Annotated in this window: 222 protein-coding genes, 1 tRNA gene, 1 pseudogene and 2 other annotated features (2 of these 226 only partly in view); of the genes and pseudogenes, 127 read left to right on the forward strand and 97 right to left on the reverse strand. The window is 52.6% G+C overall.

Annotated features, from left to right (window positions below; translation table 11 throughout):
• The 4 genes from chbA to chbG form a co-directional block, all read left to right on the forward strand.
• A protein-coding gene (chbA, locus tag VH187_RS14265) for a PTS N,N'-diacetylchitobiose transporter subunit IIA (protein ID WP_329702112.1) crosses the window boundary here: on the forward strand, positions 1 to 272 show its 3' portion. 76 nt of this gene lie to the left of the window's left edge; only the last 272 of its 348 coding nucleotides appear in the window; its start codon lies beyond the left edge, outside the window; its stop codon occupies positions 270 to 272.
• A 30-nt stretch (positions 273 to 302) separates the two neighbouring features.
• Complete coding sequence (chbR, locus tag VH187_RS14270) at positions 303 to 1,127, forward strand: transcriptional regulator ChbR (RefSeq protein WP_329702113.1); 825 nt, start codon at positions 303 to 305, stop codon at positions 1,125 to 1,127.
• Between the two features lie 99 nt (positions 1,128 to 1,226).
• The gene (locus VH187_RS14275) at positions 1,227 to 2,573 is read left to right on the forward strand and encodes a 6-phospho-beta-glucosidase (protein WP_329702114.1); all 1,347 of its coding nucleotides are present in this window, start codon (positions 1,227 to 1,229) and stop codon (positions 2,571 to 2,573) included.
• Positions 2,574 to 2,585: 12 nt separating this feature from the next.
• Positions 2,586 to 3,344, forward strand: a complete 759-nt coding sequence (chbG, locus tag VH187_RS14280) for a chitin disaccharide deacetylase (RefSeq protein ID WP_329702115.1) — start codon at positions 2,586 to 2,588, stop codon at positions 3,342 to 3,344.
• Positions 3,345 to 3,420: 76 nt separating this feature from the next.
• On the opposite strand, the gene katE is transcribed toward chbG, so the two are convergent.
• Entirely contained in the window at positions 3,421 to 5,679 is a 2,259-nt protein-coding gene (katE, locus tag VH187_RS14285) for a catalase HPII (protein WP_329702116.1), read from the reverse strand.
• 222 nt (positions 5,680 to 5,901) lie between these two features.
• Here katE and cedA point away from each other — a divergent pair, with 222 nt between their 5' ends.
• Positions 5,902 to 6,144 carry a cell division activator CedA gene (cedA, locus tag VH187_RS14290; protein ID WP_329702117.1) on the forward strand — a complete coding sequence of 81 codons (243 nt, stop codon included), beginning with the start codon at positions 5,902 to 5,904 and terminating at the stop codon, positions 6,142 to 6,144.
• 69 nt (positions 6,145 to 6,213) lie between these two features.
• Here the strand turns inward: cedA and VH187_RS14295 are convergent, their stop codons facing one another.
• The 5 genes from VH187_RS14295 to hxpB form a co-directional block, all read right to left on the reverse strand.
• A complete protein-coding gene (locus tag VH187_RS14295; RefSeq protein WP_329702118.1) occupies positions 6,214 to 7,605 on the reverse strand; it encodes an L-cystine transporter in 1,392 nt (463 codons plus the stop codon).
• 131 nt (positions 7,606 to 7,736) lie between these two features.
• On the reverse strand, positions 7,737 to 8,477 hold the full coding sequence (locus VH187_RS14300) for a lipopolysaccharide core heptose(II) kinase RfaY (protein WP_329702119.1): 741 nt from the start codon (positions 8,475 to 8,477) through the stop codon (positions 7,737 to 7,739).
• Positions 8,478 to 8,602: 125 nt separating this feature from the next.
• Positions 8,603 to 9,193: a metal-dependent hydrolase gene (locus VH187_RS14305; protein ID WP_329702467.1), complete on the reverse strand. Its 591-nt coding sequence runs from the start codon at positions 9,191 to 9,193 to the stop codon at positions 8,603 to 8,605.
• Between the two features lie 95 nt (positions 9,194 to 9,288).
• Positions 9,289 to 10,050 (reverse strand): 2-dehydro-3-deoxy-D-gluconate 5-dehydrogenase KduD, encoded by a 762-nt coding sequence (gene kduD, locus VH187_RS14310; RefSeq protein WP_329702120.1) that lies wholly within the window; start codon positions 10,048 to 10,050, stop codon positions 9,289 to 9,291.
• Positions 10,051 to 10,218: 168 nt separating this feature from the next.
• Positions 10,219 to 10,887, reverse strand: coding sequence for a hexitol phosphatase HxpB (hxpB, locus tag VH187_RS14315; protein WP_329702121.1), 669 nt, complete (start codon positions 10,885 to 10,887; stop codon positions 10,219 to 10,221).
• Positions 10,888 to 11,025: 138 nt separating this feature from the next.
• Here hxpB and VH187_RS14320 point away from each other — a divergent pair, with 138 nt between their 5' ends.
• Positions 11,026 to 11,562 carry a YniB family protein gene (locus VH187_RS14320; RefSeq protein WP_329702122.1) on the forward strand — a complete coding sequence of 179 codons (537 nt, stop codon included), beginning with the start codon at positions 11,026 to 11,028 and terminating at the stop codon, positions 11,560 to 11,562.
• 33 nt (positions 11,563 to 11,595) lie between these two features.
• Here VH187_RS14320 and yciA read toward each other — a convergent pair whose 3' ends face one another.
• From yciA to VH187_RS14335, 3 genes are read right to left on the reverse strand one after another with little or no spacing between them, the layout of a single operon-like run.
• Positions 11,596 to 11,994, reverse strand: a complete 399-nt coding sequence (gene yciA, locus VH187_RS14325) for an acyl-CoA thioester hydrolase YciA (RefSeq protein WP_329702123.1) — start codon at positions 11,992 to 11,994, stop codon at positions 11,596 to 11,598.
• Positions 11,995 to 12,531 (reverse strand): septation protein A, encoded by a 537-nt coding sequence (locus tag VH187_RS14330; protein ID WP_329702124.1) that lies wholly within the window; start codon positions 12,529 to 12,531, stop codon positions 11,995 to 11,997.
• 51 nt (positions 12,532 to 12,582) lie between these two features.
• Complete coding sequence (locus VH187_RS14335; RefSeq protein ID WP_329702125.1) at positions 12,583 to 13,326, reverse strand: YciC family protein; 744 nt, start codon at positions 13,324 to 13,326, stop codon at positions 12,583 to 12,585.
• A 387-nt stretch (positions 13,327 to 13,713) separates the two neighbouring features.
• Here VH187_RS14335 and ompW point away from each other — a divergent pair, with 387 nt between their 5' ends.
• Positions 13,714 to 14,346, forward strand: coding sequence for an outer membrane protein OmpW (gene ompW, locus VH187_RS14345; protein ID WP_329702126.1), 633 nt, complete (start codon positions 13,714 to 13,716; stop codon positions 14,344 to 14,346).
• Between the two features lie 163 nt (positions 14,347 to 14,509).
• Entirely contained in the window at positions 14,510 to 15,094 is a 585-nt protein-coding gene (locus VH187_RS14350; RefSeq protein WP_329702127.1) for a lipid-binding SYLF domain-containing protein, read from the forward strand.
• 65 nt (positions 15,095 to 15,159) lie between these two features.
• Here VH187_RS14350 and VH187_RS14355 read toward each other — a convergent pair whose 3' ends face one another.
• From VH187_RS14355 to pfkB, 3 genes are all read right to left on the reverse strand, one after another.
• Complete coding sequence (locus tag VH187_RS14355) at positions 15,160 to 16,017, reverse strand: fructosamine kinase family protein (protein WP_329702128.1); 858 nt, start codon at positions 16,015 to 16,017, stop codon at positions 15,160 to 15,162.
• A gap of 87 nt (positions 16,018 to 16,104) precedes the next feature.
• Entirely contained in the window at positions 16,105 to 16,407 is a 303-nt protein-coding gene (gene ghoS / locus VH187_RS14360; protein WP_329702129.1) for a type V toxin-antitoxin system endoribonuclease antitoxin GhoS, read from the reverse strand.
• A gap of 91 nt (positions 16,408 to 16,498) precedes the next feature.
• A complete protein-coding gene (gene pfkB / locus VH187_RS14365) occupies positions 16,499 to 17,431 on the reverse strand; it encodes a 6-phosphofructokinase II (RefSeq protein ID WP_329702130.1) in 933 nt (310 codons plus the stop codon).
• A gap of 316 nt (positions 17,432 to 17,747) precedes the next feature.
• Between pfkB and VH187_RS14370 the strand changes: the two genes are divergently transcribed.
• Entirely contained in the window at positions 17,748 to 18,506 is a 759-nt protein-coding gene (locus VH187_RS14370; RefSeq protein WP_329702131.1) for a DUF481 domain-containing protein, read from the forward strand.
• 129 nt (positions 18,507 to 18,635) lie between these two features.
• Positions 18,636 to 19,415, forward strand: coding sequence for a LamB/YcsF family protein (locus VH187_RS14375; protein WP_329702132.1), 780 nt, complete (start codon positions 18,636 to 18,638; stop codon positions 19,413 to 19,415).
• 14 nt (positions 19,416 to 19,429) lie between these two features.
• Here VH187_RS14375 and VH187_RS14380 read toward each other — a convergent pair whose 3' ends face one another.
• Entirely contained in the window at positions 19,430 to 20,653 is a 1,224-nt protein-coding gene (locus tag VH187_RS14380; RefSeq protein ID WP_329702133.1) for a mechanosensitive ion channel family protein, read from the reverse strand.
• Positions 20,654 to 20,951: 298 nt separating this feature from the next.
• Between VH187_RS14380 and thrS the strand changes: the two genes are divergently transcribed.
• The 8 genes from thrS to ihfA all read left to right on the forward strand — a co-directional run bounded on the left by thrS (position 20,952) and on the right by ihfA (position 28,137).
• Complete coding sequence (gene thrS, locus VH187_RS14385) at positions 20,952 to 22,880, forward strand: threonine--tRNA ligase (RefSeq protein WP_329702134.1); 1,929 nt, start codon at positions 20,952 to 20,954, stop codon at positions 22,878 to 22,880.
• Between the two features lie 3 nt (positions 22,881 to 22,883).
• Positions 22,884 to 23,426, forward strand: a complete 543-nt coding sequence (gene infC, locus VH187_RS14390; protein WP_329702468.1) for a translation initiation factor IF-3 — start codon at positions 22,884 to 22,886, stop codon at positions 23,424 to 23,426.
• A 96-nt stretch (positions 23,427 to 23,522) separates the two neighbouring features.
• The gene (gene rpmI, locus VH187_RS14395; RefSeq protein ID WP_001124225.1) at positions 23,523 to 23,720 is read left to right on the forward strand and encodes a 50S ribosomal protein L35; all 198 of its coding nucleotides are present in this window, start codon (positions 23,523 to 23,525) and stop codon (positions 23,718 to 23,720) included.
• Between the two features lie 51 nt (positions 23,721 to 23,771).
• A complete protein-coding gene (gene rplT / locus VH187_RS14400) occupies positions 23,772 to 24,128 on the forward strand; it encodes a 50S ribosomal protein L20 (RefSeq protein WP_002440151.1) in 357 nt (118 codons plus the stop codon).
• A gap of 131 nt (positions 24,129 to 24,259) precedes the next feature.
• Positions 24,260 to 24,383: a sequence feature (Phe leader region), on the forward strand.
• On the forward strand, positions 24,265 to 24,309 hold the full coding sequence (gene pheM / locus VH187_RS14405; RefSeq protein WP_001386830.1) for a pheST operon leader peptide PheM: 45 nt from the start codon (positions 24,265 to 24,267) through the stop codon (positions 24,307 to 24,309). (Overlaps the previous feature by 45 nt.)
• 63 nt (positions 24,384 to 24,446) lie before the next feature.
• Complete coding sequence (pheS, locus tag VH187_RS14410; protein ID WP_329702135.1) at positions 24,447 to 25,430, forward strand: phenylalanine--tRNA ligase subunit alpha; 984 nt, start codon at positions 24,447 to 24,449, stop codon at positions 25,428 to 25,430.
• 15 nt (positions 25,431 to 25,445) lie between these two features.
• Positions 25,446 to 27,833, forward strand: coding sequence for a phenylalanine--tRNA ligase subunit beta (gene pheT / locus VH187_RS14415; RefSeq protein ID WP_329702136.1), 2,388 nt, complete (start codon positions 25,446 to 25,448; stop codon positions 27,831 to 27,833).
• 4 nt (positions 27,834 to 27,837) lie between these two features.
• Positions 27,838 to 28,137 (forward strand): integration host factor subunit alpha, encoded by a 300-nt coding sequence (ihfA, locus tag VH187_RS14420; RefSeq protein WP_006820203.1) that lies wholly within the window; start codon positions 27,838 to 27,840, stop codon positions 28,135 to 28,137.
• 203 nt (positions 28,138 to 28,340) lie between these two features.
• Here ihfA and VH187_RS14425 read toward each other — a convergent pair whose 3' ends face one another.
• Positions 28,341 to 29,288 (reverse strand): quinone oxidoreductase family protein, encoded by a 948-nt coding sequence (locus VH187_RS14425; protein ID WP_329702137.1) that lies wholly within the window; start codon positions 29,286 to 29,288, stop codon positions 28,341 to 28,343.
• Between the two features lie 75 nt (positions 29,289 to 29,363).
• Here VH187_RS14425 and VH187_RS14430 point away from each other — a divergent pair, with 75 nt between their 5' ends.
• Positions 29,364 to 29,834, forward strand: a complete 471-nt coding sequence (locus tag VH187_RS14430) for a MarR family winged helix-turn-helix transcriptional regulator (RefSeq protein ID WP_329702138.1) — start codon at positions 29,364 to 29,366, stop codon at positions 29,832 to 29,834.
• Between the two features lie 17 nt (positions 29,835 to 29,851).
• Here the strand turns inward: VH187_RS14430 and trpA are convergent, their stop codons facing one another.
• From trpA to VH187_RS14455, 5 genes are read right to left on the reverse strand one after another with little or no spacing between them, the layout of a single operon-like run.
• Entirely contained in the window at positions 29,852 to 30,658 is an 807-nt protein-coding gene (gene trpA, locus VH187_RS14435; protein WP_329702139.1) for a tryptophan synthase subunit alpha, read from the reverse strand.
• A complete protein-coding gene (gene trpB, locus VH187_RS14440; RefSeq protein WP_329702140.1) occupies positions 30,658 to 31,851 on the reverse strand; it encodes a tryptophan synthase subunit beta in 1,194 nt (397 codons plus the stop codon). Before trpB ends, trpA begins: the two co-directional genes overlap by 1 nt.
• 10 nt (positions 31,852 to 31,861) lie before the next feature.
• Positions 31,862 to 33,220 (reverse strand): bifunctional indole-3-glycerol-phosphate synthase TrpC/phosphoribosylanthranilate isomerase TrpF, encoded by a 1,359-nt coding sequence (trpCF, locus tag VH187_RS14445; RefSeq protein ID WP_329702141.1) that lies wholly within the window; start codon positions 33,218 to 33,220, stop codon positions 31,862 to 31,864.
• Positions 33,221 to 33,223: 3 nt separating this feature from the next.
• Positions 33,224 to 34,819: a bifunctional anthranilate synthase glutamate amidotransferase component TrpG/anthranilate phosphoribosyltransferase TrpD gene (gene trpD, locus VH187_RS14450; RefSeq protein WP_329702142.1), complete on the reverse strand. Its 1,596-nt coding sequence runs from the start codon at positions 34,817 to 34,819 to the stop codon at positions 33,224 to 33,226.
• Positions 34,819 to 36,381 carry an anthranilate synthase component 1 gene (locus tag VH187_RS14455; RefSeq protein ID WP_329702143.1) on the reverse strand — a complete coding sequence of 521 codons (1,563 nt, stop codon included), beginning with the start codon at positions 36,379 to 36,381 and terminating at the stop codon, positions 34,819 to 34,821. The genes trpD and VH187_RS14455 overlap by 1 nt, the downstream gene beginning before the upstream one ends.
• 25 nt (positions 36,382 to 36,406) lie before the next feature.
• Positions 36,407 to 36,500: a sequence feature (Trp leader region), on the reverse strand.
• A 173-nt stretch (positions 36,501 to 36,673) separates the two neighbouring features.
• On the opposite strand from VH187_RS14455, the gene rnm reads away from it, so the two are divergent.
• The 3 genes from rnm to VH187_RS14470 all read left to right on the forward strand — a co-directional run bounded on the left by rnm (position 36,674) and on the right by VH187_RS14470 (position 40,981).
• Positions 36,674 to 37,558 (forward strand): RNase RNM, encoded by an 885-nt coding sequence (gene rnm, locus VH187_RS14460; RefSeq protein ID WP_329702144.1) that lies wholly within the window; start codon positions 36,674 to 36,676, stop codon positions 37,556 to 37,558.
• Positions 37,555 to 38,175, forward strand: a complete 621-nt coding sequence (locus tag VH187_RS14465; protein WP_329702145.1) for an L-threonylcarbamoyladenylate synthase — start codon at positions 37,555 to 37,557, stop codon at positions 38,173 to 38,175. Before rnm ends, VH187_RS14465 begins: the two co-directional genes overlap by 4 nt.
• Before the next feature lie 346 nt (positions 38,176 to 38,521).
• Positions 38,522 to 40,981: an inverse autotransporter beta domain-containing protein gene (locus VH187_RS14470; protein ID WP_329702146.1), complete on the forward strand. Its 2,460-nt coding sequence runs from the start codon at positions 38,522 to 38,524 to the stop codon at positions 40,979 to 40,981.
• Between the two features lie 77 nt (positions 40,982 to 41,058).
• Here VH187_RS14470 and VH187_RS14475 read toward each other — a convergent pair whose 3' ends face one another.
• Positions 41,059 to 41,466 (reverse strand): DUF2000 domain-containing protein, encoded by a 408-nt coding sequence (locus VH187_RS14475; RefSeq protein ID WP_329702469.1) that lies wholly within the window; start codon positions 41,464 to 41,466, stop codon positions 41,059 to 41,061.
• A gap of 53 nt (positions 41,467 to 41,519) precedes the next feature.
• Positions 41,520 to 42,374: an AraC family transcriptional regulator gene (locus VH187_RS14480; RefSeq protein WP_329702147.1), complete on the reverse strand. Its 855-nt coding sequence runs from the start codon at positions 42,372 to 42,374 to the stop codon at positions 41,520 to 41,522.
• Between the two features lie 525 nt (positions 42,375 to 42,899).
• Here VH187_RS14480 and VH187_RS14485 point away from each other — a divergent pair.
• The 3 genes from VH187_RS14485 (at position 42,900) to VH187_RS14495 (ending at position 44,758) form a co-directional block, all read left to right on the forward strand.
• Positions 42,900 to 43,466: a hypothetical protein gene (locus VH187_RS14485; protein WP_329702148.1), complete on the forward strand. Its 567-nt coding sequence runs from the start codon at positions 42,900 to 42,902 to the stop codon at positions 43,464 to 43,466.
• 23 nt (positions 43,467 to 43,489) lie between these two features.
• Complete coding sequence (locus tag VH187_RS14490) at positions 43,490 to 43,987, forward strand: hypothetical protein (RefSeq protein WP_329702149.1); 498 nt, start codon at positions 43,490 to 43,492, stop codon at positions 43,985 to 43,987.
• 156 nt (positions 43,988 to 44,143) lie between these two features.
• Entirely contained in the window at positions 44,144 to 44,758 is a 615-nt protein-coding gene (locus tag VH187_RS14495; RefSeq protein ID WP_329702150.1) for a hypothetical protein, read from the forward strand.
• Between the two features lie 4 nt (positions 44,759 to 44,762).
• On the opposite strand, the gene VH187_RS14500 is transcribed toward VH187_RS14495, so the two are convergent.
• The 3 genes from VH187_RS14500 to VH187_RS14510 all read right to left on the reverse strand — a co-directional run bounded on the left by VH187_RS14500 (position 44,763) and on the right by VH187_RS14510 (position 46,177).
• Positions 44,763 to 44,960 carry a hypothetical protein gene (locus VH187_RS14500; protein WP_329702151.1) on the reverse strand — a complete coding sequence of 66 codons (198 nt, stop codon included), beginning with the start codon at positions 44,958 to 44,960 and terminating at the stop codon, positions 44,763 to 44,765.
• Between the two features lie 115 nt (positions 44,961 to 45,075).
• Entirely contained in the window at positions 45,076 to 45,687 is a 612-nt protein-coding gene (locus VH187_RS14505; RefSeq protein WP_329702152.1) for a recombinase family protein, read from the reverse strand.
• Between the two features lie 175 nt (positions 45,688 to 45,862).
• Complete coding sequence (locus tag VH187_RS14510; protein ID WP_329702153.1) at positions 45,863 to 46,177, reverse strand: hypothetical protein; 315 nt, start codon at positions 46,175 to 46,177, stop codon at positions 45,863 to 45,865.
• 108 nt (positions 46,178 to 46,285) lie between these two features.
• Here VH187_RS14510 and VH187_RS14515 point away from each other — a divergent pair, with 108 nt between their 5' ends.
• The gene (locus VH187_RS14515; RefSeq protein WP_329702154.1) at positions 46,286 to 46,747 is read left to right on the forward strand and encodes a helix-turn-helix domain-containing protein; all 462 of its coding nucleotides are present in this window, start codon (positions 46,286 to 46,288) and stop codon (positions 46,745 to 46,747) included.
• A gap of 5 nt (positions 46,748 to 46,752) precedes the next feature.
• Here the strand turns inward: VH187_RS14515 and VH187_RS14520 are convergent, their stop codons facing one another.
• The 8 genes from VH187_RS14520 to VH187_RS14555 all read right to left on the reverse strand — a co-directional run bounded on the left by VH187_RS14520 (position 46,753) and on the right by VH187_RS14555 (position 53,009).
• On the reverse strand, positions 46,753 to 47,139 hold the full coding sequence (locus tag VH187_RS14520; protein WP_329702155.1) for a hypothetical protein: 387 nt from the start codon (positions 47,137 to 47,139) through the stop codon (positions 46,753 to 46,755).
• Between the two features lie 390 nt (positions 47,140 to 47,529).
• Positions 47,530 to 48,753 (reverse strand): primase-helicase family protein, encoded by a 1,224-nt coding sequence (locus tag VH187_RS14525; RefSeq protein ID WP_329702156.1) that lies wholly within the window; start codon positions 48,751 to 48,753, stop codon positions 47,530 to 47,532.
• On the reverse strand, positions 48,719 to 48,871 hold the full coding sequence (locus VH187_RS14530; protein WP_162750120.1) for a hypothetical protein: 153 nt from the start codon (positions 48,869 to 48,871) through the stop codon (positions 48,719 to 48,721). Before VH187_RS14530 ends, VH187_RS14525 begins: the two co-directional genes overlap by 35 nt.
• Complete coding sequence (locus VH187_RS14535) at positions 48,871 to 49,080, reverse strand: hypothetical protein (protein WP_124752833.1); 210 nt, start codon at positions 49,078 to 49,080, stop codon at positions 48,871 to 48,873. Before VH187_RS14535 ends, VH187_RS14530 begins: the two co-directional genes overlap by 1 nt.
• Positions 49,077 to 49,511, reverse strand: coding sequence for a hypothetical protein (locus VH187_RS14540; protein WP_329702157.1), 435 nt, complete (start codon positions 49,509 to 49,511; stop codon positions 49,077 to 49,079). The genes VH187_RS14535 and VH187_RS14540 overlap by 4 nt, the downstream gene beginning before the upstream one ends.
• A gap of 7 nt (positions 49,512 to 49,518) precedes the next feature.
• On the reverse strand, positions 49,519 to 49,983 hold the full coding sequence (locus VH187_RS14545; protein ID WP_329702158.1) for a hypothetical protein: 465 nt from the start codon (positions 49,981 to 49,983) through the stop codon (positions 49,519 to 49,521).
• The gene (locus VH187_RS14550; protein ID WP_329702159.1) at positions 49,976 to 50,350 is read right to left on the reverse strand and encodes a hypothetical protein; all 375 of its coding nucleotides are present in this window, start codon (positions 50,348 to 50,350) and stop codon (positions 49,976 to 49,978) included. Before VH187_RS14550 ends, VH187_RS14545 begins: the two co-directional genes overlap by 8 nt.
• A 988-nt stretch (positions 50,351 to 51,338) precedes the next feature.
• Positions 51,339 to 53,009, reverse strand: a complete 1,671-nt coding sequence (locus tag VH187_RS14555) for a tyrosine-type recombinase/integrase (protein ID WP_329702160.1) — start codon at positions 53,007 to 53,009, stop codon at positions 51,339 to 51,341.
• Between the two features lie 113 nt (positions 53,010 to 53,122).
• On the opposite strand from VH187_RS14555, the gene rluB reads away from it, so the two are divergent.
• Positions 53,123 to 54,037, forward strand: coding sequence for a 23S rRNA pseudouridine(2605) synthase RluB (rluB, locus tag VH187_RS14560; RefSeq protein ID WP_329702161.1), 915 nt, complete (start codon positions 53,123 to 53,125; stop codon positions 54,035 to 54,037).
• A gap of 27 nt (positions 54,038 to 54,064) precedes the next feature.
• On the opposite strand, the gene cobO is transcribed toward rluB, so the two are convergent.
• Positions 54,065 to 54,655 carry a cob(I)yrinic acid a,c-diamide adenosyltransferase gene (gene cobO, locus VH187_RS14565; RefSeq protein WP_329702162.1) on the reverse strand — a complete coding sequence of 197 codons (591 nt, stop codon included), beginning with the start codon at positions 54,653 to 54,655 and terminating at the stop codon, positions 54,065 to 54,067.
• Positions 54,652 to 55,410: a YciK family oxidoreductase gene (locus VH187_RS14570; protein WP_329702163.1), complete on the reverse strand. Its 759-nt coding sequence runs from the start codon at positions 55,408 to 55,410 to the stop codon at positions 54,652 to 54,654. The genes cobO and VH187_RS14570 overlap by 4 nt, the downstream gene beginning before the upstream one ends.
• A gap of 262 nt (positions 55,411 to 55,672) precedes the next feature.
• Here VH187_RS14570 and sohB point away from each other — a divergent pair, with 262 nt between their 5' ends.
• Entirely contained in the window at positions 55,673 to 56,719 is a 1,047-nt protein-coding gene (sohB, locus tag VH187_RS14575) for a protease SohB (RefSeq protein WP_329702164.1), read from the forward strand.
• A 41-nt stretch (positions 56,720 to 56,760) separates the two neighbouring features.
• On the opposite strand, the gene VH187_RS14580 is transcribed toward sohB, so the two are convergent.
• Complete coding sequence (locus tag VH187_RS14580) at positions 56,761 to 57,012, reverse strand: YciN family protein (RefSeq protein WP_329702165.1); 252 nt, start codon at positions 57,010 to 57,012, stop codon at positions 56,761 to 56,763.
• Positions 57,013 to 57,437: 425 nt separating this feature from the next.
• Here VH187_RS14580 and topA point away from each other — a divergent pair, with 425 nt between their 5' ends.
• From topA to acnA, 6 genes are all read left to right on the forward strand, one after another.
• On the forward strand, positions 57,438 to 60,041 hold the full coding sequence (gene topA, locus VH187_RS14585) for a type I DNA topoisomerase (protein ID WP_329702166.1): 2,604 nt from the start codon (positions 57,438 to 57,440) through the stop codon (positions 60,039 to 60,041).
• 195 nt (positions 60,042 to 60,236) lie between these two features.
• Positions 60,237 to 61,211 carry an HTH-type transcriptional regulator CysB gene (gene cysB, locus VH187_RS14590; protein ID WP_329702167.1) on the forward strand — a complete coding sequence of 325 codons (975 nt, stop codon included), beginning with the start codon at positions 60,237 to 60,239 and terminating at the stop codon, positions 61,209 to 61,211.
• 325 nt (positions 61,212 to 61,536) lie between these two features.
• On the forward strand, positions 61,537 to 61,698 hold the full coding sequence (locus VH187_RS14595; protein ID WP_473964790.1) for a YmiA family putative membrane protein: 162 nt from the start codon (positions 61,537 to 61,539) through the stop codon (positions 61,696 to 61,698).
• A gap of 2 nt (positions 61,699 to 61,700) precedes the next feature.
• Positions 61,701 to 61,868 carry a hypothetical protein gene (locus VH187_RS14600; protein ID WP_329702169.1) on the forward strand — a complete coding sequence of 56 codons (168 nt, stop codon included), beginning with the start codon at positions 61,701 to 61,703 and terminating at the stop codon, positions 61,866 to 61,868.
• Between the two features lie 131 nt (positions 61,869 to 61,999).
• Positions 62,000 to 62,098, forward strand: a complete 99-nt coding sequence (ymiC, locus tag VH187_RS14605; protein WP_329702170.1) for a small membrane protein YmiC — start codon at positions 62,000 to 62,002, stop codon at positions 62,096 to 62,098.
• 172 nt (positions 62,099 to 62,270) lie between these two features.
• Positions 62,271 to 64,943 (forward strand): aconitate hydratase AcnA, encoded by a 2,673-nt coding sequence (acnA, locus tag VH187_RS14610; protein ID WP_329702171.1) that lies wholly within the window; start codon positions 62,271 to 62,273, stop codon positions 64,941 to 64,943.
• A 54-nt stretch (positions 64,944 to 64,997) separates the two neighbouring features.
• Here the strand turns inward: acnA and trpS are convergent, their stop codons facing one another.
• Both trpS and ribA read right to left on the reverse strand, forming a co-directional pair.
• Positions 64,998 to 66,008 (reverse strand): tryptophan--tRNA ligase, encoded by a 1,011-nt coding sequence (gene trpS, locus VH187_RS14615; RefSeq protein WP_329702470.1) that lies wholly within the window; start codon positions 66,006 to 66,008, stop codon positions 64,998 to 65,000.
• A 234-nt stretch (positions 66,009 to 66,242) separates the two neighbouring features.
• Positions 66,243 to 66,833, reverse strand: a complete 591-nt coding sequence (gene ribA / locus VH187_RS14620) for a GTP cyclohydrolase II (RefSeq protein WP_329702172.1) — start codon at positions 66,831 to 66,833, stop codon at positions 66,243 to 66,245.
• A gap of 179 nt (positions 66,834 to 67,012) precedes the next feature.
• Between ribA and pgpB the strand changes: the two genes are divergently transcribed.
• From pgpB to yciH, 5 genes are all read left to right on the forward strand, one after another.
• Positions 67,013 to 67,777: a phosphatidylglycerophosphatase B gene (gene pgpB, locus VH187_RS14625; protein ID WP_329702471.1), complete on the forward strand. Its 765-nt coding sequence runs from the start codon at positions 67,013 to 67,015 to the stop codon at positions 67,775 to 67,777.
• A 151-nt stretch (positions 67,778 to 67,928) separates the two neighbouring features.
• Positions 67,929 to 68,237: a LapA family protein gene (locus VH187_RS14630; protein ID WP_329702173.1), complete on the forward strand. Its 309-nt coding sequence runs from the start codon at positions 67,929 to 67,931 to the stop codon at positions 68,235 to 68,237.
• Positions 68,238 to 68,243: 6 nt separating this feature from the next.
• Positions 68,244 to 69,413 carry a lipopolysaccharide assembly protein LapB gene (lapB, locus tag VH187_RS14635; RefSeq protein WP_329702174.1) on the forward strand — a complete coding sequence of 390 codons (1,170 nt, stop codon included), beginning with the start codon at positions 68,244 to 68,246 and terminating at the stop codon, positions 69,411 to 69,413.
• Positions 69,414 to 69,606: 193 nt separating this feature from the next.
• Entirely contained in the window at positions 69,607 to 70,332 is a 726-nt protein-coding gene (pyrF, locus tag VH187_RS14640; RefSeq protein WP_329702175.1) for an orotidine-5'-phosphate decarboxylase, read from the forward strand.
• Positions 70,332 to 70,658, forward strand: coding sequence for a stress response translation initiation inhibitor YciH (yciH, locus tag VH187_RS14645; protein WP_329702176.1), 327 nt, complete (start codon positions 70,332 to 70,334; stop codon positions 70,656 to 70,658). The genes pyrF and yciH overlap by 1 nt, the downstream gene beginning before the upstream one ends.
• Positions 70,659 to 70,756: 98 nt before the next feature.
• On the opposite strand, the gene osmB is transcribed toward yciH, so the two are convergent.
• From osmB to VH187_RS14660, 3 genes are all read right to left on the reverse strand, one after another.
• Positions 70,757 to 70,975, reverse strand: coding sequence for an osmotically-inducible lipoprotein OsmB (gene osmB, locus VH187_RS14650; protein ID WP_329702177.1), 219 nt, complete (start codon positions 70,973 to 70,975; stop codon positions 70,757 to 70,759).
• A 308-nt stretch (positions 70,976 to 71,283) separates the two neighbouring features.
• Positions 71,284 to 72,033 carry a DNA-binding transcriptional regulator YciT gene (yciT, locus tag VH187_RS14655; protein WP_329702178.1) on the reverse strand — a complete coding sequence of 250 codons (750 nt, stop codon included), beginning with the start codon at positions 72,031 to 72,033 and terminating at the stop codon, positions 71,284 to 71,286.
• A gap of 18 nt (positions 72,034 to 72,051) precedes the next feature.
• Entirely contained in the window at positions 72,052 to 72,234 is a 183-nt protein-coding gene (locus VH187_RS14660; RefSeq protein ID WP_329702179.1) for a YciZ family protein, read from the reverse strand.
• Positions 72,235 to 72,424: 190 nt separating this feature from the next.
• Between VH187_RS14660 and VH187_RS14665 the strand changes: the two genes are divergently transcribed.
• Positions 72,425 to 73,294: a crotonase/enoyl-CoA hydratase family protein gene (locus VH187_RS14665; RefSeq protein ID WP_329702472.1), complete on the forward strand. Its 870-nt coding sequence runs from the start codon at positions 72,425 to 72,427 to the stop codon at positions 73,292 to 73,294.
• On the opposite strand, the gene pdeR is transcribed toward VH187_RS14665, so the two are convergent.
• The 6 genes from pdeR to VH187_RS14695 all read right to left on the reverse strand — a co-directional run bounded on the left by pdeR (position 73,291) and on the right by VH187_RS14695 (position 81,259).
• Positions 73,291 to 75,282: a cyclic di-GMP phosphodiesterase gene (pdeR, locus tag VH187_RS14670; RefSeq protein ID WP_329702180.1), complete on the reverse strand. Its 1,992-nt coding sequence runs from the start codon at positions 75,280 to 75,282 to the stop codon at positions 73,291 to 73,293. The two genes, VH187_RS14665 and pdeR, sit on opposite strands and share 4 nt — an antisense overlap.
• 296 nt (positions 75,283 to 75,578) lie before the next feature.
• The gene (locus VH187_RS14675; protein WP_329702181.1) at positions 75,579 to 77,516 is read right to left on the reverse strand and encodes an exoribonuclease II; all 1,938 of its coding nucleotides are present in this window, start codon (positions 77,514 to 77,516) and stop codon (positions 75,579 to 75,581) included.
• 81 nt (positions 77,517 to 77,597) lie between these two features.
• On the reverse strand, positions 77,598 to 78,743 hold the full coding sequence (locus VH187_RS14680; protein ID WP_329702182.1) for a CMD domain-containing protein: 1,146 nt from the start codon (positions 78,741 to 78,743) through the stop codon (positions 77,598 to 77,600).
• A gap of 146 nt (positions 78,744 to 78,889) precedes the next feature.
• Positions 78,890 to 79,678, reverse strand: a complete 789-nt coding sequence (fabI, locus tag VH187_RS14685; RefSeq protein ID WP_329702183.1) for an enoyl-ACP reductase FabI — start codon at positions 79,676 to 79,678, stop codon at positions 78,890 to 78,892.
• A gap of 231 nt (positions 79,679 to 79,909) precedes the next feature.
• Positions 79,910 to 80,536: a winged helix-turn-helix transcriptional regulator gene (locus VH187_RS14690; RefSeq protein ID WP_329702184.1), complete on the reverse strand. Its 627-nt coding sequence runs from the start codon at positions 80,534 to 80,536 to the stop codon at positions 79,910 to 79,912.
• A gap of 75 nt (positions 80,537 to 80,611) precedes the next feature.
• Entirely contained in the window at positions 80,612 to 81,259 is a 648-nt protein-coding gene (locus VH187_RS14695; RefSeq protein ID WP_329702185.1) for a helix-turn-helix domain-containing protein, read from the reverse strand.
• A gap of 480 nt (positions 81,260 to 81,739) precedes the next feature.
• Between VH187_RS14695 and VH187_RS14700 the strand changes: the two genes are divergently transcribed.
• From VH187_RS14700 to VH187_RS14745, 10 genes are all read left to right on the forward strand, one after another.
• Positions 81,740 to 82,276, forward strand: coding sequence for a fimbrial protein (locus VH187_RS14700; protein WP_329702186.1), 537 nt, complete (start codon positions 81,740 to 81,742; stop codon positions 82,274 to 82,276).
• A 67-nt stretch (positions 82,277 to 82,343) separates the two neighbouring features.
• Positions 82,344 to 82,904, forward strand: a complete 561-nt coding sequence (locus VH187_RS14705; protein ID WP_329702187.1) for a fimbrial protein — start codon at positions 82,344 to 82,346, stop codon at positions 82,902 to 82,904.
• Between the two features lie 80 nt (positions 82,905 to 82,984).
• Positions 82,985 to 85,492, forward strand: coding sequence for an outer membrane usher protein (locus VH187_RS14710; protein WP_329702188.1), 2,508 nt, complete (start codon positions 82,985 to 82,987; stop codon positions 85,490 to 85,492).
• 39 nt (positions 85,493 to 85,531) lie between these two features.
• Positions 85,532 to 86,287: a fimbria/pilus periplasmic chaperone gene (locus VH187_RS14715; RefSeq protein WP_414713950.1), complete on the forward strand. Its 756-nt coding sequence runs from the start codon at positions 85,532 to 85,534 to the stop codon at positions 86,285 to 86,287.
• Between the two features lie 41 nt (positions 86,288 to 86,328).
• Positions 86,329 to 86,898 carry a fimbrial protein gene (locus VH187_RS14720; RefSeq protein WP_329702190.1) on the forward strand — a complete coding sequence of 190 codons (570 nt, stop codon included), beginning with the start codon at positions 86,329 to 86,331 and terminating at the stop codon, positions 86,896 to 86,898.
• A 5-nt stretch (positions 86,899 to 86,903) separates the two neighbouring features.
• The gene (locus VH187_RS14725; protein WP_329702191.1) at positions 86,904 to 87,407 is read left to right on the forward strand and encodes a fimbrial protein; all 504 of its coding nucleotides are present in this window, start codon (positions 86,904 to 86,906) and stop codon (positions 87,405 to 87,407) included.
• A gap of 14 nt (positions 87,408 to 87,421) precedes the next feature.
• Positions 87,422 to 87,886, forward strand: a complete 465-nt coding sequence (locus VH187_RS14730; RefSeq protein WP_329702473.1) for a fimbrial protein — start codon at positions 87,422 to 87,424, stop codon at positions 87,884 to 87,886.
• A 9-nt stretch (positions 87,887 to 87,895) separates the two neighbouring features.
• Entirely contained in the window at positions 87,896 to 88,420 is a 525-nt protein-coding gene (locus VH187_RS14735; protein WP_329702192.1) for a fimbrial protein, read from the forward strand.
• Between the two features lie 67 nt (positions 88,421 to 88,487).
• The gene (locus VH187_RS14740; RefSeq protein WP_329702193.1) at positions 88,488 to 89,312 is read left to right on the forward strand and encodes a hypothetical protein; all 825 of its coding nucleotides are present in this window, start codon (positions 88,488 to 88,490) and stop codon (positions 89,310 to 89,312) included.
• A gap of 143 nt (positions 89,313 to 89,455) precedes the next feature.
• Positions 89,456 to 91,045, forward strand: coding sequence for an O-antigen ligase family protein (locus VH187_RS14745; protein WP_329702194.1), 1,590 nt, complete (start codon positions 89,456 to 89,458; stop codon positions 91,043 to 91,045).
• A gap of 73 nt (positions 91,046 to 91,118) precedes the next feature.
• Here VH187_RS14745 and sapF read toward each other — a convergent pair whose 3' ends face one another.
• The 6 genes from sapF to VH187_RS14775 form a co-directional block, all read right to left on the reverse strand.
• On the reverse strand, positions 91,119 to 91,925 hold the full coding sequence (gene sapF, locus VH187_RS14750; RefSeq protein WP_329702195.1) for a putrescine export ABC transporter ATP-binding protein SapF: 807 nt from the start codon (positions 91,923 to 91,925) through the stop codon (positions 91,119 to 91,121).
• Between the two features lies 1 nt (position 91,926).
• Entirely contained in the window at positions 91,927 to 92,919 is a 993-nt protein-coding gene (sapD, locus tag VH187_RS14755; protein ID WP_329702196.1) for a putrescine export ABC transporter ATP-binding protein SapD, read from the reverse strand.
• Positions 92,919 to 93,809 carry a putrescine export ABC transporter permease SapC gene (gene sapC, locus VH187_RS14760; protein ID WP_329702197.1) on the reverse strand — a complete coding sequence of 297 codons (891 nt, stop codon included), beginning with the start codon at positions 93,807 to 93,809 and terminating at the stop codon, positions 92,919 to 92,921. Before sapC ends, sapD begins: the two co-directional genes overlap by 1 nt.
• Positions 93,796 to 94,761: a putrescine export ABC transporter permease SapB gene (gene sapB, locus VH187_RS14765; RefSeq protein WP_329702198.1), complete on the reverse strand. Its 966-nt coding sequence runs from the start codon at positions 94,759 to 94,761 to the stop codon at positions 93,796 to 93,798. Before sapB ends, sapC begins: the two co-directional genes overlap by 14 nt.
• A complete protein-coding gene (gene sapA / locus VH187_RS14770) occupies positions 94,758 to 96,407 on the reverse strand; it encodes an ABC transporter substrate-binding protein SapA (protein WP_329702199.1) in 1,650 nt (549 codons plus the stop codon). Before sapA ends, sapB begins: the two co-directional genes overlap by 4 nt.
• 90 nt (positions 96,408 to 96,497) lie before the next feature.
• Positions 96,498 to 98,813, reverse strand: a complete 2,316-nt coding sequence (locus VH187_RS14775) for a helix-turn-helix domain-containing protein (protein ID WP_329702200.1) — start codon at positions 98,811 to 98,813, stop codon at positions 96,498 to 96,500.
• Between the two features lie 172 nt (positions 98,814 to 98,985).
• Between VH187_RS14775 and VH187_RS14780 the strand changes: the two genes are divergently transcribed.
• From VH187_RS14780 to VH187_RS14790, 3 genes are all read left to right on the forward strand, one after another.
• On the forward strand, positions 98,986 to 100,155 hold the full coding sequence (locus tag VH187_RS14780; RefSeq protein ID WP_329702201.1) for a M20 aminoacylase family protein: 1,170 nt from the start codon (positions 98,986 to 98,988) through the stop codon (positions 100,153 to 100,155).
• Between the two features lie 27 nt (positions 100,156 to 100,182).
• A complete protein-coding gene (locus VH187_RS14785; protein WP_329702202.1) occupies positions 100,183 to 101,595 on the forward strand; it encodes an MFS transporter in 1,413 nt (470 codons plus the stop codon).
• A gap of 182 nt (positions 101,596 to 101,777) precedes the next feature.
• On the forward strand, positions 101,778 to 102,257 hold the full coding sequence (locus tag VH187_RS14790) for an anti-virulence regulator CigR family protein (protein ID WP_329702474.1): 480 nt from the start codon (positions 101,778 to 101,780) through the stop codon (positions 102,255 to 102,257).
• Between the two features lie 123 nt (positions 102,258 to 102,380).
• On the opposite strand, the gene VH187_RS14795 is transcribed toward VH187_RS14790, so the two are convergent.
• The 3 genes from VH187_RS14795 to VH187_RS14805 all read right to left on the reverse strand — a co-directional run bounded on the left by VH187_RS14795 (position 102,381) and on the right by VH187_RS14805 (position 103,986).
• On the reverse strand, positions 102,381 to 102,833 hold the full coding sequence (locus VH187_RS14795) for a DUF3828 domain-containing protein (RefSeq protein ID WP_329702203.1): 453 nt from the start codon (positions 102,831 to 102,833) through the stop codon (positions 102,381 to 102,383).
• On the reverse strand, positions 102,833 to 103,201 hold the full coding sequence (locus VH187_RS14800; RefSeq protein WP_329702204.1) for an NlpC/P60 family protein: 369 nt from the start codon (positions 103,199 to 103,201) through the stop codon (positions 102,833 to 102,835). The genes VH187_RS14795 and VH187_RS14800 overlap by 1 nt, the downstream gene beginning before the upstream one ends.
• Positions 103,202 to 103,560: 359 nt before the next feature.
• Positions 103,561 to 103,986 (reverse strand): hypothetical protein, encoded by a 426-nt coding sequence (locus tag VH187_RS14805; protein WP_329702205.1) that lies wholly within the window; start codon positions 103,984 to 103,986, stop codon positions 103,561 to 103,563.
• Positions 103,987 to 104,477: 491 nt separating this feature from the next.
• Here VH187_RS14805 and VH187_RS14810 point away from each other — a divergent pair, with 491 nt between their 5' ends.
• Positions 104,478 to 104,954 (forward strand): NUDIX hydrolase, encoded by a 477-nt coding sequence (locus tag VH187_RS14810; protein ID WP_329702206.1) that lies wholly within the window; start codon positions 104,478 to 104,480, stop codon positions 104,952 to 104,954.
• Positions 104,955 to 105,043: 89 nt separating this feature from the next.
• Here VH187_RS14810 and pspF read toward each other — a convergent pair whose 3' ends face one another.
• Positions 105,044 to 106,027 (reverse strand): phage shock protein operon transcriptional activator, encoded by a 984-nt coding sequence (gene pspF / locus VH187_RS14815; protein ID WP_329702207.1) that lies wholly within the window; start codon positions 106,025 to 106,027, stop codon positions 105,044 to 105,046.
• 158 nt (positions 106,028 to 106,185) lie between these two features.
• Between pspF and pspA the strand changes: the two genes are divergently transcribed.
• The 15 genes from pspA to VH187_RS14890 all read left to right on the forward strand — a co-directional run bounded on the left by pspA (position 106,186) and on the right by VH187_RS14890 (position 120,628).
• A complete protein-coding gene (pspA, locus tag VH187_RS14820; RefSeq protein ID WP_329702208.1) occupies positions 106,186 to 106,854 on the forward strand; it encodes a phage shock protein PspA in 669 nt (222 codons plus the stop codon).
• Between the two features lie 55 nt (positions 106,855 to 106,909).
• Positions 106,910 to 107,131 carry an envelope stress response membrane protein PspB gene (pspB, locus tag VH187_RS14825; protein WP_329702209.1) on the forward strand — a complete coding sequence of 74 codons (222 nt, stop codon included), beginning with the start codon at positions 106,910 to 106,912 and terminating at the stop codon, positions 107,129 to 107,131.
• Positions 107,131 to 107,490 carry an envelope stress response membrane protein PspC gene (gene pspC / locus VH187_RS14830; RefSeq protein ID WP_329702210.1) on the forward strand — a complete coding sequence of 120 codons (360 nt, stop codon included), beginning with the start codon at positions 107,131 to 107,133 and terminating at the stop codon, positions 107,488 to 107,490. The genes pspB and pspC overlap by 1 nt, the downstream gene beginning before the upstream one ends.
• A 13-nt stretch (positions 107,491 to 107,503) precedes the next feature.
• Positions 107,504 to 107,725, forward strand: a complete 222-nt coding sequence (pspD, locus tag VH187_RS14835; protein ID WP_329702211.1) for a phage shock protein PspD — start codon at positions 107,504 to 107,506, stop codon at positions 107,723 to 107,725.
• Positions 107,726 to 107,932: 207 nt separating this feature from the next.
• Complete coding sequence (locus tag VH187_RS14840; RefSeq protein ID WP_329702212.1) at positions 107,933 to 109,618, forward strand: sugar phosphorylase; 1,686 nt, start codon at positions 107,933 to 107,935, stop codon at positions 109,616 to 109,618.
• Between the two features lie 12 nt (positions 109,619 to 109,630).
• A complete protein-coding gene (locus tag VH187_RS14845) occupies positions 109,631 to 110,920 on the forward strand; it encodes an ABC transporter substrate-binding protein (protein WP_329702213.1) in 1,290 nt (429 codons plus the stop codon).
• A 32-nt stretch (positions 110,921 to 110,952) separates the two neighbouring features.
• Positions 110,953 to 111,822 carry a carbohydrate ABC transporter permease gene (locus tag VH187_RS14850; protein WP_414713967.1) on the forward strand — a complete coding sequence of 290 codons (870 nt, stop codon included), beginning with the start codon at positions 110,953 to 110,955 and terminating at the stop codon, positions 111,820 to 111,822.
• Complete coding sequence (locus VH187_RS14855) at positions 111,809 to 112,651, forward strand: carbohydrate ABC transporter permease (protein ID WP_329702214.1); 843 nt, start codon at positions 111,809 to 111,811, stop codon at positions 112,649 to 112,651. The genes VH187_RS14850 and VH187_RS14855 overlap by 14 nt, the downstream gene beginning before the upstream one ends.
• Positions 112,652 to 112,677: 26 nt before the next feature.
• A complete protein-coding gene (locus VH187_RS14860; RefSeq protein ID WP_329702215.1) occupies positions 112,678 to 113,727 on the forward strand; it encodes a D-guloside 3-dehydrogenase in 1,050 nt (349 codons plus the stop codon).
• Positions 113,728 to 113,745: 18 nt separating this feature from the next.
• Entirely contained in the window at positions 113,746 to 114,534 is a 789-nt protein-coding gene (locus VH187_RS14865) for a 3-dehydro-D-guloside 4-epimerase (RefSeq protein WP_329702216.1), read from the forward strand.
• An 11-nt stretch (positions 114,535 to 114,545) separates the two neighbouring features.
• On the forward strand, positions 114,546 to 115,604 hold the full coding sequence (locus tag VH187_RS14870) for a D-glucoside 3-dehydrogenase (protein WP_329702217.1): 1,059 nt from the start codon (positions 114,546 to 114,548) through the stop codon (positions 115,602 to 115,604).
• Positions 115,598 to 117,871, forward strand: coding sequence for a glycoside hydrolase family 65 protein (locus tag VH187_RS14875; RefSeq protein WP_329702476.1), 2,274 nt, complete (start codon positions 115,598 to 115,600; stop codon positions 117,869 to 117,871). Before VH187_RS14870 ends, VH187_RS14875 begins: the two co-directional genes overlap by 7 nt.
• Positions 117,868 to 118,554 (forward strand): beta-phosphoglucomutase, encoded by a 687-nt coding sequence (gene pgmB, locus VH187_RS14880; RefSeq protein ID WP_329702218.1) that lies wholly within the window; start codon positions 117,868 to 117,870, stop codon positions 118,552 to 118,554. Before VH187_RS14875 ends, pgmB begins: the two co-directional genes overlap by 4 nt.
• A 4-nt stretch (positions 118,555 to 118,558) precedes the next feature.
• On the forward strand, positions 118,559 to 119,641 hold the full coding sequence (locus VH187_RS14885; RefSeq protein WP_329702219.1) for an ABC transporter ATP-binding protein: 1,083 nt from the start codon (positions 118,559 to 118,561) through the stop codon (positions 119,639 to 119,641).
• 75 nt (positions 119,642 to 119,716) lie between these two features.
• A complete protein-coding gene (locus tag VH187_RS14890; protein ID WP_329702220.1) occupies positions 119,717 to 120,628 on the forward strand; it encodes an OmpG family monomeric porin in 912 nt (303 codons plus the stop codon).
• A gap of 34 nt (positions 120,629 to 120,662) precedes the next feature.
• Here the strand turns inward: VH187_RS14890 and VH187_RS14895 are convergent, their stop codons facing one another.
• Positions 120,663 to 121,673 (reverse strand): LacI family DNA-binding transcriptional regulator, encoded by a 1,011-nt coding sequence (locus tag VH187_RS14895; protein WP_329702221.1) that lies wholly within the window; start codon positions 121,671 to 121,673, stop codon positions 120,663 to 120,665.
• Positions 121,674 to 121,824: 151 nt separating this feature from the next.
• On the opposite strand from VH187_RS14895, the gene VH187_RS14900 reads away from it, so the two are divergent.
• The 3 genes from VH187_RS14900 to tyrR all read left to right on the forward strand — a co-directional run bounded on the left by VH187_RS14900 (position 121,825) and on the right by tyrR (position 126,030).
• Entirely contained in the window at positions 121,825 to 123,222 is a 1,398-nt protein-coding gene (locus VH187_RS14900) for a YcjX family GTP-binding protein (protein WP_329702222.1), read from the forward strand.
• Positions 123,219 to 124,268: a YcjF family protein gene (locus VH187_RS14905; RefSeq protein WP_329702223.1), complete on the forward strand. Its 1,050-nt coding sequence runs from the start codon at positions 123,219 to 123,221 to the stop codon at positions 124,266 to 124,268. Before VH187_RS14900 ends, VH187_RS14905 begins: the two co-directional genes overlap by 4 nt.
• Before the next feature lie 220 nt (positions 124,269 to 124,488).
• Positions 124,489 to 126,030 (forward strand): transcriptional regulator TyrR, encoded by a 1,542-nt coding sequence (gene tyrR, locus VH187_RS14910; RefSeq protein WP_329702224.1) that lies wholly within the window; start codon positions 124,489 to 124,491, stop codon positions 126,028 to 126,030.
• A gap of 53 nt (positions 126,031 to 126,083) precedes the next feature.
• Here tyrR and tpx read toward each other — a convergent pair whose 3' ends face one another.
• Positions 126,084 to 126,590 carry a thiol peroxidase gene (gene tpx / locus VH187_RS14915; RefSeq protein WP_329702225.1) on the reverse strand — a complete coding sequence of 169 codons (507 nt, stop codon included), beginning with the start codon at positions 126,588 to 126,590 and terminating at the stop codon, positions 126,084 to 126,086.
• 102 nt (positions 126,591 to 126,692) lie between these two features.
• Between tpx and ycjG the strand changes: the two genes are divergently transcribed.
• Positions 126,693 to 127,658: an L-Ala-D/L-Glu epimerase gene (gene ycjG / locus VH187_RS14920; protein WP_329702226.1), complete on the forward strand. Its 966-nt coding sequence runs from the start codon at positions 126,693 to 126,695 to the stop codon at positions 127,656 to 127,658.
• Positions 127,659 to 127,944: 286 nt separating this feature from the next.
• Here the strand turns inward: ycjG and mpaA are convergent, their stop codons facing one another.
• The gene (gene mpaA / locus VH187_RS14925; RefSeq protein WP_329702227.1) at positions 127,945 to 128,673 is read right to left on the reverse strand and encodes a murein tripeptide amidase MpaA; all 729 of its coding nucleotides are present in this window, start codon (positions 128,671 to 128,673) and stop codon (positions 127,945 to 127,947) included.
• Between the two features lie 200 nt (positions 128,674 to 128,873).
• Here mpaA and VH187_RS14930 point away from each other — a divergent pair, with 200 nt between their 5' ends.
• The gene (locus VH187_RS14930; protein WP_329702228.1) at positions 128,874 to 130,490 is read left to right on the forward strand and encodes a peptide ABC transporter substrate-binding protein; all 1,617 of its coding nucleotides are present in this window, start codon (positions 128,874 to 128,876) and stop codon (positions 130,488 to 130,490) included.
• A 130-nt stretch (positions 130,491 to 130,620) separates the two neighbouring features.
• On the forward strand, positions 130,621 to 130,833 hold the full coding sequence (locus tag VH187_RS14935) for a hypothetical protein (RefSeq protein ID WP_329702229.1): 213 nt from the start codon (positions 130,621 to 130,623) through the stop codon (positions 130,831 to 130,833).
• A gap of 89 nt (positions 130,834 to 130,922) precedes the next feature.
• Here VH187_RS14935 and VH187_RS14940 read toward each other — a convergent pair whose 3' ends face one another.
• Positions 130,923 to 133,037 (reverse strand): putative bifunctional diguanylate cyclase/phosphodiesterase, encoded by a 2,115-nt coding sequence (locus tag VH187_RS14940; RefSeq protein ID WP_329702477.1) that lies wholly within the window; start codon positions 133,035 to 133,037, stop codon positions 130,923 to 130,925.
• Positions 133,038 to 133,472: 435 nt separating this feature from the next.
• On the opposite strand from VH187_RS14940, the gene VH187_RS14945 reads away from it, so the two are divergent.
• The 3 genes from VH187_RS14945 to ynaL all read left to right on the forward strand — a co-directional run bounded on the left by VH187_RS14945 (position 133,473) and on the right by ynaL (position 136,259).
• Positions 133,473 to 134,642 carry a methyl-accepting chemotaxis protein gene (locus tag VH187_RS14945; protein ID WP_329702230.1) on the forward strand — a complete coding sequence of 390 codons (1,170 nt, stop codon included), beginning with the start codon at positions 133,473 to 133,475 and terminating at the stop codon, positions 134,640 to 134,642.
• 225 nt (positions 134,643 to 134,867) lie between these two features.
• On the forward strand, positions 134,868 to 135,851 hold the full coding sequence (gene zntB / locus VH187_RS14950; protein WP_329702231.1) for a zinc transporter ZntB: 984 nt from the start codon (positions 134,868 to 134,870) through the stop codon (positions 135,849 to 135,851).
• 273 nt (positions 135,852 to 136,124) lie between these two features.
• On the forward strand, positions 136,125 to 136,259 hold the full coding sequence (gene ynaL / locus VH187_RS14955; protein WP_329702232.1) for a proline-rich small protein YnaL: 135 nt from the start codon (positions 136,125 to 136,127) through the stop codon (positions 136,257 to 136,259).
• 54 nt (positions 136,260 to 136,313) lie between these two features.
• Here ynaL and ttcA read toward each other — a convergent pair whose 3' ends face one another.
• The 4 genes from ttcA to nifJ form a co-directional block, all read right to left on the reverse strand.
• Positions 136,314 to 137,249 carry a tRNA 2-thiocytidine(32) synthetase TtcA gene (ttcA, locus tag VH187_RS14960; RefSeq protein WP_329702233.1) on the reverse strand — a complete coding sequence of 312 codons (936 nt, stop codon included), beginning with the start codon at positions 137,247 to 137,249 and terminating at the stop codon, positions 136,314 to 136,316.
• 176 nt (positions 137,250 to 137,425) lie between these two features.
• Positions 137,426 to 137,587 (reverse strand): hypothetical protein, encoded by a 162-nt coding sequence (locus VH187_RS14965; RefSeq protein WP_329702234.1) that lies wholly within the window; start codon positions 137,585 to 137,587, stop codon positions 137,426 to 137,428.
• A 175-nt stretch (positions 137,588 to 137,762) separates the two neighbouring features.
• Entirely contained in the window at positions 137,763 to 138,920 is a 1,158-nt protein-coding gene (ompC, locus tag VH187_RS14970) for a porin OmpC (RefSeq protein WP_329702235.1), read from the reverse strand.
• A 357-nt stretch (positions 138,921 to 139,277) separates the two neighbouring features.
• Positions 139,278 to 142,802: a pyruvate:ferredoxin (flavodoxin) oxidoreductase gene (gene nifJ / locus VH187_RS14975; protein ID WP_329702236.1), complete on the reverse strand. Its 3,525-nt coding sequence runs from the start codon at positions 142,800 to 142,802 to the stop codon at positions 139,278 to 139,280.
• Positions 142,803 to 143,076: 274 nt separating this feature from the next.
• Between nifJ and VH187_RS14980 the strand changes: the two genes are divergently transcribed.
• Positions 143,077 to 143,343 (forward strand): putative hemolysin, encoded by a 267-nt coding sequence (locus VH187_RS14980; RefSeq protein ID WP_329702237.1) that lies wholly within the window; start codon positions 143,077 to 143,079, stop codon positions 143,341 to 143,343.
• Between the two features lies 1 nt (position 143,344).
• Here the strand turns inward: VH187_RS14980 and hslJ are convergent, their stop codons facing one another.
• Positions 143,345 to 143,776, reverse strand: coding sequence for a heat shock protein HslJ (hslJ, locus tag VH187_RS14985; RefSeq protein WP_329702238.1), 432 nt, complete (start codon positions 143,774 to 143,776; stop codon positions 143,345 to 143,347).
• Positions 143,777 to 143,883: 107 nt separating this feature from the next.
• Positions 143,884 to 144,873 (reverse strand): 2-hydroxyacid dehydrogenase, encoded by a 990-nt coding sequence (locus VH187_RS14990; RefSeq protein ID WP_329702239.1) that lies wholly within the window; start codon positions 144,871 to 144,873, stop codon positions 143,884 to 143,886.
• A 256-nt stretch (positions 144,874 to 145,129) separates the two neighbouring features.
• On the opposite strand from VH187_RS14990, the gene VH187_RS14995 reads away from it, so the two are divergent.
• The 3 genes and pseudogenes from VH187_RS14995 (at position 145,130) to VH187_RS15005 (ending at position 148,292) form a co-directional block, all read left to right on the forward strand.
• Entirely contained in the window at positions 145,130 to 147,772 is a 2,643-nt protein-coding gene (locus VH187_RS14995) for a YdbH family protein (protein WP_329702240.1), read from the forward strand.
• Positions 147,769 to 147,960, forward strand: a complete 192-nt coding sequence (locus tag VH187_RS15000; RefSeq protein WP_329702241.1) for a YnbE family lipoprotein — start codon at positions 147,769 to 147,771, stop codon at positions 147,958 to 147,960. Before VH187_RS14995 ends, VH187_RS15000 begins: the two co-directional genes overlap by 4 nt.
• Before the next feature lie 7 nt (positions 147,961 to 147,967).
• A pseudogene (locus tag VH187_RS15005) lies at positions 147,968 to 148,292 on the forward strand (YdbL family probable chaperone protein).
• Here VH187_RS15005 and feaR read toward each other — a convergent pair.
• Positions 148,293 to 149,201 carry a transcriptional regulator FeaR gene (gene feaR, locus VH187_RS15010; RefSeq protein WP_329702242.1) on the reverse strand — a complete coding sequence of 303 codons (909 nt, stop codon included), beginning with the start codon at positions 149,199 to 149,201 and terminating at the stop codon, positions 148,293 to 148,295. It abuts the pseudogene before it with no gap.
• A gap of 232 nt (positions 149,202 to 149,433) precedes the next feature.
• Here feaR and VH187_RS15015 point away from each other — a divergent pair, with 232 nt between their 5' ends.
• Complete coding sequence (locus tag VH187_RS15015) at positions 149,434 to 150,933, forward strand: aldehyde dehydrogenase family protein (RefSeq protein ID WP_329702243.1); 1,500 nt, start codon at positions 149,434 to 149,436, stop codon at positions 150,931 to 150,933.
• 89 nt (positions 150,934 to 151,022) lie between these two features.
• Here the strand turns inward: VH187_RS15015 and nadS are convergent, their stop codons facing one another.
• The 8 genes from nadS to paaZ form a co-directional block, all read right to left on the reverse strand.
• Positions 151,023 to 151,307, reverse strand: a complete 285-nt coding sequence (gene nadS / locus VH187_RS15020; protein WP_329702244.1) for a NadS family protein — start codon at positions 151,305 to 151,307, stop codon at positions 151,023 to 151,025.
• Position 151,308: 1 nt separating this feature from the next.
• Positions 151,309 to 151,641 (reverse strand): type II toxin-antitoxin system RelE/ParE family toxin, encoded by a 333-nt coding sequence (locus VH187_RS15025; RefSeq protein WP_329702245.1) that lies wholly within the window; start codon positions 151,639 to 151,641, stop codon positions 151,309 to 151,311.
• Between the two features lie 176 nt (positions 151,642 to 151,817).
• Positions 151,818 to 152,438 carry a helix-turn-helix domain-containing protein gene (locus VH187_RS15030; protein WP_329702246.1) on the reverse strand — a complete coding sequence of 207 codons (621 nt, stop codon included), beginning with the start codon at positions 152,436 to 152,438 and terminating at the stop codon, positions 151,818 to 151,820.
• A gap of 116 nt (positions 152,439 to 152,554) precedes the next feature.
• On the reverse strand, positions 152,555 to 153,847 hold the full coding sequence (locus VH187_RS15035) for a DUF1254 domain-containing protein (protein ID WP_329702247.1): 1,293 nt from the start codon (positions 153,845 to 153,847) through the stop codon (positions 152,555 to 152,557).
• Between the two features lie 25 nt (positions 153,848 to 153,872).
• The gene (locus VH187_RS15040) at positions 153,873 to 154,610 is read right to left on the reverse strand and encodes a DUF1214 domain-containing protein (RefSeq protein WP_329702248.1); all 738 of its coding nucleotides are present in this window, start codon (positions 154,608 to 154,610) and stop codon (positions 153,873 to 153,875) included.
• The gene (locus tag VH187_RS15045) at positions 154,549 to 155,199 is read right to left on the reverse strand and encodes a DUF1254 domain-containing protein (RefSeq protein WP_329702249.1); all 651 of its coding nucleotides are present in this window, start codon (positions 155,197 to 155,199) and stop codon (positions 154,549 to 154,551) included. Before VH187_RS15045 ends, VH187_RS15040 begins: the two co-directional genes overlap by 62 nt.
• A 239-nt stretch (positions 155,200 to 155,438) precedes the next feature.
• Complete coding sequence (tynA, locus tag VH187_RS15050) at positions 155,439 to 157,706, reverse strand: primary-amine oxidase (RefSeq protein WP_329702250.1); 2,268 nt, start codon at positions 157,704 to 157,706, stop codon at positions 155,439 to 155,441.
• A 187-nt stretch (positions 157,707 to 157,893) separates the two neighbouring features.
• Positions 157,894 to 159,933, reverse strand: coding sequence for a phenylacetic acid degradation bifunctional protein PaaZ (gene paaZ, locus VH187_RS15055; RefSeq protein WP_329702251.1), 2,040 nt, complete (start codon positions 159,931 to 159,933; stop codon positions 157,894 to 157,896).
• A 288-nt stretch (positions 159,934 to 160,221) separates the two neighbouring features.
• Here paaZ and paaA point away from each other — a divergent pair, with 288 nt between their 5' ends.
• The 13 genes from paaA to paaY all read left to right on the forward strand — a co-directional run bounded on the left by paaA (position 160,222) and on the right by paaY (position 171,409).
• Positions 160,222 to 161,151, forward strand: coding sequence for a 1,2-phenylacetyl-CoA epoxidase subunit PaaA (paaA, locus tag VH187_RS15060; protein WP_329702252.1), 930 nt, complete (start codon positions 160,222 to 160,224; stop codon positions 161,149 to 161,151).
• Positions 161,152 to 161,163: 12 nt separating this feature from the next.
• Positions 161,164 to 161,451, forward strand: a complete 288-nt coding sequence (gene paaB / locus VH187_RS15065; protein ID WP_329702253.1) for a 1,2-phenylacetyl-CoA epoxidase subunit PaaB — start codon at positions 161,164 to 161,166, stop codon at positions 161,449 to 161,451.
• A 7-nt stretch (positions 161,452 to 161,458) separates the two neighbouring features.
• A complete protein-coding gene (paaC, locus tag VH187_RS15070; RefSeq protein ID WP_329702254.1) occupies positions 161,459 to 162,214 on the forward strand; it encodes a 1,2-phenylacetyl-CoA epoxidase subunit PaaC in 756 nt (251 codons plus the stop codon).
• An 11-nt stretch (positions 162,215 to 162,225) separates the two neighbouring features.
• Entirely contained in the window at positions 162,226 to 162,723 is a 498-nt protein-coding gene (paaD, locus tag VH187_RS15075; protein WP_329702255.1) for a 1,2-phenylacetyl-CoA epoxidase subunit PaaD, read from the forward strand.
• Between the two features lie 7 nt (positions 162,724 to 162,730).
• Positions 162,731 to 163,801 carry a 1,2-phenylacetyl-CoA epoxidase subunit PaaE gene (paaE, locus tag VH187_RS15080; RefSeq protein ID WP_329702256.1) on the forward strand — a complete coding sequence of 357 codons (1,071 nt, stop codon included), beginning with the start codon at positions 162,731 to 162,733 and terminating at the stop codon, positions 163,799 to 163,801.
• Positions 163,798 to 164,565, forward strand: coding sequence for a 2,3-dehydroadipyl-CoA hydratase PaaF (gene paaF, locus VH187_RS15085; protein ID WP_329702257.1), 768 nt, complete (start codon positions 163,798 to 163,800; stop codon positions 164,563 to 164,565). Before paaE ends, paaF begins: the two co-directional genes overlap by 4 nt.
• 2 nt (positions 164,566 to 164,567) lie before the next feature.
• Positions 164,568 to 165,356 (forward strand): 2-(1,2-epoxy-1,2-dihydrophenyl)acetyl-CoA isomerase PaaG, encoded by a 789-nt coding sequence (gene paaG / locus VH187_RS15090; protein WP_329702258.1) that lies wholly within the window; start codon positions 164,568 to 164,570, stop codon positions 165,354 to 165,356.
• A 2-nt stretch (positions 165,357 to 165,358) separates the two neighbouring features.
• On the forward strand, positions 165,359 to 166,786 hold the full coding sequence (gene paaH, locus VH187_RS15095; RefSeq protein WP_414713954.1) for a 3-hydroxyacyl-CoA dehydrogenase PaaH: 1,428 nt from the start codon (positions 165,359 to 165,361) through the stop codon (positions 166,784 to 166,786).
• Entirely contained in the window at positions 166,776 to 167,201 is a 426-nt protein-coding gene (paaI, locus tag VH187_RS15100; RefSeq protein ID WP_329702260.1) for a hydroxyphenylacetyl-CoA thioesterase PaaI, read from the forward strand. Before paaH ends, paaI begins: the two co-directional genes overlap by 11 nt.
• On the forward strand, positions 167,201 to 168,406 hold the full coding sequence (gene pcaF, locus VH187_RS15105; protein ID WP_329702261.1) for a 3-oxoadipyl-CoA thiolase: 1,206 nt from the start codon (positions 167,201 to 167,203) through the stop codon (positions 168,404 to 168,406). Before paaI ends, pcaF begins: the two co-directional genes overlap by 1 nt.
• A 26-nt stretch (positions 168,407 to 168,432) precedes the next feature.
• A complete protein-coding gene (gene paaK, locus VH187_RS15110) occupies positions 168,433 to 169,746 on the forward strand; it encodes a phenylacetate--CoA ligase PaaK (protein WP_329702262.1) in 1,314 nt (437 codons plus the stop codon).
• Positions 169,747 to 169,865: 119 nt separating this feature from the next.
• Positions 169,866 to 170,801, forward strand: a complete 936-nt coding sequence (gene paaX, locus VH187_RS15115; protein ID WP_329702263.1) for a phenylacetic acid degradation operon negative regulatory protein PaaX — start codon at positions 169,866 to 169,868, stop codon at positions 170,799 to 170,801.
• Positions 170,802 to 170,812: 11 nt separating this feature from the next.
• The gene (paaY, locus tag VH187_RS15120; RefSeq protein WP_329702264.1) at positions 170,813 to 171,409 is read left to right on the forward strand and encodes a phenylacetic acid degradation protein PaaY; all 597 of its coding nucleotides are present in this window, start codon (positions 170,813 to 170,815) and stop codon (positions 171,407 to 171,409) included.
• A gap of 97 nt (positions 171,410 to 171,506) precedes the next feature.
• Here the strand turns inward: paaY and VH187_RS15125 are convergent, their stop codons facing one another.
• Positions 171,507 to 171,659, reverse strand: coding sequence for a Hok/Gef family protein (locus VH187_RS15125; protein WP_329702265.1), 153 nt, complete (start codon positions 171,657 to 171,659; stop codon positions 171,507 to 171,509).
• A gap of 360 nt (positions 171,660 to 172,019) precedes the next feature.
• Positions 172,020 to 172,625, reverse strand: a complete 606-nt coding sequence (gene azoR, locus VH187_RS15130; protein ID WP_329702266.1) for an FMN-dependent NADH-azoreductase — start codon at positions 172,623 to 172,625, stop codon at positions 172,020 to 172,022.
• Between the two features lie 201 nt (positions 172,626 to 172,826).
• Here azoR and hrpA point away from each other — a divergent pair, with 201 nt between their 5' ends.
• From hrpA to VH187_RS15155, 5 genes are all read left to right on the forward strand, one after another.
• A complete protein-coding gene (hrpA, locus tag VH187_RS15135) occupies positions 172,827 to 176,729 on the forward strand; it encodes an ATP-dependent RNA helicase HrpA (RefSeq protein ID WP_329702267.1) in 3,903 nt (1,300 codons plus the stop codon).
• A gap of 150 nt (positions 176,730 to 176,879) precedes the next feature.
• Positions 176,880 to 177,680, forward strand: a complete 801-nt coding sequence (locus tag VH187_RS15140) for a YdcF family protein (RefSeq protein WP_329702478.1) — start codon at positions 176,880 to 176,882, stop codon at positions 177,678 to 177,680.
• A 212-nt stretch (positions 177,681 to 177,892) separates the two neighbouring features.
• Positions 177,893 to 179,332, forward strand: coding sequence for an aldehyde dehydrogenase (gene aldA / locus VH187_RS15145; RefSeq protein ID WP_329702268.1), 1,440 nt, complete (start codon positions 177,893 to 177,895; stop codon positions 179,330 to 179,332).
• 99 nt (positions 179,333 to 179,431) lie between these two features.
• The gene (locus VH187_RS15150) at positions 179,432 to 179,848 is read left to right on the forward strand and encodes a GFA family protein (protein WP_329702269.1); all 417 of its coding nucleotides are present in this window, start codon (positions 179,432 to 179,434) and stop codon (positions 179,846 to 179,848) included.
• A gap of 101 nt (positions 179,849 to 179,949) precedes the next feature.
• The gene (locus tag VH187_RS15155) at positions 179,950 to 181,104 is read left to right on the forward strand and encodes an acyltransferase family protein (protein ID WP_329702270.1); all 1,155 of its coding nucleotides are present in this window, start codon (positions 179,950 to 179,952) and stop codon (positions 181,102 to 181,104) included.
• A 125-nt stretch (positions 181,105 to 181,229) separates the two neighbouring features.
• Here VH187_RS15155 and gap read toward each other — a convergent pair whose 3' ends face one another.
• The gene (gap, locus tag VH187_RS15160) at positions 181,230 to 182,231 is read right to left on the reverse strand and encodes a type I glyceraldehyde-3-phosphate dehydrogenase (protein WP_329702271.1); all 1,002 of its coding nucleotides are present in this window, start codon (positions 182,229 to 182,231) and stop codon (positions 181,230 to 181,232) included.
• 190 nt (positions 182,232 to 182,421) lie between these two features.
• On the opposite strand from gap, the gene cybB reads away from it, so the two are divergent.
• Positions 182,422 to 182,949: a cytochrome b561 gene (gene cybB / locus VH187_RS15165; RefSeq protein WP_329702272.1), complete on the forward strand. Its 528-nt coding sequence runs from the start codon at positions 182,422 to 182,424 to the stop codon at positions 182,947 to 182,949.
• A 36-nt stretch (positions 182,950 to 182,985) separates the two neighbouring features.
• Here cybB and VH187_RS15170 read toward each other — a convergent pair whose 3' ends face one another.
• The 3 genes from VH187_RS15170 to pcaH all read right to left on the reverse strand — a co-directional run bounded on the left by VH187_RS15170 (position 182,986) and on the right by pcaH (position 185,436).
• On the reverse strand, positions 182,986 to 183,912 hold the full coding sequence (locus VH187_RS15170) for a LysR substrate-binding domain-containing protein (RefSeq protein ID WP_329702273.1): 927 nt from the start codon (positions 183,910 to 183,912) through the stop codon (positions 182,986 to 182,988).
• Between the two features lie 166 nt (positions 183,913 to 184,078).
• On the reverse strand, positions 184,079 to 184,699 hold the full coding sequence (pcaG, locus tag VH187_RS15175) for a protocatechuate 3,4-dioxygenase subunit alpha (RefSeq protein ID WP_329702274.1): 621 nt from the start codon (positions 184,697 to 184,699) through the stop codon (positions 184,079 to 184,081).
• Entirely contained in the window at positions 184,696 to 185,436 is a 741-nt protein-coding gene (pcaH, locus tag VH187_RS15180) for a protocatechuate 3,4-dioxygenase subunit beta (protein WP_329702275.1), read from the reverse strand. The genes pcaG and pcaH overlap by 4 nt, the downstream gene beginning before the upstream one ends.
• A 249-nt stretch (positions 185,437 to 185,685) precedes the next feature.
• Between pcaH and hglS the strand changes: the two genes are divergently transcribed.
• On the forward strand, positions 185,686 to 187,026 hold the full coding sequence (hglS, locus tag VH187_RS15185; RefSeq protein ID WP_329702276.1) for a 2-oxoadipate dioxygenase/decarboxylase HglS: 1,341 nt from the start codon (positions 185,686 to 185,688) through the stop codon (positions 187,024 to 187,026).
• A 5-nt stretch (positions 187,027 to 187,031) separates the two neighbouring features.
• Here hglS and VH187_RS15190 read toward each other — a convergent pair whose 3' ends face one another.
• Both VH187_RS15190 and VH187_RS15195 read right to left on the reverse strand, forming a co-directional pair.
• Positions 187,032 to 187,925, reverse strand: coding sequence for a LysR family transcriptional regulator (locus VH187_RS15190; protein WP_329702277.1), 894 nt, complete (start codon positions 187,923 to 187,925; stop codon positions 187,032 to 187,034).
• Between the two features lie 46 nt (positions 187,926 to 187,971).
• Positions 187,972 to 189,582, reverse strand: coding sequence for an FAD-NAD(P)-binding protein (locus VH187_RS15195; protein WP_329702278.1), 1,611 nt, complete (start codon positions 189,580 to 189,582; stop codon positions 187,972 to 187,974).
• Between the two features lie 148 nt (positions 189,583 to 189,730).
• Here VH187_RS15195 and VH187_RS15200 point away from each other — a divergent pair, with 148 nt between their 5' ends.
• The 3 genes from VH187_RS15200 to VH187_RS15210 all read left to right on the forward strand — a co-directional run bounded on the left by VH187_RS15200 (position 189,731) and on the right by VH187_RS15210 (position 193,733).
• The gene (locus VH187_RS15200) at positions 189,731 to 190,900 is read left to right on the forward strand and encodes a pyridoxal phosphate-dependent aminotransferase (protein ID WP_329702279.1); all 1,170 of its coding nucleotides are present in this window, start codon (positions 189,731 to 189,733) and stop codon (positions 190,898 to 190,900) included.
• A gap of 12 nt (positions 190,901 to 190,912) precedes the next feature.
• Positions 190,913 to 191,689, forward strand: a complete 777-nt coding sequence (locus VH187_RS15205) for an ABC transporter substrate-binding protein (protein ID WP_329702280.1) — start codon at positions 190,913 to 190,915, stop codon at positions 191,687 to 191,689.
• A gap of 388 nt (positions 191,690 to 192,077) precedes the next feature.
• Entirely contained in the window at positions 192,078 to 193,733 is a 1,656-nt protein-coding gene (locus tag VH187_RS15210; protein ID WP_329702281.1) for a glucan biosynthesis protein D, read from the forward strand.
• Positions 193,734 to 193,790: 57 nt separating this feature from the next.
• Here VH187_RS15210 and VH187_RS15215 read toward each other — a convergent pair whose 3' ends face one another.
• Positions 193,791 to 194,579: an SDR family NAD(P)-dependent oxidoreductase gene (locus VH187_RS15215; RefSeq protein ID WP_329702282.1), complete on the reverse strand. Its 789-nt coding sequence runs from the start codon at positions 194,577 to 194,579 to the stop codon at positions 193,791 to 193,793.
• Positions 194,580 to 194,807: 228 nt separating this feature from the next.
• Here VH187_RS15215 and rimL point away from each other — a divergent pair, with 228 nt between their 5' ends.
• Positions 194,808 to 195,374: a 50S ribosomal protein L7/L12-serine acetyltransferase gene (gene rimL, locus VH187_RS15220; RefSeq protein WP_329702283.1), complete on the forward strand. Its 567-nt coding sequence runs from the start codon at positions 194,808 to 194,810 to the stop codon at positions 195,372 to 195,374.
• Here rimL and ydcK read toward each other — a convergent pair.
• Complete coding sequence (ydcK, locus tag VH187_RS15225) at positions 195,366 to 196,346, reverse strand: YdcK family protein (RefSeq protein WP_329702284.1); 981 nt, start codon at positions 196,344 to 196,346, stop codon at positions 195,366 to 195,368. The genes rimL and ydcK overlap by 9 nt on opposite strands.
• Positions 196,347 to 196,457: 111 nt before the next feature.
• Here ydcK and tehA point away from each other — a divergent pair, with 111 nt between their 5' ends.
• Positions 196,458 to 197,462 carry a dicarboxylate transporter/tellurite-resistance protein TehA gene (gene tehA, locus VH187_RS15230; protein ID WP_329702285.1) on the forward strand — a complete coding sequence of 335 codons (1,005 nt, stop codon included), beginning with the start codon at positions 196,458 to 196,460 and terminating at the stop codon, positions 197,460 to 197,462.
• A complete protein-coding gene (gene tehB, locus VH187_RS15235) occupies positions 197,459 to 198,055 on the forward strand; it encodes a tellurite resistance methyltransferase TehB (RefSeq protein ID WP_329702286.1) in 597 nt (198 codons plus the stop codon). The genes tehA and tehB overlap by 4 nt, the downstream gene beginning before the upstream one ends.
• On the opposite strand, the gene pepT is transcribed toward tehB, so the two are convergent.
• Positions 198,052 to 199,284, reverse strand: a complete 1,233-nt coding sequence (pepT, locus tag VH187_RS15240; protein WP_329702287.1) for a peptidase T — start codon at positions 199,282 to 199,284, stop codon at positions 198,052 to 198,054. The genes tehB and pepT overlap by 4 nt on opposite strands.
• 92 nt (positions 199,285 to 199,376) lie before the next feature.
• On the opposite strand from pepT, the gene VH187_RS15245 reads away from it, so the two are divergent.
• Both VH187_RS15245 and VH187_RS15250 read left to right on the forward strand, forming a co-directional pair.
• A complete protein-coding gene (locus VH187_RS15245; protein ID WP_329702288.1) occupies positions 199,377 to 200,969 on the forward strand; it encodes an ABC transporter substrate-binding protein in 1,593 nt (530 codons plus the stop codon).
• A gap of 136 nt (positions 200,970 to 201,105) precedes the next feature.
• Positions 201,106 to 201,774: a DUF3313 domain-containing protein gene (locus VH187_RS15250; protein ID WP_329702289.1), complete on the forward strand. Its 669-nt coding sequence runs from the start codon at positions 201,106 to 201,108 to the stop codon at positions 201,772 to 201,774.
• Between the two features lie 43 nt (positions 201,775 to 201,817).
• Here VH187_RS15250 and VH187_RS15255 read toward each other — a convergent pair whose 3' ends face one another.
• Positions 201,818 to 202,726: a DMT family transporter gene (locus VH187_RS15255; RefSeq protein WP_329702290.1), complete on the reverse strand. Its 909-nt coding sequence runs from the start codon at positions 202,724 to 202,726 to the stop codon at positions 201,818 to 201,820.
• Positions 202,727 to 202,911: 185 nt separating this feature from the next.
• Between VH187_RS15255 and VH187_RS15260 the strand changes: the two genes are divergently transcribed.
• Positions 202,912 to 203,784, forward strand: a complete 873-nt coding sequence (locus VH187_RS15260) for an AraC family transcriptional regulator (RefSeq protein WP_329702291.1) — start codon at positions 202,912 to 202,914, stop codon at positions 203,782 to 203,784.
• Here the strand turns inward: VH187_RS15260 and VH187_RS15265 are convergent.
• Positions 203,764 to 204,924: a benzoate/H(+) symporter BenE family transporter gene (locus VH187_RS15265; RefSeq protein ID WP_329702292.1), complete on the reverse strand. Its 1,161-nt coding sequence runs from the start codon at positions 204,922 to 204,924 to the stop codon at positions 203,764 to 203,766. The genes VH187_RS15260 and VH187_RS15265 overlap by 21 nt on opposite strands.
• Positions 204,925 to 205,014: 90 nt before the next feature.
• Between VH187_RS15265 and VH187_RS15270 the strand changes: the two genes are divergently transcribed.
• Both VH187_RS15270 and VH187_RS15275 read left to right on the forward strand, forming a co-directional pair.
• Positions 205,015 to 205,563, forward strand: a complete 549-nt coding sequence (locus VH187_RS15270; protein ID WP_329702293.1) for a helix-turn-helix domain-containing protein — start codon at positions 205,015 to 205,017, stop codon at positions 205,561 to 205,563.
• A gap of 221 nt (positions 205,564 to 205,784) precedes the next feature.
• On the forward strand, positions 205,785 to 207,749 hold the full coding sequence (locus tag VH187_RS15275; protein ID WP_329702294.1) for a peptidase U32 family protein: 1,965 nt from the start codon (positions 205,785 to 205,787) through the stop codon (positions 207,747 to 207,749).
• Positions 207,750 to 207,792: 43 nt separating this feature from the next.
• On the opposite strand, the gene VH187_RS15280 is transcribed toward VH187_RS15275, so the two are convergent.
• The 3 genes from VH187_RS15280 to VH187_RS15290 are packed head-to-tail and all read right to left on the reverse strand — an operon-like array spanning position 207,793 to position 210,325.
• Positions 207,793 to 207,918, reverse strand: a complete 126-nt coding sequence (locus VH187_RS15280; protein WP_329702295.1) for a DUF2474 domain-containing protein — start codon at positions 207,916 to 207,918, stop codon at positions 207,793 to 207,795.
• Complete coding sequence (cydB, locus tag VH187_RS15285) at positions 207,918 to 208,928, reverse strand: cytochrome d ubiquinol oxidase subunit II (RefSeq protein ID WP_329702296.1); 1,011 nt, start codon at positions 208,926 to 208,928, stop codon at positions 207,918 to 207,920. The genes VH187_RS15280 and cydB overlap by 1 nt, the downstream gene beginning before the upstream one ends.
• A complete protein-coding gene (locus VH187_RS15290) occupies positions 208,928 to 210,325 on the reverse strand; it encodes a cytochrome ubiquinol oxidase subunit I (RefSeq protein WP_329702297.1) in 1,398 nt (465 codons plus the stop codon). The genes cydB and VH187_RS15290 overlap by 1 nt, the downstream gene beginning before the upstream one ends.
• Positions 210,326 to 210,476: 151 nt before the next feature.
• Here VH187_RS15290 and VH187_RS15295 point away from each other — a divergent pair, with 151 nt between their 5' ends.
• The 6 genes from VH187_RS15295 to patD all read left to right on the forward strand — a co-directional run bounded on the left by VH187_RS15295 (position 210,477) and on the right by patD (position 217,570).
• The gene (locus VH187_RS15295; RefSeq protein ID WP_329702298.1) at positions 210,477 to 211,892 is read left to right on the forward strand and encodes an aminotransferase-like domain-containing protein; all 1,416 of its coding nucleotides are present in this window, start codon (positions 210,477 to 210,479) and stop codon (positions 211,890 to 211,892) included.
• A 316-nt stretch (positions 211,893 to 212,208) separates the two neighbouring features.
• Positions 212,209 to 213,354: a putative ABC transporter substrate-binding protein YdcS gene (gene ydcS, locus VH187_RS15300; protein ID WP_329702299.1), complete on the forward strand. Its 1,146-nt coding sequence runs from the start codon at positions 212,209 to 212,211 to the stop codon at positions 213,352 to 213,354.
• Between the two features lie 16 nt (positions 213,355 to 213,370).
• Positions 213,371 to 214,384 carry an ABC transporter ATP-binding protein gene (locus tag VH187_RS15305; RefSeq protein ID WP_329702300.1) on the forward strand — a complete coding sequence of 338 codons (1,014 nt, stop codon included), beginning with the start codon at positions 213,371 to 213,373 and terminating at the stop codon, positions 214,382 to 214,384.
• Position 214,385: 1 nt separating this feature from the next.
• Positions 214,386 to 215,327: an ABC transporter permease gene (locus tag VH187_RS15310; RefSeq protein WP_329702301.1), complete on the forward strand. Its 942-nt coding sequence runs from the start codon at positions 214,386 to 214,388 to the stop codon at positions 215,325 to 215,327.
• Positions 215,317 to 216,123 (forward strand): ABC transporter permease, encoded by an 807-nt coding sequence (locus VH187_RS15315; RefSeq protein ID WP_329702302.1) that lies wholly within the window; start codon positions 215,317 to 215,319, stop codon positions 216,121 to 216,123. Before VH187_RS15310 ends, VH187_RS15315 begins: the two co-directional genes overlap by 11 nt.
• Before the next feature lie 22 nt (positions 216,124 to 216,145).
• Positions 216,146 to 217,570, forward strand: a complete 1,425-nt coding sequence (gene patD / locus VH187_RS15320; RefSeq protein WP_329702303.1) for an aminobutyraldehyde dehydrogenase — start codon at positions 216,146 to 216,148, stop codon at positions 217,568 to 217,570.
• 42 nt (positions 217,571 to 217,612) lie between these two features.
• On the opposite strand, the gene VH187_RS15325 is transcribed toward patD, so the two are convergent.
• Both VH187_RS15325 and VH187_RS15330 read right to left on the reverse strand, forming a co-directional pair.
• On the reverse strand, positions 217,613 to 218,455 hold the full coding sequence (locus tag VH187_RS15325) for an MBL fold metallo-hydrolase (RefSeq protein WP_329702304.1): 843 nt from the start codon (positions 218,453 to 218,455) through the stop codon (positions 217,613 to 217,615).
• A 162-nt stretch (positions 218,456 to 218,617) separates the two neighbouring features.
• On the reverse strand, positions 218,618 to 219,043 hold the full coding sequence (locus VH187_RS15330) for a hypothetical protein (protein ID WP_329702305.1): 426 nt from the start codon (positions 219,041 to 219,043) through the stop codon (positions 218,618 to 218,620).
• Positions 219,044 to 219,261: 218 nt separating this feature from the next.
• Between VH187_RS15330 and VH187_RS15335 the strand changes: the two genes are divergently transcribed.
• From VH187_RS15335 to VH187_RS15350, 4 genes are all read left to right on the forward strand, one after another.
• A tRNA-Lys gene (locus tag VH187_RS15335) sits at positions 219,262 to 219,339 on the forward strand.
• A gap of 82 nt (positions 219,340 to 219,421) precedes the next feature.
• A complete protein-coding gene (locus VH187_RS15340; RefSeq protein ID WP_329702306.1) occupies positions 219,422 to 219,646 on the forward strand; it encodes a hypothetical protein in 225 nt (74 codons plus the stop codon).
• A gap of 197 nt (positions 219,647 to 219,843) precedes the next feature.
• Positions 219,844 to 220,392 (forward strand): GNAT family N-acetyltransferase, encoded by a 549-nt coding sequence (locus VH187_RS15345; protein WP_329702307.1) that lies wholly within the window; start codon positions 219,844 to 219,846, stop codon positions 220,390 to 220,392.
• A gap of 65 nt (positions 220,393 to 220,457) precedes the next feature.
• Entirely contained in the window at positions 220,458 to 220,703 is a 246-nt protein-coding gene (locus VH187_RS15350) for a hypothetical protein (RefSeq protein WP_329702308.1), read from the forward strand.
• Positions 220,704 to 220,756: 53 nt separating this feature from the next.
• Here VH187_RS15350 and yncL read toward each other — a convergent pair whose 3' ends face one another.
• Entirely contained in the window at positions 220,757 to 220,849 is a 93-nt protein-coding gene (gene yncL, locus VH187_RS15355; RefSeq protein WP_329702309.1) for a stress response membrane protein YncL, read from the reverse strand.
• 181 nt (positions 220,850 to 221,030) lie between these two features.
• Between yncL and VH187_RS15360 the strand changes: the two genes are divergently transcribed.
• Together VH187_RS15360 and VH187_RS15365 are read left to right on the forward strand one after the other, a co-directional pair.
• Complete coding sequence (locus VH187_RS15360; RefSeq protein WP_329702479.1) at positions 221,031 to 221,204, forward strand: GhoT/OrtT family toxin; 174 nt, start codon at positions 221,031 to 221,033, stop codon at positions 221,202 to 221,204.
• 71 nt (positions 221,205 to 221,275) lie between these two features.
• Complete coding sequence (locus VH187_RS15365; protein ID WP_329702480.1) at positions 221,276 to 222,040, forward strand: alpha/beta fold hydrolase; 765 nt, start codon at positions 221,276 to 221,278, stop codon at positions 222,038 to 222,040.
• Between the two features lie 41 nt (positions 222,041 to 222,081).
• On the opposite strand, the gene VH187_RS15370 is transcribed toward VH187_RS15365, so the two are convergent.
• From VH187_RS15370 to VH187_RS15380, 3 genes are read right to left on the reverse strand one after another with little or no spacing between them, the layout of a single operon-like run.
• On the reverse strand, positions 222,082 to 224,223 hold the full coding sequence (locus tag VH187_RS15370; protein WP_329702310.1) for a virulence factor SrfC family protein: 2,142 nt from the start codon (positions 224,221 to 224,223) through the stop codon (positions 222,082 to 222,084).
• Entirely contained in the window at positions 224,220 to 227,201 is a 2,982-nt protein-coding gene (locus VH187_RS15375; RefSeq protein ID WP_329702311.1) for a virulence factor SrfB, read from the reverse strand. The genes VH187_RS15370 and VH187_RS15375 overlap by 4 nt, the downstream gene beginning before the upstream one ends.
• 2 nt (positions 227,202 to 227,203) lie before the next feature.
• Positions 227,204 to 228,553, reverse strand: coding sequence for an SrfA family protein (locus VH187_RS15380; protein ID WP_329702312.1), 1,350 nt, complete (start codon positions 228,551 to 228,553; stop codon positions 227,204 to 227,206).
• 272 nt (positions 228,554 to 228,825) lie between these two features.
• Between VH187_RS15380 and VH187_RS15385 the strand changes: the two genes are divergently transcribed.
• On the forward strand, positions 228,826 to 229,406 hold the start of the coding sequence (locus VH187_RS15385; protein WP_329702313.1) for an ABC transporter substrate-binding protein. 1,021 nt of this gene lie beyond the right edge of the window; the window shows 581 of its 1,602 coding nt (coding positions 1-581); its start codon is at positions 228,826 to 228,828; its stop codon lies off the right edge, out of view.

Consider the following 229,406-nt stretch of genomic DNA (forward strand, 5'->3'; position numbering starts at 1 on the left):
TTAACTCCGGACAGGCCAGAAGCCTGGCGTACACCGCGCTGAAACAGGCCAAACAGGGCGATTTCGTCACTGCAAAGGCAACGATGGAACAATCCCGCGTGGCGCTGAGCGAAGCGCATCGCGTACAAACGCAGCTCATCGAAAGCGATGAAGGCGAAGGCAAAATGAAGGTCAGCCTGGTGCTGGTGCATGCGCAGGATCATCTTATGACCTCAATGCTGGCCCGTGAGCTGGTTGCCGAATTGATTGAGCTTCACGAGAAGGTACAATAACAGGCAGATACCACGATGAGGCAACCCAAGATGATGACCCTGGAAATCAGTACCGCACTTGAACAACAACTGTTTAACGGTAAAAATTTTCATGTCTTCATCTACAACAAAACGGAAAGTATCAGCGGGTTACACCAGCACGACTACTACGAGTTCACACTCGTGCTCACCGGGCGCTATTATCAGGAAATCAATGGCAAACGGGTGATGCTGGAACGCGGGGATTTTGTTTTCATCCCGATGGGGTCATATCACCAAAGCTTTTATGAGTTCGGTGCGACCCGCATCCTGAATGTAGGCATCAGCAAACGCTTCTTTGAGGAACATTATCAGCCGCTGATGCCGAGTTTCCTGGTTGCCTCTCAGGTCTACTCTGTTAAAAGTGCCTTTCTCAGCTATATAGAGTCGGTTATTGCCTCACTCAATTTTCGCGAAAGTGAATTTGATGAGTTTATTGAAGTGGTCTCATTCTATGTGATTAACCGCCTGCGTCATTTTCGTGAGGAGCAAACGCAGGATGTTATCCCGCAGTGGCTAAAAACCACCGTAGAAGAGATGCATGATAAACATAAATTTGGCGAAGGCGCGCTGGAAAATATGGTGGCGTTATCCGGTAAGTCACAGGAATATTTGACCCGGGCGACACAGCGTTTTTACAGCAAGACGCCAATGCAGATTATTAATGATATCCGCATTAACTTCGCCATGAAGCAATTAGAAATTACCAATTATTCGGTGACCGATATTGCGTATGAATCAGGTTACAGCAGTCCGAGTCTGTTTATTAAGACCTTCAAAAAGCTGACCTCATTTACACCAAGCAATTATCGCAAGCAACTCACCGTCATTAATTAATAGCGTGCGGTTCGCCGCACCTACCGAATTCGTTTAGCTATCCGCGCATGATGTGGAGAGTCAACCACACGTTGTTTGCGGGTCACTTGGGAGAAAGTTATGAGCCAGAAATTAAAAGTTGTGACTATCGGCGGCGGCAGCAGCTATACCCCGGAATTACTGGAAGGTTTCCTCAAGCGCTATCATGAACTGCCGGTTACCGAGCTGTGGCTGGTCGATGTTGAAGAAGGGCAGGAAAAACTCGACATCATCCACGCGCTGTGTGAACGCATGGTGCAAAAAGCCGGTGTGCCGATGACGGTGCACAAAACCCTTAACCGCCGCGAAGCGCTGAAAGATGCCGATTTCGTGACCACGCAGCTTCGCGTCGGCCAGTTGAAAGCGCGTGAAAAAGACGAGCGCATTCCACTGAGTCACGGTTATCTCGGCCAGGAAACCAACGGTGCCGGTGGCCTATTTAAAGGGCTGCGTACCATTCCCGTGGTGTTCGACATCATCAAAGACGTGCAGGAAATCTGCCCGGATGCATGGGTGATTAACTTCACCAACCCGGCGGGCATGGTGACCGAAGCGGTTTATCGTCATACCAATTTCAAACGTTTTATCGGCGTGTGTAACATTCCGGTAGGCATGAAAATGTTCATCACCGATGTGTTGCAACTCTCTGACAAAGACGACCTGTCTATTGATCTGTTCGGCCTGAACCACATGGTGTTTATCCGCGACGTTATCGTGAATGGCAAATCACGCTTTGCGGAACTGCTCGACGGCGTGGCCACCGGTAAGTTGACCGCCAACACCGTGAAAAACATCTTTGATATGCCATTCAGCGAAGGGCTGATTCGTTCCCTGAATCTGCTGCCGTGCTCTTATCTGCTGTACTACTTCAAGCAGAAAGAGATGCTGGCTATCGAAATGGGCGAATACTACAAAGGCGGCGCGCGCGCTCAGGTGGTGCAGAAAGTCGAGAAGCAGCTGTTCGACCTGTATAAAGATCCGGACCTGAATATTAAACCGAAAGAACTGGAACAGCGCGGCGGGGCGTACTACTCGGACGCAGCCTGCGAGGTTATCAACGCCATCTACAATAACAAGCAGACGGAGCATTACGTCAACGTGCCGCACCACGGGCATATAGACAATATTCCGGCAGATTGGGCGGTAGAGATGACCTGTATTCTTGGCAGCGAAGGGGCGAAGCCGCATCCGCGACTGACCCATTTCGATGACAAAGTGCTGGGGCTGATTCATACCATCAAGGGCTTTGAAGTGGCGGCAAGCCATGCGGCGCTGAGTGGTGAGTTTAATGATGTGCTGCTGGCGCTGAATTTAAGCCCGCTGATCCATTCAGATAAAGACGCTGAAGTGCTGGCTCGCGAGCTGATCCTCGCCCATGAAAAATGGTTGCCGAACTTTGCCGAAACGGTGAAAACCCTCAAGCAGTAAAAGGAGTTGCAGATGGAACGTGTGCTCATCGTCAATGCCGATGACTTTGGTCTCAGCAAAGGGCAAAACTACGGTATTGTCGACGCCTGCAAAAACGGTCTGGTGACCTCCACTACCGCGCTGGTGAACGGCGTGGCTATTGAACATGCGGCTCAGTTGAGCCGCTGTTTACCTGAACTCGCGGTGGGGATGCATTTTGTGCTCACGCTCGGCATGCCGCTGTCGGCAATGCCAGGCCTGACGCGCGAGGGCAAACTGGGCAAATGGATTTGGCAGATGGCAGAAGAGGATTCTCTGCCGCTGGATGAAATTGCGCGTGAACTGGACTGCCAGTATCACCGCTTTGTGGACCTGTTCGGTTGCGAACCTACGCATTTCGACAGTCATCATCATGTGCATATGATCCCGCAGATTTTCCCGATTGTAGCGGCGTTTGCCAAAGCGAAAGGGGTGGCGATGCGTATCGATCGCAATCTGCAAAAACTGCATAGCCTGGATGCGCAAGGCGTACGCAGCAGCGACGGATTCGCCAGCGAGTTTTATGGCGATGCCATCACGGAAGTGTTATTCCTGCAAACGCTGGAAACCTCGGCGCGGGCAGGGGAGTCATCGCTGGAAGTGATGTGTCATCCGGCTTTTGTCGATAACACCATTATGGGCAGCGCGTACTGCTACCCACGTTTGACTGAACTGGACGTGTTAACGTCGCCATCGCTGAAATACGCGGTCGCGGAGCACGGCTACCGTCTCGGGACTTACCGCGACGTATAGAATGTCACTGTTGGTGCCCAGTTCTCCCTGGGCACCGTGTTAGGGGTTAGGCCGGGCGAGAGTTCCCGGCATTTTTTTAGGCTGGAATAGTCGGGATTTTTGCCGCTCGTGACCACACCCGATGTGCCGCCAATAAGCCCAGGAAATCCTCCGTCAAACTCTTCGTCACGCTTTCCCCTTCCGCTATGCCTTCTTCGCCTTTATCCGCCACGCTAAGGAGTGTTTTGAAGCGACGGGCATCGCCAGCCAGCAGCAGCGGTTTGAGATGCTTATACGCTTCGAGCAGGTAATAACGGGCATCGCCGCTCTTTTCAAGGCTACTGATATCGCCTGCGGGCACGGCTACGGCATCCACTGTCAGCGAAGGTGCTGCGGCAAATGTGGCATTAATCGTCAGTACCGAACCATCATCCGCAGTCAGTTCGCCCATTCGGCTGTAGAGTAATTTCGCATGCACGCCTTGCGCTTTCAGCCCTTTCAGTAAGGTCAGCAACTCCTTCGCGACGGGTTTATCACTCAGAAGGACACCGACAACGCGCCCTTTAATGCTTCCGCCAGGGGTGGCGTACAGGCTCAGCGTCGGGTCTTTCTTCAGCCCGTTTACATCTGGCGGAGCAGAGCGTGTGCGCTGTTCTTCGCTGAGGGTTAACCCCAAGTTGTCGCCGACTTTCTGTGCCAGTTGGATATCAATAGACGCCAGTTGATCGACCACGCGCTCACGGATATACGCCCGGGCTACTTTGCCTAGTTCAAAGCTAAAGGCGTCAACAATATGCTGTTGTTCGATCGGCGTCTGACTGAGCCAGAACAGACGCGGATGTGCATAATATTCGCCAAAGGAAGGGCTGCGCTCGCGAATTTTATCGCCGTCGACCCGCGCCTGATAAGACTCAAAGCCCCCGCGTTTTGGCCCCGGTGGCGTTTCTCGCGGCCAGTTGTCGTTAATCGAATTCGGCTCGTAGTTGGCCGGATTGGTGTCAATGTCCATCCGGTGCATGCCATCACGCTGGAAATTGTGGTACGGGCAGGTCGGGCGGTTGATCGGGATTTCATGGAAATTGGGGCCGCCAAGTCGGCTGATTTGGGTGTCGGTGTAGGAGAATAAACGCCCCTGCAACAGCGGATCGTTACTGAAATCAATGCCCGGCACGATGTGACCCGGATGGAACGCAACTTGCTCGTTTTCGGCGAAAAAGTTGTCCGGATTGCGATTCAGAACCATTTTACCCACGCGTTGCACCGGGACCAAGGCTTCGGGGATAAGCTTGGTAGGGTCGAGAAGATCAAAGTCGTACTTGAATTCATCGGCTGCGGGGATCAGCTGGAAACCCAGTTCATATTCTGGGAAATCACCGGCTTCTATCGATTCCCACAGCTCGCGGCGATGGAAGTCGGGATCTCGCCCGGTGAGTTTCTGCGATTCATCCCAGACCATAGAGGCCTTTCCTGCGATGGGTTTCCAGTGGAATCGAACAAACGTGGCTTCACCTTTGGCGTTTATCAGACGGAAAGTGTGGATGCCAAAGCCTTCCATGGTGCGGAAACTGCGTGGTAGACCTCGGTCAGACATCGCCCACATCACGTTATGCAAGGTTTCAGGCTGGAGAGAAACGTAGTCCCAGAAAGTATCATGCGCGCTGCCGCCCTGAGGGATCGCCCAGTGTGGCTCTGGTTTTACCGCGTGAACGAAATCAGGAAATTTCATCGCATCCTGCAAGAAGAACACAGGGGTGTTGTTGCCGACTAAATCGAAAATACCTTCGTCGGTATAAAATTTGGTGGCAAAACCGCGAATATCACGCACCGTATCGGCAGAACCCGCGCCGCCCTGGACGGTAGAGAAGCGCACGAATACGGGTGTGACTTTTTTCGGGTCAGTCAGAAAGCTGGCTTTGGTGATATCGCTGAGGTTTTTATAAGGCTGGAAATAGCCGTGGGCGGCGGAGCCTCGGGCATGAACAATACGTTCAGGGATCCGTTCGTGGTCGAAATGGGTGATTTTTTCCCGCAGGATAAAATCTTCCAGCAAGGTTGGACCACGGCTGCCGGCACGCAGTGAGTTCTGGTCATCGGCAATTCGTGTACCCTGATTGGTAGTCAACGGAACGTTTTCGCCACCTTTGCGAAAGGCCTCCAGAGCCTCCAGTTTCTCGCTTTGTGTCTCGGGTGCTTTCACGCTCCCGGGGGCTGTAGGAAATTCACCGGGCGCACTAGGGTGAGGGGGCGCAAGATGGGAATTATCGGCTGGAGCAAGGGAATCAAGTCCTGGTTTGGCTTCGGCGTCGTCGTGTACCGGGGAACCCTGAACGGTCTTTTTATCTGATTTCTTCGACATTGCACGCGTCTCCTGTTTCAGTCTGGAAAAAGGTTTTTTTTGCGTCAAAACTTGTTAACTATAGAACAACACAGGCAATGGCCCCGTCATTCTGAGACAAATGCCTGGTTTGCTGTGACGAATCAACAGCGAAGATCGCACGCAGGGCGCGACGATGGCGGCCACAATCGGCTATCATAGGGGGTTCATGACTTTGTTTTCTGTTTTGGTGCTTTTCCGCTTATGAAACCGTTGCGTCAACACAACAATCGCCCCGTTATTAGCTACGTGCCTCGTGTCGAACCGGCACCACCGGATCACGCCTCGAAGGTGGATGGCTACCGTGACGTCTGGCTGCTGCGTAAGAAGTATGTGGCATTTGTGTTGATGGGTGACAGCTTCCAGCAATCACAGGCTTTCACCGGGCCTGAAGCGGCACAGCGTTGGGCGATGCAGATGCGCCAGGAAGGGGAAGTAGAAGAATAGTGTCGTGGAACGAAATGCATAAAAAAAGCGCCGAATCGGCGCTTTTTTGCTGATGGCAGTCGAGCAACCTTAACGGTGCGCCAACTCTACTTCATCTTCGCTTTCCATCACTGTTTTGTCGGTCTGGCGCAGCCACTGGCTGGTCAGGGTTCCGGCGGTCATCGACCCGTTGACGTTCAGCGCGGTACGGCCCATGTCGATCAGCGGCTCGATGGAAATCAGCAACGCAACCAGCGTAACCGGCAGACCCATTGCAGGCAGAACGATAAGTGCGGCAAACGTTGCACCGCCACCGACGCCCGCAACACCTGCGGAGCTAACGGTCACAATACCAACCAGCGTTGCAATCCACAGCGGATCGAGCGGGTTGATGCCGACAGTGGGCGCAACCATCACTGCCAGCATTGCCGGGTACAGACCCGCACAACCGTTCTGGCCAATCGTGGCACCGAAGGATGCGGAGAAGCTGGCAATGGATTCCGGTACACCCAGACGACGGGTTTGCGCTTCAATATTCAGTGGAATAGAAGCGGCGCTGGAACGGCTGGTGAACGCGAAGGTCAGCACTGGCCATACCTTACGGAAGTATTTCAGCGGGTTAACACCGTTGGCACCGAGCAGCAAACCGTGAACCACAAACATGATCCCCAGACCAAGGTAAGACGCGACCACGAAACCACCGAGTTTGATGATGTCCTGCAGGTTCGAACCCGCCACGACTTTGGTCATCAGAGCCAGCACGCCATATGGCGTCAGCTGCATCACCAGACGCACCAGTTTCATCACCCAGCTTTGCAGGGTGTCGATGGCGGTCAGAACGCGTTTACCTTTCGGTTCATCGTCTTTCAGCAATTTCAGCGCGGCGACACCCAGGAAGGCGGCGAAAATCACGATGCTGATGATTGACGTAGGGTTTGCACCAGTCAGATCGGCAAACGGGTTTTTCGGTACGAAGGAGAGCAGCAATTGTGGCACGCTGAGATCAGCGACTTTGCCAACGTAAGTGCTCTGGATCGCATTCAGACGCGCGGTTTCAGCCGTTCCCTGTACCAGACCTTCAGCACTGAGGCCAAACAGGTTGGTCACCAGCACACCGACCAGCGCTGAAATCAGCGTGGTGAACAACAGAGTACCGATGGTCAGGAAGCTGATTTTACCGAGCTGTGACGCGTTATGCAGACGCGCGACAGCACTCAAAATAGAGGCAAAGACCAACGGCATTACAATCATTTGCAGCAGCTGTACATAGCCGTTGCCGACGACGTTAAACCATTGGATAGAGTCTTTGAGGACTGTGCTGTCTGCGCCGTAAATCAGTTGCAGTGCCAGACCGAAGGCTACGCCCATCGCCAGGCCTACCAATACTTTCTTGGCGAGACTCCAGTTTTTGTGCCGGGTTTGTGCCAGAGCAAATAGTAAGATAGCGAACACAACGACGTTCGCGATTAATGGAAAATTCATCCCCGTTCTCCTGGTGTCATTAGACGGCTCGAATGAGTGGCCGACTTTAATGTCGCAAGATTAGCAGAAGTGTGATGTAGCGCTTATATCCAAATGGAATGGTTTATTCCAAAAAGTTGCTCTCAGAGGGATTAGTGCGCAGTTTGGTTATTATCTATGCTGCTGCGACGGCTCTGCATTTTTCTGTGCTTTATTTTCAAGTGGCGCTTCATTCTTCTGGCAACCAGCGATTTCTCCCACAAACTCTGTGTTTCAACCGGCACGCCTAGGCGAATATTGGCTGTCACATAGTCCTCTACCGCCCGCCTGGCGCTATAGGGTTTACCTGACAGGTCAATAATCCTGATCCCTTGTTTACTCAGAATGAAGTTACCGCCGTGTGCATCGCCAGAAATAATTTCTCTGGCATGCATTTCCCGCATCGACTCTTTAATTTCAGATTTCATGGCCGGGGTGATCGCAGGAATATCTCGCAACTCCGGGCCGGGAATGTACTCAAAAAGCATGATCGAAACTTTGGCGAATGTGAGCACGCGCCGTTCGGCCAGCAGATAGAAGTTGTTGGGGAAGGTGTATCCATCCGACTCGGCTTCATCGATCCTATGGATAAGATTTTCATTATAGTTTTTGCAGAACAAGGATTTAGCGAAACGTTCAGCCAGTTTGCTGCGGGGGGAATAAATCTTGAGTACGAACTGACCATGTCGGGTGTCGAGTAAAGAGACATGGGTGTGAGGCTCACTTTTAAACACCATGGGAATGCTGATGTTTTTCACATTACACGAGAGAATATCGTCAAGGATTTCGAGATAACGGTCATCGAGGCTTTTATGGCAGACATGAAAACCTCGGTGCTTCAGTTTTGTAATCATAAAGTGAGCAACGAATGGGTCTAAATAGCGGTAAGGAAGCAGCGAATATCTGCATGATTACCCTTAACTTTAGCTTTCCCAGACAGAAGTCTACAAGTTCGTTCCGGTTTAAAAATAAACGACGATCAGTGTGTGCTCTGATGGCTTATAAATCGGTCGAAGCGTAATTGCAGTGAGCTGATGAGGCTTGATGACCAGCGTACGGCGCTGTTATCCGGCATCGACTGCGGCATCCAGACGGCATAGAAGAACAACGCCATGCACAAGAAACGTTCGAGTTGATTGCCTTTTCGGGGGGCCAGAATCGGTAAGCGGAACCGCCAACGGCACGGCCACAGGAGCGGAACGCCCGCGGGTGTCAGCATATCGGCGAGAATATGGCTGAGATAACCGAGGACCATCCCCTGAATGGCATCGGCGGGAACAATCCAGGTTTCAGGGACTTTGAGATAAAACAACGTCAGGCCGCCAAACACCGCCAGCAAACTGTGCGTGAACCCGCGATGACCGAACATTCGCGCGATGGGTTTGGCTATCCAGCTTAATCGTTGGCCGAGGAAGGATTTGGGGTGATCGATATCCGGCAGCAGACAGGTCAATACCGCAGCGGGAACGACATGCCACCAGTCACCTTGCGCCAGAACCGGGGTCAGTTCTGCATTTTTGGCAAACACCGCGCAGGCTATAGAGAAGAGCAGGTGGCCTTCCGCCGTCATGATAATACCCATCAAACTGTCAATTCATACAGTATAGGGATTTTATACAGTAGGCGGAAGAGGTGACGGTGTAACTGTTTGTCAAATTTGCGCGATTAACGGGCTAACCAACCGCCGTCGACCGCCAGCGTATAGCCGTTGACGTAATCGGATGCGCTGGAGGCCAGAAAAACCACCGGTCCTTGCAGGTCTTCCGGTGTACCCCAACGTTCAGCGGGGATACGCTCAAGAATGGCTTTATTACGATCTTCGTCTTCCCGCAGCGCCTGAGTGTTGTTGGTCGCCATGTAACCCGGTGCGATGGCGTTCACGTTGATACCGTGTTGCGCCCATTCGTTCGCCAGCAGGCGAGTGATGCCGAGTACGCCGCTCTTTGAGGCGGTGTAGGATGGCACTCTGATCCCGCCCTGGAACGATAACATGGAGGCGATATTAATGATTTTCCCGCCATCGCCCTGACGAATGAACTGACGTGCGGCGGCCTGAGCGAGGAAAAAGACCGATTTGAGATTGAGGTTCATCACATCATCCCAGTCCTGTTCGCTAAAGGTCAGCGCATCGTTACGACGTATAGTCCCGGCGTTATTCACCAGAATGTCGATGCGGCCCATTTCAGTGACCGCGCGGCTGACAATCTCTTCCACTTTATCCTGCTGGCTTAAATCGGCCTGAACAAAGCTAAACCGACGACCCAGCGCCTGAACGCGTTCTGCTGTCTGCTGCGGATTTTTTCGGCTGACGCCCACGATGTCGCAGCCCGCTTCGGCTAGCCCGAGCGCCATACCCTGGCCCAAGCCCGTATCACAGCCGGTGACGATGGCGACTTTTCCGGAAAGATTGAACGCATTGAGAATCATAAGCACTCCTCTGGCCTGTTTTTTATATGTTGTGGGGCAGGTTTATGCGAGAAGCATAGAGGCGGGGGCGTAAAAACTCAAACTAAAATAAAACAACGTTTTAATTAATTTGACGGGAGTGGCGTTTTTTTCAATGCCCGGCAACCTAATTACCGGGCGCCAACCACGTTAACCGAGCAAATGTGAAAGGGTTAATTGTTCGAGGGAGGAGAGTTTCACGTCAGCCAGCACGTAACGAGCATTGGCGAAGTTTTCATGCTCTGGCACGACGATAGAGCGCATGCGCGCAGCTTTACTGGCGATCATCCCGTTAACGGAGTCTTCCAGCGCGACGCAAGCGAGCGGGTCCACGCCAAGTTTTGCTGCACAGTCGAGATACACCTGTGGATGCGGTTTGCTGTATTGCAGCTTTTCCGCCGAAGCGAGGGCATCGAACTGGTCGCGCAGGTCAAACATATCCAGCACTTTTTCCAGCATATGCAGCGGTGATGCAGACGCCAGTCCGACTTTCATTCCCTGAGATTTGCACAGGGCAATGGCTTCACGGGCGCCAGCCAGCAGAGGGCGTTCTTCTTCAACCAAAGAAATGGCGCGGCTGATAATGCGCGCAGTGACTTCTTCGCGGCTCGGACCGTTCCATGGCTGTTGGGCAAACCACAGTTCAACGACCATATCGATACGCAAACCGAGCGTGTCGGGCAGTTCGTTACGGCGTGAAATGTCCACGCCCAGACCGGCTATCACATCCAGTTCGGCACGATCCCACAGCGGTTCGGAATCAATCAGTAAACCATCCATATCAAAGATAGCAGCGAGAATTTGACGCTGGTCTGTCATAAAGCAACTCCTGTAGAGGTAAAAGGCCTGAGATTCGACTTAATCGTACACCATATAGCTTTTAAAGCGCAGGCGAAAAGGCGCAAGTAAAGGTAGACTTACAGCGAAACAGAAAGCGCGTCTGAACAAGGGGAAACCATGACGTATCAACAAGCTGGACGCATCGCCATACTGAAACGCCTTTTGGGCTGGGTCATTTTTATCCCGGCCGTGATCTCGACGCTCATTTCGGTCTTTAAATTCATGTTCGAGCACAGTGAAAAGCAGCCGGGTATTGACGCCGTTCTGCTCGACTTCGCCCACGTGATGATAGAAATGATCCGCTTCAACACGCCGTTCCTGAATTTCTTTTGGTACAACTCGCCACTGCCGGACTTCCACCACAGCCTGAATATCGGCTTCTGGATTATCTTTGCGTTAGTGTTTGTTGGCCTGGCGTTGCAGGCTTCCGGTGCGCGTATGAGCCGCCAGACGAAGTTTTTACGTGAAAGTGTGCAGGACCAGATGATCCTTGAGAAATCGAAAGGGGTTGAAGGATTAACCAAAGAGCAAGTTGAAGCGAAAATAGTTGTGCCCAATCACTCTATATTTGTGCAATTTTTCCCGCTCTATATTCTGCCGATCATTGTGATTGTCGCCGGATACTTCTTCTTCAAGGTATTAGGCTTCCTCTAAAAATAAGAAACCCGGTCAATGACCGGGTTTTGTTTATGCTTTCGGGAAGGGGCGAGGTTTCCCTTCGTTGTCTACCGCGACGTAGATAAACAACGCCTCGGTGGCTTTATAACGCTGCCCGATGGGTTCCGAAGAGACCTTCTTCACCCACACTTCTATATTGACCGTGATTGAGCTTGTCCCGCGCTTTGTACAGCGTGCGTAACAGCACACCACGTCACCCACCGCGACCGGACGTAAGAACGTCATGCCATCGACACGCACTGTGACCACACGGCCTTGCGCGATTTCTTTGGCCATAATCGCGCCACCGAGATCCATTTGCGACATGATCCAGCCGCCAAAGATATCGCCATTGGCGTTGGTGTCAGCAGGCATTGCCAGCGTGCGTAAAACCAGATCGCCCAGCGGGGCGTCATTGCTTCCGGTCATTTACTTGTCGTCCTGCGGCATATGGCGGTAGATGTACACGCCGCTTAGCAGCGTGAAAATCAGAGTCAGGGCAGTTAAGCCGAAGACTTTAAAGTTTACCCAGATATTTTGCGGCAGCCAGAACGCGATATAAATATTGGCCAGGCCGCACAGGATAAAGAATACCGCCCAGGCAATGTTCAGACGTGACCAGACGAACTGCGGCAGCGTTAACTCTTTACCCAGCATGCGCTGGATCAACGGCTTTTTCATCACCCACTGGCTGACCAGCAGCGCGATGGCAAACAGGCCATAAATCACGGTCACTTTCCATTTGATAAATTCATCGTTATGGAAGAACAGCGTCAGACCGCCGAATACCGCGACAATCACAAAGGTAATCAACGCCATTTTTTCGACTTTGCGATAGCGTATCCAGCTGTAAATCAGCACCACGGCAGTGGCGATGATAAGCGCTGTGGTGGCGGCGTAGATGTCATAAAGCTTATAGAAAGCAAAGAACACTACCAGCGGTAAAAAATCGAGAAACTGCTTCATTCATCGGTTCCGTAGTTCAGTAACGGCCCGGAAAGCCGGGCCTTAGGGATGTCAGTTACGAATAAGCATATACAGGCGGAATAAATAGATCAGCAACAAAGCAGAAATCAAGTTACTGATGCAGTTCACCACCACTGCGCCGACGTTCGGCGTCAGCACCGCAAAGCTTGATGCGAACATCAGCAGCAGCGTTTTCGCCAGCAGCCAGCCGATCACCGCCGGGGCGATCAGACGCATATTAGCCCAAGCCAGACGCATGCTGTTGCGCATGGAGGCGAATATCCCCATTTTATCTTGCACCAGCATAATCGGCGCAAAAGAGAGCACGATAGCCAGTAACACACCCGGCACTACAATCAGCATGACACCCATCTGCACCAGGAAGGTGGTGATGAAAATGAGTAACAACAATTTCGGCAGAACCGGTGCGCTGGCACCGATAGCGCGCAGCGCGCTGACGCGTTGCCCGGCAGAAATCATCTGAATCATCAGCAGCACGCCGCCCGCGAGAATGGCATTGCCAATCAGGCCAGAAAAGGTTGAAGAGGCCGAGGCACGCAGCAGGATTTGCTGCTGTTCTGGCGTCATGTTTTGCACCAGTTCAAACAGGCTTACACCGCCTGCAAGGTTATCGCCTTCGCGCAGCAGAGCAAGCTGCTCATCGCTCGGTGAGAACGCATGGCCAAGCACCACCGTGATAAACGAACACAACAAGGCAATCAACAGAACCGTAACGAACTGATTGCGAAAAAAATTACCCGTGTCACGGTAAACCGACTTAGCCGTGATAGACATGCACTCTCCTTGAGTCTGACTGCTAGTAATAAGCCGGCAATTGTAACTCACCGCGCACCAAAGTGGCAGCATCAACACCTGTATGGAAAAGCATATCTTTGTAAAGGAGAAGTAAGCCTTCACGGTGGGGCGACGCTTGTTCCTCATTAAAGACCACATTCTGCTGCGGCGTGAACAGGGGCAAAAGGGCCATACCGCCTTTTTTGTAACAAGAAAAAGGAAGAAAATTGATGTGGATGTGTTTTCTCCTTATCAAATTCGCCGCGAAAAATTAATCCAGATCAATGAATGTTAAATCTCACGATTGAATGTGATCTGAATTGGATCGTTTTTACTCATTTATAGGTATATTCAGCGCGCTTATAAAATCATAACTAAGGAGTGGAAATGAAAAAGTTAGCAGTGGCGGCGTTGGTGTTAAGCAGTCTGTCTGGCGGTGCCTGGGCGCATGAAGCCGGTGAGTTCTTTATTCGTGCAGGTTCTGCGACGATTCGTCCGACGGAAGGGTCTGATAACGTCCTGGGGCTCGGCGGCTTTACTGTCGATAACAACACCCAGCTCGGCCTAACCTTCACTTATATGGCAACGGATAACATTGGTATTGAATTGCTGGCCGCTTCGCCGTTCCGCAGCAAAGTGGGCACAGGCCCAACCGGAACGCTGGCAACCGTCAATTTGCTGCCGCCAACGCTGATGGCACAGTGGTATTTCTTTGACGCCAGCAGCAAGGTTCGTCCTTATATCGGGGCGGGTATCAACTACACCACTTTCTTTAATGCCGATTTCAACGATACCGGTAAAGCGGCGGGCTTGTCTGATCTGAGCGCCGACGACTCCTGGGGCGCGGCAGGTCAGGTGGGCGTCGATTATTTGATTAATCAGGACTGGCTGATTAACGCCTCAGTCTGGTATATGGACGTGGACACCGATATTAAATTTAAAGCCGGTGGTGAAAATCAGTCCATTCATACCCGTCTAGACCCGTGGGTATTTATGTTCTCAGCAGGTTATCGCTTCTGATAGTATTAAAGAGTGGCCGCCCGGCGGTCACTCTTATATTACCGCCAAACACCCGATAGAAATGTATAAATAAATTCCTTACATTTGGTTCTCCTGCTTTCCTCGCATCTGCTCATATTCTCCCTACAATAGCGCGCTCAATTATTAGACGCAGATATAAACGATGAAATTTAAATCACTTTTTCTTGTTTCAGCCCTGGTTCTGGCTGGTTGTAGTGCAAAAGGCGATACCGCCAGTGAGCAGCGTGCCACCATTCAAAAAATGCGCACCGATACCTTAACTCAGCTTTATAAGCTGCACCCGGAAGCGCGCAGCGATGTTCAGCATGGAACAGGTTACGCAGTGTTCTCCAGCAACAGCAGCAAAATTTTCCTCTTTGGCTTCGGTAGCGGTTATGGCGTCGTGAAAGATCTTCACAGCGGTAAAGATACCTACATGAAAATGGCCCAGGGCGGCGCAGGCTTGGGTGTAGGTGTGAAACAATTGAGCACGGTTATCGTGTTCCATGACACTAAATCGCTGAACAAATTCATCACCGAAGGCTACGTTGTTGGCGCGGATGCAAACGCTGCCGCGAAATACGATGATACCGGTGCCGGTACGGGTGCTTCAGCTCACGGTGTAGCAACCGATACTGAATCGTTACCTTCAAAAGTCAGCGTGTATGAAATGACCGAAAAAGGTCTGGCGGCGCAGGCGATGATCAACGGCTATAAATACTGGCCTGATGCTGATCTGAATAAATAATAAAAATGCCGGCAGCGATGCCGGCTTTTATATAAGGTTCACGCTTAACTGCGGTGAACCTTTTTTTATGCCGCTAATACCCGGTCCAGTGCTTTTTGTGCAGTCATTAGATGTTGACCACCAAATAGAATGGCACGATTCAGTAGCGTATAAAGCTGGTAGACCGGCTGGCGTTCCAGAAAACCTGACGGCAGCGGTGATACTGATTGATAGCCATCATAAATTTGCGGAGGCTGTTCTGGGTGAAGAGGTAGCATAGCCAAATCGCATTCACGATCCCCCCAGTAACAGGCCGGGTCAAAAATATACGGACCAGATGGCCCCAGCGCGCAGTTGCCAGACCATAAATCACCATGCAGCAGTGAAGCCTGCGGCTGATGTGAACTCAAACGCTGATGAATGTGTTCGACGATGGCATCAATATTGCCGAACGCCAGTCCTTTTTCCGCTGCAAGTTCTAATTGCCAGCCGATACGTTGTTCCGCAAAGAAATTCGACCAGCGGCGTTGCCACGCGTTGGGCTGTGGTGTTGTGGAAAGGTCGTTGTCGAAATCGAGGCCAAACTGAGGTTGATCGCTCCACTGGTGCAGGCGGGCTAATTGCTGACCGAGTAAAAACGCGTTGTGCGCATCCAGCGGGCGAGGGGGCAGAAACTCCATCACCATGAAACTGTAATCCCGATCGCTGCCCACGGCGTACACCTCGGGTACGGCGACGGTGTTACTCCGCGAGAGCAGATCGAGTTGATCGGCTTCTGCAGTGAAGATGGGCAGCATTTCCCGCTCATCGCATTTGACGAAATAATCCTGACCACTGATGCGCAGATGCCATGCGGCGTGGATTTCTCCGCCGGGCAGCTCGTTGCGCAGCTCGATTTCGCCGTCTCCGTGCTCTTTCAACAGGCTACAGATCGCTTGCCACATGCTCTCTCTCCCCATGTTTTCCGCCAGATCATAAGGTTAGCGCATAAATGCGGTGAAAAAACTCGAACTGACGCACAACTGCGCGTTTTAATTTGCCGTATCGGCTGCGTTGTTTTGCAACCAGTGTTCAAACGTCACGACGCTGACCTCTGGCTTTTGACCAATTGCTGTTTCCGCCAAACCAGTCGTCAGAATTTTGATGTCGTCTGCACTTTGGGGGCTGACAAGCCCAAACGTATTCGTGCCAAGATCGTGGACTTTGCCTTCGTCATCCGTCAGCGTCAGGGTAAAACCGGCGCGAGTCAGATGATTATTGAGTTCATTGATTTCAGTCAGCGTCTCTTCGTGAAAGCTCACTGTCACCACGTAACGCGTGATATCGCCGCTCATCGGGAACCTCGTTGTTAACCATGGAGTTTTGATAGCATAGCCGATTACGGCTATTTTTCGACCTCCGCCGCGTTAACGGCGGGGATCAAGCTCAGCTTCGGCATAGATAATCGTAAATATTGCGGGTGTTTTCGAGTGAGCATAAACGGGTGCCCTGATTTATGGTTGCCGCGCTCCCGGCCGCAACGCCGTAGCGAACCATTTCGTCCAGCGGCGCATTTTCTGCAAGTTTCAGGGTCATTGCACCGACCATGCTGTCGCCAGCCCCCACCGTACTTTGGCTTTTGACTGGCGGCGGGACGACCTGCACGCTACCGCTGGCATCCACGCCCAACGCACCTTGCGGACCAAGTGACACCACGACCCTGCGGGCTTTGCCGCTACGAACAATTACCTCGGCGGCTTTACGCACATCGTCAGGCTGGGTTAATTCGCGTTGAACCAGCGCGCTGAGTTCTTTTTGGTTAGGTTTCACCAATTCGAGATTACCCACTTCCAGTGCAGCGGCCAGCGCATCACCGGAACTGTCGACGACGCAGCGGATGCCATGCTGTTGTGCCGATTGAATCAGCTCGACCAGTTTCGAAATACTGACACCAGGCGGGAGACTGCCGCTGATAACGAGGATCGCGCCGACTTCTATTTGCAGCACTTTTTGTTCAAGCTGATGGAATTCGTCTTCGCTCAGCGCAGCGCCTGGCATCACGAAACGATACTGTTCACCGCTGGTTTCGACATGCACATGCAAGTTTTGACGGGTCCAGTCATTGGCGGCGACCGTTTCGACTGGCACCTGTTCATCGGCAAGTAACGCCACTAGATGTTCACCCGTTGCGCCCCCCGCAGGGAATATCGCGGTAGCCTCACCGCCAAGAAAGGCTATTGCACGCGCGACGTTAATCCCGCCGCCACCAGGTTCAAATACCGGGGCGCTACAGCGTAATTTGCCTTCAGGATAAATTTGCGGAGTGAGCGTTGCGCTGTCGAGAGACGGGGCCAGCGTAAGCGTATAGATATTAACCATTCGATTACCTCCATTTATGACCCTGACGGGTCACCGATTTTATGGTCAGCGCTAAGCCTGGCACTTCAAGGGGGTTTAAGAAAGTGACAAGGATATGATTTTGCGCATTTTTACAATCCCTTTAGCGTAGGTATTTTTATGAAATAAAACGCGATTTGAGATCGTTCTTATTCAAAAAATGAAACAAGAATTCATTGCTATGTTATTCACGCCTTTTTATAATTTGTTACCTTTCTTAGGACCGCCTGTCGTTGATCCTCGCGAAAGTTTCCGGGACCGTAATGGTCTCTTTTTTTGTTGTACGGACTATTAATAAATGAAGCTTTTCAAGACAGTACCCGCAGTAGTTGTGCTCGCGGGGGGCCTTTTTGCGTCGTTGCACGCCATGGCTGATAATACCGTTTTTACTGTCATGGATGACCCTTCCACGGCGAAGAAACCGTTTGAAGGCAAGATCAACGGGGGTTACCTGGCCCAGTCTGGCAATACTAAAAGTTCTTCCCTGACTGCGGATTCCACCCTGACCTGGTACGGCGATTCGACGGCATGGTCACTGTGGGGCAACGCCAGCAACACGTCTTCTAACGATGAGCGTTCGTCTGAAACCTATTCAGTCGGCGGTCGTTCGCGTTACAACATCACCGATGCAGATTATCTGTTCGGCCAGGCAAGCTGGCTGACCGACCGCTACAACGGCTACCGTCAGCGTGATGTGTTCACCGCAGGTTATGGTCGTCAGATCCTCAACGGGCCGGTTCACAGTCTGCGTTTCGAATTCGGTCCTGGTGTACGTTACGATGAGTACACCGACGGTGAAACCAAAACTCAGCCGCTGGGTTATGCTTCTGGCACCTATGCGTGGCAGATGACCGACACCACCAAATTCACTCAGGGTCTTTCGGTGTTCGGTGCAGATGACACCACCCTCAACTCCGAGACCGCGCTTGACGTAGCCATTAACGACAACTTTGGTCTGAAAGTGGCGTATAACGTGACCTGGAACTCCGAACCGCCTGCATCGGCACCGGAGCATACCGATCGACGCACGACGGTTACACTGGGTTATAAGATGTAATTTTTCAGGCCGGAGCAATCCGGCCTGATTGTTTCTGCAACGCCATGACCAGTCTCTCGTGGTAAAACGATTGCAACAGTGATACACCAGCTTTATTAACGTAAGCCAAACCGTCCGGAGACTCATAAGATGTCTGCTGCACCACCATGCATTGATTTAAATAGCGATTTAGGTGAAAGCTACGGCCAGTGGGTGATGGGCGAAGATGCCGCTATTTTACCGCTGATCAGCAGTGCAAATGTGGCGTGCGGTTTTCATGCCGGATCCCCTGCGGGCATCCTTGAAACATTGAGAGCCGCTCAGCAATTGGGTGTTGTCGTCGGGGCGCATGTCTCCTATCCCGATTTGGTCGGCTTTGGTCGTCGCAATATGGATGTGGCAAGTGATGAGCTAACGGCGGATGTGATTTATCAGATTGGTGCGCTTAAAGGGTTAGCTGCTGCGGCAGGAACATGCGTGAGTTACGTTAAGCCGCACGGCGCGCTATACAACACGATTGCTCATGATAAACGCCAGGCAATGGCGGTCATTGCTGGCATGCTCGCGGTTGATAAGTCGCTATCGTTGGTGGCGCTGGCGGGTTCTGCGTTGATAGGTTGGGCGCGGGAAGCTGGCGTGCATACGGTCGCTGAAGCCTTCGCCGATCGGGCATATCATCGGGATGGAACGCTGGTTTCCCGGCGTGACTCAGGGGCGGTTATTCATGACGCTCAGGAAGTGGCTCAGCGTGTGGTAGAGATGATCACAAAAGGGGGCGTGATGTCCATTGAGGGTGAGTTCACGCCAATCTGTGCTGATTCGATTTGCGTACACGGCGACAGTCCGGGTGCAGTAGAAATGGCGCGGCAAATTCGTCAGCGTCTGGACGCGGAAGGCATTAGCGTCAGAGCATTTAAACAGGGCGCATAATGCGCCCTCTATCTTTAGCAGGCTGACGCTTCTCGACGAAGATCGTTGCCCGATGGTCGCTGATAAATACGCAGACCAAACTCTTCAATGACCGCATAGATGTGGTCGAAAATATCAGCCTGAATGGCTTCGTATTTCAGCCACTCCACGGTGTTAGTGAAGGCATAAATTTCCAGCGGAAGACCTTCTGCACCCGGCGGCAACTGGCGCACCATCAACGTCATGTCTTTGCGGATTTTCGGATGTTGGTGCAAGTATTCGGTCAACCAGGCACGGAAAGCACCGATATTGGTGATGCTTTCTTTATTCAGCACGCTGCTGTCAGCACTGCATCCCGCCATTTTTTGGCTCTGTTCGTTAAGCCATGGCTTGAGCAGATCAACCTGGCTCAAACGCTGCTGTTCATCCGCTGAAATGAAGTGAATACTGGTGCTGTCGATAAACACGCTACGTTTGATACGGCGGCCGCCTGACGCAGACATATAGCTCCAGTTTTTGAACGCATCAGACACCAGCGCATAGGTTGGGATGGTGGTAATAGTGTTATCCCAGTTTTGCACCTTCACAGTGGTCAGCCCGATATCGATAACCGTGCCATCTGCCCCATATTTCGGCATCTCCAACCAGTCGCCCATATGCAGCATCGTGTTGGCAGAAAGCTGGATGCCTGCGACCAATCCCAGCAGTGGGTCTTTAAACACCAACATCAGGACCGCCGCCATTGCACCCAATCCGCTGAACAGAATGGCAGGGGATTTACCGATCAGCAGGGAGATCATCACGATGGCAACAATGGATGCGGCAACCAGTTTTACGCCCTGGAAAATACCGCGCAGTGGGAGCTGACCGGCAAACTGGTACTGGCGCGACAGTTTGAGAATAACGTCCAGAAGCGAGAAGAAAGAGAGCAGGGCGAACAGCAGGATCCATAGCTGCGAGCAGATATTGATAATGACGCCTGCGTGGCTACCCGTTTCGAGATAAAAACCCAGCTGAACGTTCACCAGAATACCCTGGATGGTCAGTGAGACCCGGCGGAATAATTTATTTTGGGTGAATATTTTTAGCCACGGACGAGAGCCATTCTCAGCGTGTTTTTCAATTTTGTGCAGGATGAACTTAAAGACAAAATGCACCACCAGCGCGGTAACAAAGATATACCCGAATACGATGAACAGCGACGATGGATTGTTAAGATCAATCCCATATTGCTGCAAGAAGGCCAGAAGGTGACGCATAAAAGCTCCGCTCAAAGGCGCGTATGGTGCGGAAAACACAGCAGCCTGACAACATCGATGATGTTTCAAGTCTTTATTTAAATTTCAGTGGGAAATGGCAGGCTTTTAACCCCGGCACAAGACGTGTAGTATGTACGGGTACTTAATTGCACGTATCAGGAAGACAGAGGGCAACGTGTTGCGCGAAGTCTGTTTCCGCAGAGTGAAGCGAGAAACCTGATACCCCCTGCAATTAACTTTTCAAAATTGTTTGCAAGTGCTCTTTCGTGTGGGGCACCACTGCTGATAAGGATATAAAATGCCTGTAATTACTCTTCCTGATGGCAGCCAACGCCATTTCGATAACGCCGTAAGCCCAATGGATGTGGCCCTGGATATTGGTCCGGGTCTGGCGAAAGCCACCATTGCGGGTCGTGTTAACGGTGAACTGGTGGATGCATCTGATCTCATCGAGCAAGACTCAACGCTGTCGCTGATTACCGCGAAAGACGAAGAAGGTCTGGAGATCATTCGCCACTCCTGTGCGCACCTGCTGGGGCACGCTATCAAACAGCTGTGGCCGCATACTAAAATGGCGATTGGCCCGGTCGTTGACAACGGTTTTTACTATGACGTTGATCTCGACCACACCCTGACCCAGGAAGATATCGACGCCCTCGAAAAGCGCATGCACGAGCTGGCGGAGAAGAACTACGATGTCATCAAGAAAAAGGTGAGCTGGCACGAAGCGCGTGAAACGTTTGTGAATCGCGGTGAAAGCTATAAAGTCTCCATCCTTGATGAAAACATCGCGCATGATGACAAGCCTGGCTTGTATCATCACGAAGAATACGTCGACATGTGCCGCGGTCCGCACGTGCCGAATATGCGTTTTTGCCATCATTTCAAACTGATGAAAACAGCAGGCGCCTACTGGCGTGGCGACAGCGACAATAAAATGTTGCAGCGTATCTACGGTACTGCATGGACCGATAAGAAAGCGCTTAATGCCTATCTGCTGCGTCTGGAAGAAGCGGCGAAACGCGACCACCGTAAAATCGGTAAGCAGCTTGACCTGTATCATATGCAGGAAGAAGCGCCGGGTATGGTGTTCTGGCATAACGATGGCTGGACTATCTTCCGTGAACTGGAAACATTCGTACGCTCTAAGCTGAAAGAATACCAGTACCAGGAAGTGAAAGGCCCGTTCATGATGGACCGTGTCCTGTGGGAAAAAACAGGCCACTGGGAAAACTACAAAGATGCGATGTTCACCACCTCTTCTGAGAACCGTGAATACTGCATCAAGCCGATGAACTGCCCGGGTCATGTTCAGATCTTCAATCAGGGTCTGAAATCCTATCGCGATCTGCCGCTGCGTATGGCGGAGTTCGGTAGCTGCCATCGTAACGAGCCGTCAGGTGCGTTGCATGGCTTGATGCGTGTTCGTGGCTTTACTCAGGACGATGCTCATATCTTCTGTACAGAAGAACAAGTGCGCGATGAAGTGAACGCTTGTATCCGTATGGTCTACGATATGTACAGCACCTTTGGCTTCGAGAAAATCGTCGTCAAGCTGTCTACCCGTCCGGAAAAACGCATCGGTAGTGATGAAACATGGGATCGTGCGGAAGCCGATCTGGCCGTGGCTCTGGAAGAAAACAACATCCCGTTTGAGTATCAACTGGGTGAAGGTGCCTTCTACGGCCCGAAAATTGAATTTACCCTGTATGACTGCCTCGATCGTGCCTGGCAGTGCGGAACAGTACAGCTGGACTTCTCCCTGCCGCAACGTCTTAGCGCCTCTTATGTAGGCGAAAGCAACGAGCGTCAGGTGCCGGTGATGATTCACCGCGCCATTCTGGGTTCCATCGAACGCTTCATCGGTATTCTGACCGAAGAGTTCGCTGGATTCTTCCCGACTTGGCTCGCACCTGTGCAGGTCGTGGTGATGAATATCACCGATTCACAGGCTGATTACGTGAATGAATTGACGCGCAAACTACAAAATGCGGGCATTCGCGTAAAAGCAGACTTGAGAAATGAGAAGATTGGCTTTAAAATCCGCGAGCACACATTACGTCGTGTCCCGTATATGCTGGTTTGTGGCGACAAAGAGGTTGAAGCAGGCAAAGTTGCCGTGCGCACCCGTCGCGGAAAAGACCTCGGCACTATGGACGTAAACGAAGTGATCGAGAAGCTGCTACAAGAAATACGCAGCCGCAGTCTTCAACAACTGGAGGAATAAAGTATTAAAGGCGGAAAACGAGTACAAACGGCACGTCCGAATCGTATCAATGGCGAGATTCGAGTTCAGGAAGTTCGCTTAACAGGTCTGGAAGGCGAACAGCTTGGTATAGTGAGTCTGAGAGAAGCTCTGGAAAAAGCTGAAGAAGCAGGAGTGGATCTGGTAGAGATCAGCCCTAACGCCGAACCGCCAGTTTGCCGAATCATGGACTACGGCAAATTCCTCTATGAAAAAAGCAAATCTTCTAAGGAACAGAAGAAGAAGCAAAAGATTGTTCAGGTTAAGGAAATTAAATTCCGTCCTGGCACCGACGATGGCGATTATCAGGTAAAACTCCGCAGCCTGATACGCTTTCTCGAAGAGGGCGATAAGGCCAAAATCACGCTGCGTTTCCGCGGTCGTGAGATGGCCCACCAACAGATTGGTATGGAAGTGCTTAACCGCGTCCGTGACGATCTGAGTGAACTGGCAGTAGTCGAATCCTTCCCAACAAGGATCGAAGGCCGCCAGATGATCATGGTGCTCGCTCCTAAGAAGAAACAGTAAGGCCTTCAAGTAGCATTATCTGTGAGGCTCTCGGGCCTCGCGGGTTTTGTTCGCCTACGTTTCATTTTTCAACAATGCGAAGTGGAAGTTATTAAGATGCCAAAAATTAAGACCGTACGCGGTGCTGCTAAGCGCTTCAAAAAAACCGGTAAAGGTGGTTTTAAGCACAAGCACGCTAACCTGCGTCATATTCTGACCAAAAAAGCTACTAAGCGTAAACGTCACCTGCGTCCAAAAGCCATGGTTTCTAAAGGCGATTTGGGTCTGGTAATTGCGTGCCTTCCGTACGCATAAGTCGTTAACGTTTAACTTTTTTAATCAAGAATATAGAACAGGAGAGCACATATGGCTCGCGTAAAACGTGGTGTAGTAGCACGTGCACGTCACAAGAAAATTTTGAAACAAGCCAAAGGTTACTACGGTGCGCGTTCACGCGTATACCGCGTTGCCTTCCAGGCTGTTATCAAAGCAGGTCAGTACGCTTACCGTGACCGTCGTCAACGTAAGCGTCAGTTCCGTCAACTGTGGATTGCGCGTATTAACGCAGCAGCACGTCAGAACGGTATTTCTTACAGCAAATTCATCAACGGCCTGAAAAAAGCTTCTGTTGAAATTGACCGTAAGATCCTGGCTGACATCGCAGTATTCGACAAAGTAGCGTTCACCGCTCTGGTCGAAAAAGCGAAATCAGCTCTGGCGTAAAGCCAGTTGAAGAGGGAGGCAAGCCTCCCTCTTTTTGTTTCAGATTCTCGTATAGAATCAGCAAGTCGTTGACTTTTCAAGGTGAAGACTTTCCAATAAGCACTTCACTGCCAATATCAGACAAGGTAACGCAAGCATGAACGCTGCTATTTTCCGCTTCTTTTTTTACTTTAGCACCTGATTCCAGGGGGCTAGCGCGTGAAAGACGAAACGGAAAACAGCGCCAGAAAGCCTCCCCAGGGAGGCTTTTTTCGTATAAAGCATTCAAGAGATTAAGTCCGCAAACGGGTGTTTGCATCGACATTATTGAGGAAAACCATGTCACATCTCGCAGAGCTGGTTGCCAGTGCCAAGGCCGCCATTAACGAAGCTTCAGATGTCACCGCGCTGGATAACGTGCGTGTCGAATATCTGGGTAAAAAAGGGCATCTGACCCTTCAGATGACAACCCTGCGTGAATTGCCGGCAGAAGAGCGCCCGGCGGCAGGTGCGGTTATTAACGAAGCAAAAGAACAAGTTCAGCAGGCGCTCAACGAACGTAAAGCCTCGCTGGAAGGTGCCGCGCTGAATGCTCGTCTTGCAGCAGAAACCATCGACGTTTCTCTGCCAGGCCGTCGCATTGAGACCGGTGGTCTGCATCCGGTCACGCGCACCATCGACCGCATTGAAAGTTTCTTCGGTGAGCTCGGCTTTACCGTGGCTACTGGCCCGGAAATCGAAGATGATTATCACAACTTCGATGCTCTGAATATTCCAGGCCATCACCCGGCACGTGCTGACCACGACACTTTCTGGTTCGATGCGACACGTCTGCTGCGCACCCAGACGTCTGGCGTGCAGATCCGCACCATGAAAGGTCAACAGCCGCCAATCCGTATTATCGCACCGGGCCGTGTCTATCGTAACGATTACGACCAGACTCACACCCCAATGTTTCATCAGATGGAAGGCCTGATTGTTGATACCAACATCAGCTTCACGAATCTGAAAGGCACGCTGCACGACTTCCTGCGTAACTTCTTTGAAGAAGACTTGCAGATTCGTTTCCGTCCTTCGTACTTCCCGTTCACCGAGCCATCCGCAGAAGTGGATGTGATGGGTAAAAACGGCAAGTGGCTGGAAGTGCTGGGTTGCGGCATGGTTCACCCAAATGTGCTGCGTAACGTCGGAATCGATCCGGAAGTCTACTCCGGCTTTGCATTCGGAATGGGCATGGAGCGTCTGACCATGCTGCGCTACGGCGTCACCGATCTGCGTGCGTTCTTCGAAAATGATCTGCGTTTCCTCAAACAGTTTAAATAAGGGCAGGACAGAACAATGAAATTCAGTGAACTGTGGTTACGCGAATGGGTTAACCCGGCGATTGACAGCGAAGCGCTGTCAGGCCAAATCACCATGGCAGGCCTGGAAGTTGACGGCGTTGAGCCAGTAGCTGGCGCATTCAACGGCGTTGTGGTTGGCGAAGTGGTTGAGTGCGCTCAGCATCCGAATGCTGACAAACTGCGCGTGACCAAAATCAACGTCGGCGGCGAGCGTCTGCTGGACATCGTCTGCGGCGCACCAAACTGCCGTCAGGGGCTTAAAGTTGCGGTCGCCACGATTGGTGCTGTACTGCCTGGCGATTTCAAAATTAAAGCAGCAAAACTGCGCGGCGAGCCGTCAGAAGGGATGCTGTGCTCGTTCTCTGAACTGGGTATTTCCGACGATCACGACGGTATTATCGAATTGCCAGCAGATGCCCCGCTGGGGACCGACATCCGCGAATACCTGAAACTCAATGACAACACCATCGAAATCAGCGTGACGCCAAACCGCGCCGATTGCCTGGGTATTATCGGTGTTGCACGCGACGTTGCGGTACTGAATCAGCAGCCGCTGAACGAGCCAGAAATGGCGCCTGTGGCTGCGACCATCAACGATACCTTCTCCATTAACGTTGAAGCACCAGACGCGTGCCCGCGTTATCTGGGCCGTGTTGTGAAAGGCATCAACGTAAAAGCACCTACGCCGCTGTGGATGAAAGAGAAACTGCGTCGTTGCGGCATCCGTTCTATCGATGCAGTGGTTGATGTGACCAACTACGTGCTGCTGGAACTGGGTCAGCCAATGCATGCCTTCGATTTGGATCGAATCGACGGCGGTATCGTTGTGCGTATGGCAAAAGAGGGGGAAACCCTGGTGCTGCTGGACGGCAACGAAGCCAAGCTGAATGCTGACACGCTGGTGATTGCTGACCACACTAAAGCGCTGGCCATGGGCGGCATCTTTGGCGGCGAGCACTCTGGCGTGAACGATGAAACGCAAAATGTACTGCTGGAATGTGCGTTCTTCAGCCCGCTCTCCATTACCGGTCGTGCGCGTCGTCACGGTCTGCACACCGATGCTTCTCACCGTTACGAGCGTGGTGTCGATCCTGCGCTGCAGTACAAAGCAATGGAGCGTGCTACCCGTCTTCTGATTGATATCTGCGGCGGCGAAGTCGGCCCGGTTATTGATGTGACGAATGAAAGCACACTGCCGAAACGTGCCACCATTACGCTGCGTCGTAGCAAACTGGATCGCCTGATTGGGCATCACATTGCTGACGAACAGGTGAGCGATATTCTGCGCCGTCTGGGCTGTGAAGTTACCGAAGGGCAGGACCAGTGGCAGGCCGTTGCGCCGAGCTGGCGTTTCGATATGGAAATTGAAGAGGACCTGGTAGAAGAAGTAGCCCGCGTCTATGGCTACAACAATATTCCAGATATGCCCGTTCAGGCCGGCCTGATTATGGGTCATCATCAGGAAGCAAACTTGTCACTCAAGCGTGTGAAAACTATGCTGAATGACAAAGGCTACCAGGAAGTGATCACCTACAGCTTTGTCGACCCGAAAGTGCAGCAGTTTATTCACCCGGGTGAAGACGCGCTGATCTTGCCAAGCCCAATTTCCAGCGAAATGTCGGCGATGCGCTTGTCCTTGTGGACGGGTCTGTTGAGCACAGTGGTATATAACCAGAACCGTCAACAGAGCCGCGTGCGTATTTTCGAAAGCGGACTGCGCTTTGTACCGGACACTCAGGCCCCGTTGGGCATCCGTCAGGATGTGATGCTGAGCGGCGTGATGTGCGGTAACCGCTACGAAGAGCATTGGAACCTGGCGAAAGAGACAGTTGATTTCTATGATTTAAAAGGCGATCTCGAATCTGTGTTGGACTTGACCGGTAAACTGGGTGATATCCAGTTCAAAACCGAAGCCAATCCAGCGCTACATCCGGGACAGTCTGCGGCGATTTATCTGAAAGGCGAACGTATTGGTTTCATTGGGGTTGTTCATCCAGAGCTAGAACGTAAACTGGACCTGAACGGACGCACGATGGTGTTTGAGCTGGAGTGGAACAAGCTCGCAGACCGCGTGGTGCCTGAGGCGAAAGAAATTTCTCGCTTCCCGGCAAACCGTCGCGACATCGCTGTGGTCGTGGCTGAAAACGTCCCTGCCGCTGAAATTCTCGCCGAGTGTAAGAAAGTTGGCGTAAATCAGGTAGTTGGCGTAAACTTGTTTGATGTGTACCGCGGTAAGGGCGTTGAGGACGGTTTCAAGAGCCTCGCAATCAGCCTGATCCTTCAGGATACCAGCCGTACACTGGAAGAAGAGGAGATTGCCGCTACCGTTGCCAAATGTGTAGAGGCATTAAAAGAGCGATTCCAGGCCTCATTGAGGGATTGAACCTATGGCGCTTACAAAAGCTGAAATGTCAGAATATCTGTTTGATAAGCTTGGGCTTAGCAAACGGGATGCCAAAGAACTGGTAGAGTTGTTTTTCGAAGAGATCCGTCGCGCTCTGGAAAACGGTGAGCAGGTAAAACTCTCCGGTTTTGGTAACTTCGATTTGCGCGATAAAAATCAACGCCCCGGGCGCAACCCGAAGACGGGCGAAGATATTCCCATTACAGCCCGGCGCGTAGTGACCTTCAGACCCGGCCAGAAGTTGAAAAGCCGAGTCGAAAACGCTTCGCCCAAAGCAGAATAATTTCTGATTAACCAAAAAGGCCGCTCTTGCGGCCTTTTTTCTTTGCAAAAATAACAAAAAAAGCCCGCACAAGGCGGGCAAACAATACTGGAAGCAATGTGAGCAATGTCGTACTGAATACTTGAGTGATTTGCTCAACCATTCAGTGTTGAGAAAGATAATACTTCTCATTCGTAAGTTCAACCCCTTCTTTTTTGGGGATGTTAGTCAATAAGGAAAACGGTGCGGTTTTGGCTGTTATCGAGCGGCCAGGCTTGCGCTACCTCACTCAGCGATACCGTTTTGTGTGCAATCCTGAATTTACCTGCCACGGCCGCCTGCAACATCTCACCCGTTGCCTGTACCAGTGCCGGCAGGCTAAGGCTGCCAATGCCACTGCCCATTAACTGAATCGGGGAGGAGCGCAGCACCGCGCCAGGCAACGCGATCTCCTGTCCCGACAGAGAACCGACCTGCACATAGCGCACTGGCTCTACGCCAGGGGCATATTTTGCGAGGGCTTTGAGCAGCAGTTCCGCGCTGTTACCCCACAGATAATCCACGATCACATCAATCTGCTCAGCGGCGTGTGCCGCGAGGGTCTGGTTCAGCGTAGTGGCATCATCGGTCAACAACACCGTCGCGTCGGCATCCAGAGTTGCTAATGTCTGCACATTACGCCCGGTGGCGATGATTTTTTTCGCGCCGAGATGACGGGCTATTTGCACCGCTAACTGCCCAGCGCTGCCCGTCGCCCCATTAATCAGCACCGTTTCACCCGCCTTAAAGTTGGCACGATTGACCAGCGCCGCCCAGGCCGACATGCCCGGGTTAGCCATCGCGGCCGCAGTAGCGTCGTCCAGACCGTCCGGCAATGGCAGGCAATGCGCATTATCTACCGGCGCATACTGCGCCATGCTGCCCCACGGTGAAGGTGGGAACACAAAGTAAACTCGCTTTCCGTCTGGCGTGACACCTGTGCCGTCAATACCAGCGATGAACGGCAGCGTACCGTCGAAGCTGTAATGTTTGCCGGAGGCCCGACTTTTCACCACGTGGCTGATAGCTGACGCCGTGACCTTAATGATTTGTTGTTGTTCAGTGGCGAACGGCTGCGCGAAATCGGCGTATATCGGGCCTGTAGCGGGGTCAAAAACTACGGCTGCTTTCATTGTGTTTCTCCTGAAGTCATATATGTGTAAAATGCACATATTCAATGGGAGCACTTTACGCCGGGAAGAATATATATGCAAGATGCACATAATAAATTCGATGTGACCGATTTTCACGGCGCGCTGCTGGACATCATGAGCGTGATGAATCACCCGCAACGCGATGAAACGCTGCTGGCGGCCGCAGGGGTGAAACTCGATCAGGTCTTATTCCCACTGTTGGTGACTATTGGGCGCTACAGCCCGCAGGGGGTGGTCGAACTGGCCGATCGTTTAGGGCGTGATTACACCACCGTCAGTCGCCAGGTGAAGCGCTTACAGGAATTGGATCTTGCACAAAAACAACCAGCGGAACGAGACAAGCGGATAAGCGAAGTCACGCTGACGGCGCAGGGGAAGGCCATCACGACACATATTGATGATGCCCGACAAAGGCTAATGAATCAGATCTTTACTAACTGGTCGTCGGAAGACGTGGAAGGTTTGTTTCGGCTGGTACGTCAATACGCTGAAGCGGTGAAAGTAAAAGCGCCGTCTGGCGAATAAACCAGACGGCGAACAGATTACGTGCGGGTGGCGGCTTTCATGGGCTGTACGAAGGCTTTCAGTTCAGCCAGCATCGCCGGGTGATTATCGACGTTCTTCTCGATAATTTTAACAATAGCCGAACCGGAAATCGCGCCTGCGGCACCGGCCCCAATAGCAGCCTGAACCTGGTCCGGGGAAGAGATCCCGAAGCCCTGCAACGGCGGTGCCGCGTGGTATTCGTTCAGTTTCTCAATCAGATGATGCAGCGGCAGCGCGGCGGCGTTTTCTGCTCCGGTCACGCCTGCGCGTGAGAGCAGATAGGTATAACCGCGACCATGTGACGCAATCTGGCGTAACAAATCGTCATCGGCATTTGGCGGGCAGATGAAAATCGGCGCAACATTGTGGCGCATCGCGGCCTGACGGAATTCGGCAGACTCTTCGATTGGCACATCCGCAACCAGCACTGAATCTACACCGACGCGCGCGCATTCAGCGTAAAACGCATCAATCCCGCGATTGAACACCAGGTTGGCGTACATCAGCAGACCAATCGGAATGGTCGGGTGTTTCTGGCGAATAGCTGCCAGCATTTCGAAGCACTGCGTCGGCGTCACGCCGGACGCAAACGCACGCAGGGTGGCGTTCTGAATCGTCGGGCCGTCAGCCAGCGGATCGGAGAACGGAATGCCCAATTCCAGCGCATCAGCCCCGGCTTCAATCAGAGTGTCGATAATTTTCAGCGACTGTTCCGGTGTCGGATCGCCCAGTGTCACGAAGGGAACAAACGCGCCTTCCTTGCGGTTTTTCAGCTCAGCAAACAGGTTGTCATAGCGTTCCATCAGATTTCCCCTCGTGCTTTCAGGATGTCATGTACGGTGAAGATGTCTTTGTCGCCGCGACCGGAAAGGTTAACCACCAGTAGCTGCTCTTTTTCCGGGTTCTCGCGCATCATTCTCAGTGCGTGGGCGAGGGCGTGTGAGGATTCCAGCGCCGGGATAATCCCTTCGTGACGGCTCAGCGCTTTGAAGGCATCCAGCGCTTCGTTATCGGTAATCGACACATATTCAGCGCGACCAATACTGTTCAGATACGCATGCTGTGGCCCAACGGACGGGAAATCCAGACCGGCAGAAAGTGAGTAAGATTCTTCAATCTGGCCTTCATCGGTCTGCATCATCGGCGATTTCATGCCGAAATAGATGCCTACACGACCGTGCTTAAGCGGTGCGCCGTGTTCACCGGTTTCGATACCGTGCCCGGCAGGCTCAACGCCAATCAGGCCAACAGAGGTTTCGTCGATGAAATCGGCAAACATACCGATGGCGTTTGAACCGCCGCCAACGCAGGCGATAACCGCATCCGGCAGGCGGCCTTCGCGCTCCTGAATCTGCACTTTGGTTTCTTCGCCGATCATGCGCTGGAATTCACGCACAATGGTCGGGAACGGGTGCGGGCCCGCGGCGGTGCCGAGCATATAGTGCGCGGTCTCGTAGCTGCCAGACCAGTCACGCAGTGCTTCGTTACAGGCATCTTTCAGCGTCGCGGAGCCGCTGTGAACGGCGATCACTTCGGCGCCCATCAAACGCATACGGAACACGTTTGGTGACTGGCGCTCAATGTCTTTTGCGCCCATGTAGATGCGGCATTTCAGACCGAGCAGGGCGCAGGCTAATGCAGATGCAACGCCGTGCTGACCCGCGCCGGTTTCGGCGATGATCTCGGTTTTACCCATCCGCTTAGCCAGTAACGCCTGACCCAGCACCTGGTTGGTTTTATGCGCGCCGCCATGCAGCAAATCTTCACGCTTGAGATACAGCGTGGTTTTGGTGCCTTCCGTCAGGTTCTGACATTTGGTCAATGCGGTCGGGCGACCGGCGTAGTTTTTCAGTAAATCGGTAAACTGCGCCTGAAATTCCGGATCCTTCTGCGCGCTGACAAATGCTTCTTCCAGCTGGCGCAGGGCAGGCATCAGGATCTGCGGCACGTACATGCCGCCAAATTCGCCAAAATAGGGGTTCAGTAAAGTATTCATGTCCATTTCCTTAATATGCACGCAGCGTCTGGAAGACCGAGGCCAGTTTGCTGGCGTCTTTAATACCCGGTTCAGACTCTACGCCTGAATTGAAATCAAGCCCTGCGCAGCCGCTTTTCGCCGCTTCCACGCAATTATCAGGGCCAAGGCCGCCAGCCAGCAGGACATTGCTTAAGTCCTGACCGTTGAGCAGCGACCAGTCGAAACGTTGGCCTGTGCCGCCCTGACCGTTATCCAGCACGTATTTGTCGACGTGATTCAGATTTCGGGCTGGGAGCGTGTCTTTCACACTCAGGGCTTTCCAGATTTGTACTTTTTCCGGCAAAGCGGCACGAAGTTCGTCGATATAGGCCTGATCTTCGTTGCCATGTAATTGAACCGCAGCAAGGGCAAGGCTTTCGACTTTCGCCGCAACATCAGCGATGGCGGTATCGCGGAATACGCCGACATAGCTCAGAGGGGCGCTGTTAATCACGTCGCGCGCTTGAGCGTCGTTCACGTAGCGTGGGGATGAAGGCACAAAAATCAGGCCGCCGTATATGGCACCGGCTTCAAACGCGGCTTGCGCGTCTTGTGCGCGGGTCAAACCGCACACTTTATTTTCACCCATCAATACGCGGCGCACGGCAGCATTGAGATCGTCGTACGCCATCATCGCCGAGCCAATCAGGAAGCCGTTGGCAAAATGGCTCAGCTCTCGAACCTGACCGTAGGTGTTGATACCTGATTCGCTGATCACGGTCACGCCTGCACCTAAACGCGGCGCCAGTTCACGGGTGCGATTCAAATCGATGGAAAGATCGCGCAGGTCGCGGTTGTTGATGCCAACCACTTTCGCATTCAACGCAATGGCGCGTTCCAGTTCTTCTTCGTTACTGACTTCGGTCAGCACGCCCATGCTCAGGCTGTGGGCGACCGCAGACAGTTGGCGATATTCGTCATCATCGAGCACCGACAGCATTAGCAGACAGGCATCGGCCTGATAGAAACGCGCCAGGTAAATCTGGTACGGATCAACGATAAAGTCTTTGCACAAGATTGGCTGTGGCGCTATCTGGCTGACAATCGGCAAAAAATCAAAACTGCCGTGGAAATATTTTTCATCGGTCAGCACGGAAATCGCCGACGCATAATGTTTGTAGACGCTGGCAATACGCGCCGGGTCAAAATCTTCGCGAATCACCCCTTTTGATGGGGAGGCTTTTTTGCATTCCAGAATGAATGCGGTGCGTGCGCCTTGCAGGGCATCATAGAAATGACGCTGGCTCGGCTGCACTTCATTCTGGAAACTGGCTAATGGTTGCTGCACTTTGCGGGCTTCGACCCAGATACGTTTATCGGCAACGATGTTGGCTAACACGGTCTGCATTTCTTATCCTCTTGCCGCTAATGCGGTCACGCGATCGTAGGCTGCACCACTGTGCAAAACGTTCAGCACTTGTTGCACGTTGGCTTTCAAATCTTCATGGCCGTGAAGGCGCATCAGCATGGCGACGTTGACAGAGACGGCGGCCTCGTGGGCGGCTTCACCTTTACCTTGTAGCAAGCGTGAAAGAATGTCACGGTTTTCTTCCGGCGTGCCGCCTGCCAGTTGTTCCTGACGATACGGCGTCAAACCAAAGTCGTCGGCGTTCAATTGATAGTTGAGGATTTCCCCGTCTTTCAGTTCGGCAACCACTGTTGGCGCATGCAGCGACACTTCATCCATTCCACCGCTGTGAACCACCGCCGCACGCTGGTAGCCCAGCACGCGCAGCGTTTCAGCAATGGGCAGCACCAGTTCAGGGCTATAGACGCCGATCAGCGCGATAGGCGGGTGAGCCGGGTTGATGAGTGGACCGAGCACATTGAACAGGGTGCGCGTTTTTAGCTGCTGACGAACGGGCATCGCGTGACGAAAACCGGTGTGGTATTTCGGTGCGAACAGGAAACAGACACCGAGCTCGTCCAGCGCTTCGCGGGATTTATCGGCATTCATATCCAGATTTATGCCGAACGCAGCCAGTAAATCAGACGAGCCAGATTTGCTCGACACACTGCGGTTGCCGTGTTTTGCCACTTTCATCCCACACGCCGCCGCTACGAAGGCGCTGGCGGTGGAAATATTGATGCTGTTACTGCCGTCGCCGCCAGTGCCGACAATATCGGCAAACGGATAATCTGGGCGCGGGAACGGGGCGGCGTTTTCCAGTAATGCTGTTGCGGCCCCGGCAATTTCCTCCGGCTGCTCACCGCGTACTTTCATGCTCACCAACGCGGCGGCTAACTGTTCCGGTTTCACTTCGCCACGGACCACGGCGGAAAACAGTTGGTGGCTTTCCTGCTGAGTCAGGGTCTGCGCCTGATATAGCTTTTCCAGAATTGGTTGCAGAGTATTGGCCGGTTCCAGTTTTTTCAGCGCCCATTCCAGGGTTTGCTCCAGCAGGCGAGCGCCGTGGCTGGTCAGAATCGATTCCGGATGGAACTGGAAGCCCACGACGCGATCCGCATCGTGGCGTACCGCCATTACCATGCCGTTATAGCTGGCGTTGATAGTCAGCCCCGCAGGTACGTTGCTGCCGACCAGCGAGTGATAACGCGCTACCGGCAGTGGATTCGCCAGTCCGGCAAACATTGCCTGGCCGTCGTGTTCGATGCTGGAGGCTTTGCCGTGCAAAATTTCGCCCGCCTGACCCACGTAGCCGCCGTAGGCTTCCACAATCGCCTGATGACCAAGGCAGATGCCGATAATCGGTAACTTGCCGCGCATACGGGTCAGCAACTCAGGCATACAACCCGCTTCAGACGGCGCGCCAGGGCCAGGAGAAAGCATCAGCACCGGATTATCCATGGTTGCCAGACGCTCAATCAGCGTTTGCGCTGGAACGTGGTTACGGTAAATCACCACGTTATGCCCACTGGCACGCAACTGGTCTGCCAGGTTGTAGGTAAAAGAGTCGATATTATCGAGCAGCAGAATGTCAGCCATTAGAACATCTCCTTCGCATGGTGGGCCTGAGCGATAGCGCGCAGCACCGCGCGAGCTTTACTACGAGTTTCGTCGGCTTCGGACTGCGGTACGGAGTCGAGCACCACGCCTGCACCCGCCTGGACGGTGGCAATGCCGTTTTCTACAAACGCGGAACGAATCACGATGCAGGTGTCGAGGTCACCGTGAGCGGTGAAGTAACCGACTGCGCCGCCGTAGCTGCCCCGGCGTTTGCCTTCTGCAGCGGCGATAAGCTGCATAGCGCGAACTTTCGGCGCGCCGCTGAGCGTGCCCATATTCATGCAGGCGCGGTAGGCGTGAAGCACATCCAGATCCTTACGCAGTTCACCCACTACGCGGGAAACGAGGTGCATCACGAAGGAATAACGGTCGACTTTGGTGAGGTCTGCCACGTAACGGCTGCCAGGCGTACAAATGCGCGCCAAATCGTTACGGGCTAAATCCACCAGCATCAGATGCTCAGACATCTCTTTGTGGTCGGTACGCATTTCCAGTTCGATACGGCTATCGAGATCGCGATCCAGCGTACCGTCGGCACGACGACCACGCGGACGCGTCCCGGCAATCGGGTAAATTTCAATCTGACGGTTGCTGGCATCGTATTTCAGCGAGCTTTCTGGCGATGCGCCAAACAGGCTGAAATCGTTATCCTGCATGAAGAACATGTACGGACTTGGGTTGCTCTTTTTCAGCACGTCATAGGCTGCAAGTGGCGACGGGCAGGGCAGAGAGAATCGACGCGATGGCACTACCTGGAAAATTTCCCCGGCACGAATAGCGCGCTGCATCTTCCGGACAACTGTCCCGAATTCGTCATCGCTTTGATTCACTTCGGTTTGCATCTGTTCGATTTTGGTCACCGGTAGCGGGCTCGGTGGCTCGTTCATCTGCTGGCGGATTTGCGCCAGACGTTGCGTCAGGCGCTGTTTTTCAGATTCCAGCGGTGTGAACAGACTAGCCTGAATGCGCGATGATTTGGTTTGGTGGTCGATCACCAGTAATGTTTCGGCTAAGTAGAAGCAGTAGTCCGGGCAGGCCGTGTCACTCTCAAGCGTCGGCAGGTCTTCAAAACCCGCGACGAGGTCATAAGCAAACAGACCGCCGAAGAACATCGCTTCGCGTTCGTCAGCAGGGACCGTCACCAGCGTTTGCAGTAAACGGAAAGCGTCGAAGACGGAAAGGGAACAAAGACGCGCGTCTTCGTCCAGCAGGTTACTGACTGCCGGGAAACGAAGTGTGCGGCCGTTTGGCTGGCGCTGATTATCAATGCCCGCAGGCAGAGCGTGGTCCAGCAAATCCAGCAGCGCCGCACCGTTATCGGAGAGGACATGAATAGTGACAGTGTCACCCAGTGCGGTAATGCGCAGCGCGCTGTCGACTAACAGCAGGCTTTTTAAATCGTCTTTGCTGTCGATATCCGCCGATTCCAGCAGCAGGGTCGCTGGACGCGCGCCGCATAACTGGTGGAACAGCGCCGTCGGGTTTTCGCGGTAAATAGCGTCACTGGTCAGAAGTTCGAGCGCGGGTTTTTGTGTTTGCATTGTCGTTCTCGTCTGGTCTGTGTTCAAAAAAAAGCCCGCTCATCGGCGGGCCTGGTATCTGTTTGTCTTGTGCAGACGCGTAGTACAGCCCGGTATCAGGTTGTACGCCACCAGCCATGAAGAGTAACGGAAAAATGTGACATCGCAGATACCTCGTTGTGTGAACTTGCGTACTAGTTAACTAGTCCAAGGGGATAAAGTCAACCCCTGATTTCAGAAATTCATTCACAAAGGCTATGATGGGCGCCGTCATCACCCTAACCAGAAAGAATTAACGAACACCGGAGCGATTTTGAGCGACCATCCCTACGCCCTGATTTACGATTTACACAGCCACACGACCGCCTCTGATGGCCGTTTAACGCCTGAGGAACTGGTGCATCGTGCGCTGGAAATGCGCGTGGGTACGCTTGCGATTACCGATCACGACACCGTGGCGGCGATCCCCGCCGCCCGAGCTGAAATCGCTCGTGCCGAACTGCCGCTAAAGCTGATAACCGGCGTGGAAATCTCTACCGTCTGGGAGAATCACGATATCCACATTGTCGGCCTGAATATTGATATCGAACACCCGGAGATGACGGCCTTTCTGGCCGCACAAACCGAACGTCGTCAACAGCGCGCTAAACTGATTGCGGAGCGACTGGAAAAAGCGCAGATCCCCGGCGCATGGGAAGGGGCACTAGCCCTTGCTGACGGCGGCGCGGTGACGCGGGGTCACTTCGCCCGATTCCTGGTGGAATCCGGTCGCGCGAGCAACTTTAACGACGTGTTTAAAAAGTATCTTGCTCGCGGTAAAACCGGATACGTTCCGCCACAGTGGTGTACAATAGATCAAGCTATTGATGTGATTCATCATTCTGGCGGCAAGGCGGTTATTGCCCATCCGGGGCGTTATAATCTTTCTGCCAAGTGGCTGAAAAGACTGCTGGCATTCTTCAGTGAATGTGGCGGCGACGCGATTGAAGTCGCCCAATGTCAGCAGGCTCCCCACGAACGTGCGCAGCTTGCCGCCTATGCGCGTCAGTACGGGTTACTGGCGTCTCAGGGCTCTGATTTTCATCAACCCTGTCCGTGGATAGAACTCGGACGCAAGCTGTGGCTCCCCGCTGGGGTAGAAGGTGTGTGGCAGAGCTGGGAACAACAGCCCCAAGAGATTAACGAGAGGGAAGTATGAGTCAGTTTTTTTATGTTCATCCAGAAAACCCACAGCAGCGCCTGATCAATCAGGCGGTGGAAATCGTGCGTAAGGGTGGCGTTATCGTTTATCCGACCGATTCCGGCTATGCGCTCGGCTGCAAAATTGAAGACAAAGGCGCAATGGAACGCATTTGCCGCATCCGTCATTTACCAGATGGGCATAATTTCACGCTGATGTGCCGCGATTTGTCTGAGCTGTCGACCTATGCCTACGTCGATAACGTGGCGTTTCGCCTGATCAAGAACAACACGCCGGGCAACTACACGTTCATCCTCAAGGGAACGAAAGAAGTGCCGCGCCGTTTGTTGCAAGAAAAACGTAAAACCATCGGCATGCGTGTACCGTCCAACCCTATCGCGCAAATGCTGCTGGAAGCGCTGGGAGAACCAATGCTTTCAACGTCGCTGATGTTGCCAGGCAGTGACTTTACCGAGTCCGACCCGGAAGAGATCAAAGATCGTCTGGAAAAACAGGTCGATCTGATCATCCACGGCGGTTACCTCGGTCAACACCCAACCACCGTTATCGATATCACCGAAGATGCACCTGTGGTATTGCGCGAGGGCGTGGGTGACGTAAAACCCTTCCTGTAAGTGGAAATACTCTTCTAAGAATGGCGCCTGAGGGCGCTATTTTTGTCATCATAGCTATTTCGGGATTTATTATTAAATGTAATATTTATTAATATCCAGCCATCGTTCAATTATCATTCAATGTCGCAGTGGCTAACTTTCATAACCACTTGCGGGGCGTGTTTTGAACAAGAATGAATGGCAATGGAAGTTTGCATGTAAATTAACAGTATTACGGACGATACACCCTTCGCGATTTTCAAACTGCCATCACTTTAAGAAATGTATATTTCAATATAAAGGAATCAATGGCTTGTTTAGAATGAATGCAATAATAAAAAATTGTACTGTCTGGTCTCTGGTGGCAATGCAATGTATTTTTCCTGTCCTTTCGTTTGCTTCTTCAGGCGTTCATACAACGTCTTCAACCACTGATGCCCCTGATGCTGTCGCCTGGAGTAGCCAGTTGGCCTCCGTCGCGCAAGACATGTCCAACAGTAACGACGCTGCGTTTAAAACAGCGGCGACTGATATGGCAACTAGTGCCAGCGCCAGCACCGTACAGGAATGGCTGGATCATTTTGGTACTGCACGCGTGCAGCTCAACGTTGATGCAAACGGTGACTGGGGAGACAGCTCACTCGATTATCTTCTGCCTGTTTACGACAATAAAAAATCCGTACTCTTCACTCAGCTTGGGATCCGTGCGCCAGATGGTCGTGTAACCAGTAATATCGGGTTGGGTGTACGTACTTATTACGTTAATAACTGGATGTTTGGCGGTAACGTATTCTTTGACCATGATTATACCGGCGGCAATCGCCGTGTGGGTATCGGCGCTGAGGCGTGGACAGATAATTTTAAAATGTCAGCCAACAGTTATATTGGCACGACCGACTGGCATTCTTCTCGCGATTTCCATGATTATGATGAAAAACCTGCTGACGGGTTTGATATTCGTGCGGAAGGCTATTTACCGGCATACCCACAACTGGGTGCGAGCATCATGTATGAAAAATATTATGGTGACCAGGTTGCGCTGTTTGATAAAGACGATCTGCAAAAGGACCCATCAGCCGTCACCGTTGGACTGAGTTACACTCCCGTTCCTTTGGTCACGGCTGCCGTTGATTACAAACGCGGCCAGGATGCGATGGATGAAACGCATTTCTCGCTGAACCTGCACTATGAAATCGGTAAATCGTGGCAGTCGCAGATTTCGCCAGAGGGTGTGGCATTGCGTCGCAGTCTGGCCGGCAGTCGTTACGATTTGGTTGAGCGTAATAACGAAATTATCTTGCAATACAAAAAGAAAGCGCAGGCTGAGGCTGAACTTGCCGATATGACCCTGATGTCAGCGCAGGATCACAGCCCGGCTGATGGCAGCACCGCCAACCAGGTCGTGGTACATGCGGTGAACACGGACGGAAAGCCTGCGAAAAACGTAGCGGTGAGTTGGAGCGTGTCCGGCAGTGGCAAGCTGAGTGCCACCCACAGCGTCACAGACAGCGACGGTGATGCCACGATCAGCGTCACCAATACCACGGCCGAACAGGTCATTGTCACCGCTACGTCCGGCCCCCTCGTACGAACGACAACCAGCGCGTTTGACCCGTCAGCCGCTGCGCTTAATCTGCAATTGACGAAAAATAACAGTGTTGCCGATGGTAGCGATCAAAATACCGGACTGGTTACGCTCAAAGACAGCGGCGGTAAAGTGCTGGCCGATGCTGCAATTAGCTGGAAAGTGGACAACGGTGCGAAAATCGTCCATGGCGATAGCATAACGGACAGCAAGGGACAAGCGCACGTCAGCTTTACCAACACCACCGAAGGACAGGTGAAACTGAGTGCCAGCAACGGCGACACAACGGAATCCGTGAATTCCATCTTCAGTGGTCAGCAAACGCAGGTGACAGTTAGCGCGACGACAGTAACCGATAATCAACCTGCGGATGGTAACGCCATGAATACCGTCCAGGCCATTGTTACTGATGCCAGGGGCAATCCTATAAAAGATAAAAATGTCTCATGGACACTGAGCGGAAGCGCGGTAGCCACTACGCCTACGACGGTCAAGAGTGACAGTGACGGCATAGTGACCCTGAATCTTAAAGATAGCGTCGCCGAGGCTGTCACTGCCACCGCAAGCAGTGAAGGCCAAACCGGACAGACGACAGTAAACTTCCTCTCGCTGGAAGTGAGTAAAGTCACAGTGGCGATGAACACGAATGATAAGCCCGCGAACGGAACGGATACTAACGTAGCGCAGGCGACAGTGACTGATGCGAGTGGCAAACCGATGAAAGGCGTGTCGGTTGACTGGAAAGTCAGCGGCAGTGCGACAGCAGCATCACCAGCCACGGTGACGACGGATGACGCCGGTCAGGTGACGTTCAGTTTCACTGACACGGTAATGGAAAACGTGGTTGTTACCGCTAAAGCAGGCGAGAAATCGGGCGAAATGACGGCGAAATTCACCACCAACAACCGAAAGGTAAGCACTGTGACCCTGACGGCGAAAGGTTCGGGGAGTCAGTCCGATCCGGTGGTCTACACCGCGATTACGCGTAACACCGACGGTGAAGTGGTCCCTGATGCCGGTATTATTTGGTCTGGAGGCATCATCAGCAACACCGCGATCGTGTGTGATACAGGTGATACCCTCACTAATCCAAACGGGAAGGCGAATAAAACCTGCTACAACCAAACCGCCAGCGTCGTAAATGATGTCACAACGAATGTATTGGTCACCATCGGCAGCGTTGTTAACCCGAGTAGAGATGTCTCCGACGGTGCAACGCAAGATTACGCCCCAACCAACTGACCGGGGATTTAGACCGCAACAAAGCGCCGCAGAAATACGGCGCTTTTTTCCGTTTAAAAGGTAAAAGTCTTTACAGTTTACGGGTGCAGTTTCAGCCCTTTAATCACTTTATCGACCGCTTTTTTTGGCCCGCGAATAGCAAGGCCCACCAGGTTCAGATTTGCGGCATCTTCTGCCCGAAACACTTCCCGATTTGCCTCATCATGCCCGGTTGAAAACATCGCTTCGACATAAGGGGTCAGTATAAGCTCCCTCTCCAGCCCCTTGAAATGGGCTTTCTGCAATCCTTCCAGACTGGCTTCGAAAACCAGCATCGGCTCACCCGCGAGCTTTCCGTATTCGCGCCCTAGCGCATCCACATAGGGTAGTCCGAGGATCTCCGGTGCGGAGGCGGTTATGCCGGTTGCGAGAAAGGCGACGACATTCAGGCGCTGCCAGGCGGCTAAATCATTGCGCACGATCAGTGCGTTCTTGGTCTCAAAAATCACAGGTTTTCTCCACTTCGTAGCGAATGCACAGCATCGGCGAAGGGTGAGGGCTAAGATAGAACGTTTGTGCACTGTCGCTGATAAGCAGCGGGCGAAAGGCGATAAGCGCGCTGGAACCAGCGCCCCATATGGCTTTGATCGGCAAAACCAACGAGTGAGGCGATGAGCGCCAGATCTTCGCCTTTGGCCAGCATCAGGCGAGCAGTACGCAACCGCAGGCGCACCAGCCAGGCGTGCGGGCTCAGGCCGAAAGTGTTCTTAAACTGACGGCTAAGACGAAAGCGGTCGATGCCGGCCCAGGCCGCCAGTTCATCCAGGCCGATATCGCTGCCCATCCGGTCATGCAAATAGTCCCGCACCTGGAACATCTGGCGCTGAGAATCGTTCAGGGTCGAGGCCGGGCGAGTGCGTATATGCCCGGAGAGCAGGGTAAGCAGATTATCCAGCGTCTGGTCCCGCGCGAGACGACCTTCCTGATGATGAAGCGCAAAGAAACTCTGCTGGATGGCGGTGGTCAGGCGCGGATCGTCGGTCAGCGTGCTGCGAAACGCCGATTGTAGTGCGGCAATATCGCCCAGGCCCCGCGCGTCCATCATTCCGGAAATCCAGCGCTGCGGGATATACAACATCGCATAAGTAAACCCTTCCGCATCGGGCGCGTGGCCATCATGTACCGCACCGGGTTCAATCAATATCGCCCGTCCTGGCGTGCTGGTATGCAGTGCGCGATGACAATGGAAACGTTGCAAACCCTGTTGAGTGACGCCAATCAGCACTTCATCATGGTCATGCGGATCGTAGGCGTGGCCCTTAAAATGGGCGCTGACGCTCTCGATGCCGGTTTGCGCATCGCGCTGAAGGCTCAGCCAGCTGTCGGGATGCGGCTGTTCATCGCTGTCTTTCATTGACCCGTTCCGTATGATAGAGAAACTAATATAGGCTACATGAATGTTTACCAGCTAACGCCTGGAGCATCAAGGGTGGGCTCAGGCTTAACGAGATGAATCATTTAGCCTAAAATTCATGTAAGATACGCGGTCACGCAGCGCCATGCGGGTTAGGAAAGGTTAATCCGGGGCGAAAAATGAGTTCTGTCGATGCGTTCAGTATTCGCTAACGTGTTGATTTGCATAGTTACAGACGCCTGGGAAGGCGCACAACTAAAATAAAAATATCTTATAAATGAATCTGTTGAATAGATGCTGCTTATGGCTGTCATCATGTTGTGTGACAGCTTCAACAGCGCTTTGTATCACTATTTTTATGCACACCATTTTCGAGGCTGTAACAGGCTTCATTGTCAGACATAAGCCTGATGAACTCGCCTAACGGCTCCGCACGTTGTCTTACCACCAACGGGCTTAATGGCTGCTATTACCTTGATTTAAGTATGGTACCATGCGGGAATAATCTTAAGAGAAGGGTGGTTTATGGGCTGGTCTTCGTTGGTTAGGATAACCATTTGTACATTTCTATTAGCTGGGTTGTCATTCTCTGCATACGCGAAGAATTGCAAGAAAGGGATTCCATGTGGAAACTCATGTATTGCAGCATGGAAAACATGCGGCGGCAGTTCGCGTTCGTCCTCGGCTTATAACAACCATTTATACTCTTATCCCTCTTCTTCGCTTCAACATTCAGTTTCAAACCCACCTGCTCAATCTTCATCAAAGATCGAAGGCGGAAAAACTATACCTTCAACGGCAAAAACTTATCTCTGTCAGTATGCTATTGCAGCAATACGGAATGGCAAAACGGGCGCTTTACGTGTGCTTGGTAGTACCGAGGTAACGTTGTATGTCGATAGCTTCAAAGCTAACCGTTTGAACGGAACATACCTGCTCTCGCCAAAGCTGAAAACTAACGGTAAGTTGATGATGGCAGATGATAAAAGCAAAGTGTACGCCTTTGATTCGTTGCTGATGAACTTTGCAATTAGTGACCGCATCGCAAGAAGCACTGAGCAATGGGATCGTTGTAAACTGGTTCACAATTAATAAACTCAATTCATGGGGATGGAATGAAAAAATTACTAATAGCTTTCATGATTCTAACTTTACCTATGCTCTCATTTGCTAAGGGTATTGGTTATGGAAATACTAAATGGGACATGAATCCGTCAGAAGTTGTTGCGGCTCAGGGCAATGGCGCACATCTGATCTCACCAGAAAAGTATAATGATAACTTTGGGAAAGTGCGGATTGATAATGTATCGATCGGTAGCGGTCTTTATACCGTCACATTCCTTTTTAATAGCTCTGATCGCCTTGTGCAAACGAATGTATCCAGCAATGAGAAGAAAAATGAAGGTATCGTGGCTCGTCAATTTGGCACCTTGAATCAACTATTGACACAAAAGTATGGTAAGCCTGAGTTTTCGGATTCAAATAAAGCAACTTGGAAACTTCCTGACACCACGATTGAGTTAAGCCAGTTGGTCATTTCTGGGATTATGGCCCAAACCATAATTCGATACCTTCCAAACAGTAAGGTAGCAAGCGATACTTCAAATCTTTAAAACATGGTGCCTGAAGGAGTGGCTGACGTTCTGAATTTAGGGGGGAAGCCACTATTCAGTATTTTCTTCTGAATGCAAACCGATACGGCGCTTCCCGCTATTATCATTATCGATTATGCTATTTCCACCTATAGCAATGAGTTACGAGTACCTTGAATGCCTAACAATTATGAAGAGAGATCTGCTTTAGTTATGGGGCGACTTTTCGCTTTACATCTTACACCAGATCGTTTGATGAAAATTGGAGCATTTGTAGTTCAGTATGGTTTATTTGAAACTGCACTTGAGCGAGCAGTTTGGACATTAACTGAAACTGATGTTCGAGGGATAAGACCATTTACAGAGAAATTGAAGGTTGAAGATGTGCTCAATACCTTCGGTGCTGGGAATGCAAAGTTAAGCGAAAAATGCAATGCAGTATTACAGGATGCTTCACTGGCTGCTCTTGATTTGTCAAATTACAGAAATAGTCTCATGCATGGCTATCTTATTCCCTCTGAAACAAGCCCTTTTTTCTTAAGAAATCCTGGCTGGAACGGTGAAGTAAGAAATAAAAAATCAGGAGATGCTTATGTGGGCGAGCCACTTCTTGATTTAGCCATTATTTCAGCATGCACTTTACATGAAATTGCTGTGCATGCGGCTGATGTATTCTCAGACTCTAAGAACGAAAAAAGAATTGGAGCGTTAGAGTCAAATGTCAGAGAGGCCAGAAGTTGTGCAAGTGAATTGCGCTATCTCAGAAGTTTGATGAACGAAGAGAAGTTTTAAATCGTTACTCCTCTTCAAAGGTCATTGTGTAGCGACATTGCTGCGACAGCCTGATCGTCACTGTTTCTGTATAATTTGCATTGGAGTAAACGCAGATTTTTGCGCTGTCTGTCTCCTGTTCATCATTGAGAATCAAGGTTATTCGTCCAGCGTGTGCGGCGAGAGCTGGTAATAAGGCCAGCATAAGCACCAGATGTTTCATGCGCATGTTCCTAAATTAAAGCGCACTAAGTGGGCGCGGTTGCTTAAATCGCTTAACGCCACCTGTGAAGCCACCCCCAAATCTCATACTGCTCCCGGCGAAATATCCGGGTGACTTACGCCTCCAGCACTTTGTTAATGGTGGTTCGGGCTGCACCTGTGAGGCGATGGATCTCGCTCTTTGTCTTACCTGCTTCATGCAATGCGCGGATCTGTTCGTGTAGTTTGTTGTTCACTGGACGGCCCTTGTAAGCGCCCTCGGCTTTCGCCTTGCTGATTCCCTCAGCCTGACGGCGGCGGCGGTCTGTATAGTCTTTACGGGCGATTGCTGCCAGCATTTCTAACATCATACCGTTGATAGCTTTCATCATGGATCGCATAAACTCGCCTTGGTGCTTTAACACTTCGTGACTGGTAGGCAGGTCGAGGGCCACCACTCGCAAACCTTTACTATCAATCTGGGCTTTCAGCGTTTCCCAGTCCTCAGCGTTAAGACGGCTCAGGCGGTCAACTTGTTCCACTAACAGAATGTCACCGGGCGCGGCTATGTCTATCAGGCGCATAAGCTCCGGGCGCTGTAAGCTGGCTCCGCTCACGTTCTCAATGAAGTAGGTGACGTGGCCTAAATCATTAGAGGCGGCGAATTCTGCCAATGCTGCTTTGGCGCGGGTAGCGTCCTGCTCTTTGGTGGAGGCGCGGAGATAGGCATAAACTCGGCTGGTGGTCATCAGGTAGCTCTCGTGTAGTTTTTGGGTTGTAGTATAATTGCATGTAGTGTTTAAGTAGTAAAGCACTATTTAAGCTACGCCTTTTAGGCCACTTTTATCACGTATTGTTAATGTATACCCAAAAGCTACTCTATGTAATGGCGCGGGGATTCACGCCATTAGAGATAGAAGAGAATTACTCTTCAAAAAACTGTTGAACTGCCCAGCCACCATGACCACCTGGCGTAATGAAGGAAACAAAACCCTTTTCGTCGACGTTCTGAATCTCCACCGTCATAGATTCTTTCAACAGGCGACATTTACCAGAGGTAACGAGACCTATCATGCCTTGTTGGTCCTTGTCTTGGATGTAACTAATCATCTCGTAAAAATCGGTCAGCTTTTTACAGTTAAATGTACCTTCCTTTAGGGTGGCGGTATCACCGTGGCTCAACGCGTAAGCGTTCGTCACCGTTGCAATCAATACTGCCGTCATAAGAATCTTTTTCATAATGTTCCTGGTTTGTGTTCTATGGAAGGAGCAAATCATACAACATTAGTTCAAAATGTCACTATTAGAGCGTGGCTGATTAGAGGCCAAAACTTGCATCGTTAGCAGATGCAAAAGAATCTAAGAGCCTTGTTTGGGCAAAGAATTAAACAACTTCGCATAGCTTCTGGTCTTAGTCAGGAAGCATTTGCTGATCGCTGTGGGTTCGCTCGTAGCTACATGAGCAGGATTGAACGAGGGACGTCCAATGCCTCACTTGATGCTATTGAGACATTGGCTCGTGCGCTTGGGGTTGAAGCATGGCAACTCTTTACATTCGATCAGACTGTAAAAACGGAGATTGTGAATGTTCCGTATGCGAAGGACGGTTCTTGTTTCAATCCGGGGCTTGCGAGTAATCGGGATGGCTCTTATGTCGTTGGTGAAGTTGGTAACTTACAGCGGTTTTTTGTTTTCGCAGAGGCCTTGGACTACTTGCGTAAGATGAATACTGCGAAATGGAAGCGACCAAATGCAAACGGCAACTGGGGGATAGTTGCTGCGGTTCGCTGGGATGCTCTCGAAAAATAAAAACGCTAAACGAACGTGTAAACGATGGCGTGATCTTCCAGCTTCCACGGAAAGCGTGAGTTAACTACAAAGTGATTCCACTGGTAGGCGATTAACTCCGGATCTACCGTCTGGCGCGGTTCTTGCGCGTCTATCACGCTGCGTCCGTCGCGGTACGCTTCCCACTCAAGCCTATGAATGTAGTAGCCCGGTAGCCATTCGATTAACGGTGTTCCCGCAATGAAGCGGGGGAAATGATCTTCCATGTTTTCCGCGCTGCATTCCTCCGCTTCAAGCTGACGGTGGTGCTGGTGGTCTGCGTTCATAAGCTGGCGCTCAACTTCTTCTATGCGCTGTGCCTTGCGCCCATTTTGGAAAAATTCTTCGTATACAGCTTTGTTGCGTCGTGCCATTACATGGCCTCCTGAATAAAAGTGATTTGTTTTGATGCCCTGGCGGTGTGCTGACGCTCGCTGGGCGGGAATGTGTGCGGCTATCCTCGCCGCCCGGATGGGGCGTGAGTACAGACTCTATGTATGAGTGATTTAAAGTTTCAGTTTTGAGAACTTGTTCAGCGGATTGCTACACCATGACGAACGTCACGGCGAGCGGCTGAAATGGGGCGGCTAATGCCTCGCGGGAAACTCTGGTTGGAGTCTCCTCTCCCCGTTATAAAAACGGTGAAGTCGATAAGGATCTAAGAATACTTGATAAATAGCCCTGTTAGCCATGTAGCCCTGATCAGACCAGTGGCGGCGAGGGTTTCAAAATGCAGGGCTAAAATCATAGCCCTGTAGCCCTGATCATTGGGTCGGGTAATACTTATCAACAAACCAGGAGAGAACGCTCTCCGGGATCTTGCTGCTGCCGTCCTGCGGCGCTCGATACCAGACTGATTTTAACCCGGCGCGGGTGTTCACTCTGGCGCTCATGTACCCGTTATCACGTAGCCATTGACTCGCGTCCTGTGCTCGCGGGAAGGATGGGCAAGCGTCATGGAATGCCTGGAATGCAAACGCCGGATTTTCTCCGGTGAAGATCTCCGCTTCGTTCTGCTCTTCGCTTATGCTGGCCTGTTTCATGCGCTCAAGTGCCACGCTGAACGGTGGGCGATACGGATTGAAGGATTCCAACGGGTAAGCCATTAGCCAGGCGTGTACGGCTTCCAGACCGCCCACGGCGAGCCAATCAGCAAGACGGGCAATAAACTCTGCTGTTTCTTCCCTGTTCACCCGGTGGCGTATGTAATGGGTGCAGTAATGGCGGCGATCATTCGCCTCCACTTCAATCGGACTCTCGCTGTTGCTGAACGTGAAAAACCGGGTGTAAGTGGCTACCTTTCGAGGCTGCTCATACTTCCTGTTAATCTCGATCATCGGTTCAGTCTGGATGCTTTTTAACCGATCCGCCATGTTATGTTTGGCTGGCGGTGGGTCATCGAACAGGATCAGGATTGTACGGGCCATCGCATCATTGTGGACGCCCATCAGGGTGCCGTAGTTGGAGTAAAGCGTTGTCTGGTGCATAAGGAGCGGCGAGAGGATTTGATTGAACAAAAAACCTTTGCCTGTCCCGGTATCACTCGGAATAACGATGTGCCAGCTTGGGCGCTGTTCCGGGTGCTGGAACATGTGCGCCATGTATGCGCTCACTGTGTCGCGGTCTGTCTGGTCTGGAAAGATCCGGGTCAGATACTCATGCCATAGGGTGAGATCTGCCGCTGGTGGCTTGTCGCTGCGCCACGTCCTGAACATGTTCAGTGTTCCATTCTGATCGATGCCGCATGGCTTCGCTGGATTAAAGTCCTGCACCATGATGAAAGGTACTTCGACCAGCAGATCATCTAAATAATGTTGCTGCCACCTTGCACCAGTAGCAAGTTTGAATAACCTGCGGAGAATGTCCGTTCCATGATTGGTATTAGTGGGGACGTGGTGGAGGAGTATTTTACCTTGGGCGCTGATAAACGCGTATTTTTCTGCTTGTAAATGGTCAATCAGTGTTCTTATTTGTTGCTTTTGTGTCATCCATGCCCTCGTTCATAGCATTTCGTAAAGTTTTTATAATGAAGGTAGGGCGGCTGTCCTCGCCCTTGTTTGCATCAATCCAGTTGAGCACATCGCGTGCAATAATGAGTTTCAACATTATTTGTCATCCTTAGCTTTGAAGATGTAACCCTCTGATAAGAGCCACTGATAGAATTCACCAATGGTGAGGCGGTCAACTACCTTATCGAATAACACGGGCTTGTTCAGTGGTTCGAGCTTGATTTCTGATTTCTGCACTTCTTCCTGTCGCTGGTGGTTCCAATAGTGCTTTAACCAGGCTAAGGATTGTTGCGGGTTTTTGGTCATCGGTAATACTCCAGGTGGTGAAGTTGGTCAAAGCGGACGGCGTAATACACCGCAAACTGTTTTAAGATAAATCCGAAGTTATCTTCTTTCAAATAACCGTTTCTGCGTTCGAGCGCTGCGTCGTATAACTCGTCGTAAAGGTCGCTATGATGACCGAAATACACTTCCCACAGTAGCGGGGTAAAGTCTTCGCGGTAGGCAATGCCGGATAAGATCCGATTAAAATCGCCTTCAATGGCGTTCGTCACCCGGTTCAGGATAAGGCGGCAAAGCCCCGTTCTGTGGTCATGGTCAATAACCGGATCTGTCAGTGGTCGCCCTGTGATAAAGTCGATGCCGTTCTGTGCTGCGGTCATCATTTCGCGGTAGGCGCTGGAATGTCGCTGTGCCAGTCTGAGCGGGTTCCGCTTCTGTGCGTAGCTGTCAAACATTCCCACCTCACTTCGCATTATCGGAAAGAGCTTCGCGGAGACGGCTTTCAAATGTATGCGCCTCAAGCTCTGCTGCGGCTTTTGCGGCTTCTTCTGCACGTTGGCGGCGTTCTTCTTCGGCTACGGCGTGAGCGTAGTATTCTTCTGCTTGAGTCGTCAGGGATGCCATAAGCTGGGCTTCTGCCTCTGTGGTGAGGGCAGTACGCTCAACCTCGATATCATCTTGCTTGCGGTTTAACACAATGCGAATTGCAGGTTCCCCGGCGTTATAGAACGGCTGGCGGTCATAGTCGGCTATGGTGTATCCGTCGAGGATAGCTTGTTGTAACGTGGTGAGGATCACGGGATGGAAGTCTGAAATGCTGAAAACATCCTTAAGATGAGTTTCGATGAACTCAGATACATACTGGTCACGCTGGGCCTTGAACTCGGTTTTCACTTCACGCATTAATGCGGCTGGTAGTTTAGTCATGCTTCTGTTTATCCTTGATTTCTAATAGTCGTTTGATGTTGATGCGGTTACAGCGTGGGCAATAAAACGGACTCTTCCCACCGACGAGGTAAGACGTTACGTAATACGTTTTGCCCTGGTAAAACTCCATGCCGATGTAGCAGGATTGCAACCATCTGTTTATTTCGCGGTGATCGTTGCCATTGCTCCATTCGTTTACGAAGTCCTCGAAGGTGAAGCAGTGTTGCATCACTTCCTCAGCCCAATACATAAACGCTACTCGCTGCGGGGTGGTTGGCATCCCGTATTGGCGTAGCCTGTCGCGGTAAACGTGAAATTCGAAGCGGGGAAGCCAATCGGCGATGGTTTTTAAGATCTGACTTTTCAAATGTATGAGTTTTCCTTTTGTTGGGGCATAGGAAAGCCTCCAGAAAGGAATGATCCAAACGTCCACCACAACCGAAAACCAGAGCGGTAATCTGGAAATAAAGGAAATGGACATTTGGCAATCTGGAGGCTTTATTCTGCGGAGAGTGTGCGACGGTGCGCACGATCATGCTTGCTACTATGGGAATAGCGGTAGGTATGGGAATAGCGGTAGGGGAGTAGATTCTATAAACGGCGGCGAGAGCTTGCACCGTTTCAACATTGCTTCCCTACATGATTTATAATACAGGAAAAAGCATTTTTTGTCAAGCTGTTTTTGTTGACTTTTGTATTTAAGTGTGAATTGTTGGTTGTGTTGTCTTGACTGCATGGTTGGGATTGGATAGTTGGAATACAGCGAAGCTGTCAGAGAGAACTGCTCAGAGCACTCATTAGAGCGTAGGCATTTGATCGGGTGCTTCCGCTGTCCACACGCCAGGTAGCGCCGCTGGTGGCTCTGGGATCATCTTCTGGACGTTGCAGGGCGGTATCGTCATTGCACCAGTGTGTGCACCAGTGAGAAGGGCGACGGCTTACGATGTGCCAGCTTGTGCGCTGTTCTCGCTTCGTCTGCTGCGTTGTGTGCTGCAAGGGTGGGTGAACGTCAGGGAGACAGGCTGTAATGCGTTCAATGGCTGCTGGTGGTTATCGGTGAGTAACAGGAACAGATTATTATCAGGATAGGTTAATTGTTAGTTCAGATCGGAGGTAGAGAGTACACCTGAGTAGTGATTGATACACAGGAACAGACATACTCTCTCTTTCATGACTAACATGAAAAAATACTATTGTACAAAGGTAACTCTCTCCTTTCAGGAGAATAAACCCACTCGCTTACGCTCGTAAATTGTGGTTAGGGTAGCATACCTTTGCACTAAAAGTCAATACCTAATACCATAAAAAATTAACTAATTCCACATGTTCCATAGATTTTTCATTCTTACCCTTGGTCATTTCTGGAAGTCGACCACGCCCAACAGATCTTTCAGTGGGGGGCGGTGCGTATAAATGGACGTGACACCTAAACTTTGACTTCTTGAGTGTCCGACAACGAACTGCATCAGAGGTACGGATACCCCAGAAGCAAGACAACCACTCATGAACGTGTGCCGAAGGCTGTGAATACGGCGTTTCAATCCGAACTCGTCATAATCCGGGATGCAAAGTTCCTCCATTATGGTGATCCATTCGTCCGTAGTTGCTGTGTAGTTAGGTAATGTGCTGAAAACCAGATCGCCGGGTTTCCGTTCTTTAATCAGGTTAAGCAAACCGCCTTCTACGGCATTGTGCAATGGGATCTGGCGTTGTGCGTGATCAGTTTTGCCTTCTTCTATGAAGATGTACCAACGACCTGTCTCTTCGTCTTGCCGAATATCTTTCTTCTTGATTGTCGCCAATTCTCCGCGACGAGCACCCGTATAGATAAGCGCAAGAAAGTACCATTTGCGCCAATCTGCGTTACCAAGTGAAAATAGTTTGGTTTTAAGCCTCGCAAGTTCAACAGGATTGTAATGACCCCGTCGATTTGGCTTAACTACATAGGGCACTCCATCGGTAGGGGATCTCTCAAGCAGATCTTTCGTGTCAACCAAGTACGTTTTAAAGAGAGAACGCCAGATTTTGAGATGCTTTTCGACGTGCTGACTGCTCAATAAATCATCTTCTGGAACGTCATAATCAATACACTCTTTCAGTGACAAATGCTTGTAGGGTAGCTTGATTCGAGTCGGGAGGTTTTCTGTAACCTTCAACGCTTGTCGAATGTCTTGTTTTGTAACCAAGTCAATCGGCTTGTCACCGACAACGTAAAGCAGTACATCAAAGAAGCGCTGGTTTTCATTGGCGATACTTCTGCGCCACTTTTGGCCTTTCTCTTTGACATACATAGCCCACGCTTCGGACAGTGTGATCGTCTGACTTACAACCTCTTTGGCTGTTGGTGTAACAGGCTGTTTTGGTTCAAAGTCAGATTGCGGCTGAGATTTGATCTTTGCCTCTTCTAACTGCGCCTGTAGGCCCGCTGTGATCTGGCGGTAGCGTAATAAGTCCTTCGAATAAAATGCTTCATACGCCTGTGCTACCGTTGTGCGACTCAGATCGAGCGCGGCAGCCACCTGATTTGCAAGCGGTAGGTCTGCTTTAGATAGCTCAATTTTCTGCATGTGAAGGCTGGCAAGCACTTCGTTCGCTGTTAGTTCGCTGCCGTCCACCATCCGGTTAAAATGGGCATCTGCATAGCCCTGAGCCGCTTCTACTGTTTCGGATGGCGATAGAGGTGAATCAGGATTGATGTTTTTATGCCATTGTCCTAACTCTGGGAGCCGCTCCACTTCGGCAACATCTCTTTCGAGAGCGCGTAAGAGATAGCTGTCAAAGTCTTGTTTAGTGGCGGCGCGGTAGCCATGAATCTTCCTCTTAAACTCCTCAATGCCCATTGTCCCATTCTGAACGAGCGGGATGTATGGGCGGATCTGATTCATGATCACTTCGGCTTGTTTTTGGCTGTCAGTACCGAGACTCAGACGCACAAAACTTGTTGAATCATTTAGTCTAAAATTCGTGTAGTATGTGCGCCCACGAATCATTGTGTGTGACAGCTTGTGTGACGCGTAGTTTGCCATGCTGTGTACCATGAAAGAGTTACAGATCAGTGAGTTAAGTTGAATGTTGAGCTAACTCGTTGTTTTCGAAAGTATACCAGACGCCTGGGAAGGCGACACCTTAAGGAAGCTCGATGAGCGAGAAATTACAGAAAGTGCTGGCCCGCGCTGGCCACGGCTCCCGCCGTGAAATCGAAACCATGATTCAGGCAAGTCGCGTCAGCGTCGATGGCAAAATCGCAACGCTAGGCGATCGCGTTGAAGTCATCCCCGGTATTAAAATTCGTATCGATGGCCATCTGATCTCCGTCAAAGAGTCTGTGGAGCAGGTTTGCCGCGTACTGGCGTACTACAAGCCGGAAGGCGAATTGTGTACCCGCAGCGACCCGGAAGGGCGTCCGACGGTGTTTGACCGTCTGCCGAAACTGCGCGGTGCGCGCTGGATTGCCGTAGGGCGTCTGGACGTGAATACCTGCGGTCTGATGTTGTTCACCACCGATGGTGAACTGGCGAACCGTCTGATGCACCCTAGCCGTGAAGTTGAACGTGAATACGCCGTGCGCGTGTTTGGCGAAGTGGACGATAATAAAGTCCGCCAGCTGTCACGCGGTGTGCAACTGGAAGATGGCCCGGCGGCATTCAAAACCATCAAATTTACCGGTGGCGAAGGCATTAACCAGTGGTACAACGTGACCCTGACCGAAGGGCGCAACCGTGAAGTGCGTCGTCTTTGGGAAGCGGTTGGCGTGCAGGTGAGTCGTCTGATTCGCGTGCGCTATGGCGATATCAATCTGCCAAAAGGTATCCCGCGCGGCGGTTATACCGAACTGGATCTGGCCCAGACCAACTACCTGCGTGAGCTGGTGGAACTGAAGCCGGAAACTGAATCGAAAGTCGCGGTCGAAAAAGACCGTCGTCGCGTGAAAGCGAACCAAATCCGCCGTGCGGTGAAACGTCACACTCAAGTGAGCGGTAAGCCCGCGAAGAGTGGCGGCAGTCGCCGACCAGGAAATCGCTCCAGCAGCCGTAACAACGGCAGCGGATCGTAAGTAAAAAAAGGCCCCGAAGGGCCTTTTTTAATAGTCGATACCGATCTGTGCTTTGATCCCCGCGTCAAAGGCATGTTTCACCGGACGCAGTTCACTTACCGTATCCGCCATCTCAAGAATATCCCGATGACAGCCACGGCCCGTGACGATTACCGTCTGGTGATGGGGGCGATGACTTAGCGCTGTAAGGACTTCTTCCAGCGGAAGATAGTCATAGGCGACCATATACGTCAGCTCGTCCAGAATCACCATGTCCAGACTCTCGTCGGCCATCATGCGCTTTGCATGTTGCCAGACGGATAAACACGCGGCGGTATCACCTTCTTTATCCTGTGTATTCCAGGTAAATCCGGTCGCCATGACCTGAAACTCGACGCCGTGAGGCTCCAGCAAATTACGCTCGCCGTTAGGCCATTCCCCTTTAATAAACTGGATCACCCCGACGTTTTTACCGTGCCCCACGGCGCGCGTGGCAGTTCCAAATGCAGCGGTGGTTTTACCTTTGCCGTTGCCGGTCAGCACTAACAGAATGCCTCGCTCTTCCTGGGCTTCTTCGATACGCGCGTCAACTTTCTCTTTCAGGCGCTGCTGGCGTTCGCGATGACGATCGTCACTCATTGTGAAATCCCTGGTTTGCGGCCCGGTTGGGCATCGAAAGAAGTGCCGGTTTTGCGACGGCTGTCGTCGCCCATCAACCACAGATACAGCGGCATAATTTCAGCCGGGGTTTTCAGTTTCTGCGGATCTTCCGTTGGAAACGCACTGGCACGCATCCCTGTGCGGGTGCCACCCGGATTAATGCAATTCACGCGCAGATGGCCCTGATATTCTTCAGCCAGCACTTGCATCATGCCTTCGGTGGCGAATTTAGAGACTGCGTAGGCTCCCCAATTAGCGCGCCCTTGCTGGCCGACGCTCGATGAGGTGAAGACAAGCGATCCGGAATCTGACTTGAGTAATAAAGGAAGAAGTGCCTGGGTCAGCATAAATGTGCCGTTCACGTTCACCTGCATCACATCCTGCCAGACGTCCAGCTTTTGCTGATCCATCGGCACGACGTCACCCAGAAGACCCGCGTTATGCAGCACGCCGTCGAGGCGGGGATAATGGATACCGATTTTTTGCGCAAGCTGCTGGCACTCTTCAGGCGTGCAGGTGAGCAAATCGAGAATAAACCACTGCGCCGGAATGCTGCCTTCTTGTTGAATCTGTTGGGCAACGGTGCGCAGTTTGTCTTCGTTACGACCTAAAAGAATGACGCTCGCGCCGTAGCGGGCGTAGGTCAGGGCGGCTTCACGGCCTATACCGTCGCTGGCACCTGTCACCAGAATGATGCGATTTTGTAGCAAATCACGCTGCGGTTGATAATGCACGGACTCTCTCCTGTGGCGGTTCGTCACGCCACGTCTCTGTTCTGGTTATGTTTGTTCGCTTTTTGGGTTTATGCCCTAAACGCCGGGGTATTTCAATCAGCCAGATGGAAAGCGTGGTCAGAATTAACATTTTGCAATCATTTCATCGACAGAGAAAAAAACGGGAAGCGTGCTCGCATCGTACAATTCAGGCGGGAGACGCACTGTATGGGCTGTTGTACACTGTGCGCGATATCCGAGTCATTCTTTTCAAGGTGGAAGCGTGGAACTACTTTCTCAGTATGGATTGTTTTTGGCGAAAATCGCCACGATTGTGGTTGCGATTGCGGTGATTGCTACGCTTATCGTGAATCTTACCCAGCGTAAGCGGCAGCGGGGAGAACTGCGGGTGAGCAATCTGAGCGAACAGTACAAAGAGATGCAGGAAGACATGAGCGTGGCGCTGCTTGACGGCCCACAGCAGAAGCTCTGGCACAAAGCGCAAAAGAAAAAGCATAAGCAGGAAGCGAAAACAGCAAAAGCGAACGCGAAAAAGGGCGTGAAAGAGACGGGTGATAAACCCAAAGCTTGGGTGCTGGATTTCAAAGGCAGTATGGACGCCCATGAGGTGAACTCGCTGCGCGAAGAAGTGACGGCTGTGTTAGCCGTTATCAAACCACAGGATCAGGTGGTGTTGCGTCTGGAAAGCCCAGGCGGCGTGGTGCACGGATATGGCCTGGCCGCATCACAGCTTCAGCGCCTGCGCGATAAAAAAATCCCGTTGACGATTGCGGTCGATAAAGTGGCAGCCAGCGGTGGCTACATGATGGCCTGTGTCGGTGACAAAATTGTCTCCGCGCCATTTGCGATTATCGGTTCGATTGGCGTCGTGGCGCAAATCCCGAACTTCAACCGCTTCCTGAAAAACAAAGATATCGACATTGAGCTGCACACGGCGGGCCAGTACAAACGCACGTTGACGCTACTGGGTGAAAACACAGAGGAAGGGCGGCAGAAATTCCGCGAAGACCTCAATGAAACCCATCTGCTGTTTAAAGATTTTGTGCACCAGATGCGTCCGCAACTGGACATTGAACAGGTGGCGACGGGTGAACACTGGTACGGTCAACAGGCGCAGGAAAAAGGGCTGGTTGACGAAATTGGCACCAGTGACGATCTACTGCTGGGGTTGATGGAAAGTCACGAGGTATTGAACGTACGCTACTTGCAGCGTAAGAAACTGATGGACAGGTTTACGGGCAGCGCCGCAGAAAGTGCGGACCACCTGCTGATGCGTTGGTGGCAGCGCGGGCAAAAACCGATGATGTAGAAGTTGTAAATGAAATGCGAGGCCGAAACCTCGCATTTTTTTTAATCAATTAAATGGTATTTTTCTGACAGCTGATGAGCCAGATATTTGAATATATTGAACACTGCGGTGCTCTTTGCTGTCGGCAAACCTTGCTCATCAAGATAGAACTCACCACTAAACACCAGCACACCGTTACGCTGGGTGACACCCGTGGCTTCAATGCCTTTCATCGTGTCGTCATGTTCACGAATCAGGCGGTTGGCTTCTACCAGCAGGGACTGGCGATCGATAGGTTGGGATGATTCTTGCATCACAGACTCCTCTAAAACATTGCCAATAGTCTACGCCCCGCATGCTATACGGGCAAATTTTCCCTGTGAAAGACAAGGACATCGCGTGTTGTCGAGAGTTGGCGGGATTTGCTTTTGCATGCTAATAAAGTTGCGTAACGGATTTTATCAGGTACAGTGTGACGCTTTCGCATTCTGGCAACAGATTTGCTTGACATTCGACCGAAAATTCTTCGTGCTATACCACCTGGCAGGAAAAGGCCAGACAACTCAATCCTCTGACTCAGGCTTCTGGGGCCGGACCGGAGAAGGGGTTGAACTCCATTGACGCCGCCACCAGATTTAGGCTTGTCGCCACTGGAAGGTGAATTCAAGTGCGATATATGCGCTACATTCGTTGGAGTGAGTGCGTATTCCTGGAAGAATCAAATTAGGTAAAGGTGAATATGGGTAAAGCTCTCGTTATCGTTGAGTCCCCGGCAAAAGCCAAAACGATCAATAAATATCTGGGTAATGACTACGTGGTGAAATCCAGCGTCGGTCATATCCGCGATCTGCCGACCAGTGGCTCAGCAAGCAAAAAAGCGGCTGAGGCCAAACCCGCCACCAAACCGGCTAAGAAGCCGAAAAAGGATGAGCGCGGCGCACTGGTTAACCGCATGGGCGTGGATCCATGGCACGACTGGGAAGCCCAGTACGAAGTGCTGCCCGGTAAAGAAAAGGTTGTTGCTGAACTCAAACAGTTAGCTGAAAAAGCTGACCATATCTATCTCGCAACCGACCTTGACCGCGAAGGGGAAGCCATTGCATGGCACCTGCGGGAAGTGATCGGTGGTGATGACTCACGCTATAGCCGCGTGGTGTTTAACGAGATAACCAAGAATGCGATTCGTCAGGCGTTTGATACGCCGGGCGAACTGAATATCGATCGTGTAAATGCTCAGCAGGCGCGTCGTTTTGTCGACCGCGTTGTGGGCTACATGGTCTCTCCGCTGCTGTGGAAAAAGATTGCGCGTGGCCTGTCTGCAGGGCGCGTGCAGTCTGTTGCCGTGCGTCTGGTGGTCGAGCGTGAACGTGAAATTAAGGCGTTCGTTCCGGAAGAGTTCTGGGAAATTGACGCCAACACCACCACGCCATCGGGCGATGCGCTGCCGCTGGAAGTCAGTCATCATAAAGATAAGCCGTTCCGTCCGGTCACCCGTGACGAAACCATGGCAGCCGTTAGCCTGCTTGAAAAAGCGCGCTTTAGCGTACTTGATCGTGAAGATAAGCCGACCAGCAGCAAGCCGGGCGCGCCTTTCATCACCTCAACGTTGCAGCAGGCGGCAAGCACCCGTCTTGGTTACGGCGTGAAGAAAACCATGATGATGGCCCAGCGACTGTATGAAGCGGGTTACATCACTTATATGCGTACGGACTCCACTAACCTGAGTCAGGACGCGGTAAGCATGGTGCGCGACTATATTGGCGATAACTTCGGTAAGAAATACCTGCCGGAAAGCGCCAATCACTACTCCAACAAAGAGAACTCGCAGGAAGCGCACGAAGCGGTTCGTCCTTCTGATGTCGCTGTGTTGGCAGAGTCGCTGAAAGATATGGAAGCGGATGCACAGAAACTGTATCAGCTGATCTGGCGTCAGTTTGTGGCCTGTCAGATGATGCCAGCGCAGTACGATTCCACCACACTGACCGTTGGCGCAGGGGATTTCAAACTCAAAGCGCGCGGTCGCACATTGCGTTTCGACGGTTGGACGAAAGTCATGCCTGCGCTGCGCAAAGGCGATGAAGACCGTACGCTACCGCCAGTGAAAAAAGGCGAAGAACTGGCGCTGGTTGAACTGCTGCCGGCTCAACACTTCACTAAACCGCCCGCACGTTTCAGTGAAGCATCGCTGGTCAAAGAGCTTGAAAAACGCGGCATTGGTCGTCCGTCCACCTATGCGTCGATCATTTCGACCATTCAGGATCGCGGCTATGTGCGTGTTGAAAACCGTCGTTTCTATGCTGAGAAAATGGGTGAAATCGTCACCGATCGTCTGGAAGGTAATTTCCGCGAGCTGATGAACTATGACTTCACCGCGCAAATGGAAAACAGCCTGGATAAGGTTGCGAACCATGAAGCGGAGTGGAAGCAGGTTCTGAACGATTTCTTTGGTGACTTTACCCGTCAACTGGAAACCGCAGATAAAGATCCGGAAGAAGGCGGAATGCTGCCGAATCCGATGATTTTGACCAGCATCGACTGCCCGACCTGTGGCCGTCAGATGGGTATCCGCACTGCCAGTACAGGTGTATTCCTCGGTTGTTCCGGCTATGCTTTGCCGCCGAAAGAGCGCTGCAAAACCACCATTAACCTGGTGCCGGAAAACGAAGTGCTGAACGTGCTGGAAGGCGACGACGCGGAAACTAACGCGCTGCGTGCCAAGCGTCGTTGTGCTAAATGCGGAACGGCGATGGACAGCTACCTTATCGATCCGAAGCGCAAGCTACATGTCTGTGGTAACAACCCGACCTGTGACGGCTACGAAATCGAAGAAGGCGAGTTCCGCATCAAGGGTTACGACGGCCCAATCGTTGAGTGTGAGAAATGTGGTTCCGAAATGCACCTGAAAATGGGGCGTTTTGGTAAATACATGGCTTGTACCAACGACGACTGTAAGAACACCCGTAAGATCTTGCGTAACGGTGATGTCGCACCGCCGAAAGAAGATCCGGTTCCGTTGCCAGAACTGCCGTGTGAGAAATCAGACGCGTACTTTGTTCTGCGTGACGGCGCGGCTGGTGTGTTCCTGGCAGCGAATACCTTCCCGAAATCGCGCGAAACACGTGCGCCGCTGGTGGAAGAACTGTATCGTTTCCGCGATCGTCTGCCGGAAAAACTGCGCTATCTCGCCGATGCGCCGCAGGAAGATCCAGCGGGTAATAAGACCATGGTGCGTTTCAGCCGTAAAACGAAGCAGCAGTACGTGGCTTCAGAAAAAGAGGGTAAAGCGACCGGTTGGTCTGCCTTCTTTATCGACGGGAAATGGCAGGAAGTGGCGAAGAAGTAACGCCCTGATAACCCCCTGAAACCTCCCCAAAGGGCCGCTCTGCGGCCCTTTGTTTTAGCACCAGTTCACCGCGTTATTATTTTTTATTCACATCTATACACATCCGGTATAAATGATATAGTGGTTATAGTTAATCCATTTCTTATTATTAAATCGTATTAGGCGTCAGCGCCGAACGCATATCGGATACCGGTCATGAAACTACAGCAACTCCGTTATATCGTTGAGGTTGTGAACCATAACCTCAATGTCTCCTCGACCGCCGAAGGACTGTACACCTCGCAGCCGGGCATCAGTAAACAAGTTCGCATGCTCGAGGATGAGCTGGGTATTCAGATATTTGCGCGTAGCGGAAAGCATCTGACACAGGTAACGCCCGCCGGGCAGGAAATTATTCGTATCGCCCGGGAAGTGTTGTCTAAAGTGGAGGCCATCAAATCGGTAGCAGGGGAGCACACCTGGCCGGATAAAGGCTCATTGTACGTTGCCACGACACACACACAGGCGCGTTATGCACTGCCGGGGGTTATCAAAGGTTTTATCGAGCGCTACCCGCGTGTTTCGCTGCACATGCATCAAGGCTCGCCAACGCAAATCGCGGAAGCGGTGTCCAAAGGCAATGCAGATTTCGCCATCGCCACCGAAGCGCTACATCTTTATGACGATCTGGTCATGCTGCCGTGTTATCACTGGAATCGCTCGATTGTCGTCACGGCGGATCACCCGCTGGCAGGCAAAGGGGCGGTCACTATTGAAGAGCTGGCACAGTATCCGCTGGTGACCTATACCTTCGGCTTTACCGGGCGCTCAGAGCTTGATACCGCGTTTAACCGCGCAGGGCTGACGCCGCGTATTGTCTTCACCGCGACGGATGCCGACGTGATTAAAACCTATGTTCGCCTGGGGTTGGGCGTCGGGGTAATTGCGAGTATGGCCGTTGACCCGGTGTCCGACCCTGATCTGATTAAACTCGAAGCGGGGGATATTTTCAGCCACAGCACCACTAAAATTGGCTTCCGCCGTAGCACCTTCCTGCGCAGCTATATGTATGATTTCATTCAGCGCTTTGCGCCGCATTTGACCCGTGATGTAGTCGATACCGCAGTCGCATTACGCTCAAATGAAGATATTGAAGAGATGTTCAAGGATATTAAATTACCTGAGAAATAATCCCTCGGGGTATTAACGGTGTCCCCGGGAACGGGGATACCGTGAAATAGATCACTTAACGTAAATTAAAATCTCCCTCATTTGCATTTCTCGTTTTTCTGGTTTCCATTCTCGATTGCCCCTCTCCACGTTAATGCCCTGTTAAAAGGCGACAAAAGTAGAAACTATTTTGCCGCTACGCAAATTTTGCTGATCAATTATTTATTTGACGTCAAAGATTAAAGAATCAGCGGGTAACGATTCGTAAAATCGCTGGATTTTTAGCGCTTTTTTAATTAGGATTTATCTCAATGGTGATTAATCGTACCGATTGTTTGGTGCTAATATGATAAGTGATACCGATTGTATGAGGTTAGCAATGCCGTCAGGACGTGAAGAACCGCAAAGGGATCCTGAGCTGAAGCGAAAAGCGTGGCGTGCGGTATTCCTGGGTTCTGCGCTGTTTTGGGTCGTTGTTGCACTGCTCATCTGGAAATATTGGGGCTAAAAATGGTTGTTTCTGGTCAGCATGTGTCCGTGAAGCCAACATGTCAGTCAAATGACAAACCACAAACCCACACAAAGGGGCAGGTGACCGTTCCCGCCTCCTGGAAACTGACGCCCCAGCAGCAGAGTTTTATTGATTCGTTTGCCGTTGCCGAAGATAAAAAAAGCTAATTTTTCAATCTGATTCTTTTCTGTGAGTGGTAAGTCACTTTTCGTTTCTTGTACTCGTTAATAAATACACCACAGCAATAAGTCCACTGCCTGACGTGGCAGTTAAAATGAATAACTATGGGTGTTAAATAATGAATACAAACCGTCGCGTAAAATACTGGTCGTGGATTGGCGTGTTTTCACTGTCTCTCCTTTTCTGGTGCCAAATGGTCTGGATGATCATCAAATAATCCCCTGACAAACCCGATGCTTACGTCGGGTTTTCATTTTTTACCTCGCACGTTTACCCCTCATTTAGCAATTCGGGTTGTTATCAAAGCGTTACGTTGTGGTTGTGTTATCTTTATAGACAGACCCTGAGGAGTTTCAGGGTATCGCAATCCCTGTCATTAAGGAGGAGCTATGTCGTCAACCCTACGAGAAGCCAGTAAGGACACGCTACAGGCCAAAGCCAAAACGTATCATTACTATAGCCTGCCACTGGCCGCCAAAACCCTGGGCGATCTTTCCCGCCTGCCAAAATCACTCAAAGTCCTGCTCGAAAACCTGCTGCGCTGGCAGGATGGCGATTCCGTCACCGAAGAAGATATTCGCGCGCTGGCGGGCTGGCTGAAAAATGCCCATGCCGATCGTGAAATTGCCTATCGTCCTGCCCGTGTATTGATGCAGGATTTCACTGGCGTGCCTGCGGTGGTCGATTTGGCCGCAATGCGCGAAGCCGTCAAACGCCTCGGTGGTGATACTGCGAAAGTGAATCCGCTTTCTTCGGTCGATCTGGTCATTGACCATTCCGTGACCGTTGATCATTTTGGTGATGACGGTGCCTTCACTGAAAACGTACGCCTGGAAATGGAGCGTAACCATGAACGTTATGTGTTCCTGCGCTGGGGACAGCAGGCGTTCAGCCGGTTTAGTGTTGTGCCGCCGGGCACCGGGATTTGTCACCAGGTAAATCTGGAATACCTCGGTAAAGCGGTATGGAGCGAACAACTGAACGGCGAGTGGATTGCCTATCCGGACACGCTGGTCGGCACGGATTCCCATACCACCATGATCAACGGACTCGGCGTTTTGGGTTGGGGCGTTGGCGGTATTGAAGCAGAAGCTGCGATGCTCGGCCAGCCCGTTTCGATGCTGATCCCGGATGTGGTCGGTTTCAAACTCACCGGCAAATTGCCTGAAGGCATTACCGCGACAGATCTGGTGCTGACTGTTACCCAGATGCTGCGTAAACACGGTGTAGTCGGTAAATTTGTCGAATTCTATGGCGACGGGCTGGACACGTTGCCGCTGGCGGATCGCGCGACAATCGCCAATATGGCGCCAGAGTATGGCGCAACCTGCGGTTTCTTCCCGATTGACGGCGTAACGCTCGATTACATGCGCCTGAGTGGCCGCAGTGACGACCAAATCGAACTGGTTGAAGCCTACGCGAAAGCGCAGGGCATGTGGCGTAATACGGGTGATGAGCCGGTATTTACCAGCACGCTCGAACTGGATATGGGCGAAGTAGAAGCCAGTATGGCGGGGCCAAAACGCCCTCAGGATCGTGTGGCGCTGGGCGATGTGCCGAAAGCCTTTGCGCAAAGCTCTGAACTGGAGCTGAACACTGCGCAGAAAGACCGCAATCCGGTGGACTATACGCTGAACGGGCATCAGTATCAGTTGCCGGACGGCGCGGTAGTGATTGCCGCCATCACGTCCTGTACCAATACCTCAAACCCAAGCGTGTTAATGGCTGCCGGGTTGCTGGCGAAAAAAGCCGTTAAACTTGGCCTCCAGCGTCAACCCTGGGTGAAAGCATCGTTAGCGCCGGGGTCAAAAGTGGTTTCCGACTATCTGGCCCACGCCAAACTGACGCCATACCTCGATGAGCTTGGCTTCAATCTGGTGGGGTATGGCTGCACTACTTGTATCGGAAACTCTGGCCCCTTGCCGGATCCGATTGAAACGGCGATCAAGAAAGGTGATTTGACTGTCGGGGCCGTGCTCTCCGGCAACCGTAATTTTGAAGGGCGTATTCATCCGTTAGTCAAAACCAACTGGCTGGCATCGCCGCCGTTGGTGGTGGCTTATGCGCTCGCGGGGAATATGAATATCAATCTGCTGACCGATCCGCTGGGGCACGATCAGAAAGGTGACCCGGTTTATCTGAAGGATATTTGGCCGAGCGGGAAAGAGATTGCCCGCGCGGTGGAAGAAGTTTCGACCGAAATGTTCCATAAAGAGTATGCCGAAGTCTTTGAAGGCACGCCGGAGTGGAAAGCGATTCAGGTCGATAAATCAGACACCTACGGCTGGCAGCAGGATTCGACTTATATTCGCCTGTCGCCCTTCTTTGATGAAATGGGCGTTGAACCAGATCCGGTGCAGGATATTCATGGCGCTCGCATTCTGGCAATGCTCGGCGATTCGGTGACCACTGACCATATTTCCCCGGCGGGGAGCATCAAAGCGGACAGCCCGGCGGGGCGTTATCTGCAAAATCACGGCGTTGAACGGCGCGATTTTAACTCCTACGGATCCCGACGCGGCAACCACGAAGTGATGATGCGCGGCACATTTGCCAACATTCGTATTCGTAATGAAATGGTGCCAGGCATCGAAGGCGGTATGACGCGTCATCTGCCGGGTTCGGAAGTCATTTCGATTTACGATGCGGCGATGCGTTATCAGGAGCAGGGCACGCCACTGGCAGTGATTGCCGGGAAAGAGTACGGCTCAGGTTCAAGCCGTGACTGGGCGGCGAAAGGTCCGCGTCTGCTGGGCGTGCGCGTGGTGATTTCCGAATCGTTTGAACGTATTCACCGCTCAAATCTGATTGGGATGGGGATCCTGCCGCTGGAATTCCCGCAGGGCGTGACTCGCAAAACACTGGGGCTGACGGGTGAGGAACAGGTTGATATCGTTAATCTGCAAAGCCTGAAACCGGGTGCGACAGTGCCTGTCACGCTGACCCGAGCAGACGGTAACAAAGAGGTGATTGAATGTCGCTGCCGCATTGATACGGCGACGGAGCTGACTTATTACCAGAACGACGGGATCCTGCATTACGTGATCCGTAATATGCTTTAATCTGATACTTTACAAGAGCATAGTCAGGTGCCCGGCATGCCGGGCATCTTCGTTTCAGAACATCACCGGCAATCCCAAACCGCGTTTAATGGCATGCAGCGTTTTCTGCGTATGCAGATGCGCTTTCTCGCTGCCATGTTTGAGCAAACCCATCAGCATTTCTTTATCGGCAATCAGCTGTTGTCGGCGTTCGCGGATCGGAGCCACCAGTGTTTGAAGACACGCTTCAAGCTCATTTTTGCACTGTCTGTCGCCAAGACCGCCTCGCTGATAATGTTCCTTCATCGCCGCCACCTTTTCGCTATCGGGATGGAACGCGTCGAGATAGGTGAACACCACGTTGCCTTCAATGTTACCCGGATCGCTGACACGCAGGTGCTGCGGATCGGTATACATCGCGCTCACCGCCTGATGAATCTCCTGTTCCGAGGCCGAAAGCGTCAGCGTATTGCCGAGTGACTTCGACATTTTGGCCGAACCATCAATCCCCGGCAGACGCCCGGTAGTGCTTAACAACGCTTTGCAATGACGTAAAACCGGCGTTTTCAGCAGGCCGTTCATTTTATGCACGATTTCATTAGTCTGTTCGATCATCGGCAGTTGGTCGTCGCCCACGGGCACAAGATCGGCACCAAAGGCGGTAATATCCGCCGCCTGGCTGATGGGATAGACCAAAAAACCTGTGGGCAGTGAGCGGGAAAATCCCTTCTGCTGAATCTCATTTTTCACTGTGGGATTACGCTCAACGCGCGAAACGGTGACGATATTCATGTACAGCATCGTCAGTTCGGCCAGCGCAGGCAGTGCAGATTGCAGGCAAATAGTCGTCTGCTGCGGGTCAATGCCGACGGCCAGATAATCGGCCATCACTTCAAGGACATTATTAGCGATTTTTTCCGGCTGCGATCCGTTGTCGGTCAGCCCCTGTAAGTCGGCTATCAGAATAAATTGCGGGTGTTTTGTCTGGAGTTCAACGCGCTGGCGTAAAGACCCGACGTAATGGCCGAGATGCAACGGGCCAGTAGGGCGATCGCCGGTCAAAATGAGGTGTTGTGGATGGGTCATGTGTGTCATCAGAAGCTCCTGTTTTTGCCACCGGAGACGGTTCTGTTGACAGAGTGGACGCCTTCCGGCGGCCTGAATGTAAAAAAAGAATAGGGGATATCAGGCGGCCTTAAATTAAGGCTGCCACCAACGCTGAATGAGGGAAAACGGAGGGCGATTCATATTGTGACCTTACACCACTTTGCAGGCAGGCTCAAGGCATGAGGAACGGTGCCCGCAGGCACCGTAGCAGACTCATTTGCCGAGCAGATGACCCATCTTCGCGGCTTTGGTATCGAGATAATGTTCATTTTTAGGATTGCGGCCCACAATCAGCGGCACGCGCTCAACGATGTTGATCCCGGCTTCGGTAAGGATCTCAACCTTTTTCGGGTTGTTGGTCAGCAGACGCACTTCATCCACGCCCAGCAGTTTGAACATATCGGCACACAGGGTGAAGTCGCGTTCGTCCGCCGCGAAGCCTAACTGATGGTTGGCTTCTACGGTGTCGTAACCCTGATCCTGCAATGCATAAGCGCGGATTTTATTTAGCAGACCAATGTTACGGCCTTCCTGGCGGTGATAAAGCAGGATCCCTCGGCCTTCTTCCGCGATGTGTGCCAGTGCCGCTTCGAGCTGAAAACCGCAGTCACAGCGCAGGCTGAACAGGGCATCGCCGGTCAGGCATTCAGAGTGAACGCGTGCCACGACGGGATTTTTCCCAGAAATATCGCCGAACACCAGAGCAACATGATCCTGCCCGGTTGCCAGTTCTTCAAAGCCCACCATCAGGAAATCGCCCCAGGGGGTTGGCAGTTTGGCTTCTGCCACACGTTTAAGCTGCATGTGATTCTCCAGATTATATCGGCATCCATGTGCCTTCTGATTGCGCCCATTTTGCCACAACGGCAAGGCTTCACCTAATGGCTGACGGCTGTCTGCTGCTTAAGCGCACAATTCGACCTCTTTTACCGTAGTTGCATTTTTCAGTTATGATTGTGATGTTTAAGGAAAAAGGAGAAATGATGCTTTCTATCGCCAAACGCACCACGGTGGGTGCCGCTGCATTACTCGTGATGCCGGTTGCAGTATGGCTATCCGGCTGGACGTGGCAGCCAGGACAGAGCAGTGGGTGGCTGAAAGTACTCTACTGGGTAACCGAAACGGTGACTCAGCCCTGGGGCATCATTACGCATGTAATTCTCTGCGCCTGGTTTTTATGGTGCCTTCGTTTCCGTCTGCGTGCGGCGTTAACGCTTTTTGCTATTTTGGCAGGGGCCATTCTTATTGGTCAGGCCGCAAAATCATGGGTAAAAGATCGGGTTCAGGAACCCAGACCCTTTGTTATCTGGCTGGAAAAAACGCAACAGGTGTCGGTTGAAGAGTTCTACACTTTAAAGCGCAAGGACAGGGCGCATTTGGTGAAACAACAGCTCGCCGACCGGAATGATTTACCGCTGTTTTTACGTCAGCACTGGCAAAAAGAGACCGGATTTGCCTTTCCTTCCGGCCACACGATGTTTGCCGCCAGTTGGGCATTATTGGCTGTAGGGCTGCTGTGGCCACGTCGACGGACTGTCACCATCGCTGTTTTACTCATATGGGCGACAGCGGTTATGGGTAGCCGATTGCTGTTAGGGATGCACTGGCCGCGTGATTTAGTCGTCGCCACGTTGATGTCCTGGCTGTTAGTCACCCTCGCCACCTGGCTTGCACAAAAACTGTGTGGGCCATTGTCACCACCGGGTGAAGAAGCGAGGGAAATCCGAAACCGCGAGTCAGAAGAGTGATACAGGTTGATTTTGCCTGCTTTCGCCCACAAATCCTTATCTGGCAGCACGCTTGCCAGTTTCGCCGTTGCGGCGAAGATGGTACTTTATAGGGCTGGAAGAGAAAGACTGAACAGGTTTTATTCACATAAACCACATAACGGGAAGTCATGTGAAATATTTACTCATTTTCTTATTGGTGCTGGCGATTTTCGTCATCTCCGTCACCCTTGGTGCGCAGAACGATCAGCAGGTCACCTTTAACTATCTGCTGGCGCAGGGAGAGTTCCGGATCTCCACGCTGTTAGCGGTTCTATTTGCCGCCGGCTTTGCTATCGGCTGGCTGATTTGCGGCATGTTCTGGCTGCGCACTCGCGTATCGCTGCTGCGTGCAGAACGTAAAATCAAACGGCTTGAGCAACAAATGGTTCCTGTCGTTCCTGCCTCACCTGTGCCGGTTGTTCCGGCTGTGAAGGAATAACTTTCTATGCTGGAGTTGTTGTTTCTGCTTTTGCCCGTTGCCGCCGCTTACGGCTGGTACATGGGCCGCAGAAGTGCACAACAGTCCAAACAGGACGATGCCAACCGCCTCTCCCGTGATTACGTCGCGGGCGTAAACTTCCTGCTTAGCAATCAGCAGGACAAAGCGGTGGATCTGTTCCTCGACATGCTGAAAGAGGATACCGGCACCGTTGAAGCGCACCTCACGCTCGGTAACCTGTTCCGTTCGCGCGGTGAAGTCGATCGCGCAATCCGCATTCACCAAACCTTAATGGAAAGCGCCTCGTTAACCTACGATCAGCGTCTACTGGCTGTACAACAGCTGGGCCGCGACTACATGGCTGCCGGCCTGTATGACCGTGCAGAAGACATGTTCAGCCAGCTGGTCGATGAAACAGATTTCCGTATCAGTGCGCTCCAGCAGTTGTTGCAGATTTATCAGGCGACCAGCGACTGGCAAAAAGCCATCGACGTGGCAGAACGTCTGGTGAAACTCGGCAAAGAAAAACACCGTCCTGAAATTGCCCATTTCTGGTGCGAACTTGCGCTGCAACAGATGGGCAATAACGACATGGATAAAGCCATGTCGCTGCTGAAAAAAGGCGCTGCTGCCGATCGCAACAGCGCCCGTATCTCCATCATGATGGGCCGCGTCTACATCGCGAATGGCGAGTATGCCAAAGCGGTGGAGTCATTACAGAAAGTCATCGATCAGGACCGTGAACTGGTCAGCGAAACTCTGGAAATGCTGCAAACCTGCTATCAACAGCTAGGCAAAGATCAGGAGTGGGAACATTTCCTGCGTCGCGCGGTGGAAGAGAATACCGGGGCGACAGCCGAACTGATGTTGGCACAAATCATGGAGCAGCGTGAAGGCGCTGACACCGCGCAAACCTACGTTACGCGCCAGTTACTGCGCCACCCGACGATGCGCGTGTTCCATAAATTGATGGATTACCACCTCAATGAAGCGGAAGAAGGGCGTGCTAAAGATAGCCTGATGGTGCTGCGAGACATGGTTGGCGAACAAGTGCGCAGCAAACCGCGCTACCGTTGCCAGAAATGCGGCTTCACGGCTTACACGCTTTACTGGCACTGTCCTTCTTGTCGTGCCTGGTCCACCGTCAAACCAATCCGTGGCCTCGACGGCCAGTAATTTTTAAAAAACACCTTCATTAGTTACAACATACTTAGTGTTTTGTGACATACACTTTGTGGCACCGTGCCCGTTGGGGTCTGGCAGGGAAAAACGGGGAAATGCAGCCTGTCAATTTGACCGCTTCGCAGGTAGAATGCACGCCGTTTACCGTTTTTTCGCCGGTTGCGGCCCACAACAAGAAGGTCTGGTCATGACGTCTGAATCCCGTATTGTTACTTCCTCTCCCGTAGTCGTTGCCCTTGATTATGATAATCGCGATAAAGCTTTGGCTTTTGTCGATCGCATTGATCCGCGCGACTGCCGTCTGAAAGTTGGGAAAGAGATGTTCACGCTGTTTGGGCCACAACTGGTGCGCGACCTGCAACAGCGCGGGTTCGATATCTTCCTCGACCTGAAATTCCACGATATTCCAAACACTACGGCACATGCCGTTGCCGCAGCCGCCGATCTCGGCGTGTGGATGGTGAACGTCCATGCCTCCGGTGGCGCACGCATGATGACTGCCGCCCGTGAAGCACTTCTCCCGTTCGGGAAAGATGCGCCGCTATTGATTGCGGTCACCGTTCTGACCAGCATGGAAGCCAGCGATTTGCAGGATTTAGGCATTACGCTGTCTCCGGCCGATCATGCGGCAAAACTGGCTGCATTGACCCAGCGCTGCGGTCTGGATGGTGTGGTGTGTTCTGCGCAAGAAGCGGTGCGCTTCAAGCAGGAACTGGGGCAGGCGTTTAAACTGATAACGCCAGGTATCCGTCCGGCGGGCAGTGATGCAGGCGATCAGCGTCGCATCATGACCCCGCAAGAGGCACAGACCGCGGGCGTCGACTATATGGTGATTGGACGTCCTGTGACGCAGTCCGCCGATCCAGCGCAAACGCTGCGTCAAATTAATGCGTCTCTCACGAAGGAGGCATAATGAGTGATTCCAACAGCCGTCTGGTTTACTCCACTGACAGTGGGCGTATCGATGAGCCGAAAGCCGTAGCGGAGAGGCCAAAAGGCGACGGCATTGTGCGCATTCAGCGCCAGACCAGCGGCCGTAAAGGCAAGGGCGTTTGTCTGGTGACGGGCATTGATGCTGACGACGCAGAGCTTGCGAAAATCGCCGCTGAACTGAAAAAGAAATGCGGTTGTGGCGGGGCGGTCAAAGATGGTGTCATCGAGATTCAGGGCGATAAACGTGACCTGATTAAATCGCTGCTGGAAGCCAAAGGCATGAAGGTTAAATTGGCTGGCGGCTAAGCAAGACAAATAACAAGGGCCACGCAAATGCGTGGCCCTGATTTTTAGTGCGTAAGTCAGATATCAATATTGTTTTCTTTATCGTTCCCAAAAGGGAATTACTTGCTGACCTGATGACCGATAATACCACCCACTGCAGCACCACCCAAGGTGCCGAGTGCGCTACCGTCAGTCAGAACAGCACCACCGATTGCACCGGCACCGGCACCCAGAGCGGTGTTACGGTCACGGTGAGACCAGTTTGAACATGCGCTCAGGGACATGATCAGGGTCGCAGCCAAAGCGGCAGCGGTCATTTTTTTGCTCATTGAAGTCATAAAGTTCTCTCCTGAATAATATCTCCACGAAAGGCCTGCATAGAGTTTAGACCCGGTTGGGAAACCCTGCGGCATTCGTGAATTAGGTTGCGCAGGTGTTACTTAAATCACGCAAGTGATAGTCACTTCCTGTTATATCGCTAACATTAATTTTACGTCGTTGCGTCAGAACGGGGAGGTAAATAATCTTAATTGGCGGACCAGAAGAGTCTGATTGTGACGAGATGTTGAAGGGTACTTCGAAATGATAATGTCGGCGAAAGTGGGCTTGCGCTAAAAAGCAAAACCCCCGTTACCGAGGGTTAGTATTATGGGCGTTTGACGATATCCACCGTCAGGCCGAAATGTTCAAGTTTATGCTGCTGCTCAGGTGATAACCCGTCGTCGGTGATCACACGATTAAACTTATTGGTCGGACCCAGCGGATAAGGGTGAACCGAGCCAAACTTCGAGCTGTCGCTCAGCACAATGGCTTCACAGCCTTTATCCAGCACCGCGCTGACCACATCTGCACGCATCATATCGCGTCCGGTAAAGCCAGTTTCACTCTGCCAGCCATCCACACCGATAAACGCTTTGCTGAAATGCACCTGCTGAATGTACTGGCGGGTTAATGGCCCGACCATACTTTCACTTTTCTTCTGATAGATGCCGCCTAACAGGATAACTTCACCCGGTGTTTCTTTCAGTAAATGGGCAATGTAGCTGCTGACGGTGATGATCGTAATGCCTGGCTGTTCAGAGAGCGCGCGGGCGAGCAGGGCGTTGCTGCTGCCGTTCTCGATAAACACGGTTTCTCCAGGGCTGACCAGACGTGCTGCGTATGCGGCCAGTTCACGCTTGAGCGAAAAGTTGTTCATCATGCGCGTTTCGACATCTTCGCTGTCCAGAGGAACGGCGAAACCGTGCGTACGACGCAGATAACTTTGTTTTTCCAGCAGATTCAAATCCTGACGGATTGTCACCTCTGAAACCCCGGTCATCAGGGCGAGATCGGCAACGCTCATGCGGCCTTTGTCGATCACCATTTGCAATATTGATTGTTGTCGGGCGTTCATATCTACATCACTGCTTTTTTAAATTTCCCAGGGTGATTTCGGCTGAGCGGATTTGTGTTCCAGCTCGCCGGACGCCTGTGCCAAAAGTTCTGCTTTCAGAATTTCAAGATTGTTAATTGCAGAGTGGGTATCACCGCCCACCAGAATATCCAGCACGGTATCAATACGTTGAGCTAACTGGCGCGCATCGAGGTTTGACATAGGCAATCCTGAGAGAAAAGTAATAAAAATCAATGATGCAAAAAAAGGCGACAAAAGAGAAGCGGAAAATGTACGGGCACTAAAACACATAACATAAAATTATAAATTGCGACCACTACATTTTCGTGAGGAATGGGCTGAATTAGTCTGATAAAGCGCGCAACGCGCTTTTTTCTAAGAGGAAAAGATGATGACTGTGATTAATCAGCCTACATGCAAATTGTTTACCGACGCTGAACGATTCACCCAGCTCTCTGCTTACTACGAGGAGGAACGCCGTACCGTATGGATGTTATTACGTGCCCAACCGCGCCCGTGCTTTAATCACGCCCTGATTGAAGAAATCATGAATCTCTCCTGGTTTGTTAAGCAGCAGGGGTTCGCCGTTGATTTCTGGGTGACAGGATCGCTGGTCTCAGGCATCTACAACACCGGGGGCGATCTGGGCTTTTTTGTCGAATGTATCCGTCATGGCAGACGTGAAGCGCTGCGTGCTTACGCGCGAGCCTGCGTAGATTGTGTCCATGCGGCCTCGCGGGCGTTTGATACCGGAGCCATTAGCATCGCAATGGTTGAGGGAAGCGCGCTCGGCGGCGGATTTGAGGCGGCACTGGCACACCATTTCATCCTCGCCCAACGTGATGCGCGAATGGGGTTCCCTGAGATTGCCTTCAATCTCTTCCCGGGAATGGGCGGTTACTCGCTGGTTAGCCGCCGTTCGGGCATGAAGCTCGCCGAGCAACTGATTTATCGCGGAGAAGCACACACTGCGGAATGGCATGAACAGCGAGGTTTGGTGGATGTGTTATTTGAACCGGACAACAGCTATGTGTCGACCCGGACTTTCATCGATACGCTCCAACCGAAGTTGAATGGCGTGCGTGCGATGCTGCGTGCTCGTCAACGGGTGTTGGCGCTACCGCGAAGCGAACTGATGGATATCACCGAGGACTGGGTCGATGCCGCGTTCTGCCTGCAAGAGAAAGACATTGCCTACATGGAACGTCTGGTCATGCTGCAAAACCGGCATACACAGGTCGCGCTGCGCAAAGCCAGCTAGCGCAGCTTGCGGCTTTGACGCCGCTTTAGCCAACGCTCGAACACGGCAACGGGCATTGGTTTAGCAAACAGGAAACCTTGTCGTTCGTTGACGCCGTTCTTCGTCAGAAAGGCGTCTTCTTTTGCGCTCTCTACACCTTCCGCAATGACCTGCAAATTCAGGGCCTGCGCCACCGCCACAATCGCCCTGACCAAAGACTGCGCGACAGAGTGTTTATGCACATCGCGCACGAAGATCTGGTCGAGTTTGATGGCATCAATCGGGAAACGCGCCAGTTGTGAAAGAGAAGAATAACCGGTGCCGAAATCATCAAGATGCACCTGAGCGCCCAGCGCGCTGAACTGCTGGATCACCGAATGCGCCAGCTCTTCGTTCTCAATCAGGCAGCTTTCCGTCAGCTCAACGTCGATAGGGCAATACTCAAAATTGAGGTCACGAAGTGCCTGCTTTAAATCGCTGAATATCGTCTGGTCGGCTAACTGGCGCGCCGAGACGTTCACCGCGACGCGCAGGTTTATGCCTTTATCACGCCAGGCCGCAACCTGGCGTACAACATCGAGCATCACCCAGCGCCCGAGGGGCACAATCAACCCGGACTCTTCGGCATAAGAGATAAATTCGGTCGGAGGAATAAGACCACGTTCCGGCGATTGCCAGCGCACCAGCGCTTCAAGACTGCGCACTTCGCCGCGCCAGGTAATCTTTGGCTGATAGTGAATCACCAACTGATCGTTATCCAGCGCCTTACGCAGGTTGGTGTCGAGCCATAAATACTCAAACACCCGTTGGTTCATTTCGGGCGTGAAGACACAGAATTTCCCGCGACCGCCTTCTTTGGCGGTGTACATCGCAGTATCGGCGTTGCGGATCAGGCTTTCGCGGTCGTTGCCGTGTTGTGGCGCAAGAGAAATGCCAAGTGAGCAACCGCTATAAACTTCGATAAGCCCAATACGGAACGGATCACGCAGGCGGGTGAGAATGCGCGATGCCATTGCCTCCAAACCGCCCTGAGAGGTTTCTGTGGCGAGAATGATAAACTCATCGCCGCCAAGACGCGCCAGCGTCTGGCCATCTTCCAGGCAGCTTAAAATCGACAGCGCAACCGACTGTAAAAGCTGATCGCCAAACATATGCCCGTAGGCATCGTTCACTTTTTTAAAGTTATCAAGATCGAGATAAACAATGCCGACCTGATTATCGCCACGCGTATTAATCGCTTCGGTGATCATGTCGCTGATGGCATTACGGTTGGGCAGGCCGGTGATGGTATCGGTATTCGCCAGCACACGCAGACGCTCCTGGGCACGACGTTCTTCAGTAATGTCAGTGCCAGAGCAAATCAAATAGATTTCGTTTTTACCGCTGCCGCTGTGCACAAATTTATTGCGGAAGAGAAACAGGCGCTGACCTTTACGGGTTTTAACCCAGCGCTCGACTTCATAAGAGCTACCGTTCTTAAAAAAACCGCTGATATTCCGCCGGGAGGCCGCCGCTTCTGCCGGGCTCATAAAAAGCTTAAAAACGTTCTGGCCAATGACCTCTTGCTCTTTGAGCCCGGTGTATTCCTCGCTTAAACGATTGAAGCGTTGAATATTGCCATGGCGGTCGAGAATAACGATAACGGAGTTGGCTTCGGAAACGACCTGTTCGGCGAAAGACAGCCCTTGCACCAGATCGCGGGCAACAGAACCGGTATCATCCCAGGCCGATGCGCTCCCGGCCCATTGTGATTTATTGATTTTACGTCCGACCAAATGAACCGGCACGGCGTTGCCGTACAAATTCAGGCTCAGCGTCAGGCTGGAGGTGATCACCGTCATTTCGCGGATAGTGTTTGCCTGATCTGCACTTAGCGCAACCACCTGACTGGTATCGGTTTCCTCGCTGGTTGCCAGATGCAGCGCATTACTGTCAGCTGACAATCGCCAATAGGGACTCGTGGTCCCCAGATACCGAAAGAGCAGGTTGTGCTCCAGTTCCTCAGCCATCTCTTCTCCCAAACCTACTTAAGCGCATCATTGGAATCGTTGTTAAAATCGGCACAGCCAGGTCACCCAAAAGACGTAGGGCTAAACGTATTGTATTGGCTTGTCATCGTATACTAGCCTTCTGGGTCGCAAAAAGAGCACCGACCAGGCAGGTTATTGTTTTTGCGTGACGATGCACTCTTTGATTGTGATCGCTTTTGATGGAATGTGGGGGAAAAGAGGAAAAAAAGTGTGGAAGCAATCCCATTGCAGGGAAAGAAAAGGGCGGCTGGGCAATGATTAGCCGCCCTTAAGTGTTATGCCTGGAACGGACGCGCGATAACGCTGCGAGTTTCCATTCGGACTTCTGCGATGATGACATCAATCACATCGGTCACTTTGTACACGGTTTCACCTTTGATCTGCACGGTGCCGCTTTCCTGGCTGCAAACCATTTCATCGCGCACGGCGTGCAGGAACGGAGCTGGAATAAACGCCACCGCACCGTTTTCCACCAGACGCACGCGCATACCACCACGGCTGACATCAATGATTTCTGCCGCAAAACGGGTATCGGTGCCTGCTTTGTCGCTCAGGAAACGGGCGTACAACCAGTCAGCTACGTCGCGTTCAGCCATGCGGTTCAGGCGACGGCGTTCAGCCATCTGAATCGTCGCATCGTCCTGTGGACGCGCTGGCGTTTCGCCTTTGATAATCGCTTTCAGCAGACGATGGTTCACCATATCGCCGTATTTACGGATAGGCGATGTCCAGGTGGCGTAAGCTTCGAGGCCCAGACCAAAGTGCGGGCCGGGTTCGGTGCTGATTTCTGCGAATGACTGGAAGCGACGAATACGGCTGTCGAGGAATGTCGTCGGCATCGCATCAAGTTCACGGCGCAGTTTGCAGAAACCGTCCAGCGTCAGCACTTCCTGAGGATCGACGTGGACATCATGCGTCTTCATCAGTTCGGAGAGCTGCTCGGTTTTGGCCGGATCAAAGCCGGTGTGCACGTTGTAAATACCGAAGCCCAATTTATCGCGCAGCACACGCGCGGCGCAGATATTGGCGGCAATCATTGATTCTTCAACGATGCGGTTCGCAATGCGACGCGGTTCAGCGATGATATTCAGCACTTCGCCTTTATCACCGAGCACGAAGCGGTAGTCAGGACGGTCTTTAAACACCAGCGCGTGGGTCTGACGCCACTGCGCGCGCAGGCCGCAAATGCGTTCCAGCAGTTTGATTTGACCAGCGATCTCATCATTCTGCGGCTGCCAGTCGCCGTTGCCTTCCAGCCAGCCTGACACGTCGTCGTAAGCGAGCTTAGCTTTCGATTCGATGGTTGCGGTGAAGAATTCGATATCGTCTTCGATGGTGCCTTCGGCGTCGATTATCATGCGACAAGCGAGAACCGGACGCACTTCATTGGCGCGCAGAGAGCACAGGTCGTCAGACAGTTCACGCGGCAGCATTGGGATGTTAAAGCCCGGTAGGTAGTTGGTGAACGCGCGAATTTTCGCGGCGTCGTCCAGCTTACTGCCTTCAGCAATCCATGCTGTCGGATCGGCAATAGCGACGGTCAGATGCAGTTTGCCGTCTTCGGCAACTTCGGCATACAGCGCATCATCCATATCCTGGGTGCTGGCACTGTCGATAGTCACGAAGTTCAGCGCGGTCAGGTCACGACGCTCAAGGCCTTCGTTCAGCATTTCGGTGGCGATGCCTTCCGGTGCCACTTTCTCCAGATTGTGGCGCGCCAGCGTCACCCACCACGGCACGAAATGATCGTCGCCATAAGTAATGAAGTGGGTGAGGTCAGCGTAGAAGCTGCGGTCGCCTTTAAGCGGATGACGGCGCATTTCTGCAACGGCCCAGTCACCCTCTTTAAAATCGTGTTCCAGACCGCGCACAGGACGGCACTGGATGGCATCTCTCAGCAGCGGATGATCGGGAACAATCGACAAACGATCGTCCTTCTTCTGCACACGGCCAACAAAACGCGTCAGGAAGGGCTCTACCAGTTCTTCTGGCTCGGCGCTTTCTTTGCCTTTATCCGCATGGATGGTGGCGATAATACGATCGCCATGCATCACTTTTTTCATCTGCGGTGGTGGGATGAAATAGCTTTTCTGGGCATCGACTTCGAGAAAACCAAAGCCTTTTTCAGTGCCTTTCACTACCCCTTCAGCGCGAGGGGTCTGGGAATGAAGTTGCTGTTTTAGCTGCGCAAGCAGCGGGTTGTCCTGAAGCATAATTTTGTATTTTCGTGGCCAAAAGAGCGGCTGACAGTTTTACGCGAATATACCTGTTGCGGCAAGTGAACTTTAAGCCTTTTACGTATCCAGAAATACCTCGCCAAGGCCGATTTTCAGGCGATTGAGCCAGCCGCATAAACTGCTGCGGGCCAGTAAAGCAAAAGCCTGTTCAGGTGAGAGTCCTCGTTCTGTCAGCGGCGTAAATTGCGCGGCGCTGAATCGGTCTGGTGCGCGTGTGATAAGTTGAATAGCCTGAATCGCGGCATGCAGAAGTGGCTTCTCAGCGGCCCACTCCTGCAACGCGCGATCCCCTTGCAGCACGGTCTCTTTCAGCTTTGCATCGGACGCATTTTGCTGGAAACAGCTGACGCTGCCGTTAATACGGGAAGTGATAAGCGCACCCAGCGTAGCGAGTTCGCTATCAACGGGGAGCAGTGACAACAGCTCACTTTGCCACTCAAGTAACGTTTCATCCCAAACGAGCAGCGGCGTCAGGCCGTCTAACGATTTCAATGAAAGACATCGGGCGAGCGCATCCATCTGTTCTACGCTGGCATGGCGAATATCAACTTCATCCAGCTCGGATTGCCAGCCATCGGAAAGTGAGGAAAACAGCGCGGCGGGCGCATCGTCCTGCATTGGCATTCCGGGGATCCAACGCACCGGTAATCCTAACAACGCCTGCCCGGCGGCAATCACTCGCGCCTGATAGCCAATAAACCCGACAATTTGGGTGATCAGCACAATATCCGGCGTGGTCAGCCCAACGGCATCAAGCTGCTGGCGCGACTGAGCACAAATAACAGACGGGGAGCTGGCAAGCTGGCGAGCGTATTGCGTGATTTGTGCCAACCGATGATTGCTTTCGCGCGACGAATCCGGGCCCGGAAGCGGTGCCAGTCGTGCGGCATAGTGATTGCACAACCTCTGAACGCCAAAGACCTGCGCCACGGTCAACGCGGTGCTCAGGCGCTCATAGGCGCTAAACGTATTCAGGCGGGTGACGGTCACAGCGTCAGGGAACAAATACTTCGCGATGTGCAGGGAAACCGCAAGCCAGGGTTGGTTTTCAGTAATGACAGCGTCGGGGAGGGTCAGATCCAGTAAAAATCGGTCTGTGACATAGGCGGCTTCCGGCACCAGCGGCAGCACATCGGCAGCCTGGTTTCTCGCTTGCGTTTCATGGTACCAATGGCTTTTGCCGTGAGCGCGGCTTTGCTCCATGGGGTTTCCTTCAGGACGTCGTATCGTTTATGGATAGCTATCCTGACGTAAGGCGGGAGCAGGTAAAAATATTGAAGCGTGATAACAAATAACAGAGTGGAATAACGGAGGCAATCCGCCCCGCGAGAGCAGGGCGGAAAGAGAACTTATTTCAGTTCCAGTTCGTTCATCGCGGCGATGCTGAAACCACCGTCGACGTGAACGACTTCACCGGAGATACCAGCAGACAGGTCAGAACACAGGAATGCGGCACTGTTGCCCACGTCTTCGATAGTCACGGTGCGGCGAATCGGGGTAACCGCTTCGCAGTGAGCCAGCATCTTACGGAAATCTTTGATACCGGAAGCGGCCAGCGTACGGATTGGGCCAGCAGAGATACCGTTGACGCGAACGCCTTCAGGACCCATTGCGTTCGCCATATAACGTACGTTCGCTTCCAAAGAGGCTTTCGCCAGACCCATCACGTTGTAGTTAGGGATCGCGCGCTCAGCACCCAGGTAAGACAGTGTCAGCAGCGCTGAATTTGGGTTCAGCATCTCGCGGCAGGCTTTCGCCATTGCCACGAAGCTGTAAGAGCTGATGTCGTGCGCGATTTTGAAGCCTTCGCGGGTTACGGCGTTAACGTAGTCACCGTCCAGTTGGTCACCCGGCGCGAAGCCGATGGAGTGCACGAAACCATCAAATTTCGGCCACACTTTCGCCAGTTCAGCGAACATGCCATCGATGCTTTCGTCCTGAGCAACGTCGCATTCCAGAACAATGCTGGAACCCAGTTGAGCAGCAAACTCTTCAACACGGCCTTTCAGCTTCTCGTTCTGATAGGTGAAAGCCAGCTCAGCACCTTCACGATGCATAGCTTGTGCGATACCGAAGGCGATGGACAGTTTGCTGGCAACGCCAGTGACCAGAATGCGCTTACCGGAAAGAAAACCCATAGCTTTTAATCCTTATGTCATTGCTTATTTTTGGCTTTGAATTCATTAAGTTACTGTTCTCAAAGCCAGAATAGAGAGATAGCAGGGCGAAATTATAGCCCACTACCTGCATGAATTGTCACGTAATTTTTACATTGCGCCCGGGATTCAGAATGCCAGAGAGTATAAAAACAACACCTTTCGATTATATCAGGTGCTGAAGCAGGGACTGATCCAACCTCATTACTGAGATCAGTATTTGGGGGGAAGGTGCTTGATTTCGACAAGGCGACCATTTTCAATAGTGACGTAATCCCCGGCTCTGAGGTCGGCCAGAATCTTCATTATACTGCTGCGTGAGAGATGCGTCTTGTCGCGGATATAGCGCTCTACGGAGGTCTTTTCACGTAACATCTGCGGTTCATGGCTAAGTTCACGTAGCTGATTGCAGATGATCTCATAGGCCGTTGGTGCACTTAATTGCTTGCTATAGGAGAAGAGCTTACTGGTGACGACTCTCATATGTTGGACCAGAATTTCCCATTTCCCTTGTTCATCAATGCACTTATGCACTTCATCCAGGGTCATGGTTGCAATTTTGCATTGATCTGCCGTCACGATATACACATCGTGAACACCCAAACCAACGAGTGTGGGGGCTTGTAGCGAGAGAATAAGTAGATTATCGGAGGCGCGATGGACTTCGACAGAACCTGACATGATCATTCGACATAACGCCTCATTATTTTCCCAGAAAGATAATCGAATTCCTTTCCGATAGGATTGAGTAACCGCATGAGGTTCAAGGATTTCTACAAGTTCTTTTGCCCAAGGAAAAGATTGGCTTAACGCTGCTTCTGATACAGGTTTATCATTCATGAAGAGTAAATATCCAAGGAGGCAATGTACTTTGGCTAAGTATAGCCAGGACACGAATTGAACAGGAGTAAAAAATTAAAATCTTTCAGGCAGGCACTTGATCGCTTTAAGCTTTCCGTTCTCAATTTCAATGTAATCTCCTTTCTTGAGTTCAGAAATAATCTGCATGATCCCACTTCGGGAGAGCAAACTGCGACTCTTGATGTAGTGCATGACAGTTTCTTGATGCGGAGAGTGGTCCAATTCCCGATAAAGTTCATGCAGGAGTACTCGTATTGTCTGATATGAGCCAAATTGTGACGTACGTGTGCAATGACTGAAGATGCGTGAAGAAAGATAAGTCAGAAGATATGCCAAGGGTTTCCACAACGTTTTTTTCTCAATGATTTCGTTTACGATATCAAGCGGTAGCTGATAAAGGACTGTGTCCACATAAGAATGAATAGATAATTCGGAAATATCATTACTTGACATGCTAAAGCCGAAAATAAAGGGGGCCTGCTCAGTGCTGACCGTCAAATTATCCTTCTTTCTATTTATCCGGGCAAACCCTTCGACCAGAAGATAGCATTGGATTTCCCCATTCAACACGAATGGCAGTGGTGTTTTGTCCTCGCAGTTGACTTGGACAGCGTAAGGCACGAGTTCGTCAAGAAGCAAACGAATGGATTCGTTGGGCTTCGTTTCCACATTGCAGATAATAGGTTTGTTGTAAGCAGGCATTTGTTATCAAATTTATGAGAGTGGTTGAAGGTAATGAACATCCATATTATCGCGTACTTGCCTTAATCCGAACAGTTGTTCATTAAGTCCGAAATTACACCGCATGGCACTTGAATGTTTTTCAGTATGAGTTTAGTCGGCTGTATATTTTTGGATAGACAAATTCATTGTCTTTCTGAAGTCAATAAAATATTATTTCATTCGCATTCGGAATTAATTTCTATTTGCCATGTTAGTGTCTTTATTTAAAATAGTAACAAAGCACAAATGTCTAATCGTTAAGTGCATCGAACGCATTTTTTTTCGAATGCAAACACACGATTTTTGAACGACGTGTTCTTGGGATTATGTTGGCTAGTGCCAAAATAAAGAATGTAATCAATATATCCTATGGCATAAGTTGTATTTTTTAGGGGCTACACCTTAATTGTTATATCAACTATGAACCATAGATAAGAAATCAAACTCAAGGATTTATTAATGAACTTCAAAAAATTAGCTCTCGCCTCGGCTATGGGTATCGTAATGTTTGCTGGTGCGGCAAATGCGGCCAGTGACCAGGGGCACGGTAAAGTCACATTCACGGGTTCAATCATTGATGCGCCATGCTCAATTAATCCAGATAGCATCGATCAGACCGTTAACTTGGGTGAAGTGTCCAACGTGGCACTTAAAGCTGATGGTAATACCGGTACTTCTGTGCCGCGCAATTTTGAAATTAAGCTGGAGAATTGCGATGTTACCACTCTTAAAACGGTGAGCACGACTTTTAGCGGCGCAGAAGGTGCAAGTGACGGTTCTTTGGGCGTTACCGGGACTGCGAAAGGTGCAAGCATTATTCTGACTAATGGTGACGGCGTGCAGATTAAAATGGGCGAGGCCTCAGCTGCACGTACACTGCAAAACGGCAACAACACTCTCCTTTTCTCCGCCTATTTGCAAGGTGATGGTGCTTCTGCGACCGTCACCCCTGGTGATTTTACTGCTGTAGCAGACTTCACGCTGGCTTATCAGTAATTCTTGAGCAAATGACGATATACGCCTGCTTCGGGATGTGTATATCGTCAATTTTGAAGAAAATTTCATGGTCAGATTTTTACGCTGTGCAACAGCAATAGCTTTTGCAACTTGGGGTTGCGTGGCATTTGCCTCGCAGCAAGCCAATTCGCCAGGTTCTGAATTTGATCTCGGATTAACGGGGCGCGTAAGTATGGAGGGAGTAATCTACTCCACTCCCTGTGATATTGATATTGGCGATGATTATCAGACGATAGCAATGCCTGGAGAAACTCGGGAACATATTAAACGTGCGGGAATCGGTGAGCCAAAACCCTTTTCAATTTATTTAACCAATTGTTCTCTAAGTTCTTCAGAAGGAGCGGACCCTATGCGATATATGAAAATAATATTCGATGGGGACGAAGAAATGGGTTCATTCAAGATTAACGGCAGTGCGAGTGGTTTGGTGTTGGAGTTAAGAGATGGGGCTGGACAAATTATACATCCTGGGATAGGCATGGATTACCAAAAAACAGTAATAGATGACTATCGATTAGATTATAAATTACGCCTTAAAACAACGTTGAGAAATTTAATGGTTGGCGATTATAACGCTATAATCCGTTATCGCGTTGAGTATTTTTAATAGCATTAATATAATTAAGTGCGTCTGCCGTAAGATAATGTATTTGGCGATTTTGAACGTGAGTGGTTGAAGAAATAGCTATGATCAAAAAACATAAAAATAACAGCGGCGTAAAAAACCTTAAATTGTCACTGCTTGCAATTATAGTCTGCACATACTGCTATGGTTCTGCCATGGCCGCAGATGAAATTCAATTCAACACTGATGTTCTGGATTTAAAAGATAAACAAAATATAGACTTAAGTCAGTTTTCCAAACGCGGCTATATAATGCCTGGTGAATATACTTTTAAAATTAAAATCAACCAGAATGAGATGGAAGAGGAAGATATCACTGTTTATCCCTCTGATAATGATAAGAGCGAAACATTGACGTGTCTTTCTCCAGAGTTGGTCAAGAAATTTGGCCTGAGGGAGGAATACGAGAAAAAGCTCACGTTTTTGCACAACAACCAATGTGTGAATGTGATGGGGTTAAAGGGCGTTGAAGTCACACCTGATCTCGGGACAAATACATTATCTCTCAGTGTGCCGCAAGCTTATCTGGAGTATGCATCTGATGACTGGGTTCCCAGCAGCATGTGGGATGAAGGTATACCTGGATTGATCGCCGATTACAATGCGAATGCTCAGATCCGTAAGAATGAGGGCGGTGATGACGATAAAACCATTTCGGGGAACGGTACTTTAGGGGCTAATTTGGGAGCATGGCGCCTGAGAGGAGACTGGCAAGCTAATTATGATGACCAGCCTGGAGCGGACAAATCTTCAGCCCAAAAGCAGTGGACATGGAGCCGAATTTATCTATATCGCGCACTGACTAAAATCAAAGCTAAACTCACTCTGGGAGAGGACTACGTCAATTCAGACCTGTTTGATAGTTTCCGTTTTACCGGCGCAAGTGTAATCTCCGACGATAATATGCTTCCGCCTAATTTGCGCGGTTACGCACCAGAAGTGACTGGGGTGGCGAAAACCAATGCGAAAGTCACGATCTCTCAGCAGGGGCGTGTTATCTATGAAACTCAGGTGGCAGCTGGTCCTTTTGCCATTCAGGATCTCAATACTGCTGTATCTGGAACACTTGATGTGCGTGTTCAGGAACAGGATGGTTCAGTCCAGCAATACAAAATTAATACTGCGAATGTGCCATATCTGACACGCCCGGGTAGTTTACGGTACAAATTATTTGTCGGTAAACCAACCAGCTATGATCATAAAACTGACGGTGACACTTTCGCTTCCAGTGAGTTTTCTTGGGGGATCAGTAATGGCTGGTCACTGTACGGCGGTGGAGTAGCGAGCAGTAAATATATTTCATTGGCAGCAGGTATTGGTCGAGATTTAATGTCATTCGGTGCGGTGGCCTTCGACGTAACACGCTCAGACGCCAAGCTGGAAACGGAAGATCGTCATGGTCAGTCTTATCGCGTCAGCTATTCTAAAAACTTTGATGCGACAGGGAGTCAAGTTACCTTTGCAGGCTATCGATTCTCTGAAAAAGATTATATGAGCTTTAATGATTATTTGAATTATCACTCAAATACCGATGACTTTATGCAAAGTAAAGAGATGTACACCATCACCTTTAACCAGCAAATTAAAAGCCTTGGAATAAGTGCGTATCTCAACTATTCGCATCAGACATATTGGAACAATCCAACAGAAGATCGCTATAGCCTTTCATTGGCTCGCTACTTTGACATTGGTAAAATGAAAAATATCAGCGCATCGTTAACAGCATATCGCAACAAATTTAATGGTGAAAATGATGATGGAATGTATGTTTCAATTTCCGTTCCATGGGGGGACACAGGTTCGCTTAGCTATAATTCATCCATGAATAGCGACTCAGACACTCATAGCCTCGCCTATTTTGATAGATTGAAAAATGGAGATAATTACCGCCTTTCAGCGGGCGGTGGAAATAATGGCGGAAATATGAGTGGTTATTATGATCATTTAGCCAATGAAGCCGAGGTGACCGGTAACCTCGATTATCAGCATAATCAATATACTTCAGCTGGCATGACTGTTCGCGGTGGAGTGACTGCAACAGCACATGGTGCCGCATTGCATCGTGTTAATTCGCTCGGTGGAACTCGTGTGCTGGTGGATACCGGAGATACAGCAGACATTCCTGTGCAGGGATTTAGTGAAGCCACGCGAACCAACCGATTTGGTAAGGCCGTTATTTCTGAAGTCAGTGATTACAACAAAAATAATCTCAGCATTAATCTTAATGAATTGCCTGAGAATGCTGAAGCGTCATCATCGGTTGTGCAAGCAACATTAACCCAGGGCGCTATAGGGTATCGTAAATTCAATGTTATTTCCGGGCTCAAGGCATTGGCGATTATTCGTCTTACGGATGGTAGTTTCCCACCGTTTGGTGCAATTGTTTTGAACAAACAGAAACAGGAAGTCGGTATTGTGAACGATGATGGTCAGGTTTATTTAAGTGGCTTGAATCCAGATGAAAAAATGAATGTAAGTTGGGATGGTGATGTTCAATGTTCAATCACTATTCCGAAAAAAATATCAGGACTAAACCAGAACGGAAATCTGTTACTTCCATGCCAGAATTAATTGTCTGGTATAGGCAACCTTTAATCGAGAGAAAGTACAATGTTTATATGTAAAAAAACGATTTCCGTAATGGTCCCCGCACTGCTTGGTGTAATCGCTATTCAGCAGGCGCATGCAGCCATTGCGTTAGACCGCACACGAGTGATTATTAATGGCGGGGAAAAGTCCGTTAGCTTAAGTATAAATAATGAAAATAAAAACTTGCCTTATTTGGCGCAAGGTTGGATGGAAGATGCGCAAGGAAACAAAATCACGTCTCCGCTGATGGTTTTGCCGCCTGTACAGCGTATTGAAGCCGGAGCCAGAAGCCAACTAAAAGTACAAACTTCTCCAGCATTACGTGGACTGCCGCAGGATCGTGAATCGTTGTTCTATTTTAATTTGCGTGAAATTCCACCTCGCAGCAACAAACCCAATACGCTGCAAATTGCGCTGCAAACCCGCATTAAACTTTTCTACCGACCAGAGGCGATCGCATTGGATAAAACCCAGGCGGCTAATGGTGATTGGGTGGAGAAAGTGACTCTCCAACGTGAGGGCGACAAATTTATCGTAAATAATCCAACCCCCTATTATTTGACCATTGTAGAAGGTAGCGCAGGTCTTAAGGGAGCTGTCGTCGGTTTTCAACCAATAATGGTAAGCCCGAAGGGAAATGCTGCACTTGATGTATCTGCTGCTGCTTTTGGCAATAATCCCGTTCTCACATATGTCAATGATTACGGCGGTCGGCCGAAGATCCAATTCACCTGTGGCTCAAGCACATGCACGGCAAAACTGCTTAAAGACAAATAATCATATTAATGGCATAGGAGGCTCAAAGGATGGATTGGATAATGACAAAAACCTTGGTGACGAGCATTTTATTGGCCGTGATGGGGAATGCGTTAGCAGAAGATGAACACCCCTTAGTCGATGCTGGAATGCTGTATGTTCACGGCGAACTGCAAGAAAACACGTGCCGGATGGCGATGGACTCGGCCTGGCAGGAGGTTGATCTGGGGTCTGTCTCGCGAGCAGATGTAAATCTTGTTGGCAAGGAAGCACAACCCGTAACGGTAAAAATCTATTTACGCGATTGTCCAGAACTAGCGAACTGGAGTACGAACATTACGCCAATGACGACAGTATTTAGTTCCCTGCAACCGCCTTACAAAGCGCGCTTTGTCGGAGTTGCGGATGAACTAAACCCTGAATTGATTAAAGTTGTTGGTGCATCCGGTATTGGCTTAAGATTACGTGACAGCCAAGGGAAAACTATTATGCTCGGCCGCACGGGTAATGCCATGTTACTGAATCCAGGGCAGGACCAGGTCACGTTTACTTTGCAACCAGAGCGCACCAATGCTGCATTTATTCCCGGTCCTTACCATGCCGTTATCAATTTCAGTATGATTTATCAATGAGGTTGATGATGAAAAAAACGATACGTCTTGGGATCGCGCTGATGGGTATAGGTCTGTCGACAATGGGCACAGTACATGCAGATGGGAATACAGCAAACATTACAGCAACAGTGACCATTAACACCGCACCTTGCGAGATCAATAATAATCAAACGATCGACGTAAACTTTGGTGACAGTGTCGTGACGACGGACGTTATGGCTGGTCGGGTGGAAAGACCTATGAATTACACCCTGAATTGCAGCAATGCGGATGCCACCAAAGCACTGAAAATGCGTATCGCAGGCAACAGTACGAGTTTTAATGAAACGTTATTGCTCACTACGATTCCGGATCTCGGAGTGAAGATTAAAGCTAATGGCGCGGATTATCCGATCAATACAGACCTAACATTTAGTTCTGGGGAGGCAAAGCCAGAATTAGTAGCCGTCTTAACCGGCAAACCAGGGGCCAGGTTACCTACTGGCGGATTTAGCGCTGGAGCAACAATGACGGTGGACTATCAGTGAAAAAATTCATAAAAATGGCTGTTGTGGCTTCGCTATTTCCTCTTACTGCGATAAGCACAGAAAATATGTCTTTTCACGGCACATTGATAGCACCACCTTGTAAAATAAGTAGTGACAAGACTATAGAAGTGGCATTTGGCAAAAATCTAGGCGTCACTAAAATTGATGGTAGTAATTATATGCAGTCGGTTAAATATACTGTCGATTGCGAAGCAGGTTATACTGCGAATAATCTTGCTATTATCGTGGATACTACGTTAATAGCAGCATTTGATGACTCTGCTGTAAAAACAAATAAAGAAGGGTTGGGGATTCGTATTATTGTTGATGGTCAACCCGTAACGTTTGCAAAGCGGGTCGCGGTAACCGATCCAGCGTCGCCACCGATTATACAGGCGGTACCAGTGCAGGATCCTGGTGTAACGCTTACGGAAGGGGTATTTGAAGCGACCATGACACTACGTGCTGATTATATGTAAAGGCTGATAATGAAAAAAATACTATTACTATTGTGTTTTTTGGCGAGTACGGCAATGTCGGCGAAAGCGATGGAAGATAACGTCCATTTTTCCGGTGCGTTAATTGCAGAGCCTTGCATCATACCGGATACGGATACCGACATTCATCTGGATTTTGGTTCCATCATCAATAAGGCTCTTTATCAGTATGCGCGAACCCCGAGTGTAGCATTTAGTATACATTTAACGGAATGCAACACGTCGTTAGCAAACACGGTTAATGTCACGTTTACCGGTACTGAGCAGCAAGCACTCCCAGGGTATTTATCACTTGATTCAGGGAGTACTGCAAAAGGTGTGGTCATTGGTATTGAGTCCTCAGATGGGGTACTCATTCCCCTCAATAAATCATCTCCAACCTATAAAATTAGTAATGAGGAAAATGCATTAAATTTTAATGCCTTTGTCCAGATTTTGCCCGATTCTGCCAGAGACCACTCTTTGGTTGAGGGAAGTTTCACAGCCATCAGTACATTTGTTTTGAGTTATCAGTAGGTTGAATGATGCACTCTACCTATTGGATTAAATATAGTCTCTTTATAATGAGAAAAGTGATCACATTATGAAAGTTTCTTTCCTGTCGTTTGGTTTATATCGACAACGAAATTATTTCGCTATTTTATTTACATTATCGTTGTCATTGTTTTCTGGTAGCGTATTTTCCGGACTCTTTCCTGTTATTAACTCCATTTCAGCAATACAATTAAGTAATGGAAGTGTTCAATATCATTTCACACAGAGTTTAGTGGAGGTTGGGTCTGCAACAGATAGAATATTGCCCGCTGGCACATATAACACATTTATTGGTGCTAAGGGATATAGCGGCTCTATCGCTATAATAGCACATGTTTCAGGAAGTGCGAGTAGTGGCGTCGATATAACGGTGGGGGATGAGGGAAGAAGTGCATATAATGCATACAGCAGCATAACATCGGCAACGCTGACGAGTATCAAACCCAGCGACCAATGTATTGCGTATATTAGCACTCCTAAAGGAGAGACGGACTGGAATTCTTCAGTGATAAACCCTGCGGGTTGTACTTATATTCCACCACCGACACAGATGTGTAAAATTACTTCTCCTGAGATTTTGCTCGATCACGGAACGATTACTTTGCAAGATGCAAAGGGACATGTGGCCAAAACCTCAATGGGAGTCAGTTGTACTTCTGCAATGGCCGTAACTTTCCATTTGACAACAAATCAGCCCTACATAAACTTATCACCAAGCGGCCAGTCGGAAATAAAAATTGAAGATATGCCCTTAAACAGTAAAATCGATCTTCCTTCTGGAACGAAGATGTTATCCATATCAGATATGTTATCCGGCGTCAGTACAGAAGGCGTAAACGCAGGATCAAGTGTTTTAGTCATGGAGCCCTATTAAATATCGCGCCCCATTGATGTATGTGATGGTTTCTTTTTTCTTTGGGGGAGATTCATCCCCCCCTTTTTCACCATTATTATTTCGTATAAATCATGCCTATTTTTTCTGTGTCACGAATATCATTTCTTATACTGATTATCTTAATGCTTTTCATCTATATCTCTAATGCGGGAGGTTCAGGGGTATCGCTACCCTATAATCTTATGCTTATCTGTTGGGTTGGTGTCATCATTATTTTCCTGTCGCTTGACCAGAAATTAAATGTCTATGCCAGACCTCAATTTCCATTAATTACAGTAGGCGGAAGTGCTTTAATTATTCCTGGGTTAATTAAATGTCACAATAGTCCCGTCGTTTGGGTCTTGTTGATCGTATTCTTACTTTGGTATGGTTTATCGTGTTTGGTACTAAAGTCAGAACACAAGCGTTTTATTCTATTATCGATATTTATACTTGCTCTTAATCAGGCGGCAATCGGGCTTATTCAGTCATTTACACCTAAATTTGCCGCGCACTTGTTTGAATATGACTGGTTACGAAACAACGGGCGGCCGTATGGCATTTTTCAACAGGTCAATCTGTTTGCCAGTTTCCTGGCATCTGGAATAGGCTGCGGTTTTCTGCTCTTGTTCATGGCCCGAAACCGTGGGCATGTGTTGGGCTGCACGGTTGGATTGGGACTACTGGCGTTTGCATTAGCACTCAATCAGTCACGCGCAGGGGAGATAGGTGCTGGTGTGGTGGTGTTGGCTCTGGCTGGAGTATATGGACGCGAAACACCGAAAAAAACAATAACGGCTCTTGCAGTCATCATCGTTTCATTCGCCGCTGGTGCGTATATCACCCAACACATGATCGTAATGATCAATGGCCAGCCCTATTTGATGGCGCGTGACTATGATGGTTCCACGTATGAACGCTGGCATATCCTGCAAATTACCTGGCAGATGATCATGCAAAAACCGTGGTTGGGCTGGGGATACGGCAGCTTTGAATATGAATTTAGTCGATATATGTTGGCTCACCCGACATTACCGCGTGTTAATAACATCATTACACATCCCCACAACGAACTACTCTACGCGTGGTATCAGGGCGGGATAGTGGCACTGTCAGGTATGCTGGTGCTCTTTATGGGCTGGCTAAAGATAGTCATTCGCGCATGGAAACAGCAACGTGATGCCGTCGGATATACCCTGTTAATTATTCCGCTGTTAGTACACCTCAATCTGGAATATCCCTTTTACCAGTCCTGGGTGCATTTAGGCTTGTTCTTACTATTACTGCGGCTGGGTGATTCTGAAAAACAAACCATCGTCAGCAACGTAACACCCCTCGTTCGCGCTACGCGGATGTGCTTTATGCTCAGCGGTATTTTACTTTTGGCATTTGGTGCAATCAGTTTTTACGCGCAACAACAATTGACATATTTTGAACGCCACCAGTATGAAAATTTTCCGAAACCTTCTCCTTGGTATTTTTCGACCCAGTTTGAGCGCGCGAAGTTTGATGCGATGACCGCTCTGCTGATTGACTATAACCATACGCATGATGATACCAATCTGGACAAATTTATGGCGCAGGCTGAGCAGTGGTCTTTTCGGCACAATGATAAGAATGTTTGGCAAAGCATGTTAATGATTGAGCAGTTTCGTGGTCATACGCAGAAGGCGGCACAACTGCGAATGCTATACACGCAACTGTTTCTTGTTAGTGCTAAGCGGGATGAATAGTCGTAGCCCGACCGGGTAATCAAAAAACGGCAGAGTCTCTCTGCCGTTTTTGTTATTTCAGGTTCTAAATGATTTACCTGTCCTTCCGCCACGCATCCGCCGTCAGCGCCTCACCAAAATGCCCGGCAATCAGACGTTTGGTTAAGTCGTGCAGCGGGGAGGCGAGCACATCGGCGGTGCTACCGCGCTCGACCACTTCGCCCTGATGCATCACCAATACCTGGTCGCTGATGTGTTTCATCATCCCGAGATGCTGAGTGACGTAGATATACGAAATCCCTTGTTTCTCCTGCAATTCGAGCATCAGGTTGATGAGCTGCGAGCGCATCGACATATCTAAAGACGCCAGCGCTTCATCGCAGATAATCACTTTCGGGCGCAGGATCAGCGCGCGGGCCAGCCCCAGACGCTGCTTCTGTCCTGGTGCGAGCATGTGCGGGTAATAGCTAACGTGATCGGGCAGCAGCCCGACTAAACGCAGAGTGTCGATAATCTGTTTGCGTCGCGCTTCTGCGTCTAAATCGGTGTTCAGGCGCAGCGGGAAATCGAGAATTTGCGAGATACGCTGGCGCGGGTTAAGCGACGTCGACGGATCCTGGAAAATCATGCGAATGCGCTGGCTGCGGAAGGAATAATCGCCAAACTCAAGCGGGTGATCGTCAATCAGCAAATCGCCGGTCGTCGGTTCGACCATGCCCGCCAGCATCTTCGCCAGCGTGGATTTACCGGAACCGTTTTCACCGATCACCGCCAGAGTCTGGCGTTCACGGAGCGTAAAACTCAACGGTTTCACCGCTTCAACCGTCTGGCGATGGAACAGGCCAGTGCGATAGCGAAAGGTCTTACTCAGATTGCGAACTTCGAGCAGGGTCTCGACCATTTCACTCTTTCTCCATGTTCAGCGGGAAATGACAGGCGAACAGATGGTTTTTCGCCCCGGTCAGCATCGGTCTTTCAATGCATTCGCGCTGCGCGTATGGGCAGCGAGGGCCAAGACGACAGCCAATCGGCAGCGATTCCAGCAGGGGAATGGCGCCTGGCATGGTGTTGAGGCGGCTTTTATGCGGCATCGAACGGCCAAAGTCTGGCATCGCGCGGATCAGCGCCTGCGTGTATGGGTGATGCGGCATGCTCACCAGTTCTTCGCTGAATGCGCTTTCCACCGTTTGCCCGCAGTACATCACGTTGATTTTGTCAGCCCATTGGCTGAGCATTTGCAGGTCGTGGCTGATCAGCAAAATCGTGGTGTTGTTGTTCTGATTGAGTCGCGTGAGCAGGCGGAAAATCTGCGCCTGTGTCGTCGCTTCCATGGCGTTCGTCGGCTCATCGGCAATCAGCAAACGCGGTTGGTTCGCCAGCGCAATGGCGATCATCACTTTCTGGCACTCGCCGTCGGTCAGTTCATATGGAAAACTGCGCATCGCGTCTTTGTGATCTTTAATGCCAACGCGGTGCAACAGCTCGATAGCGCGACGTTTGCGCCAGCCGAAGCGCTGCCACCAGCGGCCTTTAAAGGTCCAGCCGGGAATGTTTTGCATCAACTGGCGACCAATGCGTTCCGACGGATCAAGACACGACTGCGGCTCCTGAAAAATCATCGACACGTTGTGCCCGACGAGCCTGCGGCGTTCGCGGCTGGAGAGGCGCAGCAGGTCGATATCATCAAAACGCATACGGTCAGCGGTGACGCGCCAGTTGTCTTTGGTTACGCCGCAAATCGCTTTGGCGATCAGACTTTTACCGGAGCCGGATTCACCGACCAGACCGCGGATTTCGCCTTCAGCAAGGGTCATGCTGACGCGATCGACCGCTTTCACCCAGCCTTCGCTGGTGCGAAATTCAATCGTCAGATTACGAATATCCAGTAATGGCATTATTGCACCCCCGCGTTGATAGCACGACGGATCCCGTCGCCCAGCAGGTTAACCAACAGTACGCTGAGCATAATCGCCGCGCCCGGCAACATCACGGTCCACGGGGCGACGTAAATCAGTTCCAGCGCATCGCCGAGCATCGCGCCCCATTCTGGGGAAGGGAGCTGCGCGCCGAGATCGAGAAAGCCGAGCGCCGCAATATCCAGAATTGCCATCGACAGCGCGCGGGTGATCTCGGTGACCAGGCCCGAAGCAATGTTAGGCAACACCGCATACCACAAAATATTCAGCGTTGTCGCGCCATCAAGACGGGCCGCCACCACGTAATCTTTTTCCAGTTCGTCATGCACCATACTGTAGACCGAACGCACCATGCGCGGCAGCAGCGCCAGCCAGACGGCAAACATCGCGTGCAGCAGATGGGGGCCGAAGAAGGCGACGACAATAATTGCCAACAGCAGTGACGGAATTGAAAGCAGGGTGTCGAGAATATGGTTCAGCACCGCAGAACGCAGACCGCGCGTAGAACCGGCGAATGCGCCGAGCAGCAGCCCAAATAGCGTTGCGCCAAGCGTCACGACAAATGCGCCGCCGACGGTAGGGGCCGCACCGCTAAGCAAACGACTCAGCACGTCGCGACCCAGATCGTCAGTCCCAAGGAAGAACGACACTTCTCCGTAGCGTGACCACGAAGGCGGCAGCAGCTGATAGCCTAAAAATTGCTGGTCGATACCGTAAGGCGCAAACCAGGTGCCGAAAATACACAGCAACGCCAGTCCCGCGCAGCCGTAAAGGCCAATCATCGCCGTGGCATCGCCATAGAATTTACGCCACACGGTGCGGAGAACGCCAGGCGGGCGTTTCTCCTGATAGACGCTATCGTAAGGCATACCATTCCTTATGTTTCAGAGGGTTAGCCATTGCACCCACAATATCAGAAAGCACGTTCACAATGATCACCAGCGCGCCAATCACCATTACACCTGCGGAAATCGCCGCGTAGTCCTGCTGACGAATGGCGTTGATCATCCAGCGGCCTAAACCCGGCCAGCTGAACACCATTTCGGTGATCATCGCTAGCGTCAGCATGGTGGAAAACTGCAGACCAAGACGGGGGATAACCGGTGGCAGGGCGTTGTGTAAAACATGGCGGCGCAAAATGGTCAGACGCGAAACGCCGCGCGTTGCCGCCGCTTTCACGTAGTTGGTATCGTAAACGTCGATGGTGCTCAGGCGCATCAGGCGTATCACTTCGGTGGTTGGCGCAACGGCGAGCGTCAACACCGGCAACACCATGTGGCGCAGGGCACTCATGATCATCTCATCACGCCACGGCGAATCAGACAACCAGGCGTCGATCAGCGCAAAACCGGTGACGTTTTTCACTTCATACAGCAGATCAAATCGCCCGGAGACGGGCAGCCAGCCCAGAGTCAACGAGAAGAACAACGTCAGCAGCAGTGCAAGCCAAAAGACGGGAATCGAGAAGCCGACCAGCGCAAGGGCGCTAATGACATTATCCTGCCAGCGAAAACGCGTAATACCGGCCAGCATTCCGACAGGAATACCGACCAATAACGCAAAGCCGAAAGCAAGGATGCACAGCTCCATCGTCGCCGGGAACACCTCTTTCAACTGCTCGGAAATCAGTTGTCCGTTGATACTGGACACGCCGAAATCCCAGTGCAGCAAACCTTCAAACCAGAACAACCACGCATTCCAGAGAGACGCGCCCTGTAGCGGGGCATGCGGCGTGAAATAGCTCAGGCTGAAACTGACGAAGGTCAGCAGAAACAGCGTCACCAGCAGTAACAGCAGGCGGCGAAGGGTAAAAATGATCATGGTTTTTTCACCTCTTCTTCTTTCTCACGCGACACGCCTGCAAACGATGCATTTCCGAACGGGCTTAGCACCAGGCCTTTAATGTCGTAGCGGTAGGCCTGTAAACGCAGGGATGAGGCGAGCGGCAACACTGGCAACTCTTTAGCCAGCATTTGCTGCGCTTCATCATAGGCCTCAATACGCGAGGCCAGTTGTTGTGACGACAGTGCTTTTTGCAGTACCTCGTCGAACTCGCGATTACACCAGTGCGCAAAGTTGGTCTGCGATCCGATAGCCGCGCAGCTTAAAAGCGGACGGAAGAAACTGTCAGGATCATTACTGTCTGTCGCCCAACCGGTGAGGGTCAGGTCGTGATTCATGTCCATCAGACGCGCTTCCTGGAAACGGCCTTCCACCGGCACGATGACCACTTTCACGCCGATTTGCGCCATGTCGGCCTGAATCAGTTCGGCGGTTTTCAGTGGGCTCGGGTTCCACGCCTGGGATGTCGTTGGCACCCAAAGGTGCAGAGTCATATTTTCCAGACCGAGCGCTTTCAGCTGTTCACGCGCTTTTGCCGGATTGTATTCAGTAATTTTAGCTTCATTATCGTAGGCCCACGATGCGCGCGGCAGAATAGACGCGGCGGTTTCGGCCGTACCGTAATAAATAGACTGCATCAGACGCTGGTTATTGATTGCCAGCGCCAGTGCGTGGCGCACCGCAGGATTATTCATCGGTGGCTTATCGGTGTTGAACGCCAGATAAGCGATGTTCATGCCGGGGCGTAACGTCATGCGCAAACGCGGGTCGTCACGTAGAATGCTTAACTGACTGGCGGCTGGCCACGCAAGCACATCGCACTCGCCGGTCAGCAGTTTTGACAAACGCCCGGTGCCGCCAGAGCCTAAATCAACCACTACCTGCGGCATCAGCGGTTCGCCGCGCCAGAATGTAGGATGGCGTTGCAGTCGGATAAATTGCCCCGCGCGGTATTCATCAAGCTGATAGGGGCCTGTGCCGACTGGCTGACGGTCAATCAATTCCTGTTTGCCGATTTTCGTTAGATTCGCTGCATATTCTGCTGACATCACTGACGCGTAATGGGTGGCTAAATGCCAGAGGAACGACGCGTCCGGGCGCTTGAGGCGGAATTCGACGGTGCGACCATCGAGTTTGCGCACGCTTTCAACACTATCGGCAAACTGCAGGCTGTCGAAATAGGGGAAGTTCGGTCCGTTAACGTTATGCCACGGATGGTTGCGATTGAAAATACGCTCGAAAGTAAACACCACGTCGTCGGCGTTAAGCGTGCGCGTCGGTTTGAACCAGGCTGTTTTCTGAAACGCAACATCGCTGCGCAAATGGAAGCGGTACGTTGCGCCGTTATCCAGCACTTCCCAGCTCTCGGCGAGTTCCGGCACCAGTCGATAGGTGTAAGGATCGACATCCAGCAGGCGGTCGTAAATCTGTGCCGCAAGGGTATCGACAATCAGGCCGCTGCCCGCTTTTTGCGGGTTAAAGGTATTCACCTGGCCGCTGACGCAGTAGACAAACCCGCTGTCGCGAATGTCGCCATGCGGTGCCAGCGCGGGCGGTGTGGCTGCCGAAGCAGTTCCGCACAGTAACCCCATCACTGCCAGTAAGGATGATAATTTCAGGCGCATAATTTCTTCATAATTCAGACCGATCTGCAAAGTGTATCGTACTTGGGGCGGCCAGGTACAAAACTCTGCGACCGACCGCTGGAAAAGTCATCAATTTAGTGGGGTTAACTCATAGAGCACCAGCGCATTGCTTTCCAGTGAATCGGTGATTTGCCAGTTGTCGTGGAGCAACTCGTCCCGCGCCGCAAGGGTTGGACGCGCTTTATGCCGCGCCCAGCGCCAGATCTCTTCGTCGGGACCACTGGCGACAGTAAACGCATCCAGCAGGGGGAAAAGCGCGCCGTTGTGTTGATCATAAAGATGCGATTTGATCCGCCACGCACCGCTCAACCCTTGAAGCTGAACGCGATATTGCTGACGAAAACGCTGAATAAACGCTTCTTCGCTGGAAAGCCACGGATTGAACACCACCGTGTTGCGCAGCAAAAGCTGATAGCGTCCTTCGTGGCGCAACAGCAGCAGATTTTTGTCGTTGATAAGCACCTCACCGCGCAGGCGCCGCCACAGCCATAACACCCAATAAATCGGGCGCGGCAGGCCGTGGTTGTACTGCAATGCCAGGCTTGAGGTATCCAGCGTATCGTTCGAGCGGGCTTCCCCTTGTAAACCCGAATTGAGCCAGAAACCCGCCAGCCAGACCTGTTCGGATAAGCCTAATAAATTGTGCATCAGCAACGCACCACGGAAAAACCAGCCGTTCGTGGCGCGCGTATTGCCGGTCAGCGTGTTCCATGAGAGTAGCCATAAAGGCAGGGTAATTTGTCGTTGCCGCAAAGCGCTCTGGATGTGCTTAATTTTCTGCACCGGGTAATTTTCCGTTGAAGCCAGGCGAGCAGGATCGAGTTGTGCTAAATCCAGCAATTCGTTGGCATCAGCCGGGCAAGCGAGAAAATCGGCTTCTTTTAAAAGGTCAGAGTGAAAAATCGCTTCGTCGGCAATCGGCTGTTGGCTGACGGCAAAACGGTGCCATAACCCCAATTTTGCTTTTGGCAAAAACTCCCGCAGCACGGCGCGTTGGGTTTGCCAGACGTTTTCCCGCGTCTCACTGCTGGCCTGTGCCGACCAGTGCCAGACAAACTGCCAACCCGCTGTGACCTCTGCCGGGAAATGATTGACCGACTGTTTGAGGAAATGGCGCAGCAAATCGGGGCGAGTGGTCAGCCCCGTGTGCAACAGCACAATCCATTTTTTGTCAGCCACCCAGCTGAAAATCTGATGCAGGTTATACCAGCAGGCGTAGCCCGCCATCAGCGGATCGTCCCAACCACTGGCGAACAAACGGCTGCTGAGAAACGGCTCGCTGATGTCGATCCCGTAAATCGGGATTTGCGCGTCAAGCGCCTCCAGTTCGCGGCGCACATCTTCGCGCAGTAAATCGTCGAGTTCGCGCAACGTGATCATCACCTGCGCATGTCGCAGTGGGGCGGCACGCGATGACAATTCCCGCAGATCAACGACGCGCTCTTGCTGTTGATGCAACGTCAGCGGCGACGGCTCCCAGCCATGGGTTTCGGGCTCATTCAGCAGGCTGAATAATTTATCGACCGCAACCGGAAACAGCGCATCGCTGGCGGGTGTTCGTAGCCTCATATTGGCCGAAGGATTTTGCCGCAGACCGCGAAACTCACGCGGTGTCATATTGTGATGACGGCGAAACAGATCGCTCATCATGCGGGTGCTGGCGAAACCCTGTTCCAGCGCAATCTGATGCAGCGGACGGTTGGTCAGACGCAGCGCTTCGGCGGCTTTTTCAAGCCGCAGCGTGGTGATGTACTGCATAAAACTGACGCCGACTTCTTTACGGAACAAACGGGAAAGCCAGGCTTCGGAGACAAATTCTGCCTCGGCGATTTCCGCGAGCGTAATACGGCGAGTAAAACTGGCGTCAATCCGTTCCACCACGTGTGTGATGCGTTTACTCCAGCCAGGGTTTTCCGGGCGCGAAGGGGTTCGGGCAGGCTGTTGAAAGCGAGTGCTCAACACCAGCAAAAGTTCGCCAAGCCAGCGATGCGCTTCGAGACGGTAGCGACTCGGGTGGTTAATCAACGTCACCACTAAGAGCTGGCGCAATAAATGGCGCAATTCATCGCACTGAGGCCAGTTGCCGCTGGTTTCATCGGGAATGTGGTAATCGTGGGCGAAAACGTCATTGTAGAGGCGTGTCAGCCAGTGGCCGGAAAGCGTCACGCGCAGCGTCGCGTTGGCATGTTCGCTGGAAAGCTGCCAGCGCTGATTGCGGTTGATGACCGTGACGCTGTCCTCGTGAAGCGTTTGGCGGGCATCCTGTGTCTCAAGCTCCGCGCTGCCTTCCAGCATCCACAGCAGCGTCAGTGCGTTGCTCTCTTCCTGACTGAGCTGGCGCACATCCAGCACTGTAACTGCAAACTCGCTGCCGCCTGGTTCCATGACTCACCTCACATCAAGACAAAAGAGTGCCTGTTGTTTTTTGTCATAACTGAATTGTATGAAAAACAGTCATAAAGAAAACGTGATTTCACAACAAAAAAAGGCGCATTTCCGTCAGGGTGACGGCATAAACTCGACATTATCACTGTAAAGCAATAAAGGGATAACAAAAATGAAACATCCAATTGTTGAAGCATTGCAGGGCACCGAAGAACAATTTATCGAGCTGCGTCGCCACTTCCATCAGCATCCGGAAATTGGCTTCGAAGAACACCAGACCAGCGATCAGGTCGCTCGTCTGCTGACAAAATGGGGCTACGAGGTCCATCGTGGACTAGGCGGAACGGGCGTTGTCGGCACATTAAAAGTGGGCAATGGCAGCAAACGGCTAGGACTGCGCGCCGATATGGACGCGTTGCCGATGCAGGAAAACAGCGGTAAAGAGTGGGCCAGTAAAACCGATGGTAAATTCCACGGCTGTGGACATGACGGGCACACCACCACGCTGCTGTACGCTGCCGAATATCTGGCACGGACCCGCAATTTTAGCGGCACGTTGAATCTGATTTTCCAGCCCGCCGAAGAACTGCTGTATGGCGGCCGGGTGATGGTGGAAGACGGCCTGTTCGATAAATTCCCCTGCGACCACATTTTTGGTCTGCACAACATGCCGCAGCAGAAACTCGGCAAAATTGGCCTGCACGACGGCGCGATGATGGCGTCATCCGACACGCTGCACATTGAAGTCACTGGCGTGGGCGGTCATGGCGCAATACCCGAACATACAGTTGATGCCACGCTGGTGGCGTGCCATATCACGATTGCTTTGCAGTCGATTGTCTCCCGCAACATCACGCCGTTTGAACCTGCCGTCGTCACCGTCGGCAGCATTCAGGCGGGGCATGCGCCGAACATCATCAACGAAAAAGTGCTGATGAAACTCACCGTTCGCACCCTCAACGAAAAAGTGCGCCAGACGGTGTTGCAGCGTATTCACGACATCGCCATCGCGCAGGCCGAAAGCTTTAACGCCACCGCGACTATCACCCACGTGAATGGCAGCCCGGTGCTGAAAAACGATCCCGCCGCTAACGAAATGGTGCGTACCGTCGCCAGTGACCTGTTTGGCAAAGAGGAAGTGGTCACCATCGGTTCATTTATGGGCAGCGAAGATTTCGCCTTCATGCTCGAAAAGAACCCGAACGGCAGCTATTTCACCATCGGCGCAGGCGATGAGCCTGAGCGCTGTATGGTGCATAACCCGGGCTATGACTTTAACGACAAGATCCTCATCACGGGCGCTGCGTTGTGGAGCGGTCTGACCGAACACTATCTGCGTTGATGACCGAACAAGAAGGAGGGCCGCACGATGAGTACTGTTCCCTTAACTGAAACCCGTCCGTTTGTCGGTAACGACCGGCTGCTGACGGGCATTGTTCTCAGCGTTTTAACCTTCTGGCTGTTTGCGCAGTCGGTGATAAACGTGGTTCCGGCGATGAAAAACAGCCTCGATATCTCACTGGAAACGCTGACGCTGGCGGTGAGTCTTAGCGCATTATTCAGCGGCTGTTTCGTTGTGGCGAGCGGGGGTCTGGCGGATAAGTTTGGTCGTGTACGCCTGACGCTGATTGGGCTGGTGCTCAGCATTGTCGGCAGTGCGCTGCTGGTGTTGTCGCACGGCCCGGTGCTGTTTTTGACCGGCAGGGCGGTTCAGGGCTTATCGGCGGCGTGCATCATGCCTGCCACGCTGGCGCTGATCAAAACCTGGTACGAAGGTAAAGCCCGGCAGAGGGCGATCAGCTTCTGGGTGATTGGCTCGTGGGGCGGCAGCGGTCTGTGCTCGTTTGTCGGCGGAGCGATTGCCACCGGCCTTGGCTGGCGGTGGATCTTTGTGTTTTCGATGGTGGCGGCACTGGTGTCATTACTGCTCATTCGCGGCACGCCGGAAACCCGTAGCGAAAGCGCGCAGAACCGTAAACTCGATCTGGGCGGACTGCTGAGTTTCGTGGTGGCGCTGGTGCTGCTGAATCTGTTTATCAGCAAAGGCCACAATTGGGGATGGAGCAGTGGGCTCTCGCTCTCGATGTTGTGTGGCGCCGTGCTGGCGACCCTCTGGTTTATCCGTTCGGGATTGCGCAAAGGCGACGAGGCGCTGATCGATTTCGCGTTGTTTAAAAATCGCGCCTACAGCGCGGCGGTGCTATCGAACTTTATGCTCAACGGCTGTATCGGCACGCTGATGATTGCCAGTATCTGGTTGCAGCAGGGGCATCATCTGTCGGCGTTGCAGACCGGGATGATGACTATGGGCTATCTGGTGACGGTGCTCATCATGATCCGCGTCGGTGAAAAGCTGCTCCAGCGGTATGGCGCGCGCTTGCCGATGATGACCGGGCCGATTATCGCCTGTGTCGGTGTAATGCTGATTTCCTGCACCTTCCTCGAAAAGTCCATTTATATCGGCGTTGTATTCTTTAGCTATGTGCTGCTTGGGCTAGGGCTCGGCTGTTATGCCACACCGTCGACTGATACGGCAGTGGTGAACGCACCAGAAGAGAAAGTGGGCGTGGCATCAGGCATCTACAAAATGGGCAGTTCGCTCGGCGGGGCAATGGGTATCGCCGTGACAGCGTCACTTTATGCGATGTTGCTCCCGTTAGGCATGGCGAGCGCGGCGCAGTATGCGCTGCTGTTTAACAGCGTTTTGTGTCTGGGATCGATGCTGGCGAGCTGGTGGTTGTTGCCGCGAACGGCCGCACTTGTGCGTTCTGGCGCGCGTTAGGTGAACTTCGCCGCCGCGGTATATCGCCCGGCGGCGCTGCGCTTGCGCGGGCCTACAACTTCATGGATCCATTCCTGTAATGTCCTGATAATTTATCAGGAAAATTAGGAGTATTGAGATTGCGGGAACAGGGAAACATTCTTACATTTGACAATGTTTACCCACAGAATTAAGGAACGATGATGTTAAAGCGAAGCAAATACCTTACCGTTGCGGTAACGATTTTTTCAATTGCATTGCTTACAGGTCAGGCTTATGCGAATCCAGGCAATGGCAATGGTAATCATGGAAACAGTTCCAGCCACGGTAACAGCGGCAAAGGGAATAACGGAAAGGGACAATCGGGTGATAACCATGGGAGCCGTAAGAACTATGGCAAACCCGATCACGTCGATTCAGACATCAGTTACAACGACGCCCGTAAAATTGCTGTAAATCTTGGGCTGACGGGTTATCAGTCACTCCCGCCAGGTATCGCAAAGAATCTGGCGCGTGGTAAACCACTCCCTCCGGGTATCGCTAAGAAAGCCGTGCCATCGTCGATGCTTAATCAACTGCCGTACTATCCTGGCTATGAATGGCGGGCGATTGGCGATGATCTTGTCCTGGTGGCATTGAGCACCGCAATCGTAACATCCATCATTAACGGCGTGTTTGATTAAGCATTTGCGCGCGTGCCTGGAAAGAACAAGGTGCTCGATGGCCCGATTGTCGACGGGATAATCCTGTATGCCGGATAAGCGTCAGCGCATCCGGCATTATTTTTTACTGTGACGCTCTACGCGTTATGGCAAATACTGCTCGTATGTCGGTGCAGTCACGCGCGAAATTTTCCAGGTTTGGTCCTCAAGGGTGAGATAGACGACAAGGAAAGACCGCATTTGCGGCTCATCCCAGGCACCCAACATAACATTAACGGCCTCACCTCCGGGAACGTGGTATGCAGGCGAGACAATCACATTATCCGGCCACTTTTCGCTGACATCCTGCGCATACGTGAAATAGTCCGAGTCGAAATTACTGTTAACATCATCTGGCGTATTATACGCTTTTTGCAGTCGCATCAGCGTTGAGCGTGTCACCCAAGGGGCTAACTCGGGGGAGGCAAAAAAAATCTCATTGTCAGGTTTGTTTTTTTCAGTCGTGTACCACTGATAAAAACGCTTAACTTGCTTATCTGGCGGCGTGACGCACGCAGTCAGCATGAACACACAACACATCGCAATGAGCAGGCGCATCAATATTTCCTGTAAATTTGATAAGCGGGTTGGTATTTTCGATAGCTCGGCCCAGGGTATACATCACTATGTTGGCGAAAATCCGATACCCAAACAGAACCATTGTACATTGCCATATGTCCCGCTGCGCTAGCCGCTGAATCCTGAATAACAATCACATCACCCGCCCGAACAGTTTCACCCTGATATATTTTTGTAAATCCAGCGCCCTCCAATATTGGGCCATAATCTTTTGCAAAATTCGTGCTCCTCAGATTAATTCCACCAGCCTTTATGGCTCTCCTTGTGTAGGCTGCGCAGTCGTGGTGGCTCTGCGATGATGCGTGTGCATTTAAATAACTTATAGCCCGTTCTTTATTCCACGCCATATCACTTTTTCCTTGTGACGTTTATAAATTAATAACGGGTAAAATTTACTCCGATGATTAATTGTGCTGAAATAAAAAATTGTTAACAAATTACACTAAACATGACTAATCATGTACCCATTGATGATGCTGATTATTATTTAAAGAGGTATTCAAATATCAGTTATCTTACTGAAAATAATCCCTTGTGGCATATCATTGAGCACCCTATATGGGTTAACCGCTCGGTAGCACTTGTAGGTTCAGTCTCCTTGCGTACAATATCACCCGGCGGCGCTGCGCTTGCGCGGCCTACAACGTCATGGACCCTGTAGGCCGGATAAGCGACAGCGTATCCGGCATCTTTTTCACTGCGTAAGTTAACCCGTCTCCCAACGCGGTGCTTTCAAATCTGCCGCAAACATCCAGACCAACTCACACAGCAATCCTCGCAACGTTTCTTCCGCTTCGGGCAGCAAAGACTGCTGGCAAAGCACCTGCGTCAATGTCTGACAGTAATGGCACAACGCCTCGGCATCCGGCTCAAAATAAGCCTGAGGGGCAGGGAGCGCCTCGACGGTAAAGCGGCCAATCAGATGCGGCGGGATTGGCTCGTTAAGTGTCGGTTGAAGCAGCGCCAGACAGGCTCCGATACGGCCCAATAACGCCAGTTTGTGCGTAGTGTCGTTGCATTCCATCAAGGTTTCAGCAAAGCGATCGCAGCAGTCGGCCAGATCGGTAAAATCGGTTGCGGCGGTGAAGGGGATGGTGAGTGGATCTATTTCGTTATTAAGAATTGTCGCCATAAGGGCTGTCTCCGGTAGGTAGAATTTGAACCACCACCTAAAGAGACCAATCTTACGGGTGGTGGAACCGAGCGGCGTTGGTCTTACCGGCCCTACCGGATACCGGCGCGTCTTGCGACGCCACCGCCCGGCCCACCATTGAGATGTAGCCGTGCGCACGACACAAAAATGGCGCTAACGCGCCAATGTGTCGTCGGTAGGGTAATGCAGGAGACCAATCCCGGCTCCTGATTTTGCAGATGCGGGAGAAGCATATAGCGATAACCCGATGCCGACAAGGGATATTCCCGGAAGGAAGGTCTCATTATTGAATGAAAATGCTTTTTACTATTTACATCATTTAAATCAATTTCTTATCCTGATGCATCTCGTGAGCTATATAAACGATAGTTAGTGTGAATGCAGCAAGACATGAAATTTAAGAACCGGCATTTTGAACATCAACTTATATATATTCTAAAGATCGGAATTAACCCTTTTAAGGAAGTTTTATGCGCACTCGTCAATCATCCCGATTGGTAATTATTACGCCTGAAAACCACGTGTTGCTGTTTAATTTCTGCCATAAAAATGATGCCCTAAGCGGCCAATCGTATTGGGCGACACCGGGAGGAGGAGTTGAGTCTGGTGAGACCTATGAGCAGGCTGCTATACGAGAATTGCTCGAAGAAACCGGTCTGCGAACCGATTTTATAGGGTCGCCAATGGCATTCCGACAATTCACGATGATGCTACCAAATGGAGAGACCGTTCTTGCTGAGGAGCATTTCTTTATCATTAATACAGATAAATCAGATTTAGATCGCTCAAGGTGGAGTTGCAACGAAAAGAAAGTTATTCACGATCACCACTGGTGGACAATCGAAGAGCTCAGACATACCCAGGAAACAATTTTCCCGCGCGATTTACTCATCAGTATTCTCGAAGAGAGGGGGAAAGGCTCATCAGCATTTAACGCAACGTCATGACTCAACATCCACCGCTGACATAAAACGGATGCTTCAAAGCCTTTATTGCGCTAAAACAGCAGCACAAAAATCAAAAAACGATCCCACTCTCAAAGCTGATGCTTCTTCAACAACGCCCTTAACTGGTGATAGGTCAGCCCCAATAATTCAGCCGCTTTTTTCTGATTAAAACGGGCCTGATGCAGCGCCTGCTGGAGCAGGTTCTTTTCCTGTTGTTGCTGAAACTCGCGCAGATCCAGTGGCAGCGTCAGTTCGCTTTTCTCGGCAATATTCTCCACAGCAACCGGACGCTGGAACGGGTCGAGGATGACGTTATCCAGCGGTTCTTCGATGCTGGCGTGACGATAGACGGAACGCTCTACCACATTTTTCAGTTCGCGGATGTTTCCTGGCCAGCGGTAGCTGAGTAGGGTTTCACGTGCGTGATCGGTAAAATCTGGGAACAGCGGCATGTTCAGCTCACGGCACATTTGAATGGCGAAATGTTCTGCCATTAACATGATGTCGCTCTGGCGCTCGCGCAGTGAGGGAAGTTGTACGACGTCAAATGCCAGACGATCGAGTAAGTCGGCGCGGAAAGTGCCGGCTTCAACCATCTGCGGCAAATCGGCATTGGTGGCGCACACCAGCCGCACATTTACCTGCAACGGCTGGCTGCCGCCGACGCGTTCCAGTTCGCCATATTCAATCACGCGCAGCAGTTTTTCCTGCACCAGCATCGGGGCGGTCGCTAGTTCATCGAGAAATAATGTACCGCCGTCGGCGCGTTCGAATCGTCCCGGATGGCGTTTTTGCGCACCGGTAAAGGCACCCGCTTCATGGCCAAAAAGTTCCGAATCGAGCAGGTTTTCATTCAGCGCCGCGCAGTTCAGCGAGATAAACGGCCCTTGCCAGCGGGATGAGAGAAAGTGCAGGCGGTTGGCAATCAGCTCTTTCCCTGTGCCGCGCTCGCCAATCACCAGCACCGGTTTATCCAGCGGGGCCAGCCTTGAGACCTGTTCCAGTACCTCGAGAAAATTGTTCGCTTCCCCGAGCAGGTTGTCCTTGTATTCTGCCATGATGAAATTCGCCACTGATTGGTGTAATTGACCACCTCACTGTAGCTGTCCACAGGGCGAAATTCAATCACCTCAAGTAAAATCAATAAGATAAAAAGTTGGCACGGCATTTGTATTATCTCAGTAGCAGGGCCATGCCCGATAACAGAACTGACCGTATGAGGATTTGAATTATGGGTATTTTTTCTCGTTTTGCCGATATCGTGAACGCCAACATCAACTCACTGCTTGAGAAGGCTGAAGATCCGCAAAAACTGGTTCGCCTGATGATTCAGGAAATGGAAGATACGCTGGTTGAAGTGCGTTCCACTTCCGCTCGTGCGCTGGCTGAAAAGAAACAGCTGACCCGTCGCGTTGAGCAGGCTGATGCACAGCAGGTTGAATGGCAGGAAAAAGCCGAACTGGCGTTGCGTAAAGATAAAGAAGATCTGGCGCGTGCAGCGCTGATCGAAAAACAGAAACTGACCGACCTGATCGGTACGCTGGAAAATGAAATTACCCTGGTTGATGAAACCCTGACCCGGATGAAAAAAGAGATCGGCGAGCTTGAGAACAAACTCAGCGAAACCCGCGCTCGCCAGCAGGCGCTGACGCTGCGCCACCAGGCTGCGAACTCTTCCCGCGACGTGCGTCGTCAGCTAGATAGCGGAAAACTGGATACCGCGATGGCGCGTTTTGAATCCTTTGAGCGCCGTATCGATCAGATGGAAGCCGAAGCGGAAAGCCACGGTTTCGGTAAACAGAAATCGCTGGACCAGCAGTTTGCTGAGCTGAAAGCCGATGACGGCATCAGCGCGCAAATCGCTGAAATGCGCGCCAAAATGAAACAAGATAACGAATAATCATATTCAGGCGGCACCCGTTTGTGCCGCCGCTCATCATCTGTAAGGAGACCTTATGAGCGCGCTATTTCTTGCCATTCCGCTGACGCTGTTTGTGTTGTTCGTTCTGCCGGTCTGGCTGTGGCTGCATTACAGCAATCGTTCCGGCGCGGATCTGTCGCAAAGCGAACAGCAACACCTTTCGCAATTGACGGACGAAGCAAAACGGATGCGTGAACGCATTCAGGCGCTGGAAGACATTCTCGACGCGGAACATCCGAACTGGAGAGAACAATAATGGCGGGATTAGATTTCAGTAAAAAGCTGTGGCGTATTCCGCAGCAGGGCATGGTGAAGGGCGTGTGCGCGGGAATTGCGGACTGGCTCGACGTTCCGGTGAAACTGGTGCGTCTGATTACCGTGCTGGCAATGATTTTTGGTTTGTTTTTCTTCGTGGTGGTGGCATACATCATTCTGACGTTTGCCCTCGACCCGATCCCTGAAAACGAATTGTACGGCGAGCAAACCCCCTCCAGCGGTGAGCTGTTGAGAGCTGCAGACGCTGAACTGGCGGCGGGTGAAAAACGCCTGCGTGAAATGGAACGCTATGTGACTTCCGACGCGTTTTCGCTGCGCAGTCGCTTCCGTCAGCTGTAACTGAGAGGTTCTGATGAACTCAAAATGGCAACGCACCGGGCAGAAAGTAAAACCCGGCCTGAAAATCGCCGGTAAGTTGGTGTTGCTTACCGCACTGCGTTACGGCCCGGCGGGCGTTGCCGGTTGGGCTATCAAATCCGTGGCCCGTCGTCCGCTGAAAATGCTGCTGACGATGGCGCTTGAACCTGTACTGGCGCGCCTTGCGAGCCGGATGTCGCGTAAGTATTTCTCCTGATCCAACGGGGAGGGCGCTCGCTCTCTCTTTCTCTTAGCGCATTTCTTTGCAGCGCATTACGCCATTTATTTGCGGCAGCTCACAATTAATGAATTCTGGCCGCTGCTGACCCTCTTTTTGCGTTTTTTCCCATGCCCGGCGCGTTGACATCGCATTTTGCGGAGAGTAGATTTCATTTCGTGGGACCGCTACCATGGAAAATGAAAAGTGAACCAAAAAATAAAATTTCTTGTTGAGAGTGTTTATGGTGAGACAATTTCAGCAACACAAATGCAGCGTCTTTTTTCTGATATAGAAAAAGCGAAATCGCTTATTACTGCGCAGCGTAAAATGAGATGGGATGAAAAGGATGTGGTGTTAATCACCTATGCCGATCAATTTCGTCAGCAGGGCAAGAAATGCCTTCCGGTATTTACCCGATTTTATAATCAATGGCTGAAAAACAGTTTTTCTCATGTCCATCTTTTGCCTTTTTATCCGTGGTCTTCGGACGATGGTTTCTCGGTTATTGATTACCATCAGGTCGCGCCGGAATCAGGCGACTGGCAGGATGTGGCTGAACTGAAACGCTCGGCAAGTCTGATGTTTGATTTTGTCTGCAACCATATGTCCGCCAAAAGCGAGTGGTTTGCGCGTTATCTGCGCCAGGAGCCGGGCTTCGAAAATTTCTTCATTGCCGTTGACCCCAATACTGATCTTTCCGCTGTCACGCGCCCTCGGGCGCTGCCTCTGCTGACGCCGTTCACCCTGAGCGACCAGACTGTTCGCCATTTGTGGACCACGTTCAGCGAAGACCAGATAGACCTGAATTTCGCCGAGCCGGAAGTGCTGCTGGCGATGGTGAACGTGCTTCTGCATTATCTGGAGCAGGGCGCGGACTACGTGCGTCTCGATGCCGTCGGTTTTATGTGGAAAGTGCCGGGCACGTCGTGCATTCATCTGCCACAAACTCATGATTTAATTAAACTGTTCCGTGCTATTGCCGAAGAGGCCGCGCCGGGTACCGTGGTCATCACCGAAACCAACGTGCCACATAAAGACAACATTGCCTACTTCGGCAACGGTCATGATGAAGCGCAGATGGTGTATCAGTTCTCACTCCCGCCGCTGGTGTTACACGCCATGCACAGCGCGAATGTGGAAACGCTTTGCCGTTGGGCGAACGGTCTGCAACTGCCATCGACAGAAACCACCTGGTTTAACTTCCTCGCGTCGCACGACGGGATTGGCCTCAATCCGCTGCGTGGCATTTTATCGGAAGATGAGATTCTGGCGCTGGTCGAAAAACTGCAGCAGCAGGGCGCGCTGGTCAACTGGAAGAACAACCCGGACGGCAGCCGCAGCCCGTATGAAATCAACGTCACCTACATGGATGCGCTGAGCCCGAAAACGAGCAGCGACGACGATCGACTGGCCCGTTTTGTTCTGGCCCACGCGGTGCTGTTGAGCTTCCCGGGCGTACCGGCAGTCTACATTCAAAGCATTCTTGGCTCGCGCAATGATTACGCGGGCGTGGAGAAAGCGGGCTATAACCGCGCGATCAACCGCCAGAAATATGAGCTGGAAGAAATCGAAGCGGCGATGTCCGTAGAGGGCGGCTTGCGTCAGCGCGTTTATCAATGTCTAACACGTTTGATTGCCTTGCGTCGCGAGCATCACGCTTTCCATCCTGATGCCAAAGCGGAATTTTCGGCACTCAACAAAAGCGTATTACAAATAACCCGCGTGGCTGAAAATAATGAACGTCTAATTGGACTGTTTAATTTCAGCGATATCATTCAAATTGTTGCTAATAAATATAAAGATGGTCGGGAGATTATAAGCGGCTGCGATATAAGCGGTGCGGAGATCACGCTTAACCCCTGGCAGGTCATGTGGATTCTGAATAATTAAAAGGAAGAAATAATGAAAATAGCGAAAACTGTGCTGGTGACAGCACTGGTTTCCTGCACCCTAATTGCAGGCTGCCGCGACGATAATAAATCAGTGACCATTGAATTTATGCATTCGTCGGTGGAGCAAGAGCGGCAGGCGGTCATTAATCAATTAATTGAGCGTTTTGAAAAAGAAAACCCTGGCATCATCGTCAAACCGGTGCCGGTGGAAGAAGATGCGTTCAACACCAAAGTTATCACCCTTGCGCGCACCGGGGCGCTGCCTGCGGTAATGGAAGTCAGCCATGACTACGCGAAAGTGCTGGATAAAGAGCAGCTTCTGGACCGTGACGCGATAGCTAAAGCCATTAATGAAACCGGCGAAAATCAGTTCTACGACGGCGTGTTACGTATTGTGCGCACCGAAGACGGTAAAGCCTGGACTGGAGCGCCGATCAGCGCCTGGATTTCCGGCGTCTGGTATCACAAAGATGTGCTGGCCGCAGCGGGTATTGCCGAGCCGCGCAACTGGCAGGAATTGTTAGCTGCCAGCAAGGCGCTGAACGATCCCGCGAAGAAGAAATACGGGATTGCGCTGCCAACCGCCGAAAGCGTGATGACCGAACAGGCGTTCTCACAGTTCGCGTTATCCAACAATGCCAACGTGTTTAACAGCGAAGGCAAGATTTCTCTCGATACCCCTCAGATGCAGCAGACGCTGGCGTTTTATCGTGATTTAGCGAGCACCACCATGCCGGGCTCCAACGATGTGATGGAAATTAAAGACGCCTTTATGAACGGTTCCGCACCGATGGCGGTGTATTCCACTTACATCCTTCCGGCGGTCTACAAAGAGGGCAAACCGTCCAATCTGGGCTTTATGGTGCCGACGCAAACATCGCCAGCCGTTTATGGCACCGTCACCTCGCTGACCATCACCTCCGGTCAGGAAAAAGAGCAGGCCGAAGCGGCAGAGAAGTTTGTCGCCTGGATGGAGAAACCGCAGAACTCCGCTGACTGGGTGATGATGTCGCCGGGTGCGGCGCTGCCGATGACCAAAAGCGTGGTTGAAACGGCCACCTGGAAAGAGAACGAGGTTATCAAAGCGTTTGGACAACTGCCTTATGAGCTGATTTCTCAGTTCCCGAACGTAAAAGTGTTTGGGGCTGTGGGCGATAAAAACTTCACCCGCATGGGGGATGTCACCGGATCAGGCGTGATAAGCGGGATGGTCAACGCTGCCACGGTCGGTAAAAAACCGATTGAGCCGCTGCTGAAAGACGGTCAGAAACGCCTCGACACCCTTGTGCAACAGCCATGAAACAGGCGGGAAACGGGATGATTAAGAAGTTCATGTCGGGCCGCTCCGACCTGCCATTTGCCTTGATGCTGCTCGGGCCTAGCCTGTTGCTGCTGGCGGGGCTGGTGGCATGGCCAATGGTTTCCAATATTGAAATCAGCTTCCAGCGGCTACCGCTCAATCCGCGTATCGCGTCGACGTTCGTCGGGTTGGATAACTACATTCGCATTCTGAGTGACCCGGGTTTTTGGCACTCGCTGTGGATGACGTTCTGGTACACCGCGCTGGTGGTGCTGGGCAGTACAGGGTTAGGGCTGGCGGTGGCGGTGTTCTTTAACCGTGAATTCCGTCTGCGTAAAACGGCGCGTTCGCTGGTGCTGCTCTCCTACGTCACGCCGTCTATCTCGCTGGTGTTCGCGTGGAAATATATGTTCAACAACGGCTACGGGATTGTGAACTATCTCGGCGTTGATGTGTTGGGGCTTTATAAGCAGGCGCCGCTATGGTTTGACAACCCCGGCAGCAGCTTTGTGTTAGTGGTGCTGTTCGCTATCTGGCGCTACTTCCCTTACGCGTTTATTTCGTTTCTCGCCATTTTGCAGACCATCGACAAATCGTTGTATGAAGCGGCAGAAATGGACGGCGCCAATGCCTGGCAGCGTTTTCGCATCGTCACACTCCCGGCAATTATGCCGGTGCTGGCGACGGTGGTGACGCTTCGCACTATCTGGATGTTCTACATGTTCGCCGATGTTTATCTGCTGACCACCAAGGTCAATATTCTCGGCGTGTACCTGTACAAAACGGCGTTTGCCTTTAATGACCTGGGTAAAGCGGCGGCGATTTCCGTGGTGCTGTTTGTGATTATTTTCGCAGTGATTTTACTGACCAGAAAGCGGGTGAACTTCAATGGCAACAAATAAACGTCGCTGGAGCAGTGTGCTGTTTTACGTCGGACTGGCGCTGTTCCTGGGCTTCACGCTGTTTCCGTTCTTTATCATGCTGATGACTTCGTTCAAAAGCGCGAAAGAGGCGATTTCGCTGCATCCGACGCTGCTGCCGCAGCAGTGGACGTTCGAACATTATATCGACATTTTCAACCCGCTGATTTTCCCGTTTGTCAGCTATTTCCGTAACAGCCTGGTGGTGTCGATTGTCTCCTCGGCGATTGCGCTGTTCCTCGGCACGCTCGGCGCGTGGGCGCTGTCGAAACTGCGCTTTCGCGGGCGGGAAACCATCAACGCCAGCTTTTACACCGTCTATATGTTCTCCGGCATTTTGTTGGTGGTGCCACTGTTCAAAATCATCACCGCGCTGGGGATTTACGACACCGAGCTGGCGCTGATTGTCACCATGGTGACGCAGACGCTGCCGACCGCCATTTTCATGCTCAAGAGCTACTTCGACACCATCCCGGATGAAATCGAAGAAGCGGCGATGATGGACGGCCTCAATCGCCTGCAAATCATCTTCCGCATCACGGTGCCGCTGGCGATGTCGGGGCTGATTTCGGTGTTTGTGTACTGCTTTATGGTGGCGTGGAACGACTATCTGTTCGCCTCAATTTTCCTTTCGAGCGCAGAAAACTTCACGTTGCCTGTGGGCCTGAACACGTTATTCAGCACGCCGGATTATATCTGGGGACGCATGATGGCCGCATCGCTGGTCACCGCGCTGCCCGTAATCATTATGTATGCGCTTTCCGAGCGCTTTATTAAAAGTGGTTTGACCGCCGGGGGCGTTAAGGGCTGAGGCGGCCAGTTAACAAGGAATCAGTGATGAAAAAATTAGTAGCAACGGCCCCACGCGTGGCGGCTCTGGTGGAGTATCAGGACGTGCCGGTCGCGGCGAGTGAAGTGAAAATTCGCGTGCGTTACGGCGCACCTAAACACGGAACAGAAGTGGTGGATTTCCGTGCCGCCAGCCCGTTTATTGATGAACAGTTTGATGCCGACTGGCAGCTGTTCACCGCGCGTGATGCCAATGCATCACGTGGCATTGAGTTCGGCAAATTCCAGCTTGGCAATATGGTCGTGGGCGACATTATTCAGTGTGGCGCAGACGTGACGGAATATCGCGAAGGCGACAGCGTTTGCTGCTACGGGCCGTTGGCGGAAACCGTCATCGTCAACGCAGTGAACAACTACAAATTGCGTAAGATGCCGGAAGGCGCGTCGTGGAAAAACGCAGTGTGCTACGACCCGGCACAGTTCGCCATGAGCGGCGTGCGTGATGCAAACGTGCGTGTCGGTGATTTCGTGGTGGTGATTGGGTTGGGCGCAATTGGTCAAATCGCGGTGCAACTGGCGAAGAAAGCCGGGGCTTCAATCGTGATCGGTGTTGACCCGATCGGCCATCGCTGTGAGATCGCTCGCCGTCACGGCGCAGATGTTTGCCTGAATCCAATCGGCACGGACGTTGGTCTGGAAATCAAAAAACTGACCGGCAAGCAGGGCGCAGACGTGATCATCGAAACCAGCGGTCATGAAGATGCGCTGCAATCGGCGCTGCGCGGTCTGGCCTACGGCGGCACGATTTCCTATGTTGCTTTTGCCAAACCGTTCACCAACCTGAATTTCGGTCGCGAAGCGCATTTCAACAACGCCAAAATCGTGTTCTCCCGTGCGTGCAGTGAACCAAACCCGGATTATCCGCGCTGGAGCCGTAAACGCATCGAGGAAACCTGTTGGGAATTGCTGATGAACGGCTATCTCAATTGCGATGACCTGATTGATCCGGTGGTGCCATTCAGCGAGAGCCCGGAAAGCTACATGAAATTCGTCGATAAGCAGCCTGAGCTGAGTATCAAAATGGGCGTCACTTTTTAAACGCAAGGAAAGCAAAACATGAAAATCGCAACACAGAATCAAGCCTTCTTCCCGGAAAATATTCTGGAGAAATTCCGCTATATCAAAGCGATGGGGTTTGACGGCTACGAAATTGACGGGCGTCTGCTGGTCAATAATCTTGACGAAGTGAAAGCCGCTATTAAAGAAACCGGGCTGCCAGTGACCACCGCCTGCGGTGGCTACGACGGCTGGATTGGTGATTTTATCGAAGAGCGCCGTCTCAACGGTTTGCAGCAAATCGCCCGCATCCTGGAAGCGCTGGCAGAAGTGGGCGGTAAGGGGATTGTGGTGCCTGCGGCATGGGGCATGTTCACGTTCCGTCTGCCGCCGATGACGTCGCCGCGCAGCCTGGACGGTGATCGTAAAGCGGTCAGCGATTCACTTCGTTTTCTCGACGAAGTGGCGGCCCGAACCGGAACAACCGTGCTGCTCGAGCCGCTGAACCGCTATCAGGATCACATGATCAACACCCTGGCGGATGCGCGTCGTTACATCACGGACAATCAGTTGAAACACACGCAGATTATTGGCGATTTCTATCATATGAACATCGAAGAAGACGACATCGCCGGGGCGCTCCACGCCAACCGCGATTTGCTCGGACACGTACATATTGCTGATAACCATCGCTATCAACCGGGCAGCGGCAGCCTTGATTTCACGAAGCTGTTCGACCAGCTACGTGAAGACCGCTATTCGGGGTATGTGGTGTATGAATGCCGCGTGCGCGCCGACGATCCGGCGAAAGCGTATCAGGATTCCCTCGTTTATCTGCGTGAGTGCTGAGAGGTTATCGCGTGAAGAATGCTACAGCAGTCGCCCCGCTGCGGGTCGCCATTATCGGCGCGGGGCAGGTGGCGGACAAAGTCCATGCTTCATACTACGCCACGCGTAGTGATCTGCGGATGGTGGCTGTCTGTGACAGTCGCCTCGAGCAGGCGCAGGCGTTTGCCGCAAAGTTTGACATCGCGGGCAGCTATGACGACCTGCGCCTGATGTTAGAAGAGATACAGCCAGATGTGGTGAGCGTCTGCTCGCCAAACCGTTTTCATTTTGAGCATGTGATGGCGGCGTTAGAGGCAGGTTGTCATGTGATGTGTGAGAAACCTCCGGCGATGACACCGCAGCAGGCCGACCAAATGCGAGCGATGGCGCGTAAACAGGGCAAAGTGCTGGCGTACGATTTCCATCATCGCTTCTCGCTGGATGCTCAACTGTTGCGCGAGCAAATGCAGTCTGGCGCGTTGGGTGAAGTCTATCTCACCACCGCTACGGCGCTGCGTCGCAGCGGCGTTCCCGGTTGGGGTGTGTTCACCAATAAAGCGATGCAGGGCGGCGGGCCACTGATCGACATTGGCATTCATATGCTGGATGCTGCGATGTATGTGCTCGGTTTCCCGGCCGTGAAACGCGTCATGGCGCACAGTTTCCAGAAGCTCGGCACGGTGAAAAACAGCGGCCAGTTTGGCGAATGGGATCCGACACAGTACACCGTTGAAGACGCGCTGTTTGGCACCATTGAGTTTCATAACGGCGGTCTGCTGCGCCTCGACACCTCGTTCGTGCTAAATATCGCGGAACAGTCGCGCTTAAACGTGACGTTTTGTGGCGACAAAGCCGGGGCCACGCTGTTTCCGGCCCACGTCTACAACGATGTCAGCGGTGAGCTGAATACCGTGATTCGGTGTGAGCAGGCCGACGACAATCGCCATTTCCGCAGCATGGATGCCTTTGTGCGTCACGTACTGGGCGAGCCGGTGGTGATCGCTGATGGCGAGCAGGGCTTCATCATTCAACAGCTTGTCGCAGCGCTATATGAATCCGCTGAGAAGGGCGAATGGGTGACGCTATGCTGAACATCACCAAACTGGATGATCCGCTATTCAGCCCGCACAGCCTGAATAAATTCGCTTCGTTGATGACCAGCGGCAACGGCTATATGGGCGTGCGAGCGAGCCACGAGGAAGACTACACCCAACAGACTAGAGGGATGTATCTTGCGGGGCTTTATCACTGCGCGGGTCGCGGCGAAACCAGTGAGCTGATTAATCTGCCGGATGTTGTTGGCGTTCAGCTTGAGGTCAACGGTGACCCGTTTACGTTGCTGAGTGGCGAAATCGTCAGTTGGCAGCGGGAACTGGATTTCAGCTGTGGCGAATTGCGTCGGGAAGTGGTCTGGCGTTCTCCGTCAGGCGCGCGGGTGCGTATTGTCAGCCGTCGCTTTGCATCGATGGCACATCTTCCGCTGCTGGCGATGCAGGTCACGGTCACCGCACTCGATGAAGACGTCAGTCTGACTTTCTCTACGGGCATCGACGGCACGCAGACCAACAGTGGACGTCAGCATCTCGACGAACTCTCTTTGCGCGTGTTTGGTCAGGAGGTGTTGCAGGGCGCGTGGGCCACGCAATCTTCGGATACAGAAGTGGTGATCACCAGCCACATTCAGCTTAGTCAGGCGGCGGAAAGCTGCTTTGCCGCTAAGAACCGTCGGCTGCTGCAAAATAGTTCTTTGCTGTTGAGTGCAGGTGACAGTGTCACGTTAGATAAATTCAATTGGGTCGTACAGCGCGAGCCAGATTCGTTATCACTGGAGACGTTCAGCCGCCGTTGCCTCAATGAGCTGCAAACCTGTGCCACGCTGGGTTATGACGCACTCCGGGATGCATCGCTGGCGGTATGGCGTGAAGGCTGGCAGGCTCGGCGGGTGTTGGTGAATTCCACAAACCCCGCCGATCAGCAGGCGCTTGATTTCACCCATTATCACCTGGTCGCCATGACGCCGCTGCATGACGAACGCAGCAGTATTGCCGCCAAAGCGCTGACCGGAGAAGGCTATAAAGGCCACGTGTTCTGGGATACCGAAGTCTTTTTGCTGCCATATCACCAGTTCACCGCCCCGCAAACAGCGCGTTCTTTGCTGCGTTATCGCTATCTGAATCTGCCCGGTGCGCGTGAAAAAGCACGGCGCAACGGTTGGCATGGCGCATTGTTTCCGTGGGAAAGCGCGCGCAGCGGTCATGAAGAAACGCCGGAGTTTGCCGCTATTAATATCCGTACCGGGCTGCGGCAGAAAGTGGCCTCCGCGCTGGCGGAACATCATCTGGTGGCGGATATCGCCTGGGCGGTGGTGAACTACTGGCACGCCACGCACGACGAAGCGTTTATGCGCAGCGAAGGCGTGAGTCTGCTGACAGAAACCGCGACGTTCTGGATAAGTCGCGCGGTGGAAGCCAATGGGCGGCTGGAATTGCACGATGTGATTGGCCCGGACGAATACACCGAGCATGTTAACAACAATGCTTTCACCAATTACATGGCATGGCATAACGTCGAACAGGCGCTGCATTTTGTCGCGCAGTTTGGTGAACTCCAGCCCGCGTTTGCTGCTAGTGCGGCTGATTTTCTGCAACGTTTATGGTTGCCGGAGCCCGACGCAAAAGGCGTGCTGGCGCAGGACGATACGTTCATGCGTAAACCAACCATCGACCTGACGAAATACAAAGCGAAGGCCGGGAAGCAGACCATTTTGCTCGATTACTCACGGGCAGAAGTCAACGAGATGCAAATTCTCAAACAGGCCGATGTGGTAATGCTGAATTACATGTTGCCGGAGCGGTTTCCGGATGCAGTCAGCCAGGCGAATCTGGCGTATTACGAGCCGCGAACTATCCATGATTCCTCGCTGAGCAAGACTATTCACGGCATTGTTGCCGCGCGTTGTGGCAATGTGGAACAGGCGTATCACTTCTGGCGAGAGGGTAGCGAAATTGACCTGGGAGAGGAACCGCACAGCAGCGATGACGGCATTCACGCCGCCGCAACGGGGGCCATCTGGCTCGGCGCGGTGCAAGGGTTTGCTGGGCTGAGTGTGCATAAAGGCGAATTGCATCTTGCGCCTGAGTTGCCTGCTCAATGGCAACGGCTTAGCGTGCCGCTGTGTTGGCAGGGCGTGCGTTTCACGGTTGAAGCCAATCAAGAAGCGGTCACTGTGACGAGTGCTGCCGAAATTAGCCTGTGGTTATGGGGCCGTAAAATCAGCGTGAACGGGCAGCAGCGTTATCACAAAAGTGATTTTATCAGCAGTAAAATTGGGACCGCTACCATGGTGAGGGCTGAATGAAACTGGACGCCGTAATTTTCGATCTTGATGGGGTGATAACCGATACCGCGCATCTGCATTTCGTTGCCTGGCGCGAGGTGGCTCAGGAAATCGGTATCGCCATCGACGAAACCTTCAACGAACAGCTCAAGGGCATCAGCCGGATGGCATCGTTGCAGCGTATTTTGCAGCATGGCGGTAAAGCGGAGCAGTTTTCCGCCGCAGATTGCCAGGCGATTGCCGAACGCAAAAATGCCCGCTATGTCGCGTCGCTGGCTTCGCTCACGCCGGATTCTATTCTGCCGGGCATTACCGAACTACTGCGTGATCTCCGCGCGCGGGGCGTTCGTATCGGGCTCGCATCGGTTTCGCTCAATGCGCCGACTATTTTGAATGCGCTGGGGATTTCGTCTCTCTTTGATTATTGCGCCGACGCCTCACGTGTCGTGCACTCCAAACCCGACCCGGAAATCTTTCTGGCAGCCTGTCAGGGCTTGCGTGTATCGCCAAAGCAGGCGATTGGCATCGAAGATGCGCAGGCGGGCATCCAGGCTATCAATGCCAGCGGCATGGCGTCGATTGGCATTGGCGCTGATTTAACGGGGGCGGGGCTGTTGCTACCTTCCACTCGTGAACTGAACTGGCAACAGCTGGAGGCGTTCTGGCAACACCTTCATCCCGCCTCTGCGACTGTAAAGGAATAAACCCATGGCTCAACTGTCACTGCAACATATCCAGAAAATTTATGACAACCACGTCCATGTGGTGAAAGATTTCAATCTCGAAATCGAAGACAAAGAATTCATCGTGCTGGTCGGTCCGTCAGGCTGCGGGAAATCAACCACGCTGCGCATGATCGCCGGACTGGAAGCGATAAGCCACGGCGAGTTGTTGATCGACGGCGTGAGAATGAACGACGTTCCGGCTAAATCGCGCAATATCGCGATGGTTTTCCAGAACTACGCGCTTTATCCGCACATGACGGTGTATGACAACATGGCGTTCGGCCTGAAAATGCAGAAAATTGCGCCAGACGTTATCGAAGAACGCGTGAGTTGGGCGGCGCAAATTTTAGGTCTGCGCGAATATCTGAAACGCAAACCGGGCGCGCTGTCAGGCGGACAGCGCCAGCGAGTGGCATTAGGGCGGGCGATTGTGCGCGAGGCGGGCGTGTTCCTGATGGATGAACCGCTCTCTAACCTCGATGCGAAACTGCGCGTGCAGATGCGGGCCGAGATTTGCAAACTGCATCAAAAACTCAATACCACCATGATTTACGTGACGCACGATCAGACCGAAGCGATGACCATGGCGACGCGAATTGTGATCATGAAAGACGGCATTGTTCAGCAGGTGGGCGCGCCGAAGCAAGTGTATAACCAGCCTGCGAATATGTTTGTCGCCGGGTTTATCGGTTCACCGGCCATGAACTTTATTCGTGGCGCTATCGACGGTAACGATTTTGTCACTGAAACGCTGCGTCTGCCGATCCCGGAGGATAAGCTGGCGGCGCTGAATGCGGCGGGATATCAGCGTAAAGCGATCGTTTTGGGCATTCGTCCGGAAGATATTCTCACTGGCGTGGAGTCCTCTATTCCTGTCCCGGCGCGGATCAGCGTTGCCGAATTAACCGGGGCCGAATTCATGCTCTACGCCACCATCGGCGGTCATGAGTTAGTGGTTCGCGCACCATCGGCGAATGATTATTCGGCCGGTGAAAATATTGCTCTGTCGTTTGATATGGCGAAAAGCCATTATTTTGATATCGAAACTGAAATCGCTATTCGCTAATAAAGAAAATAAATCCCGGGGGAGTATTTAATCCCCCATTTTACCTACGTTGTTAATTTGATCAGGATGATAATAATGAACACACTACCTCGGTGTGCGGCACTGTTATTAGGTGTTTGCACTCTCTCTGCACAAGCTCAAAATGACGATGGCTGGAAATTTAATATTGGCGCGATGTACGAAAGCGAAAATATTGAAGGGCAAGCCGATGATATGGATGGCCTGTATGAGCCTTCCGTCTGGTTTAATGCCGCTACCGGTCCATGGAAAATATCACTGGCGATGTACCAGGAGGGGCCGGTGAATTATAGCAGTGGAACACGCGGCACCTATTTTAACCGCCCTGGAATGGAAATCCGTTATCAGGTCGTGGACAGTAATGATTTCACTCTCGGTTTGACCGGTGGGATCCGAAATTATGGCTATCACTTCAAAGATGAAAACAATAAAGAGGCCGGGACTGCCAATATGCAGCGTTATAAATTCCAGCCCGACTGGAATTTGCGCCTGACGGATGACGTTCATTTTAACGGTTGGTTCGCCGCCTATCAGTTTGTGAATGATCTCGACCAAACGGGCTATTCCGACAGCCGTGTCGAAACCGAAACCGGCTTTACCTGGAAGCTCAACGAGACAGTTTCGTTACTGACCAACTACTATCTTGAGCGCGGTTTTAACCTTGATGAAAGTCGTAATAACGGTGAATTTTCCACTCAGGAAATGCGCGTGTATCTGCCGATTTCGTTTGGCTCAACGACATTGACGCCATACACCCGAATTGGTTTGGATCGCTGGACAAACTGGGACTGGCAGGATGACCCAACGCGCGAAGGCCACGACTTTAACCGTCTTGGCTTACAGTACGCTCATGATTTTGATAACGGAATTTCCGTGTCGCTGGAGTACGCCTACGAGTGGGAACACCACGATGAAGGCGACGACGATCGCTTCCATTATGCCGGAGTGGGCATCAATTACGCGTTTTAAGCATTAACACGCCGGGGGGCAAGCCCCTCCGGCTTTATGCCAGCGAATCGGTCAATAAAACGCGAGTGGCAACAATAACGCGCTGTGGGCCGGGTTTTCCGGCGATGCATTTGAACAACTGATCGCAGCTTTTGACGCCAAGCTCATAAGTCGGCACATCTACGCCGCCGGGAGCGGGTGAAAGGATAAATGACAGCGTTTCGTTGCTGTAGCCGACGACAGCAAGCTGTTGTGGAATGCCGATGTTCAGCTCAACGGCAGCGCGATACAGGCTGACCAGCTTCATGCTGTCCGTGGCGAAAACTGCGTCAGGGCGCGCATCCATCGCCAACAAATCTTTTGCGGCTTCAAGTGCGCTTTCATGGGTATAACCGCTATCGATTATCCATTCAGGCCGCAGCACAATGTCGTGTCTGGCCAGGCTTTCTTTATACCCCGCCAGACGGTCGACTGAAACGTGATAATCCAGCGGCGCATGCAGGCAGGCGATATTTTTATGCCCACGCGCAATTAAGGCATCTGTTAACGCAATGCTGTCCTGATAATTATCGGTATCGACGGAATAAACATGCTGATAATTCCCTTCAACTTTACCGATAACCACCACCGGAATTCCATATTTATCCAGCCGGGAGAAAAAGGATTCATCAGCCGGGGAACTCAGCATAATGATCCCTTTGATCATCTTTTGGCGAATTTTGCTTTCACATTTGAGCAAGTCGTCTTCGGTGCTGCGTGATGTCTGTAATATTACGTCAAAGCCTTCTTCTTCTGCACGGGATGTAATTGCATGCAGTACTTCGGCGAAGAAGGGATTACCCGCCATGGTTTTGGTTGAACGTGTCGAAATGACCATGATCGCGTCAAACCCTGATGACGTCAGCGCCCGGGCGAGTTTATTAGGCTGGTAATTTAATTCTTTAATGGCCTTCTGGACTTTTTCCAGCGCCTCAGGCGAGATATTGGTTTGATTATTCAGCACTCGCGAGACGGTCGATTTTGAAACGCCAGCAACTCTGGCAATATCATATATAGTCGGTGACATACACCTGTCGAGCTCCATCGTAGAGTCAATCGGATACATCTTACTGGAGAAAAAGCCCGAAATACAGCTAAGTGCGGTTGATAATTGTCGTTAGGGGCCACATGTCATGTATCCTGAAGGAGTGGGCGAGAACCGGATAAAAAGGATGGCGATGAAGCGACTCAAAAGCGAATTCAATGCACTGGTCAATCGCGGCGTAGACAGACATCTGCGTCTGGCGGTGACCGGGCTTAGCCGCAGCGGGAAAACGGCGTTTATCACCGCGATGGTGAATCAGTTATTGAATCTCCATGCGGGTTCACGTCTGCCGTTGCTGAGTGCTGTGCGTGAAGAACGTCTGCTCGGCGTAAAGCGCGTGCCGCAACGCGATTACGGTATTCCGCGGTTTACCTATGATGAAGGTCTGGCGCAGCTTTATGGCGAACCGCCGACATGGCCGACGCCGACGCGGGGCGTGAGTGAAATTCGTCTGGCGCTGCGTTTCCGCTCCAATGACTCTTTATTGCGTCACTTCAAAGACACATCCACGCTGTATCTGGAAATCGTCGATTACCCGGGTGAGTGGCTGCTGGATTTGCCGATGCTGGTGCAGGATTACCTGAGCTGGTCGCGGCAAATGACGGGCCTGCTGACCGGACAACGCGCGGAGTGGTCTGCACGCTGGCGTGAATTATGTGCCGGGCTTGATCCGCTGGCACCAGCCGATGAAAACCGTCTGGCAGAAATCAGTCAGGCATGGACCGATTATTTGCACGCCTGCAAACAGCAGGGGCTGCACTTTATTCAACCTGGCCGTTTCGTGCTGCCTGGCGAAATGGCGGGTGCGCCTGCGTTGCAATTCTTCCCGTGGCCAGACGTTGACGCCGTGGGCGAAGCCAAACTTGCGCAAGCAGACAAACACACCAACGCCGGCATGTTACGGGCGCGTTTTGACTACTATTGCGAACACATTGTTAAAGACTTCTATAAAAATCACTTCCTGCGTTTTGATCGCCAGATTGTGCTTGTCGATTGTCTGCAACCGCTGAACAGTGGGCCGCAGGCGTTTAACGATATGCGTCTGGCGCTCACGCAATTGATGCAGAGTTTCCATTACGGGCAGCGCACGCTGTTCCGCCGCCTGTTTTCCCCGGTTATCGATAAGCTGCTGTTTGCCGCCACCAAAGCCGATCACGTTACGGTCGATCAGCATGCAAACATGGTTTCTCTGCTTCAACAGTTGATTCAGGACGCATGGCAGAACGCGGCGTTTGAAGGCATCAGCATGGACTGTCTGGGGCTGGCGTCGGTGCAGGCCACCCAAAGCGGGTTGATTGACGTCAATGGCGAAAAAATCCCCGCGTTGCGCGGCAATCGCCTGAGCGACGGCGAGCCGTTGACGGTCTATCCCGGCGAAGTACCTGCGCGTTTACCGGGCCAGGCATTTTGGGAACAGCAGGGCTTTCAGTTTGAGGCGTTTCGTCCGCAGGTGATGGACGTCGATAAACCGCTGCCGCACATTCGTCTGGATGCGGCACTGGAGTTTTTGATTGGAGACAAATTGCGATGAGCGAACCGTTAAAACCGCGTATCGATTTCGCTGGGCCGCTGGAAGCGGACAAAATGGAAAAATTGCGCGGGGCGCAAACCTTTGAACAAACGCTGGCGGAAAACTTTGCCCCGACGGTGATTGACGATCCGCTGGAGGATGAAGGGCAGGCCGAAGCGGTAGTGGAAGCGGCACTGCGCCCGAAACGCAGTCTGTGGCGGCGGATGGTCACGGCGGGGCTCGCCATTTTCGGTGTGAGCGTTGTCGCGCAAGGCGTACAGTCGACGATGATTGCCTGGCAAACGCAGGACTGGGTCGCGCTCGGCGGCTATGCTGCTGGCGCGCTGATTATCGGCGCGGGCGTGGGGTCTGTCGCAACCGAATGGCGGCGTTTATGGCGTCTTCGCCAGCGTGCGGAAGAACGTGACGAAGCGCGAGATCTGCTACATAGCCATGGCACGGGCAAAGGCCGCGCATTCTGCGAAAAACTCGCGGCTCAAGCCGGGATCGACAAATCCCACCCGGCGCTTCAGCGCTGGTATGCGGCGATTCACGAAACGCAGAACGATCGTGAAGTGGTGGCGCTTTACGCCCATTTAGTGCAGCCGGTGCTGGATGCACAGGCGCGACGCGAAATCAGCCGATCTGCTGCCGAAGCAACGTTGATGATTGCTGTCAGTCCGTTAGCGCTGGTGGATATGGCGTTTATTGCCTGGCGTAATTTGCGGCTTATTAATCGTATCGCCTCGCTGTACGGCATTGAGCTGGGCTATTACAGCCGGATTCGCCTGTTCCGTCTGGTGATGCTGAATATCGCTTTTGCGGGTGCAAGTGAGCTGGTGCGTGAAGTGGGAATGGACTGGATGTCGCAGGATTTGGCGGCTCGACTTTCTGCCCGTGCCGCACAGGGGATTGGTGCTGGCCTGTTGACCGCGCGCTTGGGCATTAAAGCGATGGAAGTGTGCCGCCCGCTGCCGTGGATCGACAACGACAAGCCGAAACTCGGTGATTTCCGTCGCGAACTGATCGGGCAACTGAAAGAGACCCTCACCAAGAAATCTTCCTGATCCACCTCCTCATTAAACTTTCCCTTTCTCCGGTTTTCTTCCGGGAAGGGGAAAGCGCATGACCCAATCTTACTTGCCGCTTTGTGCGTTATCTCTGCATCTTTACGGCAAAGCGCCTGATTTTCCGCCATACTGTCAATAATTGTTGACAGCCATCTTCCCGCAGGCAGAGAACTGTCTTATCATCCATGCGTTATTGGCTATGAGGGTGATACTTCCCATGCGTCTTGAAGTTTTTTGTGAGGACCGGCTTGGTCTGACCCGTGAATTACTCGATCTGTTGGTCCTGCGCGGCATTGACCTGCGCGGGATCGACATCGACCCCATCGGCCGAATTTACCTGAATTTTGCGGAGCTGGAATTTAACAGTTTCAGCACGCTGATGGCGGAAATCCGCCGCATCGAAGGCGTGACCGACGTGCGTACCGTGCCGTGGATGCCGTCTGAACGTGAACATCTGGCGCTGAGTGCGTTACTGGAAGCGATGCCGGAACCGGTGCTGTCGCTGGATACCAAAGGCAAAGTGGAGCTGGGAAATCCGGCGAGCTGCCAGTTGTTCGGTCAGCCACAGGATAAATTGCGCAGTCACCACGCCGCTCAACTGATTAACGGTTTTAACTTCCAGCGCTGGCTGGAAAGCGCCCCGGTGGAATCTCACGCGGAGCATGTGGTTATCAACGGACAAAACTTCCTGCTGGAAATTACCCCGGTCACACTGGAAGGCGAAAATGCCACTCGCGTGCTGATGGGCGCGGTGGTGATGCTGCGTTCTACGCTGCGGATGGGGCGTCAGCTGCAAACCATGACCAGCCAGGATGTCAGCGCATTCAGCCAGATTATCGCTGTTAGCCCGAAAATGCGTCATGTGGTTGAGCAGGCCCGCAAACTGGCGATGCTCACTGCGCCGCTGCTGATTATCGGTGATACCGGTACGGGGAAAGATTTGCTGGCAAACGCTTGTCATCTTGCCAGTCCGCGCGCGCAGAAGCCGTATCTGGCGCTGAACTGCGCGTCGATTCCTGAAGATGCCGTTGAGAGCGAGCTGTTTGGTCACGCGCCGGAAGGCAAAAAAGGCTTCTTCGAGCAGGCCAACGGCGGTTCGGTGCTGCTGGACGAAATCGGTGAAATGTCGCCAGGCATGCAGGTCAAACTGCTGCGTTTCCTTAACGATGGTACGTTTCGTCGTGTGGGCGAAGATCATGAAGTCCACGTCGATGTGCGCGTGATTTGTGCCACGCAGAAAAACCTGGTCGAACTCGTTCAGAAAGGGCTGTTCCGTGAAGATCTCTATTATCGCCTGAACGTGCTGACGCTGAATCTGCCGCCACTGCGTGATCGTCCGCAGGACATCATGCCGCTGACAGAATTGTTTGTGGCGCGTTTCGCCGATGAGCAGGGCATCGCCCGACCAAAATTGGCCGCCGATTTGAACACCGTGCTCACGCGTTATGGCTGGCCGGGTAACGTCCGTCAGCTTAAAAACGCCGTATACCGCGCGTTAACTCAGCTCGAAGGATACGAATTGCGTCCGCAGGACATTCTCTTGCCAGATTACGACACGACTACAGTGGCGGTGGGAGAAGACGCGATGGAAGGCTCGCTGGATGATATTACCAGCCGATTCGAGCGTTCAGTGTTGACCCAGCTTTACCGCAGTTTCCCGAGCACGCGAAAGCTTGCCAAACGTCTGGGCGTTTCGCACACGGCGATTGCCAATAAATTGCGGGAATACGGGTTAAGTCAGAAGAAAAACGAAGAGTAACTGCGATGCCGCCTTCAGTGATGAAGGCGGCATTTTGTTTCTGACCGAAGCGATTAGGCTTTCAGTGCTTCCAGCGCGGCAGTGTAGTCTGGTTCGTTGGTGATTTCGTTCACCAGCTCGCTCAGTACCACGTTGTCGTTCTCGTCAATCACGATGACTGCGCGAGCAGACAGGCCTTTCAGCGCGCCATCTGCGATGCCAACACCGTATTGCTGCAGGAATTCTGGCGCACGCAGGGTGGACAGGGTGATCACATTGCTCAGGCCTTCTGCGCCGCAGAAGCGAGACTGGGCGAACGGCAGGTCGGCAGAAATACACAGCACGACAGTGTTGTCGAGCTCGGTTGCCAGCTGGTTAAATTTACGCACGGATGCCGCGCATACGCCGGTATCAATGCTTGGGAAAATGTTAAGCACTTTACGTTTGCCCGCGAACTGGCTCAGTGCGACGTCGGAGAGATCTTTGGCAACCAGTGTGAATGCTGGTGCTTTGGCGCCCGCCTGTGGGATAGAGCCCTGAACGGAAACGGGGTTGCCCTGGAAATGCACAGTTTGTGACATGATTATCTTCCTGTTTACAAATAGTTAACGTCGCGGCTAGTGTATGACATCCACTGTTAACACGGCAAATCCTTTTAGTGCTGCTAAATCGAGGTACAGGGAATGAGAAGTTTGAGAGTTTATGAGGAAGCCTGGCCGTTGCATACGCCATTCGTGATCTCGCGCGGGACCCGCAGCGAAGCGAAGGTGGTGGTGGTCGAAATTGAAGAAAACGGCGTGAAGGGAACCGGCGAATGCACGCCTTATCCTCGTTACGGCGAGAGTATTGATTCGGTGATGGCGCAGATTGTCAGCATTGGCGAACAGCTTGAAGCGGGGCTGGGCCGGGAAGCGCTACAGCGTCTTTTACCTGCGGGCGCGGCGCGTAATGCCGTGGATTGTGCGTTGTGGGATCTCGAAGCGCATAAAGCTGACCGCTCAATCGCGCAGCTCGCCGGGAGCGAATTAGCGTCTAACGTCACTACCGCACAAACGGTGGTGATCGGCACGCCAGACCAGATGGCAAATAGCGCCAAAGCGTTGTGGGATAAAGGTGCGCGCCTGTTAAAGGTCAAACTCGACGATCATCTGATCAGTGAAAGAATGGTTGCCATTCGCGCTGCGGTGCCGGAAGCCACGCTGATTGTCGATGCGAACGAAGCCTGGCACAGTGACGGACTGGCATCCCGTTGCCAGTTGCTGGCCGATCTCAACGTCGCGATGCTGGAGCAACCGTTGCCCGCAGCGGAAGATGCCGCCCTGGCGAATTTCATCCATCCGTTACCGATTTGCGCGGATGAAAGCTGCCATACACGTGAAAGCCTGGCAAAACTCGCAGGACGCTACGAGATGATCAACATCAAACTCGACAAAACCGGCGGCTTAACCGAGGCGCTGGCGTTGGCTGCAGAAGCTAAAGAACAGGGTTTTGGACTGATGCTTGGCTGTATGCTGTGTACCTCTCGCGCGATCAGCGCCGCATTACCGTTGACGCCAAAAGTACGCTTTGCCGATCTTGATGGCCCAACCTGGCTTGCCGTTGATGCTGAACCCGCGTTGCGTTTTGGTACGGGTACGCTATACCTGTGAGGGTGGCGGTTTATATTTAAACAGTTTCTGGCACAAAACGATCATTCATCATCAGCGCCACGCGTTTAGCATATTTCCGTGACGAATTTGAGGGTATAGCGATGATTGACTGGGAAGATGAGAGCGTAGCAACGCAAGACAGATTGATGAAACAGATGATTGATACCGTCGGTATCGTCGTGCTGGTTGTTGCAGTGATTGCCGGTCTGTGCCTTGCCTGAACACCGATGAACTGAAAAGAACCCGCAGCGCTTTGGCTTTGCGGGTTTTTTATTGGGCGGCTGTTTTATTTCGACGTCGGTTTTGACTCTGGGTGCCAGTGCAGCAACGTGGTCATCGCGGCCAGATATTTTTCGCTGGCCTCGTCTGAGGAAATTGGCGGGAATTCAGCTGTGATGCAGTGCAGGCCAATATCTGCGCACCAGCTGCCAAAAGAGCCTGGCGTGGCATAGCCCACGCTGGTCACCAGCGGCAGTTCAAAAGAATCGGCCAGCCATTGCCCAAGCGGCGTTTCCTGCGGGTCTTCAATACAGGCCAGCGGATCGTGGAACGAGACAACCCACGCCGGGTGAATTTTGTGGATCAGCTGGCACAGCGCTTCGGTTTCTGGCTCCGAGCCTGGATTGTCGCCGGTTAACAACACCACATCACGACTTTCGGCTGAGCTGTTCCAGCGATAGACGGTTTCACCCGCTTTCCAGTTTGCCGCCGGGAAATTACGATTGAGATCGACCCCGTTGGCATTTGCACGTAACCCCAGTTGGCAGCCATCCGGGTTAACCGTCAGCACCACGTGATGACGACGCAGATCGGGTGCGAGGGTACGCAGCGCGCAAGAAAGGGTGACGATTGACGAGTTTTCATCCCCGTGCGTTCCCGCGATAATCAGCCCGCTATTGCTGTTGGCAAGCGGTGCGGGGAACCAGATAAGCGGCGCGCCAAGCAATGAACGGCCATAGTGTTGTGTTCCCGGTGGAAAAGCGCCGCGCTGCTGGCGTGGTCGAGTGGAAGACATGCTTAATCCTGCTTTATTGTGTTGTTTCTGGCAGTGTTGTGCAAAATCGACCGATAATCAAATAGTTTCCTTTTGACCCTTTCTGAAACCTTTTCACTATCACCTTCAATTTTTTACCACAAGTCGTTTGCAATTTGCCCTGTTGAAACAAATAATTACCGGTCTATGTTGGCTGGGTTTATTTGAATCAAGGGGATCCCATGAAGTTTCCTGTATCGTCTGTCTGTTTTGCGCTGGTGCTGAGTGGCGTATCTTCCCAATCTTTTGCGGCTGATGTCCCGCAGGGAACCGTTCTGGCGCAACAGCAGGTGCTGGTTCGTCACATTAAAGATGAACCTGCCTCGCTGGATCCGGCGAAAGCAGTGGGGTTGCCGGAAATTCAGGTGATCCGCGACCTGTTTGAAGGCCTGGTGAATCAGGACAGCAAAGGCAATATTATCCCTGGCGTGGCGACCAAATGGCAGACTAACGACAACCGTGTCTGGACATTTACGCTGCGTGATGACGCGAAATGGTCTGATGGGACGCCTGTCACCGCGCAGGATTTTGTCTACAGCTGGCGTCGCCTGGTTGACCCGAAAACCACTTCTCCGTTTGCCTCGTTTGCCGCGTTAGCGGGTATGGCGAATGCTCAAGATATTATTGATGGTAAAGCTACTCCGGATAAACTCGGTGTGACGGCAGTGGATGCGAAAACGCTGCGTGTACAGCTGGATAAACCGCTGCCGTGGTTTGTGAATCTGACCGCCAACTTCTCTCTTTATCCGGTGCAAAAGGCGAACGTCGACAGCGATCCGAACTGGACTCGTCCGGGCAAATTGATTGGTAATGGCGCTTATGTGCTGAAAGACCGCGTGGTCAACGAAAAGCTGGTGGTTGTACCGAACACAAACTACTGGGATAACGCCAAAACCGTTATCAAGCAGGTGACGTTTGTGCCGATTAACCAGGAGTCGAATGCCACCAAACGTTACCAGGCCGGCGACATTGATATCACAGAATCTTTCCCAAAAACGCAGTACAAACAACTGCTGAAACAGATCCCGGGGCAGGTGTATACGCCGCCACAGCTGGGAACGTATTACTACGCATTTAACACGCAGAAAGGCCCAACCGCAGATGCACGTGTGCGTCTGGCATTGAGCCTGAGCATCGACCGTCGAATTATGGCTGATAAAGTCCTGGGCACAGGGGAAAAACCTGCCTGGCGCTTTACGCCAGATGTGACAGCAGGCTTTAAGCCGCAGCCGTCTGCCGAAGAGAAAATGAGCCAGGAAGAGCTGAATGCTCAGGCTAAAACTTTGTTAGCGGCGGCTGGCTACGGCCCGAATCGCCCGTTGAAATTGACGCTGTTGTACAACACATCTGAAAACCACCAGAAAATTGCGATTGCGGTGGCGTCGATGTGGAAGAAAAACCTCGGCGTGGATGTGAAGCTGCAAAACCAGGAGTGGAAGACGTACATCGACAGCCGAAATACCGGTAATTTCGATGTGATCCGTGCCTCCTGGGTCGGTGACTACAACGAGCCATCAACCTTCCTGTCGCTGCTGACATCCTCTCACAGCGGCAACATCTCACGCTTTAGCAATCCGGCGTACGATAAAATCATTAACCAGGCGACGCAGGAAACGACCGCAGAAGCGCGTAACGCGGATTACAACGAAGCCGAAAAAATCCTCGCCGCTCAGGCACCGATTGCGCCTATTTATCAGTACACCAACGGGCGTTTGATCAAGCCGTGGGTCAAAGGCTATCCGATTGATAACCCGGAAGACGTGGCTTACAGCCGTACGATGTATATCATCAAGCACTGATAAACGGTTTACGTCGAAAAGCCCAGGGTGTGATGCTCTGGGTTTTTTTATGCTTAAGACCTTTCTCGAAATGTGGATAACGGAGCGTAAGCCGACTACGCTTATAAAATATCCTGTATCAGGAGGGGATATGTTGACACATTCAGAAGCCAAACGTTGGGCGGCTCTCATGCTGAAATCCGCATTGTGCGATGGCATGAAAGCTGAGGAAATTTTCAGGCAAGTCCATCTGGTCTGCGATAAGCATGGGAAAGAGTGTCTTGAGGAGCTTATTGAAGAGCTGCTGGTGGAAGCCGGGCGCATTGGTCCTCAACACAGCGCCGGAGAATATAAGCACCATTAATGCCATCCGTGCATCAAAACCGCCCGCGGGCGGTTTTTTGTTGGCTTTACCATCGGGACGCACATGACATCTGATGCATTTTTATCACTTCACGCCTGCTTTTTTTGTACGACGGCGTGAACAGGTTCCGGGGGCACATTTTTAGTGCTTTCCATTTGCGCGAGCAATTGAGGGATCTCTTTTGCTGGCAACGCTTTCGCGAACAGGAACCCTTGCAAATAGCCGCAGCCCAGGCTGGTTAACAGCTGTTGCTGATCCTGCGTTTCAATCCCTTCCGCGACGACATTCATGTTCATCGAATGGGCGATATCAATGATGGTCGCCACAATCTTGACGTTCTTGCTGTTGTCGCGAATGTCACGCACGAAACTTTTGTCGATTTTCAGTTCGCGGGCGGGCAGGTTTTTCAGCGTCAGCATATTGGAATAACCGGTGCCGAAATCGTCAATCGAAACGGTAATGCCCATTCGATTGAAATCATTCAGGATTGCTATACTGCGTTCAAGATTGCGCAGGGCGGTGCTTTCCGTCAGCTCGATGGTCAGGCGCGACGGTGGCACGGCATGACGGGCCAACGCGCCACAGAGGGTGTCATAAATGTCGTATTGCTCAAATTGCGCAGCTGAGAGGTTAATCGACAGGCTCCAGTCCGAATGGCCCTGATCGCCCCATTGCCGCAGTTGTAAACAGGCCTGGTCGATAACCCAGTATCCGACAGGAATGATAAGCCCGGTGTTCTCCAGCGTGGCGAGAAACACTTCGGGTAGCAAAATCCCTTTTACCGGGTGACGCCAGCGCAGTAGGGCCTCAAAACCGTAAATTGTTTTACTGGCGGAGTGATATTTCGGCTGATACCACAGCTCGAACTGATCGCGTTCCAGCGCCTGAGTTAAATCTTGCAGAAACTCTGCACCTTCCCAGGCTTTTTGTACCATTTCGGGATGATAAATCGCCCAACCGTTACGACCTTGCTGCTTGATGTTATACATCGCTGTGTCGGCCCGCAGTTTCAGTTCCTGCAATGTTTTGCCGTGCTGAGGGAAAAGACTGACCCCGGCGCTGAGCGAGACTTGTAATATCTGCCCGGCTTCATAAAACGGGCGACGCACGCAGTCCACCATGCGGGTGACTAAATCTTCTATATCACCTTGATTGGCGTCCGGGACCAGTAAAATAAACTCATCGCCGCCAAGGCGGGCGAGGGTCATTTTGGGTGACAGGCAAGCGCTGATGCGATTTGCGACCGAGACTAATAAGTGGTCGCCGACGTGATGGCCCCACGCATCGTTCACCAGTTTAAAGCGGTCGAGATCCATAAAGACCAGCGCAAACGGGGTCTGGGTAATGTTTGATTGTTGCAGGCAGGCTTCCAGGCGTAAATCAATCTGGCTGCGGTTCGCAAGCCCGGTCAGGCCGTCAAAACGCGCTTGTTGTTCCAGTTGTTGATTGAGTAGCTGTAAGTTTTCGGTCAGGCGATTAGTGCGCAGTTGGGAGTCGACCATCGAGATAATCAGCATCACGCCGAGGATCGCAAGCGTCGTGGCAGAGACCCAAATTGACAGCCCGAGTTCACTCACGCCACCGCTCATGTAATGCCCCTGGTCTTCAAACTCAGCGGCGCTCATGCCCGTGTAATGCATGGCCGCGATGGCAATACCCATCACGACTGCCGCTGTCATGCGGTTGATCAACGCCCCTTTGCTGTTGAGTCGCAAGCTGAACGCCAGCCACAAGCCTACGCCGGAGGCGACAACAGCAATGATCACCGACAGTCCAACCAGGCCATAATTCCAGTGGATCATGTCCTGCATCATCAACGCCGCCATGCCGACGTAGTGCATGGTAACCACACCGATACTGAGGATAATCGTGGCGAGACACAGGCGTTTAAGTGACAACACGTTGCCATTCACGGCAATATTAATCGACAGGGTCGCGGTCACAACGGCCACCAAAAGCGAAACCGCAGTGGTCGCAAAATCGTAATGCATCATCATTGGCATTTTCATCGCCAGCATGCCAATAAAATGCATGGACCAGATACCGATACCTAAAGTCGCCCCTCCGGCAAGACGCCAGAAAAGTGCGGCATTTTTATTGGATGCGGCAATTTTTGCTGCGCTATCCAGCGCAACAAATGAGGCAATAAAGGCGACTAAAAACGAAATGCCGACCAGAACCGGGTCCCACGAAACGTACAGCATCATGCAATCCACTTCTTTTTAAGTTTGTTAATGTAATGTAACAGCAAATCCTCAGCCGATGCTATGAAATAAAAGAGAAGAAAGGCTGTATTTCTGCTGATTGGATCGGCGGTTTATCATTTTCTTTGTGAGATAAAACACTATCGTGCAGAAAGTAAACTAAGCCTTAAGTATTGCTTAAATATTGTATAGCGCCAGTAAACTGAAACGATTTTTGGGAGGGGGCTTTGCGATAATCTGCCATTGCGAAGCTATGAAACAGGCATTATCAGCGTAAAAAACTACAAATCTGATAACTTTTCAGATAAATAAATTGCCAAAGCCAAACTCACCCTTTTAAACAGTGAAGATTAATTTCTCATGGAAATCATATTGAAATAGCGAAGGCGGATGCTATAACCATAACACCCCTCCGAGTATGTTGTGAGTTTAATTATGTTAAGAAATATCAGTGTCAGAACCTTCATATTGATGTTTTTGCTGGTGGTTTTCTTAATTATCGATATTTTGGCCGTTATGCTATCCGCCAGCCTTCCTGTGATGGTGATGTATAATGTTTCGTGGCTGGTGGCCATTTCGTTATTATGGCTTTATATGACCAAATATCTGGTGACACCGATTAATGCCGTTAAAAGAAGTATTGATGAAGTGACGTCGGGAAATTTATCGGTGTATATCCCTGAATTTGGTAATAACTGTGCAGGGCGATTAATTCCAGGCATTAATAGTCTGTCGAGTAATATTTCAACGCTGGTATCGGAAATTCGCGCTTCGTCACAAACGGCGATGACGCTTTCGGAACAGCTGGCAAACCGCAGTGCAGAACTGTCGGTGACGTCAGAGCAGCAATCAGCGACCCTGATGCAAACCGCCTCCAGCATGGAAGAGATTGCCGCCAGCACCAAAAATAATGCGGAAAACACCCGCCTGGCAAGCGACCGCGCCGGGGATGCGACACTTTGCGCTCGCAAAGGCGGAGAGTTGATGGGGGATGTGGCGACGAATATGCAATCCATTACGGATTGTGCTCGTCAGATGACGGAGATTATTACGCTTATCGACGGCATTGCCTTCCAGACAAATATTCTGGCGCTGAATGCGGCGGTAGAAGCGGCACGGGCAGGCGATCACGGCAAAGGTTTTTCTGTTGTAGCTGGTGAAGTGCGTAATCTGGCGCATCGTAGTGCTGAAGCCGCGAAGAATATCAAAACGCTTATCAGCGTCACCAGTGATAACGTTACGCAAGGCGCGAATATTGTTGCTGAGGCCGAAAAAAATATGCAGGAAATTGTTTCCGGCTCTGGTTTATTAAGCAGTCTGATGGAGCAAATTTCCAGTTCCACACTTCAACAGGAAAAAGGCATAGAGCAAATAACTCTGGCGTTATCTGAACTTGAAAAAGTGACGCAAAGTAATGTGGCGGTTGTGGAAGAACTGGCCGGATCTTCAGATGTGTTAAAACATCAGGTGGTGGAATTGCAAACACGGACGCGCAATTTCCGTCTCGGGAATGAAGCACCGGCCGCCATCATGCCAGTGACTCCGCCGAAACCTGCACCTGTTACGGCGACGGGCGGTGACCAGAACTACTGGCACTCGTTCTAAATCTCATCCTTCCTCGTGCAATGGGTCTGCGAAAAGCAGGCCCATTTTCATTTTGTGACCCCCAGATTTCATCCTTGTTAACGATTTGCGCGTTGCACTGTCTCGCGTCCTGCCAGATAATTCTGCTTTCATGAACAAATTCAGTGCGATGCCGGGACCGCGTTTTGCTTATTACCCTTGCGGGGCTAGACTTTATTGCACGAGCAAAAAATCAATGGAGGCGTTGTGGAAGCCATTAAGGGAGCTGATGTGAACGTACCTGATGCGGTTTTTGCCTGGATGCTGGACGGGAAAGGCGGGGTGATACCGCTGGACGATAAAAGGGTTATCGATAAAGACAACCCATGCTGGCTGCATCTCAACTACACCCATCCTGAGAGCGCACAATGGCTGGCGACAACGCCGCTGTTGCCAAACAGTGTGCGTGATGCGCTGGCCGGTGACAGTCTGCGTCCGCGTGTCACGCGTATGGGCGACGGTACGTTGATTACACTGCGTTGTATCAACGGCAGCACCGACGAACGGCCCGACCAACTGGTCGCCATGCGCTTGTATATGGATGAACGCCTGATTGTGTCGACGCGTCAGCGTAAAGTACTGGCGCTGGACGACGTAGTAAAAGATCTGGAAGAGGGCACAGGCCCGACAGATTGCGGTGGCTGGCTGGTGGATGTGTGCGACGCGCTGACCGATCACGCCAGCGAATTCATTGAAGAGCTGCACGATAAAATTATCGATCTCGAAGATAATCTGCTCGATCAGCAAATTCCGCCTCGAGGTTTTCTGGCGCTGCTGCGCAAGCAATTGATTGTGATGCGCCGCTATATGGCGCCGCAGCGAGATGTGTATGCGCGTTTGTCCAGTGAGCGTTTTCCGTGGATGAACGACGATCAGCGCCGCAGAATGCAGGACATCGCCGACCGACTCGGGCGTGGCCTGGACGAAATCGACGCCTGTATCGCCCGTACGGGTGTAATGGCGGATGAAATCGCACAAGTGATGCAGGAATCACTGGCGCGCAGGACCTACACCATGTCGTTGATGGCGATGGTGTTTCTGCCTAGTACATTTCTGACGGGACTGTTTGGCGTTAACCTTGGCGGGATCCCTGGTGGGGGCTGGCAGTTCGGCTTTTCGTTGTTTTGTATAGGATTAGTGGTGCTGATCGGGGGTGTTACATGGTGGTTGCATCGCAGTAAATGGTTGTAAAAAATCACCTTTATACGCACTTATACGCCCATAAATGCTGCTTAAATTGAGCGAAGTCAATAAACACGCTACCCATTCAGGGCAATATCTTTCTCGCAGGTGAATGCAACGTCAAGCGATGGGCGTTGCGCTCCATATTGTCTTACTTCCTTTTTTGAATTACTGCATAGCACACTTGATTCGTACAATGCCGACTTAGATAAGTCGGCTTTTTTTTGCCTCTCACTCCAGAACCACTACCCTTAAAGGACACCCAAAGAACCGGAGGCAAAAATGACGTGGCGACTCAGCGACCTACCTACCGATCCCGTTCCCGTGCCTGACCCTATCCCACGGCCACAACCGATACCCGACCCGCCGCTCGACCCTGACCCGCATCCAATTATCGATCCGCCGCCGTTTGGCTGAGCAACAGGCGTAAAAAAGCCCTCACTGAGAGGGCTGATTCATGCACGTTGGTGCTTATTTGATTTCGACGATATCAAGGCGATTGGTCATGATATCCGTGTCTTCATCTTCTGGCTGCCAGCCAGCGGGCTGGAGTGGGATCTCTTCACGGTCAAACGCCAGGTCACCGCCGTTGACCACTGCTGCACCGTGTTTCAGACCTTTAAAGTCGAACATTTCGGTATCGCACAGGTGAGAAGGCACCACATTTTGCATCGCGCTGAACATGGTTTCAATCCGGCCTGGATAGCGTTTATCCCAGTCGCGCAGCATATCGCCGATCACCTGGCGTTGCAGGTTTGGCTGAGAACCGCACAGGTTGCATGGAATGATCGGGTAGGCTTTTGCCTGCGCAAAACGTTCGATGTCTTTCTCGCGGCAATAAGCCAGCGGGCGAATAACAATGTGCTTTCCGTCGTCGCTCATCAGCTTCGGCGGCATCCCTTTCATTTTCCCGCCGTAGAACATATTCAGGAACAGGGTTTGCAGGATATCGTCGCGGTGATGGCCGAGGGCAATTTTCGTCGCACCCAATTCGGTCGCAGTGCGGTACAAAATGCCGCGACGCAGACGAGAGCAAAGAGAGCAGGTCGTTTTGCCTTCCGGGATCTTCTCTTTCACGATGCCGTAGGTGTTCTCTTCGACAATTTTATACTCAACGCCAACTGTCTCGAGATAAGCCGGAAGAATATGCTCCGGGAAACCCGGCTGTTTCTGATCGAGGTTAACGGCGATCAGGCTGAAATTGACCGGCGCGCTCTGTTGGAGATTGCGTAAAATTTCCAGCATCGTGTAACTGTCTTTGCCACCCGACAGGCACACCATGATGCGGTCGCCTTCTTCAATCATGTTGTAGTCGGCAATGGCTTCGCCCACGTTACGACGCAGACGTTTTTGCAATTTGTTCAGGTTGTACTGATCTTTCTTACTAGCTTCTTGATTTTGCGACATTTAATGATGGCTCTGGTCGTAGGTAAATGGCAGCCAGCGTCAGGAGCACTGACGAACATCGGGGTTCATGATGGAGTGTAGCAATAATCTGCGGCTGCCCTTCGATAGTCTGGCGTGTATGGTACGGATTACAGCGCCGAATGCCAGCGTGATTTCTGTCGCAATGCATTTCCTCGTCAGTTTTTTGTTTTTTCGCTGAGCGGCATCATCAATTCTTTCAGCAACGCATAACGCTGCGCGGGTGTCAGATAGAAGGCACCGAGGTGATGGGTATCTGCGGGTTCTTTCAACCATGTGGCTTTGAGGTTACGTAACCATGTGTGGACACTGTTCATCATTTCATCTCCTGTTGTTGATGAAATCAGTGTGGAACAGTAAAAGCGGAAGAAAAACGGATGGTATTAAAAATAGTCTTCAGGGTTTACGAAAATAACACTGCAGGCTTTTGAGAGGCTAATACAATATAAAAAACCCGCCGATGAAAGCGGGTTTTCACAACAGACTTCGCCGGAATTAGAACTGGTAAACCAGACCTAAAGCCACAACGTCATCGGTGCTGATGCCGTTCGCTTTGTAGAAGTCGTCGTCGTTATCCAGCAGGTTGATTTTATAATCAACGTAGGTGGACATGTTTTTGTTGAAGTAATAGGTCGCGCCAACGTCAACGTATTTAACCAGATCTTTGTCGTCGCCGTAGGAAGAGTTCAGGCCCTTACCTTTAGACTGCAGGTAGGAAACCGCCGGACGCAGACCGAAATCAAACTGGTACTGAGCGGTGATTTCAAAGTTCTGCGTTTTGTTCGCGATACCGCCATCTTCATCAGCGTGACCAGAAATGGAGTCGCCCTGCTTACCGTAAGAGGTCATGTTGCGGGTTTCAGAGTACATGGTCGCGAGGTAAATATTATTCGCGTCATATTTCAGACCCGCAGTCCACGCATCCGCTTTGTCGCCGCCAGCATCCATGGAGTTACCACGACCGAAGTTAACCTGGTCGTTGGTACGGTCAGACGTGGTATACGCCGCGCCGGCGCTGAAGCCCTGACCGATATCATAAGTGGTGGAAATACCAAAGCCGTCGCCGTTCGCGTTACGATAGCTACGATCGCCGTTGTTGGTGCCTTCGCCAGAACCTGGGTTTTCGTTTTTACCCTGGTACTGCAGGGCGAAGTTCAGGCCATCAACCAGACCGAAGAAATCGTTGTTACGGTAGGTTGCCACGCCATTAGCGCGGTTGGTCATGTAGTTGTCAGACTTGGAATAAGAGTCGCCACCAAACTCAGGCAGCATATCGGTCCAGCCTTCAATGTCATACAGCACGCCGTAGTTACGACCATAGTCGAATGAGCCGTAGTCACCGAATTTCAGGCCAGCAAACGCCAGACGGGTCCATGCCTGATCGCTTGAACCTTCGGTATTGTTCGCCTGAACGTTATATTCCCACTGGCCGTAGCCGGTCAGCTGGTCGTTGATTTGGGTTTCACCCTTGAAGCCCATACGAACATAGGTCTGATCGCCATCAACGTTTTTGTCGTCAGAGAAGTAGTGCAGGCCGTCGACTTTGCCGTACAGATCCAGTTTGTTGCCATCTTTGTTATAAATTTCTGCCGCGTGAACAGCACCCGCGCTTAATAACGCAGGAATAACCAGTGCCAGTACTTTTCTTTTCATTTTAATAATCCTTTAAGCTGTTTTTATACTTTGCCTTCCTTAAGGGAAGTCTGGTCATGCTAATGTAGAGATATCTAAATAAGGTAAACCTGAATTGTTACGATATAAGTAAAATTCACATTAAATGATTCAGCAGAAATATGTATTGATGGGTTGAATATTTGAGCTTGAGGTATTTGTCTGGGTGATTGTTTAATCAAGCAAATCACTGTGTATTTCCCAGCGGAAGTCGTGATTTGTGAGGCAGATCGATATTATTTTGTTTTTAGTGTGCTGTCTAAATTTATTAGTCTGCCATATAACAAGCCCGAACCATTGTCCGGGCTTGTGGGTTACGTTTTGGTTTGAACCGTGACGTTAATCGCTGGCTGATTTTTCTGCTTTACCGGCCATTTGCGCGAGGAAATCATACCGTTTTTGCAAGTCGGCGGCGGCATCCTTCCATAATTGCTCGGCAACTTCTGGCTGTTGCGCATTCAGGCGACGGAAACGCTGTTCCTTCATCAACGTGTCGGCAAGGGCGTCTGATGGTGGACGTGAATCCAGCGCCAGAGGCAGTTTACCTTCATCGGTACGTCGCGGATCAAAGCGATACAGTGGCCAGAAGCCGGTGGCGGTGAGTTGGCGCATCTGATCGTGGCTCAATGCCAAATCGTAACCATGTTCTTCACACGGACTGTACGCAATGATTAGCGACGGGCCTGGATAAGCCTCGGCTTCCTGTATGGCTTTCACCGTCTGGTTGAGCTGTGCGCCAAGGGAAATCTGCGCGACATAAACATGACCATACATCATCATGCTCACGCCCAAATCTTTGCGAGATTTCCGTTTGCCGTGCTCACCAAATTTAGTGACGGCGCCAAGCGGTGTCGCTTTCGATGCCTGACCACCGGTATTGGAATAACACTGCGTATCGAGTACCAGAATATTGACGTTTTCGGTCAGACTCAGAACATGGTCGAGGCCACCAAAACCGATATCGTAAGCCCAACCGTCACCGCCAATCAGCCAGATCGATTTCTCAACCAGCGCGTCGGCGTCGGTTAACAGTTCTTCTGCACCTTCAACGCCCTGCAAATGCTGGCGTAAAGACGCGACCTGTTCACGGCGTTCCTCTGGTGTCGCTTCTGCGTGCAGCGCATCGCGAAGTTCGGCGGGTAGCTTGTCGGCGAACGTCTCCAGAAGGCGCATCACGCGTTGGCGATGTTGATCGACGGATAAACGGAAGCCAAGGCCAAACTCAGCGTTATCTTCAAACAACGAGTTCGCCCACGCCGGACCACGACCGTTGATGTCGGTGGTGTAAGGCGTAGAGGGCAGGTTGCCGCCGTAAATAGACGAACACCCGGTGGCGTTGGCGATCATCATTCGGTCGCCATACAGTTGCGTCAGCAGCTTAATGTACGGCGTTTCACCGCAGCCGGAGCAGGCACCCGAATATTCAAACAGCGGGGTGATAAGCTGCGAAGTACGAATGTCGATACGTTCCAGTTTGCTGCGATCAATTTCCGGTAAATCGAGGAAGAAGTCGTAATTCACTTTCTCTTCTTCGACGTGTTCCAGGCGTGACATCATATTGATGGCTTTAATGTTTGGATCCTGGCGGTCTTTCGCCGGGCAAACTTCTACGCAAAGATTACAGCCGGTGCAGTCTTCCGGTGCGACCTGTAACACGTATTTCTGACCACGCATATCGCGGGATTTTACGTCCAGCGAATGCAGGCTAGCGGGCGCGTTTTCCATCTCTTCCGGCGACACCACTTTGGCGCGGATAGCCGAGTGAGGGCAGGCCGCCACGCAGTGATTGCATTGGGTGCAGAGATCTTCTTTCCAGATAGGGATTTCTTCGGCGATATTGCGCTTTTCCCAGCGCGTGGTGCCGACAGGCCAGGTGCCGTCTGGTGGCAGCGCAGAAACCGGTAATGCATCGCCGAGCCCGGCCAGCATCGCGGCGGTGACGGTTTTGACAAAATCAGGTGCCGCGTCGGACACCACCGGAGGGCGATTCGGGCTGCTTTCATCAACCGCTTGCAACGGCACTTCAGACAGCAACTCACGCGCCATTGCTAATGCCTGCCAGTTTCGCTCCACCAGTTCCTGGCCTTTGCTGCTGTAGCTTTTCGCAATCGCCCCTTGCAGCTCAACCAGTGCGGTATCGCCCGGCAATATTTGGGTCAACTGGAAGAAGGCCATTTGCATCACGGTGTTGATACGTGCCGCCAGGCCGCATTCGCGGGCAATTTTCGCGGCATTAACAATAAAGAAGCGAGCCCGTTTCTGATTGAGCACTGCCTGAACTTCCTGCGGCAGACGCGACCACACTTCTTCAGGGCTGTACGGCGTATTAAGCAAGAAAATGCCGCCGGGTTTCAGGCGTTCGACCATCTGATACTTATCGACGAACTGCAGCTGATGACAGCCGACAAAATCAGCCTGCGACACTAAATAGGCAGATCGCACCGGTTGTTCCGAGACGCGCAAGTGCGAAACCGTCAACCCACCGGCCTTTTTCGAGTCATAGACGAAGTATCCCTGGGCATACCATGGCGTCGAATTACCGATAATTTTAATGTTGTTTTTGGTGGCAGAGACGCTGCCGTCGCTACCCAGCCCATAAAACAGCGCTTCCAGTTTGGCGGTGGAAGGCAGGGTGTTTTCCGGCAGTGGCAGGGATAAATTAGTCACGTCGTCGTAAATACCGACGGTGAAGCGTGGTTTTGGTTTAGCGGCGCTCAGTTCATTGAAAACCGCCAGCACACAATCAGGGCCAAACTCCTTCGATGACAAACCATAGCGCCCGCCAATCACTCGCGGCAGCGTCTCACGTTCGCCACAATTGAAGGCTTCCGCCAGGGCGCTCATCACATCGAGATAGAGCGGTTCCGCATGTGCGCCGGGCTCTTTGGTGCGATCCAGCACGGCGAGCGTTTTTACGCTGTCCGGAATTTCTGCCAGCAGGTGTTTGGCGGAGAACGGGCGATACAGGCGCACTTTAAGCACGCCCACTTTTTCGCCGCGAGTCAGCAGTTCATCAACCACTTCTTCACAGGTGCCGATGGCAGACCCCATCAGCACGATAACGCGTTCAGCCTGAGGATGCCCGTAATACTCGAACGGTTTGTACTGACGCCCCGTGGCGCTGGCGAAATCGTCCATCGCCTGTTGCACGTGATCGTAAACCGCGTCATACCAGGGGTTTGTGGCTTCACGTGACTGGAAATAGGTGTCCGGGTTTGCGGAAGTACCGCGAATCACCGGGTGTTCCGGGTTCAGCGCACGGCTTCGGTGCGCGTCAATTTCCGCCTGCGGCAGCAGAGAGCGGATCGTGTCATCCGAGATCGGAACGATTTTGTTAATTTCATGCGAGGTGCGGAAACCATCAAAGAAATGAATGAACGGCACCCGACTTTTGAGGGTCGCGATATGCGAAATCAGCGCGAAATCCTGTGCTTCCTGTACGTTAGCCGCGCTGAGCATCGCACAGCCAGTCTGGCGCACGGCCATCACATCGGAATGATCGCCAAAAATCGATAGCGCGTGTGTCGCAACGGTACGCGCGGCGACATGCAACACAAACGGCGTCAGTTGACCGGCCAGCTTGTACAGCGTGGGGATCATCAGAAGCAATCCCTGCGAAGAGGTAAACGACGTGGAAAGGGCACCGGTTTGCAATGCGCCGTGAACCGCCGCAATCGCTCCCGCTTCCGACTGCATTTCCACCACCCGAGGCACATCACCCCATACATTTCTTAGCCCGTTGCCTGCCCAGGCATCGGCTTGCTCAGCCATCGTTGAGCTTGGGGTGATCGGGTAGATGGCGATAACTTCACTGGTACGAAACGCCACCGAGGCGCACGCGCCATTACCGTCAGTAGTAATCATGTGACACCCTTACATTGCGCAAGAAAAAGGGACCCGTGATACGTCGACGAGTCCTGTAGTTATCCTTCTATTTTAGCAAAGCGCCGGGAAAGCCATTTTTGCTTTTGTGTCCTTGGCCTGCATTTGAACAATGTGCAGATCCGTTTCTGCGGCAAAAAATTGACAGCAAATGTTTCAGAACGCCGAAATGCGCGCCTCGTCTCTCGACGGCAGGGCGCTTGCTGCCTATTATGAACAGGTTTTGCGAAACGTATTTGAATAAGGAATGAAAAGAATGCGAGCAGCTTTTTGGGTAGGGTGCGCGGCACTGTTATTGTCGGCATGCAGCAGTGAACCAGAGCAACAAGCCACAGCGGCACACGTTACGCCAGGAATGCGTGCGGCGATGTCATCGTCCGGCGAGGCGAATTGCGCAATGGTGGGTGGGTCGTTATCGGTCGCGCGTCAGCTTGATGGTTCCGCTATCGGGATGTGTGCACTGCCCAATGGCAAGCGATGCAGTGAGCAGTCTCTTGCCACCGGGAGTTGTGCCAACTACTGATTTAGTTCATCAGGTCGGCAAGTTTATACACCAGCGAATCGTTAGAGGTGGCCAGGGTTAGCTGGTTTTCGGTTAAGTCCACCTGGACGCCATCGTGTAGCATCGCCGCCAGTGTCTGGTCCAGCTGATTCAGCTGCGGGTCAGTGCATAGCATTTTGGTCATCGCGATGTTTTTCACTTTCAGCTCGCCGTCAGACAGCTTTCCTTCCCCGGTAAACTGATTGCACATGTTGCCGTAGACATGCATTTTCTCGCCAAAACTGAGTTCCAGCGGTTTTTGACTGGTGACATTCTTGCCGTTCACGCTTTCCAGCACAAAACGGTGGTGCTGAAGCTGTTCGGGTTGGGTGGTCACTTTACTCGTCGACACACAGCCTGCCAACATCACTCCCATTGTCGCCAGCAGGGTGAGGGTTATTTTGTTGCTGCTCATTAAATATTCACCAAATAAATAATTCTGAATCAGGATGACACTGTAGTGCGGTGAGTGGGAGTGGGGGTTGTCTGAAAGTGCTCCCCGTGCGTGGGGAGCAAGAATGGTTAAACCAGTGCGTTCGGTGTGGACTCTCCGTTGTCGATTTGACGCAGGTTTTCCAGCGTGGTTTCAGAAATGCTGGTGAGCGCTTCTGCGGTCAGGAACGCCTGATGTCCCGTAAATAAGACGTTGTGGCAGGCCGACAGGCGGCGGAATACGTCATCCTGAATCACATCGTTTGATTTATCTTCAAAGAACAAATCGCGCTCATTCTCATACACGTCCATGCCCAGCGCGCCGATTTTCTGCGTTTTCAGTGCTTCAATCGCCGCCTGGGAGTCAATCAGGCCGCCACGGCTGGTATTGATGACCATCACGCCATCTTTCATCTGATCAAACGCGCTCTGGTTAAGCAGATGATAGTTTTCTTCTGTCAACGGGCAGTGCAGGGAAATGACGTCAGACTGCGAGAACAGTGTTGGCAGGTCGACGTATTCCACACCCAAATCCAGAGCCGCCGCGCTTGGATACGGATCGAACGCCAACAGCTTCATGCCAAAGCCTTTCAGGATACGCAGTGTCGCGACACCGATTTTCCCGGTTCCCACTACACCCGCCGTTTTGCCGTGCATGGTAAAGCCACACAGTCCTTCGAGTGAGAAGTTTGCATCGCGGGTGCGTTGATAAGCACGGTGAATACGACGGTTCAACGACATCATCAGACCAATCGCATGTTCAGCCACTGCTTCTGGTGAGTAAGCTGGCACGCGTACCACACGTAAGCCGAGCTCTTTCGCTGCATCCAGATCGACATTGTTAAAGCCCGCACACCGCAGCGCGATGTATTTCACGCCGTGCTTTTTAAGTTCTTCGAGAACCGGACGGCTACCGTCGTCATTGACGAAAATACAGACCGCTTCACAGCCGTGGGCAGTTTTCGCTGTCTTTTCGGTTAAAAGGAAGTCAAAAAATTCAAGTTCAAAGCCAAATGCGGAATTAACATCTTGCAGATACTTTTTATCGTACTGCTTTGTGCTGTAAACTGCGATTTTCATAAGACTTTTCTCCAGTGATATTAACGTCACGGTAGCATAATTCAAATAATCATACAAATATTAAACTATAGTTTAATCATCAGGTTATAACAGAGAGTGTAGAGCATAACGCGCAGATGTTTTGCGGATCCTAAGGAAGGCGTTAAAAGCAGCATCTATGCTTAAACCTGACGGTGACTTTAACGGGTCGGCTAAACATGCCACAATATGCGCCACTTCGGCTTTTAATGACAAAAAATCAGGATGTTAACCGCCCATGAAGGGTACCTGGAAAGCCGCGATCGCGCTACTGCTGTTACTGATCCTCTTGCCGCTCACGCTGCTGTTAACGCTGACCCATTGGGTCCCGACGCTGGCAGGTATCTGGCTCCCGGCAGGCACGCGAATCGCTATCGATCATAGCCCGCGTTTTACGCGTCATTCGGTGCGCATTCCCGAATTGCGTTATCTGGTGGGCGACTGCCAGCTTGCACAGCTCAATGATGCCGAGCTGTCGCACCCGAGCCGCTGGCGTCTGCACATCGGCCATCTCGATATTAACTCTGCATGCTTAAGCAAACTCCCTGACAGCACGCCAACCCCAGGCGCACCGCGCAGTCTTGCCGAATGGCAATCCATGCTGCCGAATAGCTGGCTGACTATTGATCAACTGCGTTTATCCCCGTGGGAGAAATGGCAAGGTAAGCTGGCGGTGTCATTGACGCCATCAAAACAGGAACTGAGTTACAACGGTGACGCGGCGCATCTGCAGGCCAATCTGAAAGGGCAGAAGCTGACCGTCAGCCGCTTTGAAGCGACCGTTCAGGCCGATAAGCCACCCATAAAACTGGTCGGGGAATTCACTTTGCCACTGGTCCCGGACGGCTTACCGGTTAACGGGCACGTGGAGTCAACGTTCCAGGTGCCGACCCCCGCGGCCCTGGTCGACGCAGAACTGAACTGGCGTGAAAATCAGGGCCAGCTCATCGTAATGGAACGTGGCAATCCAGAGCCTTTACTTGATTTACCGTGGGAACTGACTCGCGAACGGCTGAGTATTAGCGACGGGCGCTGGAACTGGCCGTGGCAAGAGGGCGTACCGTTAAGCGGACGCGTGGGGCTTAAAATCGATAACTGGCAGCAGGGACTCGATAAGATGCAAATCGCCGGACGCCTCAACGTGCTGACGCAGGGCGCAGCCGGGAAAGGCAACGCCGTGCTCAATATTGGCCCCGGCACGCTCAGCATGGATAACAGCGCCATGCCACTGCAACTCACAGGCGAAGCCAAATACGACGATTTGGTGCTGTACGCGATTCTTCCTGCGCAACTGAGTGGTTCGATGATGGACCCGAAACTCAGTTTTGCGCCGGGAGCCTTATTGCGTTCGCGGGGACGACTCATTGATTCTCTGAATATTGATGAGATCCGCTGGCCGTTGGCGGGCGTGCATCTCAGCAGTCAGGGCGTGGACGGGCGCTTGCAGGCGATTCTGCGCGCGCACGAGCAAGAAATGGGCGATTTTGTATTACATCTTGATGGTCAGGCCGACAACTTTTTACCCGATAAAGGGAGCTGGCGCTGGCGCTATTGGGGCGATGGTCATTTCACACCGATGCAGGCACGCTGGGATGTGAAGGGAGAGGGTGAGTGGCGAGACAGTGCCATCGTCCTCAATAGCCTCTCAACGGGCTTCGACAAGCTGCAATACGGCACAATGAACGTTAGCCAGCCGCGTCTGGTGCTGGAAAAACCGATTCACTGGATCCGTAATGAACAGCATCCGTCATTAACCGGGGCGCTGTCACTCGATGCCGGGGAAACGCAGTTCAGCGGTGGCAGCGTGTTACCGCCATCCACGCTCAAATTCAGCGTTGAGGGGCGCGATCCAACCTGGTTCCAGTTTAAGGGCTCCCTTCGCGCGGCGAATATCGGCCCGGTGCGTGTCAACGGGCGCTGGGATGGTGAACGTCTGCGTGGCGAAGCCTGGTGGCCGCAACAGTCGTTAAAGGTCTTCCAGCCGCTTGTACCTCCTGACTGGAAAATGAATCTGCGTGACGGCACGTTGTATGCGCAGGTCGCGTTTTCCGCGATGGCCGGACAAGGTTTTGAAGCGGGTGGTCACGGTGTCCTGAAAGGCGGCAGTATCTGGATGCCCGATAACAAAATCAACGGCATTGATTTTGTTCTGCCATTCCGTTTCAGCGATGGGACGTGGGAACTCGGTACGCGTGGCCCGGTTTCACTGCGCATCGGCGAAATCGTCAACCAGGTTACCGCCAGTAATTTTACCGCCGATTTGCAGGGCAATTATCCGTGGAGCGAAGAAGATCCACTGACATTGAGCGACGTCAACGTAGACGTGCTTGGCGGTAAACTGTCGATGCTGCAACTACGGATGCCACAGCACGACCCTGCATTGTTGCGCGTGCAGAACATATCCTCAAGCGAACTGATAAGCGCCGTAAATCCGAAACAGTTTACGATGTCCGGCCCGGTGAGCGGGGCGCTGCCGCTGTGGCTCGATAATGAAAAATGGATAATCAAAGACGGCTGGTTGATGAATCCCGGCCCAATGACGCTCCGTCTTGATAAAGACACCGCCGATGCGGTGGTGGAAGACAACATGGTCGCGGGTGTGGCAATCAACTGGCTGCGCTACATGGAAATCTCACGCTCGTGGACCAAAATCAATCTCGATAATCTCGGCCTTTTGACGCTGCAATCCGCCATCACCGGCACCAGTCGGGTAGACGGCAAAAGCAGCACCGTGAATTTGAACTATACCCATGAAGAGAACGTGTTCGATCTTTGGCGCAGTTTGCGCTTTGGCGACAATCTTCAGGCATGGCTTGAGCAAAACGCGGTCCTTCCCGACCCGCGCTGCCGGGCAGGCAAGGACTGTAAGGAGCAACAATGAAAGTGAAAACCGCCATGCTGAGCGGGCTGGCCGCGCTAACCCTCAGTGGCTGTACGCCACGTATTGAGGTCGCCGCGCCGAAGGAGCCAATAACCATCAACATGAATGTCAAAATCGAACATGAGATCCATATCAAGGTCGATAAAGACGTTGAAGATCTGCTGAAATCGCGTAGCGATTTATTCTGAGGCCGCCATGAAAAAAATCATGTTAATGGCTGTCCTGAGTCTTGGACTCATCAGCCACAGCGTACTCGCGTTGACACTGGATGACGCGCGTCTGCAAGGGCGAGTAGGCGAAACGCTGACCGGCTATCTTGAACCGTTAAAGCAGGATAAAGAGACGTTGGCGCTGGTGAAGAAAATCAATGATGCCCGAAGCGAAAGCTATCAGCAGTTGGCAGACAGCAATAATCTTCCGGTTGATGAAGTGGCGAAAATGGCCGGGCAGAAACTGGTGTCCCGGGCACAGCCGGGAGAATATGTGAAGGGGGATCAACGGCAAATGGCTGAAAAAGTGATCAGCGATGGCGCTTCCGGTATTCGCCAGGTGACACGCCAAAGCGTTGACGGAACGCGGTAGAGAAATGGCTGTGATCGGTAAAGCCCCAACTGAAGCCGATCCCCGCCAGCTTTTCATCGTCGGTGGCGCTGCGTAAGGCTTTGGCACAAAGATCGAGCCGCCGGTTTTTAATGTACTGCGCCACCACCAGGCCTTTATCAGCAAACATACGGTACAGGCTTCTCACCGACATCCCCGTTTCATTCGCCAGCCATTCCGGGCGCAGCGTTTCAGCCTGAATATGGTCATCGATCATCCGCACGACTTTCTCAAACTGGCGTTCACGGCGCGATGGCTGCACGTCTTGCTGTTGTAAAACCGGGCGCAGCAAACAGACAATCGCCTCCAGGGCGGCTTCGCTTTCGGTCCCCGATAAGTCATGGTTACTCATACTTTCCTGCAACAGGCGATGGCTCATTTGGACCATTGGCAGATTTTTCCCCAGCCGTTGCACACAGTGCGCTTCACCGACTCGCAGCTGCTGTTCCAGCAAACTTCTTGGCATTAACAGAGAGATTTGGCGCGAAGGTTGCTGCCAGATGATGGAACACGGACGCGAGGCATCGACGAGCGTGATATCGCCGGGCTGGATCACCGTCTGGCGCGCGTTTTGTTCAATTATCGCCTGGCCTTCCAGTTGAAATACGGTGTAAAACCAGCTGTCGTTGTGGTCTTTAATCTCGTTGGTGGTGCGGTAAAGATTGACGTTGGCGGTGGTGACGGTGCTGAGTTTGAATGCCTGGGTGTACCCGGTTTCCAGATGGCCCGAAAATTCACCCTCCAGAGGTCGCGCGGCAAAATTGCCGCACTCCTGATTTACCTGGGCGAGCCATTGCTGGAACTGTTCATTGCCGGTCATTTGCGCCATATCCTGCCTCAGTCATCGTCTTGCTATCACATTGTTGCATTTATGTTGCGTAAACAAGCATCCCCTGGTGACTATACGAAAGAACTATCACCCGCGACAGAAGACCTGACGACTATTGTCACTGTTTGCGAGGGCTGTCACAGGCGACAAAGCGAATGACAGGGAGACAAAAACGGAATTGGCGCTCAGCTCCTACACTGGAGAAAACCGTGATGGGTAATAAGGAGTTGATATGTCTGATTCACAGGTCGCGCTGCTTGAGAGCGTGCAACATTTTCTGGCGCGCCAGCACGGGCTCTATATCGACGGTACACAGCAGGCTTCGCGCAGCGACAAACGCCTGACCGTCTGGGATCCGGCAACGGGTAATGCCATCGCCAGTACGGCAGACGCAAACAGCGCAGATGTCGATGCGGCAGTGATGTCGGCGTGGCGGGCGTTTGTTGATCGTCGTTGGGCAGGGCGCATGCCTGCTGAACGCGAGCGCATTTTGCTGCGTTTTGCCGATTTAGTTGAAAAGCATTCCGAAGAACTCGCGCAGCTGGAAACACTGGAGCAGGGGAAGTCGATCAATATCTCCCGCGCCTTTGAAGTGGCCTGCACCCTGAACTGGATGCGTTACACCGCAGGGCTGGCGACTAAAATCACCGGACAGACGCTCGATGTGTCAATTCCATTGCCTGCGGGTGCTCGCTACCAGGCGTGGACGCGCAAAGAACCGATCGGCGTCGTGGCGGGTATTGTGCCGTGGAACTTCCCGCTAATGATTGGGATGTGGAAAGTGATGCCAGCGTTGGCGGCTGGGTGCTCGATAGTCATCAAACCATCAGAAACCACGCCGCTGACGCTGTTGCGTGTAGCGGAACTGGCGACCGAAGCGGGGGTGCCGGAAGGCGTGTTTAACGTGGTGACGGGCAGCGGTGCGGAATGTGGCGCTGCGCTGACGTCGCATCCGCATGTAGCCAAAGTCAGTTTCACCGGGTCAACGCCAACCGGCAAACAAATTGCTCGCACGGCGGCGGACCGACTCACGCGTGTCACGCTGGAACTCGGGGGGAAAAACCCGGCGATAGTACTGAAAGATGCCGATCCACAATGGGTCATTGAAGGGCTGATGATGGGGAGCTTCCTCAATCAGGGGCAAGTATGCGCCGCCAGCTCGCGGATCTACATTGAAGCGCCGCTGTTTGACACTCTGGTTACCGGTTTTGAGCAAGCGGTGAAATCGTTGAGCGTCGGGCCGGGTATGTCCGAAAGCGCGCAGATAAATCCGCTGGCATCGCGTGCCCATTGCGACAAAGTCGCAGCTTTCTTGCATGAAGCTGAGCAAAACAAAGCAGAGCTGATTGGCGGCAACGACGGGCCAGCCGGTCAGGGTTACTACGTGCGTCCGACATTAGTGGTCAACCCGGATGCGCGTCTGCGACTGACGCGTGAAGAAGTGTTTGGCCCGGTGGTTAACCTGGTGCGCGTGGCAGACGGTGACGAAGCGCTGCGTCTGGCAAACGAAACCGAATACGGTCTGACAGCCAGCGTCTGGACGCAAAACCTTTCACAGGCGCTTAGCTACAGCGATCGTTTGCAGGCGGGTACAGTGTGGGTCAACAGCCACACGCTTATCGACCCGAATCTGCCATTCGGCGGCATGAAGCAGTCCGGTACTGGACGTGATTTTGGCCCGGACTGGCTCGACGGCTGGTGCGAAACCAAATCGGTGTGCGTACGGTATTAAGTGTAATGAAAACTGCCGGATGGCCCTACGGTTGTCCGGCCTACAAACTGAGTTTTGGCTGGATAATCGTTAGCGCCTTCCGGCACTTATCAGTGCGCCGCGAGTTCATAGAAGAATGCAGGATTGGTCTGGATAACCGCCAGCACTTTGGCGGCTAACCCCGTCGGGTTGCGTCTTTTCGCTTCCCAACTTTTGATGGTATCCAGGCTCGTACCCAACGCATTCGCCATTTCACTTTGAGAAACATTAAGCTGCTCTCTGATCGCTTTTACATCGGCAATCTCATAACGAGTGACGCGCCCTGCAGCTTTGTCGCCGTTTTTAATGTCGACGGCTTCTTCCAGCGACGTTTTCAGTTCGTTAAAAAAAGTCATGTCACACTTCCTCTTTCAATTGCTTCGTGAGTTTCTTTAGCGCTGCTTTTTCGGCATCCGTCAGCGTGTCTTTGACGCTCTTCGGATAAGCCAGCACAAACCAGACAATCTCTTCCGTCGCCAAAAAATAGATAACTCTGACGCTGCTGCTTTTCCCTTGAGAACCCGTCGCCATTCTTATCTTACGCAAGCCACCCGTTTGCTGGATAAGATCGCCTCTTGTTGGGAACTGGATAAGCTCTATTTGCAAAGCCCGCAGTTCTTCATCCGTGGCAATCGTTTTAATTTGCCGGGTGAAAAGCGGGGTTTCAATAAACTCGATGGCATGGTTCATTGGCACATTCTCCTTGTGCATGTACATAGTACACTCTATTGGGGTACTGTGTACACTTAAAAATGACAATTGACGTTATGGCGGGAAGAATATTCCTGTCATTCGCGTTTTGCCGTTCTCAGGTGAGAATTTGCGTACAGGCTCGTAAACTTAATGAGTGAAGTGTCACCGAAGGCTTAATCGGGCAAATCGAAAACTTCAAGGTTGTAGCCGCCACGAGCAAAGTTAATAAACTTGTCGGTTTTCAGAGATGAAATGATATTCAGAATACTGCTGCGTGAAAGTCCGGTGCGTTCCTGAACGTAACTGAGGATATTCACGCGAGCTTTGGTTTCTTCTGGCAGTTTATCCAGCTCACGGAGGTAGTGGCACACAACAGGGAAGGTACGCTGGTTCACGATTTGCAGATCGCGATAGAGCATAATGTTGGTGTGATAGGCCAGCACTTCAGCGACATCACGCCACAGGCCATATTGTTCAATCGCAAGCTCGGCATCCCGGTGGTTAATTCTGGAAAGCACGCATTGCGTTTCTGCACGCATTTTGTTGCCGCGCAATGGGTAAAACATTTCGGAAAAGCCAAAGAGATGAGGTTCGCTCACGCTGGCGACGAGAATACCATCAGTGATTCGTGAGACGGAAAGTTCGCCTTCTAAAAAGAGGTATATGTGAGGTTCGCCACCTGCATCCCAGGCTAAGCGTTTTTTGGGCGCAATTTCGATAATTTTGCCCAGTGGCTTGAGCACGGTTATCAAACGGTCAATCGCGGCTGTGGGTCTTTCTGGGGCTGTGATCATGAATAACCTGACAAGATAAAAATGTTGAATGTAATTTTAGAAGCAAAAAGCCCTTCATATATGATTATGAAGGGCCATATTCTAAATAAGCAAAATGCTCTCGGTCATTATTGTGCTTATTTTACGACTTCCAGCGTCGGCATTGGGTACTTGCCTTCGCGGATTTCTTTGTTTGGTCCGTACAGACGCATGATGATATAGGTGTCTTTTTCCGGGATAGGCAGCCAGTTTGGATTGTTGGCGTCGCCTTTGGCGCTCAGGTCAATGGTGTACATGCCATCCGGGCCCGGCTTCAGCGTGCGGCCACCACGGCTGTGACGGTTGATATCGTTATGTGCCATCAGCATGTTATCGGTGCCGTACACAGTGAATGACCAGAACTGGCTGACTTCAGGGGCTTTGAAGTGCATACGGTATTTTTTACCGTTTGAACCATTAATATTTTGCCCGTCTGAACCTTTCACCGCCTGTAAATAGACGGACTCTTCCGGTGGCAGACCCCATTGTCCGATGACGGTGCCTTCTGCAAACAGCTCACGTTTTTGATTCTCGAGCTCTGCGCGGGTACCTAAAAGGCCTTCAGAATTGGTCATTTTAGGTTTCAGCTCATTCAAGTGAGCCATACCCAATTCTTCGCCTTTCTTCGCAGCGGCAAGTTGTTCTTCAGTGAAATCGGTTTTGCAGGGTGCCAGACCGATTTCTTTATACTGATCCAGCCATTTTTTATCTGCTGCGGCCATATCCCCTTCACACAGAACGGTATTCACGCGCTGTAACCAGTTGCTTTTCGCCGGATCAGGCCAGGTATGAACAGTGGCTTTTGGACCCGGTTCACCGAGATAGGCGGAGAGGGTACGCACATTCCAGTCATCCATATAACCCAGTGCGATTTTGGTATCTTCCTGACTGGTCGCCATAATACGACCCATCACTTTCACAATATCTGAATCGACACGAATAACCTCAGTCACGCTTGCGGGTACTTCACCTTTCCAGGTGCGGGAAGCAAACATGAAATGACCGCCTTTGGTGCCGCGGGTGCGGGAACCGATCATCGAGGTTGTGTAGTGACCCATATCCATGGTGTGCAGGATCCAATAACGACCTTTATCCATATCAGGTACGCTAATAATCACCGGCTCAGCACTCACATCCAACCAACCCTGAAGGTGCAGGGTATCGTTGTTGATGGTCGGGTGATCGGTGTAAGTATCATCAGCTAAATGACGAATGTTCTGAAAACGATTCATCGGGGTATTGGTTTTCACCGCTGTTTCATAGAAGAACTTATAAGCTTCATCCATGGAATAACCATAGATATAGGCATCTTCCGCCATTTTATCGTTGATCTGTGCCAGTGCTGGCAAGGCAACGCTGCATAATGCAGCTGCCAGGAGTAACTTTTTCATAAATGCTCCGGGTTAAAATTAAAGATCAGGCTCGCTCAAAATCGGCGAGTTTGAACGTTTTGTTGTTAAGTTCGTCCGTGGGGCCGTAAAAGCGCATAGCTGGTAACGGGCGTTTGCCATTGGTCGGGATCCAGTTATTTTCCAGCCCTTCCGGAGCCGTTGGTCCGACGTACAGCGTGACGCTGCCATCCTGGTTTTTCTTCATCTTGTCGAGATCATATGAGGAGAGCGTGGTGCGGTTGCTTTCACTGTAGATAAACGACATGGTATCGCGGTTATAGACGGTTAGCGCCCAGAACTGCTTGACCGGCATCTTCGCCGGTACGGTGATTTTGTAGCGCTGACCTGCTTCCAGCGGCTTACCGTCTTTATCTGCCAGACTCATCATGTATTGTGTAGCTGGCGTAGCGCTGAGCTCTTTTGGCATATAGGTACACCAGAAGTACTCTGCCGCGCGGTTAATGAGGTCAATGCGATCTTCATAGATAAAGGTGAATTTCTTGTTGTCATCCGCCTGTAGCAAAGATGCGTAGTGGCGGTCTGGCCAGTACAGTTTCTCTTTCGGGAAATTGTCATACCAGTACTGCATGTAATACCAGGCATCCAGCGCGCCCTGACGCATCGCTTTCTTTGTTTTATCATCGGGATTGAACGGCTGACCATGCACAATCCCCAACGAAGCCAGCATGCCCATCATCACTTTATCCTGCAGCAGGTACTGAGCGGAACGCGAAGGCAATGCGGAAGTTGGGTGAAGCCACATGCAGGTAGCCTTCTGGAATTTCTTCACTGTAACCCAGGGGGGTAAGCAAAAACTTGCCGCCTTTGCCTTTATCAAGACCCGCAGGACCAACATCTGCAATAGTGAACTGCCAGGCGTCAACAATTTGTCCATACAGACTGCCGTCCGTGCCTGCAGCCGGAACTTCCAGCACAACCGGGCCTTTTTGCAGGTCGGTAAACGCCGAAATATAAGGCGTGGTGCTATTGGCGGTTATCGCTTCAAGATGCGGTGTGGCAGGCCTGGAATAGGCGATAATATCGTTATCTTTCATGCCCAAATGAGTAAACGCAGCGCGACGGAAACTGTAAATGGCGACCGCAGGCATATTCCACAGCAAGGCTTCAAACGCGCGCTGGTATTTGATTTGGTAATCGAAATCATCAACCGAGCAGGTTGCGCCGACAGGAGGCAGCCCGCCTTCGGTTTCGCCTTTTCCACCTGCGCCATACGGCAGCGGTTTTTTCGGCGAAAAGGCCTGCGCAAAGGCAGGGGACGAGGTGTTCAGCACCGCAAGACCTAAGGCGGATCCCAGTGCCAACTTATAAAACTCTCTACGTGTTATCGACAAATTTTTGTCCTCGTCGTACCAAAATGCAGGATTTCTATCTCAATGAATTGTAGGCGGAATTTGAGATTTTACACCCTGGGGAAGGACAAAATATTTCTATACCTGGCAGGGATAATCAAGGTGCTGAATATTTATTAATGAACTTTGCGGTTTACTTGTTGAGGATAAAAACAGGAACAATAAAGAGAATGAGGCGGGATATTAGACGGTGAAAAAAGGGGCTTGCGCCCCTGGGGGTATTACTTTTTCTGTTCGCCTAGTGTCGGCGTTTCATTGAAGAAGTTCCACGGTTTCAGCAAGGCGTGAACCCATTCAGTTGGCATAATCGGCCACTCTTCCGCGCGCGCCACGTGGGTAGTGCCAGTGGTTATCCACACAACATCATCATGATTGTCCAGTGACTCGTTATCTTTGGTGTACTGGCCCAATCCAGTATCGTGCGTAGAACGGTTCGGGTATTTGCCTTCCGGATAACGCTCATCTGCCTTATAGCGAGTCACCCAAATTTGTTTATCCATAAAGCTCAGGCGATGGTAAATCCACTCGTCGGGTGCAAATTTCGCCCCGGTTGCGACAGGATGGGTGCCGCCTGCGTAAGGGATAATCTGATACGAAACCGGGTTACCCATGCGGTTCTCTTTGCTGGTGTTGCTCAGTAGGCGAATAGTACCTGGATCAAACTTCTCAGCGGCTTGCTGCTCGGTGTCAATGCTGTGCTGATCGATCTGCATCGTACTGGTGCGCGGGCCGCCTGCCGTGTTCGGCTTCACATCCGGATCCATCGCCACCAGGCTGTTGTTTTCGCCATCAACATCTAAATCCAGACGGAAGTTATAGATGTGCTGGTGGGTCGTGCCGACGATGTTATGGTCAATCAGCGTGCCGTATTTGGTATCATCTTTGGCGGTCGGATCATGCATGGTTTTGGCCTGCACGCCTTTCACCGCTTCAATGCCTGTCGCGCCAGCATCAATGCCGATAGTGCCGTTCTCGTGGAACACCCAGTCAAAGATATAGTCGTAGTTGCCCACGGTGCTTATCCAGCGCACCACCAGTTCACGGCGCTCTGTGCTGACGTTGGGCTGACCCATTTCCTGATGCTTATATTCCGGGCCGGCATAGCGTTCAAACACGGCGATAGCGTGAGGAATATCCATTGGCGCGCCAGTGTAATCGGCAATGGTTTCGTCCAGCAGCACGGCGTTGGACGGTGCGTCTTTGCCACGGGCGATGGAAGAGGTCAGGGTGCCCATGCCGTAGTCGCCGGAATCAAGATAAGCTTTGAAGTACCAGCCGACATCCGGGTCGCCGTAAGGGACGATCATTCCGCCGAGCGAGCCTTCGTACATGATTTTGCGTTTTGTGCCGTTGTCGTTATAGGTCACGGTCGACAGAATCGGCCCGACGCGGGAATCCAGACGCAGATGGAAATCCCAGTTCTGCCAGTGGATCATGTCCCCGGTAATGGTGTAGTTCTTGCCTTCCGGTTCAATGATATCCAGCGGTTTCATCTGTTTTGCCACGCGATCGCGCCCGTCATAAGGACGTGGTGTCATTGGCACAGGGATCACCGGACCTTCTTCAATCTTGATGATTTTCTTCTGTTCGAGATCGACCACCGCCACCAGATTTTCAATCGGGTGCGCCCAATAGTTACCGTCGCCGGTATCAAGATAGCTCACCACTTTCAGCAGGCGGTCTTCCTGTTTCAGGCCGTCTTTACCATCAAAATAGCCCACGGTTAGTGGGGTAGTGATTACTTTGGTGGTATCGGTAATGCCGTGTTTTTTCAGCACTTCCGCAAATTCTTTACTGGCGTTAATCACGTTTTGCACGGTGGAGAAATCATCGAGCAACACCATGCCGTGCGCATCTTTGATGGGCTGCCAGTTCAATACTTTTTTGTTCTTTAAATCGACCTGACTTTCGATCACGTGTTTGCCGTCGAGCATCGTTACGTTCGCCAGACGGTCGTCATCCACAGCCGTGCCGCTCATGACGAAATTCCACACTTTGGCTTTATCCGGCTCGGCTAAAGCAATCTGCGTGAAACGGGTATTGGGCTTGAAATCAGGGGAAGCTTTTACTATCTCAACCGCTTCTTTGATTTCCGAGGCGGTCAGCGCGTTCAGCGGATGTGGGCGTTTTTCGACCTGGAAAGTCTGGTCTAATCCGGACTGAAACACGTCATTAATGAACGTATCCGAAATCCAGGCTTTCTTATTTTTCATCACCACCGGCACCTGCAGCGTCAAGGTTTTACCGTTGACGATGGCGGTTTTTGCACCCGGTTTAACCTTCACAAAGGCACCGTCTTTGGCGATGGTGAACATCTGGGCGTAATCGTCCCACTGCACGTCAGCCCCGAAATCCTGCAACGTTTTGTCCATCGGGACCATATGAGCTTCGCCGCCGTGGGCGAAAACCGGTGTTTGCCAACTGCACATCAGCGCGACTGCCAGGGCCAGCGCCGTTTTACGGGCGGAAAATGGAGTACAGCTTGCCATTGTTAACCTCGTCTAAATTTGTTGTGTTGTATTTTTAGGTGTTGTGTTTTTTTGCGACAGCTTCACCCTAACAGCGAGCAGACGCACGGTGTTTGTCTGCACCTGCCAGGTGTTTTGTCAGATTTGCCAGGTTGAGGTTTTTGCGATGGCTGGCCGGGCGGATACATTGCCGCCCGGCAATGGGAACTTAAAAATCCCCTTGCTGGCGGGCTACCAGCGTCAGAATCGAATACAACGCCACCGGTTGTTGATGTTGGTTGAACACTTCCACCGCCCATTCAACAACACCCGTCGCTTTGTCTTCGGCGGTTTTTTGACGCTTGATGGTTTTGCGTTTCACCGTCAGGCGCACCTGGAGTGTATCGCCCGGTTTGACCGACTCAATAAACCTCAGATTTTCCATCCCGTAGTTGGCAATCACCGGGCCAACGCCCGCATCAACAAACAGGCCCGCAGCAGCAGAAATCACAAAGTAGCCATGCACTACGCGTTCGCCGAACATCGATTCTGCTGCGCCGATTTTGTCCATGTGCGCGTAGAAATGGTCGCCGCTCAGGCAGGCAAAATTGACAATATCCGCTTCGGTCATGGTGCGGCGAGCGGTCAGCAGGCTGTCGCCGGGCTGCAACTCTTCGAAGTATTTACGGAATGGATGCACGCGGTCCTCGCGAACCTGCGCGCCGCGAACCCACTGCTTGCTGACGCTTGCCAGCATGGTCGGACTGCCCTGAACAGCGGTGCGTTGCAGGTAATGTTTCACCGCGCGTAAGCCGCCAAGCTCTTCGCCACCGCCTGCGCGACCTGGACCGCCGTGCAGCAACTGCGGCAGCGGGGAACCATGTCCAGTGGATTCTTTCGACGATTCTTCGTTGAGGATCTGAATACGTCCATGCGCGCGCGCCGCACCGAGAATGAACTCGCGGGCGATATCGCCATCGGCGGTGACCAGCGTACCCGCCAGACTGCCTTGGCCCGCGCGCGCAAGCGCCAGACTGTGCTCGCGATCCTGATAAGGCATCAATGTTGCCACCGGGCCGAACGCTTCAATGGCATGAACGGCGGGGCTCTCGTCTGGTTGCGGGCAGAACAGCAGCGTCGGTGGGAAGAACGCGCCAGCCGCCTGCATATCAGCCTTACCGCCGAGGCGAATTTCGCAGCCTGCGGCGACTAACGCATCAACTTTTTCCTGCACGTCGGCGCGCTGATCGGCGCTCACAAGTGCGCCCATCTTCACGCCTTCAACCGCAGGATCGCCCATTTTGACGCCCTGTAAACGGGCAATCAGCACTTCGCTGACAGCCTGAATCTGCGTCTGCGGAACGATAATGCGGCGAATAGCGGTACATTTTTGTCCCGCTTTGGTGGTCATTTCACGCACCACTTCGCGGATAAAGAGCGCAAATTCAGGTTGTTCCGGGGTGATGTCTTCGCCCAACACGCAGCAGTTCAGCGAATCGGCTTCCATGGTGAACGGAATTGAATTTTTGACGATATTCGGATGAACGCGCAGCATTTGCCCGGTTTGCGCCGAGCCAGTGAAGGTGACGACATCCTGATAATCGAGCTGGTCGAGTAGATCGCCTGCACTGCCGCAAATCAGGCTGATTGCGCCGTCCGGCACCAGGCCGCTGTCAACAATCGCTTTCACCACCGCCTGCGTGACCTGCGCGCTCGCCGTTCCGGGTTTGATAATGGCGGGCATCCCAGCAAGCCAGGTGGGAGCCAATTTTTCCAGCATGCCCCAGCACGGGAAGTTAAAGGCATTGATGTGCACGGCCACGCCAGATTTCGTTGTCAGCACGTGGCGCGCGGCGAAGCCGCCATTTTTGGACAGCGGGATCAGCTCATCTTCCGGCCACAAAACGTCGTCCGGCAACTCGCGTGCGCCGAGGCCTGCGTAAGTAAACAGCGTGCCAATGCCGCCTTCAATGTCTACCCAACTGTCAGCGCGCGTCGCGCCGGTTTCAGCAGAAAGGGCATAAAATGTATCTTTCTGTTCCAGTAAATGCTTTGCCACTGCTTTCAGCATCGCCGCGCGTTCGACAAAGGTCATTTTACTGAGTGCAGCGCCACCTTTTTCAATGGCGTAGCGGCGCGCTTGCGCCATATCCAGCCCTTCGCTGGTCACTTCCCAAAGCGCTTCACCTGTAATCGCATGCTGAATTGCGCGCGCGCGGCCCCGGCCAAATTGCCAGCTGCCGGATAAGAAACTGGTTAACTGTTGCATTGTACCTCTCCGTAAAATGTTACGTCGTTTCGCCACATATAGTTTGATTATGAATCATAAAAAGCAATGCTGAATTTAATAATTTATTAACAATGGGATCGCTATCTAAATGCGGTTATTAGTTAACTAACTGTTTCTATATGGTTTAATGATTTACTCTGCGAGGGCGATCACAGAATACACAAAGCTTTCTTGGGGTTTTAGTTAACCATTATGTAACTTCTCATAAACAATATGATTCACAAAATAGAATTGAGTGAATCAAATGAGAATCATAAAGGTGACAATGTGACTGAAGAACAACGCTTTGAAGCACGCATCGCCGAAGAGACGGCCATCGAGCCGCAGGACTGGATGCCAGAGGCCTACCGCAAAACCTTGATCCGCCAGATTGGTCAGCACGCGCATTCTGAAATCGTCGGCATGCTGCCGGAAGGCAACTGGATCGCACGTGCACCGACGCTGCGCCGCAAGGCGATTCTGTTGGCGAAAGTGCAGGACGAAGCCGGGCACGGTCTTTATCTCTACAGCGCAGCTGAAACCCTTGGCTGCGCTCGCGAAGACATCTACCAGAAGATGCTCGATGGTCGGATGAAATATTCCTCCATCTTCAACTACCCAACGCTGAACTGGGCTGACATTGGCGTGATCGGCTGGCTGGTCGATGGCGCGGCTATTGTCAACCAGGTGGCGCTGTGCCGTACCTCTTATGGCCCGTACGCCCGTGCGATGGTGAAAATCTGTAAGGAAGAGAGTTTCCATCAGCGTCAAGGGTTTGAAGCCTGCATGGCGCTGGCGAACGGAAGCGAAGAACAGCGCGCGATGTTGCAGGACTCGATCAACCGCTTCTGGTGGCCGGCGCTGATGATGTTCGGGCCAAACGACGACAGCTCGCCAAACAGCGCACAAAGCCTGGCGTGGAAAATCAAACGTTTTGGCAACGACGAGCTGCGTCAGCGCTTCGTCGATAACACCGTTCCGCAGGTAGAAATGCTTGGCATGACGGTGCCTGACGCGGATCTCACACGCGATGAAACCACCGGGCAGTACCGTTTCGGTGAAATCGACTGGAATGAATTTAACGAAGTGATAAATGGGCGTGGCGTCTGCAACCACGAACGTCTGGCCGCCAAGCGTAAAGCCTGGGAAGAGGGCGCCTGGGTGCGGGAAGCCGCGCTGGCGCATGCCGAAAAACAGCAGGCCCGCAAAGTCGCCTAAAGGAGAACAACAATGAGCAATGTCTACTGGCCGTTATATGAAGTGTTCGTGCGCAGCAAACAGGGGCTTTCGCACCGTCATGTTGGCAGTCTGCACGCCGCCGACGAGCGCATGGCACTGGAAAACGCGCGTGATGCCTACACCCGTCGCAGCGAAGGCTGCTCCATTTGGGTGGTGAAAGCGAGCGAAATCGTGGCCTCACAGCCGGAAGAGCGCGGTGAATTTTTTGACCCGGCGGAGAGCAAAATCTACCGCCACCCGACGTTCTACACCTTGCCTGACGGCATCGAGCATATGTGAGGCAGCCATGATCAATCACGACCCTGTTGCAACCTACGCACTGCGTCTCGGCGATAACTGTCTGGTATTGGCTCAACGTCTTTCTGCCTGGTGTGGTCACGCGCCGGAACTGGAAATCGATCTGGCGCTGGCAAATATCGGCCTCGATCTGCTGGGGCAAGCGCGCAATTTCCTGAGCTATGCCGCCGAACGTGAAGGCAAAGGCGATGAAGACACACTGGCTTTTAATCGCGACGAACGTCAGTTCCGTAATGTGCTTCTGGTGGAACAACCGAACGGCAACTTTGCCGACACGCTGGCTCGCCAACTGTTTATTGATGCCTGGCACGTCGCATTGTTTAGCCGTCTGACGAGCAGCAAAGACGCGCAGATCGCCGCCATTGCCGCCAAAGCAATTAAAGAGGCGCGTTATCACCTGCGTTTCAGCCGTGGCTGGGTTGAACGTCTGGGCGGCGGCACCGAACTTTCTGCTGCCCGTATGCAGGCCGCTGTCGACAATCTGTGGCGGTTTACTGCTGAGCTGTTTGAGGCCGATGCGCTGGAAGTCGAACTGATTGCGCAGGGCATTGCGGTCGATCCGCGTGAACTGAAAGCAGGCTGGTTGGTTGAGATTTCAAGCGTTCTGGCAGCCGCAGGACTGAACGTGCCGCAGGAACAGCCTTATCGCACTGGCGGTAAACAAGGCCTGCACACCGAACATTTGGGGCCAATGCTCGCTGAAATGCAGTATTTGCAGCGTTCGTACCCCGGTCAGCAGTGGTAACGGAGGTCGCTATGCAACGTCTTGGCAGTATTGCTCCCGCTGAGGTCCATGAGATTTGGGCGCTGTTAAGCCAGATTTCAGACCCGGAAGTGCCGGTGCTGACCATCACCGATTTGGGGATGGTACGCAGCGTTGCGCCGCAGGGCGAGGGTTGGGTTGTAGGCTTCACGCCAACCTATTCCGGCTGCCCGGCAACGGAACATTTGCTCGGCGAGATCCGCCACGTGATGACCGAACACGGTTTCACGCCAGTGCATATCGTCTTACAGCTTGACCCCGCATGGACCACCGACTGGATGACACCGGACGCCCGTGAGCGCCTGCGTCAGTACGGAATCAGCCCGCCGCAGGCCCACGCTTGCCATGCGGGAATGCCGACTGATGTGGCATGTCCACGCTGTGCCAGCACCCAAACCACGATGATCAGTGAATTCGGTTCCACGGCCTGCAAAGCGCTGTATCGCTGCGGCAGCTGCCGGGAACCCTTTGATTACTTTAAATGTATTTGAGGTTGCCATGACAACGTTTCATTCGCTAACGGTGGCAAAAGTTGAGCCCGAAACCCGCGACGCGGTAACGATCACTTTCGCTGTGCCGCAGACGTTACAGACCGCATATGCGTTTCGCCCGGGTCAGCATCTGACCCTGAAAGCCAGGCTTGCCGGTGAAGAACTGCGCCGCTGCTACTCAATTTGTCGCCGCGCGGTGCCTGGTGAAATCAGCGTGGCGGTGAAAGCCATTGAAGGCGGACGTTTTTCCCGCTATGCCCGCGACGAAATCAAAGCCGGGATGACGCTTGAGGTCATGATCCCGCAGGGGAATTTTGGTTACCAGCCGCTGCCTGAGCGCAACGGACGTTATCTGGCGATTGCCGCTGGGTCAGGCATTACGCCGATGCTGGCCATTGTCGAAACCACTTTACAGGCCGAGCCGGACAGCGAGTTCACCGTGATTTACGGCAACCGCAGTAGCCAGAGCATGATGTTTCGCCAACTGTTGGCCGATCTGAAAGACAAATACCCAACGCGCCTGCAGTTGTTGAATATTTTCAGCCAGGAAACGCTCGACAGCACGCTTCTGCACGGTCGTATCGACGGCGAAAAACTGCATGCGCTTTCTCACTCGTTGCTCAATTTCAGTCAGTTCGATGAGGCGTTTGTTTGCGGTCCGGCGGCAATGATGGACGAAGCCGAAACAGCGTTAGTCGCGCTGGGCATGCCAGAAAACGCTATTCATCTGGAACGTTTCAATACCCCCGGCAGCGCCGTGCGCCATGCGTCCAGCGTACAGGCCGAAGGCCAGACGGTGACGCTGCGCCAGGACGGACGTGACCGGGCCATCGTCCTTTCCGCTGACGATGAAAGCATTCTCGACGCCGCGCTGCGTCAGGGCGCGGATTTGCCGTATGCCTGTAAAGGCGGTGTCTGTGCCACCTGCAAATGTAAAGTGCTGCGCGGAGAAGTGTCGATGGCGACCAACTACAGCCTCGAACCAGACGAGCTAGCGGCAGGCTATGTATTGAGCTGCCAGTCGCTGCCGTTGACCGCCGACGTGATTGTCGATTTTGACGCGAAGGGGATGGCATGAGCGAATTACTGATAAGCCGCCACGAACGCGTTTTACTGCTGACGCTGAATCGCCCGCAGGCGCGTAACGCGCTGAACAACGCGCTACTCACGCAGATCGCCGAGGCGCTGGAAACGGCGCAGCAGGACAGCAGTATTGGCGCAGTTGTGATAAGCGGTAGCGAGCGCGTGTTTGCCGCTGGCGCGGATTTACAGGAGATGGCGGAGAAAGATTTAGCCGCCACGCTCAACGACATTCGTCCACGTCTTTGGGCACGAATCGATGCTTTCACCAAACCTCTGATTGCGGCAGTGAACGGTTATGCGCTTGGCGCAGGCTGCGAGCTTGCGCTGCTGTGTGATGTGGTGGTGGCGGGGGACAACGCGACGTTTGGTCTGCCGGAAATCACGCTCGGCATTATGCCGGGCGCAGGCGGGACTCAACGTTTGATCCGCTGTGTGGGCAAATCACTGGCAACGCAAATGGTGCTGACCGGCGTCGCGATTAACGCACAACGCGCGCAGCAGGCAGGCCTGGTCAGCGAGATTTATCCTGTTGGCCTGACCACCGAATACGCGATTTCACTGGCGCGTTCCATGGCGAGGCACTCCCCGCTGGCATTGCAGGCGGCAAAACAGGCGCTGCGTCAGTCGCAGGAAGTGACGCTCAGCGCCGGATTAGCTCAGGAACGCCAACTGTTTACGCTGCTCAGCGCCACCGACGATCGCCGTGAAGGTATCGCCGCGTTTCTCGCTAAACGCCAACCTGAATTTAAAGGACGCTAACGATGGACGATTTTATTCTGAGCCACGTCGAGCACGGCGTGATGACGCTGACGCTGAACCGCCCGGAGCGACTGAACAGCTTTAACGATGTGATGCACAAACAGCTCGCCGAGTGCCTGAAACAGGCTGAACGCGACGACGCTATTCGTTGTCTGGTGCTCACCGGTGCCGGGCGCGGTTTCTGCGCAGGTCAGGATCTGAATGACCGTAATGTTGACCCGAGCGGCCCACCTCCGGATCTCGGTTATTCGGTGGACACCTTCTGGAATCCGCTGGTACGCCGTCTGGCGAAACTGCCAAAACCGATTATCTGTGCGATGAACGGCGTGGCAGCGGGCGCCGGAGCAACGTTAGCGCTCGGCTGTGACATTGTGATTGCCGCGCGTTCGGCCAATTTTGTGATGGCGTTTAGCAAGCTAGGTCTGATCCCTGATTGCGGCGGAACATGGCTGCTACCGCGCGTAGCAGGCCGTGCGCGTGCAATGGCACTGGCGTTGCTTGGCGAAAAACTTAGCGCCGAACAGGCTCAGCAATGGGGCATGATTTGGCAGGTAGTAGATGACGCGCAGCTCAGCGATACCGCGAGTGCTCTGGCGCGCCATTTGGCTTCACAGCCGACGTTTGGGCTCGGTTTGATTAAACAGGCGATCAACGCGGCGGAAACCAACAGCCTCGATCAACAACTCGATCTGGAGCGTGATTTCCAGCGGATGGCAGGGCGCAGCGCGGATTATCGCGAAGGCGTTAGTGCGTTTCTCAACAAGCATCAACCACAGTTCAGCGGGAAATGATCATGAATCATCAACACATTCGAACCGTGGCGGTGATTGGCAGCGGCACGATGGGCGCAGGCATTGCCGAAGTGGCGGCGATGGCCGGACAGCAGGTGCTGCTGCACGACATCAATGCCGAGGCGATGACCCGTGCGCTGGCGGCACTGCGCCAACGTCTGGAATCACGCGTGGCGCGTGGCAAACTCAGCGCCGAGGCCTGTGAACGGGGTCTGGCGCGTATTGTGCCCGTGACCGATATCAGCGCGCTCGCGGCGGCTGACCTCGTCATTGAAGCCGCCGCCGAAAATCTCGACATCAAAAAAGCACTGTTTGTACAACTCGGCGAAATTTGCCCGCCGCACACGCTGCTGACCAGTAACACCTCGTCCATTTCGATTACCGCGATAGCGGCTGGCGTAAAACACCCGGAGCGCGTGGCTGGGCTGCATTTTTTTAACCCGGCCCCGGTAATGAAACTGGTGGAAGTGGTGGGCGGCGTCGCGACATCCGCTGAAGTGCTGACTCAGCTGAGCCAATGCGTGCTGGCATGGGGCAAACAGCCGGTGCAGTGTCAGTCCACGCCGGGCTTTATCGTCAACCGTGTGGCGCGTCCTTTCTATGCCGAAGCGTGGCGCGCGCTGGAAGAACAGGTCGCCGTCCCAGAAGTCATTGATACCGCATTGCGTGAAGCGGGCGGGTTCCCGATGGGGCCGCTGGCGCTGACCGATTTGATTGGTCAGGACGTGAATTTCGCCGTGACTTGCTCTGTGTTTAACGCCTTCTGGCAGGAACGCCGTTTTTTGCCGTCGCTGGTACAGCAGGAATTAGTGCTGGCGGGGCGTTTCGGTAAGAAAAGTGGGCAGGGCGTATACGCATGGCCTCAGGGTGCTGGCGACGTTGAGTTTTATCCAGCGGTTCCAGCACATCGTCAGGCTACCAGCGTGCAAAAAGAACGTGACGTTGTCACTCTTGATGATGTTCTGCTGATGGAAACCTACGGCGAAACCGCGCAGGCGATCGCCACGCGGACGCAGAAACCTGTCGTGATAATGGATCTCAGCGAAGGTTCAGTGGTGGTGATTGCCGCGGCCGCCAGTAACCGTCTGGAAGCTACCGAAAAAGCCATTTACTGGTTGCAACAGCAAGGTAAACAGGTGCTTCTGGTAGCTGATTATCCGGGGCTGCTGGTGTGGCGCACGGTCGCTATGCTGGTGAACGAGGCGCTGGATGCGCTGCAAAAAGGCGTTGCCAGCGAAGAAGACATCAATACCGCGATGCGGCTTGGCGTGAACTACCCACGCGGCCCGTTGCAATGGGGCGAACAGCTTGGCTGGCAGCGTGTGTTGGCTTTGCTGGAAAACCTGCAACGTCACTACGGCGAAGAACGTTATCGCCCTTGTTCCTTGCTGCGCCAGCGCGCGCTTCTGGAGAGTAGCTATGAGTCATAACGACGCCTGGCATAACGCCCGCGTGATGTATGAACGCGATACCTGCGCACAGGCGCTGGGGATCGACATTATCGAGATGGACGAAGGCATGGCGGTGCTGACCATGACCGTGACAGCGCAAATGCTCAACGGCCATCAAACCTGTCACGGCGGGCAGCTGTTTTCGCTGGCCGACACCGCGTTTGCCTACGCCTGCAACAGTCAGGGGCTGGCGGCAGTGGCCTCGGCCTGCAACATCGATTTTCTGCGTCCGGGCTTTGCCGGGGACAAGCTGACCGCCACCGCGCGCGTCAAGCATCAGGGCAAACTGACCGGCGTGTACGACATTGAAATCGTCAACCAACAACAAAAGACTGTCGCCCTGTTTCGCGGTAAATCACACCGCATCGGCGGCAGCGTAACGGGAGAAGCCTGATGCGTGATGCATTTATCTGTGACGGGGTGCGCACTCCGGTCGGACGCTACGGCGGTGGATTGTCCGGTATTCGTGCCGATGATTTGGGCGCAGTGCCGCTGCGCGCGTTGCTGGAAAGACATCCGCAGCTTGACGCCGGGCTTATAGACGACGTGATTTTCGGCTGTGCCAATCAGGCGGGTGAAGATAACCGTAACGTGGCGCGTATGGCGTCGCTGTTGGCGGGGCTGCCGCAAACTGTTTCGGGCACCACCATCAACCGCTTATGCGGCTCCGGGCTGGATGCGATCGGTTTTGCCGCTCGGACGATCCGTTCAGGTGATGCGGATTTGCTGATTGCCGGTGGCGTGGAATCCATGTCTCGCGCGCCGTTCGTGATGGGCAAAGCCACCACGCCGTTCCAGCGTCAGGCCGAGATGTTCGATACCACTATCGGCTGGCGTTTTGTGAACCCGCTCATGCAGCAGCATTTTGGTACTGACAGCATGCCGGAAACGGCAGAGAATGTAGCTGAATTGTTAAAAATAAGCCGTGCGGATCAAGATGCGTTCGCCTGGCGCAGCCAGCAGCGGACGGCCATCGCACAGCGCAACGGCATTCTGGCGCAAGAGATCGTCCCGGTCAGCGTAAAAGGCAAAAAGGGCGCAGTAACCGAAGTGACTGAAGATGAACACCCGCGCGCGGAAACGACCCTCGAACAGTTGGCGGCGCTGAAAACCCCGTTCCGCGCGGGTGGTGTGATCACCGCCGGGAATGCATCGGGCGTGAATGACGGTGCAGCTGCATTGATTATCGCCAGCCGCGAAATGGCTGAACAACAAGGGTTAACGCCGCGTGCACGCATTGTTGCGATGGCAACGGCGGGCGTGGAACCGCGTCTGATGGGCCTTGGCCCGGTGCCTGCCACCCGCAAAGTGCTGGAACGTGCGGGGCTGAGTATTAACGATATGGATGTCATCGAGCTGAATGAGGCGTTTGCCGCTCAGGCGCTCGGTGTCCTGCGTCAGTTGGGGCTTCCGGACGATGCCCCGCATGTAAACCCCAACGGTGGTGCTATCGCGTTAGGCCATCCGCTGGGCATGAGTGGTGCCAGACTGGCGTTAGCCGCCAGTAATGAACTGCACCGTCGCGGCGGGCGTTACGCCCTTTGCACGATGTGTATCGGTGTGGGTCAGGGCATTGCCATGATCCTGGAGCGTGTGTGAGCTGATTAACCTGCGAGTACCCTACAATGACAACAACAAAATTAGATCCGATTGAAACCGCGTCCCTTGACGAACTGCAGGCTCTACAAACCGAACGCCTGAAGTGGACGCTGAAACACGCTTACGACAATGTGCCGATGTATCGCCGCAAATTTGATGCGGCGGGTGTTCACCCTGACGATTTCAAAGAATTAAGCGATATCCGCAAATTCCCGTGCACCTCCAAACAGGATCTGCGTGATAACTATCCGTTTGACACTTTTGCCGTGCCGATGGAGCAAGTGGTGCGCATTCATGCGTCCTCTGGCACCACCGGCAAACCGACGGTGGTCGGTTACACGCAAAACGATATCGATAACTGGGCCAATATCGTCGCCCGTTCTTTGCGTGCCGCTGGCGGCAGCGCGAAGGACAAAATTCACGTGGCGTATGGCTACGGCCTGTTCACGGGTGGTCTCGGAGCGCACTACGGTGCAGAGCGGTTGGGCGCAACGGTGATCCCAATGTCCGGCGGCCAAACGGAGAAACAGGCGCAACTGATCCACGATTTCAAACCCGACATGATCATGGTCACGCCGTCTTACTGTCTTAACCTGATTGAAGAGATGGAACGCCAGATGGGCGGTGACGCCAGCGGTTGCAGCCTGCGCGTGGGCGTATTCGGTGCAGAGCCGTGGACCATGGCGATGCGCAAAGAAATCGAACGTCGTCTGGGCATTACCGCTCTGGATATTTATGGCCTGTCTGAAGTGATGGGGCCGGGCGTGGCGATGGAATGTTTAGAGACCGCCGATGGCCCGACTATCTGGGAAGATCATTTCTATCCGGAAATTGTCAACCCAACGGATGGCACGCCACTGGATGACGGCGAGCAGGGCGAACTGCTGTTCACCACGCTGACCAAAGAAGCGCTGCCGGTGATTCGTTATCGCACCCGCGACCTGACGCGTCTGTTGCCGGGCACGGCGCGCACCATGCGCCGCATGGACCGTATCAGTGGGCGCAGCGATGACATGCTGATTATCCGTGGCGTGAACGTCTTCCCGTCGCAGCTGGAAGAAGAGATCGTCAAATTTGAGCATTTGTCACCGCACTATCAACTGGAAGTGAACCGTCGCGGGCATCTTGATTCGCTCTCCATCAAAGTTGAACTGAAAGAGAGTAGCCTGACGTTGACGCACGAGCAGCGTTGCCATGTCTGCCACCAGCTGCGTCACCGCATTAAATCGATGGTGGGGATTTCCACCGACGTGATGATCGTCAACTGTGGCAGCATTCCACGTTCGGAAGGCAAAGCCTGTCGCGTGTTTGATTTGCGCAAGCTGGCGGCGAACGGGTAGGTTTTGGTATTGGGCCGACGGATGACGCGTAGGCCCATGCAAGCACAGCGCCACTGGGCAATGCCGCAAGCGGAAAATGATCTGTGCTATGATTCATCCAGGGAAAAAATCACAACAGAATGAATCAGATGAGTAAACTCGATACCTTTATTCAGCAGGCCGTTGCTGCCGTACCGGTCAGCGGAACCTCCTTGATCTCTTCACTCTATGGCGATGCGCTCTCTCATCGTGGCGGCGAAATCTGGCTCGGCAGCCTGAGTGCATTACTGGAAGGACTCGGCTTTGGTGACCGCTTTGTGCGTACCTCACTGTTCCGACTCAATAAAGAGGGCTGGCTGGATGTTTCGCGTATCGGGCGACGCAGTTTTTATCGTCTGAGCGACAAAGGACTGCGTCTGACCCGGCGTGCGGAAAGTAAAATCTACCGCGCCGAACCGCCTGCCTGGGACGGCACCTGGCTGTTATTGTTGTCAGAAGGGCTGGATAAAAACACGCTCACCGATGTCAAGAAACAGCTAATTTGGCAGGGATTTGGCACGCTTGCGCCGAGCCTGATGGCCTCGCCATCGCAAAAACTGGCCGATGTACAAGCGTTATTGCACGAAGCGGGCGTGGCCGAAAACGTCATCTGTTTTGAAGCGCAATCCCCGTTGGCGACATCGGTGAGCGCGTTACGATCGCGGGTAGAAGAGTGCTGGCAGCTCACCGAACAAAACCAAATGTATGAAAATTTCATCAACACGTTCAGACCATTGCTACCGCTGCTGCGTGATGCCACGCCAGATGAGCTGACACCTGAGCGCTGTTTTGCCATTCAACTGCTGGCAATCCATCTTTATCGTCGCGTCATCCTAAAAGATCCGCTGTTGCCGGAAGAACTCCTGCCTGCACACTGGGCCGGACAGGCCGCGCGTCAGTTGTGCATTAATATCTATCAAAGCGTTGCTGCCGGCGCATTGGTGTGGGTGAGTGAGAAGGGCGAAACCTCCGTAGGCCCGCTGCCGCAGCCAGCCTCACCGTTTTATCAACGATTTGGTGGTCTGAACCTCAAATAAGGAGCGCAAACATGCCGGTTTATCAGATAGATGGCTTAACCCCGGTGGTGCCAGAGGAAAGTTATGTGCATCCCACGGCGGTGCTGATTGGCGATGTTATCCTCGGCAAAGGGGTTTATGTCGGACCGAATGCCAGTCTGCGCGGTGATTTTGGCCGTATCGTGGTGAAAGACGGTGCGAATATTCAGGATAACTGCGTGATGCACGGTTTTCCGGAACAGGACACGGTAGTAGAAGAAGATGGGCACATCGGACACAGTGCGATTCTGCATGGTTGCGTGATCCGTCGTAATGCATTGGTCGGAATGAATGCAGTGATTATGGATGGCGCGGTGATCGGCGAAAACAGCATTGTCGGCGCGGCGGCATTTGTGAAAGCCAAAGCGGAAATGCCCGCTGATCATTTGATCGTCGGGAGCCCGGCGAAAGCGATTCGTAGCCTTAGTGTGGACGAAATGGAATGGAAGAAACGCGGGACACGTGAGTATCAGGTGCTGGTCGAACGCTGTAAATTGACGATGCATCAGGTGGAGCCGCTTCGGGAAGTGGAAGAAGGGCGCATGCGTCTGGTCTTCGACGAAAACCTGCGTCCGAAATCGGCCAAATAAAGAAAGTTAGCCCTCTCTTTGCAGAGAGGGCTAAAACGGGTGCTTTTGGCATCCAATCCTGCCCGTCAGACGCGGGGATTGCTCCCCGCGCTGTCAGTCACTTCCTCGATTCGTAAGCGAGAACAGCCCTGATTTCCATACCACGCTCTTTGACGCTCAACTCACATAATGTTTCGCGTACCAACAGCGTGAACCCCAGTACTGTTATGCACAGCACCATGATCGCCACCAGGGCGTATTTTGTCAGCATTGTTATTGCCTCCGTGCTAAGAAGGGACTAACATCCAACGTGCTAGGGTTGGATTGTTAGTCCCCAGGTTGATAGAAATATCGCCTGGGGCTTTTACTTTCCGGCTCCTGCACGTACTGCTCGTTCAATGCCTGAGACCAGAAAGCCTCAAGCACCCGCCGCCATTCTATGTTTTTCGCACTAATGTCAAAGCGTTATGTCTCGTTTTCCCGAGCATGCTCGTAAACTGTTTTTCTCAGCACAGGGAAATAGCGACTGCGTGTTAATGGATTTGATAATGATGAAATTCAGGGGAAGAAAAACAGGGGAGCGAATCAAACTGAAAGAACCCTCTCACCGGGCGGCGAGAGGGCGAAAATCTTAAGCGGCAACCAGGCTGTTGATCGCGGCTTTTGCATCGGACTGCGCTTTTGCCGCCACTTCCGGACCGTAAGCCACGCCTTCTGCGAAGACAAAGTTCACATCGGTGATGCCGATGAAACCGAGGAACAGCTTCATGTACGGTGCCAGCAGGTCAGTTGGGGTGTCTTTATGGATACCACCACGGCTGGAAACCACGACCGCGCGCTTACCCACCACCATGCCTTCCGGACCGTTTTCGGTGTAACGGAACGTCACGCCAGCACGTGCCACCAGGTCAAAATAGTTTTTCAACTGCGTTGGGATGTTGAAGTTGTACATTGGTGCGGCGATCACGATAACGTCGTGGGCCTGCAGCTCTGCAATCAGCTCATCGGACAGCGCCAGCGCTTCCTGCTGACGTGGAGACAGTGGGGCATCGCTTGGACGCAGTGCGCCAACCAGTTCGCCATCCAGGACCGGGATCGGCTGTGCGGCCAGGTCACGAACAGTAATCTGATCCGCCGGGTGTTTTTCAGCCCATTGGTCAACAAAATAGTCGGTCAGCTGACCAGACTGAGAGTACCCTGCCAGAATACTGGATTTGAGAACTAAAACTTTGCTCATGGGTGTTTCCTTTTAAGAGATTGACGGGCCCGTGCCCTGTTGCTTGCAGACACTCTATTCACAATCCTGTCGCAGGGATAGCGCAATATATCGAAGCCTTCGTTCAAATTTATTGATGAAGGAAAGGGGCGCTGCGATGTGGTAATCTACCATTAATGAAAACAGAGACATTTTTCCGGCAGTGCGATGCCCGATAACGCTATGACAGAACAACAAAAAATGACTTTTTCGCAGCTCCACCAACAGCTCGAAACGCTGATGCTGCGCGACAAAATGCGCTTTGCCCGTCGCCTCCACGGTGTGAAGAAGGTTAAAAATCCTGAATCACAACAGGCTGTTATGCAAACGATGGCGCAAGAAATTTCTCAGGCGGCGGGTAAAGTCCTGCTGCGCGAAGCGTCGCGCCCGGAGATCACCTATCCTGAAAATCTCCCTGTCAGCCAGAAAAAACAGGATATTTTCAACGCCATTCGCGACCATCAGGTGGTGATTGTGGCGGGTGAAACCGGGTCGGGAAAAACCACCCAGTTGCCTAAAATATGCATGGAACTGGGGCGCGGTGTTAAAGGGCTGATTGGTCATACTCAGCCGCGCCGCCTGGCTGCGCGTACCGTGGCTAACCGTATTGCCGAAGAGCTGCAAACGGAGCCGGGCGGTTGCATCGGCTATAAAGTACGTTTTAGTGATCATGTCAGCGACAACACCATGGTCAAGCTGATGACCGACGGTATTTTGCTGGCGGAAATCCAGCAGGACCGCCTGCTGATGCAGTACGACACCATCATTATTGATGAAGCGCACGAGCGCAGTCTGAACATCGATTTTTTGCTGGGCTACTTCCGCGAACTGCTGCCGAAGCGTCCCGATCTGAAAATTATTATCACCTCGGCGACTATCGATCCTGAACGTTTCTCAAAACATTTCAATAACGCGCCAATCATCGAAGTTTCCGGGCGAACCTTCCCGGTTGATGTCCGTTACCGTCCTATTGTGGAAGACGCCGACGATACCGAGCGCGATCAACTGCAGGCGATTTTTGATGCAGTTGATGAACTGGGGCAAGAGAGTCCTGGCGACATTCTGATTTTCATGAGCGGTGAACGCGAAATTCGCGATACCGCAGATGCGTTGAGCAAGCGCGATTTGCGCCACACCGAAATTCTGCCGCTCTACGCGCGTTTGTCGAACAGCGAGCAAAACCGAGTTTTCCAGTCGCATAGCGGGCGACGCATCGTGCTGGCAACCAACGTCGCGGAAACCTCACTGACCGTACCGGGTATCAAATACGTCATCGACCCTGGCACCGCGCGTATCAGTCGCTACAGCTACCGCACCAAAGTGCAGCGTTTGCCGATTGAGCCGGTTTCACAGGCGTCGGCGAACCAGCGTAAGGGCCGTTGCGGGCGTGTCTCGGAAGGTATCTGTATTCGTCTTTATTCGGAAGATGATTTCCTGTCGCGTCCGGAATTTACCGATCCGGAAATCCTGCGTACTAACCTGGCGTCTGTCATTTTACAGATGACTGCGTTAGGTCTGGGCGATATTGGCGCATTCCCGTTCGTGGAAGCGCCAGATAAACGTAATATTCAGGATGGTGTGCGTCTGCTGGAAGAGCTCGGTGCTATCACCACCGACGAGCAGCAAACGGTTTATAAGCTTACGCCTATGGGGCGTCAGCTTTCGCAACTGCCGGTCGATCCACGTCTGGCGCGTATGGTGCTGGAAGCGCAAAAACATGGTTGCGTGCGCGAAGCGATGATCATCACCTCTGCGTTGTCGATTCAGGATCCGCGTGAGCGTCCGATGGACAAGCAGCAAGCCTCCGACGAAAAACACCGTCGTTTCCACGATAAAGAGTCTGATTTCCTTGCGTTTGTGAATTTGTGGAATTACCTCGGCGAGCAGCAAAAAGCGCTATCGTCGAACACCTTCCGTCGCCTTTGCCGTACCGAATACCTTAACTATCTGCGCGTGCGCGAGTGGCAGGATATCTACACACAACTGCGGCAGGTGGTGAAAGAACTCGGCATTCCGGTGAACAGCGAACCGGCAGAATACCGTGAAATTCACGTGGCAATTCTGACGGGGTTACTGTCGCACATCGGCATGAAAGATACCGATAAACAGGAATTTACGGGCGCGCGTAACGCTCGTTTCTCTATCTTCCCGGGTTCCGGCTTATTCAAAAAACCGCCGAAATGGACAATGGTTGCCGAATTAGTGGAAACCAACCGTCTGTGGGGACGCATCGCGGCACGTATTGATCCAGAATGGGTTGAGCCTGTCGCACAGCATTTAATCAAACGCTCGTACAGCGAACCGCACTGGGAACGCTCACAGGGCGCGGTGATGGCGACCGAAAAAGTGACCGTCTACGGTTTGCCGATTGTGGCGGCACGAAAGGTGAATTACAGCCAGATTGACCCGGCGCTGTGTCGCGAACTCTTTATTCGCCACGCAATGGTCGAAGGCGACTGGCAAACTCGGCACGCCTTTTTCCGCGACAACAACAAGTTGCGCAATGAAATTGAAGAACTCGAACACAAATCACGCCGTCGCGACATCCTCGTCGATGACGAATCGCTGTTCGAGTTTTACGATCAGCGCATCAGCCACGAAGTGATTTCTGGCCGTCATTTCGACAACTGGTGGAAAAAGACCAGTCGTGAAACGCCCGATTTGCTCAACTTTGAAAAAAGCATGCTTATCAAAGAAGGGGCAGATAACGTCAGCAAACTCGATTACCCGAATTTCTGGCATCAGGGCAATCTCAAGTTGCGTCTGAGCTATCAGTTTGAACCGGGTGCTGATGCGGATGGCGTGACGGTGCACATTCCGCTGCCGTTGCTTAATCAGGTGGATGACGCTGGTTTTGAGTGGCAAATTCCAGGACTGCGTCGCGAACTGCTTATTGCGCTTATCAAATCGCTGCCGAAACCAGTGCGCCGCAATTTTGTGCCAGCGCCAAACTATGCCGAAGCGCTGCTGGGCCGCGTTACACCGCTCGAATTACCGTTGCTGGATGCGATAGAACGTGAATTGCGCCGCATGAGCGGTGTCACCATTGACCGCGACGACTGGCATTGGGATCAGGTGCCCGATCACCTGAAAATGACGTTTCGTGTTCTCGATGATAAAAACAAGAAACTTCAGGAAGGGCGTGATCTCACCGCGCTGAAAGACGCTTTAAAAGGTAAGGTCCAGGAAACGCTGTCGGCAGTGGCAGACGACGGTATCGAACAGAGCGGTTTGCATCTGTGGAGTTTCGGTCAATTACCGGAAAGCTACGAGCAGAAACGCGGCAACTATAAGGTGAAGGCCTGGCCTGCGCTGGTGGATGAACGTGACAGCGTGGCTATCAAGCTGTTCGATAATCCGCTGGAACAGCAACAAGCCATGTGGCGCGGCTTGCGTCGATTACTGCTGCTGAATATCCCGTCGCCGATCAAATACCTGCACGAGAAGTTGCCGAACAAAGCCAAGCTGGGGCTGTACTTTAACCCGTATGGCAAAGTGCTGGAGCTGATTGACGACTGCATTTCCTGCGGCGTGGACAAACTGATCCACGAAGCGGGCGGTCCGGTGTGGACAGAAGAGAACTTTGCGAAACTGCACGACAAAGTGCGCGCGGAGCTCAACGATACCGTAGTAGACGTTGCTAAACAGGTCGAGCAAATCCTCACCGCAGTGTTCAATATCAACAAGCGGCTGAAAGGGCGCGTGGATATGACCATGGCGCTCGGACTGTCTGATGTGAAAGCGCAGATGAGCGGGCTGGTGTATCGCGGGTTTGTCACCGGAAACGGGTTTAAACGCCTCGGCGATACGCTGCGTTATCTCAATGCGATTGAGAAACGGCTGGAAAAATTAGCCGTCGATCCGCACCGCGACCGCGTACAAATGCTCAAAGTCGAAAGCGTGCAGCAGGCCTGGCAGCAGTGGCTCAACAAGCTACCGCCGGGGCGCCGTGAAGATGAAGATGTGCAGGAAATCCGTTGGATGATCGAAGAACTGCGCGTCAGCTATTTCGCGCAGCAACTCGGTACGCCTTATCCGATTTCTGACAAGCGTATTGTGCAAGCGATGGAGCAAATAACCGCTTAAATAGCTGCGGATTGTTTCTCATTATCCCAACAAACAGGGGCAGGCTTTTTGTCTGCCCTTACTCTTTTGTCGAATGAGATTTCGGAGTGATCTCCTGTCATCCTCCTCCGTGGGCGTTACCCTGTGGTATGACATACGAAAGAAGGGAGTATTATGCTGACCACCTTTCCACATTTGAACGATATGACACTGCAAGCCGCTAACCGCGTGGGTGAATGGCTGGCGCAGAACGATTTTTCCACACCACCTGTCAATGTCGAGGCCGATCTGGTTGTGCTGGCGGGTAACGCAGTAATCCCCACTATTGACGCGGCCTGTCGTCTGGCGGCTGAAAACCGCACGCTGCTGATAAGCGGCGGCATCGGTCATTCGACCACCTTTCTTTACGCCGCTGTGGCGCGTCATCCACGTTACAACACGTTGCGCACCACCGGGCTTGCTGAAGCGACCATTCTGGCGGATATCGCGCACCAGTTCTGGAATATTCCTCATGAGCGAATCGTGGTGGAAGACCGTTCCACAAACTGCGGCGAAAATGCGCGTTTTACCCGCGAAATGATGGAGCAACTCGGCATTCATAGTCATAGCGCGATTGTAGTGCAAGACCCGACCATGCAACGGCGCACAATGGCAACGTTCGAACACGTCTGGCAGGGCGATATGAGTGCGCCGAAGTGGCACAGTTATCCGGGTTATCTGCCTGTGTTAAGGAACGGTGGCGCGGGCCTGACGTTCACCGATGAAGCCGATGCCGTTTGGCCAGTGGAGCGCTATCTTTCGCTTTTATTGGGTGAGTTGCCGCGCATTATGGATGACGAAAACGGCTACGGTCCGCGCGGGAAAGGGTTTATCGCCCATGTGGAGATGCCTGTTGATGTCATGAACGCCTGGCAAATCCTGCGTGAAGATATGCTCCTGCGCGAAGCGTTATCCAGCCGTTCTCTGCTTTAACCCTCCCCACCTGAAAATGCCCGTTTGCGACAGAAAAAGCGCAAACGGGCATTGGCTGTTACCAGGTTGTTAGGGCTGAATCGCGTCCACTGACTCACTTTTATGAGATGTCTCACAAATTCCTGATCATAGCGTTGGGGTTGTGCCGCTGAATTCTCGATATTTAACAATAATTTCACTTGTTAAAAACGATGCATTCACAGGAGCAGCGCATGACAGCACCCGTACAACACCCTATGTATATCGACGGTAAGTTTGTGTCCTGGCAGGGCGACGCATGGATTGATGTGGTTAATCCTTCAACCGAAGCGTTGATTTCGCGCATTCCGGACGGTTCTGCCAAAGAAGCACAGCAGGCTATTGAGGCCGCCGAATGTGCGCAGCCCGAATGGGAAGCGCTTCCGGCCATTCAACGTGCGGGCTGGTTGCGTAAAATTGCGGCGGGCATTCGTGAACGCGCAGAAGAAATCAGCGCGCTGATTGTCGCCGAAGGCGGGAAAATTCAACAACTGGCAGAAGTGGAAGTGGCCTTTACCGCCGACTATCTCGATTACATGTCCGAATGGGCACGTCGCTACGAAGGTGAAATTCTGCAAAGCGACCGTCCCGGTGAGAACATTTTTGTCTTCAAGCGCGCGCTGGGTGTGACCACCGGAATTCTGCCGTGGAATTTCCCGTTCTTTCTGATCGCCCGCAAACTGGCACCTGCGCTTATCACCGGCAACACCATCGTAATTAAACCTAGCGAATTCACCCCAAACAACGCCATTGCCTTCGCGCAAATCGTGCATGACATCGGCCTGCCAAAAGGCGTGTTCAACCTTGTATTAGGCCGGGGTGAAACCGTCGGTCAGGAACTGGCGGGCAACCCGAAGGTGGCGATGGTCAGCATGACCGGCAGCGTCGGTGCGGGCGAGAAAATCATGGCCGCTGCGGCGAAAAATATCACCAAAGTGTGTCTGGAACTCGGAGGTAAAGCCCCGGCTATCGTACTGGATGATGCCGATTTGGAGTTGGCGGTCAAAGCGATTGTTGAGTCCAGGGTTATCAATACCGGACAGGTGTGCAACTGCGCCGAACGTGTTTACGTGCAGAAAGGGATATACGACCAGTTCGTTAACCGCCTGGGCGAAGCGATGAAAGCCGTGCAGTTTGGCGACCCGGCGCAGCGCACCGATATCGCGATGGGGCCATTGATTAACGCCGCCGCGCTGGAACGTGTAGAGCAAAAAGTGGCGAAGGCGGTTGAGCAGGGCGCGAAAGTGGCGCTCGGCGGCAAGCCACTGGAAGGTAAAGGTTATTTCTATCCGCCAACGCTGTTGCTCGATGTGCGTCACGACATGACCATCATGCATGAAGAAACCTTTGGGCCTGTGCTGCCGGTGGTGGCGTTCGACACTCTGGAAGAGGCGCTAAACATGGCTAACGACAGTGATTACGGCCTAACTTCATCGGTTTACACTCAGGATTTGAACAAAGCGATGAAAGCCATCAAAGGGTTGAAATTTGGTGAAACTTACATCAACCGCGAGAATTTTGAAGCGATGCAGGGCTTCCATGCCGGCTGGCGCAAATCCGGGATCGGCGGTGCCGATGGACGTCACGGACTGGAAGAGTATCTGCAAACGCAGGTGGTGTATTTGCAGTCTTGATAGGATCGGGGCGTTGACGCGAAATCTGTAGGCCAGGCAAGCGTCAACGCCCGCTGTGTGCTACAACTTAGGGTTCTGCCTAACTGACGAGGTGTGCCTGTGTCGGAAAAAGTGAAAGCCCAATGCCACTGTGGCGCGGTCAAATTTACCGTCGAGCTGTCGGACGGTTTCAATACTCTCCGTCGTTGTAATTGCTCATTTTGCCGGATGCGCGGCGCGGTGGTGGTTTCTGCGCCACTAACGGGTATCGATGTTATACAGGGCAAAGATAAACTCACGGAATACCGCTTTAACACCCGCGCGGCGGCACACTATTTTTGTTCCGTCTGCGGGATTTATACCTTTCATCAACGGCGTTCCAATCCCGACCAGTATGGCGTCAATGTCGCCTGCATCGAAAACGTCTCACCGTTTGATTTTGCCGAAGTGACTGTATCAAACGGCGTTCATCATCCTTCCGACGGCGGCGGTGGTGTGGCTGGATATTTACGCTATTCCCCGGCTAGCAAAACGTAAGCAGGCTCTGTCTGGCCTTAATCTGAAAGTCGTTGCCGAATAGCGTATTCGGACTTCTGGTCATCCTCATATTGCTATGATGTTTTTTTAATGAGGTGATTATGGCAACGACTAAAAACTGGTCCCCGGAACTGGAGGGCCTGCGCGGCGTCGCGTCGCTGTGGGTGTTCTTTGGACATATTGCACTGCTGGTAAACTGCAAAATCCCGATAATTGCAGTGCCGAAACTGGGCGTCGATCTCTTTATTTTGCTGTCCGGCTATCTGATGACGAAAAACTATATTGAGCGTCAGGATAAAGAGCCGTGGGGGAGCTGGCAGACTATCATGACATTCTGGCTACGGCGGTATTTCCGCATTGCGCCGCTCTATTATGTGATGCTCTTTGTGGCACTGTTAGCCGGGCATTTTCTCGGTGATATGCGTCAGATTATTGCCGACGCGTTTCCGTCTACAGCGACGGAAACATCGCGCTACAGTGATTTATCCTTTTTCAACGTATTGGCACATCTGACTTTCGTGTTTGGTGATTTGCCGCAGTACGCTTATAACACCGCGCTCCCGGACTGGAGTATCGGCCTTGAGATGCAGTATTACCTGCTGTTCCCGTTCATCATGCTGCTGACGTTGCGTTGGGGATTCGCAGGCGCGCTGGTGGCTATTATGGTGCTGGATATCCTGGGGCGTTATCTGCTGCCGGGCCTGTATACGGCGTTCCCGATGCCGTCGATGATCCTGATAAAATTGCATGTGTTCATCGCCGGGATGTTGATGGCGGAAGCCGTCAGGCAGCGGCGTTTGCTGTTTGTTGTCCTGGCGTTGCTGGCACCCGTTGTCAGTGCATTGATGAACATCAGAATGGATTCAACGCAGATTTTCTTCGAAGCGTTAATGATTTTAGGCATGACGGGTGTGCTGTGGCCGTATCAGCAGGCTGGTTTGGTGCAACGTCTGTTTAGCGTGCCGCGCAGTTTGTTGAGCAACCGGATATTTACCTGGTTGGGCGATGTTTCTTATTCGGTTTATTTACTTCACTTGTTGTTGGTGATGCCAATTATTGCTTTGCTCCTGCACCACTCGCATCTTGCGATGTATTCCAGCGGCGCGCGCTATCTTATTACCGTCGGTCTTTGTTTCCCTGTTGTCTATTTATTAGCTACGGCGCTACATCGCTATATCGAAATGCGAGGTATTGCTTTGGGGAAACGGATTATTAAAAACGCAACGGTCAGGGAAAGGGAGTTGGAAAGAAATTAACATCGTGCGATAAACAACGTGTACCGCCAGCGGACTGGCGGTACACAACATCAAGATTTAGATTTGATTATCTCTTTAAAATCAACGTGGTAAAGGCGCGAAGGGAATGCCTTCGCGCCATATCATTATAGTTTAACGAATTTATCCAGTACCCGAATTAACTGGGTGACGAAGCCGTATTCGTTGTCATACCAGGAAACGGTTTTCACCAATTGCAAATCGCCGACTTCGGCCACTTCGGTCTGTGTCGCGTCATACACTGAGCCAAAATGGCTACCGATGACGTCCGTAGACACAATTTCCTCCTCGGTATAGCCAAAAGATTCATTACCGTCAGCGGCCTTCTTCATGGCGGCGTTCACTTCATCGGCGGTCACTTTTTTGCCGAGAATAGACACCAGCTCCGTCACTGATCCTGTTTTCACGGGCACACGTTGGGCATGACCTTTCAGCTTGCCATTCAGGGCAGGGATCACCAGACCAATGGCTTTTGCCGCCCCGGTAGTGTGCGGAATAATGTTTTCAGCCGCCGCACGCGAGGCGCGTAAATCTTTCCCGCGTGGGCCATCGACCAGCGCCTGAGTGCCGGTATATGCGTGAATTGTGGTCATGGTGCCGAGTTTGATTTCAAACGCGTCATGTAGCGCTTTCGCCATTGGGGCCAGACAGTTAGTGGTGCAGGAGGCGACGGAAATAATGGTGTCGTTGCCATCGAGCGTGTCGTCGTTCACGTTAAAGACGATGGTTTTCATGTCGCCCGCAGGGGCCGAGATCAGCACTTTTTTAGCCCCCGCATCAAGGTGTGCTTTGGCTTTGTCGGTGGAAGTATAGAAACCGGTACATTCCACGACGAACTCTGCGCCTGCCGTTTTCCACGGAATATTGCTCGCGTCTTTTTCTGCATAGACGGCGATTTTTTTGCCGTCGACAATCAACGAATCGTCGGTATGATCGACGCTCCATGGGAACGGACCGTAGTTCGAGTCGTGTTTTAACAGATAGGCGAGCACTTTCGGCGAGGTGAGGTCATTAATCGCCACAACCTCCTGCGCGCTTTTCACTTCCAGCAGGCGGCGAAGTACCAGGCGTCCGATACGCCCAAAACCGTTAATACCAATCTTGCTCATGGATGTGTTCCTTTTGTGGTTGTATCACAAGGTGAGAAAACTCCTCCAGGCTTAGACCAGTCGGTCCGATTGGGCAACTGAACAATTTTCAGCAAGGGCTAAGGGTTTGAAAATCTATACAGAAAAGTTAATGAATTTTTAATACAAGGCCGTTATGTTAACGATCTCACCGTTTTTTCCGGGAATAAAAATGAAAGATAAGTATTCGAGCCTGCAAATTGGCATTCATTGGTTGGTTTTTCTGCTGGTCGTTATGACGTATTGCGCCATGGAATTACGTGGTTTCTTTCCGCGCGAGTATCGCCCGTACTTTAATATGGTGCATGTTTCCGGTGGGATTTCGATTCTGGTGTTGATGGTGACGCGCTTGCTGGTGCGCCTCAAACGCCCGGCACCGCCGATTGTGCCTAAGCCAAAACCGTGGATGACTGGCATGGCGCATCTCGGGCATCTGGTGATTTTTGTGTTGTTTATCGTGTTGCCGATAATTGGCCTGACGATGATGTACAACCGTGGCAATCCGTGGATCGCGTTTGGTATCACCATGCCGCACGCAGCAGAGGCGAATTTCGATCTAGCCGATAACCTGAAGGAGTATCACGTGCTGCTGGCGAATATCGGCTACTACGTGATTGGCCTGCACGCGCTGGCGGCGTTAGTCCATCATTATGTCTGGAAGGACAACACGCTGCTGCGGATGATGCCACGTAAGAAGTAGAATGCGTCATTGCCCGGTCCGACCGGGCACATGAATTTAACCACCCGGCATTGATTTACGAATGGCGCTCAACAAAGTTTGTGCGCCAGTCGATAACTGCGTATCCACCCGCGTCAAAATGCCAATGGGTTCGCCCGCACCTTGCGTGGGCACTGGCAGAGCTGCCAGAGTGCCGCGCCGTAAATCGTCTTTTACCGCGCCCGATGGCACAAACCACACGTAATTAAAATCCACCGTAAGCTGGCGCGACAAGGACGCCGACAGCGTTTCGATGCAGCCTGCCGGGATTTTACAGCCCTGGCTCAGAACCAGCGCCTCGGCGTTTTGTCTTGGCACTGTGCCTTTCGGCGACACAACGACAGGCCACTCCATCACTTTGCTCAGCGTGACCGTTTCCTGCAATAAAGGATGATCCGGACGCACCACCAGTTTGAGCGATTCCAGAAACAGCAACTCATAATTCAGGCCGCTCATCAGCTCTGGATCAGACATACGACCAATGCCCAAATCAATCTCGCCCAGTTTCAACCCGGCCAGCAGCATAGGGTTATTCATAGTGGCGACTTGAAGAGTGATGTCTTTTTGTTGTTGATGAAACTGACCGATCACAGCAGGAAGAATACCCAGCGCCGCCGTCGGCAACGCACCGATACGCACCACGTCGTTATTGATGCCTTCCTTACGGCTTAGCGCTTGTCCGGCAGTATTGAGCGCATCGAGCACTTTCACCGCATGCGTCAAAAACTGTTCGCCAACCAGCGTCAGCTTCGCGCCAAGACGCCCCCGGTCAAACAGGCGTGTGCCGGTAAGCTGTTCCAGTTCATTGAGGGTTTTCGACAGCGCGGGCTGACTGAGGTTAAGCGTTTCTGCCGCACGCCCCAGTGTTCCCTGTTGAGCGACGGCGACGAAGGTGTGCAAATGGCGCAAGCGAATGCGCTGACTGAAGAGACCGTTTTTTTCCATAACGGGATGTTAATGAGAGAGCGATGCGGGTATCAAGACAAGTTGTTGAGATTTGATAACTTGCTAGCAAAATATCATTAACATATGAGTATTTTGCGTGACAGGGGGTTATGGAATGAAGGGAAAAGAAGCCCGATGGCGAGGGGCCGCCGGACTTATTCGCGCGTTAAAGATCGAAGAAAACCGTTTCAGCTTCGCCTTGAAGATGAATGTCAAAACGGTAAACGATGTTATCGCCACGCTGCTCGCGCTGGCCGATTAACGTTTTGCGACGCACTTCCCACTCAATCAGATTCAGCACCGGGTCGCGCTGATTAGCGTCTTGCTCATCGGAGAAATACATCCGGGTATTCAAGCCAATGTTAATTCCCCTGGCAACAATCCACAGATTCACGTGCGGGGCCATTACACGACCGTCACGGCCCACGACTGCACCGGGTTTGATGGTGTCAAAACGCCAGACGCCGGAGTCAAAATCTGAACAGCTCCGCCCCCAGCCGCGAAAATCTGCATCGAGGTTTTTCTCACTTTGCTGGTCGGCAGGGTGGTTATAGCGTCCGGCGGCGTTGGCCTGCCAGATTTCCAGCAGAACATCGCGCACAGGCGTGCCGGAGCCGTCGAACACACGACCTTCAATCGTGATGCGCTCGCCTTCGGTATGGCTGTTGGTCAGCACCGGGCCAAAGTTTTTCTCGAAGATGTGAAATCCCGCCGCGTCAGGCGCGAGGCCAATATGAACATACGGCCCGGCGGTTTGCGAGGCGGTTTCGGCTAAATAGTCTTTCATCGCGCGGCTCCCTGAGTGCGGTTTTCAAATAGCGTGGCACGACTGCCGCGCAGCACCAGATCAAAACGGTAGGCCAGGCAATCAAGTGGCACGGCAGCATGAATATCGAGTTCGGCAATCAGCGTCCGGATGGCGTCATCGTTGTTAATCGTTTTCACGATCGGACACTGTTTGATCAGCGGATCGCCCTCGAAATACATCTGTGTAATCAGCCGTTGGGCGAACGCCTCGCCAGAAAGCGAAAAGTGAATGTGCGATGGGCGCCAGTCGCTGGCCTGATTGCGCCACGGATACGGGCCGGGCTTGATGGTGCGGAAAAAGTAATAACCGTTTTCATCGGTGAGCACGCGTCCACAGCCGCCGAAATTAGGGTCGACCGGGGCCAGATACTGATCTTTCTTATGACGATAACGACCACCGGCATTGGCTTGCCACACTTCGACCAGCGTATTTTTCATCGGGCGGCCAAAGCCATCGCGCACATAACCGTGAACAATAATACGCTCGCCAATCGGCAAACCCTCTTTGGCGTAATTCAGGATCAGATCGTTGTCCTGCGGGCCCAGATCGTCGCTGCTGAAAACAGGGCCGGTGATTTCCGACAAAGAATTTTGCAGCGAGATGAGGGCATTACGCGGCGAGCGTAACACGCTGGTTTTGTAGCCGGGGGCAAAGGCGGGCGGGTGATTATTGTAATCACGATGCACCACTTCGCGTGGGGTCCAATTGTCAGTCATAGGGCGCTCCGGGTCAGAGGAAATCTTAGGGTTATCAGTTCGCCTCTCGGAGTGTGTGTAATGATATTGTTAATTTAAAGTGAATTTATAAGGCTTTTTGCATAACAAGAGGTTATAAACCGCACCAATGACGGGTGTAAACGGTGAGGCAACGAAGAGGTAATCCGCGATCACAATTCAGAAATTCTTCCTCCCGGCGGCAAATGGCTTATGTACACTCCAGGTAATATTCACTGGAGACATGACATCATGGCGAACACCATCACGGCTGATGAGATTCGGGAAAACTTTTCGCAGGCAATGTCAGCGATGTACCAGCAGGAAGTTCCACAGTACGGCATGTTGCTGGAACTTGTCGCCGATGTAAACCTCGCGGTGCTGGAACATAATCCGCACTTGCATGAACAACTGGCGAATGCCGACGAACTGGCGCGTCTGAATGTCGAGCGCCACGGGGCAATTCGCGTAGGCTCAGCCAATGAACTGGCAACTCTACGCCGTATGTTTGCGATCATGGGGATGCAACCGGTCAGCTATTACGATCTCTCCCAGGCAGGCGTGCCGGTGCATTCAACCGCGTTTCGTCCGGTGGAAGACGCGGCGCTGGCGCGTAACCCGTTCCGCGTCTTTACTTCGCTGCTTCGTCTGGAATTGATTGATAACATTGAATTGCGGAAGAAAGCCGCAGAGATCCTCGCCAAGCGAGATATTTTTACCCCGCGCTGTCGCCAGCTGATTGCACACTTCGAAACACAAGGGGAGTTCACAGCGGCAGAAGCGAAAGAGTTCGTAAAAGAAGCCCTCGAAACCTTCCGTTGGCACAGTCACGCCACGGTCGATCAGGACACTTATCTGGCGCTGCACAATGAACATCGCTTGATTGCTGACGTGGTCTGTTTCCCCGGTTGCCATATCAACCATCTGACGCCGCGCACGCTGGATATTGACCGCGTGCAGTCGCTAATGCCGGAATACGGTATTCAGCCGAAAATTTTGATTGAAGGCCCGCCACGCCGCGAAGTGCCGATTCTGCTGCGACAAACCAGTTTTAAAGCGCTGGAAGAACCGGTGTTATTTGCCGGAGAGCACCGTGGCACGCATACCGCGCGTTTTGGCGAAATAGAACAACGAGGTGTGGCGCTGACGCCAAAAGGCCGTGCTCTATATGATGCGTTGCTGACTGAAGCTGGGACGGGCAAAGACAACATGAGTCATCAGCAGCATCTCTCTGAGATGTTCAAAGCCTTCCCGGACAGCGAAATGTTCCTGCGCCGTCAGGAGTTAGCCTATTTCCGCTATCGTCTGACGCCAGCCGGGGAAGCCCATCGTCAGGCATTTCGTCCCGGCGATGACCCGCAGCCGCTGATCGAACGTGGCTGGCTGGTGGCACAACCGATCACCTATGAGGACTTTTTACCGGTGAGTGCGGCAGGCATTTTCCAGTCGAACCTTGGCAACGAAACACAGTCGCGCAGCCACGGAAATTCCAGCAAAGCGGCATTCGAAGAGGCGCTCGGCTGCGCGGTGCTGGATGAGTTTCAGTTGTATCAGGAAGCGGAAGATCGCAGCAAACGGCGGTGCGGGTTGTGACAACGTCACGTTGTCAGGTGAGTCGACAGGTGCGCGTAACTTGTTTGATCTGACGCTGGGTTAAGCAGCCCATCGCGAAACTGCGTCAGCCCAATCGCTTTTGCGGAAATTTCCCGTACCACTAAGCGGTAGCTGGCTCCGGTTTTCACGCTCAGCGCGTAGGGCCGTACCAGTCTGCCGCTGAGCAAATCTTCTTCCACCAGGGTTTCGTCGGCGATTGCCACGCCAAAACCTTGTACTGCTGCGGTAATCGCCAAATCCATGGTGTCGAAGTGCTGATTTTTTTGCATCGCAGAAGGCAGTGGCTTGGGCAATTTGGCCAGCCATAACGACCAGTCGGTTTTGTCTCGGGTGGGATGCAAAAATGTCATGCCTGAAAACAGCGTATTTTCCGCCAGGCGGTGACTGACCACTGGCGTCAACGACTCCTCAAACAGCAAATCACCGGCATTCATGTGCGTGCCGAACACAATCGCCGCGTCAAACGGTTCGGTTTTGAAATTAACCGAATGTTCGGTGGTGGTGGTGAGCGCAATCTGCATCTCCGGGAAACGTTGCTCAATCTCCACCAGACGCGGCACCAGCCAGCGCATCGCGCAGGTCGGCGCTTTAAGACGAACCACAGTTTGCTGCTGACGCGCCTGTTCTGCGACCATCATCATCTGATTGAAAGACGTCATTAACTCCGGATACAGCGCGCTGCCCTGAGGCGACAAACGCAGGCCGCGAGCCAGTCGTTCGAACAGGGGAAAACCAAACCATGCCTCAAGTGTCGCAATCTTGCGACTCACCGCGCCCTGAGTCAGACACAACTCTCTGGCGGCGTGCGTCAGGTTCAGATGACGGGCGGTCACCAGAAAAGTTTCGATGGCATTCAACGGCAACTGACGACGGGACATGCTGACTCCAGCTATGCAATTTGGTCATGGCGAGTATGACACAGCGTCACAGCTCAATAAACGGCAATCGCCTGCGACTCTGCGTGGCGGCTTTCGAGGCCGATTTGGCGATATTTTCACCTATTTCGGCACACACGGTAATGCCCTGCACAAACGGCTGGTCATGCATCAAATAGGGCAATGCGGCGAAGGCAATTCGTCCGCGCACCGACTCAGGTTCAAGTAGCGTGTAATCCTGGGCAACATCCGGGAAATCTTCACCGGTAGTTTCCAGTTGCTGACGTAATGTCGGGAAGGGCAAATCACGGATTTTGAGCGCCTGCTGCCCACGAGCGTCGATAAAAGTATCGAACTCGAAATCACCGTTTTGGCTGAAAATCAGCGTCCTGTCGGTTTCAACCTCCATCTTATAGTCCGTTCCCAGCGCATGGATGCTGAGTATCCCAGCCTCACGTAAAGCCAGCAAACGCCGAATCGACTCTGACGGAATGGCGGTGTAGTTATCGATAAACACACGAGCCAGTCCATTTTTGAAACGCTCCCGGTCCCGCTCCGTAAGGTGCGGCACGATATCTTCTACCGCTTCGTGTAGGCGCAAAATGGTGTAGCGCCAGTACACGGTATGTTTTTCGCGTTTGTTGCGTTCGACTTCCCGAAGGTTCGCGACGGCCCAGTGAAAGGGATTATGGTTTTTCCTGTCGGCAAACCAGGCGTCGGAGAACGTATCGGCATTCAACGATTGCAGTGAAATTTTCTCGCTCCATTGCGGGTCGGCACGTTCAAGTTCCTGAAGCACAAGTTCAAATACGCGGTCCAGTAAACCATCGCTCCCGGCGGCAATTTCTCTCTCAATGGCAAGCTCTGTCACGATCAGCAAGGGTTCATAGGGAATAGGGCAGTAAAAATCCGCTTCCGGCAAAATTCCGGAACGCGACAGCAGGGCAATTTTCAGTGACTGACTTTCGTCATTGAGTTTGAACGCCATCGAATCAGCATCGGATTCAATGAACGTACCATGCTGCACCACCACAGCCATCGCCGCATCAATGGCGCTGAGCGAGATGCCCATAATGCCAACGTTGCCTGCCGTAATATGGGCTTCAATCAAACCCGACCACGGACTCGGGAAAAATGAGCGTGTCGCTTCCTCTTCTTCCGGCCAGACGTGGCCTGTGGCGATCACCGCCAGATCGTAGATGTCGCTGACCGGCTCGCCTTCGGCCCACAGCGTGACGCCCTCTGGTGAAGCCTTGATATCCGTGATGTCGCAGGATTCTTGAATGGCTATCTGGAAACCACGCTGTTTCGCCTGTTCAACCAGTTGCAGAAACTGCGCGCGATAATATTCACCAAGCAAAATACGCGGCAAAAACTGGCGTTCATGAAGCGTCGTTGGCTCCACGCCGTAACGCGCCAGATGCGCTTTTGGCTGGCTTTTCAGCCAGTCGAGATAAGTGGAAAACAGCGGGGGAATTTCAATGCTGGCGATGTTTGCCAGCATCATGCGTGAGTTATCCTCATCGGTATAAGGCATGCCGACACCCGCTTCTTCCGCGCGTTCATATAACGAAATCGCCATCGGCGTTTTGTTTTTCACCAGCGAATAAAAGGTATAAATACCGGTTGGGCCAGTGCCAATAATGGCTATCTTTTTCATTCATCTGTTCCTGTCATCCTTTGTTCCAAGTCTAGACCAGGATTAGAGCTATGCAATTTCCTCATGGCTATCATGACAACAATTCGATTGTCGGCTCCCGAGGCTTTCTATTGAATAGTTATGCATATTTACTGAGAAAGGATTGGCGATGACTCTGCGTTCTTCGGTGAAAACCCGCACAAAACTGCCCGACGTGGGCACGACCATTTTTACCGTGATTGGTCAGCTTTCTTCTCAACATAACGCGATTAACCTTTCCCAGGGCGCACCGAATTTTGCTTGTGACGCTCGTTTAGTGCAGGGCGTAACGCGCGCGATGGAAGAGGGGCATAATCAGTATGCGCCGATGACCGGGCTGCATTCGCTGAAAACGCGCATCGCAGAAAAGATTGCCACTCTGTATGGCACGCGCTACGACGTTGACAGCGAAGTGCTGGTCACCGCCAGCGCCAGTCAGGGCCTCTATTCAGCCATCGGTGGTCTGGTCCATCCCGGCGATGAAGTTATCTATTTTGAGCCGTCGTTCGACAGCTACGCGCCGATTGTGCGTTTGCAGGGCGCAACGCCGGTCGCTATCAAGCTGACGGTGCCTGATTTCACCGTCAATTGGGATGAAGTGCGCGCAGCCATCACGCCACGCACGCGGATGATCATCATCAATACGCCGCATAACCCGAGCGGCAAAGTGTTCGACGGCGACGATTTAAATCAGTTGGCCGCGCTGACCCGCAACACCGATATCGTGATTTTGTCCGATGAAGTGTACGAACATGTGGTATTCGACGGTCAGCCACATCACGGTATGGCGACGCATCCGCAACTGGCAGAGCGCAGTGTGATCATCTCCTCATTCGGCAAAACCTATCATGTCACCGGCTGGCGCGTGGGTTACTGTGTGGCCCCGGCGGAACTGATGGACGAAATCTGCAAAGTGCATCAATTTCTGATGTTCTCTGCCGATACACCGATGCAGTACGCCTTTGCGGAACACATGAATGACCCGCAAACCTGGCTGTCGCTGGCGGCGTTTTATCAGCGCAAGCGTGACCTTTTGCAGTCATTGCTGGCCGAATCACCGTTCCGTCTGCTACCGAGTCAGGGTTCTTTCTTCCTGCTGGCGGATTACAGCCATTTCAGCGATGAAAGCGACAGCGAAATGGTGAAGCGTTTAATTGTCGACCACGGCGTGGCGACGATCCCGCTGTCGGCGTTCTACACCGATGGCACCGATAACAAACTGATCCGCCTCTCTTTTGCGAAAGATGAGGCCACATTACGAGCAGGTGCTGCGGCCCTGTGTCAGGTAAAACCACGTTAAGGGGCGTTGGCGATGAAGAAAGTGAAAGCACTGATTGTGGGCATGGGCCTGTTCTGCTCGGTCTCTTCCTTTGCCGCAGGCGAGCTGCGTTTCGGCGTGGAAGCGGAGTATCCGCCGTTTGAAAGCCGTAACTCCGCAGGCGAACTCGAAGGGTTTGATATCGATTTAGGCAACGCCATCTGTAAAGCGGCAGCGCTGAAATGCAGTTGGATAGAAAGCTCGTTTGATTCGCTGATCCCGGGCCTGGTGGCGAAGAAATTCGATGCCATCAACTCGGCGATGAATATCACTGAACAACGGCGTAAAAGTATCGATTTCACCCAACCGATTTACCGCATCCCTTCGCAGTTAGTGGGTAAAGAAAGCAGCGGAATGCAGACCACGCCGGAAGGGTTAAAGGGCAAAACCATTGGCGTGTTACAGGGTTCAATTCAGGAAACCTATGCCAAAGAACATTGGGAAAAACACGGTGTCACCGTGGTGTCCTATAAAGATCAGAATTTGGCGTGGGCCGATTTGCTGAACGGACGTATTGACGCAAGCCTTGTGATGTCTGCCGCCGGACAGGCCGGATTCCTTAGCAAACCGCAGGGCAAAGGCTTCGGTTTCATCGGCAAACCTGTCGCGGATGACACCATTCTGGGCAGCGGCATTGGCTTTGGTTTACGCCAGGGCGATGCAGAGCACAAAAAACAACTCGACGCCGCCATCGACAAAGTTCGCGCCGATGGCACGATCACCAAGCTTGCGGCGAAATACTTTCCTGGTATCGATGTCAGCGTAAAATAGCCTTCATTCTTCAAGTTGCAGGTGCGTTGGCTGCGTTCCCACACCCCAGTCACTTACTTAAGTAAGCTCCTGGGGATGTGCTCTCTTGCCGCGTAATTCGGTCCATTTGGACCTCACCCCTTTGGGGCCAGCGCAAGCGCTGTTCAAAACGCCTTCGGCATTTTGTCCTGCAACTTGAATTATTTTGGCTATTACCTCCGCAGTACAAATTGATTCCTTGAGAGCTTTACGCATTTTTACAGCAGGAATCAGGCACTTCCGATCCCAATTATTTATTTCCGGGTTTGTTCGGATTTTGTACCGTCAACAATTGGATTATCGGCAGTTTTTGTCTAGAGTGGGCGCATCTTAGCGAAGTCGATTATCAAAGAAGGACGCTGACTCAGGCATGAACCGCAGACACTTTATAAAATCTTCCATGGCTGTAGCCGCAGTGAGCGCTACATCTGGCATCGCCACTCTGTTCTCCAAAGCCGCCTTTGCTGATGACTCGTCGATTGCCGACGGGCAAACGCGCCGCTTTGATTATTCCGTGTTGCAATCTATGGCGCGCGATATCGCCAGCCAACCGTGGGGCGGCGCACCGAAAGATCTGCCGAAAACGCTGGCAGAGCTAACGCCGCAGGCCTATAACGCCATTCAGTATGATGCGTCCCAGTCGCTGTGGAACAACATCGAAGAGCGCCAACTGGATGTGCAATTCTTCCACGTCGGGATGGGCTTCCGTCGCCGTGTACGCATGTTCTCGCTGGACACTGCTTCGCAGCAGGCGCGTGAAATCCACTTCCGCCCTGAGTTGTTCAAATATAACGACGCAGGGGTGGACACCAAACAGCTCGAAGGGCAGACCGATCTTGGTTTTGCTGGCTTCCGTACCTTTAAAGCACCTGAACTGGCGCGTCGCGATATCGTCTCGTTCCTCGGCGCAAGCTACTTCCGCGCGGTCGACAGCACTTATCAATACGGTTTATCCGCACGTGGGCTGGCGGTGGATACCTTCACCGACACGCCAGAAGAGTTCCCGGACTTCACCTCTTTCTGGTTTGAAACCGTCAAGCCAGGCGCCACGGTGTTTACCGTCTATGCGCTGCTCGACAGCCCAAGCGTGACCGGCGCGTACAAATTCACCGTCAACTGCCAGGAAACGCAGGTGATCATGGATGTGGAAAACCACATCTTCGCGCGCAAGGACATCAAACAACTCGGCATCGCGCCGATGACCAGTATGTTCAGTTGTGGCAACAACGAACGCCGCACCTGCGACACCATTCATCCGCAAATTCATGACTCCGATCGCCTGGCGATGTGGCGTGGCAACGGTGAATGGGTTTGCCGTCCGCTGAATAACCCGCAGAAATTGCAGTTCAATGCGTTCCAGGACAAAAACCCGCGCGGGTTTGGCCTGTTACAACTGGACCGCGATTTCTCACATTATCAGGACGTGATGGGCTGGTACGACAAACGCCCAAGCCTGTGGGTTGAGCCGCGTAATCAGTGGGGCGATGGGGCCGTGTCGTTGATGGAAATCCCAACCACGGGCGAAACGCTGGATAACATCGTTTGCTTCTGGCAGCCGAAGAAAGCGGTAAAAGCAGGCGACGAGCTGGACTTCAAATACCGTCTGTACTGGGCCGCACAGCCGCCAGTGCGTTCTCCGCTGGCGCGCGTGATGGCGACCCGCACCGGCATGGGCGGTTTCCCGGAAGGCTGGGCGCCAGGCGAACATTATCCGGAAAAATGGGCGCGTCGTTTTGCCATCGATTTTGTCGGGGGTGACCTGAAAGCGGCTGCGCCAAAAGGAATTGAGCCGGTTATCACGCTCTCGAACGGTGAAGCGAAGCAGGTGGAAATTCTGTACGTTGAACCGTTCGACGGCTACCGGATCCTGTTTGACTGGTATCCGACTAACGACTCTACCGATCCGGTGGAAATGCGCATGTTCCTGCGCTGTCAGGGCGACGCAGTCAGCGAAACCTGGCTGTATCAGTATTTCCCACCTGAGGCAGATAAGCGTAATTACGTTGATGACCGCGTAATGAAGTAAACGAGTAGGGCCTACGAATGATTTTGTAGGCCCTGCAAACGCAGCGCCGCTGAGTAATTATTTACCGCGATAGCGCAACGCCAGTTTCGGTGATTGTCCGCTAAATGCCTGCAAATTCGCATGCAACGCACGCCCTAACAGCGTCACATCTTCAACGCCCGGCGCACAAATTACCTCTCCTGTGTCCAATCCTTTCAGGCTGGCCGTCACCACTTCTTCTGCGCTCATGCGCGGAATGGCGCTTAAATCCATGCCCTGACGTTCATGGAACTCGGTCGCCACTACGCCCGGACACAGCACCTGGATCTGAATTCCCGCCGGTTTCAGTTCTTCGTGCAGCGCCAGGGAAAGCGAAACTAAATGCGATAGCGCGGCAACATAGGTTGCACGTCCAGCCGCTTCTCCGAGCGGGGCGGTTGCGCCGAAAGCCAGCATACCCGCGACATTCAGAATGGTGCCATTTTTGCGCTCGACCATCCCCGGCGCGGCAGCGTGAGCCAGTAACGTCGGCGCAATCACTTTCACCTGCAACAGCTCGCTGGCTTTCTTGGTAGGCAAATCGGTAAAGCCCATATAATGCGAGACACCCGCGTTGTTAATCAGCAGCGTGATCGGCTCCTGGCGGCAGATTTCGCTGATACGGTTCAGGCCTTCCGGCGTGCTTAAATCTGCCACGACCGGGCGAATCTGTCCGGCAGGAAATTCGGCGACCAGTTCATCGAGGCGCTCCTGGCGTCTGCCAACGGCGATCACGTCGTAGCCTTTGGTGGCTAAGCGGCGTGCAAATGCCTGACCAATGCCGGAAGTGGCGCCCGTTACGAGGGCTAAACGCGTTGAAGAAGACATATATAAATTCCCGTGTGACGTTATGCGAAGGATGTGAAAAGCATAGTCGGACAACCGCATCTCGACAGCGGCCAACTGCAGCCGCTTATCGAGCTGTTGTGGACGCCAATTTTACAATTTAAGAGGGGATGTCGGTGATGCCTCGGCAAATTATTATGTTGGGGTTTATACGTCCATTGCGTAGTTTATTGCATCATTGGCCTTTGAAAACCTTTTTGAGGTGTTTCCATGATCCCAGAACAACCGCTTCAGGATGAATTGATTCAGGTTTCACCTGAACTGGCGCTACATGCTGCCGATGAACGTTTTGTTTCCGCATTGCATCAACTGGTTGTTAAAAACCGCCACTGGTTGCAGCAGTCGCTGAACTGGCCACAGTTTATCGGCGGGGAAGATGACACCCGGCAAAATATGCTGAGCAACCGGATGCTGCACCAGCGCGGCTACGCCAAAATGTTCCTGATTGTGTTGCGTGATGAGTTGGTTGGCGTGCTGTCGTTTAATTCGATAGAACCGCTGAATAAAACCGGGTACATCGGATACTGGCTGGATGAAGCGCATCAGGGGCAGGGAATTATCGCCGACTGTCTCACTGCTTTTATGCGCTATTACGCGCAGCAGGGCGAAGTGCGGCGCTTTGTCATTAAATGCCGTGTGGAGAACGAACGGAGCAATCAGGTGGCGCTGCGTAACGGATTTGCGCTGGAAGGGTGTCTGAAACAGGCGGAGTTTCTCAACGGTCACTATCATGACCAGAATATTTACGCCCGTATCATTGACGAACAATCAGAGTGAACCGAGCAACGGGGTACGAGTGATCCGCTCGTCGCCGTTAATCACTTTGCGCCCACGAATGTGAATGGTGTCGCCGTCGTAGGCTTCGATCACCGCGTTGCCGCAGATTTCCACACGGTGTTCAATCACCACATCGCCGCTAATTCGCGCGTGCCCCTCAATCAAGATTTTGTCGTCGAGTAAAATCGGTCCGCCGCGCAACCAGGCGTGACCGCCCACAAGGACGTGATGTTTAAGCACACAATTGCCTTCAACGACGGCGTTTTCCGCCACTTGGGAGCTGTAGCGCAATGTCGGAATGGCATCTTCATCGCTGCCTGCTACTACTCGGGCGTTGCCATACACTTTTGCGCAGTCGCACACCCAGACGTTATTTTCTTCGTTGCCCTGAATCAGCGCGCTATCGAAAACTTCTGCGCGGTGTTCAATAAAGGCCTGATCGACAATCGCTTCACCATAAATTTGCGCCTGATGCACAATGCGCGAACGGCTCACGGTGGCGCGGTCATAGATTTGTAAATGCTGCGTTTTGTCCGGCGTCAGGCCAATGGCTGCAATGATGTCGCACTCGTTAAGAATGCGTGCGTCGCCGAAAATATGGCATTCTCCGCGCACGCGTGAGCGTTGAATGGTGACGTTGTCACTTATTCTGGCGTGATGGGAAAGAGTGGCGTGGTCGATCCAGACATCATCCTCAACTATTACACCGTGAGAAAGGGTGCAGGGCTGCGTTACTCGGGCATTGCCCGTGACTTTTACGCCAGCAAACACCACGCTGTTTTCGTCGTAAATCCAGCAGTCTCCTTGCTGGCTGAGCGCGCTTTCTTCGTCAACCCAACCGCCTGCGCTGCCTGCTGTCACATCGGCGAAATCGCGTACGGCTATAAGTTGCCAGAGGGTGACGCTTTTTTTCTCGCCTTCTTCCTGAAAGCTAAAGGCGCGTGACGTTTCGCTGAGGCGGTACTTGTTCATCGGATTTCTCTATACGAGGGATTAAGATAAACGTAGCAAAGAATCTGCGTGACGCGACGGATAAGGTTACTTTAAAATGCACCTTCAAATATTTTTGAATGATTAAACAGAATGAAGAGTGTGGATCCGCACAGCAAAGTCCTGCATTTACCCGCAGGCTATTTCGGAATGGTGCTCGGGATTATCGGCATGGGCTTTGCCTGGCGTTATGCCAGCACAATCTGGCCGGTGCCGAAGATGATTGGCGACGGGTTGGTTATGCTCGCGATTACCGTATGGGCACTGTTGACCCTGGCATTTTTACTGCGCGTCGTACGCTTTCCGCATAGCGTGCTGGCGGAGATGCGCCACCCGATCGCCAGCAGTTTTGTCAGCCTTTTTCCCGCCACCACAATGCTGGTAGCGATTGGTGTCACGCCCTGGTGCAGGTCGCTGGCAGTAGGGCTGTTTAGCGCTGGCGTAGCCACCCAACTCTGTTACGCCGCGTGGCAAAGCGCCGGATTGTGGCGCGGGCAGCATCCGAATGAAGCGACAACGCCGGGGCTTTATCTGCCGACCGTTGCCAACAATTTTATCAGCGCGATGGCCTGTGGGGCTTTGGGCTATACCGATGCCGGACTGGTGTTTCTCGGGGCGGGCGTGTTGTCGTGGCTGAGTCTTGAGCCGGTGATCCTCCAGCGTTTACGCAGTGCCGGGGAGTTACCTGCGCCATTACGCACATCGCTCGGCATTCAACTCGCTCCTGCGTTAGTGGCTTGTAGCGCTTGGTTTGCCGTTAACGGCGGTCAGGTTGATGTGTTCGCCAAAATGCTGTTCGGCTACGGCTTATTGCAGCTGCTGTTTATGCTGCGCCTGATGCCGTGGTTCCTGAAACAGCCGTTTAACGCCTCGTACTGGAGCTTTTCGTTCGGTATTTCTGCGCTCGCGACCACCGGCTTGCACCTTGGGCATGCCCGCCCGGACGGTTTTTTCCATACGCTGGCGCTGCCACTGTTTATTTTTACCAATGCGATCATTGCGTTGCTGATTATCCGCACCGTGCATTTGCTGCTTTGTGGCAAGCTGCTGACTCGCGTTGAACGCCATACACTTTTAAGCAACAAGGACTCCCAATGACCCTTCGTGATGAAAATTACTTCACCGACAAATACGGCATGACCCGCACGCATTCCGAAGTGCTGCATGCGGCGACGAAAATCGCGCCGGGCAAAACCCTGGATTTAGGCTGTGGACAGGGGCGCAACAGCCTCTATCTGGCAGCCAATGGGTTTGATGTAACGGCGTGGGATAAAAATCTGGCGAGTATCAGCAATCTGGAAAAGGTGCGCCAGGCCGAAGGGCTGGAGAATCTGCGTTCGAAAGAAGTGGATCTCAATACGCTGACATTCGATGGTGAATACGATTTTATCCTCTCCACCGTGGTGATGATGTTTCTCGACGCAGACACCATTCCGGGCCTTATTGCCAACATGCAGCGCTGCACGCGTCCTGGCGGCTGGAACCTGATTGTGGCGGCGATGGATACCGACGACTATCCCTGTAACGTCGGCTTCCCGTTTGCCTTCAAGCGCGATGAGCTGAAAAACTATTACGCGGGATGGGAGTTTGACCGTTATAACGAAGACGTCGGTGAATTACACCGCACCGACGCCAACGGTAACCGCATTAAACTGCGTTTTGCCACTATGCTCGCACGCAAACCGTCTTAACGCGCAGCCAGCAGACATAGCTGAAGGGCGACATTGTACGAGGCCTCAAACGATTTCAGCGGCAGGAACTCAAACTTCGAGTGGAAGTTGTGCGCGCCTGTGAAAAAGTTTGGGGTCAGCAGCCCTTTGGCTGATAACGCCGCGCCGTCAGTGCCACCGCGCATCGGCGTCGGTTTTGGCGTGATGCCTAAACTTTCCATCGCTTCAAACATCAGATCGATTGCGCGTCGGTCTTCGCCAACGGCATTGCTGATATTGCTGTAGGTATCGCTTATCTGAAACTCGACTTTTGCCGTCGGGTGTTGGGTGGCAATCTTCGCTGCGACATCTGCAATTTGCTGTTTGCGGCGTTCGAAACTCTCTTTGTCGAAATCACGAATACTGGCGTGCAACACTGCGTAGCTTTGCACCGCTTCCATGCCGTTAAACCAAACATAGCCTTCGCGGCCAGCGGTGTGTTCCGGCGTTTGCTGACGGTCAAAATGGCTCATGAAATCGGTGGCCATCAGCAGGGGATTCACTAACACGTCTTTCGATGACATTGGGTGCGCGGTCACGCCGGTAAAGCGGATTTCAGCCGCCGCGGCGTTAAAGTTTTCATAGACGATTTCGCCCAGTTCGCAGCAGTCGATGGTCCAGGCGAAATCGACGTTGAAGCGACGCTCAATATCCAGCGCCTTTGCACCGCGCAGACCCACTTCTTCATCCGGCACAAACGCCACCACGATATCGCCGTGACGCTGATCTGCTTGCAGATTTTCCAGCAGCGTCATAACGACTGTTACCGCCGCTTTGTTATCGGCCCCAAGCACGCTGGTGCCGTCACTGAAAATAATCTCTTCATCAGGGTAGGAAAGGATTTCCGGGTGTTCATTCACCCGTAGCCAGATCTCTTTTTCAGCATTCAGACAGAGATCCTGACCGCTAAAACGCAGGATTTGTGGATGAATATCCGGTGACAGACCGACGTCTACGGTATCGATATGCGTGATAAAACCGACGCGCGGTGCGCCTGCGACATTGCCTTTTTTCACGGCGGTAACGGTGGCGTGTTCATCGATTTCGATGTTGTCCAACCCCAGTTGTGCCAGCTCTTTAGCAAGCAAACGCGCCATCTCATGCTGACCGACGGTAGTGGGTAACGTCGTGGCGCTGGCGTCGCTTTGGCTGGTGATCGCGAGGTAGCGGAAAAAGCGTTGGGTTAATTGACTGACGAGCGGCGATGACATAGTGGATCCTTCTTTATTCGTGTTATCAGGTGTTTGCATTTTGTAATTGATGTTATCTATTGAAGGCTAATCAATAAGAACAGGAAATGGACATGAAATGCAAACTGACAACGCTTGCACTGGCAACGATAGCCCTGACGGTCAGTTCCACCATCGCTGCAAAGACGCTGGTGTACTGTTCGGAAGGATCGCCTGAGAACTTCAATCCGCAGTTATATACCTCCGGGACCAGCGTTGATGCGAGCGCAGTGCCCATCTACAACCGTCTGGTGGATTTCAAGCCAGGCACCACTGAACGGGTGCCAAGCCTCGCAGAAAGCTGGGATGTCAGTGAAGATGGCAAGGTTTACACTTTCCATCTGCGCCAGGGCGTAAAGTTTCAGAGCAACAAATACTTCAAGCCGACCCGCGACTTTAACGCCGACGACGTGATCTTTTCTTTCATGCGTCAGAAGGATGAAAATAATCCTTATCACAAAGTTTCCGGCGGCAGTTATTCGAACTTTGAAAGTCTGGAGTTTGGCAAACTGATAACGAAAATCGACAAAGTCGATGATCACACTGTGCGCTTTACGCTGGCGCATCCGGAAGCACCGTTTGTCGCCGATCTGGCGTGGTATTTTGCGTCGATTCTTTCCAGTGAATATGCCGATGCCATGCTGAAAGCGGGCACCCCGGAGCGGGTTGATATGGATCCTGTCGGCACCGGGCCGTTTAAACTCGCGCAGTACCAGAAGGATTCGCGTATTTTGTTTACCGCCTTCCCGGACTATTGGCAGGGCAAAGCGAAAATCGACCGATTGGTGTTTAGCATTACGCCGGATGCCTCCGTGCGATTTGCCAAACTGGAAAAAAACGAGTGTCAGGTGATGCCGTTCCCGAATCCGGCTGATTTGCCGAGAATGAAAGAGAATAAAGACATCACGCTGATGAGTAAACCGGGGCTGAACACCGGATTCCTGGCGTTTAATACGCAAAAACCGCCGTTCAATAACCTGAAAGTGCGTCAGGCGCTGGCGATGGCAATCAATAAACCGGCGATCATCGAAGCCGTGTTTCACGGCACCGGTATTGCCGCGAAAAATTTGCTGCCGCCGGGTGTGTGGAGCGCCGATAGCGATTTGAAAGATTATGATTTTGACCCGGAGAAAGCGAAAGCGCTGCTTAAAGAGGCGGGTTTTGCCAACGGCTTAACCGTCGATCTTTGGGCTATGCCGGTGCAACGACCGTATAACCCGAACGCCAAACGCATGGCGGAAATGATTCAGGCTGATTGGGCGAATATCGGCGTTAAAACGACGATCACCACTTATGAATGGGGTGAATATCTCAAACGCGTGAAAGACGGTGAGCATCAGGCGGCATTGATGGGCTGGACCACCGCAACGGGTGACCCGGATAATTTCTTCGGCCCGTTGTTCACTTGTCAGTCGGCAGACGGCGGGTCGAACTCTGCGAAATGGTGTTACGCACCGTTTGACAAAATTATTGCTGAGGCGAAATCGATAACCGATCAGCAAAAACGCACCGAACTCTATAAGCAGGCACAGCAAATGATGCATGACCAAATGCCAGCGGTGATGATTGCCCATTCGACGATTTTTGAACCGGTGCGCAAAGACGTGACGGGCTATGAGATTGACCCGTTCGGTAAACATCTTTTCTACCAGGTAGACATGAAATAAGCAGCGATGCCTCCCGCGATCTCAGCGGGGGGTAGTTTTTTTCCGAATCTTTGACCCATCGCTTTTTTTCCTACAACAATTATTCGGGCGCTTTGCTATAAAGAGTGCGCATTTGTACTTTTACAGGGATTAACTTATGCGTAGCAAAACTTTATTTAAAGTGGCCGCCGTTGCGGGCATGTTAGCGTTAACAGGGTGTGCATCAAAAATTGCTCAGCCAGAAAAGTATTCCGGTTTTCTTAAGAGTTATTCTGATCTGAAAGAAACAACGTCAGCATCTGGCAAGCCAGAACTGCGTTGGATTGATCCGGACTATAAACCGGCGAACTACGACAGCATCGTCTACAACCCGATTGTTTTCTATCCGGTGCCAAAACCAACCACGCAGGTGGGTGAAAAGGCATTGTCAGATATCCTGAACTACACCAATACCCAGATGAAACAAGCGATTTCTGAACGGAAAACGCTGGTCACCACGGCAGGCCCGCGCAGCCTGATTTTCCGTGGTGCGATCACGGGTGTGGATTCAAGCTCAGAAGGGTTACAGTTCTACGAAGTAGTGCCAGTGGCGCTGATCGTGGCTGGCACGCAGATGGCAACAGGTCACCGTACCATGGACACCAGTTTGTACTTTGAGGGTGAACTCATTGACCCGAAAACCAACAAACCGGTAATCAAAGTGGTGCGTAAAGGCGAGGGGAAAGACTTGTCTAACGAGAACACGCCGCTGACCGCTGAAACCATGAAAGCGGTGATCGACGAAATGGCGATTGATGCTGTTAAGTTCGATCCGAATCAGAAGTAAGACTCATCATCCAAAAAACCGGCGGATTGCTCCGCCGGTTTTTTTATGCCGCGCTTTTACGTAACGCCGCGCGTTTAAACCAGGTTTCCGGTTTCGCAAACATCACCAGATTACCCACCAGAATTAGCGCCAGACCAAACACTGCATTGGCGTGCCAGACATAACCTTCATAGAACGTGGAAATGGTGAGCGCAACCAGCGGGAACAGCAGTGTGCTGTAGGCAGCGTTGGCAGGTCCGATACGGCCAACCAGCGTGAAGTAAGCGCCAAACGCCACCACCGAGCCAAACAGCGCCAGATACAACAGCGCGCCCATATAGCTGACGGTAAATTCCGGCATAAAGTTATCGCCACGAATCAACGCAATCACACCCATCACAATTGTGCCGTACAGCATCGCCCAACTGTTGGTGGTCAATGTTTCGAGACCACGGCGCTGATGGCGAATACTCAGCATATTGCCGAGCGAGAAACCGTAAGTCCCGAGCGCACTCAGGCCAATGCCCATTAACAGTTCTGTGCTCAGACCGCTGGCCTGGAGATCGTCCCAGAACAGCGTCACGATCCCAATCAGACCAAGCAGGGCGGCGAGATAAAAACGGCCCGGCGGCTGCTGGCGATAAAACAGGAAACTGTTAATGGCGTTAAACAGCACGGCCATTGAAAAAATCACCGATTCCAGCCCGGTGTTGATCCACTTCGCGGCGGTATAAAAGCACCAGAAATTGAAGCAAAACACGCAGCAGCCCTGAATGATGCAGAACAGGTGATCCCTTGCCTGCAATTTACGCAGGCGGCCCATCAGTTTCAGCACCACCATCAGGGTGACGCTCGCCACCGCAAAGCGCCAAAAAATCGATACCGGCGCGGCGACCGGGCCTTGTTGCAGGAAAATGGCAATCCAGGTCGTGCCCCAGATAACCACCACCAGAAAATAGAGTAATACGTTCATTTTTTATCTCAGTTCAGCCAGCAATGACGCGAAGTGTGGCAGGTGGCGCGAGCGGGCGCTTGCAGCAGGTTGCGGGGAAGTTGCATATTCTTGCGCATTTTTTTGCGGGTGAGCGGGAGTAATACTGGCAAGCCGGGGCGACAATTCATAGACTAGCGATCTGACTCCTCGCCACAGCGAACACGATGCCCGAAAATTACGGTACTTTTGAAACCCTGCGCCAACAAAACGCCGTCCTGCGTGACACGGTGGCGTTGAACTCCGGCATTCAGCTGGCGGCCTGGTTCAATCAAAACGATACCGTGACGGTGCAAAGTGACCATCATACGCTCAGTCTGTATGTGGCCGATGGCTACGAAAGCTATCACAAGACGCCGTATGGCTGGAAAAATGGCGGCGGGCCGGACCGTTTTTGCCTGATGCCCAAAGAGAGCGAGTCGAGTTGGGATATCCGCGATAATCTGTCGTTCGTGCATTTGTACTGCACCGACGAACATTTGCGCGAAACCGGCGAGAAAATTTGGGATCGCAGCCCGGCGTCGTTTCGGCTGGACGAAAAAACCTTCGCTAACGACGACAAAATTACCGCGTTGTATCGCCATTTTCTGCTCGACTGCGACTGGCAGCAGCAGGCCAACCAACTGGCGCTCAGTTCAGCCACCACACTGTTGCTGACGCATCTGATCCAGCATTACACCAACGTACAGTGGCAGTTGCCGAAAGTGACCGGTGGCCTTGCGCCGTTCGTGCTGCGCAACGTGCTGGCGTATATCGAATCGAATCTCGCACAGCCGATGACGCTGGTGGATCTGGCCCACGAGGCCAACTTAAGTGAGTACCACTTTGCGCGTATGTTTACGCTCTCGATGAAAATGGCCCCGCATCAGTACGTGATGCAGCGCCGGATGGCGAGAGCGCAGGAACTGGTGCGTCACACATCATTGCCACTGACCGAAATCGCGCTGGCCTGTGGCTTTAGTTCTGCCAGTCATTTCAGCAATCGTTTCAAAAGCGCAATGGGCATGACGCCGTCGCAGCTACGCGCGGCGAGCCAGTGACAGCACGCTAAAGCAAACGCCGCCCGCGACTAATCCCCAGAAAGCTGAACTAATTCCCATCAACGTCAAACCGCTGGCGGTGATCAAAAAGGTGACAATAGCCGCGTCACGTTCATTTTCTTTCGCCAGCGCCTGTACAAGACTGCCGCTAATCGTGCCGAGCAACGCCAGGCCCGCCAGCATCTGGATCCAGGCGACGGGCAATGCCGCCATTAGCGACGTTATTGAACCGCCAAAAATGCCGGTGCTGAGATAAAAAACACCCGCTGCAGCGGCGGCTTTCCAGCGTTGATTAACGTCAGGGTGCGCTTCCGGGCTTTGGCAAATCGCGGCGGTAATGGCCGCAATACAAATTGAATACACGCCAAAGGGCGAAAAGAGCAACGCAATTCCGCCCGTTATCACGATCAGCAATGAGACAGGCGCGGGATACCCCGAGGCTTTCATCGTGGCAATTCCCGGTGCGTTTTGCGAGGCCATAGTCACAAGGAAAAATGGTACGCCCACGCTCAACAACAGCGAAAAATTGAATTCAGGGGTGATATAACGCGGCAGTGCAAAAGCAACATGCAGCGTTTCGCTGTGCAATTGCCCGGTAAAAACGGCCACTGCGCTGCCCACGACCAGCGCGGCAATCACTGCATAGCGCGGGGCGAGTGCTTTAAACAGCAGCCACGCCGCAAGCATACTGCCGCATAACAATAAATTACCCGGCAGGCTGGTGAAGGCCTGTAAACCAAAACGCAGCAGGATCCCCGCCAGCATCGCCGCCGCCAGCGAATGGGGGATGATTCTCATCAGCCGCGCAAACAGCCCAGTCAGCCCGCAAAGCACAATCAGTGCGTTGGCAAAAATGAAAATACCCACCGCTTGATTCAGCGTTACGCCCTGTAACCCCGTGACCAACAGCGCCGCGCCCGGTGTGGACCACGCTGTTAATATCGGCAATTTACGCCACAGCGTCAGAACAAGCGTACTGACACCCATCGCCAAACCGAGTGCTGTCATCCAGCCCGCAATGGTTTGTGCGTCAGCTCCCGCAGCAGCGGCGGCCTGCCAGATAATGGCGGCTGAACTGGCATACCCGACTAACACCGCGACAAAACCGGCCAACAGGGCAGAAAAAGGGAAAGTGCGCATAAAACTCTCTCGTGCGTTATAACGTCCAGCAAAAGGTAACATTGAGCGTTATAGCGCACAAGTGCTAAACTTCGGCAAAAAGGAGCGGCGATGAATATTGCACAACATCTGGCGACGACCCTGAAAGCCTTACGCCAGCAGCGCGAATGGAGCTTGTCGAAACTGGCGGAAGAAACGGGCGTGTCAAAAGCAATGCTCGGGCAAATCGAACGTAACGAATCCAGCCCGACGGTGGCGACGCTGTGGAAAATTGCCACCGGACTGAACGTGCCGTTTTCCCGGTTTATCACCCCAACGGAAAGCGAAGAGAGCGCCTGGGATCCGCAACAGCAGGCAATGGTTGTCACACCGATTTTCCCGTGGGACCCGATTTTGCACTACGATCACTTTGCGATAACGCTCGCGCCGGGCGCGTTAAGTGAATCGACACCGCATGAAACGGGCGTGATAGAGCATGTGGTGGCAATCAACGGTACGCTGGAAATGTGTATCGATGGGCAGTGGCAGCAGGTGAAAGAAGGACAAGGACTGCGCTTTGCAGGCGATAAACCCCATGCCTATCGCAACAGTTCAGCGCGTACGGTGCTGTTTCATTCGCTGATTCACTATCCGCTTGCAAAAGAAAAAGCCGCAGACTGAGCTGCGGCAAAGCACGACGACTAAAGAAATTCATAACGCGACGAGGAAAAATCCGGAATACGCAGCCACTGTAAATCCTTGCCGCTGCGTCGGGAAATATCAAATTCTTCAATGCTTTGCCGACATGCAGAAAAAGCCCGCCTGCGCGACGTGGAAAATGATGTCGTCGCGCCTCACTTCTGACTACAATAGCCGCCATTTTGACCCAACGGATAATAACGATGCGCCTGCAAAACCATCATCTTGAACTCCTGAGCCCGGCCCGTGACACCAACATTGCCCGTGAAGCGATTCTTCACGGCGCAGACGCGGTGTATATCGGCGGCCCTGGCTTTGGTGCCCGTCACAACGCCAGCAACAGCCTGAGCGATATCGCCGAACTGGTGCCATTCGCCCATCGCTATGGCGCAAAGATCTTCGTGACGATTAACACCATTCTTCATGATGATGAGTTAGAGCCTGCACAAAAGCTGATCACCGACCTGTACCAGACCGGCGTGGATGCGCTGATTGTGCAGGATATGGGGATCATGCAACTGGATCTGCCGCCAATTGAGCTGCACGCCAGTACCCAGTGCGACATCCGCAGCGTAGAGAAAGCCAAATTCTTATCTGACGTGGGTTTCAGCCAGATAGTGCTGGCGCGTGAGCTGGATCTGCACCAGATCAAAGCGATTCACGAACATACTGACGCGACTATCGAATTCTTCATTCACGGCGCGCTGTGCGTGGCGTACTCCGGTCAGTGTTATATTTCCCATGCGCAAACAGGCCGCAGCGCCAACCGTGGCGACTGCTCGCAGGCGTGCCGTCTGCCGTACACTCTGAAAGACGATCAGGGCCGTGTCGTAGCGTACGAAAAACACCTGTTGTCGATGAAAGACAACGATCAGACCGCCAACCTGGCGCAACTGATCGACGCGGGTGTGCGTTCCTTCAAGATTGAAGGGCGTTACAAAGACATGAGCTACGTGAAAAACATCACCGCGCATTATCGCCAAATGCTGGATGCGATCATTGAAGATCGAGGCGACTTGGCGCGTTCTTCCGCAGGGCGCACTGAACATTTCTTCATTCCATCGACTGACAAAACCTTCCATCGCGGCAGCACCGACTATTTTGTGAATGAGCGTAAAGGCGATATTGGCGCGTTCGACTCACCGAAGTTTATTGGTTTGCCGGTGGGTGAAGTGCTGAAAGTCAGCAAAGATCACCTTGATGTGGTCGTGACCGAACCGCTGGCTAATGGCGACGGTCTGAATGTGATGATCAAGCGTGAAATTGTCGGCTTCCGTGCCAATACCGTAGAGAAAACCGGTGAAAACCGTTACCGCGTATGGCCGAATGAAATGCCAGCCGATCTGTATAAAGCCCGCCCAAATGCGGCGCTCAACCGTAACCTCGACCACAACTGGTCGCAGGCGTTGACCAAAACCTCCAGTGAACGTCGTATCGCCGTGGATGTTGAGATTGGCGGCTGGCAGGAACAACTGATCCTGACCATGACCAGCGAAGACGGTGTGAGCGTCACGCACACGTTAGACGGTAATTTCGAAGAAGCGTCAAACACTGAAAAAGCGCTGAGCAATTTACAAGACGGCGTGGCGAAGCTTGGGCAGACCATTTATTACCCGCGCGACGTTAAAGTGAATCTGCCGGGGGCGCTGTTTGTGCCGAACAGCCAGCTGAATCAGCTGCGCCGTGAAACGGTGGAGATGCTGGATGAAGCACGTCTGGCGGCTTATCAGCGTGGCAGCCGTAAACCGGTTTCCACGCCACCGCCGGTTTACCCGGAAACGCATCTGACGTTCTTAACCAACGTCTACAACTACAAAGCGCGTGAGTTTTATCATCGCTATGGCGTACAGCTGATTGACGCAGCCTATGAAGCGCACGAAGAGAAGGGCGATGTGCCGGTGATGATCACCAAACATTGTTTGCGTTTCGCGTTCAACCTGTGCCCGAAACAGGCGAAGGGCAGTATCAAAAGCTGGAAAGCCACACCGATGCAGTTGATGCATGGCGACGAAGTGCTGACCCTGAAATTTGACTGCCGCCCGTGCGAAATGCACGTGGTCGGTAAAATCAAAAATCACATCCTGAAATTGCCGCAGGCGGGGAGTATCGTGGCTTCGGTGAGCGCAGAAGATTTGATGAAGACGCTGCCGAAACGTAAAGGCGCGTAACCAAATTGCCCGGCGGCGCAAACGCAGTGCCGCCGGGCATGAATTACGCTTTAAACCCCGCCGCGCTCATCAGCAGCCGGAAAAACATCCCGACCGCTGCCAGCGCCAGCACGCTACCGCCCCATAATGTCACCAGCCAGAACAAACGTTTGTACAATGGTTGTTGCATCAATGATACCCCTCGCCATGTTGCACCTTGCCGCGAAACACGTAGTAGCTCCAGAAGGTGTAAACCAGAATAATCGGCACGATAATCAGCGCCCCCACTAACATAAAGCCCTGACTTTGCGGCGGTGCAGCGGCCTGCCACAAGCTGATATCTGGCGGAATAATATTCGGCCAGATACTGATGCCGAGCCCGCTAAAGCCTAAGAAAATCAGCCCTAACGTCAGTAAAAACGGTGCTGCGTGATATGCAGCACTCGCCAACGTGCGCCATAACCCAAATACGACCGCCAGCGTCAGAACCGGCACTGGCAGCAGATACCAAAGATTCGGCAAACTGAACCAGCGCACCGCAATCGCCGGATGCGCCAGCGGTGTCCACAGGCTAATGACGGCAATCACCGCCAGCATCGCAATGATTAATCCACGCGAGACGCGGCGCATTTTATCCAGCAAAGGATTTTTGCTTTTCATCACCAGCCACGTCGCGCCGAGCAAGGCATAAGCGACAACCAGCCCGAAACCGCAGAACAGCGTAAACGGTGTCAACCAGTCGAATGCGCCACCTGCAAACGCACGGTTATGCACCGGGAAGCCATTCAACACCGCGCCAACCACTACGCCCTGACAGAACGTCGCAAGGATCGAACCGCCGAGAAAAGCGCGATCCCAGAATGGGCGATGCGATGGGGTGGCGTTAAAGCGAAACTCAAACGCCACGCCGCGAAAAATAAGACCGATCAGCATTAATGTCAGCGGAATGGTCAGGGCGTCGATGATCACCGCGTAGGCCAGTGGAAATGCACCGAACAGCGCCGCGCCGCCAAGCACCAGCCAGGTCTCATTGCCGTCCCACACCGGGGCGACGCTGTTAATCATCACATCCCGGTCTTCCGCACCGCGCACGAACGGGAACAGAATGCCGATCCCTAAATCAAAACCGTCCATCACGATGTACATCAGGGTGGCGAAGACGATAATCACAAACCAGATAACCGATAAGTCGATGCCCATTAGTGGCCCTCCTTGTGTTGATAGGCGTCAATGGCGGCGGAAAGCGGGCGTGCGGCTGTGCCGTGGGCGTCAGGGATGAATTCTTGCGGGCCTTTGCGGATAAGACGAATCATATAGCTATAACCCACGCCGAAGACCGACGAATAGACGATAAAGAAAGCGAGCAGGCTGACGCTCATATGCAAATCACCGTGGGCCGAGACCGCGTCTTTGGTGCGTTGCAAGCCATACACCACCCACGGCTGACGGCCCACTTCGGTGGTTATCCAGCCCGCCAGAATCGCAATCAGACCGGACGGCCCCATCCACAAGGCAAAACGCAAAAACGGGCGACAGGTATACAGGCGCTGGCCTTTGCGCAGCCACAACGACGTCAGACCCAGCAGCAGCATCAGGCCGCCAAGCCCGGCCATCACACGGAACGACCAGAACACCATCGTAGAATTGGGTCTGTCTTCTTTGGCGAACTCTTTCAACGCCGGAACTTGTTTATCCAGACTGTGTGTCAGAATTAAGCTGCCGAGCGCCGGAATTTCCAGACCAAATCGGGTACGTTCCTGTTCCATATCGGGCCAGCCAAAAATCAGCAGCGGCGTCGGTTTGCCAGGCGTATTTTCCCAATGGCCTTCAATGGCGGCGATTTTCGCGGGTTGATGTTTCAGCGTATTCAGGCCGTGCATATCGCCAATGAGTGCCTGAATCGGGGCGATAATCAGCGTCATCCACAGCGCCATGGAAAACATCGCACGAATAGCGGGCGTGTTGTTACCGCGCAATAGATGCCAGGCAGCAGAAGCGCCAACAAACAGGGCACTACTGAGAAACGCGGCGACGGACATATGTAGCAGCCGATAGGGGAATGATGGATTAAACACCACCGCAAACCAGTCGACGGGCACCACCTGACCGTTAACGATTTCATAGCCCTGCGGCGTCTGCATCCAGCTGTTAGAGGCGAGGATCCAGAAAGTTGAAATGATCGTGCCCAGTGCCACCATGCAAGTGGCGAAAAAGTGCAGACCGGGGCCGACTTTATTCCAGCCAAACAGCATCACGCCGAGAAAACCGGCTTCGAGGAAGAAGGCGGTCAACACTTCGTAGGTCAGCAACGGGCCGGTAATGCTCCCCGCAAACTGCGAGAAACCGCTCCAGTTAGTGCCGAACTGATAGGCCATCACCAGCCCTGAAACCACGCCCATACCAAAGTTAACGGCGAAGATTTTCGACCAGAACGCCCAAAGCGAACGCCAGACCGGATTTTTCGTTTTCAGCCATAACCCTTCAAGCACCGCCAGATAGCTGGCAAGCCCGATAGTAATGGCCGGGAAAATAATGTGAAAAGAGACCGTGAACGCGAACTGAATGCGCGCAAGGTGAAATGCATCTAAACCGAACATGGACAACCTCGACATAAAACGGTGTTCGCGGTCATGGTAGGGATTGTCAGGCTGGAGTTGCAGCCACAGTCGGGGTTTATTTAGCTATAACAGTTACATTAATCATGATATTTTTTGTTACTGTTATGAATGGTCGATACCGGAAGCGACAATGAAAAAATACCAACAACTGGCGCAGCAAATTACTGAACAGATTGGCCTCGGCGTGTGGCAACCCGGCGACAGGCTGCCGTCTTTGCGCGAGCAGGTGACGATAAGCGGCATGAGTTTTATGACCGTCGGTCATGCGTATCAGTTGCTGGAAAGCCAGGGGCGAATCATCGCCCGGCCACAGTCGGGTTATTACGTCGCGCCGCGCCCGGTTAAACAGGTCAAAACAGTGCCACCCGCGCAAGTGATGCGTGACGAAGCGGTGGACATCAACACCTATATTTTTGGCGTGTTGCAGGCTAGCCGAGATGCGGCGGTGCTCCCGTTTGCTTCGGCGTTTCCTGATCCGCGTTTATTCCCACTGCAACAGCTCAACCGTTCACTGGCGCAGGTGAGTAAAACGGCCAGCGCGATGAGCGTGATTGAAAATCTGCCGCCGGGAAATGCCGAATTGCGTCACGCCATCGCCCGTCGTTATGCATTGCAGGGCATGAATATTTCGCCGGACGAGATTGTGATCACCGCAGGCGCGTTAGAGGCGTTGAACCTCAGTCTGCAAGCGGTGACGGAACCCGGCGATTGGGTGATCGTCGAGAACCCTTGTTTTTATGGCGCATTACAGGCGCTGGAACGCCTGAAACTGAAAGCGCTGTCGGTGGCCTCGGATGTCAAAGAAGGCATCGATATGGTGGCGCTGGAGCAGGCGCTGAAAGAGTATCCGGTCAAAGCCTGCTGGCTGATGACCAACAGCCAGAACCCGCTCGGCTTTACGCTCTCGCCGGAAAAAAAGGCGCAGCTCGTCGCGCTGCTGAGTGCGCACAATGTAGTGCTGATTGAGGACGATGTTTACAGCGAACTGTGGTTTGGTCGCGAAAAACCGCTGCCCGCCAAAGCCTGGGATCGCGATGACATGACGCTGCATTGCAGTTCGTTTTCGAAATGCCTGGTGCCGGGCTTTCGTATCGGTTGGGTAGCGGCGGGCAAACATGCGCAGCGCATCCAGCATTTACAATTAATGAGTACACTCTCGACCAGTTCGCCGATGCAAATGGCGCTGGTAGATTATCTCGGGACTAAACGTTACGACGCGCATCTGCGAAGACTGCGACGCCAGCTGGCAGAGCGCAAACATCTGGCCTGGCAGGCGCTGTTGCGTCATTTACCTGCCGAAGTGAAAATTCATCACAACGACAATGGCTATTTTTTATGGCTGGAACTGCCACCGGGTATCGACGCCGGAGAGCTTGGTGCGCGGGCGTTGGCGCACAAAATCAGCATTGCGCCGGGCAAAATGTTCTCGACCACCGACAGTTGGTCGTCGTTCTTCCGCTTTAACACTGCCTGGGGCTGGAGTGAACGCGAAGAGCAGGGCGTGAAAATGCTCGGCCAGCTTATTATTGAAATGCTTAACGAATAACCTTTCTTATTTCCTGAACATCTTTTTCTCGAATTGAAAATAACCTGGTGATGATGCGAAAAATAATCACCAGGTTATTTTTTTACTTCACTCATAGGAAAAAGACATACCTCGGCTCACCCGCTAACACGTTGTCTATACTGAATTTAGTTCAGATAACTCGCTGGATTTTCAGCGTAATGCGCCCTTTGTCACAACCTGATGAAAATTAGCGGGTATCACACACGGCAACGCATTACGCCGTCTACGTTTATTAGGGGACATATTTTTACGGCACGGCTGCCGCCAAATTAATTCCGACAGGAGTAACAACACAATGAGCAAGCAATTTGCCCGCAGCAGCCTGTGCGCGCTGGGTTTGACTATCATGACAGCACAAGCCGCCGAACCGCCAACCTCACTCGGGAAAGCGGAAGGCCGTCTCGATATTATTGCCTGGCCGGGTTACGTCGAGCGCGGTCAGAGCGATAAAAACTATGACTGGGTCACTCAGTTTGAAAAAGATACCGGTTGTGCAGTGAATGTTAAAACGGCAGCCACCTCCGATGAAATGGTCAGCCTGATGGCAAAAGGCGGTTATGACCTCGTGACCGCATCCGGTGACGCGTCGTTGCGCCTTATCATGGGCAAACGCGTTCAGGCGATTAACACTGCGCTGATCCCTAACTGGAAAACGCTCGATCCGCGCCTGGAAAAAGGGGCGTGGTTTAACGTCGACGGCAAAGTGTACGGCACGCCGTATCAGTGGGGCCCGAACCTGCTGATGTACAACACCAAAACCTTCCCGACGCCGCCGGACAGCTGGAAAGTAGTGTTTGTGAAACAAGATTTGCCGGATGGCAAAACCAATCAGGGCCGTGTGCAGGCGTATGACGGCCCAATTTACATCGCCGATGCTGCCTTGTTCGTTAAAGCCACCCAACCGCAGTTGGGTATTTCTGACCCGTATCAACTGACCGAACCACAGTACGCCGCGGTGCTGAAAGTACTGCGTGATCAACACGCCCTTATTCACCGTTACTGGCACGATGCAACGGTGCAGATGAGCGATTTCAAGAACGAAGGCGTGGTGGCATCCAGCTCCTGGCCGTATCAGGCTAACGGTCTGAAAGCCGACAACCAGCCCATCGCCACCGTATTCCCGAAAGAGGGCGTCACCGGCTGGGCAGACACCACCATGTTACATGCCGAAGCGAAACACCCGGTCTGTGCCTATAAATGGATGAACTGGTCACTGACGCCAAAAGTGCAGGGCGACGTGTCAGCCTGGTTCGGCTCGCTCCCGGTTGTGCCAGAAGGCTGTAAAGCCAGCACGTTGCTTGGTGATAAAGGCTGCGAAACCAACGGCTATAACTTCTTCGACAAAATCGCGTTCTGGAAAACGCCGGTTGCCGAAGGCGGGAAATACGTGCCGTACAGCCGCTGGACGCAAGATTACATCGCCATTATGGGTGGTCGTTAACGCCCGGGAGTGAAGCATGACGTACGCAGTTGAGTTTCAGGACGTCTCGCGTCTGTATGGTGATGTTCGTGCGGTGGATGGCGTGACTATCGCCATCCACGACGGGGAGTTTTTCTCTATGCTGGGGCCGTCTGGCTCCGGCAAAACGACTTGCCTGCGGCTGATCGCCGGATTCGAACAGCTTTCCGGCGGGGCCATCAAAATCTTCGGTAAAGAGGCAAGTGAGCTGCCACCGTGGCAGCGTGATGTGAACACCGTGTTCCAGGATTACGCGCTGTTCCCGCATATGTCGATTCTGGATAACGTCGCTTACGGGCTGATGGTGAAAGGGATTGGCAAAAAAGAGCGTCATGCGATGGCGCAGGAGGCGCTGGAAAAAGTCGCGCTTGGTTTCGTGCATACCCGTAAACCGTCGCAGCTTTCCGGCGGTCAACGCCAGCGCGTGGCGATTGCCCGGGCGCTGGTCAACCAGCCGCGCGTTCTGCTGCTGGATGAACCGCTGGGCGCGCTGGATCTCAAACTGCGTGAACAGATGCAGTTCGAGCTAAAAAAACTGCAACAGGATCTCGGCATTACTTTTATTTTCGTCACCCACGATCAGGGCGAAGCGCTGTCGATGTCAGATCGTGTGGCGGTGTTTAATAACGGACGCATTGAGCAGGTGGACACGCCGCGCGAGCTGTATCTGCGCCCACGCACGCCATTTGTCGCCAGTTTTGTCGGCACCTCGAACGTGTTTGATACCGCGCAAACCGAAAAACTGTGCGGCATGACCGGTCAATGGTCGCTGCGACCGGAACACATTCGCCTCGAGGCGGGCGGTGATATTCAGGTCAACGGCGTGGTGCAGGCGGTGCAGTATCAGGGCGCGGCCACACGCTATGAAATCCGGCTTTCAGGTGGTGAAAAGCTGCTGGTAAGCCAGGGGAATTTCAGTGGTGGCATCGTGCCGACCGGGCCAGAGCCAGGGCAAACGGTGCTGGCGTCCTGGTCGCGAGAGGCGATGGTGCCGCTGGACGGAGGGAGGTGAGATGACCATGAGCATTGCACCGCTTCCTTCATCCGGGCGCGTTAGCCGCCTTTCAGGCTTGTTCTGGCGCAAGCCATCGCTGGCGTTATTTTTATTACTGCTCGGGCCATTGATGTGGTTCGGCGTGGTGTATCTCGGTTCGTTGCTGACGCTGTTATGGCAGGGCTTCTACACCTTCGACGACTTCACCATGTCGGTGACGCCAGACCTGACGCTCGCCAATCTGAAAGCCCTGTTTAACCCTGCGAACTACGACATCATCGTGCGCACGCTGGTGATGGCGATTTCGGTGACGATCGCCAGCGCCATTCTGGCGTTTCCGATGGCGTGGTACATGGCGCGCTACACCCGGGGCAAATGGAAAGCCTTCTTTTACATTGCGGTGATGCTGCCGATGTGGGCGAGCTACATCGTTAAAGCTTACGCCTGGACATTACTGCTGGCGAAAGACGGCGTGGCGCAATGGTTTCTCGGTCATATGGGGCTTGAAGGACTTCTCAATGCGTTTCTGCTGATCCCGGCGGTGGGCGGCAATACGCTTTCCACATCTGGTTTAGGACGTTTTCTGGTGTTCGTTTATATCTGGCTGCCATTCATGATTTTGCCGATTCAGGCGGCACTGGAGCGCTTACCGCCGTCGTTGTTGCAGGCATCAGCCGATCTGGGCGCTTATCCGCGCCAGACCTTCCGTTACGTGGTGTTGCCGCTGGCTATTCCAGGCGTGGCGGCAGGGTCGATCTTCACTTTCTCATTAACGCTCGGGGATTTTATCGTGCCGCAGCTGGTGGGGCCGCCGGGCTATTTCATCGGCAACATGGTGTATGCGCAGCAAGGGGCAATTGGCAACATGCCGATGGCCGCGGCGTTCACGATTGTGCCGATCGTGTTAATCGCACTTTATCTGGCGTTCGTGAAACGTCTGGGAGCATTCGATGCACTCTGAAAGAGCACCGTGGTTCCTGAAACTGGCAGCCTGGGGCGGGGTGATTTTTCTCCATTTCCCACTGGCCATTATTGCTATCTATGCTTTTAACACCGAAGAGGCGGCATTCAGTTTTCCGCCGAAAGGCCTGACGCTGCACTGGTTCAGCGTGGCGGCAGGGCGTGGCGATATTCTTGATGCAGTGACGTTGTCACTTCAAATTGCGACACTCGCCACGGTCATTGCATTAGTGCTTGGCACGCTTGCTGCAGCGGCACTGTGGCGCAGTGAGTTTTTTGGTAAGAATGCGATTTCATTACTGCTGTTATTGCCGATAGCGTTGCCGGGAATTATCACCGGTCTGGCACTGTTGACGGCGTTCAAAGCCGTCAATCTTGACCCCGGTTTCTTCACCATCGTGATTGGTCACGCGACATTTTGCGTGGTGGTGGTGTTCAACAACGTGATCGCACGCTTTCGCCGCACCTCATGGAGCCTGGTGGAAGCATCAATGGATTTGGGGGCGAGCACCTGGCAGACCTTCCGCTATGTTGTGCTGCCGAATCTGAGTTCGGCGCTGTTGGCGGGCGGGATGCTGGCGTTCGCGCTGTCGTTTGATGAAATTATCGTGACCACTTTTACCGCAGGCCACGAGCGCACGCTGCCGTTATGGTTGCTGAACCAGTTGGGCAGGCCGCGCGATGTGCCGGTGACTAACGTGGTGGCGTTGCTGGTGATGCTGGTGACAACGATCCCGATTTTGGGTGCCTGGTGGCTGACCCGCGAGGGCGAAACGGTCGCCGGTAGCGGTAAATAATTGCAAAAATACGGAGCGGGATATGCAACATAACTTATTGATTAACGGTGAACTGGTCGCAGGCGCAGGGGAAAAGCAGCCGGTGTATAACCCGGCGACCGGAGAAGTGATTCTGGAGATTCCTGAAGCGACCGCCGCGCAAGTGGATGCCGCCGTGCAGGCCGCCGATCGCGCATTTTCCCAATGGGGCCAGACGACGCCAAAAGTACGCGCCGAATGCTTACTAAAACTGGCCGATGTGATCGAGCAAAACGCCGAGGCATTGGCGAAACTCGAATCACTCAACTGCGGCAAACCGCTGCATTGTGTTATCAACGATGAACTGCCCGCCGTGGTAGACGTGTTCCGTTTCTTTGCGGGCGCGGCGCGCTGTCTGAACGGACTAGCCGCAGGGGAATATCTGGAAGGGCATACGTCGATGATCCGCCGTGACCCGGTCGGGGTTGTGGCGTCCATTGCGCCGTGGAACTATCCGCTGATGATGGCGGCATGGAAACTGGCTCCGGCGCTGGCGGCAGGCAACTGCGTGGTGATCAAACCGTCTGAAATCACGCCGCTGACAGCGTTGAAACTGGCGGAACTGGCGAAAGATATCTTCCCGTCAGGCGTCATTAACGTGCTGTTCGGGCGCGGTAAAACCGTGGGCGATCCGCTTACCGGGCATGAAAAAGTGCGCATGGTGTCACTCACAGGCTCGATTGCGACGGGTGAGCACATCATTTCTCACACCGCGCCGTCAATCAAACGCACCCATATGGAACTCGGCGGCAAAGCGCCGGTTATTGTCTTCGATGATGCGGATATTGATGCGGTCGTTGAAGGCGTGCGGACGTTTGGCTTCTATAACGCCGGGCAAGACTGCACAGCGGCTTGCCGCTTATACGTACAGAAGGGCGTGTATAACGCGCTGGTCGAAAAACTCGGTGCGGCAGTCGCTACGCTGAAAATGGGTGCTCCGGACGATGAATCGACAGAACTCGGGCCGTTGAGTTCGCAGGCACATCTGGATCGCGTGAGTGCGGCGGTGGAAAAAGCACGTGCTCTTAGTCACATCAAAGTCGTGACTGGCGGCGAAAAAGCACAGGGCAAAGGCTATCACTTCCAGCCAACCGTGCTGGCAGGCGCTAAACAGGAAGATGACATCGTCCAGCGCGAAGTATTTGGCCCAGTGGTCAGCGTCACACAGTTCGACGATGAAGGACAGGTGCTGAGTTGGGCCAACGATTCGCAATACGGTCTGGCATCATCGGTCTGGACTAAAGACGTTGGTCGCGCCCATCGCATGAGCGCGCGTTTGCAATATGGCTGCACCTGGGTCAACACGCACTTTATGTTAGTCAGCGAAATGCCACACGGCGGCCAGAAACTTTCCGGTTATGGCAAAGATATGTCGGTGTACGGGCTGGAAGATTACACCGTGGTGCGTCATGTGATGATAAAACACTAAGGTGTGTTAATTGCCCGGAGATGTACGCCTCCGGGCAATCTACTATTCATTAAGGTAAGCGACGCGATAACCCTCTGCATGAGGAACAATATAGGCGAATCCTTCCATCCCAAAATGCATGCCTGCAACCAGAAGCCTTTCTCTTGAGACTTTCGCCAGAATGTTTTTCCGCGTCACTTCTGCTTGTATGGGATCGATATCGAAAGTGATAGATACTTCAGGGTGCGCTGTTTGAACATGTGGATAATGCACAATATCGCCCCAAATCAGCAGACTTTGCCCCTTAGAATTTATGAGAAAACCGGTGTGTCCCGGTGTATGACCCGGCAGCCAGACAGGACTAATACCGTCGATCACGTCCGAATCATCCAGAAGATGTATTTTGTGTTTGTAGGCTTCAAGTGTGCGGCGGACGAGGGTGAAATTTCGCTGAGCGCGCTCGTTGGCTTGCTGCTGTTTATGGTCGTCCAACCAGTGTTCGGCTTCGAGATAATGGAGATAAAGTTCAGCATGGGGAAAAACGGGTTGCCCATCGCCGTTTAATAAGCCACCAATATGATCCGGGTGTCCGTGGGTCACAAGAATGATATCAATCTCTTCCGGTGTAACGCCGCTCTCTGCAAGGCTTTTTGATAGCAACCCACCGATATTATTCAGACCACCAGTGCCTGAATCCACCAGAACCGTATACCCATTACCGCGAATCAGATAACCATTGATATGAATGTTCCCGAGATCGGTAATTTCTGCGTTGCGCTGAATGTCTTCGGCGAGGGTACTTTCAATACCGTTGAGCAGATCAAGACTGGCGGCCATGTTGCCGTCGTTTAACGCCGTAACGAGAAATTCACCAACCTGATGTGACGTAAGCCGTGGATGAGCCATTATCTTCTCCTTCTGGGTTTTCGATAGATTACCTGTGGAGTAAGTTTCCAGAAACTGAGAATTTTTCACGGTGGGTAAAAGGACATTGTTGAAATCGGTAGTCTTGTTCCGGCAATAAAAAACCGCCGGAATAAAGGCGGTTTAATCGGTCTGACAGACAGGTTATTTAGCGTATCCCTGGAAGACATTATCTTTCATTACGGCGACCTTGCCGGTTTTGTAGACAATAACCGTGTAGAAACCCTGAGAATACACCGTTGCGTCGGCATTGGTTTCGTCTTGGGCGGCTGGTTTTCCGTCTACGGTGACAATGCCCAAACGGTCTCTTTTGATGGTGATGCCATCATAATGTTTGGTAAACGCTGACGATTTTTTGGCGTCTTGCGCGTGCTGCGGATATGCCGCCTGCGCATTTTCCAGCGCTTGTTTTTCGGACGCGCCGAGTATTGCTGTTTGTCGGTTTTGTTCTGCCAGATAGCAGGTATCCCGGCTCACGCCTTTTGCTTCGCAATCAGCCATGCGAGAGGCCTCGCTGGTACAACCCGCAAGGGCCGCCGTCACTGACATCATCAGCAAAAACTTCTTCATATTAACCTCATCATTACATTTTTATTTTTAGCTACCATCCCCGGAATGTCCGGGATAAACCTGCGATGACTATCCAGTATAATGAATAAAGGATGATTGATTCATGTCATGAATATATGTGGCAACTGATCGGACAAGTCTGAACCTGTAGCCGCAAAACAGTAGTAGACCTGATATTTGTAATGCTATTCATTCATGTGTAGAATGCGCCACCCAAACCGCCACTAGCTCAGCTGGAAGAGCAAATGACATTTTATGTTGTAGTGTACGAGGTTCGAGGCCTCGGTGGCGGTCCAATTTCTCATAACTCTGGCTTATGCCGGGGTTTCCAGTATCCTGCTCTTAGCCAACGACTCGTAAACATTTAAGGAGAGAGCGATGTTAGAAGGGTATTTTGATCTCGATAACGCGACAGGTACTGATGCAGCTGAAAACCGCAAGCGCCTGCTGGCCGTTCAGGCCGCGTTAGAAATTTCTAAAGCGTCGGTATCTGCCTCAACGGCAAACTCAGGTATTCGTAGCCAGATGGATCTGCGTAACGTGGCGCAAGAAGTGGCCTCCTTGGCGGACGCCATTCAGGATGCGCTGGAAGGCAGTGCGTAAATAATCCTTACACCTGCCAGCCGCCTTCAGGGCGGCTTTTTTATTTGCGCACCAAATGCTCATCTCATGCAAAAAAGCCAAAACTGTCCATAATTCAGAGTACCTCGTGCCAGCGTTTGCGCTTTACTGTGTCTGGCCTCCCTGTCATGGAGCGGTGAGAAATCGATACGCAATTTCTTTTCTCTGAACGCCTGATTATGCGGCCTGTTCGTGCCGATGATGCAAGTGATCTCTTTCGAATCTACGGCGATCCTGCCACCAATACGTTTAATCCTGCCGGGCCATACCCCGATTTGGTGTTTGCCAAAACGCGTCTGGCGCAGTGGCTTGATGGCTGGCAGTTGCACGGTATTGGTGAAATGGCCATCTACGACAGACAGCAGCCGCAGGAAGTGATTGGCTTCGGTGGTATCAGTGTCCGGCCTCTCGACAATCAGCTGAACTACAATCTGGGCTACCGTTTTGCGACAACGGCCTGGGGAAAAGGGTTGGCGACGGAATTTTGCCAACGCATGCTGGACTACGCCTTTGATGAGCGTCAGTTGCAGAAAGTGACCGCGGTGGTGCGTTCGAATCATTTGGCTTCGCAGCGCGTATTGCTGAAAGCCGGGCTGGCGCTACGCGGGCAGGTCGCTGATGTCGCCAATGCGATGCCGAGCCTCTTTTACGCGTTGAAGCTTGAAGAGTGGCAGCGCAAGCGTCAGGAGATGTTGCGGCATCACAATTCCGGATTAATCGGGTTTTGACAGCATTTAAGGAGATGTGCGAGGATCGTCCGCTTTCCAATCCTGGTCATCTAATTTAAGTTGTCATGAAGAAAATATTTATTTGCGCGTTTCTCGCGCTGGCTTTTTTGAGTGGTTGCACAAATTCCCCGGCGCATCGCATCGCCGAATGTGAAAAGAAGGGCGGTAATGAGGCGGCCTGTACGGCGGCAGAATGGGATTACGAGAAAGTGAATCCGTTGCCGCAATACGATCCAAACAACTACGATAACGCAGCGGCATTGCAGGCGGCGTACAACGTGAATGCTGCTAAGAAAGCCACAACAGAATGATTTAAAAGCAAAAAGCAGCCAACTGGCTGCTTTTTTGTCGGGGCAGTGTAATCTCAAATCCAGCCAAAGCGGAATGACAGCAGGCTAATCAGGGCTACGGCAGCAAAGACATTTATCAGAAATACGGTTTTACTGGAAACTTCCATAACACCATCCTCTGTTTATCGGCCTCTATTGATATAGTCGCCCTCCACGCGGTTTGCCATCAGACAAAGTCAGTTTTTACACTCAACTCGTCATACTCGTCTACTTTTTGTAAAAATTTGATGTGCATCAAAATAAATGGCATATTGCGCGCGAATTTTTTTGATGCAGATCGGGTTTTTTATGACGCTTTACCAGCACATGCTGATTTTTTACGCCATCATGGCCACCATTAGCGCCATCATTACGTGGTTCCTGACTAAAGAGAGCAAGCGTATCCGCCTGATTGCTACCGTGCTTATCGGTGCCACCTGGCCGATGAGTTTCCCGGTGGCGTTGCTGCTGTCGATGTTCTGAATTCGGACTGGATTCGTCTTTCTTCTGAGTGTACTGTATAAAAATACAGTTGATTGATGAAGGACGTTCCCTTGCATAGTCTCTTTTCTGACATTGCCGGTGCCACGGTGCGCTGGCACGATCTTCCTGGTGAAGGCACTCCCGTCGTCTTTATACACGGTCTGGGTTGTGCTTCTTCTTACGAGTATCCCCGCATTGTTGCTGACCCTGGTTTTGGCGGGAAGCGAACCCTGCTTATTGATCTTCCCGGCAGCGGTTTTAGCGACAAACCCCACGATTATGCCTATACCACCAGCCAACAGGCGGCCGTCGTCGTCGAAATACTCGATTTTCTCGGCGTCGAGGGATGCTCTGTCTATGGTCATAGCATGGGCGGCAGCATTGCTATTGAGGTGGCGGAAAGGTTGGGTAGCCGGGTACGAATGTTGGCCGTTTCAGAACCTAATTTTCATCGCGGCGGCGGTTTTTTTAGCACACAAATTGCGACACAACCTGAGCCAGAATTCGTTAAATCGGGTTTCGCACGCATTGTGGAACAAGAAAAAACGGCGTGGAAAGGATCTTTGCACGTTACGGCTCCATGGGCGTTGTGGCGCAGCGCAAAAAGCCTGATAGACGGTATATCACCTTCCTGGATGTCGCGGTTTCTCACGCTCAAATGTGAACGGGCACTTATTTTTGGCGAACAATCCCTCCCGGATAAAGATGCAACGGCAGTTGAACGTGCAGGGATCCCGTTGCATATCGTGCCAAAGGCGGGTCACTCCATGTCATGGGAAAATCCGCCTGCGTTGGCTGCAATCTTAGGCGCTATTTTTGCTGGCAATGAACGTTGACGCGACGTTTACGACTCACCTCCCTGTGAGTCACAAACGGATTACAGCAGGGCATTCAATTCATCGCGGGATGCTGGGGAAAGATCCTGTGGATGACGATAATCAGGGGCTTCGGTGGCTCTTGTAAACAACGCAACCAGCCAGTCATACACATAACGCGTGGCGGCGTGGGCCGGGCGTTCTCCCAACTGTGTCAGACGTTCGGTGTTACTTGCCGTTGGCGCGAACAGCGTGCTGCCTTTTGCCACGCGACTTGCCGGGCGGGCATCAACCGGCATATCGGCATAACCGAGCCATGCGAGATAGTTGCTGATGGTCGCCCGTAAATGCGCTGCGCTGGCGCGTTCATCCGGGGTCACTGCCTGCAATTGTTTTGGCAGATCCAGGCGATAGCTGGTCATAATCAGAATATCAGCCAACTGTTGTAGCACGGCAGGTGTCAGGCCATAGCGGCGGGCATTACTTTCACTGCGGCTCCACTCGCGGAGATAATTCACCCACAGCGCATGGGCCTGAAAACCGGTGTCCCGGCGCGAACTGCCACTCTGTTGTGGGTCATCAGCCTGCGCGAACAGATCAACGTTCTCGTTAAACAATCCACTGACTTTCTCTTCACGCGGTTGCTGTACCTGGATCAACTGCTCAAAACGGGTCAGCGGTGGCAGTAAACCTTCCAGCAGTTCGCCGAGTGTAGCCGCGTGACTCTGGAGCTCTCGCACCACATTTTCAGCCTGACGACGCACACCAGCCACATCTGAGCGTGGATCCTGTTGCCAACAGGCGACCATTTGGCGCAACTGTTGTCGTTGACTATCCGCAAGGCGTTGTAGACGCGTGATGCGAAGCGCAGGAACCGTGGCTTGTGAGAGCCATTCGATAAGCCGTTGTAAACTGCTGCCGTCCAGCGCCTGCAAGGTTCCCCAACGTTGGCCCGGTTTTTCAATGAGTTGTTGAACGGCTTCATCGAGATTCAGTTTGCGAACAAAGCGGTCGTCCTGTGGGGTAATCGCCCATACCAGACCCGGCAGCGCGCCTTCATGTTGTGGTTGCGTGTCGCTCACCCATTTCGTCAACGCGCGAGCGCTGGCAGGAATTTGCGCGCGCGTAGAGGCAGCGTTGCAGATAAGCAGCAGATCGGGCTGATACTGTTGACGATAATGATCCAACAACCAGCGGCATTTACTGGCCCACAGGGCAAAACCCTCTTCCGGTGCAGGTTGCGGAATGTCGATCAGGTCGACGTTATCCAGCACGCTATTTTCTGTCGGTAGCACCAGTTCGACGGTCAACAATGCTAGTGCATTCACCGGCAGACTGACGGCATTTTGCAGCTGATTATCACTCATCGGATGCACGACCGTTTCGCCTTCGGGTTCGCTTTCTGGCGTGAGAAAACCTTCAGCGGGCAGGGTAAAGCTATCGACCAGCAGGCTCAGTGGCGCGGCCAATTCCCGCGCGTTGCCGCACTGCTGTAACACATGTGCAAGCGTCAGCCACTGACGCGTCAGTTCCTGCTGCTCTCCCCATAACAATGACCACGCGTTGGCGCGGGCATTGAGATCAAGACACGGCAACAGCTGAATAAACTGCTGCCACAGCGCGTCATCAATATGCTGCTGGCGCGCCGGAATATGCGCTTGCCAGAAGCGAGCAATCGACGCCACATCTTCTTCGTTGATACCCGGTACTGGCTGAGTCTGGCGCAAGGATTGCCAGGCGTTCAGCCGTGCCATGACCACGGATTTAGCAACCTTACGCACTGAACCTTGCTGCAATGCGTGCGCAAGGAAAACTTGTACCAGTTCGGCCTCACGCATGATTCGCAGACGCAGCGGGAAAGCGTCGTCTGGCGATTGCGCAGAAGGGCTAAAACGCAGCGCCATTCTGGTCAGCGCATGACCAGGGTTGAGATGGGTGAAATAGTCGAGAGTTTTACTGCCGATCTGTACCAGTAAACGCCCATTGCCGCTGCTGCATAAGGCGCTGAGCAAATGCGCTTTGGCGGCCTGAGAATGACCGAACAGCGCAATGCTGGCAGGCGCGGAATGCGCGTCACGTAACGCCGTTTCTTGCGCTTTGAGTTTATACAGGCTTGTCAGCAGCGCATCAGCATCGGTGTCGAAAATAGGGGAGATCCGGCGAGTCGCGCGAGTCCAGTCGATGATAGTTTGCAGTCGGCTCATTTCAGGTACACGCTCCCGCTGTCGATCCAGTAGTGGCTGCCGCTGTGACGGCGGTCGGCCAGAGTATTCAGTTTCAGCGTCAGGGCATCCGGCGGCACTGGCGTGCCGTCCTGTAACCGGGCATCCGCCAGTTCAAAAGCTTCCGGGCCTTCGTTGCGATTGCCGCCAGTGAGTTGCAGTCGTACCTGTAATACGCCGTCACCCGCGATGGCCTTCGCCACATCAGGCGAATTAATGCTCAATGTATACAGCGGTGTTGCAGGCCAGCGGGCGTTAGCCAGTTGACGGAAACCGAGCGTGACATTCCCGCGCAGTGGGAAATGCACACGGGCATCCACTTTCGCACCGGGTTTGTCCAAATCCAGTTCTGCGTACCAGATATTCTCTTCGCGTAAGGTGTTGACGGTGTTGTCCAGCACGCCGAGATAGCGCACGGTGGAATACGCGCCAATGTCGGCGGCTTTGAAATTAAAGCGCGGTAGGCGTAAATCCAGTGCCAGGCTGCACAGCATCGCACCGACGGCCGCCGTGGATTTTGGATTGCCGATACGGCCTTGCTGGCTGAACGGATACCATTCATGCACGTGATAGTTGTCCATCCACACCATACGGTTAACGGGCACCGGTTGCAGATAGCGGATCAGCGTCTGCACGCCAGGCAAGCATCCCGGACGCCCGGTAACCAGCAACACGTCGCAGGCGTAATGGGAAATGGCTTCACACACCGCATGCAGCGGCGCGGCAATAGTAAATTCTCCCGCCAGCATCGCTTCATGCAAATCGCGGAAACTGACCTGCAAAGGTGTTGCCAGTAAATCAAACGGTTCAGAACCTGCTGGCAGCGCATGGCTGATGGCTTGCCCGACGTAATTCATCACATTGCGGGTCGGTTCTTGCGAGAGTAACTCGCCGAAGGTGGCGTGAAGCCCCGCCAGTGGATCGTTGATGTCGCTCTCTTCCCAAGCCCCCAAAATGGCGTGACCGATGGGCATAAAGAGCTGGAGCGCCGTCTGCTGGCGTAAAACCGCCTGGGTGTCGATACGCCCGGAATCGCCAAACAGCGTTGCCATCAGCGCAGGCGCATCGGCGATACCGGATTTTTGCAGTTGCGTTTGTAGTGCTGGCAAAACACAGCGCTGAATAATGTCGAGCAGGATATCGTCGCCTGCGACTTTAAACCCTTCACGGAACAGTAGTTGTGGCGTGATTTTGACGTTGCTGCCGGTGCCTTCATCAAGACGATAATGTGTAATCGCCATATCGGTGGTGCCGCCGCCAAGATCGACCGCAGCCACGCGTAACGCACGCCCCGGACGCGTGCCGGGTTCAGGCTCACGATCAGGACGGGCGAGGGCGGCAAAGAACGCTTCCGTTTGACCGCCGAAATGCGACATGGCTTCGTTGTACAGCCAGACCAGTTGACCGCAACTGGCTTCATCCCATTCCATGTGGATTTTCGGTACCGGAACGACACTTTTATCCTGCTGTTTTTGCGTGGCAAAATCGTCATCCTGCGGGTGCCAGCCGAGCGCTTTCCAGACCAGCGCAATGGCTTCGAACATTCGACGGCGGAAAATCTCACGCTCTTGTTTCGGCATCGCCGACGGCAGTGTCAGGATCAGGGTACGCAACTGGCGCGGTGAAGACGGAAAACCGAGGCGCTGGCGCGTGGCGACGCTGTTAATTTGGCCCAGCGCCTGTGCCAGAATTTCGCACAGCATATGTGTCATCAGCGTACTGCGGCTGTACTGGGGCGAAAACACTGGCATCCGCTCATCTTGCGGCAGGGTAAACAGCGGCTGCCCATCGTCGTTCATCAGGTAGGCGAGCGGGAAGGCGGCCGCCAGCGGTTCGCGCTGCGTACGGCTGTTCATCTGACTGAAACGCCAGTCCTGCACGGTTGGGGTTTCATCCCACAGATAACGGCGCGGACTGGAAATCCCGCTGTTACCTTCGGTGCCGACACGTTGCATCGCGAGTTTACGGGCTTCATCGCCCACGCGAACGATTGACGGCCAGACAAAGGCATCTTCGCGCCCACTTTCTACGGAGAAGTGCTGTTTTCCAAAGCGGGCCTCGGAGAACTCAAGACGGCTGGTGAACAGCGGGGCGTTGAGGAATTGCGGTTCGCTGAGCGAACGCACCTGCAACTCGGCGGTCTGGCGCAATCCGTCGTTGGCATCACCATGATCTTCAATGATCACGCCGCAGGTGTGGCTGTTGCCGACATCCAGAATCAGGTCCACCGGAATGGCCGGTGTGCTGACGGTGGCGGTGGCGATTTTGACTTCCGGCACATTGAGTTGCTCGCCGAGCAGCGCCAGTAGATTCAGCCAATGCCCCTGGTATTCAAAGCCGCGCATCGCCTGGGTGATTTCACGCTCGCTACGGTTTTCTTCAACGCTGGCATAGTGGCTGAACACTTCACGCAGCCAACCGTCGATCCAGGTCTGGTCGAGGAAATCCGCCACTTCGTCATCGTGCCAGGCCAGCGCAAAACGCGTGCCATTGAGCAAATCATTTGCAACAGGAGCCAGCGCGCCAGGCGCATCATCACGAAGCTGGCTGTCGAGTGCGATGGTCACGCGGTGTGTATTGCCTGCGCTGTCTGGCTCTGGCAGTTTGCGAATTTGCACGCGCGCCCAGTTGTCCGGGCCTTCGACGAAAGTGCGTGGGGGATTAAAACGCAGAAACGGTAGCGGCAGCCACACGCCGTCGAGCACCGCGAGCGAATGTTCTAACGTCAACGTGGTTTCTGGTTTCACCACTTCGGCCTGCTGTCCGTCGATGGCGGGCAGGGTGTAGCGGCAATTCACGATATCGTAATTGAGGCGCAGCAGCGGGCCGTTGGCGGTTTTACGCACGAAACGTCCGTTACTTAAAGAGTCCTGCGGTGTCAGACCAAAATCAAGAAACTGGACGCCGCTATTGGCGATGAGCGTCACGCTCTGTTGGTAATCGCAAAGGGTAACCAGCATGTTTACGCTCCCACTTTACGGAATGTCAGCGGCACGACGGTGTTGGCGTCATAGCGACCGGTACATTCAGCCACGTCGCTGGTGCCCGCTTTGCACGAGATTTCCGGCATCGGGTAACGCGACCCATCGCTGCAACGCGCATTGCCACGGCTTTTCACCAACAGTTCTCCGTTTTGATGCAGGCCGGAGAAAATCTCGGCTTTGCAGACCACGTTATCGCCATGCACCAGGCGTACGCTGCCTTTGTTGTTGAGGATCTGGTAACGCAGCGACGGGGCTTTGCCGGTGACCGGATCTTTCACGTCAACCAGCACACGCCAGCTGCCATTGAGGAATTTGGTGGTGCCTGCACGCATTTGGTCAGAGTCCATCACCAGCGCATCTTTCGGGATAGCGGCGATCACTACTTCTTTCACTTCCGGTTTATCTTCTTTAACCGGCTCTTTGATGCTCGCCAGATGCAGCGGCAGGTTTTGCGTCAACTCAGGCAACGGGGAGGCGGGTTTTGCAACGGCGTCCAAAGGTTTTGGCGCAATGAATTCAGGCGCAGCCTGAGCGACAACCGGCTCGGCAGACGTCGTCTGGCGTGGCCACAGCAGTGGTCCGGCAATAGCGGCGACGATAACGGCTGCGACTGGCAGGCTCCACAACGGCACTCTGCGGGATTTTTTCTCAACCACAGCGACCGGTGGGATTTCCGGGGCGACGGGTTCAGGTTCGATCTCCGGCTCCAGTTCAACGTCTGGCTCAGGGGCGAGCGTTAGGGTCAGCGGCGCAGACAACAGCGGTTCGTCGGCATGGCTTATCGTGACATTCAGCGCCTCTTCATCGGTAAAATCATCGTCATTGTCGATAACAGGCTCCGGGACCGGGGCGAAATGCAGGCAGCCAAACAGCTCTTCACGGGCGCTTTCATTCAGATTCACAAAGCCCCAGAAGGTGATAACGGGTTTACCGTCGACGAGGAAAACGTGGTTTTCGCCAGGGAACTGCAGCGCTTTTTCCAGCAATGCGCCAAACAACTGTTGTGCTGTTTTATCCGACTGCTGGCATTTACGCGCGAGACTCAGCGCGCCGTCAGCCATGGTTTCCAGTTGGTTCAGCACGCGTTCGCGCAGATCTTCATCTGCGGCTTTCCACGGCAGGACATCGCCATCCACCGGGGAGTACCAGTCCACGCGGTCACCTTCATCATTGACCTGCGGGATCGCCAGACACTCGACCAGCGTCTGCTGCTTGCGCAGTCGCAGCGTTTCACGGATCTGCAATGCTGATGCAAATACGGCCTGGCCGCCGCCGCCCACGGACTGGAAATCATCCAGACTGCCGCTGCGTAATAGAGTTTTTGCCACGTTCTTATCCCATCGACTTTTTCACACCGTTACTCTACGGCATGAGGTCAGGGGATAAACGGGCGAGGAAAAGGCAAAAAATGCAAATACTCAGGCTATTGGATTAGCGCAAAAGGCTTGCTTTCTTCGGAATCCCTTAAGTGAAATCAGTGGCGAATTAAACGGCAAAATGTAGCGTTTAAGCATAACCTGATGCGGTTTGGTTATTTGCCAGAATATCTCCCTTATGCTGAGATTAAGGTTCTAATAATAAAACCGATAGGCTTATCACTATGTCATTCAACCAGAAAACGCTGGCGGCTTTGGTCCTCAGCGCTTTGTTACCGGCAGGGGCCGCCGTGGCGGCAAATAACGACACCTTAATTTACTGCTCCGAAGCGTCGCCGGAGTCGTTCAACCCGCAGATTGCCAGTTCCGGCCCAACGTTTGTTGCCAGTTCGCAGGTGCTGTACAACCGCCTGATCAACTTCGACCCGCAGAAAAACACGCCGATTCCGTCACTGGCTACCAGCTGGACCATTTCACCTGATGGCAAAACCTATACGTTTACGCTGCGTCAGGGCGTGAAATTCAACAGCAACAAATATTTTAAACCGACCCGCGACTTCAACGCTGATGACGTTATTTTCTCGGTACTTCGCCAGAAAGATGAAAATAACCCGTACCACAAAGTATCGCAGGGCAATTACGAATATTTCACCGACGTGGGCCTCGATAAGCTCATCAAAGACGTGAAGAAAATCGATGATTATCATGTCCAGTTTGAGCTGACTGAACCAAACGCTGCGTTTCTTGCCGATTGGGGGATGGATTTTGCGTCGATTCTCTCTGCGGAATACGCTGATGTGATGAT

It is taken from the genome of Scandinavium sp. (assembly GCF_036271055.1).
Taxonomy (GTDB): domain Bacteria; phylum Pseudomonadota; class Gammaproteobacteria; order Enterobacterales; family Enterobacteriaceae; genus Scandinavium.

Bases quoted from the DNA above. Each gene is read 5' to 3' on its own strand.
- VH187_RS14805 (WP_329702205.1), bottom strand. From the start codon at position 103,986: ATGGCGACAATTCTTAATAACGAAATAGATCCACTCACCATCCCCTTC.
- thrS (WP_329702134.1), top strand. From the start codon at position 20,952: ATGCCTGTAATTACTCTTCCTGATGGCAGCCAACGCCATTTCGATAAC.
- VH187_RS14470 (WP_329702146.1), top strand. From the start codon at position 38,522: ATGCAATGTATTTTTCCTGTCCTTTCGTTTGCTTCTTCAGGCGTTCAT.
- VH187_RS15170 (WP_329702273.1), bottom strand. From the start codon at position 183,912: ATGGAAAAAAACGGTCTCTTCAGTCAGCGCATTCGCTTGCGCCATTTG.
- sapA (WP_329702199.1), bottom strand. From the start codon at position 96,407: ATGCGCCTGAAATTATCATCCTTACTGGCAGTGATGGGGTTACTGTGC.
- rplT (WP_002440151.1), top strand. From the start codon at position 23,772: ATGGCTCGCGTAAAACGTGGTGTAGTAGCACGTGCACGTCACAAGAAA.
- VH187_RS14350 (WP_329702127.1), top strand. From the start codon at position 14,510: ATGAAATTTAAATCACTTTTTCTTGTTTCAGCCCTGGTTCTGGCTGGT.
- pyrF (WP_329702175.1), top strand. From the start codon at position 69,607: ATGACGTCTGAATCCCGTATTGTTACTTCCTCTCCCGTAGTCGTTGCC.
- yncL (WP_329702309.1), bottom strand. From the start codon at position 220,849: ATGGAAGTTTCCAGTAAAACCGTATTTCTGATAAATGTCTTTGCTGCC.
- VH187_RS15000 (WP_329702241.1), top strand. From the start codon at position 147,769: ATGAAAGTGAAAACCGCCATGCTGAGCGGGCTGGCCGCGCTAACCCTC.
- sapB (WP_329702198.1), bottom strand. From the start codon at position 94,761: ATGATCATTTTTACCCTTCGCCGCCTGCTGTTACTGCTGGTGACGCTG.
- VH187_RS14700 (WP_329702186.1), top strand. From the start codon at position 81,740: ATGAACTTCAAAAAATTAGCTCTCGCCTCGGCTATGGGTATCGTAATG.
- sapF (WP_329702195.1), bottom strand. From the start codon at position 91,925: ATGGTCGAGACCCTGCTCGAAGTTCGCAATCTGAGTAAGACCTTTCGC.
- VH187_RS15200 (WP_329702279.1), top strand. From the start codon at position 189,731: ATGACTCTGCGTTCTTCGGTGAAAACCCGCACAAAACTGCCCGACGTG.
- paaY (WP_329702264.1), top strand. From the start codon at position 170,813: ATGCCGGTTTATCAGATAGATGGCTTAACCCCGGTGGTGCCAGAGGAA.
- ttcA (WP_329702233.1), bottom strand. From the start codon at position 137,249: ATGTCGCAAAATCAAGAAGCTAGTAAGAAAGATCAGTACAACCTGAAC.
- VH187_RS14905 (WP_329702223.1), top strand. From the start codon at position 123,219: ATGAGCGAACCGTTAAAACCGCGTATCGATTTCGCTGGGCCGCTGGAA.
- ymiC (WP_329702170.1), top strand. From the start codon at position 62,000: ATGAATACAAACCGTCGCGTAAAATACTGGTCGTGGATTGGCGTGTTT.
- VH187_RS14725 (WP_329702191.1), top strand. From the start codon at position 86,904: ATGATGAAAAAAACGATACGTCTTGGGATCGCGCTGATGGGTATAGGT.
- VH187_RS15345 (WP_329702307.1), top strand. From the start codon at position 219,844: ATGCGGCCTGTTCGTGCCGATGATGCAAGTGATCTCTTTCGAATCTAC.
- VH187_RS14855 (WP_329702214.1), top strand. From the start codon at position 111,809: ATGGCAACAAATAAACGTCGCTGGAGCAGTGTGCTGTTTTACGTCGGA.
- VH187_RS14890 (WP_329702220.1), top strand. From the start codon at position 119,717: ATGAACACACTACCTCGGTGTGCGGCACTGTTATTAGGTGTTTGCACT.
- acnA (WP_329702171.1), top strand. From the start codon at position 62,271: ATGTCGTCAACCCTACGAGAAGCCAGTAAGGACACGCTACAGGCCAAA.
- ydcS (WP_329702299.1), top strand. From the start codon at position 212,209: ATGAGCAAGCAATTTGCCCGCAGCAGCCTGTGCGCGCTGGGTTTGACT.
- VH187_RS15370 (WP_329702310.1), bottom strand. From the start codon at position 224,223: ATGAGCCGACTGCAAACTATCATCGACTGGACTCGCGCGACTCGCCGG.
- VH187_RS15205 (WP_329702280.1), top strand. From the start codon at position 190,913: ATGAAGAAAGTGAAAGCACTGATTGTGGGCATGGGCCTGTTCTGCTCG.
- sapC (WP_329702197.1), bottom strand. From the start codon at position 93,809: ATGCCTTACGATAGCGTCTATCAGGAGAAACGCCCGCCTGGCGTTCTC.
- cobO (WP_329702162.1), bottom strand. From the start codon at position 54,655: ATGAGTGACGATCGTCATCGCGAACGCCAGCAGCGCCTGAAAGAGAAA.
- paaD (WP_329702255.1), top strand. From the start codon at position 162,226: ATGCAACGTCTTGGCAGTATTGCTCCCGCTGAGGTCCATGAGATTTGG.
- paaF (WP_329702257.1), top strand. From the start codon at position 163,798: ATGAGCGAATTACTGATAAGCCGCCACGAACGCGTTTTACTGCTGACG.
- osmB (WP_329702177.1), bottom strand. From the start codon at position 70,975: ATGACTTCAATGAGCAAAAAAATGACCGCTGCCGCTTTGGCTGCGACC.
- VH187_RS15360 (WP_329702479.1), top strand. From the start codon at position 221,031: ATGACGCTTTACCAGCACATGCTGATTTTTTACGCCATCATGGCCACC.
- VH187_RS14715 (WP_414713950.1), top strand. From the start codon at position 85,532: ATGTTTATATGTAAAAAAACGATTTCCGTAATGGTCCCCGCACTGCTT.
- lapB (WP_329702174.1), top strand. From the start codon at position 68,244: ATGCTGGAGTTGTTGTTTCTGCTTTTGCCCGTTGCCGCCGCTTACGGC.
- VH187_RS14545 (WP_329702158.1), bottom strand. From the start codon at position 49,983: ATGACTAAACTACCAGCCGCATTAATGCGTGAAGTGAAAACCGAGTTC.
- VH187_RS14370 (WP_329702131.1), top strand. From the start codon at position 17,748: ATGAAGCTTTTCAAGACAGTACCCGCAGTAGTTGTGCTCGCGGGGGGC.
- VH187_RS15030 (WP_329702246.1), bottom strand. From the start codon at position 152,438: ATGATCACAGCCCCAGAAAGACCCACAGCCGCGATTGACCGTTTGATA.
- VH187_RS15270 (WP_329702293.1), top strand. From the start codon at position 205,015: ATGAATATTGCACAACATCTGGCGACGACCCTGAAAGCCTTACGCCAG.
- VH187_RS14380 (WP_329702133.1), bottom strand. From the start codon at position 20,653: ATGCGTCACCTTCTGGCCTTCTTGCAGCAATATGGGATTGATCTTAAC.
- trpA (WP_329702139.1), bottom strand. From the start codon at position 30,658: ATGGAACGCTATGACAACCTGTTTGCTGAGCTGAAAAACCGCAAGGAA.
- paaB (WP_329702253.1), top strand. From the start codon at position 161,164: ATGAGCAATGTCTACTGGCCGTTATATGAAGTGTTCGTGCGCAGCAAA.
- VH187_RS14455 (WP_329702143.1), bottom strand. From the start codon at position 36,381: ATGCAAACACAAAAACCCGCGCTCGAACTTCTGACCAGTGACGCTATT.
- nifJ (WP_329702236.1), bottom strand. From the start codon at position 142,802: ATGATTACTACTGACGGTAATGGCGCGTGCGCCTCGGTGGCGTTTCGT.
- paaC (WP_329702254.1), top strand. From the start codon at position 161,459: ATGATCAATCACGACCCTGTTGCAACCTACGCACTGCGTCTCGGCGAT.
- paaH (WP_414713954.1), top strand. From the start codon at position 165,359: ATGAATCATCAACACATTCGAACCGTGGCGGTGATTGGCAGCGGCACG.
- VH187_RS15255 (WP_329702290.1), bottom strand. From the start codon at position 202,726: ATGAACGTATTACTCTATTTTCTGGTGGTGGTTATCTGGGGCACGACC.
- pspC (WP_329702210.1), top strand. From the start codon at position 107,131: ATGGCGGGATTAGATTTCAGTAAAAAGCTGTGGCGTATTCCGCAGCAG.
- VH187_RS14790 (WP_329702474.1), top strand. From the start codon at position 101,778: ATGTTAAAGCGAAGCAAATACCTTACCGTTGCGGTAACGATTTTTTCA.
- VH187_RS15195 (WP_329702278.1), bottom strand. From the start codon at position 189,582: ATGAAAAAGATAGCCATTATTGGCACTGGCCCAACCGGTATTTATACC.
- VH187_RS14995 (WP_329702240.1), top strand. From the start codon at position 145,130: ATGAAGGGTACCTGGAAAGCCGCGATCGCGCTACTGCTGTTACTGATC.
- aldA (WP_329702268.1), top strand. From the start codon at position 177,893: ATGACAGCACCCGTACAACACCCTATGTATATCGACGGTAAGTTTGTG.
- VH187_RS15305 (WP_329702300.1), top strand. From the start codon at position 213,371: ATGACGTACGCAGTTGAGTTTCAGGACGTCTCGCGTCTGTATGGTGAT.
- VH187_RS14710 (WP_329702188.1), top strand. From the start codon at position 82,985: ATGATCAAAAAACATAAAAATAACAGCGGCGTAAAAAACCTTAAATTG.
- VH187_RS14795 (WP_329702203.1), bottom strand. From the start codon at position 102,833: ATGCGCCTGCTCATTGCGATGTGTTGTGTGTTCATGCTGACTGCGTGC.
- VH187_RS14320 (WP_329702122.1), top strand. From the start codon at position 11,026: ATGACGTATCAACAAGCTGGACGCATCGCCATACTGAAACGCCTTTTG.
- VH187_RS15275 (WP_329702294.1), top strand. From the start codon at position 205,785: ATGCGCCTGCAAAACCATCATCTTGAACTCCTGAGCCCGGCCCGTGAC.
- VH187_RS14990 (WP_329702239.1), bottom strand. From the start codon at position 144,873: ATGAAAATCGCAGTTTACAGCACAAAGCAGTACGATAAAAAGTATCTG.
- trpS (WP_329702470.1), bottom strand. From the start codon at position 66,008: ATGACCCATCCACAACACCTCATTTTGACCGGCGATCGCCCTACTGGC.
- VH187_RS14745 (WP_329702194.1), top strand. From the start codon at position 89,456: ATGCTTTTCATCTATATCTCTAATGCGGGAGGTTCAGGGGTATCGCTA.
- VH187_RS14525 (WP_329702156.1), bottom strand. From the start codon at position 48,753: ATGACACAAAAGCAACAAATAAGAACACTGATTGACCATTTACAAGCA.
- VH187_RS15375 (WP_329702311.1), bottom strand. From the start codon at position 227,201: ATGCTGGTTACCCTTTGCGATTACCAACAGAGCGTGACGCTCATCGCC.
- VH187_RS14480 (WP_329702147.1), bottom strand. From the start codon at position 42,374: ATGAAAGACAGCGATGAACAGCCGCATCCCGACAGCTGGCTGAGCCTT.
- VH187_RS15290 (WP_329702297.1), bottom strand. From the start codon at position 210,325: ATGTTCGGTTTAGATGCATTTCACCTTGCGCGCATTCAGTTCGCGTTC.
- VH187_RS14865 (WP_329702216.1), top strand. From the start codon at position 113,746: ATGAAAATCGCAACACAGAATCAAGCCTTCTTCCCGGAAAATATTCTG.
- ompC (WP_329702235.1), bottom strand. From the start codon at position 138,920: ATGAAAAGAAAAGTACTGGCACTGGTTATTCCTGCGTTATTAAGCGCG.
- VH187_RS15260 (WP_329702291.1), top strand. From the start codon at position 202,912: ATGCCCGAAAATTACGGTACTTTTGAAACCCTGCGCCAACAAAACGCC.
- VH187_RS15340 (WP_329702306.1), top strand. From the start codon at position 219,422: ATGTTAGAAGGGTATTTTGATCTCGATAACGCGACAGGTACTGATGCA.
- VH187_RS15330 (WP_329702305.1), bottom strand. From the start codon at position 219,043: ATGAAGAAGTTTTTGCTGATGATGTCAGTGACGGCGGCCCTTGCGGGT.
- azoR (WP_329702266.1), bottom strand. From the start codon at position 172,625: ATGAGCAAAGTTTTAGTTCTCAAATCCAGTATTCTGGCAGGGTACTCT.
- VH187_RS14730 (WP_329702473.1), top strand. From the start codon at position 87,422: ATGGCTGTTGTGGCTTCGCTATTTCCTCTTACTGCGATAAGCACAGAA.
- yciA (WP_329702123.1), bottom strand. From the start codon at position 11,994: ATGACCGGAAGCAATGACGCCCCGCTGGGCGATCTGGTTTTACGCACG.
- VH187_RS14430 (WP_329702138.1), top strand. From the start codon at position 29,364: ATGCAAGATGCACATAATAAATTCGATGTGACCGATTTTCACGGCGCG.
- pgpB (WP_329702471.1), top strand. From the start codon at position 67,013: ATGCTTTCTATCGCCAAACGCACCACGGTGGGTGCCGCTGCATTACTC.
- rluB (WP_329702161.1), top strand. From the start codon at position 53,123: ATGAGCGAGAAATTACAGAAAGTGCTGGCCCGCGCTGGCCACGGCTCC.
- chbG (WP_329702115.1), top strand. From the start codon at position 2,586: ATGGAACGTGTGCTCATCGTCAATGCCGATGACTTTGGTCTCAGCAAA.
- hrpA (WP_329702267.1), top strand. From the start codon at position 172,827: ATGACAGAACAACAAAAAATGACTTTTTCGCAGCTCCACCAACAGCTC.
- VH187_RS14695 (WP_329702185.1), bottom strand. From the start codon at position 81,259: ATGCCTGCTTACAACAAACCTATTATCTGCAATGTGGAAACGAAGCCC.
- VH187_RS14595 (WP_473964790.1), top strand. From the start codon at position 61,537: ATGATAAGTGATACCGATTGTATGAGGTTAGCAATGCCGTCAGGACGT.
- VH187_RS14495 (WP_329702150.1), top strand. From the start codon at position 44,144: ATGCCTAACAATTATGAAGAGAGATCTGCTTTAGTTATGGGGCGACTT.
- fabI (WP_329702183.1), bottom strand. From the start codon at position 79,678: ATGGGTTTTCTTTCCGGTAAGCGCATTCTGGTCACTGGCGTTGCCAGC.
- hglS (WP_329702276.1), top strand. From the start codon at position 185,686: ATGGCGAACACCATCACGGCTGATGAGATTCGGGAAAACTTTTCGCAG.
- VH187_RS15125 (WP_329702265.1), bottom strand. From the start codon at position 171,659: ATGCTGACAAAATACGCCCTGGTGGCGATCATGGTGCTGTGCATAACA.
- VH187_RS15035 (WP_329702247.1), bottom strand. From the start codon at position 153,847: ATGAAAAAGTTACTCCTGGCAGCTGCATTATGCAGCGTTGCCTTGCCA.
- VH187_RS14580 (WP_329702165.1), bottom strand. From the start codon at position 57,012: ATGCAAGAATCATCCCAACCTATCGATCGCCAGTCCCTGCTGGTAGAA.
- rimL (WP_329702283.1), top strand. From the start codon at position 194,808: ATGATCCCAGAACAACCGCTTCAGGATGAATTGATTCAGGTTTCACCT.
- VH187_RS14860 (WP_329702215.1), top strand. From the start codon at position 112,678: ATGAAAAAATTAGTAGCAACGGCCCCACGCGTGGCGGCTCTGGTGGAG.
- VH187_RS14330 (WP_329702124.1), bottom strand. From the start codon at position 12,531: ATGAAGCAGTTTCTCGATTTTTTACCGCTGGTAGTGTTCTTTGCTTTC.
- VH187_RS14705 (WP_329702187.1), top strand. From the start codon at position 82,344: ATGGTCAGATTTTTACGCTGTGCAACAGCAATAGCTTTTGCAACTTGG.
- VH187_RS15295 (WP_329702298.1), top strand. From the start codon at position 210,477: ATGAAAAAATACCAACAACTGGCGCAGCAAATTACTGAACAGATTGGC.
- VH187_RS14500 (WP_329702151.1), bottom strand. From the start codon at position 44,960: ATGAAACATCTGGTGCTTATGCTGGCCTTATTACCAGCTCTCGCCGCA.
- sapD (WP_329702196.1), bottom strand. From the start codon at position 92,919: ATGCCATTACTGGATATTCGTAATCTGACGATTGAATTTCGCACCAGC.
- kduD (WP_329702120.1), bottom strand. From the start codon at position 10,050: ATGATTCTCAATGCGTTCAATCTTTCCGGAAAAGTCGCCATCGTCACC.
- VH187_RS15245 (WP_329702288.1), top strand. From the start codon at position 199,377: ATGAAATGCAAACTGACAACGCTTGCACTGGCAACGATAGCCCTGACG.
- VH187_RS14555 (WP_329702160.1), bottom strand. From the start codon at position 53,009: ATGGCAAACTACGCGTCACACAAGCTGTCACACACAATGATTCGTGGG.
- VH187_RS14465 (WP_329702145.1), top strand. From the start codon at position 37,555: ATGAGTCAGTTTTTTTATGTTCATCCAGAAAACCCACAGCAGCGCCTG.
- VH187_RS15250 (WP_329702289.1), top strand. From the start codon at position 201,106: ATGCGTAGCAAAACTTTATTTAAAGTGGCCGCCGTTGCGGGCATGTTA.
- cybB (WP_329702272.1), top strand. From the start codon at position 182,422: ATGAAAGATAAGTATTCGAGCCTGCAAATTGGCATTCATTGGTTGGTT.
- VH187_RS15025 (WP_329702245.1), bottom strand. From the start codon at position 151,641: ATGAACCATGCCATCGAGTTTATTGAAACCCCGCTTTTCACCCGGCAA.
- VH187_RS14275 (WP_329702114.1), top strand. From the start codon at position 1,227: ATGAGCCAGAAATTAAAAGTTGTGACTATCGGCGGCGGCAGCAGCTAT.
- VH187_RS15265 (WP_329702292.1), bottom strand. From the start codon at position 204,924: ATGCGCACTTTCCCTTTTTCTGCCCTGTTGGCCGGTTTTGTCGCGGTG.
- VH187_RS14690 (WP_329702184.1), bottom strand. From the start codon at position 80,536: ATGAATGATAAACCTGTATCAGAAGCAGCGTTAAGCCAATCTTTTCCT.
- pcaF (WP_329702261.1), top strand. From the start codon at position 167,201: ATGCGTGATGCATTTATCTGTGACGGGGTGCGCACTCCGGTCGGACGC.
- rpmI (WP_001124225.1), top strand. From the start codon at position 23,523: ATGCCAAAAATTAAGACCGTACGCGGTGCTGCTAAGCGCTTCAAAAAA.
- ribA (WP_329702172.1), bottom strand. From the start codon at position 66,833: ATGCAGCTTAAACGTGTGGCAGAAGCCAAACTGCCAACCCCCTGGGGC.
- VH187_RS14515 (WP_329702154.1), top strand. From the start codon at position 46,286: ATGCAAAAGAATCTAAGAGCCTTGTTTGGGCAAAGAATTAAACAACTT.
- VH187_RS14850 (WP_414713967.1), top strand. From the start codon at position 110,953: ATGTCGGGCCGCTCCGACCTGCCATTTGCCTTGATGCTGCTCGGGCCT.
- VH187_RS14490 (WP_329702149.1), top strand. From the start codon at position 43,490: ATGAAAAAATTACTAATAGCTTTCATGATTCTAACTTTACCTATGCTC.
- VH187_RS14965 (WP_329702234.1), bottom strand. From the start codon at position 137,587: ATGATGAACAGTGTCCACACATGGTTACGTAACCTCAAAGCCACATGG.
- VH187_RS15210 (WP_329702281.1), top strand. From the start codon at position 192,078: ATGAACCGCAGACACTTTATAAAATCTTCCATGGCTGTAGCCGCAGTG.
- VH187_RS14845 (WP_329702213.1), top strand. From the start codon at position 109,631: ATGAAAATAGCGAAAACTGTGCTGGTGACAGCACTGGTTTCCTGCACC.
- VH187_RS14425 (WP_329702137.1), bottom strand. From the start codon at position 29,288: ATGAAAGCAGCCGTAGTTTTTGACCCCGCTACAGGCCCGATATACGCC.
- nadS (WP_329702244.1), bottom strand. From the start codon at position 151,307: ATGACTTTTTTTAACGAACTGAAAACGTCGCTGGAAGAAGCCGTCGAC.
- pepT (WP_329702287.1), bottom strand. From the start codon at position 199,284: ATGTCATCGCCGCTCGTCAGTCAATTAACCCAACGCTTTTTCCGCTAC.
- gap (WP_329702271.1), bottom strand. From the start codon at position 182,231: ATGAGCAAGATTGGTATTAACGGTTTTGGGCGTATCGGACGCCTGGTA.
- VH187_RS14930 (WP_329702228.1), top strand. From the start codon at position 128,874: ATGAAGTTTCCTGTATCGTCTGTCTGTTTTGCGCTGGTGCTGAGTGGC.
- VH187_RS14485 (WP_329702148.1), top strand. From the start codon at position 42,900: ATGGGCTGGTCTTCGTTGGTTAGGATAACCATTTGTACATTTCTATTA.
- VH187_RS15155 (WP_329702270.1), top strand. From the start codon at position 179,950: ATGGCAACGACTAAAAACTGGTCCCCGGAACTGGAGGGCCTGCGCGGC.
- VH187_RS14540 (WP_329702157.1), bottom strand. From the start codon at position 49,511: ATGTTTGACAGCTACGCACAGAAGCGGAACCCGCTCAGACTGGCACAG.
- hxpB (WP_329702121.1), bottom strand. From the start codon at position 10,887: ATGACAGACCAGCGTCAAATTCTCGCTGCTATCTTTGATATGGATGGT.
- VH187_RS15280 (WP_329702295.1), bottom strand. From the start codon at position 207,918: ATGCAACAACCATTGTACAAACGTTTGTTCTGGCTGGTGACATTATGG.
- VH187_RS14675 (WP_329702181.1), bottom strand. From the start codon at position 77,516: ATGCTTCAGGACAACCCGCTGCTTGCGCAGCTAAAACAGCAACTTCAT.
- ihfA (WP_006820203.1), top strand. From the start codon at position 27,838: ATGGCGCTTACAAAAGCTGAAATGTCAGAATATCTGTTTGATAAGCTT.
- VH187_RS14785 (WP_329702202.1), top strand. From the start codon at position 100,183: ATGAGTACTGTTCCCTTAACTGAAACCCGTCCGTTTGTCGGTAACGAC.
- VH187_RS14300 (WP_329702119.1), bottom strand. From the start codon at position 8,477: ATGATTACAAAACTGAAGCACCGAGGTTTTCATGTCTGCCATAAAAGC.
- VH187_RS15325 (WP_329702304.1), bottom strand. From the start codon at position 218,455: ATGGCTCATCCACGGCTTACGTCACATCAGGTTGGTGAATTTCTCGTT.
- trpD (WP_329702142.1), bottom strand. From the start codon at position 34,819: ATGGCTGACATTCTGCTGCTCGATAATATCGACTCTTTTACCTACAAC.
- ghoS (WP_329702129.1), bottom strand. From the start codon at position 16,407: ATGAGCGGCGATATCACGCGTTACGTGGTGACAGTGAGCTTTCACGAA.
- VH187_RS14940 (WP_329702477.1), bottom strand. From the start codon at position 133,037: ATGCTGTACGTTTCGTGGGACCCGGTTCTGGTCGGCATTTCGTTTTTA.
- cysB (WP_329702167.1), top strand. From the start codon at position 60,237: ATGAAACTACAGCAACTCCGTTATATCGTTGAGGTTGTGAACCATAAC.
- pfkB (WP_329702130.1), bottom strand. From the start codon at position 17,431: ATGGTTAATATCTATACGCTTACGCTGGCCCCGTCTCTCGACAGCGCA.
- VH187_RS14505 (WP_329702152.1), bottom strand. From the start codon at position 45,687: ATGACCACCAGCCGAGTTTATGCCTATCTCCGCGCCTCCACCAAAGAG.
- chbR (WP_329702113.1), top strand. From the start codon at position 303: ATGATGACCCTGGAAATCAGTACCGCACTTGAACAACAACTGTTTAAC.
- cedA (WP_329702117.1), top strand. From the start codon at position 5,902: ATGAAACCGTTGCGTCAACACAACAATCGCCCCGTTATTAGCTACGTG.
- VH187_RS14665 (WP_329702472.1), top strand. From the start codon at position 72,425: ATGACTGTGATTAATCAGCCTACATGCAAATTGTTTACCGACGCTGAA.
- patD (WP_329702303.1), top strand. From the start codon at position 216,146: ATGCAACATAACTTATTGATTAACGGTGAACTGGTCGCAGGCGCAGGG.
- katE (WP_329702116.1), bottom strand. From the start codon at position 5,679: ATGTCGAAGAAATCAGATAAAAAGACCGTTCAGGGTTCCCCGGTACAC.
- VH187_RS14305 (WP_329702467.1), bottom strand. From the start codon at position 9,193: ATGACGGCGGAAGGCCACCTGCTCTTCTCTATAGCCTGCGCGGTGTTT.
- ynaL (WP_329702232.1), top strand. From the start codon at position 136,125: ATGACGTGGCGACTCAGCGACCTACCTACCGATCCCGTTCCCGTGCCT.
- topA (WP_329702166.1), top strand. From the start codon at position 57,438: ATGGGTAAAGCTCTCGTTATCGTTGAGTCCCCGGCAAAAGCCAAAACG.
- VH187_RS14530 (WP_162750120.1), bottom strand. From the start codon at position 48,871: ATGTTGAAACTCATTATTGCACGCGATGTGCTCAACTGGATTGATGCA.
- feaR (WP_329702242.1), bottom strand. From the start codon at position 149,201: ATGGCGCAAATGACCGGCAATGAACAGTTCCAGCAATGGCTCGCCCAG.
- VH187_RS15215 (WP_329702282.1), bottom strand. From the start codon at position 194,579: ATGTCTTCTTCAACGCGTTTAGCCCTCGTAACGGGCGCCACTTCCGGC.
- VH187_RS14600 (WP_329702169.1), top strand. From the start codon at position 61,701: ATGGTTGTTTCTGGTCAGCATGTGTCCGTGAAGCCAACATGTCAGTCA.
- paaI (WP_329702260.1), top strand. From the start codon at position 166,776: ATGAGTCATAACGACGCCTGGCATAACGCCCGCGTGATGTATGAACGC.
- trpB (WP_329702140.1), bottom strand. From the start codon at position 31,851: ATGAATACTTTACTGAACCCCTATTTTGGCGAATTTGGCGGCATGTAC.
- VH187_RS14510 (WP_329702153.1), bottom strand. From the start codon at position 46,177: ATGAAAAAGATTCTTATGACGGCAGTATTGATTGCAACGGTGACGAAC.
- VH187_RS14875 (WP_329702476.1), top strand. From the start codon at position 115,598: ATGCTGAACATCACCAAACTGGATGATCCGCTATTCAGCCCGCACAGC.
- trpCF (WP_329702141.1), bottom strand. From the start codon at position 33,220: ATGCAGACCGTGTTAGCCAACATCGTTGCCGATAAACGTATCTGGGTC.
- yciH (WP_329702176.1), top strand. From the start codon at position 70,332: ATGAGTGATTCCAACAGCCGTCTGGTTTACTCCACTGACAGTGGGCGT.
- VH187_RS15315 (WP_329702302.1), top strand. From the start codon at position 215,317: ATGCACTCTGAAAGAGCACCGTGGTTCCTGAAACTGGCAGCCTGGGGC.
- VH187_RS14295 (WP_329702118.1), bottom strand. From the start codon at position 7,605: ATGAATTTTCCATTAATCGCGAACGTCGTTGTGTTCGCTATCTTACTA.
- VH187_RS14660 (WP_329702179.1), bottom strand. From the start codon at position 72,234: ATGTCAAACCTCGATGCGCGCCAGTTAGCTCAACGTATTGATACCGTG.
- VH187_RS14535 (WP_124752833.1), bottom strand. From the start codon at position 49,080: ATGACCAAAAACCCGCAACAATCCTTAGCCTGGTTAAAGCACTATTGG.
- VH187_RS14735 (WP_329702192.1), top strand. From the start codon at position 87,896: ATGAAAAAAATACTATTACTATTGTGTTTTTTGGCGAGTACGGCAATG.
- VH187_RS14935 (WP_329702229.1), top strand. From the start codon at position 130,621: ATGTTGACACATTCAGAAGCCAAACGTTGGGCGGCTCTCATGCTGAAA.
- VH187_RS14980 (WP_329702237.1), top strand. From the start codon at position 143,077: ATGCGAGCAGCTTTTTGGGTAGGGTGCGCGGCACTGTTATTGTCGGCA.
- tyrR (WP_329702224.1), top strand. From the start codon at position 124,489: ATGCGTCTTGAAGTTTTTTGTGAGGACCGGCTTGGTCTGACCCGTGAA.
- VH187_RS15310 (WP_329702301.1), top strand. From the start codon at position 214,386: ATGACCATGAGCATTGCACCGCTTCCTTCATCCGGGCGCGTTAGCCGC.
- VH187_RS14680 (WP_329702182.1), bottom strand. From the start codon at position 78,743: ATGGAGCAAAGCCGCGCTCACGGCAAAAGCCATTGGTACCATGAAACG.
- paaE (WP_329702256.1), top strand. From the start codon at position 162,731: ATGACAACGTTTCATTCGCTAACGGTGGCAAAAGTTGAGCCCGAAACC.
- VH187_RS14720 (WP_329702190.1), top strand. From the start codon at position 86,329: ATGACAAAAACCTTGGTGACGAGCATTTTATTGGCCGTGATGGGGAAT.
- pcaH (WP_329702275.1), bottom strand. From the start codon at position 185,436: ATGACTGACAATTGGACCCCACGCGAAGTGGTGCATCGTGATTACAAT.
- pheT (WP_329702136.1), top strand. From the start codon at position 25,446: ATGAAATTCAGTGAACTGTGGTTACGCGAATGGGTTAACCCGGCGATT.
- VH187_RS14900 (WP_329702222.1), top strand. From the start codon at position 121,825: ATGAAGCGACTCAAAAGCGAATTCAATGCACTGGTCAATCGCGGCGTA.
- VH187_RS14775 (WP_329702200.1), bottom strand. From the start codon at position 98,813: ATGGAACCAGGCGGCAGCGAGTTTGCAGTTACAGTGCTGGATGTGCGC.
- VH187_RS14885 (WP_329702219.1), top strand. From the start codon at position 118,559: ATGGCTCAACTGTCACTGCAACATATCCAGAAAATTTATGACAACCAC.
- ompW (WP_329702126.1), top strand. From the start codon at position 13,714: ATGAAAAAGTTAGCAGTGGCGGCGTTGGTGTTAAGCAGTCTGTCTGGC.
- pdeR (WP_329702180.1), bottom strand. From the start codon at position 75,282: ATGGCTGAGGAACTGGAGCACAACCTGCTCTTTCGGTATCTGGGGACC.
- pspB (WP_329702209.1), top strand. From the start codon at position 106,910: ATGAGCGCGCTATTTCTTGCCATTCCGCTGACGCTGTTTGTGTTGTTC.
- tehB (WP_329702286.1), top strand. From the start codon at position 197,459: ATGACCCTTCGTGATGAAAATTACTTCACCGACAAATACGGCATGACC.
- paaX (WP_329702263.1), top strand. From the start codon at position 169,866: ATGAATCAGATGAGTAAACTCGATACCTTTATTCAGCAGGCCGTTGCT.
- VH187_RS14945 (WP_329702230.1), top strand. From the start codon at position 133,473: ATGTTAAGAAATATCAGTGTCAGAACCTTCATATTGATGTTTTTGCTG.
- paaG (WP_329702258.1), top strand. From the start codon at position 164,568: ATGGACGATTTTATTCTGAGCCACGTCGAGCACGGCGTGATGACGCTG.
- VH187_RS14810 (WP_329702206.1), top strand. From the start codon at position 104,478: ATGCGCACTCGTCAATCATCCCGATTGGTAATTATTACGCCTGAAAAC.
- VH187_RS15190 (WP_329702277.1), bottom strand. From the start codon at position 187,925: ATGTCCCGTCGTCAGTTGCCGTTGAATGCCATCGAAACTTTTCTGGTG.
- pcaG (WP_329702274.1), bottom strand. From the start codon at position 184,699: ATGAAAGACTATTTAGCCGAAACCGCCTCGCAAACCGCCGGGCCGTAT.
- pgmB (WP_329702218.1), top strand. From the start codon at position 117,868: ATGAAACTGGACGCCGTAATTTTCGATCTTGATGGGGTGATAACCGAT.
- pspD (WP_329702211.1), top strand. From the start codon at position 107,504: ATGAACTCAAAATGGCAACGCACCGGGCAGAAAGTAAAACCCGGCCTG.
- VH187_RS14740 (WP_329702193.1), top strand. From the start codon at position 88,488: ATGAAAGTTTCTTTCCTGTCGTTTGGTTTATATCGACAACGAAATTAT.
- pspA (WP_329702208.1), top strand. From the start codon at position 106,186: ATGGGTATTTTTTCTCGTTTTGCCGATATCGTGAACGCCAACATCAAC.
- VH187_RS15015 (WP_329702243.1), top strand. From the start codon at position 149,434: ATGTCTGATTCACAGGTCGCGCTGCTTGAGAGCGTGCAACATTTTCTG.
- VH187_RS14800 (WP_329702204.1), bottom strand. From the start codon at position 103,201: ATGGCGTGGAATAAAGAACGGGCTATAAGTTATTTAAATGCACACGCA.
- VH187_RS14335 (WP_329702125.1), bottom strand. From the start codon at position 13,326: ATGTCTATCACGGCTAAGTCGGTTTACCGTGACACGGGTAATTTTTTT.
- mpaA (WP_329702227.1), bottom strand. From the start codon at position 128,673: ATGTCTTCCACTCGACCACGCCAGCAGCGCGGCGCTTTTCCACCGGGA.
- paaK (WP_329702262.1), top strand. From the start codon at position 168,433: ATGACAACAACAAAATTAGATCCGATTGAAACCGCGTCCCTTGACGAA.
- VH187_RS14520 (WP_329702155.1), bottom strand. From the start codon at position 47,139: ATGGCACGACGCAACAAAGCTGTATACGAAGAATTTTTCCAAAATGGG.
- ydcK (WP_329702284.1), bottom strand. From the start codon at position 196,346: ATGAACAAGTACCGCCTCAGCGAAACGTCACGCGCCTTTAGCTTTCAG.
- tynA (WP_329702250.1), bottom strand. From the start codon at position 157,706: ATGGCAAGCTGTACTCCATTTTCCGCCCGTAAAACGGCGCTGGCCCTG.
- ycjG (WP_329702226.1), top strand. From the start codon at position 126,693: ATGAGAAGTTTGAGAGTTTATGAGGAAGCCTGGCCGTTGCATACGCCA.
- cydB (WP_329702296.1), bottom strand. From the start codon at position 208,928: ATGGGCATCGACTTATCGGTTATCTGGTTTGTGATTATCGTCTTCGCC.
- VH187_RS14895 (WP_329702221.1), bottom strand. From the start codon at position 121,673: ATGTCACCGACTATATATGATATTGCCAGAGTTGCTGGCGTTTCAAAA.
- VH187_RS15040 (WP_329702248.1), bottom strand. From the start codon at position 154,610: ATGTGGCTTCACCCAACTTCCGCATTGCCTTCGCGTTCCGCTCAGTAC.
- tpx (WP_329702225.1), bottom strand. From the start codon at position 126,590: ATGTCACAAACTGTGCATTTCCAGGGCAACCCCGTTTCCGTTCAGGGC.
- tehA (WP_329702285.1), top strand. From the start codon at position 196,458: ATGAAGAGTGTGGATCCGCACAGCAAAGTCCTGCATTTACCCGCAGGC.
- VH187_RS14355 (WP_329702128.1), bottom strand. From the start codon at position 16,017: ATGTGGCAAGCGATCTGTAGCCTGTTGAAAGAGCACGGAGACGGCGAA.
- hslJ (WP_329702238.1), bottom strand. From the start codon at position 143,776: ATGAGCAGCAACAAAATAACCCTCACCCTGCTGGCGACAATGGGAGTG.
- VH187_RS15350 (WP_329702308.1), top strand. From the start codon at position 220,458: ATGAAGAAAATATTTATTTGCGCGTTTCTCGCGCTGGCTTTTTTGAGT.
- VH187_RS14780 (WP_329702201.1), top strand. From the start codon at position 98,986: ATGAAACATCCAATTGTTGAAGCATTGCAGGGCACCGAAGAACAATTT.
- VH187_RS14375 (WP_329702132.1), top strand. From the start codon at position 18,636: ATGTCTGCTGCACCACCATGCATTGATTTAAATAGCGATTTAGGTGAA.
- paaZ (WP_329702251.1), bottom strand. From the start codon at position 159,933: ATGCAACAGTTAACCAGTTTCTTATCCGGCAGCTGGCAATTTGGCCGG.
- pheS (WP_329702135.1), top strand. From the start codon at position 24,447: ATGTCACATCTCGCAGAGCTGGTTGCCAGTGCCAAGGCCGCCATTAAC.
- yciT (WP_329702178.1), bottom strand. From the start codon at position 72,033: ATGAACGCCCGACAACAATCAATATTGCAAATGGTGATCGACAAAGGC.